This is a genomic window from Streptomyces sp. NBC_01497 (genome assembly GCF_036250695.1).
In the GTDB taxonomy this organism is placed as follows: Bacteria; Actinomycetota; Actinomycetes; order Streptomycetales; family Streptomycetaceae; genus Streptomyces.
In genome coordinates, this window is the sequence record NZ_CP109427.1 from 1,435,436 (window position 1) to 1,666,121 (window position 230,686).

Genomic DNA, 230,686 nt, shown 5'->3' on the forward strand with positions numbered 1-230,686 from the left:
GTACGTATCGTCAACGTCAAGATGGGACAGGCGATCCGCTCCATCTCCACCGAACGGGGCTTCGATCTGCGGGACTTCACCCTGATCGCGTTCGGCGGCGCGGGGCCTCTGCACGCCAGCCAGATCGCCCTCGACCTGGGTATCCCGCGCGTCCTGGTGCCTCCGGCGCCCGGCGCGACCTCGGCGCTCGGGCTGCTGATGTCGGACGTCAAGCACGACCTGGTCCGCAGCAGGCTGACCGACATCGCCGAACTCGACGTCCAGGACGCCAACGCACTCTTCGAGCAGATGCAGGCGGCGGCGGCGAAACAGCTGTCCCAGGAGGGATTCGAGGAGGGCAGCACCGCTTTCCGCTTCTTCCTCGACATGCGCTACAGCGGACAGGGCTACGAGAATCCGGTACCGGTTCGGGCGCTGCCGATGACCTCCGAGGACCTCGCCCGCTACCGCCGGGACTTCGACGCCATCCACGAGCAGTGTCACGGGCACGCGGCCCCCGACCAGTCCGTCGAGATCGTCAACTACCGGGTGCAGGCCGTCGGTCTCGTACCGCCGGTGTCGCTTCCCACCGTTCCCGCGGCCGACGGACCCCTCTCCGCCGCCGTGGTGGGCTCGCGCCCCGCGTACTTCCCGGACACGGCGGGCGGCGACACGGGAGCGTACGTGCAGACCCCGGTGTACGCCCGGGCGAAGCTCGGTGCCGGTCACCGCATCACCGGGCCCGCCATCGTCGAGCAGTACGACTCCACCGTCGTCGTCTTCCCCGGCCAGCAGGCGGAGGCCGACGGCTACGGCAACCTATCGATCACCCGCGCCCGCCCGGCGCAAGAGAGGTCACACAGGTGAGCGAGCAGGCCGCGGCGCGACGCCGCACCGGGGAAGCCGCCCCGGCGGAAACAGACGCGATCACCGTCGAGGTGATCCGGCAGAGCCTCATCGGCGTGGTGCAGGAGATGCAGAACTCGCTGTTCTGCACGGGCTACTCGACGATCATCCGCGAGTCGAAGGACGCGAGTTGCGCGATCGCCGACCTGAGCGGCCGGGTCGTCGCGCAGTACACCGTCCTGCCCCTGCACCTCGGCGCGTTCCCGGAGACCATCGAGAACATCCTCCGCGCCTATCCGCTTGAGGAGATGCGTGACGGTGACGCCTTCCTCGTCAACCACCCGTACTTCGGGGGCAGTCCGCATGCAACCGACATGGCGGTGGTGGCACCGGTCGTCATCGACGGCGAGGTCTTCGGCTTCAGCGGCAGCATCGCCCACAAGTCGGACATCGGGGGTCTCGTACCGGGCACCAACTCCAGCCAGGCCAGGGAGATCTACCACGAGGGCCTGATGGTCCCCCCGGTCCGCTACTACCGCGACTTCGCCCCCTCGGCCGAGATCGAGACGCTCCTGAGTGCCAACAGCCGCACCCCCCACCTGGTGCTCGGCGACCTGCACGGACAGGTCGGGGCGACGCACCTGGCGGCCGACCGGGTGCGCGCGCTGTGCGCCAAGTACGGACGGGAGACGGTGCACATCGCCTCCGGCCGTCTGCTGGACCTCACGGAACGGCAGATCAGGGCGGCCGTCGCGAAGTGGCCGGACGGCACCTACAGCGGCGAGCGCCGCATGCACTCCGAGGGGATGGCCGACGGCCGTCCGGTGGCCATCCGCGTCACCGTGACCGTCGAGGGCGACCGGATCGACTTCGACTTCACCGGCTCCGACGACCAGATGACGGGCCCCTACAACATCCGGCCGCCGTTGGTCCGCGCGGTGTGCTCCTACGCCCTGAAGAGTCTCGTCGACCCGGAGCTGCCGTCCAACTCGGGTTTCACCCAGGCCGTTTCTGCCTCCTTTCGCCGGGGTTCGCTTCTCGACCCGCTGCCGCCGGCTCCGGTCAACACCTACATGCCGGTCGCCGTCGCCACCGCGGAGGCCCTCTTCGACGCGCTCGGCAAGGCCCTCCCCGGGGGCCGGATCGCCGAGAGCAGCAGCGGCACCAACGGGACCTTCTCGTACCGGGTGGCGGGCCAGACCTCGCCGAAGGTTCAGTACGAACTGCCCGCGGGTGCCATGGGTGCCCGCTGGAACAAGGACGGCGTGTCCGCGTCCAAGGTGCATGTCGCCAACGGCAGCCTCACCCCCATCGAAGTACTGGAGACGGAGTTCCCTGTCCGGCTCCAGCGCTTCGAGCTGGTCACCGACTCCGGTGGCCCCGGGCGTTACCGGGGAGGCCTCGGCTACCTGCGCGAGTACCGCGTGCTGGGGCCCGCCCGCTTCACCACCCGCAACGGCCGCGAACTCACCCCGCCGGCGGGCAAGGACGGCGGCCTGCCCGGCCGCCCCTCCACACTCACGCTCAACCCGGGCACCGAGCGCGAGGCGGCGATCACCGTGGAGAGCGGAAGTGTGACTCTCCAGTCCGGTGACGTCGTGCGGGTGGCCCAGGCCGGCGGCGGCGGTTACGGCGACCCGCACGACCGGCCCGCCGAGCAGGTGCTGCGCGATGTCCAGGAGGGGTACGTGTCGGCCGAGTCCGCGCGGACGCACTACGGCGTCGCGGTCCTGCGGACGGCGAGCGGCGAGTGGGAGATCGACGGCACGGAGAGGGACCGGCTCAGGGGCACGGGGCGCTGAGACGGGCAGGTCCGGACCTGGGCCGGTGCGCAAGCGGAACACACCGGCCCAGCCGCACCGCCTCGCCGTACGCCTGCGGGCACCGCCCGGGGCGCATCCCACGAGCCCCCGGGGGCTCACCGCTCACGCCACGACACCCGCAGGACAGCGATCGCTCCGCGTCGTGAGCTGTTGCCCGGCCGGTTCGGCGTCACGCGAGACCATCACCGACGCGACGTCGTCCTTCCCTTGTGCCCACTCGCGCGCCCGGAGTCGCGCCGGACCTTCACCGACGCGGACTCGACGGTCGTCGACGTCCCGTCGGCCCACGTCCCGGTCACCTCGACGGCCACCTTGTCCCCGAGGTACGTGCTGAGGAGGTCGAACCGGTGCCCGGTGGCGTGCGCCACCGGCGTACCGTTCAGGAGCCACTGGTAGCTGAACTTCGGAGCCGGGGTCCACTTGCCGTGGTTCGCCGTCAGGTAGCTGCCGACCTCGGGCGTGCCCTTGAGCACCGGCTTGCCCGGCGTCTGCAGCAGATAGTGGTAGAAGGTGACGTTGCTCGGGCCGTTCGGATCCGGCTGCTCCCGGTTGAGGATATTGAGGGTCAGACCGTCTCCTGTCTCCAGGAACGCCAGCCCCTCGACCTCTTGGGGGTAAGGGACCGTGAGATGGAAGAGCACCTGGACTTCGCCGGTCTTCAGGTTGGCGCGGGCAATGGTCTGCTCCGCGTCGTTGCAGGAGAAGTAGATCCAGCCCTGGTGGACTTTGCCGCCCTGGGCTTCGTTGATCGGCTGCGAGATGGGGATGTACTTCTTGAAGGTGAAGTCGGACAGGCGGTAGACGGCGATCTGGGTCGCGTCCGCATAGGCCATGCCGTAGGCGAGACCCTTCTCGGCATCGACGGCCACCCAGCTTGCGATGTCGTGCACGCCGTGCGCGTCCAGGGCGGTGGCGCGGCCGGTGAAGGTCAGATCGCCGGCCTTGTAGAGGGCGAACACCGGGGTGTTGTATTCGTAGGGGTACTCGTGGGGGCTGCCCGGGTCGGACATGCTGCTGTCGAGAGGAATGTAGAGATGGCCGTCGGCGTAGTCCACATCACCGATGTGGTTCAGGCCTTTGGAGGAAAGCTGCGACGGGTTGGCCAGTTCGGCCGGAATCGCCGGTGAGGTCGTAAGGACGGTGTTGTACTTCATGTCGGTGATCTCCAGCCCGTTGCTGCTGGAGAAGTACCAGTGACTGCCGTCGGTGGCAACGCCCTGGCCGCGCGTACCCTCGGCGTCGCCGGTGAACACGTCCTTGCCGATCAACTGCCACGTCTCGATATCCGATGCGGCCTCGGGCGCCGCTTTCGAAGGTGCTGCTTGCGCGGGTCCCGCTGCCGCGGATATCGCCACGGCCGCCCCGGCCACGGCGAGTCCGCCGATGAAATGCCTTCTCGTCAACGCTTCCATGCTGGCTCCATTTGGTGCACAGGCGAACGAATCGGGTCCGCAGAGTCGGCTGCCCACACTAAATGGGGTTGTTTGCGCAACTACGGCGGCAGCATGGCTGCATGGTGAACGATATTTCCCCGAGGTCGCCGGTCAGGGTGGTGCGACGTCGGACCTTGTCCTGTAGGACACGACTGGTCGGGCTGAACATGCGGCGAAGCACCTGGAGTCGGTTTGCTCCGAACGTCTGCGGGAGATGACGAAGCCGGCGATCCCAGCCCCCGCCACTCCTCGATCCTGTCGAGGCGGCGTTCGGCCGTATCACGGTCTTTGTCGAGGTCCGGATCGTGACTGACCGGTCGGCCGCCGCCAGGCCGTGTCCGCGAAGAGAGCCATGCGTTGGCAAGTCGTCCTCCCACGCCCTGAGTTGACTGATGATTCCAGAGCCGTTGCGGAGCCTTGCTGCCGCGATCGCGGAGGGGCCGCCCGGTCCGGGACGGGTGGCACGTGATGAACGGGATCATGTCGAAGATGTCGGCCTGGGCGGCCCGGCGGAGATCTCCCCGAGCGGTACGGGCCGTGGAAGAACAGCGTATGAAAGCGACTTCGCCGCCGGCCTGACGACGACACGCGGGACAGGCGCTTGGCCCACGTGCCGTCAGTACTCCGGCACCGTCGGCCAAGTCGATGGATCTCTCGTGTACGTCGATTGAACGACGGTGCCCATCAGCACACGGCGGCGGCCCGGAAGAGGGCTACGCGCGGGTGAAGCCCCCGGCCGGTCCCTTCGTCCCGCCACCGGCCCGAGCCTCCCCGGCCCACCGGTCCAACGCCTCTCAACTCCACGTCGCGCGCCGCCCGTTCAGTGCGGGCCCCGGCTGCGGCTCCCCAGCCGGCGCTGGGCGCCCGACAGCACGCGCCGCGCCACCGTCCCCGCGCGCAGGGCGGCCCGGGCGGCGTTCGCGCCCGGCGCCCCGTGCACCCCGCCGCCCGGATGCGCCGACGCGGAGGCAAGGTACAGGCCCGGTACGGGGGTCTCGGGGCGGCCGGAACCAGGCACGGGCCGGAACACCAACTGCTGGTGCAGGTTGGTGGTGCCGCCGTTGATCGCACCGCCGTGCAGGTTCGGATCGAGCCCCTGCAGGGTGTCCGGTGTGAGGACCCGTCGCGCCCCGACGCGGTCGCGGAAGCCGGGCGCGTAACGCTCGACCTGTTCCTCCACCCGGTCAGCCATGGCGTTGCCCTCGGCCTCGTCCCACGTACCCGTCAGGCCCGCCTGCCCGGCGTCGCCCGTGATGTGGTGCGGTACATGGGTGTAGGCCCACGCCGACTCCGTACCGCGGGGAGAACGCGCCGGATCGGCCGTCGACATCTGTCCCATCAGGGCGAACGGACGGTCCGGCACCTGCCTCATGGCTATCTGGGCGGCGAAGCGTGTCAGTTCGTCCACTCCTTCGGCCAGGTGGACGGTGCCCGCCCCCACGGCCCCGGGCGCGCTCCACGGCACCGGCGCGTCGAGGGCCCAGTCGACCTTGAAGGTGGCGAAGTCCCACTGGAACCGGCGCAGGTCCGCCAGGATGCCCGAGGGGACGTGCGCCCGGTCGAGGAGACCCAGGTAGAGGTCGGGGGCGCTCACGTCCGCCAGGACCGCGCCGGCCCGCACGGCGTCGCCACCCGCGGTCCGCACGCCCACCGCCCGGCCGCCGCGCACGACGACCTCGCGGACGGGCTCGCCGCAGCGCAGGACGCCGCCGCGCCGGACGAACCGGCGCACCAGCGCGCCCACGAGGTGGCTGGAGCCGCCCGCCGGCACCGGGAAGCCGTACGTCTGGCCCAGCATGGCCATGAGCCAGCCGAACCCGCCGCTTCCGGCGGCCTCGGGCGCCAGGTCCGCGTGCAGGGCGTTGCCCGCGAGCAGCAGCCGCCCGCCCTCCCCGGCGAACTCCTCCTCGCCGAAGCGCCGGGTCGGCAGCAGCAACCGCCGGAGCAGGCGCAGCCCACCGGCGGAGCGCAGCCGCGCCGTGAGACGCACCCCCGCCCGTACGGGCGGGAACGGTGTGAACAGTGCGGCCAGCAGATCGTCCTCCAGGGCGTCCCAGAGGTCGCACAGGCGCAGCCAGGCATCACCGTCGCCCGGCTCGAAGGCCTCCAGGCTCCCGGCCGTCACCCGGCGGTCGCGGTCGAGCACGGCGCAACGGCCGTCCCGCAGCGGATGCGCCAGGACGTGGGGCGCGTGGCTCCAGCGCAGCCCTTCCCGTTCCAGTTCGAGCGCGGCGATCACGGGCGACGCGGCGGCCAGCGGATAGAAGGCGCTGAACACGTCGCTGACGTAGTCGGGGCTGACTCCCCGGTCGCTGCGGACGGCACCACCCGGCTCGTCCCGGGCCTCGATCACTTCCACGCTCCACCCGGCGTCCACCAGCAGGTTGGCCGCCACCAGCCCGTTGGGGCCCGCACCGATGACCACGGCGTCCGTCATGTCGGCCCTCCTTGACCGCGTCGGTGAGGGGGCGCGTGCGCCAGGGGGTCAGACATCGGCCCCGTGGCGCTCCGGCCGCGGCTCCGACTCCGCGGCGCGCCCGAGCCGGCTGAGCATATGGCGGTGCCTGAGCTGGATGAACCGGTCCACCAGACCGTTGTGCGCCCGTCCGCCGATGCCGAGGAGCGGGTGCTCGTCGAGGATCACCAGAGTTCCCTCGCCCCAGGCACGGATGTCGAAGGCGATCCGCGCCGTACCCAACGGGCCTGCGTGCGCCTCCAGTTCGAGTACACCGGGCGGTTCGTAGCGGCGTACGACCGTGCTGCCCTCGAACTCCTTGGGACCGAGCCGGACACGGTAGCGAAGCGACGAGCCGACCTCCGGCCAGTCGCCGTGCGCCGGGTCCGACGACGCGGTGCCGACGACCCACTCACCGAAGCGGGACGGGTCTCGCAGTACGGACCACAGGGCCTCGGGGCCCCGGTCGATGTAGTGATGGCGCAGTGCCATGGCGGCTCCCCGGATCGTGGGACTGGTGCGCCGAGTGCCCGTTCCTCCCCGTGGTACACCTGCGGGGGCCGTCGTCCCCGGGCGGCGCCGCGCAAGCCCCCTTAACGTGGGTTTCATGTCAGCTGCACCGTGCGGACCTCTGACAGGGCGGGTCGCCGTCGTCACCGGAGCGGCGCGCGGCGTCGGCGCGGCCCTGGCCCAGGAGCTCTCCCGGCGCGGCGCCCTCGTCGCGCTGATCGGCCACGAGCCGCGGGAGCTGGCCCGGCAGACCGGGGCGCTGCCGGGCCCCGGTGCCTGGTGGGAGGCCGACGTCACGGACGACTCGGCGATGGAGCGCACCGCGGCGGCGGTCCGGGAGCGCCTCGGGCCGGCCTCCGTCGTGGTCGCCAACGCGGGGCTGGCGGAGGGCGGACCCTTCGCGGAGTCCTCCCCCGCCACCTGGCGCCGGGTGGTCGAGGTGAACCTCGTGGGCAGCGCGGTCACCGCCCGCGTCTTCCTGCCGGACCTGCTCGCGACTCGCGGATACCATCTGCAGATCGCCTCGCTCGCGTCCATCGGGGCGGCGCCGCTGATGAGCGCCTACTGCGCCTCGAAGGCCGGCGCGGAGTCGTTCGCTCACGCCTTCCAGGCGGAGACGGCGCCGCATGGGATCGCGGTGGGCATCGCGTATCTCAACTGGACCGACACGGACATGATCCGCGACCTGGACCGCCACGCCGTACTGCGGGAACTGCGGGGCCACATGCCCCGGGCGGCCCGCAGGGTCTACACCGCGGCCGATGTGGCGGCCCGGCTGGCCGACGCGGCGGAACGGCGCTCCCGCGCCGTCTACGTGCCCCGCTGGCTGCGCGCCGCCCAGGTGGCGAGGGCCGCCCTGCCGGCGGTGGTCACCCGCGTCTCCCGCCGTGAACTCCCCCGGCTCGCCGACCGGACCCCCTTCGAGGCGACCGGCCTGCTGGGGGCGGGCGGCTCGGGCGACCCCGCGGGGCGGGACCGCTGACGCGTCCCCGGCGGTCAGGGCGCCGGGGTCAGCGCCGGCGTCCTGATCAGGGCGAGAGCAGGGTCTTCACCATGCCGTCCCGCTTCGCCTGGAACGTCGCGTACGCCTCTGGTCCCTTCTCCAGTGGGAGCCGGTGGGTCGCGAACGAGTCGACGCCGAGTGGGTCGGCGTCGACCAGCAGCGGGAGGATGTCGCCGACCCAGCGCCGGACGTTGGCCTGGCCCATGCGCAGCTGGATCTGCTTGTCGAAGAGGGTCAGCATCGGCAGCGGGTCCACAGCGCCCCCGTACACCCCGGACAGCGACACGGTCCCGCCCCTGCGCACGGCGTCGACAGCGGTGTTGAAGGCCGTCATGCTGTCCATGCCCGCCTTCTCCATCACCTTGCGCCCCATGGACTCGGGCAGTCGGCCGACGAGGCCCTGCGCGCCCTTCAGTGCGCGGTTCCCGTGGGCTTCCATGCCGACTGCGTCGATCACCGCGTCCGTGCCCCGGCCGTGTGTCAGCCGCCGGATCTCGTCGATCAGCCCGTCACCCAGTTCCCCGGCGTCGAGAGTGTGCACGCCCCGGGCCCGCGCCCTCGCCAGCCGTTCCGGCACGAAGTCCACGCCGATGACCACTTCCGCGCCCCGGTGCAGGGCGACACGGGCCGCCATGTCCCCGATCGGACCGAGCCCCAGGACGGTGACACTGCCGCCCGGCGGGATGGCCGCGTACTCGACCGCCTGCCACGCGGTGGGCAGCACGTCGGAGAGGTAGACGAAGCGGTCGTCCGGCGGACCGTGCGGCACTTTGACGGGGAGTGTGTCGGCGAACGGCACTCGAAGGAACTCAGCCTGTGCGCCCGGTACTTGGCCGTAGAGCTTCGTGTAGCCGAAGAGCGCGGCTCCGGTGCCGTAGGCGTGCACCTGTGTCGTCTCGCACTGGGAGTGGAGGCCCTGCCCGCACATCCAGCAGGTGCCGCAGGACACGTTGAACGGCACGACGACCCGGTCCCCCACGGACAGCGCGGTGACCTGGTCCCCCACTTCCTCGACCACGCCCATCGGCTCGTGGCCGAGGATGTCCCCCGGATCGAGGTAGGGCCCGAGCACCTCGTACAGGTGCAGATCGGAACCGCAGAGGCCGGTCGAGGTGATCCTGACGATGATGTCGGTCGGTTCGACGATCCCGGGGTCGGGAACGGTGTCGACGCGGACATCACGCTTGCCGTGCCAGGTCAGGGCTCTCATAGTGCCTCCAGCAGAGGAGTGGGTGCGCGGACGGTGTGCCCGCCGGACCTCGGGGGGCGCGCGGCCGGGCCGGCGGTGTCGGCGTCGGCCCTCCGCCTCGCGAAGGCCCTGGCCTCCCGCTCCCGCGCGCCCGGGGGCACCGGCCGCGGCGCCGCCCGGTCCCCGACTCGGCCCGCGTTCTTGCCGGTGGCGCCGTCGCCGGCCCGCGCCCTTGGCGGCCTCTTCCTGGTCAGCCGGCGCCCGGCAGACGCACCTCCACCATGCCGTCCTCCCGTGTCCGGGACGAGAACGAGGGCTGAGGAGCCGTCGCGGGACCGGCCACGTTCCAGCCGTCCGAGAGGCGGAAGCGGCTGCCGTGCCAGGGACACTCCACGCAGCCGTCCCGGACCTCGCCCTGCGACAGCGGACCGGACAGGTGGCTGCAGCGGTCGGCCAGGACGTCGACCCGGCCGTCCGGATGACGGAACACCAGCAGCGGCACCTCCCCCAGCTCGCGCCGCACTGCTTCGCCCGTGGGCAGGTGCGTCAGCGGAGCCAGTTCGTGCCAGCCGGGGTCGACCAGGTGCGGGACGGGCTCGCTCTTGTTGGCTCCGGCCGCCTGCCGGTACGCGAGGTGCCCGCCGATCGCTCCAGCCACCCCCACCACCCCCAGGCCCCCGTACGCGAGGACCCGGCCCCAGCCCGTACGGCCGCGGCCCCGGGCCACCCAGGATCCGGCGTACAGGGCGATGGCCGTCCCGTTGCCGACGGCGTGCACGAGTCCGGTGCGCAGCTGCTGTTCGTGCTGCTCGGCCCAGTCGGTCCAGCCCGCCCACGCCGCGGGCAGCGCCGCCAGGACGCCCACCCCCACGAGCAGGCGGCTCTGGCGCGAGCTGCCCGGGACGGCGTCCAGGACGGCCGCGGACAGCCACGCCCCCATGGGCAGCTGGACCAGTACCGGATGCAGCGGGTGCCCGAGGTGGCGTCCGCGCAGTACGTCACGGCCCCGGCCCAGCGGCAGCGCGCGCACAGCGCCGCGGACGGGGCGGATGACCGGGTCGAGAGCGTCCCACTCCCCCAGGGCGTCCAGCGCCCGTACGGACGCCGCGAACAAGCCCGCAAGGCGCCCGTCCTGCCCGGGACCCCCCTGGGTCTGCGTCGTCTCGGAGGCTTTCGTGGACGGTGTCGTCGGCAAGCGCATGCCCCTCGGTGTTGCCGTCAGCATCCGGTTCCAAACCGCGCTTGCTCCTTACGGTCCAGCACCCGGTGGACGCCGCGCGGAGCCCGGGGAGGGGAGGCCGCCCCGGGGACCCGCGCCGACAGGAGCCCTTCACGCCGTCGAGCAGTTCGCTGACGATGCCCGCGTGTCCCGTGTGCCGCCCCCTCTCCACGACGAGGTGGGGCAGCATCCCGGCGGTGCGCGTCCTCATCGCCCGGCCCCGCGCACTTCCGCTCACTTCCGGCGGATGATCTGCCGCTTGCAGGTCCAACCGGCCGACGAGCGAGCTGTGTTCATCCGCCCGGAGCGGTGGGCGTACCGGTTCCGAGGTCATGCCGGCGCACGCTGTCCGAGCGCTGGGGAGAGGACACCTGGATGTACGGGCCGCTCCCGGCGCGCGGGGGCCGCCGCGGTGGGCCGGGAGAGGCACGCGTCCTGCCGGCCACGGCGCTCCCCCGGGCCGCGCGCAGCGGGGCCGACGGGGTTCTCGGCGCCCCGGTCAGCCCGCCTGGTGTGCGGCGGCCGTCTCGGTCCGGGCTCCCGCCGTGCTCAGGGTGCCCGCGGTGGTTTCGAGGTGGGCCCGGACGAACCACTGGAACTGTTCGAGGCCGCGGAGCTGACCGATCAGGAGGTCTTCGGTGGCGGTGTCGAGAGGGCCGATCCCCGCGATGGCCTTCCTGAGGTCTTCGAGGATGCCGGTGTAGACGAGGTCGAGGGCACCGAGGTGGGCGATGGCGTCGGCGCGGCCGACGCTGTAGTCCTCCCACGTGCGTTCCTTGACGAGGGTGCCGGGCGTGCCCTGGGCGACGCCGCCGAGGGCGGCGATCCGTTCGCCGACGTCGTCGGCCATGCCACGCACGCTGTCTACCTGCGGGTCGAGCATTTCGTGCACGGCGATGAAGTGCGGCCCCACGACGTTCCAGTGGATGTGCTTGAGCGTGAGGTGGAGGTCGTTCAGGGCGTACAGGCGGGTCTGCAGGCTGCCGATGATCGTGCCCGCCTGATCGACGGTGAGGCCGGGAACGGTGTAGCGGGGAGTGGGACGCTGCGCCACGGGACTGCTCCTGTCTCGATGTGCTCTGACACCGGCCTGCTACCCGGCCGCCCCCGTTCCCTGACGACGCCCCGCGCCCCCTCACCCGTCTGTGCGGACAATGCGCCCGCCCGGCCCGCGCTCGCCCGGCGCGGGCCTCGCACGTGGAAGCCGCGGTCGGCGTACGGGACGGCGGCGGCCCCCACGATCCGCTGCCCCCGGCGCGCCGTCCCGGAGGGTGGGCACCCCCCGTCGGGCCGTGGACCGCGCACCCCCGGGAGCGCCGGGCCCCCGCGATCCGGTTCCGCGTGGCGGGACGTGGCCGACCGAGGAAGAGTGGAATTCATGAGCGAGACAACCCGTGGGAATCATCAGGAAGAGCCCCAGGAGGAGCGCGGAGCGAAGGGCTCCCGCGACACCGGGTCGGACCGTCCCTCCGGCGGGCCCGCCCGACGGCCCGCGGCGACCTCCGAGGAGGACGCCGACACAGGCATCAAGCCCCGGAAGTCCACGGACCCGGACGCGCCGGACCTTCAGTCGGGGGGCGGCTGAACCGGTCGCCGAGAGGCCCTACCGGTGGCGACCCTGAACCGGGGGTGGCGTGGCGGTATGCCCGCCGCCGCTCCTCGGCGGGCGTCCTCGCCCCCAGGGACCCCGGCAGGCGGCAGCGCGCCGGAGATCCTTGGCAGGTGTCATCGCGCCGGAGATCCCTGAGCGGTTGGTCCGTGCTGCGGGACGACGCGGCTGATCACGTGCCGGGGCTGTCCGGGCGGGCGGTGTGCTGGGGATGCCCGGCCGTGCGGCGGGACTCCTTCATTTCCGCCTCGTACAGATGCTCACGGCCGTCGGCGAGGGCCGCCAGGATCTGGCGCCCGAAATCCCTGAACGGTTCGTAGTAGGTGCGGTCGTAGGCCTCGACGATCTGGAACGTCCAATGCCCGGGGATGACGTTGCGCCCCACGATCTCCCGCTGGACACGGTCGGCCCACGCGTCGTGGCCCGCCGCGCGCAGGAGGTCCATGGCCCGGTCCAGCTCCAGGTCGGCGCCGCCGGTCAGCTGATGAAAGGCGTAGAGGTGGCCGCGGGCCCGCTCCACGGTCTCCAGCGCCTGGGACAGGGAGCCCAGTGCCTCCACCGTCCCGTCGCTGATCCCGTCGGGCCGTTGGTGGGCAGGGTCCGGGCCGTCGGCATCATGGCTCATGTCCCTGACGTCCCCCGGGAGCCGCGCCGCGTACCCCGTCCGGGAAGCAGCGACCCGAATGGGGCACCACCGCCTCCCGTTCGCCGGGGTGGAGCGGGATGCCCGCTCCACGAAGTCCTCCTTCACCACGGCGGGCCCCGCCGGCCGCTTCCTCCGCGCGGGGACCGGTCACCGGGGGACCGCCGACGGGCAGAGTCCCGCCGCCCCGGGGAACGCTCGGCGTCCCCGGGCACGCGCCGGGCACCGTCGGCCGGCCCAGCCCCGCCCCCGCCGGCGCGCGGACCGTTACGGCTTGGCCGTGGAGACGGCGTAGACGCGGGGCATCGCCGGGTCGGAGAGGTCCACGATGATGTCGACCGTGGGCAGCGGGTCCTTCTGCTTGTACACGAGCCCCGCCCAGAGGTGGTCGGGCACCGAGAAGTCCCACTTCGCGATCTTCTGGTCACGCAGGGGGATCGTCACCGCCCCGGGTTTCAGGGAGGACCGGTTGGTGCCCATCTGGTTGAGGAAGGTGTCGAGGCGCCCCGAGGTCAGGTCGAACTGCGCGTACAGCCGGCTGTTCTTCCAGTTGTTGGTCTCGTAGTAGCGCACCTTCGAGGCGCCCGCCGGGATCGGCAGGTCGTAGATGCGCTTGCGGAACCCGGCGGGCCGCACGGGCTGCAGGCCGGTGGCCGCCGCCTCCGCCTCGCTCTTGCGGCCGCTGTCGCGGCTCTGCTCGGCGGCGATCGCGAGATAGCCCGCGGGCACCCCGACGAGCAGCACGATGACGATGAGGGTCAGCAGGCGCCTGCGGTTGCGGTGGCGGAGGTCCTCCGGCGGCTTCCCGCCGTCGTCCGTGGACGGCGGGTTCGTCGGTGACGCGGACGGCGGGGTCATGACGGCGGTTCCTGCTCCGGGGTGGACGTGCGGGTGTTCCTGATGGCCTGGGCGTAGCGCTCGTAGCGTTCGTGCCGTTCGGCGCGGCGGCGGTTGGCGCGCCGGAACCGGCGGGCGACGAGGCGGGCGAGGTCGGCCGCGCCGACCATGCCCGCCTCGGGGCCGAGCTGGGCTTTCACGATACGGGCCTCGGGCCGGTAGCCACGCCCCGTGAGCTGGCGGCGGAACGCGTCGCGGGCCGGCCCGATCAGCAGGTCGTCGGCGGCGCTGACGCCGCCGCCGATGACAAAGCAGGACGGGTCCAGGGCGGCGGCCAGGTTGGCGATGCCCACGCCCAGCCACTGGCCGATGTCCTGGAACAGTTCGATGCACATCGCGTCGCCCTCACGGGCGAGCTCGGTGATCAGCGGCCCCGTGATGTCGTGGACGTTGCCGTTGACCCGGTCGATGATGTTGTACGCGACCGGCGAGTCGGCGGCGGCGAGCTCACGGGCCTCCCTGACCAGCGCGTTGCCGGAGCTGTACTGCTCCCAGCAGCCGCGGTTGCCGCAGGGGCAGCGGTGGCCGCCGGGCACGACCTGCATATGGCCGAACTCACCGGCGACGCCGTACTTGCCCCGCTTGACGCGGCCGTCCTCCAGGATGGCGCCGCCGATGCCCGTGCCCAGGGTGATCATGACGAGGTGGTCCTCGCCGCGGCCGGCCCCGAAGCGCCACTCGGCCCAGGCGGCGGTGTTCGCGTCGTTGTCGACCATGACGGGCACGGCGAGCCGGGCGGCGAGCGCGTCCTTGAGGGGCTCGTCGCGCCAGGCGAGGTGCGGGGCGAACAGGACGCGGGAGCGGTCGGCGTCGACCCACCCCGCCGCGCCGATGCCCACGGCGTGCACGTCGTGCCGGTCGGACAGGTCGAGGACCAGCTCGACGATGGTGTCCTCGACGACCTTCGGGCTCTTGGACTTGTCGGGTGTCTCGGTGCGCAGGTGCTCCAGGATCTGGCCGTCGGCATCCACGACGCCGGCCATCACCTTCGTCCCCCCGATGTCGATGCCGACGGTGGGCACGCGGGGGGCGCTCAGGTGGGAGCGGCGCTCGCGGGTGCCGACCGTGCGCAGCACGGCGTCGCGGGCGGTGGAGCGGTGCGCGAGGTCGCGGTAGGTGCTCACAGGAGCCGGCCTCCCGCTCGGGCCGCCAGGGGCGCGGTGGCGCCGTGGTCCCGGTGTGTGGCGCGGTGGCGGTGCCGGCGGCCGGGCCGTGGCCTGGATGCTCGCACGAGTCGTGTCGTCCCTGCGGGGTCGGGGCCCTGCCCGGTGGCGGGCAGCGCGGCGGACGGTGCCCGCCACCGGCGATTGTGCCATCTGGCGTGTAGGGGTTTCGTGTGCGGCGTTGCCCGGCGCTACTCGCCGCCGTCCGGCCGGCCGCCGAGATGGTCCGAAACGGGGGCCCGTTCCAGTTCGTGGCTGAGTTCCTCCAGCTCGGAGCCGCCCGCCATCTGCCGGATGAGCTCCTCCAGGGCGATCTCGTCCTTGGTGTGGCTGCCTGCCATGGCACCCCGCTTGAGCAGGACGAAGCGGTCGCCGACGAGATAGGCGTGGTGGGGGTTGTGCGTGATCAGGACGACGCCGAGGCCCGCGTCCCGCGCGGCCGCCACGTACTTCAGGACGACACCGGACTGCTTCACGCCGAGCGCGGCGGTGGGCTCGTCCAGGACGAGGACTTTCGCACCGAAGTAGACGGCGCGCGCGATGGCGACGCACTGCCGCTCGCCGCCGGACAGGGTGCCGATCGGCTGGTCGACGTCGCGCAGGTCGATGCCCATGCGCAGCAGCTGCGCACGGGTCGTCTCCCGCATGAAGCCGGCATCGAGACGGCGGAATGGTCCCCGGCCCCTGGTCGGCTCGGAGCCGAGGAAGAAGTTGCGCCAGACCGGCATCAGCGCGACGACGGCCAGGTCCTGGTAGACGGTGGCGATGCCCCGGTCGAGGGCTTCGCGCGGCGAGCCGAGCACCGCGGACTCGCCCTCGATGCGCAGGACACCGCCGTCGTGCTGGTGCAACCCCGCGATGATCTTGATGAGGGTGGACTTGCCGGCACCGTTGTCACCGAGGACGCAGGTGATCTCGCCGGGGTGCACCTCCAGCGAGACGCCTTCGAGCGCCCGGATGTTGCCGTAGTACTTGCTGACGTCGGCCAGCTCCACGAGGGGCGTGGGGCCCTCGCTCCCGGGGGTGATCTCTTCGGGTGCTTCGATCATGATCGTGACTCCTCCGCGCGCCTGCGGACCCACGTGTTGAGCAGGGTGGCCAGCAGGAGCATGGCTCCGACGAAGAACTTGAACCAGTCGGGGTTCCACTCGGCGAAGACGATGCCCTTGTTGGTCATGCCGAAGATGAGGGCGCCGACGGCCGAGCCGATGGCGGAGCCGTAGCCGCCGGTGATCAGGCAGCCGCCGATGACGGCCGCGATGATGTAGATCAGCTCGTTGCCGACCCCCTCGCCGGACTGGACCGCGTCGAAGGAGAACAGCAGGTTCTGCCCGGCCACCCAGGCGCCGAAGCCGACGCCCATGTACAGCAGGATCTTGGTGCGCTTGACCGGTACGCCGACGGCGCGCGCCATGTCGGCGTTGCCGCCGGCCGCGAAGATCCAGTTGCCGAAGCGGGTGCGCAGCAGGATCCAGGTGGCGACGGCGATCATCACCAGCCACCACAGGATGGTGACCTTGAGGTCCATGCCGCCGACGGTCCAGGTGGACGCGAAGACCTCGCGGGCCGAGTCGAAGCCCCACATGTCACCGATGGTCTTGCTGGAGACGGTGCCGTCGATGAGCTTGGTGAAGCCCAGGTTCAGGCCGGTGAGCATGAGGAACGTGCCCAGCGTGATGATGAAGCTGGGGAGTTTGGTCACGGTCAGCATGAAGCCGTTGAACGCGCCGAACGCGAGCGTGACGACCAGCGAGACCCCGACGCCGACCCAGGCGTTCGCGGTCATCTGGTAGCTGAACATCGACGAGACCAGCGCGGAGCTCGTCACCATCACCCCGGCGGACAGGTCGAACTCGCCGCCGATCATCAGCAGCGACACCGGTACGGCCATGATGCCGATGGTCGAGGCCGCGTACAGCACGGTGGCGAGGCTGGACGCGCGCAGGAACGAGTCCGCGATGAGGGCGAAGAAGAGGAAGACGGCGATCGCGCCGACGACCGATCCGAGCTCGGGCCTGCCCATCAGCTTGCGCAGCGGGGAGGCCCGCAGCAGTCGCTCGTCACCGCCGGGAGCGTCGCCGGGTGGCCGCACGGAGGGCGCGGTCGCGGTCATCGCGTGCCCCGCTTGGCGTAGGCCTCCAGGGCGGACGCGTCCTTCTTGGTCACGATCTGCGGGCCGGTGAGGACGGGATTGCCGCCGCCGAGGACGTCGCGGTTGTACTTGTACAGCCACAGCAGGTCGACGGCCTCGTAGCCCTGGAGGTAGGGCTGCTGGTCGACGGCGAAGCCGAGGGCGCCGGAGCCCAGCTTGGCGGCGACCTGCTGGTTGAGGTCGAAGGTGTCGATCTCGGCCTTGCTCCCTGCGGTCTGCTTCGCCTGGAGGGCCGCGTCCGCGAACGGCGCGCCCAGGGTGACGACCGAGTCGATCGAGGGGTCGGCCTGGAGCTTGGCCTCGATGGAGGACTGCACGTCGGGCGTGCTGGTGCCGTCGACGTACAGGTTCTGCAGCTGTCCCGTGAAGGTCTTCTTGGCTCCGGCGCAGCGCTGTTCGAGGCCCACGTTGCCCTGCTCGTGGATCACGCAGAGGGCCTTCTTGCGGTGCTCCTTGTCGAGCTGCTCGCCGACGGCCTCGCCCGCGGTGGTCTCGTCCTGGCCGATGTGGGTGAGCGCGCCGAACGCCTTGGACTGCTCGGCACCCGAGTTCACCGTGATGACCGGAATGCCCGCCTTGGTGGCCTGGGCGACGACGGCTTTCATCGCGTCGGGCTTGGCCAGCGTGACGATCAGGCCGTCGACCTTCTTGTCTATGTAGGACTGGACCAGCTGCGCCTGGTCCTGGGCCTGGTCGCTGTGCGCGTAGAGGAACTTGACGTTGTCCTTCACCGCCGCCTGCTGGGCGCCGCTCTGGACGATGTCCCAGAACGTGTCGCCGTCGGCGGAGTGGGTGACCATGCCGATCGTCCACTTCGGCGTGTTCACGGCGGAGCGTCCGCCCGCCTTCGCCGCCGCCGCGCGCTCCTCGGCGCGCTTGCCGCCGGTGGCGCTGCACCCCGCGAGCGCCGAGGCCGCGAGGGTGACCGCGAGTACCGCGCCGGCGGCTCGCCGCACGGTACGCCTCCCCCAGCTGCGTCGTACCCCTGTTCGAATCCCTGTCACGACTGTATGCCCTTTCCCGTGGTCGCTGCTTTTTAGCCGGGGTACGCGGCCCCGTCAATACTTTGCCTGTACATCCCGGGTTTCCGTGCGCCGGGGGCAGCCGCCCGCCGAACGGTCAAGGACGGACGAGGAGTTGGAATTCGAACGAGTAGCGCGAGGCACGGTAGACGTGGGAGCCGAACTCGACGGCCCGGCCCGTGTCGTCGAAGGTGACCCGTTCCATGGTCAGCAGCGGCGCCCCGGCGGACTCGGCGAGCCGGGCGGCCTCCAGTACGGTCGCGGCGCGCGCGCCCACGGACTGCCGGGCGCTGTGCAGTGTGATCCCGCCGGCCCGCATCACGCGGTAGAGCCCGGTCGCCTCAAGGCGCTCACTGTCGCAGTCGAAGAGCCCGGCGGGCAGGTGGTTGCGGAGGTACGCCATGGGCTCGTCGTGCGCGAAGCGCAGGCGCTCCAGCAGCAGCACCTCGGCGCCCTCGGCCACCCCGAGCGCCGCCGCGACCTCGGCGCTCGCGGGCTGGAGCGCGTGACGCAGCACCCGGGTGGCGGGGCGCTGGCCGGCCGCCTCCAGGTCGTCGTAGAGGCTGGACAGCTCCATCGGGCGTTTGACCTGGCTGTGCACGACCTGGGTGCCGACTCCCCGGCGGCGCACCAGCAGGCCCTTGTCCACGAGGGACTGGATGGCCTGGCGGACCGTGGGCCGGGAGAGTCCGAGGCGGCCGGCGAGGTCGATCTCGTTGCCGAGGAGGCTGCCGGGGGCGAGGTGCCCCTGCTCGATGGCCGCTTCCAACTGCTGGGCCAGCTGGTAGTAGAGGGGTACCGGACTGGTACGGTCCACTTCGAGTGGGAGTGGCACACCTCTCTGATCGGTCACGCGGCAGAGCGTAGACCTCGCGTCCCGAGCCGGGAAGCGCCAGGTCCGATTGTCAGGACAAATGCTTGACAGGGTGCGCCAGGGAAGCCACCTTAAGGGCCATGCGTATCGGACTTATCGGCACAGGCCGCATCGGAAGTTTCCACGCGGAAGTGCTCAGCCGCCACCGTGAGGTCGGCGCCCTGGTGGTGGCGGACACCGACGCGGCGCGCGCCGCGGCCGTCGCCGACCGTACGGGGGCAACCGCCGCCCCCTCGGTGGACGAGATCTTCAGCTGGGGTGTGGACGCGGTGGTCATCGCGTCGGCGACCTCGTCGCACGCCGAACTGATCGCGCGGGCCGCGCGCGCCGGACTCCCCGCGTTCTGCGAGAAGCCGATCGCGCTCGACCTCGCGGGCACGCTCGGCGCGATCCGGGAGGTCGAGGCCGCCGGGACCGTCCTGCAGCTCGGCTTCATGCGCCGCTTCGACGCGGGCTACGCGGCGGCCCGCGACCTGGTGCTCTCGGGAGCGCTCGGCCGGCTGCACACCGTGCGGGCGATCACCTCGGACCCGGCGCCGCCCCCGGCCGCGTACCTGCCGCTGTCGGGCGGCCTGTACCGGGACTGCCTCGTGCACGACTTCGACATCCTGCGCTGGGTGACAGGCCGCGAGGTGAGCGAGGTGTACGCGACGGGTTCCGACGAGGGCCCCGCGATGTTCCGCGAGGCCGGCGACGTGTCGACCGCCGCGGCCGTACTGACGCTGGACGACGGCACGCTCGCCACGGCGACCGCGACCCGGTGCAACGGCGCCGGCTACGACGTGCGCATGGAACTCGCAGGAACCGACGACCAGTTCGCCGTCGGCCTGGACGACAGGACGCCGATCACGTCGACCGAGCCGAAGGGCCCGCCGCCCTGCGAGAACCCCTGGCCGGGATTCCTTGAGCGGTTCGCCCCGGCGTACGAGGCGGAGATCGACGCGTTCCTCGACGTCGTACGCGGCGAGCGCGCGAACCCCTGCGACGCCCGCGAGGCCCTGCACGCGCTGCGTATCGCGGAAGCCTGCGAGCGCTCGCGGGCGGAACACCGCCCGGTGCGGCTGGAGGAGATCCCGCAGGCCTAGCCGCGGGCCGCGAGGACACCGGCGGGCGGACGGCCCCGGGCCGTCCGCCCGCCGCCCGCACCCGTCGGCCGCCGGCACCGCACCCGCCCGCAAGCGCGCCTCGTCGTCGCCGGCGGGCCCGCGTCCGCGCCGGCTCCGCCCGTCCGTTCCCGCCCCCTCCGCTCCCGCGCTACCAGCGCAACGGCAGGTGCCGGGTGCCGCGGATCAGCATGCCCGGCAGCCAGTCGTACGCGGCGGAGGGCGTGTCCAGCGCGAGGTCCGGCGCGCGCTCCAGCAGCGTGCCGATCGCGATCTTCGCCTCCAGCCGGGCCAGCGGCGCGCCCAGGCAGAAGTGGATGCCGTGGCCGAAGGCCAGATGGGCCGCGCCGCCCTCGGCCGACCTGCGGATGTCGAAGGTGTCCGGTGCGGCGAACCGCTCCGGGTCGCGGTCCGCGGAGGCCAGCCCGATGAGCACCGGCTCCCCCGCGGGGATCTCCGCGCCGTCGTACGCGATGGGCTCGCGGGTGAAACGGAAGGTCGCGTTCTCGACCGGCCCGTCGTAGCGCAGCATCTCCTCGATCGCGCCGTCGAGCAGCCCAGGATCGGCGCGCAGCGCGGCGAGCTGGTCCGGGTTCTCCAGCAGGGCGCGGACCCCGTTGGAGATCAGGTTGACGGTGGTCTCGTGGCCCGCGACGAGCAGGATGAAGGCCATGGCCCGCACCTCCTCGGCCGAGAGCCGGTCGTCACCCTCCGCCTCCGTGCGCAGCAGGCCGGACAGCAGGTCGTCGCCGGGTTCGGCCCCCCGCCGCTTCGCGATCAGCGCGTCCAGGTAGTCCCGCATGGCGAAGACCGAGGTCCTGCTCCGCTCCGGGTCCGTGGGCGCGACGACGTCGTTCGACCAGGCCCGGAACGAGTCGCGGTCGCTGTCCGGCACGCCCAGCAACTCGCAGATCACGGTGATGGGCAAGGGGAAGGAGAGCGCGTCGACCAGGTCGCCCCGGCCTGCGGGCAGCATCGCGTCGAGCAGGCCGTCGGTGATCTCCTGCACGCGCGGACGCAGGGCCGCCACGCGCCGCGGGGTGAACTCGCGCGAGACGAGGCGGCGCAGCCGGGTGTGGTGGGGCGGGTCCGCGATCAGCAGGTGGCGGCCCATGATCCGGTCCTCGTCGTCCTGCGCCGGTGAGCTCTTGGACAGCCGGGCGTCGCCGAAGGCCGCACGGCACTCCTCGTGCCCGACCACCAGCCAGAACCGCCAGCCGTCGGCTCCGCGCATCTCGTGCACGGGGCCCATTTCCCGCATCTTCGCGTAGTGCGGATACGGGTTCGACGTGAAGTCGGCTCCCAGGTCGGCGAGTTCGAACGTAGCCATCACCCCAGCCTACGTCGGCCCCGGCCGGAGCGGGGCGCATCAAGGCGCGCGCACGGCGGGACCGAGAGGTTTACGCGAACGTGACGCACATGTCTGGATCTCGCCCGTCCGCCGTGGTTAAGGTAGCCACCACGAATTAATCTCAGCGTGAGAGGAATTGTGGCAACTACCTCGCTCCCCCGCACGTCCAACCGCAGCGCCGTGCTCGCGGCTCTGCTGTCCGGCGTCGAGATGGACCGTCAGCAGCTCATCGCGGACACCGGCCTGAGCCGTGCCACGGTGTTTCGGATCGTGGACGACCTGATGGGCGAATCCCTCGTCCGGGAGGGCCGCCGGATGCTGCGCGAAGGCCCCGGCAGGCAGTCGACGTCCGTGGGCTTCAACGACCGCTCCGCCCTCGTCTGCGGAATCGACCTCGGCGGCACCAACTGCCGCGTGGTGGTGGCCGACGCTCTGGGCCGCGCCGTCATCAGGAGCCGGGACGCCACTCCGCGGGACGCGGACGCCGACGAACTCGCCGCGTGGGTGGCGGGCCGGGTCACCGACCTCGTCGCCCGCTACGGCGGCGGCGTCCCGCTGCACACCGTGACGATCGGCCTGCCCGGTGTGGTCACCGGCGACGGCCGGTCCGTCGTCGCCTCGCACAATCTCGGCCAGATCACCGGTACCCGGTTCATCGAGGCGGTCTCCGCACTGCTCGACGTGCCCACCGCCGTCGGCAACGACTCCAACCTCGCCCTGCTGGGCGAACTCCAGTACGGGTCGCTGCCGGACCGGGAGACCGCCGTCCTGCTCGCGATGGGCACCGGTCTCGGCTCCGCCGTCAGTCTCGAAGGGCAGGTCCTGGTCGGCAGGACCGGCCTCCTCGGGGAGTTCGGCCGCCTCCCGCTGCCCGGCCGCGAGCAGCGGCTGCGCGATCTGCTCTCCGGCGCCGACCTGGTGGCGTACGCACGCGGCAGGGGCGTGGACGTACCGACGGCGCAGACCCTGTTCGCCGACCCGGAGACGTACGCGGACCTGCTGGCCGAGGTGCACGGCGCCCTGACCCACCTCGTCACGGTCGTGGCCCTCGCCTACGAGCCGAGCACCGTGGTGCTCACCGGCGGCTTCTCCGAGTCGTTCGGCGCGGGCCTGCTGGCCGGGATCAGCGACCGGGTCGCCGACACGGTCGGCGTCCGCAGCGTGGTGCGCAGGTCCGACCTCGGCGACTCCGCGGGGCTGCTCGGCTCCATGGCCGCCTCGCTCGGCCGGCTCTACGAGGCGCTCGGCGTCAGCACGGAGCACTCCGCGTCGATCGCCGTCGACCGCGACCTGGTCGTACGCCGCCTCGCCGCGTGCCCGACCACCCCCGGCGCCCCGGGCGCCGGCCACGACACCACTCCCGGCACCCCGCACGACGACCCGATGGCAGAAGGGTGAGAACAATGAACCGATCACGGATACGGTGCGCGCTCGCGGCGCTCCCGGTCCTCGCGCTCGCACTGACGGCGTGCGGCGGGGGCGGCGGCGCGACGAAGTCCGCCTCCGACCACAAGCTGACGATCTGGATGATGACCGGCGGCCCCGGTGACAGCCCCCTGATCAAAGACGTGGACGCCCAGTTCGAGAAGGCCCACCCGGGTATGAAGGCGGACGTCCAGATCCAGCAGTGGGACGGCGTCGCCACCAAGATCACCACGGCCCTGGCCAGCGGGAACCCGCCGGACATCGTGGAGATGGGCAACACCCAGACCCCGCTGCAGACCTACTCCGGCGGGCTGGCGGACCTCACGAAGGACACGGCGTCCTTCACCGGCTCCGGCAGCTGGCTGAGCGGGCTGTCGGGCCCCTCCCGGTTCGACGGCAAGCTGTACGCGGTACCGCTCTACGGCGGCACCAAGGTCGTCATGTACAACAAGAAGATGTTCGCGGACGCGGGCATCAAGGCTCCCCCGAGGTCCGTCGGCGACCTGGAGAAGGCGTGCGGCACGCTCGCCCGTACCAACAAGGGCACGGCCGACTTCTCAGGCTTCTACCTGCCGGGCCAGTACTGGTTCAACGGCATGCCCTTCCTGTTCGCCAAGGGCGGCAAGGTGGCCGCCGAGAAGAACGGCACGTGGCAGGCGCAGATGAGCTCGCCGGCCGACCGGGCCGGCCTCGCGGCCTGGAAGACGTTCCAGAACACCTGCTCCACCCCCTCCTCCGTCGGCGTCAACACCGACAGCCCCGACCAGGACCAGCTGTTCGCCGACGGCAAGGCGGCGATGGCCTACGTCAAGGCGTGGGAGCCCGCGGCCGTCGTCGAGAAGAACCCGAAGATGAAGGACGACATCGGCTTCTTCGCGATGCCCGGTTACAGCGCGGGCAGCACCATGCCCGTCATCGTCTCCGGTTCGACGATCGGCATCGCCGCGGCGAGTCCCGACCGCAAGGCGGCGGAGGACTGGCTGCGCATCATCACCGGCAGGACGTTCCAGCAGAAGATGGCGCTGAAACTCAACCTGCTGCCGATCTCGGCGGACTTCACTCCGGCCGGGGTGCCCGAGCAGCTGACGGTCGCGGCCGCGGCGAGCAAGCTCAGCCAGGCTCTGCCGAACAGCCCGGGCGAGGCGACGCTGGAGACGGAGCGCTACAACGAGCAGTTCTTCTCGAAGATCGCGGGCGGTGCGGACATCGCCTCGTCCTCGGCCGCGTACGACAAACACGCGACGGACGCCTTCAACTCCCTGAGCAACTGAGACTTCGGGACGCCTCATGGCAATCACTGAGAAGCAGAGCCCGGTGCGCGCGCCCGACCGGGCCCGCACGGGCCCGCCGGGCGGGCGGCGCCCCGCGCGCTCCCGCCTGCTCCCCTGGGCGATGGTGGCTCCCGCGCTGGCCGCGCTGCTGCTGGTCCAGGGCTATCCGCTGGTGCGTCTGCTGGTCCTGTCCACCCAGGACTTCGGCCCCCGGTCGCTGTTCACCGGGGAGTCGGACTTCGTCGGCCTGGGCAACTTCACCCGGCTCTTCGCGGACTCCGACTTCCTCGCGGTACTGGCGCGCACGGTGGTGTTCACCCTGGTGTGCGTCACGCTGCTGATGGTGCTGGGCTTCCTCCTGTCGCACCTGCTGATGGGGGTCTCCGCGTGGGCCCGCGTGGTCACCTCCGTCTGCCTGGTGCTGGTGTGGGCCATGCCCATGGTGGCCGCGACCCTGGTGTGGCAGTGGATGTTCCAGCCGCAGTACGGCGTGGCCAACTGGCTGCTCACACGGGTCAAGGTGTTCGGCGACCTGTCGGCGTACGACTGGTTCTCCCATCCGGTGCCCGCCCTCGGCCTGATCATCGTGCTCACCGTCTGGAAGGGACTGCCGTTCGTGGCGCTCACCCTGTTCGCCGCGCGCGGACAGATCTCCGAGTCGCTCTACGAGGCGGCCCGCCTCGACGGCGCCGGCACCCTCCAGATGTTCCGGCACGTCACCATCCCGATCATGCGGCCCGTCCTCGCGATCCTCACCATCCTCGAAGTGATCTGGTCGGTGAACTCGTTCACCCCGATCTGGGTGCTCACCCAGGGCGGCCCCGACGGCGCGACCACCACGCTCGGCGTCTACGCGTACATCACCGCGTTCAGCCGCAACCAGTACGGCGCCGGCGCGTCCGTGGCGGTCGTGACCGTCGTCGTCCTCGCGCTGTTCTCCATCGCCTACGTCCGCAGGCTGTCCCGGCAGGGGGAGGTCGTATGAGTGCCCCGGCCGCGCCGTCTCGCTCGCCCGCGCGGCGGCGCCGCACCGCCAACAACACCATCGCGATGGCCGTGTCGGTGGTGATGGTCTTCCCCGTCTACTGGATGGTCGCCACCGCGCTCAAGCAGCGGGCGCACATCCTCAGTTCCGTTCCGCAGTTCTTCCCCTGGCCGATGAGCCTTGCGAACTTCCACCGGGCCCTGGACAAGACCGGGTTCTGGACGTTCGTCCGCAACTCGCTGACGGTGACGCTGTCCTCGGTGGTCCTCTCGCTGGTCATCTCGCTGTTCGCGGCGATCGCCATCGCCAGGTTCCGCTTCGCGGGCCGCAAGGCGGTCCTCACGATCCTCGTGCTGGTGCAGATGGTGCCGGCGGCGGCCATGGTCATCCCGGTGTACCTGATGCTGCGGTCCATCGGCGGCCTGGACTTCGTCCCCGGCCTCGTCCTGACGTACATGACCTTCGTGCTGCCGTTCACCATCTGGACGCTGCGCGGGTTCGTCGACTCCGTCCCCGTCGAACTGGAGGAGGCCGCGCTCGTCGACGGCTGCGGGCGGTTCCAGATGTACGTCCGGGTGCTGCTGCCCCTGCTGATGCCCGGCATCGTGGCCACGTCGATCTTCGCGTTCGTCAACGCCTGGGACGACTACATCTTCGCCTACGTGATCATGAAGTCGCAGAGCAACTACACCCTCCCGGTGTGGCTCGTGTCCTTCAAGACCTCGGAGAGCGTCGACTACGGCGCGATGATCGCCGCCTCGACCATCTTCTCCCTCCCCGTCCTCGTCTTCTTCCTGCTGGTGCAGCGCCGTCTGGTGGGCGGCATGACCAGCGGCGCGGTCAAGGGCTGAGCACACTGGCGGCCGCCGCCCCCGCGCCACCCGTTTCCGACACGTCGCACACCAATCACACGACGACGAACTGCAAGGTGAGGAAAGACCCATGACCGAGCTGACCCGGCTCGCACACGGCGTGCTGTTCCCCGCGCTCGGGCGCAGGACCGTTCCCCGCTGGGCACGGGCCCGCGTCGCGGCGGGACTCGGCGGCTTCGTCCTGTTCGGCAAGGACATCGCGTCCCCCGAACAGGTACGGGAGCTGACCGGGGCCCTGCACGGCCTGCGCGACCACGTCCTGCTCTCCATCGACGAGGAGGGCGGTGACGTCAACCGGCTGGAGAACGTCGGAGGTACGTCCGTGCCGGGCAACCATGCCCTCGGCCGCCTCGACGACCCGGCGCTGACCCGCGAGGCGGCCTACCAGATCGGCCTCTCGCTGGTGGAGGCCGGAGTCGACTGGGACCTGGCGCCCGCCGTCGACGTCGCCGTCAACCCCCTGTCCCCCAACGGGATCCGCACCTTCGGCCCGGACCGCGCGCTGGTGGCCAGGCACGCCGCCGCCTGGGTGGAGGGGCTGCAGGCCGCCGGGGTGAGCGCCTGTGCGAAGCACTTCCCCGGCCACGGCCTCAGCTCGACCGACGCGCATCTCGGCACACCGGCGGTGGACCTGTCCCGGCAGGAGCTGGTGGACCACTATCTCGACCCGTTCCGCGCGGCCATCGCCGCGGGAGTCGACAGCATCATGGTCTCGCACGTCCATCTCACCCAACTGGACGACGTGCCCGCCACCATCAGCCCGGCCGTGCTGACCGGTCTGCTGCGCGACGAACTGGGCTTCGACGGCGTGGTCATCACCGACGCGCTGGAGATGCACGGCATCAGCGACGTGGCGAGCCTGCCGGAGGCGGCCGTCCGCGCGATCGCCGCCGGGGCGGACGCCCTGTGCCTGGGCGCCTGGGCGTTCGGCGACGACGTGGACGCGGCGGCCGGCGCCCTGGTCGCGGCCGTCGAGGACGGCACCCTGCCCGAGGGGCGGCTGCGCGAGGCGGTCAGCAGGATCGCGCAGCTCGGCACCCGGCCGCGCGCCACCGGCACCCCGCACGACGACGCCGTGGGCGAGCGACTGGCCCGTGAGGTGGTCGAGGTACGCGGCGACGCCGCGCTCAGGGGCCGCCGCGCCCTCGTCGTACGGCTCGACCCGACGCACTCGCCGGCGCAGGGCGGCGCGTCCTGGGGCGTAGAGGAGCCGCTGCGGGCGGCGGGCGTCGACGTCGAGTCGCTGGCCGTGGCGGGCGACACGTACAACGCCGAGGGCATGATCAAGGCGGAGGTCGGCCTCTACCTGGACGAGTTCGGTGCCGACGCGGACGTGGTGCTGCTGGTGCGCAGCTCGCACCGGTTCCCCTGGCAACGGCCCGTCCTGGACGAGCTGCTGGAACGCCACCCCGGGTGCGTCGTCGTCGACATGGGGGTGCCGGGCGACGACTTCGGCGGCTTCCGGGGCTGGGTGCGCACCTTCGGCGCGTCGCGGGTGTGTGCCCGCGCCGCCGTCGACGTCCTGCTGGGCGCGCGGTGACCTGCTCCCGCCGGGGCCTTCGCCGGCCGCCCACGGCGGACCCGCGGTGGTGAGGCGGGCGGGAACCGACGCGATCACCGGCCCCGCGGTTCCCCCGTCGGGCGCGGGCGGGGAGACCGGCGGTGGACGGCTGTTCGTCGGCGGCCGGTTCGCGACGGCCGACGCGGGGGTCACCGAGGGGTGGCTGCTGGTGCGCGGCGGGCGGATCCACTCGCTCGGCACCGGCGCGCCGCCCCGCGTACCGGATCCCGTGGTGGAGCTGGCCGGCCGGCTCGTCGTGCCGGGATTCGTGGACCCGCACTGCCACGGCGGCGCGGGCCACTCGCTCTACACCGGCGACCCGGACGACGTACGGGCCGCGGCGGCGGGGCATCTCGCACGCGGTACGACCACGATGCTGGCGTCCATCGCCACGATCGACCCACCGGCCATGGAGGCGGCGGCGCGGGCGGTGGCGTCGGTCATCGACGACGGGTCCGCGCCGAACCTGGTGGGGATCCACTTCGAGGGGCCTTTCCTGTCGCAGGCCCGGCGCGGCGCCCAGACCCGCCGCGCGCTGCGCGAACCCGACCCGGAGCTGATGGAGCGGCTGTTGCGGGCGGCGGGCGGCCACGCCGTGTCGATGACCCTGGCACCGGAGCTGCCGGGCGCCGCAGAGTTCATCCGGCGTCACGGCGAGGAGCTGGTGTGCTGCCTCGGACACACCGACGCGGACGCGGAGGGCTTCGCCCGGGCCGCGGAGCTCGGGGCCCGGGCGGTGACCCATCTGTTCAACGCGATGCCGCCGCTGCACCACCGGGAGCCGGGGCCGGTCGCCGCCGCACTGCTCGACCCCCGGCTCGTGTGCGAAGTGATCCTCGACGGGCACCATCTCGCCGATGACACCGTGCGTCTCGCGCATCGCGTCGCGGGGCCCGACCGGCTGATGCTGGTGAGCGACGCGATGCCCGCTGCGGGGATGGCGGACGGGACGTACGCCTTCGCGGACCGGGAAGTGAGCGTCGAGGGCGGGGTGGCCCGGCTGCGCGGCACCGGCACGCTCGCCGGCTCGACGCTGTTCGTGGCGCAGGCGCTGCGCCGGGCGGTGTCGGTGGTGGGGCTGCCGCTCGGGGATGCCGTGCGGATGGCGTCCGGTACGGCCGCACGGCTGCTCGGCCTGCGCGACCGGGGGGAACTGCGGCCCGGCCTGCGGGCCGACCTGGTGGCGCTGGACGGGGAGTTGCGGCCGGAGGGGGTGTGGCTCGGCGGGAACGCCGTGCCCGTCGCCGCTCTGTGACGCCCGCGCCGCCGGGCGGGACCCTGCCCGCTGTCCCGGGCCGGCCCGCACGGCCCCGCCGGTTCGCCGGTTCGCCGGTTCGCCGGTTCGCCGGTTCGCCGGTTCGCCGGTTCGCCGGTTCAGCCGCCGTCCTCGGGCGGCAGTTCGTACGAGCCCGTCGCGGCCGGGCCGGTGGGCCGCAGGGTGAGCGCGGTGATCCCGCCTCCCGTGCCGACGGCCCTGCGGTCGGTGACCTCGAAGCCGATCGGCGGGGCGCCGTCAGGGAAGAGCCGCCCGCCGCCACCGAGGTACACCGGGAAGACCAGGACGCGGTAGAGGTCGATGACGCCCTGCCCGAACAGCGAGCGGATCAGGGCGCCGCTGCCGTGGATCTGGATCTCGCGGCCGGGCTGCTCCTTGAGCTTCTTGACGGCGGCCACCGGGTCCCCGCCGAGGACGGTCGTGCGATGCCACGCGGGGTCCGTCAGCGTGCCGGAGACGACGTACTTGGGCAGGGAGTTGAGGGCGCTGGCGACGGGGTTCGCCGGGTCGGTGATACGCGGCCAGTACGCGGCGAAGATGTCGTACGTCCTGCGGCCGAGGAGGAAGCCGTCGGCGCGCGCGAACTCCTCGACGACGTAGGAGCCGAACGTCTCGTCGCCGTAGGGCACGGACCAGCCGCCGTGCCGGAAGCCGTCGCTGGTGTCCTCGGACGGGCCGCCGGGTGCCTGCATGACGCCGTCGAGGGAGACGAAGGTGGTGGCGGTGATCTCGGCCATGATCCTGCTCCTCGGGTGGGGGCCTCCTGCGCACAGGTGTACCGCTTGAGACCCCGCTGGGGCGCGCGACTCATCGGTGGGGGTGACCAGGGGGCGCATTACCTTTTCGCAGAAGCTAACAGTCGGGCTCTCCTCGCGAGGATGGACACGCGCGTGCGGAAATCTTCGCGACAGATACGCCGCAATCCCCCTCCTTATATATTGACGTTGGAAGGAAACTCTGGATACGGTCGCCGCGCGAATGACACCGAAAAGAACGGCTGGGACGACGGTGACGACGGTGACGACGGCGCAAGCCGGGAACGACGACGCGTCTCTCGACGCGGTGCCCCTGAACGCGGGCTGGACGCTGCGGCACCAGGGCGAGGCGCTGCCCGCCCGGGTACCCGGGTGCGTGCACACCGATCTGCTGGCCGCGGGCGTCATCCCCGACCCCTACCTCTCCGGGAACGAGCTGGAGGTCGACTGGGTCGGCCGCACCGACTGGGTGTACGACACGGTCCTGCCCGCACGCGGCACCGGGCACGAGCGCACCGACCTCGTCTTCGACGGCCTCGACACGATCACGCAGATCAGCCTCGGCGGTGAGGTGATCGGCCGCACCGCCAACATGCACCGCGGCTACCGCTTCGACGTGACCGGGCGGCTCGCCGCCGAGACCCCCCTGTCCGTCCTGTTCTCCTGCTCCTACGACGCGGCGGAGGCGGTACGGGAGCGGCTCGGCGCGACGAAGGAGGCGTACGGGCAGGACCCGCGGCCCTTCATCCGAAAGATGGCCAGCGCCTACGGCTGGGACTGGGGACCGTCGCTGCCCACGGCCGGCATCTGGAAGGACGCCCGTCTGGAGCACTGGTCGACGGCGCGGCTCGCCCGGGTGCGCCCGCTGGTGAGTGTGGACACCACCACGGGAACGGGCCGGGTGGAGGTCCGCGTCGACATCGAGCGGACCGCGCCGGGCACGGCCCGGGAGCTTGCCGTCGACCTCCGGGTGGGCGGCGCGAGCGCCACCGTGGCCGTCGAGGGCGATACGGCCGTCGTCGTCGCCGAGGTCGCGGACGCGGCCCTGTGGTGGCCCCGCGGTTACGGCGAGCAGCCCCTGTACGACTGCGGGATCACACTCCGCACGGCCGACGGGACGGTCCTCGGGCAGTGGGCGCGGCGGATCGGTTTCCGCGATGTCGTGGTGGACACGCGCGCCGACGAGCACGGCACCGGCTTCACCTTCGTCGTCAACGGCGAGCGGATCTTCGCGCGCGGCGTGAACTGGATTCCCGACGACGTCTTCCCCTCCCGCGTGACGGCGGCCCGCTACCGCGAGCGCCTCACCCAGGCCGTCGGCGCGGGCGTGGACACCGTACGGGTGTGGGGCGGCGGCATCTTCGAGCGGGACGAGTTCTACGACGCCTGCGACGAGCTGGGGCTGATGGTGTGGCAGGACTTCCTCTTCGCCTGCGCCGCCTACCCGGAGGAGCAGCCCATCCGGGGCGAGGTCGAGGCCGAGGCGCGGGAGAACGTCGCGCGGCTGATGCCGCACCCCAGCCTGGTGCTGTGGAACGGCAACAACGAGAACCTGTGGGGATTTCGCGACTGGGGCTGGGAGAAGCCGCTGGCCGGTGACTCCTGGGGCGAGGGGTACTACCTGGGGCTGCTGCCGCGCGTTGTCGCGGACATCGACCCGACCCGGGCCTACTGGGCGGGCAGCCCCTGGTCCGGGTCGTGGGAGCACCACCCCAACGACCCCGCGCACGGCGTCGTCCACTCCTGGGACGTCTGGAACACCACGGACTACACCGACTACCTGGACGACGTGCCGCGGTTCGTCTCCGAGTTCGGCTGGCAGGCGCCGCCCGCGTACGCGACGCTGCGCCGCGCGCTGCCCGGCGAGGAACTCGTCGCCGACTCCCCCGGGATGCTCCACCACCAGAAGGCCGACGACGGCAACGGCAAGCTGGAGCGCGGCCTCGCACGCCACTTCGCGGTGCCCGCCGGCGACGACTTCGACCGGTGGCACTACCTGATGCAGGTCAACCAGGTGCGCGCCATCGCGACCGGGATCGAGCACTGGCGCTCGCACTGGCCGGTGTGCGCGGGCACCATCGTCTGGCAGCTCAACGACTGCTGGCCGGTGACGAGTTGGGCTGCGGTGGACGGTGACGCGCGGCTCAAGCCGCTCTGGTACGAGCTGCGCAGGCTGTACGCCGACCGGCTGCTGACGATCCAGCGGCGCGACGGTGTGCCCACGCTGCTGGCGGTGAACCAGTCCAAGGAGGGCTGGCGTCCGGAGGTCCGACTGCGCCGGATGTCGGTCACCGGCGACGTGCTCGCCGAGGCACGGGTGCCGTTGAGCGCCGGGGCGCGCGGCGTCGCCGGGCAGGCGGTCCCCGACGCCCTGCTGCCAGGGCCGGGCTCGCGCACCGAGTACCTGGTGGCGGACGCGGACGGGCTGCGCGCGCTCCACTTCCCGGTTCGGGACCTGGAGTTCGCCTACCCCGATCCGGCGTACGAGGTGGCCGTGGCCGAACTGCCCGACGGTGCCGCCGGGGTGACGGTGACCGCGCGCACGCTCGTCCGGGACCTGCTGCTCCAGGCCGACCGGCTGGCACCAGACGCCGTGGCCGACCAGGGCCTGTTCACCCTGCTGCCCGGGGAGAGCGCGACGATCCGGGTGAGCGGCTGGGCAGCGCCGGACCGTGCCGCGGCCCGGGCGGCGCTGTTCGCGGTGACGCGTTCGTCAACCGTGGGGCCGGTGTCCGACTGACGGGCCGACGTGGCGGGGCCCCCGGTTCGTGGGTTCCGCCGGGTCGCCACCAATACGGGCTCCGGTCGGAACGGGGTCCCGGGCCCCGATCCTGACGGGTACGTGGGTCCCGGCCCGTGAGGACCGGGACCCGGACACGGGACGCGTCACGCCGGACGAACGGGGCCGGGAGGCCGGGGGTCCGAGCCGCTTCGTACGGTCCGCCCCGGGGCCGGTCCCGGCGGTCTCAGCCGCCCAGTTCGCGGTGGCGGTCGGCGAGCGCAGCGGCGCCCCCCGGGGTCAGCGAACCGAACAGCCGCAGCCGGGAGATGCCCCCGTCGGGGAAGGTGTCGAGGCGCACCCCGTCGCCGGTCGCCGGGGCCGGCAGGACGAAGCGGTGCACCGCGTCGGGCTGGAGCCGGGTGCGGGGCAGGATCTCCGCCCACTCCCCGCTCGCGCCGTCGCGCACGGACAGTGCGGCCCAGCCCGCGGCGTTGCCCTTGTAGCAGGCGGTGTCGATCTCGACGGCCCGGATCTCGGCCTGCGCCACCAGGCGGTAGCGGATCCAGTCGTGCCCGTCGTCGCGCCTGCGCCGGGTCTCCCAGCCCTCGTCCATGGCGGCGGAGCGGCCGGGGGCGAGGGTGTTGGAGCCGGGGGAGAAGAAGCGGTCGGAGGTGTCCTCGACGTGCCCGCCGTGTTCGAGCGCGACGACGTCGAAGGTGCCGAGAGCCGCGAGCCACGCCGGATCGGGCACGGCGTCCCCGTACACCCGCAGCCGGGCGATCCCGCCGTCGGGGAACTGCCGGAGCCTGAGGTGGGTGAAGCGCCGCGGCACGTCGACGGCGAAGCCGTTGGCCGCGTGGCCGCCGACCGTCGAGCGGGGCACCAGCGTGGCCCACTCGACGCCGTCGGCGATGAGCTCCGCGACGGACGGCTGCCCCGGCAGCGAGGCCCCCTCGACGGCCACGGCCTGGGGGTGGTTGCCCCGGAAGTGGGCGGTGTCCACCACCAGCGCGCGCACCACACCCGGCACGCCGAGGCGGACCAGCGCCCAGTCGTGGTCGTCGGGGGCGGGGTGCGGCGCGTCGGGTCCTGTGCCGCGCCTGCGACGGGTCTCCCAGCCGTCCATGATCTTGCCCTTGTGGCCGAACGCCGCCGGGTCGAAGACGGGACGCTCGCGCCTGAGCAGGTTCTCGCGCTCGGCGAAGAACTCGTCGCCGGCAGCGACCACCGCGGCGCCGAGCCTGCGGTCGGCGAGGTCGGCGAGGTGGGTGAAGGGGAAGTCGGCCGCGCGGTAGTCGGCGTACGGGTCGCCGCCGGCGTAGGGGCGTGCGTTCCCGGTGAACGCGGCGGACGCGACGGTCCCGCCCGTACCCGGCGTCGACCGTGTGTCGGGGACGAGGGTGGTCCCCGGCTCGTGTGTCACCTCAGTGATTCCTTTCGAGGAGCTGACCTGTGGGCTGGCCGACCGTGCCGGCCTCGGCGATCCGGCGGCCCCTGAGCCAGGTGGCCTTGACCACCCCGTACAGGGTCCGGCCCGCGTACGCCGTGACGCGGTTGCGGTGGTGCAGGTGCGCGGGGTCGACGGTGAACGTCTCGTCGGGCGCGAGTACGGCGAAATCGGCGTCGCGGCCCGCGGCGACGGCGCCCTTGGCGGTGAGGCCCGCGAGCGCGGCGGGTGCCGTGGACATCCAGCGCGCCACGTCCTCGATCGGGTGGCCCCGGCGCCGCGCCGCCGTCCACACGGCGGGCAGGCCGAGCTGGAGGGAGGAGATACCGCCCCACGCGGTGGCGAAGTCGGGGGTCTTGAGGTCGGCGGTGCACGGCGAGTGGTCGGAGACGACGCAGTCGATGGTGCCGTCGGCGAGCGCCCGCCACAGCGCGTCCTGGTTGGCGGCCTCACGGATGGGCGGACAGCACTTGAACTCCGTGGCGCCGTCCGGCACTTCCTCGGCCGTCAGCGTGAGGAAGTGCGGGCAGGTCTCGACGGTGATCCGCACACCGGCCGCTTTCGCGGCGGCGAGCAGCGGCAGCGCGCCGCTCGACGACAGGTGCAGGACGTGCACCCGGGCGTCGAGTTCCCGGGCCGTGTCGATGAGTGTGCGGACGGCGGCGTTCTCCACCTCGCGGGGGCGGGAGGCGAGGAAGTCGGCGTACGCGGGTCCCACGCGGTGCGGGGCGCTCTCCAGGGCGTGCGGATCCTCGGCGTGCACGATGAGCAGGCCGCCGAAACCGATGATCTCCTTGAGGGCCGCCGCCAGCCGTTCGCGGTCCAGTTCGGGGAACTCGGGGACGCCGGAGGGCGAGAGGAAGCACTTGAAGCCGAAGACGCCGGCGTCGTGAAGGGGGCGCAGGTCGCCGGCGTTGCCGGGCACCACCCCGCCCCAGAATCCGACGTCGACGTGGGCCTTGGGGCGCGCCACCTCCTGTTTGATGCGCAGGTTCGGCACGGTCGTCGTGGGCGGGAGCGAGTTGAGCGGCATGTCGAGGAGCGTGGTGACCCCGCCCGCCGCGGCGGCCCTGGTCGCCGTCGTGAACCCTTCCCAGGCCGAGCGGCCCGGGTCGTTCACATGGACGTGGGTGTCGACGAGTCCCGGCAGGACGACGTGGTCCCCGACGTCCAGGAGCCGGGCTCCCGGTGGCGGATCGGCGTCGTAGGGCAGGACGGCGGCGATCCGCTCGCCGGCGACGGCCACGGCGGCCGGGCGCGTACCCTCCGGCGTGACGACGCGGGTCGAGCGCAGGACAAGGCTCACCTCGGGCATGCGTACCTTTCGGTCGGGTCACCGGCCACCACGGAATTCAACGAACTGTTGAAGAGTCTTCTCCGCGCACTCCGGCCCGTCAAGAGCCCTTGATTGAAGCTTTCCACGAAGTGAAATGCCTATTCCGACCAGCAGAATGTACCTTTGACCAAGGCATCGGGTACGTCCACCGCCCGATAGGCTTCAGGCTTTGCCTGCCCGTTCGCGAAAGGACCGCCCACGTGCCGTCGTCCAGCGCCAGCACCACAGACGCCGCGAAACCCACCTCCGGGAGCGGGGGCGTCCAGTCCCTGGAGCGCGCCTTCGACCTGCTCGAACGGATGGCGGACGCGGGCGGCGAGGTCGGCCTGAGTGAACTCTCGGCGAGCAGCGGGCTGCCCCTGCCGACCATCCACCGCCTCATGCGCACACTCGTGGCATGCGGATACGTGCGCCAGCAGACCAACCGGCGCTACGCGTTGGGACCGCGCCTGATCAGACTGGGCGAGTCCGCCTCCCGGCTGCTGGGCACCTGGGCCCGGCCCTACCTCGCGCGACTCGTCGACGAGACGGGCGAGACCGCGAACATGGCGCTGCTCGACGGCGACGAGGTCGTGTACGTGGCCCAGGTCCCGTCGAAGCACTCCATGCGCATGTTCACCGAAGTCGGCCGCCGGGTCCTGCCGCACTCGACCGGGGTCGGCAAGGCACTGCTCGCGACGCTGCCCCCCGGGGAGGTACGCGAGCTGCTGGCACGCACGGGCATGCCCGCCGCGACGGACAAGACGATCACGACACCCGACCGCTTCCTGGCCGCCCTGGACGACGTACGTGCGGCGGGTTACGCGGTCGACGACAACGAGCAGGAGATCGGCGTCCGCTGCCTCGCGGTGCCGATCCCCGGGTCGCCGACAGCGGCCGCGATCTCCATCTCCGGGCCCGCGGGCAGGGTGACGGAGGCGGCGACGGACCGGATCGTCCCGGTACTCCAGGAGGTGGCGGGCGCGCTGTCCGAGGTACTGACGAACGCGACGTCCTGAGGAACGGCACGGACGACCGCTGCGACCCGCCGTCCGACGCTCGCCCGCGCGGACCAGGCCTTCCGGCGGTCGCACTCGTCCGCCGTTCCGTGCGGGCCCCCGTCCGCGCCTCCTCCGGGCGGAGCCCGTCCGCGCCTCCCTGTGCGGGGCGGCGGCCGAGGCTGCCGCCGGGCGTGCTCCGGGTCAGTCCTGGCCGGGGGACGCCGATCCGAAGACCTCGACCCCGGTCCGTACGGCCATCAGCGCGGGGCCGAGAGCGCTGACCGAACCGATCGAACCGACGATCAGCAACAGCGACCGCCGCATCCTGGCGATTTCGGGCGTACCGCCCTCCACCATGGCCGCCAGGGCCGCCAGTTCCTCCTCGGCCACCCCGCGGTCCCTGAACTCCCCCGGATACGCGGAAAGTTCGCGTCGCAGCCGGGACACTGCCGCCCGCAGCCCCGCGACCCGGGGGTCCCCGGAATCCTCCGGTCGCACCCCGGTGGCGCCCACGGCTCCGCACTCCTCGCCCGGCCGGTCCTGCTCCATCACCCGCGCCCGCCCCATGCCCCAGAGCACTGCTCTCCCCCTCGCCGTCGCACAACGTCGTGCTGGTTCGCGCCCCACGTCGGTGGTCAACCTCCCTGGTTTCGCGGGCAAGTTAACGCGTACCGATCGGTATGCGCCACCTGGCGGACCGAATACGGCGGGAATGGCCGGTGATGGGGTATGCAGGGCCCATGGAACCAACACCCGGCGAAAGCGACCGGCCGACGCCCCCCGTGGCCGCACTGCTGCTGGCCGCCGGGGGCGGGCGCCGGCTGGGCGGCCGGCCCAAGGCGCTGCTGCCCTACCGGGGGCGCCCGCTCGTGGAGCATGCCCTGCGGGTGCTGCGGGAGGGCGGGTGCGGCCCGGTGCACGTGGTGCTGGGCGCGGCGGCGGACGAGGTGCGCGAGCGGGCGGACCTGTCCGGCTGTGTGCCGGTGGTCAACCCCCGCTGGGCCGAGGGGATGGGCTCCTCGCTGCGCGCCGGGCTCGACGCGCTCACCGGCCCGGCCGGGCTCGGCCACGCCCGCACTGGCGAGCCCCCCGGCGCCCCGGCACTCCCCGCCCGCCCCGATCCCCGCCGCGCCCGGAGTCCCTGCGGCGCCCATGCTCCGGCGGGCGCGGTGCTCGTTCTGCTCGTGGACCAGCCCGGGATCGGGGCCCGCGCGGTGGCCAGGGTCCTTGCCGCGTACGGCGGTTCACCCGGTGTGCTCGCCGCGGCCACCTACGGCGGCCGGCGCGGCCATCCCGTACTCATCGGCGCGGAGCACTGGGTCCCGGTGGCAGCGGCGGCCGTGGGCGACCGGGGAGCGCGCGGCTATCTGCGTGAGCACGAGGCCGAGATCACGCGCGTCGAATGCGGCGACGTGGCCGAGGCGTACGACATCGACATGCCGGAGGATCTGCGGCGACTGACCCAGGACACATGAACACCTCCCGGCGGCAGGGGACTTGACTGCGGCGATGGCACTGCGAGCCGCATTGCCTCGATCCGGAGAGTCTCGACATCAACAAACCATTGAACTTCCACTATGAGGAAACTACTATCCACTGGTCAGAAGCTCTCGATGCCCGGAACGGTACGTACCGCCTCGGCCACCACGGTGGCACCCGGTGCCACCGCGCCGCGCCTCCGGGGGCCGCCCGACCGCCGCAGAAGGAGTGACCCCCATGTCCGCACCAGCGCCGTCCCCGCTGGAGATCGTCGCCACCGCCCCCCTGCCGCGGCAGGAGGAGGTGCTGACCGAGGCCGCTCTCGCCTTCCTCGCCGAGCTGCACGCGCGCTTCACCCCCCGGCGAGACGACCTGCTGGCACGCCGTGTCGAACGGCGTGCGGAGATCGCCCGTACGAGCACACTGGACTTCCCGACGGAGACCGCCGCGATCCGGGCCGACGGCAGCTGGCGCGTCGCGCCGGCGCCGAAGGCACTCGAAGACCGCCGGGTCGAGATCACCGGGCCGACCGACCGGAAGATGACGATCAACGCGCTCAACTCCGGCGCGAAGGTCTGGCTCGCGGACTTCGAGGACGCGTCCGCACCCACCTGGGAGAACGTGGTCACCGGTCAGATCAACCTGATCGACGCGTACGAACGGCGTATCGACTTCCGCGACGAGGCGTCCGGCAAGTCGTACGCGCTGCGCGACGCGGCCGACCTCGCCACGGTCGTCGTACGCCCGCGCGGCTGGCACCTGGCCGAGCGTCACCTGCGGGCCGCCGACGGCCAGGCGGTGCCGGGCGCACTCGTCGACTTCGGCCTGTACTTCTTCCACAACGCGCGACGCCTGCTGGAGCGCGGAGCGGGTCCGTACTTCTACCTGCCGAAGACCGAGTCGTACCTGGAGGCCCGGCTCTGGAACGACGTCTTCGTCTTCGCCCAGGACCACCTCGGCATCGCGCAGGGGACCATACGCGCCACCGTGCTGATCGAGACGATCACGGCCGCGTACGAGATGGACGAGATCCTCTACGAACTGCGCGAGCACGCCTCGGGGCTGAACGCGGGCCGCTGGGACTACCTGTTCTCGATCGTGAAGAACTTCCGGGACGGCGGCGCGAAGTTCGTCCTGCCGGACCGCAACGCGGTGACCATGACGGCGCCGTTCATGCGCGCCTACACCGAACTGCTCGTCAGCACCTGCCACCGGCGTGGCGCGCACGCGATCGGCGGCATGGCCGCGTTCATCCCCTCCCGCCGCGACCCCGAGGTCAACAGGGTCGCCATGGAGAAGGTGAAGGCGGACAAGGACCGGGAGGCGCACGACGGCTTCGACGGCTCCTGGGTGGCGCACCCCGACCTGGTGCCGGTGTGCCGCGCGTCCTTCGACGCGGTCCTCGGGGAGCGGCCGAACCAGAAGGACCGGCTGCGGGAGGACGTCACGGTGGCACCGGGCGATCTGATCGCCATCGACTCGCTGGACGCGAGGCCCACCTACGACGGCCTGGTCAACGCCGTCCAGGTCGGTCTGCGCTACATCGAGGCCTGGCTGCGCGGCTCGGGCGCGGTCGCCATCTTCAATCTCATGGAGGACGCGGCCACGGCGGAGATCTCCCGCTCGCAGATCTGGCAGTGGATCAACGCGGGAGTGCAGTTCGAGCACGAGGGCCGTACCGTACGGGCGACCCGCGAACTCGTCCGCGAACTGGCCGCGAGCGAGCTGGCCGCCATCCGGGCGGAGACCGGTGACAAGGCGTTCGAGTCGGGCGAGTGGCAGCAGGCCCACGACCTCCTGCTGACGGTCTCCCTGGACGCCGACTACGCCGACTTCCTGACCCTCCCCGCCTACGAGCGCCTTCGCGGCTGAGGCCGCGCTCCCCCCGTCGCACCCCCGTCCCGGCGCCCGGGGCGGGGGTGCGATGAGTTCCGGGCGGGCGGGGAGTCGTCAGGTGTATGGATATTCATACGCAGACGGACGTGATCGATCTCGGGCCCGCGTGCGAGCGCATCCGACGCCTGGCCGGGGGTGTGCGGGAGGGGGATCTCGACGGGCCCACGCCCTGCCCCGACTACCCCGTGGCGACTCTGCTGGCACACGTCGTGGGGCTGACCGCCGGTCTGGCCGCGACCGCGCGCAAGGACTACGGGCCCGCCACCGACACCGCGCCGGGGACGGTGCTGCCAGTGCTCGGTGCGAACTGGCGCACCGTATTGGACCGGCAGCTCGGGGAGCTGGCCCAGGCGTGGCGGGACCCGGCGGCCTGGCTCGGAGTGAGCCGGGCCGGATCCGTGGACCTGCCCGCCCGGGTCGCCGGGCTCGTCACACTCAACGAGCTGCTGCTGCACGGCTGGGATCTCTCGCGCGCCACCGGGCAGCCGTACGAGCCGGGGGACGCGGAGCTGCGGGTGGCGCACACGGCGCTGACGGCCGCCGCGGCGGGCGCGGTACCGAGGGGGCCCTTCGGGCCGCCCGTCCCGGTGGACGGCGGGGCCCCGCTGCTCGACCGGGTGGTCGCCCTCAGCGGGCGCCGGCCCGACTGGACACCCGTGCTCTGACCGGTCCGGACAAGACGGGCGCCCCTGCCGCATCCCGGAGTCCGGGAGGCGGCAGGGGCGCCCGTGTCGTTCCGCGGTCCGTCAGGATGTCGGGGTGGTGCGGTCGCGCGGGCCGTCGGGGCGCTTGTACGTATCGCCCGTCATGGATTCCAGCGTCCGCTGCTTCGTCTCGGGGATCTTGAACCGTACGAACCAGATCGACAGGAACGCGAACAGGGCGAACGCCCCGTACAGCCAGGACAGGCCCACGTGCTTGGTGGCCGGCTGGAAGGCGAAGGTGACGATGAAGTTGAAGATCCAGTTGGACGTCGTGCCGATCGCCAGTGCCATCGCCCGCATCCGGTTCGGGAACATCTCCGCGAGCATGACCCACATCACGGGACCCCAGGACAGGGCGAAGAAGACCACGAAGGCGTTCGCGCCGACCAGCGCCAGGGGACCGTACGGATGAGGCAGGGTGACGCTCTTGCCCGTGCCGTGCTGCTGCGAGAAGGCGACCGCCGTCAGCAGCAGCGAGAGGAACATGCCGATGGAGCCGATCGTCAGCAGGCGCCGGCGGCCGACCCGGTCGATGAACAGCATCGCCACGACGGTCATCACCACGTTGATCGCTGCGGTGATCACGGAGGTGGTGAACGAGCTGGACTCGCTGAAGCCGACCGACTCCCACAGCGTCGTCGAGTAGTAGAAGATCGCGTTGATGCCGACGAGCTGCTGGAGCGCGGCCATGATGATGCCGACCCAGACCAGCGGGTGCAGGCCGAAGCGCGCCCCGCGGATGTCCGCGAAGCTGGTCCGGTGCTCCTTGCGCAGGGTCTGCTGGATCTCGCCGGCCTTGGCCTGGCCGTCCTCCTCACCGGAGATGCGCTCCAGCACACCGGCCGCGTCGTCGAGCCGGCCCTTTTGGACCAGGTAGCGCGGCGACTCGGGGATCGTGAGCGCGAGCACACCGTAGACGGCGGCGGGGATCACCCCCACGAGGAACATCCAGCGCCAGGCCTGAAGGCCCCACCACAGGTCCTGGGACGCCCCGCCGGCCGCACCGGCGAGCCCCTTGTTGGAGCTGAGCACGACGAGCTGACCGATGGTGATGGCCAGCTGCTGCAACGAGCCGAGCGCGCCGCGACCGCTCGCCGGTGCCACTTCGGAGATGTAGGCCGGGGCGATCACCGAGGCGATGCCGATACCGAGGCCCCCGATGACGCGCCAGACCAGCAGGTCCGGTACGGAGAAGGCGAGCGCCGAGCCGACCGAGCTGATGATGAACAGGGCCGAGCCGAGCAGCATCACCTTGCGGCGGCCCCACATGTCGGCGAGCCGCCCCGCGTACCACGCTCCGACCGCGCAGCCGAGGAGGGCGATCGACACGACGAACCCGGAGAGGAAGGCCCCCAGGTGGAAGTGGCCGGTGAGGGAGTTGACCGCGCCGTTGATGACCGAGGAGTCGAAGCCGAAGAGGAAGCCGCCCACGGCGGCGGCGATGGAGACCCCCAGAGCTTTGCCCTTACGGCTCGACGCGCCTGCTCCTCTGACAGTTTGGGCCATACCGCCATCACCTCATGTACGTCACCCGGCCGCCTGCCGGGTAAATCATTATGAAACAGTCCTTTTCGGTCCATGTAAGCATTCGAACGAACGCAGGGCTCCGCCGGGGCCGCTGGACGCGGTCGGGCCGGGCACACGGGGTCGCATACGGGACGCTTCCATGATCCGCTGAGCGTCCGTCTACCCCGAGGCCGGAGCCGCACCGCTCGGGAAAGCGGTGAATACGGCGTCCCTGGCCGCCGGGGGCACCCTCAGCGGTGACACACCGTAACAGAGACAGGAAGCGGATCCCCACTCGTCCGAACCGGTGACCCGGACCACCACCGGCAGCGGTGACGCGGGCGCGGGTCCGGCGAGGCGACGGGGCCGCGGTGCGGCCCGACCGGGACCCGCCCGGGACCCACCCGGGCGAGCACCCTCCACCGTGCCCGGTCGGGGCGGAAAGTCGCAAGTCGGCCGGATGGCGGCGATCCGCCGCGTAATCTGCCGCTGTTGTGGGTCATGCCACACCACGCCCTTGGATGAGAGAAAGGTCCGTCACGTGACCCACCGGTTCCGCCGAGCGCTCCTGGTCCTGGCGGCGCTCGCCGTCACCTGCGCGGCCGGCTGCTCGCCCGACGCCACCGCCTCGGAGCACGGGGCGTCGAGCCCGCTGACCGGCCTCGACGCCCCCGGCGAGAAGGACATCGCGATGCGGCTGGTGTCGAGCGCCGAGAACTCCACGCTCGACTGGAAGGCCCAGTACGCGTACGTCGAGGACATCGGCGACGGGCGCGGCTACACGGCGGGGCTGATCGGCTTCTGCACGGGCTGCGGGGACCTGCTGCAGGTCGTCGAGGCGTACACGAAGGCGAGGCCGGACAACGCACTCGCGCGCTACCTCCCGGCGCTGCGCCGCCTCGCCGCGGCCGGCAGCGCCTCCCACGAGGGCCTCGGCGACGGCTTCGTGACGGCATGGCGGAAGGCCGGGGCCGACCCGCGCATGCGCACGGCACAGGACACGGAGCGTGACACCCAGTACTTCGACCCGGCGGTACGGCAGGCGAAGAAGGACGGACTCGGCGCGCTCGGGCAGTTCTTCTACTACGACGCGATCGTGATGCACGGCAACGGCCACGCCCCGACGAGCTTCGGCTCGATCCGCGAGCGCGCGCTGCGCACCGCACGGACCCCGTCGGCGGGCGGTGACCCGAAGAAGTACCTGGGGGCGTTCCTCGACGCACGGGTGTGGGCCATGGAGCAGGAGACCGACCACCAGGACACGAGCCGCGTCGACACGGAGCAGCGGGTCTTCCTGCGCGACGGCAACATGGACCTGCGTCCGCCGCTCAACTGGAATGTCTACGGGGACAGTTACCACATCGACCGCTGAGGCGCGGCGGGTTCCGGGCCGGCCTGCCGTGGCGGTGGCGGGAGTGCCGGGCCGGGTGCGGCAGCGGTGTGCACGCGAAGGCCGGCACGGCGGCCGGCCGGACGAGGGGCCCGGGTGCGACGGCGGTGTGGGCACCGGGCCGGGAGGCCGCGAAGGCTTCGCGGTGTTCTCCCGGCCCGGCGGCCGTGGGCCCCGCTCGGGCCCGCGGCCACCGGCCGAGGGCCGTCCCCCTCGGCCGGAGTACGTCCGGTCGCGCGACGCCTCCCGGCCCCGCGCCGACACGGCGCCGTGGAAGGGCCGTCACGCGTCCGCGGCGAGCCGGGCGAGGCGCTGGGCCTGCGCGCGGGCCGCGCGGGCCACGGAATCCTCGTCCACCCGGGTCAGCCTGCCGTCCTCGACCACCACCCGGCCGTCGACGAGTGACAGCGTCACCGGGGCGGGCGCCCCGAGCACCAGCGCGGCGACCGGGTCGGCGATGGAGGAGTGGGCCAGTGTGTCCATCCGCCACAACACCAGGTCGGCGAGCTTGCCCGCCTCGATCGACCCGATGTCACGTGCCCTGCCGAGGACTTGGGCGCCCCCGTAGGTGCCGAGGCGCAGCGCCTGACGAGCGGAGAGCGCCGCCTCGCGGTGCGCGCCGAGCCGGTTGACCAGCAGCGCGTTGCGCAGTTCCGTGTGGAGTTCGCCGGACTCGTTGGAGGCGGTGCCGTCCACTCCGAGCCCGACCGGCACCCCGGCGGCCAGCATGTCGGGCACGCGGGCGATCCCCGCGCCCAGCCGCGCGTTGGAGGACGGGCAGTGGGCGACGCCCGTGCCGCTCCGGGCGAACGCGGCGATGTCCGCGTCGCTCATGTGCACGCAGTGGGCCATCCACACGTCGGAGCCGAGCCAGCCCGTCGACTCGAAGTAGTCGGTGGGGCCCATGCCGAACAGCTCCTTGCAGAACTGCTCCTCCTCGACGGTCTCGCTGCCGTGCGTGTGCAGCCGCACCCCCTTGGCACGCGCCAGCTCGGCTCCCTGCTTGAGCAGTTCGGTGGAGATCGAGAACGGCGAACAGGGCGCGACCGCGATCTGGGTCATCGCGCCGGGCGACGCGTCGTGGTAGCGGTCGACGGTCTCCGCCGTCGCCGCGATCGCCTCGTCGAGCGTCTCGACCGCGAAGTCCGGCGGCAGACCGCCGTCCGAGGCGCCGCGGTCCATCGAGCCCCGCGCGAGGGTGAACCGTACGCCCGTCTCCGCCGCCGCGCCGATGACGGCGCCCGACAGGTCGCCGGCCCCGCGCGGGTAGACGTAGTGGTGGTCGGTCGCGGTGGTGACGCCGCCCCGGACCATCATCGCGAGGGAGCCCCCCGCCGCGGCACGCACCATGGGCTCGTCGATCCGGGCCCAGGTCGGGTACAGGGCGACCAGCCAGTCGAAGAGGTTGTGGTCGGTGGCGAGCCCGCGAGTGATCCACTGGTAGAAGTGGTGATGGGTGTTGACGAGGCCCGGTGTGAGCAGGTGCCCGGTGCCGTCGACCCGCCGCACCACGTCCGTCAGGGAGTCCGGCGCGGGGCCGGGGCCGACGGACTCGACGCGGTTGCCGGCGACGACGACATGGCCCGAGGCGTACTCGGTGTCCTCGGCGTCGACGGTCGCGACGGCACAGTTCTCGATGACGATGCGCGAAGCCCCCATGACGATTCCTCTTCCTGTGGCGGGCCGTTGAGCCCTGAAGCGTACGGACCCGGGGGCCGAGCGGGGTGACGACCGAGTCCGTGGTGCGCCGCCGTGCGCCCGCCTCCCGGCGTCGGACGGTGACGCGTCAGGGGTGCGCAGATGCCCCCGCTCCCCCTCGTGGCCCCCGGCGCTGCCGCTGCGGGGTGACGCCGGCGCGCGCGTCGAGGGTCGTGCTGTGCCCTGCCGCCGTACCGGACAGCCGGTGGTGGCGCGTCGTGGCGTGGTGTGGTGTGGTGTGCTGCCGCCTCGCGGTGCGGGCGGCGGCCCGGTCACAGGGTGGTCAGGTCCGCGGGGATCAGCTGCTCCGCGCCGTCGCGCAGGATCGTCGCCTCGATGAGGCCGTAGGGACGGTCCGCGGCGAGGTAGACGGCGCCGTCGGGCGCGTCCGTCTCGTTCTTCAGGCCGAACCGCTCCATGTCCACCAGGAAGTGGTGCTTGTTGGGCAGCGAGAAGCGGATCTCCTCGACATCCGGGTCCTGTTCGATGACGCGGGTGCCCATCCGGAACATGGTCTGCTGGAGCGAGAGCGAGTACGTCTCGGCGAACGCCTGCAGGATGTGGGTCTTCGCCCGCGCGTAGGAGGCGTCCCAGTCGGGGGCCGGCGAGTCCGGCGCTCCGGTCCAGCCGTGGCGCCAGCGGGCGGAGACGTCGGTGGCGAGGATACGGTCGTGGGTCTCGGGCAGGGTCGTGTACGTGTCCTTGGCGTAGCCCCAGAACTCGGAGCCGGTCGAGTTCAGCACCGTCAGGTCCTTCAGACCGGAGACCACCTCGACGTGGCCGCCGTCGAAGGTGACCTGCGCGAGCCGGGTCTCCTGGCCGGTGCGGACGAAGGAGTGCCCGGGGCCGCCTATGCGGTCCCACGCGTACTCCTCCACACGGATGCGGGCGCGGTGTATCTGCTCCTGGCCCGCGACGAAGTGCCGGGCCAGGACGGTCGCGAAATCCTCGGCCGACGCTATGCCGTGCTCCTTGGCGAAGGCGTACACGGTGTTCTTGGTGGTGTCCGTCGGCAGGACGTTGGCGTTCGATCCCGAGTAGTGGACCTCGTCCATCTCGCCGGAGAGCGAGACGGAGACGTTGAGGTCCTTGATGTGGTGGGTGGTGCCGTCGCGTACGACCTTGACGACACGGCACTCCGCCTTGCCGTACTGGTTCTGGCCGAGAACGGTGGTGGGCATCTGCTAGCTCCCTCGGTAAACGGAGTAGCCGAACGGGGTGAGCAGCAGCGGCACGTGATAGTGCTCCCCCGGTGTGACGGCGAAGGAGACCGTGACCTCGGGGAAGAACGCGCCGCTGTCCCGGTGCGCGGGGGCGTCCTGCTGGGCCTCGGCCGGGCTGTTGGTGACCGGGCTGGTGGCGACCGGGCCGGTGGCGGGCGGCGCGGCGCCGGCCTCGGCGGTCATGGCCTTGTCCATGGCGGGTGTTGGGGGTGTTGGGGGTGTTGGGGGTGTTGGGGGTGTTGGGGTACTCACGGCGCCGACGGCTTCCGTCGTGGCAGTGGCTTCCGCCGTGCCGGTGGCTTCCGTCGTGCCGGTGGTGGCGGCACCGGTGGTGTGCTCGCCACGGGCGCCCTGGGCCACGGCGGCGAGGTACTCCTCGGTGTCGAAGACGAGCCGTACGTGCCGGGTTCCGTCCGGCAGTACCGGCAGGTCCTTGCACCGGCCGTCGGTGTCCGTCGCCGACCCGCCGAGCGTGCGCCAGGCGGCGCCCGCGTCCGTACGGGCCGCCAGGGAGACGGGCACGCCCGCGGCGGGGCGGCCCGTGCTGGTGTCCAGGACGTGCGTGGACACGGTCGCGGCGGGCTCGGCCACGAGGCGGCCGAGCCGGATCCGGTTGATCCGGCCCAGTTCGGTGCGCGCGATGACGCGCTCCCGCTCCGGCGTGTGGGCGAGCCGCCGGGTGAGGGCGTCCCGCAGCTGGTCCCCGCTCGCCCCGGTGGCGCAGATGAGGAAGACGTGCCCGAACCGCTCCTGGTAGGCGAGGTTCAGCCCGACGAGTTCGTCCCGCAGCGCCTCGGACGCACCGGCCATGCCGCGCTGTTCACGCGAGGAGACCGGATCGCCCGGGGTGGGCCGCCCGATCGGCGGGTGGCCCGCCATGGCCTCGTCGAGGCCGGAGTCCGTGAGGGCTTCGGTGGCGGCGTCACTCGCGGCGAGGAGTGCCTCCGCCGACGCGTAGGGGCGCCCGGCGAGCAGCCGCGCGCCCCAGGCCGGGGCGGCGCAGACCTCCTGCAGCGCGGCGAGCGCGTCGGACGGCTGCGCGGTGTTGAACCGAGCGAGAGGGGACGTCACCGAGGCCTCCTGGCAGTACGGGACCGGCTTCGCTCAGCTAACGCCCTCCGCGAGAATGCGTCAACACTTTGTTGAAAAAAGCCTTTCGTGGTCCCCGCACGGCCCGTGGTGTCAGGACGTCTTGTCGCGGTTGAGGTAGTTGTAGACCGTGAAACGGCTGACGCCGAGCGCGCTCGCCACCGTCTCCACCCCGTGCCGTACGGAGAAGGCACCGCGCGCTTCGAGTCCCCGTACGACCGTCTGCTTGGTGCGGCGGTCCAGGTCGGCGAGCGGCATGCCGTGGACACGCTCCAGCGCCGCGAGAATGTGGTCCAGCGAGTCCGCGAGCTGCGGCAGGCGCACGGCCAGCACGCCGGCGCCCTCCCAGGACAGCACGACGTCGTCCGGGCCGGCGTCCGCGGGGCGCAGGATCTCGCCGCCCATCGCGTCCACCAGCGGACGTACGGCTGCCACCAGCGGGTGGTCGGGCGAGCCGGTCACCTCTCGTCCTCCGCCACTACGTTGACCTGGACGGATATCCGGGTGGCACCCGCGCCGAGCGACGCGCGCAGCAGCCCGTTCACCGCGTCGAGCACCTCGTCCGCCGCACCCTCGGCCGTGTTGCCGAAAGGGCCGACGTCGAAGGCGTCGAGGTGCGCCGCCGCGACGACCTCGCGGGCGACGACCGCGTGCTCCGGCGCCTCCTCCAGGTCGAAAGGCTCCGTCGTGTACTCCACCCTCAGCCGCACTGTGCCCCCACCAAATCGCTGTGACCTGTGGCTTCCCGATCGACGATAGCGACTCTAACGGGCGCATGGCCGGGCCGCGTCCCGGGGATGCCAGGGACATGACCACGTCCGACACGATTTCCTGGATCAGGCTCTCCGCCGTCCGTCTGCCGCTCGCGGTGCCCGTCAGCGACGCCAAGGTGCTGACCGGCCGCCAGCGCGCCATGACGGAGGTGGCGCTCCTGTTCGCCGAAACAGCCACCGCGGGGGGCCACCGCGGCATCGGCTTCACCTACTCCAAGAGGGCGGGCGGGCCCGGCCAGTTCGCCCACGCCCGCGAACTGGCGCCCGCCCTGCTCGGTGAGGACCCGAGCGACATCGGCAAGATCTGGACGAAGCTGGTGTGGGCCGGCGCTTCCGTCGGCCGCAGCGGCCTCGCCACCCAGGCGATCGCCGCGTACGACATCGCCCTGTGGGACCTGAAGGCGCGGCGGGCGGGACTGCCGCTCGCCAAGCTGCTCGGCGCCCACCGCGACTCCGTGCGCTGCTACAACACGTCGGGCGGTTTCCTGCACGCGCCCGTGGACGAACTGGTGCGCAACGCGGAGGCCGCCGTCGCCGGGGGCATCGGCGGCGTCAAGATCAAGGTCGGCCATCCGGACTCCCGCGAGGATCTGCGCCGCCTCAGCGCCGTACGCGAGCGGCTGGGCGAGGACGTCCCGCTGATGGTCGACGCCAACCAGCAGTGGGACCGTCCCACCGCACGCCGCATGGGCCGCGCCCTGGAGGAGTTCGGGCTCGTGTGGATCGAGGAGCCGCTCGACGCGTACGACGCGGCGGGGCACGCCGAACTCGCCGCCGCGCTGGACACCCCGATCGCGACCGGCGAGATGCTGGCGAGTGTCGCCGAGCACCAGGAGCTGATCCGGCTCGGAGCGGCGGACGTCCTCCAGCCGGACGCACCCCGCATCGGCGGTATCACCCCGTTCCTGAAGCTCGCCACCCTGGCCGACGTGCACCACCTGCAGTTGGCGCCCCACTTCGCGATGGAGATCCATCTGCATCTCGCCGCCGCGTACCCGGCGGAGCCGTGGGTCGAGCACTTCGACTGGCTGGAGCCGCTGTTCGAGGAGCGCGTGGCCATCAAGGACGGCAGGATGCTGCTGCCGGACCGGCCCGGCCTCGGCATCACGCTCAGCGAGCAGGCGCACGCCTGGACCACCGAGGTGTACGAGGTGGGTGAGGCGCCCTGACGCCGGGGGGCCGGCGGTGACGATGCGCGGTGGCCGGCCGGGCTGTGACCGGCCGGGCACGGGGGAGCGGTCCGGCATCCGGCACCGGTCACGCCCGGCCTGACCGCCCACCCACCCGGGGCCGGCCCCTCTCCTGCCGGGCACGGCCCCGGGACGCCGCTCACCCCGGCTCGCGCGGCGCCCTCACCCCGGCTCACACGCCTTCGGGAGGAACGCCGCCGTCCGCCGGCCGCCGGCGATCTGTTGGCGCACCAGGTCGCTCGCCGCCTGGACCGTGCCCAACTGCGTTTTCAGATCCTGCGGTCGGGCCAGAAATCGCAGCACGGCCTCGGTGAAGGCGTCCCGTACGAGCGGGGGGAGCGCGTCGGACGCGTCCCAGCAGTACTGCGCGCCCGGCCGGTGCAGGGTCCTGGCGAGCCCCCGGCCCGTGGCGTCCGGGTACGCGGAGTCCGGCACCGCCGTGTCCGCCGAGAACCCGGCGCCGTTCTCGGCGAGCCAGGTCTGCTGCGTCGCACGGCTCGTCAGGTACCGCATGAAGCGGACCGCCAGGGGCGTGCCGCGGAACAGGGCGGCGAGGTCGCCGCTGACCTCCCACGCGTCGCCGCCCGCGCGGGCGCCGGGAATCACGTCCGCCGACGGGTCGTACTGCGGGGAGCGGCCCTTCCAGGCGTCGTCGAGGCGGGCGAACGTCGGCTGGTGTTCCAGCGAGCAGTCCGCTATTTTCGCCGCCGTCCCTGCGGCCTCGGCGAAGTTCGTCGTCAGGGCGTGCGAGGCCAGGGCAGCGTTCCCGGCGCCGACGACCTCCTTCCAGGTGGTGAACGCGCGCACGATCGCGGGTGAGTCCCAGCGCAGCTCTCCCGTGGCCAGCTCGTTGTAGAGCGCGGGCCGTTCTCACCCTGGAGGAGGATGTCCTCCACCCAGTCGGTGCCCGGCCATCCGGACGTCGCGGCCGCGCCCATGCCGAGACACCAGTCGGCGGGCCGGCCGGCCGCCGCCTCGACCTGAGCGCGCGTCAGCCGCCCGTGCCGGACGAGGGACTTGAGGTCCGCCTTCACCGGCACCCAGTAGCTGCGCGCGGCGGCCGTCGGTCCGGCCACCCGCATGCCCCACACGCCCGGGTAGTCCTTCATGTCGACGACACCGTCCAGCGGCACGAGCCGTCCCTTGGCGGCATAGCCCGCGAGCTCCCCCGGGCCCGACAGGATGGCCACGTCCGGGGGGCTTCCGGTGTCGCTGTCGGCCGCGAGGATCTGGCTCTCGGCGGAACTGCCCTGGACGTTCACCCGGATCCCGGTCCGGTTCTCGAAGGGCGTGATCACGTCGTGCCGGAAACTCCTCAGGTCACCGCCCGTCCAGGTCACCAGCACGCTCACCGTGCCGGGCGAGCGGTCGGGGTCGAAGGCGAAGGCCAGGGAGGATCTCGGCGGCCAACCGGGCCGCGGCCTGCTGTTCGAGCCCGAGCCGGCCGAACCGCTGGGCGGCCTCGGCCGGTTGTCCCGCGGTCGCAGGGACGTCGCCGATCCGCCCGGCGAGCACCCGTACGGCCGCGACGCGCGCGACGTCGTAGTGGCGCGAGGTGGCCGAGTCCAGGACCGCCAGGGCCCGCACCCGGTCCCCGGCGCGCAGGTGGACGCGCGCGAGGCCGAGCGCCGCGCTGCCCTGGCTCTTGCTCCGCCGCCAGACGGCCTCGTAGTAGTCCCGGGTGAGCGAACCGGTGACACCGCTGTGTTCCGAGCAGAAGCCGAGCGCCGGCTTGGGCGCCCACTCGCCGGGCAGCAGGGCGTAGGTGGCGGCGAACTCGTCCGCCGCCGCACCGACTTCACCGCGTGCCAGGTAGAGCACACCGCTGTGCCAGGGGAGCCGCCATTCGTGTTCGGCGCTGCGGGACGTCCCCCCGCCGCTCTCCAGCCGCTCCCTGGCCCGGTCGAGCCAGTGGCTCGCCCGGACGGCGTCCCCGGTCTCCAGGTAGGCGCGGCACAGCCAGAACGCGGCCTCCGCCGTGCCGAGGCTCGGATTGTCCCGGGCTTCGGCCGCGATGCGGTCCGGACTCTGGGTGGCCTGCTGGGTGAGCACCACCGTGGCGGGATCGTCGGGGTCCGGCAGGGGCACGGGCAGCGCCCGCGCCGCGTCCGCGGGCTCCGGCGCTCCCGTGAACAGCGGCTCCGGCGGCCGGCTTCGCGTCCCCCGGCCGGCTCGCCGCCCTCTCCGGCCCGCCTCCGGGGAAGAAAGGGGACGGCCGGCGGGCACGAGTCCCCGGATCATCCCCCGGGTGCCGGCGGGTCACCGTCCCGTACGGGCGCCGTCCAGTGGGACAGTGACCGTACGGTGCCGAGCCCGCCGCCGAACAGTTCGGCGGTGGGCGCGAACAGCGTCGAGCGCTCGGGGATCTCCTCGTCGTAGGTCAGGGCACGGTGTTCCCGCAGCACCTCCCACAACTGCCGGGACATCTCCGCCGCTGAGGTGAAGCGCGCCTCCGGCTCCGTGTGCGCGCCGGTGCCGGGCCGATGTGCGCCACGACGTGGGGTGCGACGAGGCCCCCACCGCGCGCCCCGGGACAGGCGCGCGAAGTGCCCTGTCCGGGGTGCGCGGCACCGTGCTCACCAGTCGTGCACCGAGCCGTCCCTGCGCCGGCTGACGGGCAGGTACTTGGGGTCGTACGGGAAGCGTTCCGCCGTCTTCTGGTCGAAGGTGACGCCGAGCCCCGGTTCGGCGGAGGGGAACAGCGCGCCGTCGCGGTAGGTGTAGCCGGGCCGGAACACCTCGAAGGTGAGGGGGTCGTGCGCCATGTACTCCTGGATGCCGAAGTTCGGCGTGCTCACGTCGAGGTGGACGGCTGCGGACATGCTGACGGGCGAGAGGTCCGTCGCGCCGTGCGAGCCGGTGCGCACCTGGTACAGCTCGGCGAGGTGGAAGATGCGCCGCAGGTGCGTGATGCCTCCCGCGTGGACGACGGAGGCCCGGATGTAGTCGATGAGCTGTTCGGTGATGAGCTGCCGGCAGTCCCAGATGGAGTTGAAGACCTCGCCGACGGCGATCGGGGTCCGGGTCGCGGAGCGCACCTGCCGAAAGCTCTCCTGGAGTTCGGCGGGCGTCGGGTCCTCCATCCAGTACAGCCGCAGATCCTCCAGACGGTGACCGAGCTGCCCCGCCTCGGTGGGGGTGAGGCGGTGGTGCACGTCGTGCAGCAGGTGGAAGTCGAAGCCGAACCGTTCGCGCACGGCGCCCAGGTAGCGGGGCGCGAAGTCGAGGTAGTCCTCGGTGTGCCAGAGCTGTTCGTCGGGCAATGACGCGGCGGCCGGCTCGTAGCCCTGTCCTTCGCCGTGGCGCACGCCGTAGCTGCCGGGCGAGCCGGGCACGGCGGCCTGGGCGCGGATCGCCCGGAAACCGAGGTCCTTGAACCGGGCCACGTCGTCGAGGAGTTCGGCGGTGTCCTGGCCGCTGGCGTGGCCGTAGACGAGGGCTCCTTCGCGCGCGAGGCCGCCGAGCAGGTCGTACACGGGCATTCCCGCGACCTTGCCCTTGATGTCCCACAGGGCGGTGTCGACGGCGGAGATCGCGGTCATGGTGACGGGTCCGCGCCGCCAGTAGGCGCCCTTGTAGAGGTACTGCCACATGTCCTCGATACGCGCCGGGTCCCGGCCGGTCAGCAGCGGGACGAGGTGGTCGCGCAGGTACGAGGCGACGGCGAGTTCCCGGCCGTTGAGGGTGGCGTCGCCGAGCCCCGTGACGCCGTCGGACGTGGTGATGCGCAGGGTCACGAAGTTGCGTCCCGGCGAGGTGACGAACACCTCGGCGGCGGTGATGGTGGCCATGGGCCGGTTCCTCTCTCCTCGGTGGTGCGGCCGGCACGGACCGTCCTGCGCCCGGTACCGGCCGTCGGGACACCCTGCCCGGAGCGGGCGGCGGGGCCTCGCGCCGCTGAGGTACGGGACGGCGTCGGGGCCCGGACGTCCTGGGCCCGGTGGGCGCCCCGGTCGTGTGCGGCGGGGCGGTGCCCGGCCGGTGACCCCTTCGTGTCCGCATTCTCGGCTCCCCCGCCACCCCGGGATGTCGGCTACCATACAAGTGCGTCGAGGTGCGGAGATCAAGATCCGTACACCCGGCCCCGGGAGCGGACCAGCGGCAGCGTCCCCCGGGTGGCGGCGGTCCGGCGAAGACGGTCCAGCGAGAGGGAGCCCGTGGCCAGTACCCGGCAGCAGGTGCACGAACAGTTGCGCGCGCGCATCATCGCGCTCGACCTGGAGCCGGGGGCCGCCCTCTCGGAGAACGACCTCGCCGCCGAACTCGGCGTCTCCCGCACCCCGGTGCGCGAGAGCCTGATCCTGTTGGGCGACGAGGGGCTGGTGGACGTCTACCCGCAACTCGGCACGTTCGTGGCCCGGATCCGCCTGGGCGACATCGCCTCCGCGCAGTTCGTCCGGGAGGCGCTGGAGTGCGCCGCGCTGCGGGACGCGGTCGGCCGCGCGACCCCGCGCGACGTCACCGATCTGCGGCGCCTGCTGCGCGCGCAGCGGGACGCCGCCGAGGACGGCGACATGGATGCCTTCTTCCTGGGCGACGAGGACTTCCACGCCCGGCTGATGGCCGTCGGCGGGCACGCCTCGGCGTGGCCCGTCGTCGCGCAGGCGAAGGCGCAACTCGACCGCGCGCGGCGGCTGTCACTGCCACTCACCCAGCAACTCCCGCTGCTCATCGGCCAGCACACGGCGGTGGTGGACCGGCTGGAGGCGGCGGACGGCTCGGCGGCGGAGGAGTCGCTGCGGGACCATCTGCGGCTGGTCTTCGGCGACGTGGAGAAGATCCGCGGCACACGTCCCGACCTGTTCACCGAGGACGGCGAGACGGCGAGGCCCCGCAGGAGGCCCGCGGCGCGACAGGGACAGCGATAGGGACAGCGCTAGCGACACGGGCCGCGGGCGCACGGGCCCGGCACGGGCGGCAGGCAGGCCGGCGCCCGCTCCCCCCGCAGGAGGCCCGCGGCGCGACAGGGACAGCGATAGGGACAGCGCTAGCGACACGGGCCGCGGGCGCACGGGCCCGGCACGGGCGGCAGGCAGGCCGGCGCCCGCTCCCTCCGATGCCCCCGCCTGCTCCGGCCGGCACCCCCGGCCCCGCGCGCCGCGTCCGCTCGCACGCCCCTCGTCCGGTTCGCACGCCCGCAGGCGTCCGCTCGGACGCCCGCCGCGTCCGCACCGGCACACTCTGCCCCCCTTCCGAGACTCCCTGAGGTCGGCCCGGGCCCGCCGCGCTCCGGGACGCGGGCAGGGACGGCCCGGGGGAATCCGCGTGTGCCGCACCCGCCCGCTTGCTACCGTCCGGCCGGAGGAACAAGCGCGGCCCCGCCCGGGCCGCCGAGCCCGAGGAGGACCCGATCACCGTGCGTGTCAAGGAATTCGACCATCTGGTGCTGAACGTCAGCGACGTGGAGCGCTCCCTCGCCTTCTACTGCGGGCCGCTCGGACTCGAACCCGTACGGGTGGCGGAGTGGCGGGCCGGCAAGGCGCCGTTCCCGTCCGTGCGGGTCACCGCCTCGACCATCATCGATCTGACGGACCGGCCGCGCGGCGAGTCCAACGTGGACCACATCTGCCTGGTGGTCGAGCCGCTGGACTGGCAGGAGGTCATCGACTCCGGCGAGTTCACCGTCATCGAGGGACCGGTCGGCCGGTACGGCGCGCGCGGCAGCGCCCAGTCGGTGTACGTGAGCGACCCGGACGGCAACACGGTGGAGCTGCGCTGGTACCCGCAGGATCTCGACGCACCCGCCTGACACGTCCCGGGGCGACGGGGATGAAATGTTTCAACTCCCGTTGCGCGTGCCTTGACACGCGTGAGCTACGCCACCTACGGTCCATCTGAATCGATTCATCACATCATCGCGCATCTCGTCACCGCCCCAGGAGTGGAAGACATGCCCGACGCCACCGAAGTCAAGGCCGCGCTCCTCGCGCGCTCCAACCGACTGGGCGCCGATCCGCGCAACACCAACTACGCGGGCGGCAACACCTCGGCCAAGGGCACCGCGCCGGACCCCGTGACGGGCGGCGCCGTCGAGCTCATGTGGGTGAAGGGCTCCGGCGGCGACCTCGGCACACTGGCCGAGCCGGGGCTCGCCGTCCTGCGGCTGGACCGCCTGCGGGCGCTCACCGACGTGTACCCGGGGGTGGAGCGTGAGGACGAGATGGTCGCCGCGTTCGACTACTGCCTGCACGGCAAGGGCGGCGCCGCGCCGTCCATCGACACCGCCATGCACGGCCTGGTGGACGCCCCGCACATCGACCACCTGCACCCGGACTCGGGCATTGCGCTCGCCTGCGCCGCCGACGGCGAGGAGCTGACCCGCGCCTGCTTCGGCGACCGCGTGGTGTGGGTGGACTGGCGCAGGCCCGGCTTCCAGCTGGGCCTCGACATCGCCGCTGTCAAGGAGGCGAACCCGCAGGCCATCGGCTGTGTCCTCGGCGGGCACGGCATCACCGCGTGGGGAGAGACGTCCGACGCGTGCGAGGCCAACTCGCTGCGGATCATCCAGGAGGCCGAGCGCTTCCTCGCGGAGCGCGGCAGGCCCGAGCCGTTCGGCGCGCGGCTCGACGGCTACGGCGCGCTCCCCGCCGCCGAACGGGCCGACCGGGCGGCCGCGTTGGCACCGCTGATCCGGGGGCTCGCGTCCACCGACCGACCGCAGGTCGGGCACTTCAGCGACGCGGAGCCCGTACTGGACTTCCTGGCGAGTGCCGAGCACCCGCGACTCGCCGCGCTCGGCACGTCGTGCCCCGACCACTTCCTGCGCACGAAGGTCCGGCCGCTGGTCCTCGACCTGCCGCCGGCCGCGCCGTTGGAGGAGGCCGTCGCGCGCCTGAAGACGCTGCACGAGGAGTACCGCACGGAGTACGCCGCCTACTACGCGCGGCACGCCGACGCGGACTCCCCCGCCATGCGCGGCGCGGACCCGGCGATCGTGCTGGTGCCGGGTGTCGGGATGTTCTCGTACGGCAAGGACAAGCAGACCGCGCGCGTCGCGGGCGAGTTCTACCTCAACGCGGTCAATGTGATGCGCGGCGCCGAGGCCGTCTCGACGTACCGGCCCATCGAGGAGTCGGAGAAGTTCCGCATCGAGTACTGGTCCCTGGAGGAGGCCAAGCTGCGCCGGATGCCCGCGCCGAAGCCGCTGGCCACCCGCGTCGCGCTGGTGACGGGCGCGGCCTCGGGCATCGGGAAGGCGGTGGCTCGGCGGCTGGTGTCGGAGGGCGCCTGCGTCGTCGTCGCCGACCTGGACGCGGAGAGCGCGTCGGCCGTGGCGAAGGAGCTGGGCGGCCCGGACAAGGCGGTCGCCGTCGCGGTGGACGTGACGGACGAGGAGCAGATCACCGCGGCCTTCCGGGCGGGCGTCCTCGCGTTCGGCGGGATCGACCTCGTCGTCAACAACGCGGGCATCTCCATCTCCAAGCCGCTGCTGGAGACGAGCGCCCGCGACTGGGACCTCCAGCACGACATCATGGCGCGTGGCTCCTTCCTCGTCTCGCGGGAGGCCGCGCGGGTGATGAGCGAGCAGGCCATGGGCGGTGACATCGTCTACATCGTCTCGAAGAACGGTGTGTTCGCCGGGCCCAACAACATCGCGTACTCGGCGACGAAGGCGGACCAGGCGCACCAGGTGCGGCTGCTCGCGGCCGAGCTCGGCGAACTCGGCATCCGGGTCAACGGCGTCAACCCCGACGGCGTGGTGCGGGGTTCGGGCATCTTCGCGGGCGGCTGGGGTGCGCAGCGCGCCGCCGTGTACGGGGTGCCGGAGGACAAGCTCGGCGAGTTCTACGCCCAGCGGACGCTGCTGAAGCGCGAGGTACTGCCGGAGCACGTGGCGAACGCGGTGTTCGCCCTGACCGGCGGGGACCTGACGCACACCACGGGCCTGCACGTCCCGGTGGACGCGGGGGTGGCAGCCGCCTTCCTGCGCTGACGCCGCCGCGCACCGGCCGCACACCCGACGGGCGGACGGCGGGGCAGCTCTGCCGCTGTCCGCCCGTACCGGCACCCCGCCGGGCCCCACCGCTCCACCCACTCCTCCCGTAGCATCCCTTCCTTGCCGTACGCCCGCCCGCGCACCGGGTCCGTGGCCCCGCGTCCGTCCGTACCCCTCGTACGTCCGGACCCGCTGACCCGAGAGAGCCGCCATGCCGACCGCCCGCCCGTCCTTTGCCGCCGTGGACCTCGGAGCGACGAGCGGACGGGTGATGGTCGGTCAGGCGGGCGCCGGAAAGCTGCGGCTGACGGAGGTCCACCGGTTCGCGAACCGCCCGGTCGAGCTGCCGGACGGGCTGCGGTGGGACGTGCTCGGGCTGTACGGCGACACGCTCGACGGACTGGCACGGGCGGCCCGCGACGCGGACATCGTCTCGGTCGGCATCGACAGCTGGGCCGTGGACTACGGACTGCTCGACCGGACGGGAGCGCTGCTGGGCTCCCCGTACCACTACCGCGACACGCGGACCGAGGGCGTCGCCCAGCGGCTGGAGAAGGTGCTGCCCGCCAAGGAGCTGTACGCGGTCACCGGGCTTCAGCACCTGCCCTTCAACACCGTCTTCCAGCTGGCCGCCGAGGAGAGCGCGCCGCAGCGGGGCCTCGCTCGGACGCTGTTGCTCATCCCGGACCTGCTGACGTACTGGCTGACGGGCAGCGTCGGCGCGGAGGCGACGAACGCCTCGACGACCGGGCTGTTCGACGCACGCGAGGCCGGATGGTCGCACCAGGTGCTCGACCGGCTCGGCATCCCGCGCGGGCTGCTGCCGCCGCTGCGCTTCCCCGGCGACCCGGCGGGCACCCTGCGGCCCTCGGCTGCCGCCGCGACCGGACTGCCGAAGGCCACGCCCGTGACGGCCGTGGCCTCGCACGACACGGCCTCGGCGGTGGTCGCCGTGCCCGCGACGGACGACGACTTCGCCTACATCTCCTGCGGTACCTGGTCGCTCGCCGGGCTCGAACTGCCGGCGCCGGTGATCGACGAGAGCGCCAGGGCGGCGAACTTCACCAACGAGCGCGGCATCGACGGCACGATCCGCTTCCTGCGCAACATCATGGGGCTGTGGCTGCTGACGGAGACGCTGCGGACGTGGCGGGCCCGCGGCCTGCCGGCCGAGCTGGGCCCGCTGCTGGAGCAGGCCGCGGCGGCCGAGCCCTTCGCGGCGCTGGTGGACCCCGACGATCCCTCGTTCCTGGCCCCGGGCGACATGCCGGAACGGATCGCGGCCTACTGCGCGAGGACAGGGCAGCGGCCGCCCCGGGACCAGGCCGCGGTGGTGCGCTGCATCTGCGAGTCGCTGGCGCTCGCGCACCGGGCGACGCTGCGGACGGCGGCGGAGCTGGCGGGCCGCGAGGTCCGCGTGGTGCACCTGGTGGGCGGCGGCAGCCGCAACGACCTGCTCTGCCGGCTGACCGCCGACGCCACGGGCCTGCCGGTGGTGGCGGGACCGGCCGAGGCGACCGCGCTGGGCAACGTCCTCGTCCAGGCACGGGCCTACGGGCTGGTGGCGGACGTCCGCGCCATGCGGGAACTGGTGGCGGAGAGTCAGCCGCTGCGCCGCTACGAGCCGTCGGGCGCCGAGAGCGCGTGGGCGGCGGCGGCCGGGCGCGTCGGGCTGCGCTGACTCGCTCCGGCTCCCCCGGCGCCCGGCCGGTGGGCTACGCCTCCTGCGCGGCCTCCCGCTCCGCGTCGTCCTGGGCGCCGGCCACCGGCGGTGTCCGCAGCGGCGACCTGTACGCGAGTCCCGCGATGACGAGCCTGAGCAGCGCGCCCACGGCGATGACCACGTAGAAGTCGTGGAAGCTCGTCTCCAGCAGGCCGGCCACCACGGCGGAGACGGGGATCGAGGCGAACGCGAGCATCCGGGTGGTGGCCACGACCCGGCCGAGCATGGCGTCGGGAACCACCTGCTGGCGCAGGGTGAACCAGGCGACCGGGTTGATCGACCCCAGTACGTACATCAGTCCCCAGACCACGGCGATGCCGACCGGACTGCGCACCGGGACCAGCAGCAGAGTGACGAGTCCCGCCACGGACGTGGTGCCGATGAGGACACGGCCCGGGGCGAACCTGCGGATGATCGGCCCGGCCAGGGCCGCGCCGAGGACCGCCCCCACGCCCTGCGCCGCCAGCACGGCGCCCACGACGTCGGGCGACAGCTTACGGTAACTGGTCAGGTAGAAGACGAAGTTGGCCTGGATGAGCCAGATCGCGAAGTTCGTTCCCGTGAACATCAGCGAACCCGCCATCATGAGCCGGTTCGTACGGAAGATGTAGCGGAGCGCCTCGGTGATCTCACCCCCGAAGGAGGCGGCCCGGCGTACCGCCGCGCGGGCCACCGGGGCGCCGCCACGGATCGTGGTGATGGCGAGCGCGGACACCAGGAAGGACGCGGCGTTCACATAGACCGTGGTCTGGAAGCCGAAGAGGCCCACCAGGCCACCGGCCACCACGGGGCCGAGCATGCTCATGATGTTGTCGCCCGACTGCATCCAGCCGTTGGCCTGGCCGAGGCGGCTCTCCGGCACGATCTGCGGCAGGAACCCCTGGAACGCCGGGTGGTAGACGGGTTCCACACAGGCCAGCAGGAAGGCCACCAGATAAATCGGCCACAGGGTGTGCACCCCGGCGGTGACCACCAGCGCGAGGCAGAGCGCGATGACACAGGCCGTCATGTCGCCGGTGACGAGCAGCCGCCGCCGGTCCCACCGGTCCGCGAAGACCCCGCCGGGCAGGGACAGCAGCAGGAACGGTACGTACTCGATGGCGTAGAGCCCGCTGGTGCTCAGTGCGGAGCCGGTCAGGTGCAGCACCAGCAGGGGCAGTGCCAGCCGGTAGACCCAGTTCCCGAGCGACGAGGCGAGGAACGCCGTCAGCAGCACGTAGTAACGGGCGCCCAGTCCGGGAAGCCGGGCCTCGACGGGACGGCCCGTGCCGTCCGGCGCACTCATGACCGGTCCTCGGCGGCCGGGTGCGCGGGCCGGAGCACGCGGGCCGCGCGGGTCACGCGGCCCGCGCGGGGAGTGGGGTACAGGAGCAGGGGCACGATCAGTCGTTTCGTCGGGCGGTCGTCGAAAGGGCGTTCGCGGCAAGGGTGTCCGGCGGGCCGCCGTCCAGCAGGTCGGCGGCCCGCCGGAGCTGCCTGCGCCGGGATCGGGGGTCGGGCGCGGGTGTCGCAGGGTCGGCTGTCCGGGTGGCGGGTGACGGGACGGCGGCCGTGCCGAAGGGGCGCGGCCGGGCCCCGGGGTCCGCCTCGGCGGGCCGCCGACCGCGTCAGTGCGCCGCGAGGAGGTCCGTCGCCGACGGCTTTGTATCACGCTCCGGACCGCAGACCGGACAGTCGTCGAGCCGCTTCCAGCTCTCGCTCTCACCCATCGCGTAGTCCGTGAAGCGCAGCTCCATCAGGCGGCCCGCGGCGACCGGCGGGGCGATGCCCGTCACCAGCCGGGTCAGTTCGCCGATCAGGAAACCCGTCGTCATGGTGACAAGCGGGCAGAACGCGGCGTTGTCGCCGCCGATGCGCCGCTCCCGCTTCTCCTCCAACAGCTCCCGCGACACGTCGTCGCTAGCGAAGACCTGGCGCCGCCAGCACTCCACGCAGCCGGTGGTGCCGGGGATCATGGTGAAGTAGACGGCGCGCTGGGTCTCCAGGCCACCGGTGACCAGCGGCACCCCGCGGGCCACACAGGCTTCGTTGACCCAGTTGGCGATCTCCATCTTGGGCCGGTCGGCCACCGAGATCACCACATCGGCGCCGTCGATCACCCCGAGGACGTCCTCGGTCGAGGTGATCCTCAGGTTCACGGCCTCGATGTCGATGTGCGGGTTGAACCGGCGGACGCGTTCGACGGCGAGCCCGAGTTTCTCCTCGCCCACGTCGCCCTCGCGGTAGAGGATCTGCCGGTTGAGGTTGGACAGTTCGACCCGGTCGAACTCGACGGCGGTCACATGGCCGATGCCCATCGCCGCCATGTCGAGCAGCACGTGGGAGCCGAGACCGCCGAGGCCGAGCAGGGTGACCCGGCAGTCGCGCAGTTTGCGCTGCTGCTCGAACTTGTTGTCGGCCAGTCGCGCGAACGAGCCGAAGAAGTTGATGTTCCTTTCCCAGCGCCGGAGTTCGTGTTCCTCCAGGATGCCGTCCGGCGACGCGTCGGCGTCGAGCAGGAAGCCCGCCTGGTCGAACTGGTCCACCGCGCCCGCGATCTCGTCGAGAGTCACTTCGGGGAAGGACGTCCCCAGGTCGGCGTGGACCTGCTCCAGGGTCCTGCTGCCGTCGAGCAGTTCGAGGAGGGCACGGATCGCGCCCGTGGGATCGGTGATCTCGGTGACATCGCCGAAGCCGCCGATGAGGATCTGTTCGCCGCTGCCGAAGACCGGCGCGGTGTGTTTCAGCTGCGGTCGCGTGCGCGCGCTCACGGGCATGGGCCATCCTCCGCGATACTGGGTGGTGGGCGGTTCGCCTGCGAGGCGAACCGCCTTACGGACCCGCTGGTGGGCGATTGCGGCGCCCACCAGCGGGTTACCGCGTCCCGGGTACGGCCTCAGCGGCCCCCGGGCCGGGGTCAGCCCTCCTGCGAGCTGCCGGCGATGCTCGTCTTGCGCGTCGTCATGTCGATGTTCACTGCGGTCACCCCCCTTCTATCTGGCAGGAACGGGATACCCGCCACCCGGTGAGGGCGACAGGAGCTGTGGGTTCCCCGGCCGTGGCCGGATCGGCGGCGGGCGGGACGCCGTGGGCCTTCGACGCCGGTGACTCCCTCGCGTGGGAGCGCCGGTGTGTCCTGGCTGCGTCCCGGCGGGCCCGTGTCCGGCGCACCGCGCCGAAGGCGGTGTGCGTACCGGGTGGGTTAGGGCCGGACGGGTCCTCGCGAGCCGCTTCGGTCTCGTGCCTTCGCGGGAGCCGGGAAGCGTCCCGGACCGCAAGAATTCCCCGCATCGCCGTACGCCCCTCCCCCTGGGTCGCGCCGCCTTCCGGGCTGAACTCCGGCCGGATGGGGGGAACTTAACGGGATCCGGTGGGTCGGTCAATCGCCCACCAGGGGAGGAAAGTTCATGGTCAGTGCCTTCAGGCCATAGCAGATTTAAGGACTATTGTCCGGTGGTGCGTGATGTTCGGCACCGGCCCCCGCGCACACTGCCTGGCCCCCGCGTCGGCCCGCGCTCCCGGGGGCCGTCCGTCCCTCCGGCGCGGTGTTTTCTCGACGGCGTGAAATCGCGTACCCCGTCCGGGTGGCGACGGGACCCCCCGGCACCCGCCGGGCGGAGCACACCGTCCTCCCGGTGGGGGGCAACGCCGTCGTCCGGGACCGGCCGGCACCGGAGAAGTGAAACACCACCACGGCACCGTCGGCACCCCGCGCACCGTCCGCACCGTTCGAAACAGCCGCGCGGGCCTCGCACCGAGCCCTTGACACACCGGCCACCACCCAGGCAATCTTCCAGTAAGCAGAAAATAGATTCCACTATACGGAAGTTCAAGAACGGGCGGGACGCGGAACCGGCTCGGACCACCGAGTCCCGCCACGGACAGCCCATGCCACCGGACGGACGCTGGAGACCATGCCCCGCGACACCGAGCGCTACGACGTGAACCTCTCGATCCTCTTCACCGAACTCCCCCTGCTGGAACGGCCGGCCGCCGCCGCAGCCGCGGGGTTCGACGCCGTCGAACTCTGGTGGCCGTGGACCGACACCGCCACACCCCCGCGGCGCGACCTCGACGACCTGCGCGCCGCACTCACCGACGCCGGCACCCGGCTCGTCGGACTCAACTTCTACGCCGGGCGGCTGCCGGGCCCCGACCGCGGCGCGCTCTCGGTCCCCGGGGCCGAGTCCGACCGCTTCCGCGCGAACGTCGAGGTCGCCACCGCTTTCGCCGGGTCCGTCGGCTGCACCGCGCTCAACGCCCTCTACGGCAACCGGGTCGACGGCGTCGATCCCGCCGCGCAGGACGCGCTGGCCCTGGAGAACCTGGCGCTCGCGGCCCGCGCCGCGCACGGCATCGGCGCGACCCTCCTCGTGGAGGCGCTGGGTGCGCCCGAGTCGCCGAGCTATCCGCTGGTCAGCGCGCCCGCCGCGGTGGCCGTCGTGGACCGCGTCAACGAAGCGACGGGCCTCGGCAACACCGCGTTCCTGCTCGACCTTTACCACCTGTCGAGGAACGGCGAGGACCTGCCGGCGGTCATCGACCGCTACGCGGAGGGGACCGGGCACGTCCAGATCGCCGACGACCCCGGCCGGGGTGCCCCCGGCACCGGCTCGCTCCCGCTCGACGACCTCGTCGGCCGCCTGCGCAAGGCCGGTTACGACGGCTGGATCGGCCTGGAGTACAAGCCGGGCGACCGGCCGAGCGCGGAGGCCTTCGGCTGGCTCGCCGGCTGACCCCGCGTACCCCCTTCCCCCCGCCTCCCGACTGCCCCGCCCCCGAAGCCCCCTCCCTCCTCGCACCTCGCACCTCGCACCTCGCACCTCGCACCTCGCAGCCAGCGCCAGTGCCGTCCCGAGCATGTCGAAAGGTTCCGTCATGACCGACCTTCCCAAGATCGCGTGGATCGGCCTCGGCATCATGGGCTCACCCATGTCCGAGAACCTGATCAAGGCCGGTTACGCCGTGGCCGGTCACACCCTGGAACGGGAGAAGCTGGAGCGTCTCGCCGCCGCGGGCGGCACCCCGGCCGGCTCGATCGCCGAGGCGGTGGCCGACGCCGATGTCGTCGTCACGATGGTGCCCGCGTCGCCGCAGGTCGAGGCCGTCGCGTACGGGCCCGACGGGATCCTCGCGCACGCGAGGCCCGGGACGCTGCTGGTCGACATGTCGTCGATCACGCCGCGGACGTCCCTCGACCTCGCCGAGGCCGCCGCGGACAAGGGCATACGCGTCCTGGACGCACCCGTGTCCGGCGGTGAGGCCGGCGCCGTCGAGGCCGTCCTGTCCATCATGGTCGGCGGCGAACGCGCCGACTTCGACGCGGCGAAGCCGTTGTTCGAGGCGCTGGGCAGGACGATCGTCCACTGCGGGCCGCACGGCGCGGGCCAGACGGTGAAGGCGGCGAACCAGCTGATCGTCGCCGTCAACATCCAGGCGTGCGCCGAGGCCGTGGTGTTCCTGGAGAAGTCCGGGGTCGACCTGGGCGCCGCGCTCGACGTACTGAACGGAGGGCTCGCCGGGTCGACCGTGCTGAGCCGCAAGAAGGACAACTTCCTGAAGCGGGACTTCACCCCGGGCTTCCGGATCGACCTGCACCACAAGGACATGGGCATCGTCACCGAGGCCGCCCGCGCTGTCGGCGCGGCGCTGCCGGTCGGCGCCGTCGTGGCGCAACTGGTCGCGTCGCTGCGCGCGCAGGGGGACGGGGGACTCGACCACTCGGCGCTGCTGCGCTGCGTGCAAAGGCTCTCCGGCGACCAGGTCTGAGTCGGCACGTTCAGGACCAGGACCAGGACCGGGATTCCCCTGCCCGCGCGGTCCGGTCCGCCACAAGACCCCGGGCGGCGGCGGCGCTGACACCTGTCATGTCGCGCCCAGGCGCCGCCGTCGCCCGGTACCGCCGTCCGGGTCCCCGGCGGGGACGAGGGGTCCTTCGCCGGGGACCCGGACCGCCCGCGGACCGCGGCGCCCGGCAGGCCGGTGCGGTGGCCGACGGGTCGTGGCGCCCGCCCGACGTGAGAGCGCGGCGCCGCTGTCCCGCGCGCCGTGCGCCGCGGTCCCCACCCGCACGGGGCGGGGTTACGCCACCTGGCGGCGTACGAGTTCGCTCAGCCGACCCGACGGGTCGGCCAACAGCGCTGCCGGTGTGCCCTGTTCGACCACCCGGCCGCCGTCCATCACGATCACGCGGTCGGCGTCCAGGACGGTGCTCAGCCGGTGCGCGATCACCAGTCTGCTGGCCCTCAGCCGCCGGGTGCTCTCCATGACGACGCGCTGCGTCTCGTTGTCGAGGGCGCTGGTCGCCTCGTCGAAGAACAGGATGCGCGGGCGCCGTACGAGCGCCTGGGCGATCATCAGCCGCTGGCGCTGGCCGCCGGAGACCGCGCCGCCGCCCGCGATCATCGTGTGCAGGCCCATGGGCATGCGCCGGATGTCCTCGGCGAGTCCGGCGAGTTCCGCGGCCTCCCAGACCTCCTCCTGGGTGAACGCCTCGGCGCCCCGGATGCAGTCCAGGATCGAGCCGGTCAGCGGCTGCGCGTTCTGCAGCACGACACCGCACTGACGGCGTACGGCGCTGAGGTCGAGGGCCGAGAGGTCCTGGCCGTCGTAGAGCACACTGCCGGAGACGGGCCGCTCGAAGCCGATCAGCAGCCGCAGCAGCGTGGACTTGCCGCAGCCGCTCGGCCCGACGACCGCGACGAACTCGCCCTCGGCGACCTCGACCGTCACGTCGTCGAGGACCAGCGGACCCTCGTCGCCGTACCGGAAGGTCACCCCCCGCGCGGCGAACGCCCCCGTCAGGGCCCCCGGAGCGGCGCTGCCGCCCCGTACCTCCGGCTCGCCGCGCAGCACCGGCCGTACCTGTTCGTACATCGGCAGCGCGGAGACCGCCGACACCAGGGCGCCGGTGAGCTGGGTGACCGAGGTCAGCAGCATCGTCAGGGACGTGTTGAAGGTGAGGAAGGACGCGGACGACAGGGTGCCGCGCGCGGGCCCCGCGAGGGCCATGAACATCAACAGGGTGCACAGCGGCAGGTACACCGCGTCGACCACGGTGTTGACGTTCTTGATGTGCCCGGCCCGCTGCTGCATCTTCCGGGACTTCGCGAACTGACGGGCCCAGGCGGCGTATGCGAACGGCTCGGCCGCCGCGACGCGCAGCTTGGGCAGGCCCCGCAGGGTCTGGAAGGCCTGGTTGTTGAGCTTGTTGCCGAGCTTGACCAGCCGCCGCTGCCAGCGCACCTGCCAGAGCCCGATCGCGAGGAACACGGCGGTGACGACGGCGAGCATGCCGAGACCGGCGAGCGCGAGGGGCACGCTGTAGAAGAGGAGCAGCCCGAGGTTCATCACGCCGACGGTGGTGGACTGGAGCACGACCGGGGCGATACCCGACAGCACCCGCCGTACGGAGCTGACCCCCATGGCGGCACTGGCGAGTTCACCGGTGGAGCGTTCACCGAAGAAGGCGGTGGGAAGCCGCAGCAGCCTGTCCCACACGGCCGGCTGGAGGGTGGCCTCCATGCGTCCCTCGATGCGCAGCATGGTGAGGTTCTGGAGCAACCCGAAGGCGGCCGACACCGCGCCCGCCACCATCACGGCGATCGCGACCTGAACGATGAGGCCGGTCCGGGCCTCGGGGACGTACTCCCCGAGGACCTTGCCGGTGGCGATGGGCACGAGCGCGCCGAGCGCGACGGTGACCAGTCCCGCGATGACGAGGGAGCGCAGGTCGGCGCGGGCGCCGCGCAGGCTGAAGCGCAGTAGCCGCAGCGGGTTCAACGGGCGTTCGGGCAGCGGCCGGTAGAACATCGCCGCGCTCGGCTCGAAGTCCTCGGAGTTCTCGGCGCTGACGCGGGCGCGCGATCCGCTGAGCGGGTTGACCGCCTCGTACCGTCCGCGCCGCCACATCAGCGCGACGGGTGCCCCCGACCGGGCCCTGCTGCCCACGAGCGGCCCCACGTCGGTGCGCCACCACTCGCCGGCGAGGCGGACCGGCCGGGTGCGGACCCGGGCGTGTGCCGCGATCCGTTCGACGGGGCCGAGCCTGGTGCCCGCGCTCCCGGTGTCGCGGGGCGGGTCGCCGAGGGCGATGCCGCTGCCGGCCGCGACATGGCGGCACACCGCGAAGAACGCGTCGTCGCCGCTCCCGTGCGCGCCGCGTTCCCGGTCCCGGCGGCCCCGGCGGTCGATGGAGGCGACGAGGGCCCGCTCGGCGCTCTCCTGTTCCCGCTCGCCCGCTCTGATGCCGGCGGCGGTGCGGTCCTCGTGGGCCTGTTCACGGCCGGCGATCCACCGGTCGACGGCGGCGAGCAGCCGGTACTGCTGGGCGATCATGCCCTGCCACATCGTGGCGTCGACGAGCAGGTCCCCCGCGAAGTCCGCGCTGTAGGCGGCGCCGGGCTCGACGCTGCCCGCGGGGACGGGCATCCACAGGATGTCGTCGTCGGCGACGGCGTCGGCCGTCGGGTCGTCCCCGGCGAGCCGGCCGTCCAGCGGCGCCTCGAACAGCGCGCCGAGCCCGCGGCCGATGCCGAGGGCGAAGGCGTTCTCCAGCGGCGAGGGTTCCTGAGGCGGCTGGTGCGGGTAGGGGCGGGTGAGTTCGCGCAGCGGGACGCGGCGCAGCACGCAGCCCGGCCCCGGCCTGCCGAGCAAGGTGTGGCGGGGGCCCTCGACGGGCCCGAGCAGCAACGTGCCGGCCTCCAGGCGGCCGAGGAAGTGCCAAGGGCCGCCGCCCGTCGTGTCGACCGCGAACAGGTCGAGGACGCCCGCGGCCACCAGCCACAGGACGAGTGGCCCTTCGAGGCCGACGGCCGTCCCGCCGGCCTCGGCACCGGTGGCGCCCCCGGCGGCGGTGTCCACCGGGGCCCCGATGCCCTCGAAGGCCGTGGTCACGGTGTCGTGTTCGCTCTGCCCCGGGCCCGTCCCGGTCGCCGTCGCCACGTCAGTGCTCCTTGACCAGGGCCGCGTACGCGCCGCCGGCCGCCACCAGTTCGCCGTGCCGGCCGCGTTCGACGACGGTGCCGTGATCGAGGACGACGATCTCGTCGCTGTCCCGTACGGTGCTGAGCCGGTGCGCGATCACCACACAGGCGCAGCCGCGCCGCCGCAGGTTGTCCATGATGACGCGTTCGGTCTCGGCGTCCAGCGCGCTCGTGACCTCGTCGAGTACGAGGACACTGGGCCCCCGCACGAGTGCCCGCGCGATCTCCAGGCGCTGCCGCTGGCCGCCTGAGAAGTTGCGGCCGTCCTGCTCCACCCGGGAGTGGATGCCGTCGGGGCGGCGCGCGATCACGTCGTCGTACAGGGCAGCGTCGCGCAGGGCCGCCACCACCGCCTCGTCGGGGATCGAGGGGTCCCACAGGGCGACGTTGTCCCGTACGGTCCCCTCGAAGAGGAAGACGTCCTGGTCCACGAAGGACACGGAGGCGGCGAGCGCACCGCGCGGGATGTCCTCGATGCGGCGGCCGTCGATCGAGATGGTGCCTTCCCAGGGCCGGTACAGCCCCGAGATCAGCCGGGAGACGGTGGACTTGCCGCTGCCCGATCCGCCGACAAGGGCGACCTGCCGGCCCGGCCCGACGGTCAACGAGAACCCGCCGAGCAGCGGCGCGTCGAGCGGGCTGTATCCGAACGTCACGTCCCGCAACGCGACATGGCCGGTGAGTCGGCGGGTGCTCGGGCCCGACCCGTCCTGCGCGTAGAGCGTGTCCGCGGGGAAGTTCTCGACGTCCTTGAGGCGTGCGACGTCGGCTGCGAAGTCCTGGATGCGGCCCGCGACGCCGTTGAGCCGGGTGATGGGCGCGGTGAAGCTCGTGACGAGCGTCTGGAAGGCGACCAGCAGGCCGATGGAGATGTGTCCGTCCACGGCGCGCAGCCCGCCGATCCACAGGATCAGCGCGCTGTTGAGGGTGGCGAGGAGCGGGGCGACGACGGCGAGCACCGCGCTCGGCACACCGAGGCGCTGCTGTTCCTCCAGGGTCGCGGCGTGCTGCCCGGCCCAGCGGCGGAAGAAGCCGTCCTCGCCGCCGGTCGCCTTCAGCGTCTCGATCAGCTGGAGACCGGTGTACGAGGTGGTGGTCAGGCGGGCGCTGTCGGCGCGGAGCTTTTGGGTGTGGGTGGCGCGCAGCCGGATCACGACGCGCATGGCGACGACGTTCAGCAGGGCCACCAGCACACCGATGACAGTGAGTTGCGGATCGTAGGTCCACAGCAGCACGGCGTACAGCAGGACCACGAGGCCGTCGACGCCCGCAGCCGAGAGGTCGCGCGCCAGGGTCTCGGCGACGGAGTCGTTGGACTGCAGGCGCTGGACGAGGTCGGCGGGGCTGCGCTGGGCGAAGAACGTGACGGGCAGCCGCATCAGGTGGCGCATGAAACGGGCGCTGCTGAGCGTGGAGGAGATGATGCGCCCGCGCAGCAGGTTGGCCTGCTGGAGCCCGGTGAGGACGGCGGTGAGCGCGATCATCGCGGCCATCGCGGCGAACAGTGGTCCGAGCAGCGAGGTCTGCCCGCCCACCAGGAACATGTCGATGTACGTGCGGCTGAGCGCGGGCACGGCGGCGCCGGTGGCGACGAGGAGGAGCCCCGCGAGCAGCGCCGCGAACAGGGTGCCCGCGGTGCCGCGCATCCGGGTGGGCAGCGCGCGCAGCACACCGGGGCGGCGGCCGCCCGTGCTGAAGGAGCCGGTGCGTTCGAAGACGAGGGCGACGCCGGTGAAGCTGGTGTCGAAGTCCTCGGCGGGCACGAACCTGCGGCCCTTTCCCGGGTCGTTGATGTGCACGCCCCGGGTGCCGAGTCTGCGGCCCGTCCCCTCGTACACGACGTAGTGGTTGAACTCCCAGAAGAGGATCGCCGGTCCCCGCACGTCGGCGAGGGCGGCGGACTCCATTTGCATGCCCTTGGCCCCGAGGCCGTAACTGCGGGCCGCTTTGAGCAGGTTGCTGGCGCGGGAGCCGTCGCGGGAGACGCCGCAGGCGATGCGGAGCTCCTCCAGCGGGACATGGCGGCCGTGGTGGGCGAGGACCATGGCGAGGCAGGCGGCGCCGCACTCGACGGCCTCCATCTGCAGGACGGTGGGGGTACGGACCCTCCGGATCCGGCCGCCGGACGGCGCGGACGGCCGGGCCTCGGTGCGGGCAGGACCGGTGCGGTGACGGCCGTGGCCGCCGGGTGGGAGCTGCCGCTGCGGCGGTACGCGGGTGCCGCTCATGGCAGCAGCCACTGCGCCGGGTGCTGCCGTGCGACGCGCACGGAGCCGTCGGCCGGTGTCATCGAGGTGAGCCCGAACGGCGGTCCCGCGGGTGAGGACCAGGCATAGCCGGACCGGGTGCGGCGCGTGGTGTCCAGGGCGACGAGGACGGCGACGGGCTGCCCGTCGCGGCTGAACTGGTCGGCGAGTTGGGGGTCGCCCAGGAAGGCGGCGATCTGCCGCCGGGTCTGGGTGCTCCTGCCGACGGCCTTGACGGTGCCGTGCAGCACGCCGTAGCGCTGCTCGGGCGCGGACGCCGGGCTGAGGTCGACCGGCTGTCCCGGAACGACGGACCCGCCGCCGGAGGCCGGCATGTACAGCATCGCGAGGAGCGGGTCGTGTGCGTGGGCCGCGCGTTCGACGGTCGCGATGTCGGCGCCCGTGGTGACGACGGCGCCGATGCTCGCGGTCAGGGAGGTGACCCGGCCGGCGGCGATCGCGCGGACCGTGTCCGTGGCGCCGTGCGCGACGCGTACCCGCACGAGTGGCGCGTCCGCCTCGACGCGCTGTCCCTCCTGCGCGAGCACGGCGGTGACTTGCCCGGCGACGGGGCTCTGGAGCACGTAACTCCCCTGTCCGTAGGTGAGGATGCCCGGGGCCGCGACAGTCGAGGTCACATAACCGGTGACCGCCCACAGCGCGCCCGCCGCCATGGCGAGGAGGGTCACCGCGAGCGTGAGCAGGCCGCGTGGGCGGGCGAGCCGCACGGGGAGGTCGAGCTCCTCCGGCGACTGGAGTTTGGTGAGCGCCTGTTGGCGGAATTGCACGGCGGTCTTCCCGGTCTTCCGGCACACGGAAACGTGCCCCGGAGTCCGTAGGGGATACGGACCCGGGACACGTGTCAGTCAGTCACAACTGGTCGATGCGACCGGTTGCTCAGAGGCCGCCGACGAGGCCCGTCACGCCGGAGGTGTTCACCATCGGGTCGACGGTGGCGTCGACGGTGTTCAGGACACCGTTGACGTTCACGACACCGCTGACCGTGTTGACGACGCCGGTGACGGTGTCACCGACGAGACCACCGGACACGTTGTCCAGGTCGGCGTCGGAGATTTCCTGGGTCTCGACCTGGGGGGTGGAGTTCATCAGTGAAGCTTCCCTTCGCATGGCTCTGATTGACACGCCTCCGTCCAGTGCCTTCCCGTCAGGGACGAAATCACCGGTGGTGTTGGTGGCGTGCGATGGGATGTAAGCACGGACCTCCCACGGGCAGCCACCCGCGAAACGGGCTCCTGGTTCATATGTGCCGTGCGTCTGTGGTGTGTTGTGCCCGGGCCCCCATCGTGGCGGCGCGCTTTCTTCACACCATGGTCCGAACCTCGGTCAGCCGCGGGGCCGCCGGGCCTCCGGAACCTCGCATTCCGTCCGTACCGTCCGGTCGGGCACCGGCCCGGCGGCAAAGGCCCTGTGCAGTGATGGCCCCCGGACGCTTGCAATGTGCGGGTTGTCCGCAGAACGAAATCGCACTGGTTTCCGCGACCAAACGCGTTCGAGCGATCACGCCGTGTGTGTACGGCCCGGTTCCACGGGCCGTCCGCCGAGCCCGAGCCCCGCCGCGACCGCTCGCGCCACCCGCCGTCCCGAGTACAGCGCGCCCTGGATCGAGCTGGTGTCGCGGTGATCGCCGCACACGTACACCTCCCCGGCGAGCGGCGGGCGCACGAACGGGTGCGGCGCGGTCATGGCCGGCAGGGCGTACGGGATGTCGTACGTGGCGACGAGGTCCCAGTCGCGGGTGGACACACGGTGCAGGTCGGCGAGCCTGCGCCGCACCGCCGGCTCGGCGGCCTCCCCGTGCGGGGCGCCCTCGCGGTGGGCGGCCGAGGTCGCGACGAGCGCGCGGCCCGCCGGCGCGTACCCGGGCGCGGCGGCGCTGATCACGACGCTGTTGTCGACGGGCGAGTCGTCCCCGTCCACGAGGAGCCGCGCCCCCGTCTCCGCCAGGGCCCCGGCGTCGGTGGCGTGGTACCAGGTGGTCACGCCGTGCCAGGCGGGCTCCCGCAGGCCGGGCAGCAGCGCCGCGGCCGCGCGGGCATCCGTGGCGACGACGACGGCGCGCGCCAGAAGGGTCCCCTCGTCCGTCTCGACGCGGTCGGCGGCCACCCGCCGGGCGGCTGTCCCCAGGCGCACCGTCCCCTGCGGCAGCCGGGCCGCGAGATCGCGCGGCAGGACGTACATACCGGCCGCGGGTACCGCGGCCTCGCCGCGCACGAACATCCGCACCATGAGATCGACGAACCGGCCGGACGTGGTGGCGTCCGGGTCGAGCGTCAGCCCGGCGAAGAAGGGCCGCAGCAGGCGCTCGACCGTCCGGTCGGAGAGGCCCCTGGCCCGCCAGTGCCGGGCGGCGGGAACGTCGTGGCGGTGCAGCAGCCCCTCGGCCGACGAGAAGGACACCTCCAGCGCGTAGCGCGCGAGCGCGACCTTCGCACTCGGCGACCCGATCGGCGCGCGGAGCAGGCGCGGCAGGGCCAGGGGGTCGCGCCGCGGGTCCGCGAGGACGCTGTGGCGCCCGTCCGCGTACAGGCCGAGGGCGCGGGCGAACGGCCGCAGGTCCGGTGCGGCGAGGTCGAGCACACCCGTCGCCTCCGGATAGGCGGTGTTCAGCACCTGGAAACCCCGGTCGAGCAGGTAGCCCTCGCGACGGTCGGTGGCGACCCGGCCGCCGACCCGCTCCCCCGCCTCCAGGACGCTCACGTCGGCGCCCCGGGCCGCCAGTTCCAGTGCCGCGGCGAGACCGGCGAGACCGGCCCCGACGACGATCACGTCATGACGTGCGGGCAGCGTGACCATGTGCGTTACCTCCGGCGGTGCCGCTGTCCCCGCGGCCGCGGGGACAGGCTCACGAGGTAGCCTCTCAGCCGCCCGCTCCCCCGGCGCGGCAGCCGGGCGGTCCACGGAGGAGACGTTTCCTCCCCAGCGGGTACCTATGTGGTGGCGGACTGGACGGAAGGAGTCTTCCCATGACCGGTACGGGCCACGAGGACTACAGGATGCGAGGTCGCGACCCGGCCCTCCTGGAGGACCAGCAGCTGCTGCGCGAGCTGGAGACACTGCACCGCACCCGGCACGACACGCTCCTGCACGGGTCGAAGGACGCGCTCGACACGCACAACACGCGCACCGCGCAGCTGGAGGGCGAGTACCTGCGGCGCCACCCGAAACGGCACGTCCTCGCCGGACGCACCCGTGAGGGAGCACGGGGGCGCGGGGTCTGACCACCGGGGTGCCAGGACGGCCCGGACCGCAACGGGCGGGGCGCGGTCCGGGGGCACACGCCGGTGCCCGTCCGCGCCGCCCCACCCGCGTGGAGGGACGGCGTGGACGGACGTGGACGGACGGCGGTTGCTCCTGGCCCCCGGCTGCGGCTGCGCGGCCCGGGGCTACGAGGCCAGGGCGGCGAGTTCCACCCCCGCCAGGAGGAAGCCGCCGACGCCGAAGTCGGCGGTGCTGTCGTAGGTGACCGGCTGGCTGGAGTCGGGACGGTCACCCACCTTCTGCACGTAGCCGAGCGCGCCGTCGGGGTGCACGGCCGTAGCCACGAGGCCGTTCCAGGCGCGCGCCGCGACGGGCAGGTACGTGGCCCGGTCCACGAGTCCGCTCGCGACGGCGTAGGCCGTGCCGTACGCGAAGAAGACGGTGCCGCTGGTCTCCGGACCCGGGAAGTGCCGCGGATCGGCGAGATTGACGTTCCAGAACCCGTCGGCGCGCTGCACCCGGGCGACCGCCGTCACCAGCCGCTTCAGCGTGTCGGCGTACTCGGCGGTGTCGGACCGCCCGGCGGGCAGTGCCTTCAGCGTCTTGACGTGCCCGGCGGCGACCCAGCCGTTGCCGCGTGACCACACCACCGGCTTACCCGACGGGGAGAGGATGCCGCCCGGCAGGAAGTTCTTGTCCCGGTACCAGAGCCCCGTGGCGGGCACGAAGAGGCCCGGGCCGCCCTCGGCACTCTTGGTGTGCGTGTACAGACTGTGCAGCTTGGTCCAGTAGCCGGTGTCGCCGCGCAGTGCGCCCAGCCTGGCGAACGACGGCATGCCCATGTGCAGCGCGTCGTCCCACCACCAGTCGTCGTTCTTGGTCACCTGGTCCGTGTATGTCATGCGGTGCAGGCAGGCCTCGATGGCGGTCAGCTTCGCGCTGCCCCCTTCCGCCTCGTAGAGGTCGAGGTACACCTGCCCCGCGCACTGGTCGTCGGCGTTGCGGGTGGTGGTGCCGCCGTTCAGCGCGTAGGCGTGGCTCTCGGCCCAGGAGCGTGAGCGGTCCAGGTAGCGGGCGTCCCCAGTGAGCGTGTGGAGTGCCATGAGACCGCTGTAGAAGGTGGCGTTGGCCCACTGGTTGTCGCCGGGGCCGGGGTTCGCGTCGATCCACTGGTCGGCGACCTCGCGCAGGACGGCGGTGATCTCGGCCCGGGAGGGCAGCGCATCGCCGGCGGCGCGCGGCACCTCGGGGCGGGCTGTCGCCGGACGGGGTGTCGCGGAGCGGGAGGCAGCCGGCGCCGCGTGTGCGACGCCGTCGAGCGGGGGCAGGCCGGCGGCCGCGAGCGCGGCGCCGGTGCCCAGGAGATGCCGTCGATCCATGGCAGGGCCTTCCGTGTGGGGTCCGGGCGGTACAGGACATGACAGGGATGCGAGGTGAGGTGCGTCGCACGTAGGGCGTTCATGTGAGTGAACGTGGGGTACCTCCATGAACTTGCGGCGCAGCCTAAAGGACTGGACCATCCCCCCGCCAGACCCCGGACAGCCCCCAACGTCCGCCTGCGCGAGGCGAGATGACGGAGCACGCCGTCGAAAAGAGCGGCCACGGCGTGCGTCGCGGGGCCGGGAGCCACCCACGGCCCGTGACTCCGGGAAGGCACGCCGCTTCTTCGTCACTCGCCCGCCGGCCGTCGGTCGCCGTCGCCGATCGCCGTCGCCGATCGCCGTGTCCGCCGTTACCGGTCATCGGTCATCGGTCGCCGATCGTCGTGGTCCGCCGTCGGGCGTTCGGCGTCGGGCGTCGCCGGGTGGCCGGGCAACCAGATGTGACGGCGTCAACGCTGCGTTCCCGGTCAGGGCGGGCCGATGCGAGCACCGGGCCGCCCTGAGGGGGCCTTGGAGCCCCGCGTCCGACCTGCTACGGCTGCCGGGAAGCCCGCACGGACACACCGGCCGTGGGCGCGTGCGCCCACAGTGGGACGCGCGTCTGCTCCGCACACGGCCAGGTCGCGGGGGCCCGTCGTCCGCCGGTTCAGCGGGATCGCGGCCATCCGATGCGGCAGGGACACGCGCCGGATCGTCCGCCCCGCCTGCCGCGCGGCGGACCACGACGTCGCCACGTCCGCATAGAATTGATCCGGTCAACTGTGTCGCCTACTGTGGCCGTGGCCGAAGGAGGGTGACCGCCACCATGGAGACAGCGGCGAGCAAGCCGAAGACCGCGACCGATCTGCTGCGGCACAAGGGGCTGCGCAGCACGGCCCAGCGGCGTGCGGTGCTGGGCGCCCTGGGATACGGCTCGCACGCCACCGCGGCGGAGGTCGAGCAGCGGATCAAGGCCGCGGAGCCGGCGAGGGGCCTGTCCCGGCAGGGCCTGTACAACGTGCTGGACGATCTGACGCAGGCCGGTCTGGTCCGGTGCATCGAACCCGCGGGCTCGCCCACGCGCTACGAACTGCGCGTCGGCGACAACCACCACCACCTGGTGTGCAGGACGTGCGGGCACATCGAGGACGTCGACTGCGGCGTGGGCGTGGCGCCCTGCCTCGACCCGCTGGACGCCAAGGGCTTCGCCCTGGACGAGGCCGAGATCACCTGGTGGGGTCTGTGCCAGGACTGCCGGGCCGCGACCACACCCTGACCGCGTCGCCGCGCGCCACCTCCGACCGCACCCCGGCACGGCCGCGCCGGGCCCGGTACCGACGCCGCCGTCGGCCCGCAGCGCCGGCCGCCGGGGACGACACGTGCGGCGGCTGGCGCGCTCGTCAGGGCGACGCGTCCGGCGGTGTCGTGCGCGCCGGCCGGCGGACCGTCCGGCAGGATGGCCCGGGTGAGCAATGGCGAACCATCGGATGCCGTGACCGCGGCGATCGAGGGTGAGCTGCGCTTCCTCGACCCCGCCGTCTTCACCTCCCCGACCCTGCTCGGCAGGCTGCTGCATCCCGAGTTCCGCTCGTTCGGCTCCTCGGGGACCTCGTACACCCGTGCGTCGTACATCGACGAACTGCGCGAGTGGGGTCCCTCCGCCAGGACCCCCGGCACGGTGACCCTGCTGGCGGCGCGGGAGCTCGCCCCGGATCTGGTGCTCCTCACGTTCGACATCAACGTCAGCGAGCGCCGCGCGCACCGCAGTTCGCTGTGGCGCAAAACGCGCGAGGCGGGGTGGCAGCTGTACTTCACCCAGGGGACGGGCTTCAGCCCGGGCGACATGGTGACGCCGACCTGACGGCGCCTCCCACCTACGTGACTGCCCCCGCCGCCCGCCGGCCCCGCGGCCCCCGGCCGCCCACCGTCGTCGGGACGGCCTCACACCTCCCCGGCGGGCTCCCTGCGCATGCAGATCCGCGGCCACGCGTCGAGGCCCATGTCCGCCTCCGCCCGCCTGATCTCCCGCAGCCCCCCGGTCACCTCGTCGGCGGTCAGCGTCCGGAAGCCGAGACGCGCGTAGTAGGGCGCGTTCCACGGCACGTCCGCGAACGTCGTGAGGGTCAGCGCCGTGCCGGCCCGCCGGGCCAGATCCTCGATCAGGGCGCGCCCGACGCCCTGGCGCGCCGCGTCGGGATGGACCGACACCTGTTCGATGTGCGCGGCGCCGTCGACGTCCTCGTGCAGCAGGAACGCCACGGGCCGCCCCGTCCCGTTGTCGGCCACCCACGCGTTCCCGTGTTCGCGGTAGCCCTCCAGTACCTCGGGGGACGGTGGTTCGTGCGCGGCCACCTCCGCCATCGCGATGCGGCGGAAGAGCTCCCCGGCGGCGAGTTCGATACGGGGGATCTCAGCCAGGTCCGCCACGGTGGCGAGTCGTATGAACATGCCGGGGAGCCTACGCGACCACGTGCGTCCGGTGCTGTTACATCGGCGGAGTCCCCGGCATGGTGCGTTCCGAGAGGCGGCGGTGTGTCCGACAGCCCCCACGACGGAGAGTCCCCGGCCCCGCGGCCGCACGGCGCCACGGCCAAGAAGGCGGTCGGCCGGACGTCCCGGCACCGGCCGGCACGGCGCGGGGACCCGCTCCAGCGGCTGCTGTTCGGCGGCGTGTACGGCACGGTGCTGGCCAGCGCGCTCGCCGCCGCACTGGGTGACGAGAGCGGTCCGCCCGATCCCGGCTACGACGCGGCCTGGGTGTTCGCGGCGGCGGTGGCCGGGTCGGCGGCGCACGGGTACGCCCACGCCATCGCCCACCGCACCGTCACGAACGGGAAGGTCTCGCCCGGCACCATCCGCTCGGTGCTCAACGAGTGGGCGCTGCTCGTCGCGGCGCTGCCTACGGTGGCCGCGCTGCTCGGGTCGTACGCCGGCTTCTGGAGCGAGAACGGCGCCATCAACATCGCCCTGATCATCAACACCGCCGCGCTGTTCGGCTGGGGGCTGTGGGCGGCCCGGGTGGCGGGGCAGGGGTGGTTCGCCGGCTGCCGGGCGGGGGCCGTCGACGTGCTGCTCGGCCTGTTCATCATCGTGGTCAACGTCCTGACGAAGTGACACCGGGCGGCGGCGGGCCGCCGGTACCGGCTCCGGGACCCCTGCGGCGCCCGGCGCCCCCGGCCCACAGCTCAGGTCTCAGGACCCAGGATTCAGGACTCACCGACTCAACGACTCAACGACTCAACGACTCACCAGCCGACTCGCACCCCTGAGGCTCACGGCCCCGAACTCACAGCTCCGACGAGACGAGTTCGTCCGCGGCGCTGTTGACCGGCTGCGGGGTACCGGTGAGGTCCATGACGAAGATCGGCACGCCCAGCTCGTCGGCGCGGGCCCGCGCGTCGTCCGCGTACCCGGCGAGGGAGAACAGCACACCGGTGACCGCCTCGTGGAGCCCGTACAGCCAGACGAGTTCCACCGCGCGCAGCGGGGTGCGGCTGGTGGTGGGATCGACCTGCGCGACGACGTCGGGGCCCCTGAGATCGATGCACGAGTCCTGGCGCTGCTCGGCCGCGGCCACCCCGTGGAAGCCGAGCCAGCGCAGGTAGAGACCGGCGGCGGTGACGGCGTCGCGTGCCGTACGGATCGTCAGCGGGCGAAAGGAGGGTCTGGGGGCCGCGGCCGTGCGCGGCAGTGGGATGTGCGAGGGACGCGGCGACCAGTCACGCGGGGGCCAGTCGCGCGGTAAGACGGCGCCGGCGTCGGAGGCGCCGAGCGGGGGCGCCACAGGACTCGGCCCGGCGGGCGGGGCCGGTTCGACGGGGATGCGCAGCATCGTGCCGCAGGGGCAGTCGAGTTCGGGCTGCGGCCAATGCCCGTCGCGGCCGCACGCCGGGCACCGTACGACGACCCACTCGTCCGTCCAGGACCGGCGCACCACCGGCTCGGGCCGCGCGCCGCCGCGCAGGGGCGGCGCCACCGGCGCGCCGCACGCGCACGCGTACGTCGGTGCCGTGTAGCGATGTCCGCGCCCGCAGGCCGGGCAGTCCACGCTGACTCCGCGCTCCGCATCCATCACGTGCCCCCCACAGGCCTCTCATGGTCACTCCGGCCGATCGCGTTGCGTGGTCCATCGTCCACCAAGAGCGAGGTATTGGGGAGAGGACACCGGATTCCCCCTTGACTGACCTGCCCACCCCCTTTACTTTAATTTCCGTATAGCAAAACAGTTTTTCCACATTACGGAATTTGTGCTCTCAGGTGGCGCGACAGAGCCCGAATCCGCCAGCCGAATGAGGAGCACTCATGCCTCGAATGACCGCCGCCCGCGCGGCAGTTGAGATCCTGAAGCGCGAGGGTGTGACCCACGCCTTCGGTGTGCCGGGCGCGGCGATCAACCCGTTCTACGCCGCCCTCAAGGCAGCCGGCGGCGTTCAGCACACCCTCGCGCGCCACGTCGAGGGCGCCTCGCACATGGCCGAGGGCTACACCCGCGCGCGCCCGGGGAACATCGGAGTGTGCGTCGGCACGTCGGGCCCCGCGGGCACGGACATGATCACCGGCCTCTACTCGGCGATCGGCGACTCCATCCCGATCCTGTGCATCACAGGGCAGGCTCCGACCGCCGTGATCCACAAGGAGGACTTCCAGGCCGTCGACATCGCCTCGATCGCCAGGCCCGTCACCAAGGCCGCCACCACGGTGCTGGAGGCGGCCCAGGTGCCCGGTGTGGTCCAGCAGGCGTTCCACCTCATGCGGTCGGGGCGGCCGGGGCCCGTCCTCATCGACCTGCCGCTCGACGTGCAGCAGACCGAGATCGAGTTCGACCCCGAGACGTACCAGCCGCTGCCCGTCTACCGGCCCGTCGCCTCCCGCGCGCAGGCGGAGAAGGCCGTTCGCATGCTCGCCGCGTCCGACAGGCCGCTGATCGTCGCCGGCGGCGGGGTCATCAACGCGGACGCCTCGGCGCTGCTGGTGGAGTTCGCCGAACTGACCGGCACCCCGGTCGTGCCCACCCTGATGGGCTGGGGCACAATCGCCGACGACCATGAACTCAACGCCGGCATGGTCGGGTTGCAGACGTCCCACCGCTACGGCAACGCGACGTTCCTCGCCTGCGACTTCGTACTCGGGATCGGCAACCGCTGGGCCAACCGGCACACCGGCAGGCTCGACGTCTACCGCGCGGGCCGGACCTTCGTGCACGTCGACATCGAACCCACCCAGATCGGCAGGATCTTCGCCCCCGACTACGGCATCGCCTCGGACGCGGCCGCGGCCCTGACCCTCTTCGTCGAGGTGGCGAAGGAACTCAGGGCCGCGGGCGAACTCCCGGACCGCGGCGCGTGGGTGGCCGCAGCGCGCGAACGCAAGGCCACCCTGCACCGCAGGACCCACTTCGACGACGTGCCGCTGAAACCGCAGCGGGTGTACGAAGAGATGAACCGCGCCTTCGGCCCCGAGACACGGTACGTGTCCACGATCGGTCTCTCCCAGATCGCGGGCGCGCAGATGCTGCACGTCTACCGGCCGCGCCACTGGATCAACTGCGGCCAGGCGGGCCCCCTCGGCTGGACGATCCCCGCCGCGCTCGGCGTCGCCACGGCCGATCCCGGGGCGAGCGTCGTGGCGCTCTCCGGCGACTACGACTTCCAGTTCATGCTGGAGGAGCTGGCCGTGGGCGCCCAGCACCGCATCGGGTACGTCCACGTGCTGGTCAACAACGCGTATCTGGGGCTGATCCGCCAGGCGCAGCGCGCCTTCGACATGGACTTCCAGGTCAATCTGGAGTTCGAGAACATCAACGCGCCGGGGACCGGCGGGTACGGCGTCGACCATGTGAAGGTCGCCGAGGGCCTCGGCTGCAAGGCCATCAGGGTGACCGAGCCGGAGCAGTTGCTGCCCGCGTTCGAGGAGGCCAAGAAACTGGCGGCCGAACACCGCGTGCCCGTGGTGGTCGAGGCGATCCTGGAACGCGTCACCAACATCGCGATGAGCGGCACCGACATCGGCTCCGTCAACGAGTTCGAGGACCTGGCCACCGCACCGGGCCACGCGCCCACCGAGATCCTGCCGCTGGCCTGAGGCCGGCGCGGGCCCCGGGGGGACGGCCCCGGGGGGACCGGCGGGCCCCGTACCGGGCAACACCCCGGCGCGGGGCCCGCGTTCACGCGGTCGAGGCCGGTCCGCGCTCCCCGCGAGGGCATGGTACGGGCCGGCCCCGCCGTTCGCGAGGTGGACGGGGAAGTGCCGGTGCGGACTCAGCGCCCTACGGTCGCGTGAAGCGCTCCCGCAGCTCGATCTTGCGCACCTTGCCGCTCACCGTCATCGGGAACGCGTCCACGATCTCCACCCGGCGCGGCACCTTGTAGCGCGCGAGCCGCTCGGCGCAGTACGCGGCGATCTCCTCCTGCCCCGGCGGGTCGGCCGGGTCACGGGGGATGACGCACGCCACCACCTCTTCCCCGTAGCGCTCGTCGGGGACCCCCACCACCTGGACGTCGGCGATCTTCGGATGCGCGTGGAGGAACTCCTCGATCTCCCGGGGATAGACGTTCTCCCCGCCCCGGATGATCATGTCCTTGATCCGGCCGACGACCTGGACGTAGTCGTCGTCCCTGATCACCGCGAGGTCCCCGGTGTGCATCCACCGGCCCGCGTCGACGACGTCCGAGGTGCGCGCGGGGTCGTCCCAGTAGCCGAGCATCACGCTGTAGCCGCGTGTACACAGCTCGCCCGCCTCCCCGCGCGGCAGGGTCACGCCGCTCGCGGGGTCGATCACCTTGACCTCGATGTGCGGCAGCGCCCGCCCCACCGTTCCGGTGCGGCGCTCCAGGTCGTCGTCCCGCCGGGTCTGGGTGGAGACGGGCGAGGTCTCCGTCATGCCGTAGCAGATGGACACCTCGCTCATGTGCATCTCCGCGACGACGCGCTTCATGACCTCGGCCGGGCACGGAGAGCCCGCCATAATGCCGGTCCGCAGCGACGAGAGGTCGTACGAGCCGAAGTCCGGCAGGTCGAGTTCCGCGATGAACATCGTGGGCACGCCGTAGAGCGAGGTGACCCGCTCCCGCTGCACGGTGCGCAGGGTGGCCGCCGCGTCGAAGGAGGCGGCCGGGATGACCACGCAGGAACCGTGGGACGTGGCGGCGAGGTTGCCCATCACCATGCCGAAGCAGTGGTAGAAGGGCACGGGCAGGCAGATCCGGTCGGCCGGTGTGTATCCGACCGTCTCCCCGACGAAGTATCCGTTGTTGAGGATGTTGTGGTGGGAGAGCGTCGCGCCCTTGGGAAAGCCGGTCGTCCCGGAGGTGTACTGGATATTGATCGGGTCGTCGCAGGACAACTCCGCCTCGCGCGCCACCAGTTCCTGGGCAGTCGCGCCACTGGCGGCCGCCACCAGATCGTCCCAGCTCGGGTCGCCGATGTAGTGGACGGCCCGCAGGCCCGGGCACTGCGGCCGGACTTCGTCGATCATCGCCCGGTAGTCGCTCGTCCGGTGCGCCGACGACGCGACCAGCAGTCGGACGCCCGACTGCCGCAGCACGAAGCCCACTTCGTGGCTGCGGTACGCCGGGTTGATGGTCACCATGACCGCGCCCACCCGGGCCGTCGCGTACTGGACGAGCACCCATTCGGGGCAGTTGACGGCCCAGATGCCGACACGGTCGCCCTTCGCGATGCCCAGGGCGAGCAGGGCACGCGCCAGCCGCTCGACGTCCGCACCGAACTCCGCGTACGTCCAGCGCCGCCCGGACGCGGTGTCGACCAGCGCCTCGCGCTGCCCGTACGCGGCGACAGCGGCGGCCAGGTTCGCGCCGATGGTGTCGCCGAGCAGCGGTGTGGTGCCGGTGCCGTGCGTGTACGAGGGCGCGCCCGGGGCGGGCACTGCCGCCGATGCGGCCGCCGCAGCTGTTCGCGTCGTCATGTCAGATCGCCCTCCGCGTACTCCTCGGCCGAGCCGGCGGCGGTGCGCTCACGCAGCTCGATACGGCGGATCTTGCCGGACACGGTCTTCGGGAGTTCCGCGAACTCCAGGCGCCGCAGCCGCTTGTAGGGCGCGAGCACCGCCCGCGAGTGCTCGAAGATCACCTTCGCGGTCTCGGGGCCCGGCTCCCAGCCCTCGGCGAGCACCACGTACGCCTTGGGCACGGCGAGGCGCACCGGGTCGGGGGCCGGCACGACGGCCGCCTCGGCCACGGCCTCGTGTTCGAGGAGCGCGCTCTCCAGCTCGAAGGGGCTGATCTTGTAGTCGCTGGCCTTGAAGACGTCGTCGCTGCGGCCCACGTAGGTGATGTAGCCGTCGGCGTCCCGGGCGCCGATGTCACCCGTGCGGTAGAAGCCACCGGACATGGCCGCCGCCGTACGCTCCGGATCGCCGTTGTACCCCGTCATCAGGCCGACGGGGCGCCCGGCGAGCACGAGGCTGATCTCGCCCTCGGCCACACCCGGCTCGCCGGACACCGGATCCAGGAGCTCGACGCTGAAACCGGGCAGCGGGCGGCCCATCGAGCCCGCCTTCACCAGCTGCCCGGGCGAGTTGGCGACCTGCACCGCCGTCTCGGTCTGGCCGAAACCGTCGCGGATGGTGACGCCCCACTCGCGCCGCACCCTCTCGATGACCTCGGGGTTCAGCGGCTCCCCGGCGGCGACGACCTCCCGCGGCGGGGTGCGCAGCTGGCTCAGGTCGGCCTGGATCAGCATCCGCCAGACGGTGGGCGGGGCGCAGAAGCTGGTGACACCGGAGGCGTCCATCTCCGCCATCAGACGGGCCGCGTCGAAGCGCGTGTAGTTGTGGATGAAGACCGTGGCCTCCGCGTTCCACGGCCCGAACAGGTTGGACCAGGCGTGCTTGGCCCAGCCGGGCGAGGCGATGTTCAGGTGTACGTCACCGGGGATCAGCCCGATCCAGTACATCGTCGCGAGGTGCCCGATCGGGTACGAGACGTGCGTGTGCTCCACGAGCTTGGGGCGCGCGGTGGTGCCGGAGGTGAAGTACAGCATCAACGGGTCGTCGGCGGCGGTCGGCCCGTCCGGCTCGAAGGCCACCGGCGCCGCGTAGGCGTCCTCGTAGGCCCGCCAGCCGGCGGGCACCGATCGCGCTGCGCCGGGCTCCGCGGCGGCGGAGCCCGCGCCGACGACGATCCGGGTGTACTCCCCCGGGACGCCGTCGAACTTGGCCGCGTCGGCGGCGCGCGCGATCACGTGCCGGGCCCCGCCGCGCCCCACCCGGTCGCGCAGGTCGAGGGTGCCGAGCAGTGGCGTCGCGGGGATGACGACGGCCCGCAGCTTCATCGCGGCGAGTGCGGTCTCCCACAGCTCCACCTGGTTGCCGAGCATGACGACGATCCGGTCGCCGGCCCGCACGCCCTGCTCGCGCAGCCAGTTGGCCGCCTGGTTCGAGCGGGCTGCCATCTCGGGGAAGGTGCGGCGGGTGCGGGAGCCGTCCTCCTCGACGATGTGCAGCGCGAGCCGGTCCGCGTTCCGCGCGTCCTCGGCGATCCGGTCGAACCAGTCGAGCGCCCAGTTGAAGTGCGCGGGCCGGGGCCACACGAACCCCTCGTACGCACCCCGGTAGTCGTCGCGATGCGCCAGCAGGAAGTCGCGGGCCGTCCTGAACTGCGCGGTGGGGTCGCTTGGATCCGCGCCCCGGCCGGTGGTGCCGCCTGCCGTCATGTGGTGCCTCCTCGTCGCCGGCCTCATCGCCGGACCCTTGCCCCGCATCGTGTAGACAGTGATACAGGCCTCACCACCCCCGTACGGGGGTGACGGGCAAACGCGGTGGAGGTGCGGACACGTGACGGGTACGGGCGAGTCGCAGGAGATCCGGTCGGCGCTGGTCTCCCTGCGCAGATCGGCGCGGCTGCCCATCGCGTTCGGCGGACTGCTCCACGACCCGGCGAGCCTGCGGCTCACCGAGCTGTCCGGCGCGGCCACGCCCGCGCTGCGCGGCCTGCTGATCTCGTCGGGCCATGGCGTCGGCGGCAAGGCGGTGGCGCTCGCCAGGCCCTGCGGGGTGGCGGACTACGCCCTCGCGCGGCACATCAGCCACGAGTACGACACGGCCGTGGCGGCCGAGGGGCTGCGCTCGGTCGTCGCGGTGCCGGTGATCGTGGGCCGCCGGGTGCGGGGTGTGCTGTACGGCGCGCTGCGGACGCCGCTGCCGATCGGTGACCGGGTCTTCGACGCGGCGGTCACCGCCGCGCGGGACGTCGAACAGGCCCTCGTCGCACGGGACGAGGCGCGGCGGCTACTGGCGCGGACGGCGGCCCCGGGCGGCGGGCCCGGTACGGAGCCGCCGGTTCAGCCGGCCCCGGCCGCGGGGACCGGCGCCTGGGAGGAGGTGCGGGCCGCACACGGCGAACTGCGGGCGCTGGCCCCGCGCATCGCGGACCCGGTGCTGCGCGAGCAGCTGCTCGCGGCCTGCGCCCGACTGTCCGGGGCCGCCGCGGCCCCGCCGGCCGCCCCGGCGCGCCGGGTGGTGCTGGCGCCGCGGGAGGTCGACGTGCTGGCGTGCGTGGCGGCCGGTGCGACGAACGCGGCGGCCTCGGCCGCGCTCGGCATACGGCCGGAGACGGTGAAGGGGTACCTGTGTTCCGCGATGCGCAAACTCGGGGCCCACACCCGGCTGGAGGCGGTGGTGGCGGCGCGGCGCGCGGGGGCGCTGCCGTGACCTGGGCGCTGTGGACGCCCCTCCTCACCGGCGCACGGCGCGACGCGCCCACCGACCGGGGAGCGCCGTGCCGCGGCCGGCGTTCAGGCCGCCGCGGCGCCCCGTGCACCGTGTGAGCGGTGGTGCGTCCACCGGCGGCTCCGTCCCCGCGTCCATGCGCCCGGAGGCCATGAGCCGGGTGTTTCGCCGGGCGTCGCCGGCGCGTGACGCGGGCGTTACACCCGGTGCGCGCGTACGTTCACCGGCGGCGACGCGGGTCGAACAGGACGCCAGGAACGCGTCAATTTCCGGGCCGTGGAGGTCAACGGGCCGTCATGGGTGACAAGGGCCGGCAAAACCGGGCATAGCTTCCCCTTATCGGCCGGACACCGGTCCGGCCGGCACGATCTCCTGATGGAGGACACCATGGAGCTCCTCACCTCCGAGGGCTCGGACGAAGCCGGGGACCCCGACCCTGCCGCCACCGCCGCGCCCGTCGCCCTCGCACCCGTACCCGCCGCGGACCCGCGTTCCTGCCGGCCGCTGTACGTGCCGGTGCGGATCGGCTCGGCCGGCGGTACACAGCTGCGATTCGCGCGCACCCCCGCCGGCACGCGCACCGCCGTCGCGTTCACCAGCAGATCACTGCTGGCGGCGGCTTTCGGCGAACAGCAGCCCTGGGTGCTGCTCGCGGAGTCGGCGCTGCGCTCACTGGCCGAGCCGCTCGGCGCCCCGCTCGTGACGGTGGACCCGCGAAGGACAGTCGCACCGTGTGCCACCGGCGCCAGGGTGGCCCCGCAGGGAGGCAGGAACGGGTGCGTCCGGCGGGCGTCCGCAGCGGAGCTCCTCCCCCAGCGGGAGGAAGGGGCCGGGGGCCCTGCGAAGCTGTCCGGGGTGATACCCGTATGACAACACGCCACGCTCCCGGGACCGGTGAACTCGCACCCGGGCTCAGCGCGCCCTCGGTGTGGCCGCGCTCCGCGGTGGTGGCCCCCGGCGGCGATCTCGCCGTCGCCGGGGTGGCCCTGTCGGAGATCGCCGAACGGTGGGGCACCCCGACGTACGTCCTTGACGAGGACGAGGTGCGCGCCCGCGCCCGCGCGTGGCGCCGGGCGCTGCCGGAGGCCGACGTGGTCTACGCGGCCAAGGCGTTCCTGTGCCGGGCCGTGGTGGACTGGGTGGAACAGGAAGGGCTGGGCCTCGCTGTCCGGACCACCGGTGAGATGGAGCTGGCCGCGACACGCGGCTTCCCCGCCTCGCGGATGATCCTGCACGGAAGCGCCAAGTCGCCCGAGGACCTGCGCACCGCCCTGCGGTTCGGTGTGGGCCGGATCGTGATCGACTCGGACTGCGAGATCGCCCGGATCGCCGCGCAGGTGCCGGGGCCCGAGGCGCAGCGGGTGATGGTGCGGGTGCTTCCCGGCGCCGGGACCGGCGCGGGCCGCGGGGTCGGCGCCGCACGGGGGCAGGAGTTCGGCCTCTCCATCGCCGAGGGCGGCGCCGATGACGCGATCGCCCGCATCCTCGGCCAGCCCAGGCTCGAACTGGTCGGCCTGCACTGCCAACTGGGCCCTGGGACGGCCGACCCGGCCGTGTACGCGGGGGCCGTACGGCGGCTGGTGGCGTTCATGGCCCACGTCAGGGAGCGGTACGGGATCACGCCGGGAGAGCTCGACCTGGGGGGCGGCTTCGCGGTCGCGTACCGGCCGGGCGATCCGGCACCCGGGCCGGCACAGTACGCGACGGCCGTCCTCGGCGCGCTGGACGACGCCTGCGCACAGTACGGCCTGCCGCATCCGCGGCTGACGATCGAGCCGGGCAGGTCGGTCGTCGCCCCGGCCGGTATCGCGCTGTACCGGGTGCTGTCGGTCAAACGGACCGGGGGGCGGGTCTTCGTCGCGATCGACGGAGGCATGAGCGACAACCCGCGGCCCGCGCTGTACGGCGCCCGCTACACGGCCCGCAGGGTCGGGCGCCCCTCGGACGCCCCGATGCGCGCGGCGACCGTCGTCGGCCGCCACAGCGAGGCGGGCGACGTCCTCGCCGAGTCGGTGGAACTGCCGGACGACATCCGGCCCGGTGACCTGCTCGCGGTGCCGGCGTCCGGCGCGTACCAGCTCTCGATGGCCGGCTCCTCGGACATGACGGGCCGTCCGCCGGTGGTCGCGCTTGCCGACGGCAGGTCGCGCCTGCTGGTCCGGCGGGAGAGCTTCGAGGACCAGCGCCGTCGGGACGTCGGGCTCTGACGCCGGCCCTGACCGGGTCCCGGGCCGCTTCGCTCCGGTTCCGAGTGCCACGGAGCCCGTCGGGCGCCGGGCAGGCAGACCCCTCCCCCGTCCCGCCGCCCGGCGCCCACGTGCCGGGCGGCGGCCCCCGCGTGCCGTCAGTAGCCCGGCGGCGGGGTCATCCTCCGGCGCGGCCGGGTCACGTGGTAACCGCCGACCCCGGCGAGCGCGGCACCCACCGCGCCGCCGCCCGTCCACAGCCACCTGTCGGTCCACCAGCCGGACGACCAGCCGCCGTCCGGCTCGTCCGACGCCTGTGTCACGGTCTCGGAGGACGGCGTGGGTGAGGCGCCCGACGTGTCGTCGGACGAGTCGTCGGAAGCCGCGTCCGAGCTGTCGTCCGAGAGGGCCGCGCCCGGGACCAGGGGGGCGGCGAGCTTGCCGCCCACCGCGAACGCGCCGCCCTCGGAGGGCGCGTCGACGGACACGTCCGCCGTCATCGGCAGCCCCAGGTCGCCCTGTCCGGCCTGGACCGCCGTGAGGCGTACGTAGTAGTCGCCCGGCAGCGGATCGTTCGACCACGGCTCCGCCCAGGCCCGTACGGTGCGCAGCGTGCAGCGCAGTTCGACCGAGTCCTGGTCCGGCGCGAGCGTCTTCGTCTGCGCCCCGTACATGCACGACTGCCGCCGCCGCAGTCCGTCGTAGACGTCGACCTGCCACGTCGTCGCCGCCTTGCGGGCCGATGTGTCGGGGAAGGTCACCTTCGCCGTCACCGTCGGCCTCTGTCCGGCGTCGACCGGGACCCGCCAGTAGAGGTAGTCACCCGACGACGCGTCCGCGGTGGCGTGCTGTCCGCTCTGGAACAACTGCGCCGTGCGGAAGGACGTACCGGCCTCCGTCGGGCCCTGTCCTTCCTGGTCCGAAGCACTCGGCGACGGCGACGCGTCGTCCGCCGCGGCCACTCCCGCCGCGCCCAGCAGCGCCGCCGACGCCGCGAGGAGCAGCGTCGCGCCCATCCGTACAGCCCGCATCAGTTCGACCTCCAGATCGCCACACGCCACCGCGACACCCAGCCCCACAGGATCCCGGCCACGAAGCCGATGACGATCAGCGCGCCGATCAGCCACCAGCCGCGCCCGAGGCCGAACGACGCCGCGTCCGAGGCGTTGTGCGGTGCGTCGACCAGGTTCACGGCCAGTTCGACCGGCAGTCCCGGCGCGGTCTTGACCGATGCCGGGGCCGAGTAGGAGTTGCTGACCTCCAGGCAGACCGTCTCGGGGGGTGCGGTGCCGTCGTCGTCGGAGGACGAGGCCGACGAGTCCGCGTCGGGCTTCGGGTAGCGAAGCCCCGTCGAGATCGCGTCCGTGCGCCCGTCGCCGTCCTCCTGGCCGCGTACGATCTCACGGCCGTGGGTGGTGACCGCGCGCAGCAGCACCCCGTAGTCGGGGTTGACGGGCCGGTCGTCGGCGACGCTCACCGAGGCGCGGAGTTCCTGGCCCGGTGCGACGGCCACGCGGTACCAGCGGTGCTGCGCGAACTCCTCGCGGTCGCTGTACAGGCCCGGCTTCAGCTCCGGTGCGCTGGAGCAGGCGTCCGTGCCGCTGGTGGCGACCGGGGTGGCCACCGGGTCCGCTGCCCGGTGCACCAACTGGCCCACACGACCGGAGAGTTCGGCGCGGTGCTTGACGGCGGTGTAGGTGCCGCCGGTGGCCTCGGCGATGCAGGACAGCTGTGCCTGCGTCTTGGCGTCCGGCACGAGACCCAGGGTGTCGATGGTCAGGTGGATGCCCTTGGCGGCGATCTCGCGCGCGACGTCGCACGGGTCGGGCGGCGAGCAGGTGTCCTCGCCGTCGCTGATGAGGACGATACGGCGGCTGCCGTCACCGCCCGAGAGGTCGTTGGCAGCGGCGAGCAGCGCGGGGCCGATGGGTGTCCATCCGGTGGGCTCCAGTGTCCCGACCGCGGTCTTGGCCTCGTCGCGGTCGAGCGGACCCACGGGGTAGAGCTGCTTGGTGTCCTTGCAGCCGAGCGTGAGGCTCTTGCCGGGGTAGGTGGCGCCGAGTGTGCGGATGCCGAGGTCGACGCCCTGCGGCACCCCGTCGAGCACCTGGTCGAACGCCTGCTTCGCGGCCGTCATCCGGGACTGCCCGTCGATGTCACGGGTGCTCATCGAGCCGCTGACGTCGAGTACGAGGTCGACCTTCGCTGCGGGCGCGTCGGCCGCCGTGGCGTCGGTCCCGCCGTCGGCGAAAGCGGTGGTGGGGGTGAGGAGCCCGAAGGACAGGGTGGCCAGCAGCGCGCACGCGGCGACCGCCGGCCGTTTACTTATGATCATCGCCGGATGATATTGAAATCGGGCACGGGGGCCAAACGGGAGTTGACGGCCCGTCAGATGCGCGCCCCGGCGGCAGCGCCGGCCTCCGGGGCCTTACCGCTGCTCCGGGGCCCGACGGCCGCCGTCGGCAAAGCCGTCTTGTGGATTCCGCGGCATCCCTTGCCCTCGAAGACCGTGCGCGGGACACTCCCCGGGAGCGCTCCCACGACGGGGTGCCCGTCTCCGTTCCGCGCCGTGCCCGTGGGGGGTCACGGCGCGGAACGGCCCCTTCAGCGAAGCCCCGTTCACGCCCTGCCGCCCGGCCCGCCGGACGGGGGCCGACGTACCGCGAACGCGCGGCGGACACCCGGCACGGGCCGGAACGGCAGGCGGACAGCACGACGCGCCGCCGCCCTACCCGGGCGGCGGCGCGTCGGTGACACGGGGCCGGTCAGCTCACGGCCGGCCGCCGGGAACCGCTCAGCAGGGGCTCAGCTCTCGCGCCGGCCCGACCAGCGCTTGACGTCGATGACACGCTTGTGGCTGTCACGCAGCGTCGCCGTGTCCTTGTTGTCCCAGACGTAGTGACGGCTGTCCTGGTAGACGTCGCGGGTGGTGTCGCGGCCCACACCCGTGTGCACGCGGACCGACGACTTCCCCGCCAGGCGCAGGTTCTTGAAGCGGTAGACGTGCCGGCTGTCCTTGGCGAGCGTCCAGTTCTTGAGGTTGACCGACGTACGGCCGGTGTTGGAGATGGTCACCCACTCGCCGTTCAGGCTCTTGTTGGTCCGGTTGTCGCGGCCGGGGCTGTCGTACTGGACAGCGCCGACGACGACGGGCGAGTGCGGCGCGCGGTGTGCGGGCGCGTGTCCGGCGGCGGCGGCCGGGAGGACCGCGGACGCCGTCACGACGGCGGCGCCGAGGAGGACCGCGGCGTTGCGAGATGCGGAGTTGAACATGGAGACCTCCTGCATACGGCACCCTCCAGGGGTGCCGACGGTGCTGGTGCCCGGGCGATCGCCGGGCGCGCTCACACTGTGCTCGACGGGGCACCGCAGTGGTGAAAAGTCCCGGAACGGGTTACGGAATCCAGACATTTACGCACCCGTGACAATCCCGGCGCACACGCCCCCGCGCGCGGTACCCCGTACGCAACACCCCTTACACGCATCCTTGCGCGCCAAGGGACGGGGCAGGCCGAGGGCCGGAGCCCCGGCCGAACGCCGGTCCGATCATCGGGCCACGGAGCCCACCCGGAGGGGCCCGGGCCCCTCGTGGTGGATCGGTGTGCGGGCCCCGGCGAGAGGCGCCCCGGTACCGCCGTGGCGCACGGCGACGATCTCGGCCGCGATCGACAGCGCGGTCTCCTCCGGGGTCCGCGCGCCGAGATCCAGGCCGATCGGCGAGCGCAGTGCCGCGATCTCCAGGTCGCCGAGCCCGGCCTCCCGGAGCCGGCCGATACGGTCCTCGTGAGTACGGCGGGACCCCATGGCGCCGATGTACGCGACGGGCAGCCGCAGCGCGACCTCCAGCAGCGGCACGTCGAACTTGGCGTCGTGGGTCAGCACGCACAGCACGCTTCTGTGATCCGTCTCCGTGCCCCGCAGATAGCGGTGCGGCCATTCGACGACGACCTCGTCGGCCTCCGGGAAGCGGGCGGGGGTGGCGAAGACGGGCCGCGCGTCGCACACGGTGACGTGGTACCCGAGGAACTTGCCGGCCCGCACCAGCGCCGCCGCGAAGTCGATGGCACCGAAGACGATCATCCGGGGCGGCGGCACACTCGACTCGACGAAGAGGGTGACGGGCCGTCCGCAGCGTGAGCCGTCAGCCCCGATCTCGACGGTGCCGGTACGGCCCGCGGCGAGCAGGGCGAGAGTCTCCCCCACTGCCGTGCGGTCGAGTCCCGGATGACCGCCGAACCCGCCCTCGTAGGTGCCGTCCTGGCGTACGAACAGCACGCGGCCGAGCAGGGCCGCCGGGCCCCGGACGATCCGGGCGAGCGCCGCCGCCTCCCCCGCCGCCGCGGCGGCGAGCGCGGCGGCGACGACGGGGCGGACCTGCGACACCGCACGCACCGGGGTGACCAGGATGTCGATGACGCCCCCACAGGTCAGCCCGACGGCGAAGGCGTCCTCGTCGCTGTAACCGAACCGCTTGAGCACGGTGGCGCCGGTCCGCAGCGACTCGGCCGCCAACTCGTAGACGGCGCCCTCCACACAGCCGCCGGACACCGACCCGACGGCGGTTCCCCCGCTGTCGACGGCGAGGGCCGCGCCCGGCATCCGGGGCGCGCTGCCGCCGACGGCCACCACGGTGGCCACGGCGAAGTCGCGCCCCTGCCGGGCCCACCGGTGCAGTGCTTCGGCGATGTCCAGCATGGCGGTCTCCTTCGGCTGTGCGGGCACGGAAAAGGCGGCGGCGTCAGGAGACGCCGAGCCACGATTCGAGAGGATGGAGCGCGTAGAAGACGACGAAGATCACGGTCAGCCCCCACATGAAGGGCCCGATCTCCCTGGCCTTCCCCTGGGCCACCCGGATGGCGACGTACGAGACGGTGCCGGCGGCCACACCTGCCGTGATGGAGTACGTGAACGGCATCAGCACGACGGTGAGGAAGGTCGGAAGGGCCACGGCGCGGTCGCTGAAGTCCACGAACCGGGCGTTCTGCATCATCATCGCGCCGATGACGACGAGGGCCGCCGCCGCGACCTCGCCCGGCACGATCCGGGTCAGCGGGGTGAAGAACAGGCAAGCCGCGAACAGCAGTCCCGTGACGACCGAGGCGAACCCGGTGCGGGCGCCCTCGCCGACACCCGTCGCCGACTCGACGAAGACGGTCTGTCCCGAGCCGCCCACCACACCGCCGACCGCGCCGCCGGTGCCGTCGATGAACAGGGCCTTGGACAGGCCCGGCATGCGGCCCCCGGCGTCCACGAGCCCGGCCTCGTTGCCGACCCCGATGATGGTGGCGATGGCGTCGAAGAACCCGGCCAGCACCAGGGTGAACACGATCATCCCGACGGTCAGCCCGCCGACCTGGTCCCAGCCGCCGAAGCGCAGGTCCCCGAAGAGGGAGAAGTCCGGCATCGACACGGCACTGCCGTGCAGGGCAGGCGCCCCGCTCCCCCACTGCCGGGGATCGACCACTCCGGTGCCGCTCAGGACCACGGCGACGACCGTGCCCGCGACGATGCCGATCAGGATGGCGCCCGGGACCTTGCGCGCCTGGAGCATGAAGATCGCCAGCAGGGTGACGCAGAAGATCAGCACGGGCCAGCCCACCAGCTGGCCGCCGGGCCCGAGCGAGAGCGGGTTGCCGCCGTGCGCGGGGTGCACGAAGCCGGCCTTGACCAGGCCGATCAGCGCGACGAACATCCCGATGCCCATGGTGATGGCGTGTTTCAGCGGCAGCGGGATGGCGTTCATGACCTTCTCCCGCAGGCCCGTGACGACGAGGAGCATGATCACAACGCCGTACATGACACACATGCCGAACGCCTGGGGCCAGGTCATCACCGGGACGACCTGCGTCGCGACCACGCTGGAGACCGAGAGCCCGGCCGCGAGCGCGAGCGGTGCCTTGCCGACGAAGCCCATCAGCAGGGTGGTGAACGCGGCGCCGGTGGCGGTCGCGGTGATCAGTGCCTTCTGTCCGAGTGTGTGGCCGGCGGCGTCGGGGCCCGACAGGATCAGCGGGTTGAGCAGCAGGATGTACGCCATGGCCATGAAGGTCGTTATGCCACCGCGCAGTTCGCGCGCGAGCGTGGAGTGCCTGGCGGAGATGTGGAAGTAACGGTCGAGCCGGGACCGGCCGGCCGGGGGACGTGAGCCTTCGCCCGCGTCCTCGTCCGGGGTCGTGGCGAACTGGGTCGGGGTCATGATGCCTGCTCCCAAGGTTCAAAGGGGCACCCGCGACGGCCGCGGTGATCCGCGTACGGCGAGAGGGATTTGGGATGGTGCCTGGCTGCACGACCCGGGGGACGGCCCGAGACGAACGAGAGTCCGGTGGTGGTGGCACGGAGCGGTGTGCCGGGGTGTGACGCCGCCGCGGTGTGACGGGGTGGCGTCCGGGGTGGCGCCGTCCCGGCGACTGGTGGCCGCCGTGCTGACGCCCGAACGGTGGGTGTTTGGGGTGGCGACGTCCCGGCGACTGGTGGCCGCCGTGCTGACGTCAGGCCGGTCGTGGTCCGGTTCCTTGTGGTCCGGCGTGTTGTGGTCCGGCCCGTTGTGGGACAACCCGTTGTGGTCCGGCGTGTATCCGTGGGCCCCGTGGAGGGGGCGATGGTGCGGGTCACCGCGTCCGTGGTGTCGTACGCGGTGCTCCGGGCAGTGCGGGGGACGCCGCTTGAGGGGCGACGTTCCCAGCACGCGCGCCGCCCGGAGGCTGAGCTGCGCCCCGTCAGGCGCCGGTGCCGGTCAGGTGCTCCGGCCGTACCGGCGTCCGCTCCAGTGGGAGTCCCGTCGCGTCCCTGATCGCGGCCAGCACCGCGGGGGTGGACGACAGGGTGGGCGCCTCGCCGACGCCGCGCAGGCCGTACGGCGCCTGGTCATCCGCCAGTTCGAGCACGTCGACGGGGATCGTCGGGGTGTCGAGGATGGTGGGGATCAGGTAGTCGGTGAACGACGGGTTGCGCACCCGCGCCGTCTTCGGGTCGACGATGATCTCCTCCATGACGGCGACACCGAGGCCCTGCGTGGTGCCGCCCTGGATCTGGCCCACCACCGACAGCGGATTGAGGGCCTTGCCGACGTCCTGCGCGCACGCCAGCTCGACCACCTTGACGAGGCCGAGTTCGGTGTCGACCTCGACCACCGCGCGGTGGGCGGCGAAGGAGTACTGGACGTGGCCGTTGCCCTGCCCGGTGCGCAGGTCGAACGCCTCGGTCGGGCGGTGCCGGAACTCCAGCTCCAGGTCGATCGCCTCGTCCTCCAGCACGTCGGCCAGGCCGGCCAGCACCTCACCGCCGTCGGTGACGACCTTGCCGCCTTCGAGCAGGAGCTCGGCCGTGGCCCAGGCCGGGTGGTACGTGCCGAACTTGCGGCGCCCCCGCTCCAGCACCTGCTCGCGTACGTGCTCGCAGGTGTTCTTGACCGCGCCACCCGTCATGTACGTCTGCCGGGATGCGGAGGTGGAGCCCGCGGAACCGACCTGTGTGTCGGCGGGGTTGATGGTCACCTGGGAGACACCGAGCTCGCTGCGGGCGATCTGGGCGTGCACGGTGATGCCGCCCTGCCCGACCTCGGCCATCGCGGTGTGCACGACGGCGACGGCTTCTCCGCCCACGACTTCGAGCCGCACCCGGGCGGTGGAGTAGTCGTCGAAGCCCTCGGAGAAGCCGACGTTCTTGATGCCGACCGCATAGCCGACGCCCCGCACGACACCCTCGCCGTGCGTGGTGTTGGACAGGCCGCCGGGCAGGGCGCGCACGTCGGCCGCCTCACCCGCCGTGGCCCACTGCTGCTCGGGCGGCAGCGGCCGTGCCTTGACCCGGCGCAGGAGTTCGGCGACCGGCGCGGGCGATTCGACGCGCTGGCCGGTGGGCATGACCGCGCCCTGGCTCATCGCGTTGCGCTGCCGGAACTCCACCGGATCCAGGTCGAGTTCCGCTGCCAGCTTGTCCATCTGCGCCTCGTAGGCGAAGCACGCCTGGACCGCGCCGAAGCCGCGCATCGCACCGCAAGGCGGATTGTTGGTGTAGAGGGCGAGTGCCTCGATGGCGACGTCGTCGACGACGTAGGGACCGATCGAGAGCGACGCGGCGTTGCCGACGACGGCGGGCGACGCGGACGCGTAGGCCCCGCCGTCCAGCACGATGCGGCAGCGCACGTGCGTCAGTTTGCCGTCGCGGGTGGCGCCGTGCTCGTACCACAGGCGCGCCGGATGGCGGTGCACGTGGCCGAAGAACGACTCGAACCGGTTGTAGACGATCTTGACGGGCTTGCCGGTCACCAGTGCCAGGAGGCAGCCGTGGATCTGCATCGACAGGTCTTCCCGGCCGCCGAAGGCGCCGCCGACACCGGACAGCGTCATCCGGACCTTCTCCGGCGGCAGCCCCAGCACCGGCGCGATCTGGCGCAGGTCGGAGTGGAGCCACTGCGTCGCCACGTAGAGGTCGACGCCCCCGTCCTCGGACGGTACGGCGAGCCCCGACTCGGGCCCGAGGAACGCCTGGTCCTGCATGCCGAAGGTGTACTCGCCGGAGACGATCACGTCGGCGCGGGCGGCCGCCGCGCCGGCGTCGCCGCGCGTGATGGGCTGCCGGTGCACGACGTTGGGGTGCGGGACGTGGCCGGCATGGTGATCGTCGCGGTTTTCGTGCAGGATCGGCGCGCCCTCGCGGGTGGCGGACACCTCGTCGGTCACGACGGGGAGTTCCGCGTAGTCGACCTTGATCTTCGCGGCGGCGCGGCGCGCGGTCTCCGGATGGTCCGCCGCGATCAGCGCGACGGGTTCGCCGTGGTGGCGCACCTTGCCGTGGGCGAGCACCGGGGTGTCCTGGATCTCCAGGCCGTAGTGGGTGACCTCGGTCGGCAAGTCGTCGTAGGTCAGGACCGCGTACACGCCGGGGGTCGCGAGCGCCTCGGCCGTGTCGATGGAGCGGATCTCAGCGTGCGCCACGGGCGCGCGCAGGGTGTGGCCCCAGAGCATGTCCTCGTGCCACATGTCGGAGGAGTAGGCGAACTCGCCGGTGACCTTGAGGGTGCCGTCGGGACGCAGCGTGGACTCGCCGACGCCGCCCTTCGCGCCGGCCCCCTGGGTGAGCCGGCCCGGGATGACGCGTGGCTGCTGAGGCATCGTCAGTCCCCTTCCGTCTGCCGGGCCGCCGCGAGCCGTACCGCGTCGAGGATCTTCTCGTAGCCGGTGCAGCGGCAGAGATTGCCGGACAGCGCCTCGCGGATGTCCGCGTCGCTGGGCGACGGGTTGCGCTCCAGCATCTCGTCGGCGGCGACGAGCAGGCCCGGCGTGCAGAAGCCGCACTGGACGGCACCCGCGTCGATGAAGGCCTGCTGGACGGGCGAGAGAGGCAGGCCCGGTACTGTCCGGGAGCCGGCCGCCGGGCCCGGGCGCGCCTGCCATCGCTTGGCCGCGTCGAGCGGCGTCCCGGCGGGCCCGGGGGCCCCGGCGGCCCCTCCGGCCCGCGCCGAGGTCAGCTCGCGCTCGATGGCGTAGTCGGCGAGTCCCTCCACGGTGATGACCTCGCGGCCCTCGACCTGGCCGGCCGCGACCAGGCAGGAGCAGACCGGCACGCCGTCGAGGCGGACCGTGCAGGAACCGCATTCGCCCTGTTCGCAGGCGTTCTTGGAGCCGGGCAGGCCCATCCGCTCGCGCAGCACGTACAGGAGGCTCTCGCCCTCCCACACGTCGTCGGCCTCCTGCGGCCGACCGTTCACGGTGAAATTCACACGCATGGGTTACGCAGCTCCTTCGAGGGTGCGGGTGCCGCGGTACTGGTCCCAGGTCCAGCCGAGCTGCCTGCGGGCGAGGACCCCGATCGCGTGCCGGCGGTACCTCGCGGTGCCGCGCACGTCGTCGATGGGGTTGCAGGCGCCGGCGACGAGCTCCGCGAAGCGCGCCGCCACCGACGGGGCGGGCGGCGCGCCGCTGTCCCAGCAGCCGCCCTCGTCGAGGGCCGCGTTCAGGAACTCCTCCGCCGCCTTCGCCCGTACGGGGGTCGGCGCGGCCGAGCCGATGCCGGTCCGCACGGTCCTGGTGTCGGGGTGCAGGGCCAGCCCGAAGGCGCAGACGGCGATGACCATCGCGTTGCGCGTGCCGACCTTTGAGTACTGCTGGGGCCCGGTGGCCTTCTTGATGTGGACGGCCCTGATCAGTTCGTCGGGCTCCAGCGCGTTGCGTTTGACGCCCGTGTAGAAGTCGTCGATGGGGATGCGCCGGCTGCCGCGCACGGACTCGGCCTCGACCTCGGCGCCCGCGGCGAGCAGCGCGGGGTGCGCGTCCCCCGCGGGCGAGGCCGTGCCGAGGTTGCCGCCGACGCCGCCCCGGTTGCGGATCTGCGGGGAGGCCACGGTGTGCGAGGCGAGCGCGAGGCCGGGCAGCTCCGTGCGCAGGTGTTCCATGATCAGGGCGTACGGCACGGACGCGCCGAGGCGTACGGCCCCCTCCGATGCCTCCCAGGCGGACAGCTCGGCGACGCGGTTCAGATCCAGCAGGTACGCGGGCCGGCGGTGATCGAAATTGATCTCGACCATGACGTCCGTGCCACCGGCGATGGGCACCGCGGTGGGATGCGCGGCCTTGGCGGCGAGCGCTTCCTCCCAGCTTGCGGGGCGCAGGAAGTCCATGCGTGGCTCTCTTCATCCTCGTGGTCGGTCGTGGGCATCCGGGGACGGCCGGCCCGGCGGGCGGTGGACCCGGCCGGGGCACTCGATCGGGCGGTGTTCATGAGCTGTTCACGCTGCGTGGCCCCAGTACACAAGGCGTGCTCCGTCCGGGGCAGTCACGGAAACCATGAAGCGGTTGGCAGGTCCGCCGTCCGGTCTTGTAGATTCGAACGAATGCCGGACCACGGGAGCCCCGGCAACCTCACGGTCCCGCCCCGTCCCGGCGGCGTGCGGGTCCCTCCTCTCCCGGCTTCCCGCGGCTGCCGGCCAGGTGCCCGGCGGGAGACGCACGCGACGAGAAACGGCGACGAGACGATGCGGCTGCGCGCACTGCTGGAGACCGAAGGCCTGGGCCTGAGACTGCTGGGCGGCGAGCAGGAACTCGACCGCCCGGTGCGCGGGGTGATGACGACGGACCTGCGCAACCCGAGCCGTTATCTCTCCCCCGGTGAACTGGTGCTGACGGGACTGGTGTGGCGCCGGGACGCCACCGACTCCGAACCCTTCGTACAGCTCCTCGCGACGGCGGGCGTCGCCGCGCTCGCCGTCGGCGAGGCCGACCTGAACGGCATCCCCGAGGACCTGATGGCGGCGTGCGTACGGCACCGGCTGCCGCTGCTCGCGGTCAACACGGCGGTGTCCTTCGCGGCCATCACGGAACACGTGGTCCGGCAGGTGTCGGGCGAACGGGCGGGCGATCTGGCCGCCGTCGTGGACCGGCACCGCAGGCTGATGACGTCCGGCCCGGCGGGCGGTGGCCCGGACGCGGTGCTCGACCTGCTCGGCTCCGACCTCGACCTGCGGGCCTGGGTGCTCTCGCCCACGGGCCGGCGGATCGCCTCCTCCGGCGCGCCGCTGGCGGACGGCAGGGCGGCCGAACTCGCGGCGGCGCACCTGGCGGCGGCCCGCACCGGACGCCGGGGTCCCTATCGCACGGTGCTGGGCTCGACGGTGTACTCGCTGTTCGCGGTCCGCACCCTCGGCAGGGGCGGCGACCCGGTCGGGCACATGACGCGCGAACCCCGCGAGAGCGCGCTGTCGGAGTGGCTGCTCGCGGTGGAGGCGGACGCGAGCGACTGGCCCGCGGAACGGCTCGATCTGCTCCAGGGTGTCACCCAGCTCATCGCGGTGGAGCGGGACCGGCGCGACGCCGCGCGGGCGGTACGGCGCAGGCTCGCGCAGGAGATCCTGGAGCTGGTCCAGGCGGCCGCGGCACCGGCGGAGATCGCGGCGCGGCTGCGCGTGGCCGCGCCGGTGCTGCTGCCGTCCGGCGGCGCCGCCCCGAACTGGCAGATCGTCGTGGCGAGTCTGGAGTGGTCCGGGCCGAGCGCGGCGACGGGCAGCGCCCCTGTGCTGCAGTCCGTACTGGAGGAGATCCTCGCGACGCCGGGCTCCCGGGGCGGCCGGGTGGCCGACCGGATCGCGGTGGCGTACGCGGGCGAGGAGGCGGTGGCGCTCGTACCGCTGCCGCCGGACGGGGAGCGGGCCGCGCCGTCCGGGTCCGAGCCGGGGTCCACCACCGCCGGCGCGTCCGCGTCCGCCACCGGGTCCGGGACCCGGCCCGCGTCCGGCGAAGGGGCTCCGGCGGAACTCTCCCCCGCCGGTGCGGGTGCCGGTGAGGGCGCGGTGCGCGGCGCCGGGCTGTTCGCCGACGAGGTGGTCGCCGCCGTGCGCGCACCACTCGCCGCCGGGCTCGACGGCGACGGCCGGATCACGCTCGGCGTGTCGGCGGTGGTGCACTCGGCGGAGGGGCTGCGCGGAGCGCTGGAGGAGGCGCGGCACGCACGGCGGGTCGCGGCGGCGCGGCAGGGGCGGGTCTGCGCGGCGGGCCACCACGAACTCGCGTCTCACGTCCTGCTGCTGCCGTTCGTACCGGACGACGTGCGCCGGGCGTTCACCGCGCGGCTGCTGGACCCCCTGCGCGACTACGACGCACGGCACCGGGCCGAACTCGTCCCCACGCTGGAGGCGTTCCTCGACTGCGACGGCTCCTGGACGCGCTGCGCGTCCCGGCTGCATCTGCACGTGAACACGCTGCGGTACCGGATCGGCAGGATCGAGCAGCTGACGGGCCGTGACCTGGCCCGCCTGGAGGACAAGCTCGACTTCTACCTCGCGCTGCGGATGAGCTGACGCGGGCGCCCGGCGCGGGACGCTCCGGCGGCCGGAGACCGGGGGACGACGAGTTTGTGAAAAATTTCACCAGAAGTATTGGCCCGGAGCCCCATCCGTGCTGAGATGCATCTCACACTCGGCACAATGGCGCGCAAGGGGAGGGCTCCGTGGCGTATACCGCGATGTCTGGTTCCGGAAGCACTGCCGGTGATGATCCGCTCCAGACAGCGGTGTGGCGGTTGCGCTCGCGCGGCTGCTGGCTGGACGCGGCGGCCCTGCTCGCTCCGCACGCGGGAACCGCGGGACCCGCGCTCCAGCGGGCCTCACTCCTCGTCGAGCGCTGCCTCTACACGGGCCGGGGCTGGGCGGAGGCCGAGGACGCGCTCCGTACGGCAGAGGCCACCGCCCGCACCGACGACGAACGCGGGGCCGCGGCGTGCGAGCGCGGCCATCTCGCCTACGTCTCCTCGCTGCTGCGGGTGCACGACCGCTCCGACGAGGCCCACGCGGCGCTCGGCCGGGCGGCTGCCCTGCTGGAGCCGCACGCTCCGGGCCGGGCCCTGCTGGACTTCCGCCGGGGCCTCGTGGCGGAGAACCTCTCGGAATCGCCGCAGTCCGCGCGGGGCGCGTACGTACGGGCGCACGCGGCGGCCACCGACCACGGAGACACCCTGCTGATGTCGTTCACCTGGCGCCATCTCGCGGGCCTCGCCTTGCGGCAGGGCGAACTCGCGGAGGCGCGGCACGGCTTCGCCGAATCGCTGCGTATCCGCGAGGAGATGGGCTACCTCGTCGGCACGGCGCCCGCGCTGGTGTCGCTGGCCGAGACCGAGCAGGAGCCGGAGGCGGGGCGGCTGAGAGCCGAGGCGGGCCGGCTCGTCCGGCTGCTGGGCGGTGTGCCGACATGGCTCGCGGACAAGCTCACGCCGCCGTTCCCGCTCACCCCGCCGGCCCCGGCGTTCCCCCTCACCCCGCCGGCCCCGGCGTGACCTCGCCGGGCCCATCCTGAGCGAGGTCCGCGAGGCCGTCCTGAGCGGGGCCCGGTGGTCCGTCCGCGGCGCCGCCCAGCGGTTGGTGGGAAGCGGGCGGTCCGTCCGCCGGGCGGCCCAGCGGTTCGCGGGAAGCGGGCGGTCCGTCCACCGGGCGGCGTGCGGCGGGCGGGGCCGGGGCCTCCCGCGGAGTCCCGTGCCAGGTGCGCCAGAGTGCGGCATACGGGCCGTCCGCCGCCACCAGCGTCTCGTGAGCGCCGAGTTCGGTGATCCGGCCGCCGTCGAGCACCGCCACCCGATCCGCGTCGTGCGCCGTGTGCAGCCGGTGGGCGATCGCGACGACCGTACGGCCGCGCAGCACGGCGGCGAGCGCCCGCTCCGTGTGCCGGGCGGCGGCCGGGTCGAGCAGGGCCGTCGCCTCGTCCAGGATCACGGTGCCCGGGTCGGCGAGCACGACCCGGGCCAGCGCGAGCTGCTGGGCCTGCGCACCATCCAGTTCAAGCCGCCCCGAGCCCAGTTCGGTGTCCAGCCCGTCCGGCAGGTCCGCCACCCAGGTGGCGCCGACCGCTTCCAGGGCGGCGAGCAGGTGTCCGTCGGCGGCGTCCGCGGCGGCGAGCAGCAGGTTCTCCCGCACGCTCGCCCGGAAGACGTGGTGCTCCTGGCTGACCAGGACCACATGCCGGCGCAGCAGCTCCGGGTCGAGGTCGGCCACCGGCACCCCACCGACGGTCACACTGCCCTCGCGCGGCCGGTCGACCCCGACGAGCAGCCGCCCGAGAGTCGACTTGCCGGCGCCCGAGGGACCGACGAGCGCGAGCCGTTCCCCCGGGCGTACCGAGAGCTGGACGCCGTGCAGGACGTCGTCGTCCGCGCCGTCGTAGGCGTAGCGCACGCCGCTCACCTCGATGTGGCCGCCGTCCGGCACCGGACCCCCGGCAGGGGGCGCGGGGGGCGCGGCGGCGAGCCCCTCGACCCGCGCGAACGAGGCCTGGGCGCTCTGGATGTTCTCCATCCGCTGGAGGATCGCGTCGAGCGGCGCGGACAGTTGGCGCAGGTACAGCGCGCACGAGACGACGGCGCCGAGCGGGGCCGCGCCCCGCGCCACGAGCACGCCCCCCGTCAGCAGCACGGCGACGACGGGCAGCACGTAGGAGACGTCGACAGCGGGGAAGAGGACGCTGCGCAGGCGGAGCGTGTCCTCGCGGCTGCGCCACCACTCGGCGGCGACGGCCGCGGTGAGCGCCGTCCGGCGCCGCCCGAGGCCGAACGCCTCGACCGTACGGGCACCCGCCGCGGTCTCGGCGAGCGTCCCGGCGAGCGCCGAATGGGTCTCGCCCTGCGCCAGGTAGGCGGCCGGCGCGCGGCGCAGGTACCAGCGGGCGACGACGGGGATGCCGGCCAGGAACACGATGCCGATCGCTCCCGCGAGCGGTGACAGCACCAGGACAGCGGCCACCAGGAACACCGTCTGGATCGCCGCGATCAGCACCTCGGGCGCGACGTCCCGCAGCGCCACTCCGACGACCGGCACATCACTGGTGCCGCGGGCCATGAGGTCCCCCGTCCCGGCCCGTTCGACCACGGACGCGGGCAGCGCGAGCGCCCGGGACACGAACCGCTCCCGGATACGGGCCGATGTGCGCTCACCGAAACGGTGCCCGAGGAGCCTGCCGTACCGGGTCAGCAGCAGTTGGACGAGGGCGCAGCCGACGAGGGCGAGCGCGAGCCGGTCGACCCCGGCGGCGGTGCCGCCACCGACCACGGTGTCGACCATGCGGCCGAGCAGCCACGGTGCGGCCAGTCCCGCGGCGGCCGCGGCCGTGTTGAGGACGATCATCCAGGCGAAGGCGCGGGCGTCGGCCCGTACGAGGCGCAGGGCGGCCACGCGTACCGCGCGGGTATCCGCGACGGGCAGGCGGACCGGCGCGGTCATCGGGCCTCCTCGGTGTCACGGGCGACGAGGTCGCGGTAGCGGGGGCTCGACGCCAGCAGCTCCTGGTGGGTGCCGACCGCGGCCACCCGGCCGTCGACCAGGTGGCAGACGGTGTCGGCCTGGGCGAGGACGAGCGGCGAGAGCGTCGTGACGACGGTGGTGTGCCCGGCCCGGTCGGCCCGCAGCCGGGCGGCGAGCACGGCCTCGGTGTGCGCGTCGAGGGCCGACGTGGGTCCCACCGCGAGCAGCACTTCCGGGCGGGCGAGCAACGCCCTTGCCATGCGCAGGCGTTGGCGCTGCCCCCCGGAGACGTCGCGGCCCTGTCCTGCGAGGTGGGTGTCCAGGCCGGACGGCAGCGCCTGGACGATGTCCTGCGCGACCGCCGTGTGCAGGGCCCGTGCCAGAGCCGCCGGGTCACGCGGCTCCCGGCCCTCGACGCTCTCGCGCAGGGCACCGGAGAAGAGGTGTGCCTCGTTGTCGGCCAGGAGCACCCGCTCCCGCACGGCCGCGAGGGGGACGGCGTCCAGCCGGACGCCGCCCCACGTGGCGTCCGACGGGGTGAAGCGGCCGAGCCGGTCGAGCACGGCCGCGCTGTCGGCCCCCCGGTCGGCCGCGAGGGCGGTGAGCAGACCGGGTTCGATCACCACACCGGACGCCGGGTCGTGCAGCGCGGCCGGTGCCTCCGGCGCTCGCAGCGTGGTCGGCGGACCGTCGGCGATCTCCGGTTCGAGCGCGAGGAAGTCCACCACGCGGCGGGCGCCGACCAGCCCCGCGCCCAGGTCGTGGCTGCCCTCGACGAAGTACGTCACGGGCACGGCGAGCACGGCGACATAGCCGTAGACAGCGACCAGTTGGCCCACGCTGATGTCGCCCTCCACCGCCATCCGCGCGCCCAGCCAGGTCACCGCGGCGAGGAACAGCGCGGGCAGGCCGACGGCGATCGCGTCGATCCAGCTCGCCACGGACGCCACGCGGTAGCCCTCGGCCAGCAGGGCCCGGGACCCGCGCCGGTAACGCCGTTCGTACGCCTCCTTGCCGCCGAGCCCGCTGAGCACGCGCAGCCCGCCGGCGACGTCGGCCACGCTCATGGTGAGTTCGCCCTGCCTCTCCCGGTACGCGGACAGGGCGCCCCGCAACCCGCTGATCAGCGGACCGAGGACCAGCGCGAGCAGCGGGACGCCGAACAGCACGACGGCGGCCAGCAGCGGTGACACCGACAGCAGCACGGCGGCGACCGCCAGCGCGCACACGACCGCGCCCACACCGGGGCCCGCCAGCGTCATGGTGGTGGCGATCGCGGCGACATCGCCGATGCCGATGGCCAGCACCTCGCCCGCGGTGAGCCGGTGCGGCAGGGTGGCGCCGAGCCGGACCGCCTGGTCGGTCACCGCTCGTACGGTGCGCAGGGCCGCGTCGTTGCGGGCGCGGGTCATGGTGCGGTGGCGCGTGATCGACAGCCAGGCGCTGCCGAGCCCCACGCCGAGAAGGGCGGCGGACCACCCGGCGACGGCCGCGTCGTCGCCCGCGCGCAGCCCGTCGTCGACGGCACGGGAGAGCAGATAGGGCGGCAGCGCGAGGGAGACCATCCACACACTGCCGATCAGGGCGCCCAGCACGGTACGGCGGCGCTGGCTCACGACGAGCCACCACAGGAACCGCAAGGGGCTGCGACAGTCCGGGAGTTCGGGCGGCCCACCGGTCCCGGGGGCGGCCGGGCCGTGCGGCGGTGCGTCCGCCGCGGTGTCCCTCGGTGTGACGCTCATCTCCCGCACGCTAGCAAGACCGCGCGGCCGCCGGCCCCGCGGGTCAGCAGTCCGCGCCCGTGAAGTGTTCCCGTACCAGCGCGGCGACGCCCGGCAGATTGCGGGCCACGAGTGCGTCGAGGAGCGCGGTGTGTTCCGCGGCGTCCGCGATGAGGTCGGCGCGGCGTACCGCCCCGCTCCCGGTGGACGGCCACTGGGAGCGCCGGTGCAGGTCCTCGGCGACCAGGACGAGCTGCCGGTTGCCGCCCAGCGAGAGCAGGGCACGGTGGAACGCCCGGTCGTGCTCGACGTACGTGCCCCGGTCGCCCAGCGCGGCCGCGGCGGTGCACCGCTCGGCGGCCGGCCGCAGTTCCTCCCACGCGGGCGCCGGGTCGGCGCGCGCGAGCCGCAGCAGGACGGGTACCTCGATCAGGGCCCGTACCTCGGCGAGCTCGGCGAGTTCGGCGGGTTCGCGTTCGGCGACCCGGAAGCCGCGGTTGGGCACGACCTCGACGCTCCCCTCGGCGGCCAGCCGTTGCATGGCTTCCCGTACGGGTGTCGCGGAGACGCCGAACCGGCGGCCGAGTGCGGGAGCCGAGTAGACCTCACCGGGAGCCAGCTCGCCGGCGGCGAGGGCACTCCGCAGCGCGTCCAGGATCTGACCGCGTACGGAGTGCCGCCTCACCTGTACGGGCAGCGGCAGGGCGCCGGACGCGGATGCGGGAGCCGGCACGGACGGGCCGCCCCTCGCGGGCGCGGAAGGCGGCACGGACGCGAAGGCCGGATGGTGGCCGCCCGCGGGTACGGGGCCGTCCCCACGCGTCCCCGGGATCCCGCCCGCCTCGGCCGCTCCGCCTCGCGCGGCGGTGTACGGAGGCCGCGTGGCGGACGGGTCCGCCCGGCGCTGCTCCACTCGCACTGCACCTCCGCTCGCCGCCCACCCGGATGGCGGTACGGGGTCGTGCTCTGCACGATAGGCGGCGGGGGCTCCTTGTACACACCTCGCGAACTTCGGATAAGGTAAGGCTTACCTGCAAACGATCGCGATTCGGTGGTTGCCTGCATGCCCCTGTCCCCCGCGCCGGCCGGCCCGCTCGCCCCGCCGTCGTCCTCGCCGTTCGCGGACGCCTACCTGCGGCTGACGGAGGTGTTCCCCTCCCTGCACGTCGAGGTGCGGGGCGCCGGCGAACCGCCCCGCACCGGCGAGGGCTGGGTGACGGCGGCGGCGCTCGCGTCCGACTCCGCCGCACTCGACGCGTTCCTGGCCTGGGACGAAGGGCAGATCCGCCGCGACTGGGGCCAGGAGGCCCGGCCCGACGTGCTCGCGAGCATGGCGCTGCACCGTTACGCGTGGCCCGCCTGCCTGCTCGTCACCGTGCCGTGGTTCCTGCAGCGCAGGGTGCCCCGCCTGCCGCCGTCGGCGCTGTCCTTCCAGCGCACACTGGGCCGGATGTCCGTGAGCCTCGGCGAGTTCGCCTGTCTGCCGGACGACCCGGCAGTGGGCACACCCGGCGCCCGGGTCGTACGGGGTGAGGAGGCGCTGCGCGCCGAGGTGCGCTCCGCGGTGGCGGACCATCTGACGCCGCTGCTCGGGGCGTTCGGTCCCCGGATGCGGCGCCGTGGGCGCGCGCTGTGGGGTATGGCGACGGACGAGATCGTCGAGGGCCTCTGGTACGTCGGCCATCTGCTGGGCGAGGAGGAGCGCGCCGTCCGTGAGCTGGGGCTTCTCATGCCAGGGACGTCCGCACCGTATGCCGGGGCCGCCGGCTTCCGCGAACTCGGCGCCGAGGACGGGCGCGTAGTGCCGACCCGCGATCGCGTCTCCTGCTGTCTGTTCTACACTCTGCGTCCTGACGACACGTGCGTCACATGCCCCCGCACATGTGACAGCGAGCGGGCGCGGAAGCTGAGCGCCTCCGCCTGACGGCTGCCTGATTGCTGACGGCGCGTCAGCAAACCTGACAGCGCGTCACCTCGCGCCCAGAACCACCCCGAAGGGTGATATTAATCGAATATGACAGCCGGTCATCGAACGGCAGTTCTTACTGAACACGCCTTTATGCGTATCTTGCCGCCTCGTTGGCGTGCACTTGTCCCAAAAACACCTGAGGGACACCGCATTTACGCCACTATGGCGCCCGTTACTTCCTCCTGCGATGCAAGGAACACCGCATGCGACTGACCGACATATCGCTGAACTGGCTGCTCCCCGGCGGCGTGCTGCTCGTCGGAATCCTGGTGGCGGTGGCCCTGATGTCGCGCAAGCGCTCCGTCAAGCCCACCAGCTCCGAGGACTCCTGGGAGCGCAGTGAGGAGCGCCGCCGGCGCAAGGAGACGGTGTACGGCATCGCCTCCTACGCACTCCTCTTCTGCTGTGCCGCGGTGGCGGCCGCGCTCTCCTTCCACGGCCTGGTGGGCTTCGGCCAGGAGAACCTGAACCTGTCGGGCGGCTGGGAGTACCTGGTGCCGTTCGGGCTCGACGGGGCGGCGATGTTCTGCTCCGTGCTCGCCGTGCGCGAGGCCAGCCACGGTGACGCGGCTCTCGGATCCCGGTTGCTCGTCTGGCTGTTCGCCGGTGCGGCTGCCTGGTTCAACTGGGTGCACGCGCCGCGCGGCATCAGCCACGCGGGTGCGCCGCAGTTCTTCTCCGGGATGTCGCTGTCCGCGGCCATCCTCTTCGACCGCGCGCTGAAGCAGACGCGCCGCGCGGCTCTGCGCGAGCAGGGCCTCGTGCCGCGTCCGCTCCCGCAGATCCGCATCGTGCGGTGGCTGCGCGCCCCTCGCGAGACGTACGGCGCCTGGTCGCTGATGCTGCTCGAAGGGGTCCGCACCCTGGACGAGGCCGTCGAGGAGGTCCGGGACGACAAGCGCCAGAAGGAGCAGACCAAGTACCGCAGGCGCGAGCAGGGCAAGCTGGACCGGGCGCAGATCAAGGCGCTCAACCGGCAGCACCGCTCGTGGCCGCGCGGCGGGGGCGGCGGACGCCAGGTCCCCGCGCTCGACGCACCGGGCGGCCCGCAGCAGGCCGTCGCCACCACTGCGGAGCCTGCTCCAGCCGATCTTCCCGAACACGGATCGGTACTGGGCCGGCCCCCGCTGGAGCCCGTGAAGAAGAGTTCCGGGACGACCGCCCCCGCGGCGGCCTCCCGGACCGTGGACCTCACGGCGGAGGACGACACCCAGGCGCTGCCGCGCCTGGACTCGCTGGAGCGGAAGCTGGCCGATCTGGAGCAGCAGTTCGGCTGAGCCACCGGGTGGGCACCGTTGGTGACCCACCGCAGGTGAGCGATCCGCTCACCCGGCAACGACGGACCGGTGTGACACCACGTGTCACACCGGTCCGTCGTTGTTTCCGCACACCGCACCGCACATCGGGGCCCCACCAGGGGTTTCCCTCCGGGCGTCCGACCGCTAACGTCACCGCATGGACACCACTTGGTTGATCGCCATGGCCGTTGTGATCGTCGCTGCCGTGGCCACGGGATTCGTCCGCGGCAGCTGAGCCGCGGGCCGGCGCGCCCGGCCGGCGGCACTCAGGGGCGGGGGACGTTGCGCAGGTTGGTGCGCGCCATCTGCACCATCCGCCCCACTCCCCCGTCGAGCACGATCTTGCTCGCGGACAGGGCGAAGCCCGTCACCATCTCGGCGCTGATCTTGGGCGGGATGGAGAGCGCGTTCGGGTCGGTGACGATGTCGACCAGGGCGGGTCCCTTGTGCTTGAAGGCGTCCTTGAGCGCCTTCGTCAGGTCCTTGGGCTTCTCGACGCGGACCCCGTACGCCCCGGCCGCCGTGGCGATGGCCGCGAAGTCCGGGTTGTGGTTGGTCGTGCCGTACGAGGGCAGACCCGCCACCAGCATCTCCAGCTCCACCATGCCGAGCGCCGAGTTGTTGAACAGCACGACCTTCACCGGCAGGTCGTGCTGGACGAGGGTGAGGAAGTCACCCATCAGCATGGAGAACCCGCCGTCGCCGGACATCGACACGATCTGCCGGTTCCGGTCGGTGAACTGGGCGCCGATGGCCTGCGGCATGGCGTTCGCCATCGAACCGTGGCTGAACGAACCGATGACACGGCGGCGGCCGTTGGGAGTCAGGTAGCGCGCGGCCCACACGTTGCACATGCCGGTGTCGACCGTGAACACGGCGTCGTCGTCGGCCACCTCGTCCAGGACGGACGCGACGTACTCCGGGTGGATCGGGAGGTGCTTCTCCACCTTGCGGGTGTACGCCTTGACGACGCCCTCCAGCGCGTCCGCGTGCTTCTTCAGCATCTTGTCCAGGAAGCGGCGGTTCTTCTTCTCCGCGACCCGCGGCGTCAGCGCGGTCAGCGTCTCGCGCGCGTCACCCCAGATCGCGAGGTCCAGCTTGGAGCGCCGGCCCAGGTGTTCGGGCCGAATGTCGACCTGCACGATCTTCACGTCGGTGGGCAGGAAGGCGTTGTACGGGAAGTCGGTGCCGAGCAGGATCAGCAGGTCGCACTCGTGGGTGGCCTCGTACGCGGCGCCGTACCCGAGGAGCCCGCTCATCCCCACGTCGAAGGGATTGTCGTACTGGATCCACTCCTTGCCCCTCAGTGCGTGCCCCACGGGTGACTTGACCTTCTCCGCGAACTCCATCACCTCGGCGTGCGCCCCGGCGGTGCCGCTGCCGCAGAACAGGGTGACGCGGTCCGCCTCGTCCACCATCCGGGCCAGCTGCTCGATCTCGTCGTCGCCCGGCCGCACCGTGGGCCTGCCGGTGACGAGCGCGTGCTCAAGCGCGTGGTCGGGCGCGGGCGCCGCGGCGATGTCACCGGGGAGCGTCACCACACTGACGCCCTGCTGGCCGATCGCGTGCTGGATGGCGGTCTGGAGGACCCGGGGCATCTGCTTCGGGTTGGAGATCATCTCGTTGTAGTGGCTGCACTCCTCGAAGAGCGCGCTCGGATGCGTCTCCTGGAAGTACGCCGTGCCGATCTCCGCGGACGGGATGTGCGACGCGAGGGCCAGGACCGGCGCCATCGAGCGGTGGGCATCGTAGAGGCCGTTGATGAGGTGGAGGTTGCCGGGGCCGCAGGAGCCGGCGCATGCCGCCAGCTTCCCGGTGATCTGCGCCTCGGCGCCCGCGGCGAAGGCGGCGGCCTCCTCGTGGCGCACATGCACCCAGTCCAGCCCCGGGGTGCGGCGGATCGCGTCGACGACGGGGTTCAGGCTGTCGCCGACGACCCCGTACATCCTCTCGACACCTGCCTTGACAAGGATCTGGACGAACTGTTCGGCGACGTTCTGCTTGGCCATGCCTGAGCGCCTTTCCCTGCGGGTGGAAGTCCATCAAAACCACGGCCGGTGACGTTACGCCTCCCAGACGCCGACAGCCGTGCGGTCGTCCGCGTACCCCTTCGCCCGTAGTTGTACATCGGCGAGGTACTCCACCAGGCTCGGCGCCCCGGGCCCTGACCAGCGCGCGCTGAGCGCCCCGGCGAGGCCCGGCTCCCCGCGCAGCGGCTCGGCGAGGCCGTCACCGCACAGCAGCAGGGTGTCGCCGGCCCGGGCCGTGGAGGCATGGAACCGGAACGGCTGGTCGGGTGCCGGTACGGGGTCCTCCACCAGCGGCGGACGCACCTGCGGGATGCCGAAGTCGATGGTGAGGCGGTCGCCGTCGGGGCTCTCGGGCGGCAGGCCGAGCGGCCCTGCGCCCTCCGGCTGCCCGGACCCTTCCCCGAACCCGTCCCCGGCCCCCTGGCTGCCCGCCCAAGGCCCGGAGGAGACCGGCAGGCCGGGTTCGAGGTCCTCCCACTCATGGTCCCTGAGCCGGAACAGGCCCCCAGTGCCCACTCCGAAGAACACCCGGAGGCGCACCCGGGGGTCGGCGGACAGGAGCAGGCAGCGCAGGCTCGTCCCGTACTCGTCGGCGCCGAGGCCGAGCGCGGCAGCGCGGGCGCGCAGCTTGCCGTACGTACGGTCGGTGAGGCGGTGCAGCCCCGATGTGAGGGCCTCGGCGCGGGCATCCTTTATGTCCTCGGCGAGCCGGGCATGGCTGCGGCAGACGGCCTCGCCGATCCACCGGCACGCGTCCGCGGCCGCCCGGTGCCCACTCCCGGCCGCGCGGGCGCCGGTCGCGACGGCGACCAGTACGAGCGCGTCGGCGCCGCTCCCGAAGCGCGCGGTGAGCAGCGCGTCGCGCCGGTGCTCGCCGCGGTAGCGCGCCGAGTCCCCGCGGACCGAAGCCGCACGCAGGGTGTATGTGCCGTACCGGGCCCCGTCCAGCACGGTGTCCGGCACGACATGGTCCAGCGCACCGGTGGTGGTGAGCGGCAGGGCGGTCGGCTCGGAGTCGTAGGTGGGCGGCCGGAATCCCACGAACCCGACCCGTGGCCGCTCGGGCCCTTCGACCGGGGCGGCCGCTTCCGGCGGTGCGGTGGGCGCTTCGAGCGGCAGCCGAGGCCGCCCCGACACGGGCGCGCCCTCGGGCGGCGCGGTGGCCCCGGGCCCGGCGGGAACCGTTTCGGCCCGGGCCGGGGCCGGGCTCGCCGGTGGCGCGGCGGGAGGCGCGGGTGTCCGCGAGGGAGTGGGCCGCACGTCCCTCGGGGCGGTGGGCGGGGTCCAGGGACGGGAGGGTGGCTGGGGTGGTACGGGAGGGGGCGGTGACGCGTGCGCCGGTGGCACGGCGGGGCCGGGCCGGGGGGCACCGCCCGCGCGCGGATCCGCCGGCGCGTCCCACGGCCGCGCGGACGCCGGGCTGTTGCCGTGCCCGGGGGCGGGCGGCGCGGACGAGACGGACGGGGAGGAGCGACGCGGAAGGGGCGGCGGGACCGCCGGAGGCTCGGCGGGCCCGGAGGACTCGGGGGACTCTGGTGACTCGCCGGGCTCGGGGAGCTCGGCGGGCCCGGAGGACTCGGGTGACTCGCCGCGCTCGGGGGGCTCGGGCCGCTCCGCGCCCTCCCGGTTGTCCGGGCTCTCCGGGGCGGCCTCTGGCGACCGAACGGCGGTCGTCCGGGCGGGGCCGGTGGCCAGGGCGGGCGGGTCCGCCCGGTCGGCCGGGACGGGAGCGGGTCCCGCCGTTCCATCCGGTTCCACGGTCGGGGCGGATCCCGTGGCCGGCCGCGCCGGGTCGCCCGGTGTCCCCCCGGCCGCCCCGAAGGCGGACGGGCGTGTCGCCGGCTCCCCGCTCGGGGAGGGCAGGGGCCGGGCGTCCGAAGGGGTGTACGGGGGAGGTTCCCAGGGCGCCCGCGGCGCGTTTTCCCACCAGGCGGGCGGCCTGCGGTGCGACTCCCGGGCCCCCTCGGTGACGCCGGACTCCCCGGCAGCGGGAGCGGCCGCGGGCCGCTCCGCCGCTCGGGGTCCTCCGGCCTCCTCGGCGGTCCGGTGGGCCGACGACCCCTGGAACGACTCGGGCTCCCGGGTCTCCTCGGTCTCCTGAGCCGGCTCGGTCTCCCGGGTTTCCCCGGGTTCCCGGGCCGGCCGGCCGTGCCCGGGCCCCGTGGACTCCCCCGGTTGCCGGGACTCCGGCACGGACACCGCGTGCGTCGCCGACGCGAACCTGTCGTCCAGTGTGTCGCCCGGCGCCGGGCCGCCCGTACCGGTGTCCGGCGACGTCTCGTCGTACAGCCGGTTCCACCAGTCGTCGTCGGCCGGAGCGGACCGCTCCCCCTGCTTGCTCATGCCCCTTATCCTCGACCGCTCGGGTCGTGCGAAAACGGGCATTGCCAAAAATGAGGACCGGCCGGGACGCGGGGGCGCGTACGTGGGAATGGCGAGGGCCGTCGCCAAGCCCGGCGCCCTCCTGCGGCCGGCCGGTCGAAGTCCACCGTCACACCCCCACCCCCCACGGGAAGGACGCGCGGCAGACGACCTCGGAGAGGCATATGACCGTGGTCTGTTGCAGCTCCGACGTGCCTACCTTGGCAGAATTACCCGCGGTACAGGGCACGATGTAAGCGGCGGTTTTACGCCGCGGCCGTTTTCCGCCACGGGTAAGGGGCTTGAGCCGCCACCGGTGAAGCACGGGGGCAGGACATGGGGAGGGGAATCGGGTGCTGGGTGCCATTGGACTCGACGAAAGACAGGAGTCCGCGTACCGCGCGCTGGTGGCGATAGGGGCCGCGGACCTCGCGGAACTCGCCCACCGGCTCGCGCTGCCGGAGCACGACATCGAGATCGCGTTGCGCCGCCTGGAGCGGCACGGCCTGGCGGCCCAGTCGCCCGCCCGCGCGGGACGCTGGGTGGCCGCCCCGCCCACGCTGGCACTGGGGGCGCTGCTGACACAGCACCGCCACGAACTGGAGCAGGCGGAGCTGGCCGCGGTGCTGCTGGCGCAGGAGTACCGCGCCGAGAGCAGCGAGGCCGCCGTACACGACCTGGTCGAGGTCGTGACCGGCGCGAGCGCCGTCTCGCACCGCTTCCGGCAGCTCCAGCTCGGTGCGGTGGAGGAGGTGTGCGCCCTGGTCACCGGCACGCCCATCGCGGTGACGGGATCGGAGAACACGGCCGAGGAAGAGGCGGCGAGGCGCGGGGTGCGCTACCGCGTCGTCCTCGCACAGGAGGTGCTGTCGGCGCCGGGCGGGATCGACGAGCTGAGTACGGCGCTCAGCCGCGACGAGCAGGTCCGGGTGATCGACACGGTGCCGACCAAGCTGGTGATCGCGGACCGGGGACTCGCGATGGTCCCGCTGACCGGGCCCGCCTCCGAGCCCACCGCGCTGGTCGTCCACGCGAGTGGACTGCTGGACTCGCTGTACGGGCTGTTCGAGGCGGTCTGGCGCGACTCGATGCCGCTGGCGCTGGACACGGTCGGTGCGGTGCGGGCCGATGGGACGCCCGAGCCGGACGTCACGGATCTGCGCGTCCTCTCGCTCCTGCTGGCAGGCCTGACGGACGCGAGTGTCGCCAAGCAACTCGATCTGGGGCTGCGGACCGTGCAGCGTCGGGTGAAGGGGCTGATGGAGATGAGCGGCGTGACCACACGACTGCAGCTGGGGTGGCACGCCTACGAGCGCGGCTGGGTGGCGCGGGAGGCGAACCGGGGCTGAGCCCCCGCCGGCGGCCGGAGCCGTCCGCGTCCTCGCCCGTCCCCCGTCCTGTCTTCCCCTGTCCCCGGGCCCGAGACCTGCCGGCCCACCCTGGCCGCTGGTCTGCGGGAATGACCCGCGTCCGGCAGGCTTGACGCATGGACGTGTGGCAGCTGGTGCTGGTCGGCCTGGTCATGCTGCTCGGTCTTCTGGGGGTGCTGATTCCCGGCGTGCCGGGCCAGGCGATCGTCTGGGCCGCGGTGGTGTGGTGGGCACTGTCCGACACCTCCGGCGCCGCCTGGGTGGTGCTGATGGTGGCGACCGCCCTGCTGCTGGTGAACCAGGCCCTGAGACCCCTGCTGCCCTCGCGCCGCACCGGCCGCACGGGGGCGCCGCGGCGGACACTCGCCGTGGGGGGCGTCTGGGCGGTCGTGGGTTTCTTCGTGCTGCCCGTGGTGGGCGGAGTCGTCGGTTTCGTGGGGGGCGTGTACGGCGCCGAACACCACCGGCTCGGCAGCCACCGGGACGGCTGGGCGTCCACCCGGACGCTGATGCGTGGCGCGGGCGTGCCGCTCCTCGTGGAGCTCTACGCGTGCCTGCTCGCCGTGGCGGCGTGGATCGCGGCACTCATCTGGGCATGAGGGTCCCGGTGTGCCGTCGCCGCACGAGGCCCCGCGTCGTGCGGCGACGAGGCCCCGCCCCCCGCGTCTTCGCCGTACGAGGCCCCGCCCCGGCGTCTTCGCCGTACGAAGCCCCCTCGTCCTCGCTCGTCCTCCCTCGCGGGAAGCATCGCGCGGGGGAGGTGCGGCGCCCCCGCGACGCACCGACGTCGGGGACGCGCGGCCCATCGCGCCCGTTCGTCCACACGGGTGACGCGCCGGGGGCGCGAAGGTCACACCGAGCGGCGGTGAGGAGGAGCCCACCTCACAACACGCGCCCCGCCGGACCCTGCCATACCCTCACTAGAAGGGAGCACAGTGCCACGGGCGGCCCGAGAGTCCGCGTGGCCTGCGCGGCCCGTCCGGCCCGGGCACCGACGTGAACGGCCCCGGGCGACAACAGGACAACCACGGCACACCGGCATCCGTGCCGCCTTCGCGCGGGACCAGCCGTGCCGCCTTCGCGCAGAACCGAGGGATCGCCATGGCCGAAGCCCCCGCCGCCCCGCCCCATGACGGAGAGCACCGCGTCGACCTGGTCGTACGCGGGGCGGATGTGTACACCCTGGATCCCGACCGCCCCCGGGCGTCGGCGCTGGCCGCGCGGGACGGCCGGGTGGTGGCGTTGGGGACCGACTGGGACATCGAAAGGCTCGTCGGTCCGAACACCCGTGTCGTGGACGCGGGCGGCCGTATGCTCATGCCGGGGCTGGTGGACGTGCACACCCACCTCGGGTTCGGCGGGCGGGCCGCCGCGTGGGAGCTGGTCCTGCCGCCCATGTCCGGCGTGACCGAGATCCTCGGTTGCGTACGGGACCAGGCGCGGGCCCTCGGCCCCGACGAGTGGGTGGTGGGCGGCACGCTCATCGGGCCGGTGTTCCAGGCGGTCGGCAACCCGGCCATGCTGGCGGCCCTGGACGAGGTGAGCGAGGGCCGTCCGGTGATGCTGCGGGACGACTCACTGCACCACAGGTGGGTCAACTCGCGGGCCCTGGAGATCCTCGGCGTCGGGGACGCGACACCGGACCCGCCCTCGGGCCGGTATGTACGGGACAGCGCAGGGCACGCGGTCGGACTGCTGCTGGGCGCGCCCTCCACGGACGCCGAACTGGCCGCGCGGCAGGCGGTGGCGGACACCCACGAGCAGGACCTGCGTTCGGCCCGCACGGCGGTGTCGATCCTCAACTCGGTCGGTGTGACCGCGACGCAGGACGCGGCGACGATGGGCGCGTGGCTGGAGGTGTTCACGGAGCTGGACCGGGCGGACGGGCTGAACGCCTGGGTCGTCGGGTCCCTGCCCGCACGGGAGTTCATCGAGCCGGGTCCGGTGGGACCGGAGCTGTTCGACTCCGCGCCTCGGCTCAGGTCGCCGCACGTGCGGCCGGACTTCGTGAAGGCCGTCCTGGACGGTGTGCCCACGACGCGCACGTCGAAGTTCCTCGAACCGTACCGGGCGGTGGCCGGGGCCGGCGGCCCGGACGAGGGCGGCGAGGACTACGCGGGCGAGAACCTCTTCACCGACGGGGAGTTGCTGCTGCTGCTGGAGGAGGCGGTGGCCCGCGGCCTGCACGCGAAGCTGCACGCGACGGGCGACGGCACGGTACGGCAGGTGCTGGACGCGGTGCAGCGGCTGCGCGAACGCCACGGAGACGGACCCGTCTTCCATCTCGCGCACCCCGAGTTCGTGCACCCGGACGACGTGGCCCGCTTTCGTGAACTCGACGTCGTGGCCGACGTGTCGCCGGCCCTGTGGTTCCCCCAGCCGATGAACGGCATCATCGCCCAGCAGGTGCGGGACCACTACATGGAGCGCATCTGGCCGTTGCGGGAGCTGCACGAGGCCGGTTCGCACATCGCGGCGGGCTCCGACTGGCCGGTCGCGGCGGCGCTGCCGAACCCGTGGCTGAGCATCGAGGCCATGGTGACACGCCGCAACCCCGACCCGACCTTTCCCGGCGAACTGGCACCCGGTCAGGCCCTGGACCTCACCACCGCGGTCGGCGCGCACACGGTGAGGGCGGCGGAGGCCATCGGCCTCTCCCATGAGACAGGCCGACTGAAGCCGGGCATGTCGGCGGACTTCATCATCCTCGACCGCCCGCTCTTCGGTATCCCCGTGACGGAGATCCACGCGACGCAGGTCGTCCAGACCTGGTTCGCCGGACGCCAGGTCCACTGCTGACGGCGAGGCGGCCTGCGGCTGCGGCCCGGGGACACCGCCCGGTCCGGGGGCCCGCGTCAGTTTGCGCGGGCGTGCGCCCGGCGCCACGTGTGGAGGGGCCGCGGGGCTGCCGCCCCGCCCCACCGGACGGCGCGTGGCGTGGGCCGCAACGCCACCGCTGCGCAAAGGAGCCGGCCGACGTGCTCAGGGGCCGCCTTCCTCCAGAAGCCGCCTGCTCCGGTCTCCGATCTCCGGTGGCCCTGGCCTTGCCGGGCGGGGGCACTGACGCACGCCACGGTGCGGCCCCCGGGCTGCCTGCGGATCCCGGGCGGATCCCGGGCGCCCCGGAGCGGGACGCGACCGATGACCGATGCCACCGCACGGCGGACGTGTGAGGCTGGGCGCATGGCAGAGTTCAGCGGCGCGGAGCGCGCCTACCTCACGACCCAGCGGCTCGGGCGTCTCGCGACCGTGGACCGGCACGGCCAGCCTCAGGCGAACCCGGTGGGGTTCTTCCTGCGGGACGACGGAACGGTCCTGATCGGCGGCCACGCGCTGGGCACCACCAAGAAATGGCGCAATCTGCGCAGCAATCCGCGCGTCGCGCTGGTGGTGGACGACATCGCGAGCGAACACCCCTGGCGGGTCCGCGGCGTCGAAATCCGCGGTGAGGCAGACCTGTTGACGGGCCCCCACGGCCTCGGGGCCCATCTGAGCGAGGAGTTGATCCGTATCAGCCCCCATAAGATCCACAGCTGGGGCCTCGGCGAGCCGGAGGAGGTGCCCAGGGCCACGGCATGACGGCCGCCGTCCCCCGGTCTGAGTCCGGCTCCGGCTCCGGGTCCGGGTCCGGAGCCGGAGCCGGGTCCGGGTCCGGCTCCAAGTGCCCTCGGTCATCCGGCTTCCCGCCGACGCGGTTTCCCGGTCGGGTCCCCCTCATCACCCGGCCCCGTGGGCGGCGCGGCCCCTCGCTCACGCGGTCTCCCGTGGACGCGGCCGGGCCCTCAGGCCATGCCCACGTGGTGGGCCGCGTAAGAGCGCCAGGGACGCCAGGCCTCACGGGCGTTCTCCGTCTCCGGGTCCGCGGGCCACACGTCCGGGTCGCCCAGCGCCCGCATCCGGATCAGCGCCGCGGTGTGGGGGTGCACACCGGGTACGGCGCGCAGCGCCCGTTCCGTCTCGTCGCGGTCGGCGCCCGGGTCGAGCCGTACGGTGCCGTCGGCGAGCGCGGTGGCCAGCGGCCCCGCCACCGGGTGCGCGCGCAGCGCCCGTGCCCGGGGGAAGAGACGGTTCGGGCCACCGGCCGGGGCGGACACACCCTCGCCGTGAGCTACCACGGCCGCCGCCGCTGCCTCCGGGCCCAGCACCGCGCGCAGCGCGTACTCCTCCGGATCGGCGGTGCCCGGCGAGCGGAGCCCGGGCCGCGCCGCGACGGCCTGGGCGAGGCGGGGATCGGCGCCGAGGCGGTCGTCCACCGCGTAGGGGTCGGCGTCCAGGTCGAACAGGCGCCGCAGGCGCTGGACGGCGGTGGTCAGGTCGCGCAGGTCGGTCAGGTGGAGGCGGGCCTCAAGCCAGCCCGTGCGGGTGGCCGGACCCGGTCGCCCGGGATGGCGCCGCTCCTGAACCGCGGCGACCGCCGGGCCGTGCGGCAACCGCAGCGTGCGGCGGTACGTGCGCTCGCCCGGCGCACCGCTGATCTCCTCGACACCCGTCAGCGCCTCGCGCGCCAGCAGGTCGAAGACCTCACGCGCCGCGTAGGGGCCCCGGTGGGCGAGGCGCAGCGGGACGCCGGCGCCGGCCGGTGCCTGCACCGTGCCCGTACCGGACTCGGCCCGCAACTCGCTCGGCGTGCGGGCGTAGATCTGCCGCATGGTGTCGTTGAACTGGCGCACGCTCGCGAAGCCGGAGGCGAACGCGATCTCCGTGACCGGCAGCCCGGTCGTCTGGAGCAGGATCCGCGCGGTGTGCGCCCGTTGGGCGCGGGCGAGGGCGATCGGGCCCGCGCCGAGTTCGGCGGTGAGCTGGCGCTGTACCTGGCGGGTGCTGTAGCCGAGGCGGCCCGCGAGCCCGGGCACGCCTTCACGGTCCACCACGCCGTCCCCGATCATGCGCATGGCGCGGCCGACGACATCCGCGCGGACGTTCCACTCGGCGGATCCGGGCACGGCGTCGGGTCGGCACCTGCGGCACGCGCGGAAGCCGTGCCCCTGCGCGGCGGCCGCGGTGGGGAAGAAGCGCACGTTCCGCCGCTTGGGGGTGACGGCGGGGCAGCTGGGCCGGCAGTAGATGCCGGTGGTCTCCACGGCGAAGAAGAACACCCCGTCGAACCTGGCGTCCCGGCCTGCCACCGCCTCGTAGCGCGTCTCCTCGTCCATGGCCGCGTGTGTCATGCCGTCCAGTGTGGACCCGGCCGCCACCTGCGGCGCGCGGGTTTCGGACATGGAGTGAGCTGTCCGGCGGCCGAGTTGCGGGGTTCGGCCGCCCCTCCCCCGCATCTGCCGCGCCCCGCCGCGTGCGCGGCGGCGGGGCGCACCGGACGACCGGCCGCCCGGGCGTCCAGGAACCCGCTGCCCGGGCACGCACCCGCCGCGCCGCGGAGAGTCACCCGTCCGGAGGAACGCTCGACGCGGCGGACGGGCGGTCGTACGGGGTGAGACGACGACGGGGAGAGCGGGCGAGGGGCAGAGCGGCTACCGGTAGTGGCGGCCGCCCCGCTTGGCCTCGGTGTCCGCCCTGCTCTGGGCGCCCCTGGCCTTCCACTCCCTGCGCATCTGGGCCCGCACCCGGGCGTCGGTCTTGGCGATGATGTGCCGGTTCTCGCGCTGGAGTTTGCGGTAGCTCTCCAGTCTGCGGAAGGAGAGCGTCCCGTCGTCGACGGCGGCGATCACGGCGCAGCCGGGCTCCGCCGTGTGGGCGCAGTCCTGGAACCGGCACTCCCCCGCCAGCTCCTCGATCTCCGCGAAGACCTGCCCGACCCCGGCCCGGGCGTCCCACAGGCCGACGCCGCGCAGGCCAGGGGTGTCGATCACGACGCCGCCCCCCGGCAGCGGGACCAGGTTGCGGGTCGTGGTGGTGTGCCGGCCCTTCCCGTCGACGTCCCGGATGGCCTGCACCTCCATGGCGTCGGTCCCGGTCAGGGCGTTCACGAGGGTGGACTTGCCCGCACCCGACGCGCCGAGCAGCACGGACGTACCGCCGCCGACCAGCGCGGACAGCGCCTCGACACCGGTCCCCGCCTCGGCGCTGACGGCCAGGACGGGTACCCCGGGAGCCGCCGTCCGGACATCCTGCACGAGGTGCGCGAGGACGGTGGGGTCGCCGACCAGGTCCGCCTTGGTCAGGACGAGCACGGGACGCGCGCCGCTCTCCCAGCCGAGCGCGAGGAACCGCTCCACGCGGCCCAGTTCCAGTTCGGCGGCGAGAGAGATCGCGATGACGGCGTGATCGACGTTCGCGGCGAGGATCTGCCCCTCGGACCGCTTGGAGGAGGCCGACCGTACGAACGCGGTACGGCGCGGCAGGCAGGCCCGGACGAACCGGGGATCGCCGCCCGCGTCGACGGCGGCCCAGTCGCCGGTGCAGATCACCCGCAGCGGGTCGTGCGGGGTGACGTACGCGGTGTCGGCGTGCACGGCACCGCCGGCGGTGACGAGATCGCACCGGCCGCGGTCGACCCTGACCACCCGTCCGGGCACCAGGCCCTGGGCCGCGTACGGAGCGAACTCGGCGTCCCAGCGCGCGTCCCACCCGTACGGGGTGAGCGGGCGGGCGGACGCGGGGAGCGAGGGAGTGGGGAGGGGAGAAGAAGAGTCGGAGGAGGGAACGGGGGACGCGAACGAAGACACGGGGGCCCTTCGGGCAGCACGAGAAGGATGGGTAAGGCCCCGGCGGCGTACGGAAGTTCAGTGCGGGCCCGAACAGCCCGGGCGGCCCGAACGGTACGGGCGGCTCGAAGCGTGCGATCGGGCCCGACGACGGCAGGCCGAAGTGCTCCGTGAGCCCGGAGGGCTCGAACGGCGCGTACGGTCCTGACGACTCAGCCGGAGACCTGGAGGAGGAACACGAACCGGATGCGGGCAGCGCCCGTCGCCATGACAGCCATCGGTCATACCTCCTCGTCCTGGGCCGCACGTCGTCCCCGACGGGACGGCTTCTCGTTCTCGCCGTGCCGGCCACTCGACAGGCCGACCGCTCGCCCCGGCGGCGCGGCCGGATGATCGGTCGGCGCCGGAGACATGAGTACGTTAGGGCGCCCGGCGGAGTGGCGGCAAACAGTTTTCCGCGCCCGCACGCCGCCCGGATGGCCGGCACCGCGCCCCGCATGCCCCGGCGCCCTCTCGGCACCTTCGCCGCGCCACCCACGGCCCGCCCCCACCGCACCCTTCGCCGCGCCACCCACGGTCTGCCCCGGGCGCTCACCGACAGCCCGACCGAGCAGTCTCCTCCGGCGAGTCCCCCCGGGCGCCGAGCAGCGCGACTGCCGATTCCTCCCGTGTCCTCACGCGCCGGCCCTGAGCGGTGGACGCCGCTATGCCGCGTTTGCATTAGCCCGCGTGTGCAATTATTGTGAACGCGCGTAAGACGCTTACGCTTGAGAAAGGTTCCTCCCATGCCTCTCGCGCTCCTGGCCCTCGCCATCGGGGCCTTCGGGATCGGCACCACCGAATTCGTCGTGATGGGCCTGCTGCCGAACATCGCGGGCGACTTCGGTGTGTCCGTACCCACGGCCGGCTTCCTCGTGACCGGCTACGCGCTCGGCGTGATGCTGGGGGCGCCGCTGATGACCGTGGTCGGCACCAAGATCTCCCGCCGGCGCATGCTGATGCTCCTGATGGTCCTGTTCATCGTCGGGAACGTCCTGTCGGCCGTGGCGCCCGTCTTCGGCGTCATGCTGATCGGCCGGGTGGTGGCGTCCCTCGCGCACGGCGCGTTCTTCGGCATCGGATCGGTGGTCGCCGCGGAACTCGTCGCCCCGGAGAAGAAGGCCGGCGCGATATCGATGATGTTCACCGGCCTCACCGTCGCCAACGTCATCGGTGTGCCGCTGGGCACCCTCGTGGGGCAGCACACCAGTTGGCGCCTCACCTTCCTGATCGTCGCCGCGCTCGGCGTCCTGGGCCTCGCGGGCATCGCGAAACTCGTTCCCGACCTGCCCCGGCCGGAAGGGGTTCGGCTGCGGGACGAGGTCGCGGCCTTCAGGAACGTCCAGGTGCTGCTGGCCATGGCGATGACCGTCCTCGGATTCGGCGGTGTGTTCGCGGCCGTCACCTACATCGCGCCGATGATGACCCACGTCGCCGGCTACGCAGAGTCCTCCGTCACCTGGCTGCTCGTGCTGTTCGGGCTCGGCATGGTGGCAGGCAACCTCGTCGGGGGCCGGTTCGCGGACCGCAGGCTGATGCCGATGCTGTACACCGCACTCGGCGGACTCGCCGTCGTGCTCGCGCTGTTCACCGTGGGGGCGCACGACAGGACCGCGGCGGCCGTCGCCGTTTTCCTGATCGGCGCGCTCGGCTTCGCGACCGTCCCACCGCTCCAAAAGCGCGTCCTCGACCACGCGTACGGGGCTCCCACGCTGGCCTCGGCCGTCAACATCGGCGCCTTCAACGCGGGCAACGCGCTGGCGGCCTGGCTCGGCGGGCTGGTCATCTCGGCGGGCGCCGGGTACACCGCGCCGAACTGGGTCGGAGCCGCCCTCGCGGCCTCCGCCCTGGTCCTCGCGCTCACGTCGGCCGGGCTGGAGCGCCGGTCCGCCTCGGCGACCACGCCTGGTGGTGCCGTCGCCGAGGCGCACCTGCCCGATCCGTCCGCGCCGGACGGCGGGGCACCCGGTGGCGCTCCCGCGGTCGAAGCACCGCAGGGCGAACGGCCGGTGGCGGCCCCCGGCGCCCGCTGAGCCCGTACCGGCTCCCTCGTCCCCCTGCCGTCTCCCCCGGTGGCGCCGCGCCCGTTCCCGGGGCCGCCTTCCCACATGTCACTCCCCGGCCCCTCCGGGGCCCTTTCCCACTCTTCAAGGAGCACACCGCATGTCCCCCACTCCCCTCCCCGCCGCTTCCGTCCCCTCGGTCACGCTGAACAACGGTGTCCCGATGCCGCGGCTCGGCTTCGGTGTCTTCCAGGTACCGGACGACGAGACCACCGCCGCCGTGAGCACGGCGCTGGAGGCCGGCTACCGCAGCATCGACACGGCCGCGGTCTACGGCAACGAACGCGGCGTCGGCCGCGCCCTCGCCTCCTCGGGCATCGCCCGCGAGGATCTCTTCGTCACCACGAAACTGTGGAACGCCGACCAGGGGTACGAGGCCGCGCAGGCCGCGTTCGACGTATCGCTGGACAAGCTCGGGCTCGACTTCGTCGATCTCTACCTGATCCACTGGCCGGCCCCGGCGAAGGACGCCTACCTCGACACCTGGCGGGCGCTCGAAAAGCTGCTGGCCGACGGCCGTGTCCGGGCCATCGGCGTGTCCAACTTCCAGCCCGCGCACCTCCAGCGGCTGATCGACAGCTCCGCCACCGTGCCCGCCGTCAACCAGATCGAGCTCCATCCTGGCCTGCAGCAGCGGGAGTTGCGCGAGTTCCACGCCCGCCACGGCATCGTGACCGAGGCGTGGAGCCCGCTCGCGCAGGGCGCCCTCCTCGCGCAGGAAGCGGTGACCGGCATCGCCGCGCGCCACGGCAGGTCGCCCGCGCAGGTCGTGCTGCGCTGGCACCTCCAGAGCGGCAACGTCGTGATCCCCAAGTCCGTGACGCCCGAACGCATCCGGCAGAACCTGGACGTCTTCGGCTTCGAACTGTCCGGCGACGAGATGGAGGCCCTGGCCGCCCTCGACCGCGGCATGCGCACCGGACCGGACCCGGACACCCTCAACTGACTTTTGCCCAACCGGCCTTCCAGGGCTCCGGGCCGCTCGGCCCCGGCCCCCACCGCCACCCCCCACCACTCGCACCGATCAGAGGCACCCATGAGCATCTCCCGGCTGCTGCCCGGCCGTATCGGCTTCGGCACCGCGCCCCTCGGCAACATGTTCCGCGACATCCCCGACGACGAGGCCCGGGCGACGGTCGACGCCGCCTGGGACCAGGGCATCCGCTACTTCGACACGGCCCCCTTCTACGGCGCGGGCCTCGCCGAACTGCGCCTCGGCGAGGCGCTGTCCGCGAGGCCGCGCGAGGAGTACGTACTGAGCTCGAAAGTCGGCCGCCTCGTCCTCGACGAGGAAGAGGCGCCAGGCGCCCGCGACATGGGCGAGAAGGGCGGCCTGTTCGCCCATGGCCGCCCCAACAAGGTCGTCGACGACTACACGGCCGACGCCACGCTGCGCTCGATCGAGGACAGCCTGAAGCGGCTGGGGACCGGCCGGCTCGACATCGTCTGGGTCCACGACATCGCCCAGGACTTCCACGGCGACCGCTGGCTCCAGCAGTTCGACACCGCGCGCACGGGCGCGTTCCGCGCGCTGACAAGGCTGCGGGAAGAGGGCGTGATCGGGGCCTGGGGCATCGGCGTCAACCGGGTGGAGCCCCTGGAGCTGGCGCTCGCCCTGGACGAGCCCCGTCCCGACGCGTTCCTGCTGGCGGGCCGCTACACGCTGCTCGACCACGAACGCGCGCTGCAGCGGCTGCTGCCCGCGGCGCGGGAAGCGGGCGTCGACATCGTCGCCGGCGGTCCGTACAGCTCGGGAGTACTCGCCGGCGGACGCCACTTCGAGTACCAGGACGCGCCCGCCGAGGTCGTCGAGCGCGTCGCCCGCATCAAGGCGCTCGCGGACCGCCATGGCATCCACATCAAGTCCGCGGCCCTGCAGTTCACGCTCGGGCACCCCGCCGTCGCGGCCGTGATCCCCGGCGCCACCAAGCCGGGCCGCATCGCGGAGGACCTCGCCGCTCTCGACGAGCGGGTACCGGCCGCCTTCTGGCAGGACCTGCGGGCGGACGGCCTGATCGCCCCCGACGCCCCGGCCCCGCGGGGCTGAGAGGCCCGCGGACGGCGGTGACCGTGCACGCCGAAGGGCGCGCGCCCCGGCAGGGACCGGTGCGCACGCCCTCGGTGGCCGGCTCAGCCGGTCAGGTCACTTGCTGAGGAGCTTCGACGCCAGGGTCGCGGCGTTGTAGGAGCCCCAGCCCGTGGTGAAGTCCCAGCCCGTGGCCGCGGAGTAGGCGCCGTTGTTGCCACTGGTGACGTCGTGGAAGCCGGTGCCTGCCGCCGCGTAGAGCGCCGGGTTGGCGGAGCCGAGGTTGGGCTTGCCCGCCGCGGCCGCCTGCTGGTTGTACAGCGCGGCGAAGGCCGCCCATTCCGGCGCCGCGGCGCTGGTGCCGCCGACCTGTCCCCAGCTGCCCTGGGAGTAGATCGAGACACCGGGGCTCGGGTTGGCCAGGGCCGCCACGTCGGGCACCTGGCGGTTGCCGCCGCCCTGGCTCTTCTGGACCGGGGTCTGCCAGCTCGGGATCTTGAAGACGCTGGACTTGCCGCCACCGCCGCCGCTCCAGGCGGTCTCCTTGCTCCACACGTTCGAGGAGGTGACGGTCAGCGTGGTGCCGCCGACGCCGGTCACGTTCGGGTCGCTCGCCGGGTAGTCGACCGAGGTCCCGCCGGTGCCCGCGTCGTCGGAGCCGCTGTCACCGGAGGCCGCGAAGAAGCCGAGGCCCTCGGCGGCGCCCTGTGCGAAGACGGCGTCGACCGCGCTGATGTTGGAGCTGGTGCGCTGGGACTCGGCCGCGCCCCAGCTGATCGACGTGGTGGGAATGCCGCTGTCGACGATGGCCTGGTACGTGTCGACCTCGCCCGCGTCGGAGTTGGGGCCCTCGAAGACCGTCACGGCGGCCTTGGGCGCCACCGCGTTCAGCACCTCGATGTCGAGTTCGACCTCGACCTGGCCGTCGCCGAGGGCGCCGGAGCCCCCGGAGACCTTCTTCACGGTGGGGGCCGCGGAGCCCAGGCCGTAGTGGCTGTCGTAGCTGGTGATGTTCGACTGCTGGAAGCCGTCGAACTCCAGCAGGGCGACCTTCTGGCCGCTTCCGGTGTACGTACCGGAGACGTTGTAGCCGCCCTTGATCTGCGCCGGCGTGTAGCCGCCGCCGGGGCCGCTGCGCGGGGTGACCTTCGCGGGCGCCGCGTGGTGCAGCACCGCGTGGTTGTTGAGGCCGGCGACGTCGCTCACGAGGGACGCGACGGCGGCGGGCACCGTGGGGGTGGAGTCGTTGGCGTAGAAGGCACGGCCCGTGGAGGCGTCCTTGTACGTGGACAGCGTGGTCCCGAACGCCTTCTGCAGCTGGGCCGCGGTGCCCTTGGCGTCGATCAGGAGGTTGCCGGAGTGGACCGTACCGACGGTGAGGCCCTGGGACTTCAGGTAGTCCTTCACCTGCGCGACCTCGGCGGTGGTCCGCCCGAAGCGGGAGGCGAACTGGGCCTTGGTCAGGTAGTGGCCGTAGTCGGCCGAGGCCGGGTCGCTCACCTTGGCGACGAACGCCGCGAGCGCGGCGCGGTCTCTCGGGGCCAGGCTCACGGCCACCGAGAGGGGCCGGTCGGCGGCGACCGAGCCGGTACGGGCCGCGTGGGCGGTGAGTCCGGGGACGACGTCGCCGGCTATCGCGGCACGGGTCGCGGCGGGGCTGGGGGTTCCGGCGGCGGCGACGGGGACCACCGCGGCGAGCAGGGCCGGAGCGGCGGCGAGAGCGAGGAACTTGAGACGTGGGGTCACGAACGGCCTCCGTGGGCAGACGAGTTCGAGTCTCGAATGGGGTGACTCCCCAGACGCTAAGGAAGAAGGGGAGTGGTTCATAAGCGGGGGAACCCTTGCTCCCCGTGTTGAGGCCGTGTTTCGTGTTGACGGGGCGTTGCGGTGGTGTTCCCGCGCGGGGCCGGCCGTCCGGCGGGAGCGCCTGGGCCCCGGCGAGGGACTTCGCCGGCCGGCGCGAAGGCGGCGCGTGCGGGCATCGTCCGAAGGTGCCGAGGGCGGGAAGGCGCCCCGCACACGGCGGTACGCGGGACCGGGGCGCGGCCGGGGGCGGCGGACGGCGCCGGCCGCGATCGGCGCGGCCTTCGCGGCTGTACGGGACAGCGAGCCGCCGGCACGGCACCTGCGCTCCGGGCCCGGGGGCCCACCGGTCGACCCGCCGTCAGGCCGTCATACGGTCACGCCGTCGCACCGGACCGTGTCGTCGCCCTGGCCGGTACCGGCGGGGCGACCCGTACCGTCATATCGGCCGGGCGCGGACCGAGCCGCCGGGGCACGGGTACCCGCCGTGCCGCAGCCCGGTGTTCAGGCTCCCTGGCCGCCGGTCGGGGTGACGGGGCGGGCGCCCGCGGCCGGGGCTACGGGCGCCTCGGCGGACAGCGCCATCGCCCGGGCCAGCGCGGTGCGCGAGCGCACCCCGATCTTCCGGTAGACGCGGGACAGGTTCCCCTCGACCGTCTTGACGCTGATGAACAGCTTCGCCGCCACCTCGCGGTTGGAGGCTCCGCTGGTGACCAGTTCGGCGATCCTCGTCTCGGTGGCCGTCAGCACGGCGGCGCCGCCGCTCTCCAGGGAGCCGAGCCGGGCGAGTTCGGCCCGGGCTCGGTGCGCGAGCGGGATCGCGCCCCGCGCCTCGGCGAGGGCGAGCGCCTCGGTGAGGGCACGGCTCGCGGCCGGGCGGTGACGGGCCCGGCGTTCCACGGTGCCGAGTGCGATCAGGGTCCGCAGCAGGTCGACGGGCAGGTCGAGCGTGCGCAACCGGTCGGCCGCCGTGCGAAGGAGTGCCGCGCCCTCCTTGGCGCGTCCCCTGGCGGCCTCCCGGAGCCCTTCGGCCCGTTCGAGCGCGGCGTGCACGCTCCCGGGTGAGGCGGCGTGCAGGTGCCGGCGCGCGTCCCTGATCACCTCGTCGGCGGCGTCGGCCTCGCCCAGCATCACCTGGGCCTCGGCCAGGTCCGCCGTCCACAGCAGGAGCGGCGGGTCCGCGACCCCCATGGCCTCGCCGATCCCCCGTACCCGCAGCAGGATCCCGACCGCCTCGGCCGCGCCCTGGAGGTCCCCGCCGAACAAGGCGGTCTGCGCCTGCGCCGCGAGGGCGCGGAGCAGGAAGAGCCGGTCACCGTCGGACTCCGAGGCGCGTACCGCGTCCGCCGCGAGGGGCCGTGCCTCCTCGGTCGTGGCGCCGACGGAGGCGGCGAGGGCGAGGGCGTAGAGCGCGGGCGCCGACACCACGCCGGCCCGGGCCGCGGTACGGGCACACCGCGCCGCGTCGCGCAGTGCCGCCCGGCACTCCCCCGCGCGCACCTCGATCCTGACGAGGGCGAGCAGGGTCGCGACACGGTCCTCGACGCTGGTGCACTCCGGGTCGCCCGGCTCGTACTCGCCCTCGCCGCTGAGGAGTTCGCTCATCCGGGCGCGCGCCTCCGCGACCTCGTCGAGGTCCAGCGCGAGGACGGCGCGCATGCGCACCATCCGCCGGCGGCGGGGGTCGCCCTCGCGGTCCGCGAGATCGAGAGCGCGATCCAGCGCGGCGCGCGCCGCATCGGTCCCACCGGTGAGCGCGTGCACGCGCGCCAGCGTTGTCAGGGCGCTCAGGCCCGTCATGGGGTCCGCCGCGATCGCCCCGTCCGTGGCGGCCCGGCGCGCGTGCCGTGCGGCGTCCGCCGGGTCACCGACGATCAGGCTGCGCAGCGCCGCCCAGTGGTGCAGCCGGGCCGTCAGGACCGGGTCGCCCACGGCGTCCCTGAACCCCGCGGACAGCACCTCCTGGAAGCCTTCGAGCGCCTGCCCGGCGTTGCGCAGCAGCACGATCCTGGCCTCGACCCGGTGCCGCGGCGAGGGCGACGACCTCAGGACCGTACGGGCCAGGTGTTCGGACTGCTCGCAGCGGCCTGCGTCGCAGGCGTACTCGGCGGCCCGCAGGCACCGGTCGTCCCGGTGCCGGGTGCCGGGGCCGCCGCCCGGGCCGGGGCCGGCGTCGGACGGTGTGCGGTCGGCGGCGAGCCGGGCCAGTTCCGCCGCGTCCTCCAGGGCACCCCCGGCGTGCGCCGCGTCGGCCGCGGCCATCACCGTGGCCGCGACCGTCTCGTTCTCGTAGGGGTGGGCGAGCGCCAGGTGGTGGGCCCTGCGCCGGCGGTGCGTGACGGCGCCCGCCAACAGGGCGTGCGCGGCTCGTCGTTCCCGTGCCGACGCGTCCGCGTACAGGGCGGCGCGCAGCAGCGGATGGACGAAGGTGACGGTGCCGTCGGCACCGACGGATGCCACTCCGGCCCGCTCCGCGGCGCCGAGATGCGTGTCGGCGTCGGTTATGCCGGCCGCCCTGAGGACGGTGAGGTCGGGGTGGGCGGCGGCGCAGCAGACCAGCAGGGTCCACCGGACGGGTGCGGGCAGCACACGGGCCGGGGCAAGGGTCGACGCGCGTAGCCTGACGGGAACACGGGGGCTGCCGTCCGCGGCGAGCATCCCGTCGAGGTGTGCTCCCCGGCCCAGTTCGCGGGCGTAGCGGGGGTTGCCCGCCGCGAGTTCGCGCACGACCCGGACCGTCCTCGGCGGCAGGGTGCCGCCGCTCACGGAGGCGAGGAGGGCGGCGATGTCGTCGTCGGGCAGCGGGAGCAGGGGGATCTCGACGGTGCCGGGCGGGCAGCACCACGGGCGGCCCGGCACTCCGCCGGGTCCGACACGTTCGGTGGCGAGGAAGCGGACCGGGCTTCCGCGCAGCCGGCGCACCGCGAACGACAGCACGTCGGCGCTCTGTTCGTCGAGCCAGTGGAGTCCGTCGATCACCAGTGCCGCGGGGCCGCGCCCGGCGAGCCGCCGCAGGGTCTCCGTGACGGCCACCCGCAGCGCGAGCCGGTCACGCTCCTCGACGCCCGCACGCGCCCCCAGCAGCACCTCCCGCAGGGCTCGTGCGGGTTCGCCGGGCAGAGCGTCGAACACCGCCTCGGGGACGCGGGTGAACAGGTCCACCAGCCCCACGAAGGGCAGGTCCGCGTCCTCTTCGGTCGGCGAGCAGGTCAAGCAGTGGACTTCGGGGCCCAGTCGGCCCGCCAGCGCTTCGACGAGGGTTGTCCTGCCGCTGCCGTCGGGGCCGTACAGGAGCACTCCGCGTCCGTCGCGCAGCGCGGCGCCCGCCGTGTCCAGCGGCTGCCGCTGACCGCGCAGGGCCAGCGGCGGCCGGGGCCCCGCCCGGTACGCGGCTTCCGGCCGGGAAAGGAGATCTCGCACGCTGACGGACCGCCCTTCGTTCGCCGTGCACGGAACCGTGGGGCGATCGCTCGCACCCAGTACGCGTGCTCATGACAGAACGCGATCGACGCGGTGTCAAGACCGGGCCGTGGCCGCCCCGGAAGGCCCGGGCCACCACGCCGGGGACGGTGCGGCCCGCCCCGGCGGCGGCGGGCGTGTACCGGTGGGGGGCCGTGGGACCCGGCTCCCGCCTGCGCGTACCGCCCCCGTCCGCGCGAACGCCGTGACCAGCGTCGCCGTGCGGAGGGGGCATGCCGGAGGAAGCGGGGCCGCCCCGCCCAGGGGCGAGTCTCCAGGCGCCTTTTGCGTGAACTTTACGGGCCGTTGCCCGTGCGAACGCGGTGGCGGCCTGCCCACGGCCACCCGCTCCCGGCCCACGGTCACTTCACTGCGGGGCGGACACAGCATGGCGTGGTGTGCGGGACCGCCGGGCCGCCGATTCGGCCGATCGGCCGATGGGCCTCCCGGCCGGGGGCTCAGGCCGGTTCCAGCGGTGCGCGGTCCGCGGCGGTGCGAGCGCTCCGCGCCCCGACGGCCGGCGCGGGCGTCACGGCGCCGGGCTCGACCGTGGCCGTGAGTGCCCTGGCCAGTTGCTCGTGGGCGCGTGTCAGGGCCTCCTCCGGGGTACGGGTGCCGGTGGAGACGCAGAGCGTGTACGTGACGTCCTCAAGGCGGCGGCGGGACTCGGGGGTCCCCTTCTCCGCGTGGAGGAGGCGAAGGGTCTGGAACTGTTCCACGAGATTGCGCAGGATCGCGGGGTGGGCCATCAGCACGGCGGTCTCCGAGGCAGAGAGTTGAGTTGCTCGTCTTGCCGCCTGCCCGGTGCACAGGGTGTCATGCGTGGTGCGGCGAGGGGCTGTTGGTGACTCGCGTCACTCAGTGCCACCCAGTGCAACCCAGGACGGGCCCCGCGCGGGTTCCCGCACGGATGCCGGTGGTGCGGCTGGTACCGGCGCTGCGCGCGGTACGCGCGGTACGCGCGACGGGGTCTGCGCCACGGGTGGCAGGAGGGACCCACGCGGCGGGAGGGGTACGCGCGGCACGCGGTGCCGGCGGACCGCGCGGGACGCGCGAGCCGCCGCCGGGCCGGTCCCCGCACATGGCTCGGCGCCCGCCGTACGGCGGGCGCCGAGCCATGTTTCACCGGAGGACGCGTCAGTGTTTGAAGGCGTCCTTGCCCTTTTCCTTGGCGTCGCGGGCGTCGCCCTTCGCCTTCTCGGCGCGGCCTTCGGCGGTCATCCGCTCGTTGCCGACCACGCGGCCCGCGGTCTCCTTGGACTTGCCCTTGATCTGCTCGCCCTTGGCCTTGGCCTTCTCGTTCTCACTCACGCTGCTCACGTCCTGACGTCCGTCGTGGAAGTGTTGCTGTCCTCCGCCTCACCCGCGATCGGGGATCCAAACACTCAGCACCCGTCCGTGTCCCTGCGCGGCGGCGTTCCCCGCACCCTGCGATCCGGGCCCCGATCCGCGTACGCGGCCCCTTCGCCCCTGGTCAGGCCGGGAAGAGCGGTGTTGAGGCGGCCGGCCGCCGCGGCCGGTACATCGGCCGTGACGAGCCAGCCACCGCCTCTTTCCACGGTGGCCCGGACACCGGCGCCGATGGCGGTGAGGAAGCCGGTGACCACGTTCAGTGCGTCGGCCGGGATCTCGATCTCCGTACGCCGGCAGGGCTCGTACACGTCGGTTCCGGCCGCCTCCAGCGCACGGCGCAGCACCAGCGGGGTCAGGCCCCGGAAGTCGGCGGCGGTGCTCAGCGGTGACACGTAGCCGACCGTGTGGAGGGTGACCACGCAGTCGGTCACCTCCCAGCCGTAGAGTCCCTGGCGGAGCGTGCGCCGTACGCTCTCCTCGATCGCCCGGTGGAACGCGCGCGGCAGCGCTCCCCACTCGACCTCGCGCCTGAACGTGACGCCGGAGTCCCTCGCACCGGGGCCGATCCTGAGGCCCACGGTCGCCCAGTACACGCCACCGCGCAGCGGATCCACCATGGTCAGCGCCTCCCCGGTGCCGGAGGGTCGCTCGAAGCAGACCGGTGTGACGGGCGCGAACTCGGCGTCGACGGCGTACTCCCGGCGCAGCCGCTCACCGACGACCTCCCGCTGCACCTCGCCATGGAGCAGGACCGAGATCTGCCCGTCCCCCGCGACCCGGGTACCGATCAGCGGGTCCTCGTCGGCGAGCTCGGTCAGCGCCGCGTGCAGGGCGGCCTCCTGGCCGGGGCGTACCGGGCGGACGACGGTTTCGAGGCCGGGCGGCGGGAACCGTGCCTCGCGGGTGTCCTCGGGGGCGGCACCGAGCCGGTCGCCGACCCGTACGCCGGGCAGTCCGCGCACGGCGGCGATGCCTCCGGCGCGCAGCACACCGCCCGGCTCCTGCGTACCCGTGGCGGCCGGATCGTCCGGGAGAGCGCCCCGGCGGTCCGGTTGGCCGGGGCCGCCCGAAATCCCCGGGGTGCCCGGTTCCGCCGGGGGGCCGGCGTCCCGCACGGTCGCGGGCGGCCGCGCCGCGCCGGGCGCCCTCGCGGTGAGGACGTCGAGCCGGGCGATCCTGCCGGCGTACTCCTCGATGCCGCCGCCCGGCAGGGACCGGCGCAGGACGACGCGCCGCCGTTCACGCACCTCGCCGTCGAACAGCCGCAGGTAGGCGGTCTTCTCGCGGCCCCGGCCGGCCCGCTCCACTGCGAAGACGGTGCCGCGCGCGGGCCCGGCCGGGTCGGCGGCGGGCGGCCGTACGAGTGCGGCCACCGCGCCGGTCAGGTCCCTGGTGCCCTCACCCGTGAGGGCCGAGCCGAACAGGAGGGGGTGGACCAGCCCGGCGGTGGTCTGCGCGGCGAGCAGGGCCCGCGTCTCGGACGCGCCGGGGGCGGGCCCGTCGACGAGCCGCGCCAGCCACGCCTCGTCGTGCTCGGCGAGCACCTCGGCCGCCGAGGTGACCGGCAGCGGCACGGCTCGTGCCCGGCCGGTGCCCGGTTCGCGCACGGTGGCGAGCGGCACGATGTCAGGGGCCAGCTTGCGGCGGATGTCGGCCGTCAGGTCCTCGGGCCTCGCGCCCCTTCGGTCGATCTTGTTGACGAACAGCAGTGTGGGGAGCCGCAACCGGCGCAGCGACCGCATCAGGACGCGTGTCTGCGCCTGGACGCCTTCGACGGCGGACAGCACGAGCACGGCCGCGTCGAGGACCGACAGGGCGCGCTCGACCTCGGCGATGAAGTCGGGGTGGCCGGGGGTGTCGACGAGGTTGATCTGGAGGCCGTCCACCGCGAAGGCGGCCACAGCGGAGCGGATGGTGATGCCCCGTTCGCGTTCGAGTTCGCCGCTGTCGGTGCGGGTGTTTCCCGCGTCGACGCTGCCGAGCGCCTCGATGGCGCCGTTGTCGTGGAGCAGGCGCTCGGTCAGGCTCGTCTTACCGGCGTCGACATGGGCCAGGATCCCCAGGTTCAGCGTGGGGCGCGGAGTCAGGAAGCGCACGTACGTCCTCGGGAGTCAGGAAGCGGAGGTTCTCTGTCTCGACTGCTCCGAAGTGGCGCCGCACGATGGCTCCCTGCTGCTGGTACGCGGACGGATGACGACGACGCGTGCCCGGGCGCTCCGGTCCTCGCGTACCCGGGTACGCGAGGACGCGGGCCGCACGGCCGCGTGACGGGCGGAAGCTACCGGAGCGGCGGGCCGCACCGCATCCGGTTTTCGGACGCCGCCTCCCTGCGGGCCGCTCGGCATCGGGCGTCGTGCCGCGTCGGGCGTCGCCCCTCCGCACCCGGGCCCGACGGGGTCCCGCGGCGCGACCGCGCCCGGCGGGATCAGTCGAGGCGGGTGAGGTCGGGCCGCAGCCGGTGCCAGACGGGCTGGCGCAGCAGGCCCGACGACGTCCAGCCGGAGAAGGCGACCTCGGCGACCAGGCGCGGCTCGGCAAAGTGCGGCGCCGCCACGTCGACCGGGCCCGCGAACGGGGAGGTGTCGCGCGCCAGCACCCGGAAATACCGGGCGAGTTCGCGCCGCTCATCGCCGGAGAGGCCGGAGCCCACGGCCCCCGCGTAGCGCAGGCCCGCACCCTCGGCCACACCCACGAGGACCGATCCGGGGAGCCCGCCGAGGCCGCCCCTGCCCTCGTTCCACCCGCCGAGGACGACGTCGAGCGTGACGAGGTGGCGCGTCTTGCGCCAGTGGGGTGAGCGGACCCCGGGGGTGTACGGGGAGGAGAGCCGCTTGGCCACGATGCCCTCGTAGCCGTGGTCGAGGGTCGTTCGCCACGCCTCGTGGCCCCGGCCCCTCAGATGGGCGGGCACTGACCAGTGGGGCCCGTCGTCGAGCCCGAGCCCGGCAAGCAGCCCGCGCCGCTCCTCATAGGGGACGCGCAGCAGCGACGCGCCGTCGAGCCGCGTGATGTCGAACAGGACGAGCCGCACGGGCAGGGTCCGTGCGAGCGCGGCGGCGCGGCCCGGGCCCGTCACGCCCATCCTGCGCTGGAGCAGCCCGAAGTCGGGCCGTCCGCCCTCGTCCAGCACGACGACCTCGCCGTCGAGGACGGCGTCCCGGCCCCGCAGCCGGGCGCCGAGCGCCGCCAGTTCGGGGTAGCGGGCAGTGATGTCGGTGCCCGTCCTGGCGCCGAGCCGTACCGTGCCGTCGCCCCGCGTGCCGACGACGCACCGCACGCCGTCCCACTTGACCTCGAACGCCCACGCGGCGCTGCCCCGGTCGTCCGGCGCCGGCGCGGCGACGGCCAGCATCGGCTGAACGAACAGGGGGCTTCCCGGGGTCTGCGCCACACCCGATCATCCGCACGTCCCCCGGGTCCCCGCGACCGCTGGGTCCCCGGGGCTCAGGACCTCGGCGGTCCGCCCCGCCCGGTGCGCCGCGCACCGGCCGACCGGCCGGAGCGTACGTGCGGGGCGGGAACGGCGGCGCGGAGAAGCACCTCGGGCGGAGCGGCGGACGTCAGGGCGCGCAGGGCCAGGAGAAGCACCCCGATGTCGTCCAGGTACACCGGGTCGGGCATGAGGTCGGTGGGCAGCACCAGGTAGGCGAGTGCGGCCCAGAACACCCAGCGACGGCCGGTGGGCAGGCCCGCCCTGCGCAGCAGGCGCCGGGTGCGCACGAGGCGTACGGCGAGGGTGACGGCCACGGCGAGCATGGCGGCGACGGCGGCCGCGCCGAGCGCGAGCAGGACCCACAGTTCCCTGTCGTCCATGACGGGCGGCTCCTTCCGGTGGGCTCGCCTGCCGGTTACCCCCGAACCCGCCCTGTCAACGAGGTGGTTCGCTCCCGGACACGCGCGAGGGGCCGGCGGGTCGTGGTGACCGGCCGGCCCCTCGGGCGCTGTTCGGGCCGCGGCTGTGGCCTTGCGGTCGCGCCTCGGCCCTGTCGGGCCGTGTTCCGTGCGGCGGTTCAGGCCGCGGCGCCGGCCTTCAGGCGCGCGGCGATCCGCACGACGCGCTCGGCCTGCACGCGGGCGGCCTCGCGGGTCTCGTCGTTCACCGGGTTGTTGCCCTGCGCGTCGATGTGCGAGGTGCCGTACGGGTTGCCGTCGGCGAACTTCGCCGGGTCGGTGTAGCCGGGCGCCACGACGATGCCGCCGAAGTGGTGGAAGGAGTTGTAGAGCGCGAGCAGCGTGGACTCCTGGCCGCCGTGGCGGGTCGCGGAGGAGGCGAAGCCGCTGTAGACCTTGTCGGCGAGCTTGCCCTGGGCCCAGAGGCCACCCAGCGTGTCGATGAACTGCTTGAGCTGAGAGGCGATGTTGCCGAAGCGCGTGGGGCTGCCGAAGATCACCGCGTCGGCCCACACGAGGTCGTCGGGCGTGGCCACGGCGAGGTCCGCGACGGCGGCGTGGTGCGCGGCCCACGCGGGGTTCGCGTCGATGGCCGCCTGCGGGGCGAGCTCGGCGACCCGGCGGAGGCGGACCTCGGCACCGGCCTTCTCGGCCGCGTCCGCCAGCGCCTTGGCGACCTCGGAGTTGGTGCCGGTCGACGAGTAGTAGACGATGGCGAGCTTGACGGGGTCGGTCATGTCGAAATGCCTTTCTCGGCACAGATGGTCGGGCCGAACACATCCCCGAAATGGGTGATGGTTCAACCAAGTGGTTCAAACATAAACCATCCGGGGGTCGTCCCCCCTGTGACGTGGGTCACGCACACCGCAGCCCCGCCCCGGAGGACGGACGAGATGGACGGGACGCGCGGGACAGGCGGGACGGGCGCACCACCGAGGTGCGGCGACACCCCGCCGGCCACCGCGACTCGGCGATGCTCCACACGCCCCCGCGATGCGGCGACGCCCGGTCACGCCGCCGCGGTTCGGCGATGTCCCGCGCGGCCGAATCAGCGCGCGTAGACCGGCGTCGGGGGCGCGATGGCTCGATCCGGCCAAGATCCAGAGGCAGGCAAAGCGGTGATACGCCCCACAATCGGAACTGCCACCGTGCCGGCCGCCCTCACAGTCGTTTGCCTCTCCGGCACGCTCTCTTTGCACACCACATACCCAACCGGGGCCCACACGGCCGATTTTCGGACGCCCGCCCCTGCGGCATCCGCCCCCGGACCGGAACTCGGTCTTGTCACCGCACCAAACGGACCCAAAGATTCAACCCATGCGATTGACAGGTCCACGGCCAAAAGCCGAGCGGCCGTGGACGATCGCGCCTCCGCGGTCCGACCACCCGACGGGCCGTCAGCACCCCCACCCAGGAGGACCAGTGACCATCAAGGCCCACACCACCCGCGGCACCGTCTCCAGACGCGCCCGCTACATAGCCCTCGCCACCGGAGTCGTGGCCGTCGCCGCCCTCGCCGCTCCGTCCGCCCTCGCCCAGCCCGCCCCCGTCGCCACCCCCAACGCGACCGCGGCGGCGCTCGCCGCCACGAGCAGCGCCGTCGGGCAGGCGGCCGCCCCCGGCACCGCCTGGTACACGGACCCGGCGTCCGGCAAGGTCGTCGTCACGGTCGACAAGACAGTGACGTCCGCCGAACTCGCGAAGATCAAGAACGCGGTTCCCGACACGTCGAAGCTCACCGTCAAGCACGCCGCCGGCGAGTTCAAGCCGCTGGTCGCCGCGGGCGACGCCATCCAGAACTCCGAGTTCCGCTGCTCCCTCGGCTTCAACGTCCGCACCGGCAGCACGTACTACGCCCTGACCGCGGGCCACTGCACCGCCGAAGGCGGCACCAGCTGGACGTCCGGCAGCGGCGCGCGCGTCGGCACCACCGCGGACTCCCAGTTCCCCGGCAACGACTACGGCCTGATCAAGCTCGCCAGCGCCGCCACCGCGAACGACGGCCGGGTCGACCTGTACAACGGGTCGTTCCAGGACATCACCACCTCCGGCAACGCCACCGTGGGCGAGCGCGTCACCCGCAGCGGCTCCACGTCCGGTGTCCACACCGGTACGGTCCAGGCCCTCAACGCGACCGTCCGCTACGCGGAGGGCACGGTCTCCGGCCTCATCCAGACCAACGTCTGCGCCGAGCCCGGTGACAGCGGCGGCCCGCTGTTCGACGGCAGCAAGGCCCTCGGCCTGACCTCCGGCGGCAGCGGCGACTGCAGCTCGGGAGGCACCACGTTCTTCCAGCCGGTGACCGAGGCCCTGAACGCCTACGGCCTGAGCGTCTTCTAGAGCGGTTCGGCAGCCCGGTCCGGCACTTCACCGGCTCCGTGAGCTCTCCGCGCGCGTGACGGGGTGTGTGCCTGGTGCACCGGGCACACACCCCGTCCGCACGCCCGGGGGCGGACGCGACGGGTCCAGGAGCCGGCGCCTTACGCGCCGGTGGCCTGAACCGTCGGCACCGCCGTCGCCTTCGGCAGCGTCACCTCGAAGCGGCAGCCGCCCGTCACGTTGCGCACGGCGGCCCGGCCCTGGTGCGCCTCCACGATCCCGCGCACGATCGCGAGCCCCAGTCCCGCGCCCGCCGGGGGCGTCCGCGCCTGGGTCCCGCGCCACCCGGTGTCGAAGACGCGCGGCAGGTCCTCCGCCGGGATGCCGCCGCAGCCGTCCGTCACCGAGAGCACCACACTGTCGTCGCGCAGCTCCGCCGCCACCGCCACCGTGCCGTCGGCGGGCGTCCGGTGGATCGCGTTGACGAGGAGGTTCGCGAGGACCCTCGTCATCTCCTTGCCGTCCACCTCCACCGGAACGGGTTCGACCCGGTCGCCCACCAGCCGCACCCCGTGCTCGCGCGCGAGCGGGTCCGCGCCCGCGAGGGCCTCCCCCACCAGGTCGTACACGGACATCCGGGTCGGTGACAGCGGCAGCGTTCCCGCGTGGATGGTGGAGAGTTCGAACAGGTCGCCGACCATCGAGTTCAGCCGGTCGACCTCGGCGGTGATCTGCCGGAAGTACCGCTCCGGATCCTGGACGACGCCGTCCTCCAGCGCCTCCGACATGGCACGCAGTCCGGCCAGGGGGGTGCGCAGGTCGTGCGAGATCCAGGCGACCAGTTCGCGTCGCGAACTCTCCAGCGCGCGCTCGCGCTCGCGGGAGAGCGCGAGGCGTGCGCTGGTGGCCGCGAGTTCGTTGCTGAGCGCGGTGAGTTCGGCGGTGGACGCGCCGTCCGGCGCGGCGAAGCTGCCTCCCTCGCCGAACGAGCGTGCCGCGAGCGTGAGTTCACGGCTGCGGGCGACGACCCAGCGGCCCAGGAGCACCGCGGTGGCCATCGAGACGACGGCGGCCATCGCCACCACGGTCGTGACGACGGACAGGTCGTGCGTGGACAGGAACATCGCCTCGGCCACCGTGAGCGTGCCCGCGAGCATCGCGGTGACGGCGACCCCCGCGACGACGGTCAGCCCCACGGCGACGCTGCGCCCGCGCAGCAGGCGCAGCGCGAGCGCCCCGAGCAGTCCGGCGGCGGCGGCGCCGCAGAACGCGTACGCGGCGATGACGAGCATGCCGTGGATCCCGTGCACGCTCAGCGCTCCGTCGAGTCGGCGGCGCGGGAGCCGGGGACGCCGGCGCCGCGGTACGCGTCCGCCTCGTGCGGCACGTCGAAGCGGTAGCCGACGCCCCAGACGGTCCGGATCAGCCGGGGCCGCGCGGGGTCGTCCTCTATCTTGCCGCGCAGCCTGCGCACGTGGACGGTGACGGTCGACAGGTCGCCGAACTCCCACCCCCACACGTCGTGCATCAGCTGCTCCCGGCCGATGGCGACGCCCGGGTGGCGCATGAGGTGGGCGAGCAGTTCGAACTCCCGGAGGGTCAGCGACAGCGCCCGGCCGTTCTTGGTGGCGCTGCGCGCGGACCGGTCGAGGGTGATGCCCCCGACGCGCAGCGGCGGCTCCGAGGCGGGCGTCTGCTCGGCGTGCCCCCGGCGCAGCACGGACTCGACGCGCAGGACGAGCTCGCGCGGGCTGAACGGCTTGGTGACGTAGTCGTCGGCGCCGATCTCCAGGCCCAGGATGCGGTCGTCCTCGTCCCCCCGCGCGGTCAGCATGATCACGGGGACCGGCCCCCGCTCCCGCAGGCGGCGGCAGACGTCCAGGCCGTCCATGCCGGGGAGCATCAGGTCGAGCACGACGAGCGCGGGCTCGTTCGCCTCGGCGAGACGCAGGGCCTCGGGGCCGTCGGCGGCGCGGTCGACGAGGAAGCCGGCGCGTTCGAGATAGGCGGTGACGACCTCGGCGACGGTCGGGTCGTCGTCCACGACGAGGATGGTGTGCATGGCTCCAGTCTCCCCGCCCGCGAGGTGCTGCCGGGCCGGCCGGTGTCTTACGTGTCGGTGACGGACGCCCCCGCGCCCGTGCGGGCGCCCGTGTCCGAGAGTACGGGCCGCCGGATGCGGCGTGCACCGCCCGGTCGGCGGGAGGCGGCCGGCGGGCGCTCGCCGTGGACGGGGGGCGCGCTCGTGCGTGGACGGCCTTGGGGCCCCGCGCGCGCGGCGTCCCGCTCAGTACGGCCCGGGACGGGGAGCGGTGTCGCTCCCGGCACTCGCCGCGTAGCCGGTCAGGGTCAGTCCGGTCAGGGCCCGCAGGTCACGGGAGAGGTGCGCCTGGTCCGCGTAACCGGCCCTGGCCGCCGTCGCGGCGAACGGGACGCCCGCCCGGACCAGGCCCAGCGCGCGCTGGAGCCGCAGGATCCTCGCGAGGGTCTTGGGGCCGTAGCCGAACGCGTCGAGTGAGCGGCGGTGCAGCTGCCGCGCGCCGAGTCCGACGGCCTCCGCCGTGGCGGCGACGCCGTGGCCCTCGGCCAGGCGCCGCGCCACGGCCGCCGGGAGCGGATCGGGCAGGGGCGAGGCGGCGGCCAGGTCCAGCGCGATCGCCTCCAGCTCGGCCACCGGGTCACGGGCCGCGCGCAGTCGCCGCACGAGCGGGCGGGCCCGGCGGCCGGTCCACACGTCCGCGAGGGCCGGGCGCTGGTCGCGCAGTTCGTGGGCGGGCACACCCAGCAGCGCGGGCGCCGCGCCGGGAGGCAGCCGTACGCCGGCACAGTGGTCGCGCACGTCGGTGCCCGCGAAGCCGGCGCGGGTGTCGGGGCCGGCGACGGACAGGGTCCCGTCGATCCAGAGCAGGTCCATGCAGCCGTCAGGCAGCACGGGGCAGGGACCGCCGGGCCCCGTCCCCCGGGTCCAGACCACCGCTCCGCGAAATCGCGAGGCGTGCTCGCTGTACATGCCTCCCAGCCTAGGTCGTGCCCGCGGGGCCGCACCCGGCCCGGGCGTCCGGCCACCCGGTCGGGGTGCCTGCCGGGCCGGTCGCGTACCGCGCTCGACGTCCCGGACCTCCCCGGGCGGCGCGCGGGGGCGCCCTCACCGCCCCGCGCACGGGCACACGACGGGCACCGCGAGCCACGGCCCGTCGCACGTCGGCGGTACCGGGTCACGGGGTGACGCGTCCGCGTCGCCCGGGCCCCTCACCGCACCGCGTCACGTCCCCGCGCGGGCGGGAGACATGACCGGGCCGGGACGATCTCGCTGTCGCGCATGGGACATGTCACATGAGCGACAGCGAGAAACGACGACAGCTCGCTCACCGTTCACGGATTCTTTCCCCCATCCGTGCCAGCGTGTTGAGCGAAGGGCTGAAGAGATGAGATGGAACCGCCTGTCGGCGGCGATATCGATGAGCGCGCTCCTGACGGCGGGGGCGCTCGCACCGGCCTCCGCGGCGCCGTCGCCCCCGAAGTCCGAGCCCGCGGCGGCGAAGGCACCCGCCGTACCGAAGGCCACCACCGCGACCGTCCGGCTGATCACCGGTGACCTGGTCACCCTCGGCGCTGGTCCCGACGGGAAGCAGACGGCCTCGGTGCGGCCCGGCCCCGGCCGCACGAAGGTGGTGTTCCAGACCCTGGAGCACGACGGCTCCCTGACGGTGCTGCCGTCGGACGCCGCCCCGCTCGTGAACACCGGAACCCTGGACCGCGAGTTGTTCGACGTGAGCGCGCTCGTCGCGCAGGGCTACGACCAGACGCACAGCGACGCGCTGCCACTCATCGTGGGCCGCCCGGCCGGCCTCCCGGCCGCCTCGGCCCGACGCGCGGTCGACTCCCTGGCGTCGTGGAGCGAACCCTCCTCCCCCTCACGCGAGTTGACGAGCATCAACGCCAGGTCCCTGCGGGTCGCGGACAAGGACCTCGGCGCCTTCTGGCACGACCTCGCCCCCGCCTCCGGCGCGGCCGCCGTACGCGCCGCCGGGTCCACACCGCGCATCCAGCTGGACGCCAAGGTCTCGGCGACGCTGGACCGCAGCACCGCGCAGATCAACGCGCCCGCCGCGTGGGACGCGGGCTACCAGGGCCAGGGCGTCAAGGTCGCCGTCCTGGACACCGGCGTCGACCGGAGCCACCCGGACCTCGCGGGCCGAGTCGTCGAGGCGAAGGACTTCTCGGGCAGCGGCAACACGGACGACCACTTCGGGCACGGCACCCATGTCGCGTCCATCGCGGGCGGCAGCGGCGCGGCCTCCGGCGGCAGCCGCAAGGGCGTGGCGTACCACGCGGACCTGGTGATCGGGAAGGTCCTCGGGGACGACGGCACCGGGTCCGAGTCCCAGATCATCGAGGGCATGCAGTGGGCCGTGGCCGAGGGCGCCAAGGTCGTCAGCATGAGCCTCGGCACGGGAGCGCCGAGCGACGGCACCGACGCGATGAGCGAGGCCGTGAACGAACTCACGCGCAGCAGCGGCGCGTTGTTCGTCGTGGCCGCGGGCAACGAGGGCGAGAGCGGGACGTCCACCGTGAGTTCGCCGGGCGCGGCCGACGAGGCGCTGACGGTCGGCGCGGTGGACCGGGACGACTCCCTCGCCCCGTTCTCCAGCCGTGGCCCGCGCACCGGCGACGGCGCCGTCAAGCCCGACGTCACGGCCCCCGGCGTCGGCATCGTGGCCGCCCGCGCGGCGGGCACGAGCCTGGGCGACCCGGTCGACGAGAACTACACGTCCCTGTCCGGCACCTCCATGGCCACCCCGCACGTCGCCGGCGCGGCGGCGCTGCTCGCCCAGGAGCACCCCGGCTGGCGCGCGCAGGACATCAAGGACGCCCTCATCAGCACCGCCCACACCGTGGCGGGACAGAAGCCGACGGAACAGGGCGGCGGCCGCATCGACCTGGCGGCGGCGACCCGGAGCGCGGCGATGGCGACCGGCACGGTCGACCTCGGCAGCTTCTCGACGGACGCGCCGGCCGGGAACGTGCGCGCGGGCACGATCCGCTACACCAACACCACGGACCAGGACGTCTCGCTGGAGCTCACCGCCACGCTCGCCACCGACACGGGCCGGGCCCTGCCTGCCGACGCGCTCGCCCTCGGCTCCGGCACCGTGCGGGTGCCGGCCCGAGGCACCGCGACCGTTCCCCTCGACGTGGACCCGGCCCGCGCCGGCCAGGGCGAGTACTACGGCTACGTCACGGCCACCTCGACCGACGGGTCGGTGGTCCCGCACACCACGGCGAGCCTCACGGTGCACGGCCCGCTGCACAAGCTGACCGTCAAGGCCCGGGACCTCGCGGGCGAAGCGGTGCCCCCGGCCCCCACCATCTGGGGCGCGCACGGCTTCGTGCAGTACCCGTACGACGGGGCGGACCCGCTCGTCATCGAGGTCGAGGAGGGCACGTACCAGCTGAGCACCACCAGCCTGGACACCGTCGACGACGGCTTCGAGATGCGCGCGGTGGTGCTGCCCGAAGTGCGGGTCACCAAGGACACGACCGTCACGATGGACGCGCGCAGGACCACGCAGGTGAAGATCCGCACGCCGAAACCCGCGGAACAGCACGGCGTGGTGAGCTACCAGATCTACCGCTCGATCGACGGCAACGGCCTCATCCAGGGCGTGATGTTCTTCGACAACGCCAAGCGCCTGTACGTGAGCCCCACCGCCCGCGTCACGGACGGAGCCTTCGAGTACGCGTCCCGCTGGCAGCTCCAGGCCCCGCTCATCGAGACCTCCGTGCGCGGCACGGGGATCAGCCTCGATCCCTACTACACCGCGCAGTCACCGCTGTTCGCGGACAGGGGCGCGCGGCTCACCGCCGTCGACGCCGGCTCGGCCGACGACCCCGACCTGCGGCCGGCCCGGGTGCGCGGCAAGCTCGCCGTGATCAGGGACCCCGACGCGAGCGGGGAGGCCCTCGCCGCCCAGGCGGCCGGCGCGGGCGCCGCGGGCCTCCTGCTCGTCTCCGCACCGGGCTACAACTGGACGGTCTGGAACCCGGTGAGCGCAGTCCACGACGCCCTGCCCGTCGTCCGGGTGGGGGCCACCGGAGGCGCATCGCTCCTCGCCCTGCTGAAGAAGCACGCCGCGAGCGTCGGCATCACGGGGACGGCGCGGAGCCCGTACCTCTACGACGTCATGCAGGTCTCCTCCGGGCAGGTCCCGAAGGACGTGGTGTACACGGTCTCCGACCGCGACAGCGCGCGTCTCACCACCACGTACGCCGAGAACGGCGGCTCGCCCTGGTCCAGTGAGCAGCGGTTCGGCTGGCGGCCGTACCAGGACGCGGCGTGGAACCAGTACACCCGTGACGTGCCGACCGGCTTCACCCGTACCGAGTACGTGAGTTCGGGCGACACCCTGTGGCAGCACTTCGTCAACCACAAGTCGGTGGGCACGGTCGACGGGTTCATGACGTCGGGCATGCGCGACGCGCCGCGCACCTACCGCGGCGGGGAGCACACCGAGGAGTCGTGGTTCGCGTCCGTCGTCAGGCCTTCGATCCCGCGCGGCGCCGGGCTCGCCTCCACCCGGACGAACGACACGCTGCACCTGCTCGTGCCCGAGTACACGGACGCGGCGGAGGGCCACTGGTCCCCGAAGCTGCTCCCCGAACTCGGCAGCGGCACGGGCGGCTTCCGCACCGCCGACGCGGAGCCGGACCCGGGTGACACGGTGTCGGCCACGCTGTACCGCGACGGTACGCAGGCCGGTGCGGCCGACAGTTCGTTCGCGGACTTCCAGGTCGCCCCGGGCGCGGCCGACTACCGGCTGGACGTGTCGACCCAGCGCGCGTCCGACGAGTGGACGATGGGTGTCCGTACCGATACCTCCTGGTCCTTCCGTTCGGACACCACGGCCACGGACCAGCCGCTCCCGCTGCTCCAGGTCGACTACGACGTACCGGTCGACGCGTCCAACGCCGTGCACGCGGGACGCTCCCACGACGTGGCGCTGAGCGTGCGCCACCAGGACGGGCTCGCCGCGCCGAAGGGCGTGACGCTGAAGGTCGAGACGTCCTTCGACGACGGCAGGACCTTCGGCGCGGCACGCGTCGAGGACCGCGGCGCGGGACGGTTCACCGCCACCGTCGCGCGCCCCTCGGGCAAGGGCCGCGACGCGTACGTCACCCTCCGCGTCACGGCGAGGGACAAGGCCGGGGACAGCGTCAGGCAGACCGTGGAGCGTGCGTACCTGCTCCGCGGCCGGTAGGGGCCGCCGCTGAGGGCGGCGGTCGACGGCTCCCCGTCGACCGCCGCCCTTCGTCGTTCCGTGCGCCCCGGCGTGACCGTAGAATGCGCCGATCATCGACCGTCCTCCCCGGGTTGCGATGCCGGTCGCGCCGCTCGCGCCCGCGCGCACCGGCGAGCCGCGGCGGACAGCGGAGGTGCGCGGTGTTGGAAGCGGCGGGTCTGACGGATGCCGACGAAGCGGTCTACCGGCTGCTGGTGACCCTGCCCGCCGCCTCGGCGAGCGAGGTCGCCGAGCGCTGCGGGCTGGCCCCCGGCGCGGCCGGGCTCGCCCTGGACGCGCTCATCGCGAAGGGCCTCGCGAGCCGCACGGACAGCGCCCCGTACGCCTTCGCGGCGACCCCGCCCGATGTCGCGCTCCTGCCGCACCTGCAACGGCGTGCCGAGGCCCTCGACCAGGCCAGGACCGCGGTCAACGACCTGCTGGAGACCTACCGGCACACGCGGCGCCGCAGGGACGCCGGCCAGCTGATCGAGGTGATCACCGGAGCGGACGCACTGCGCCAGCACCTGCGCAGGATCCAGGATGCGGCGCGCGAGGAGATGCTCTGGTTCTGCAAGGCCCAGTACGTGGCGATGCCGTCGGGCAGCAACCGGGCCGAGTACGACGCGCTCGCCCGGGGCGTGCGCTACCGGGTCCTCTACGAGCGGGCCTTCTTCGACGACGAGGGCGCGGTCGAGAACGTGGCCGAGGGCGCGCGGGCGGGCGAGGTCGCCCGGTCGGTGCCGCACCTCCCGCTGCGGCTCGCGGTCGCCGACCGGTCGATAGCGATCTGTCCGCTGGTGCCCGGCGGACCCTCGGGCAGCTCCGAGGAGCCCACCACGGCCCTCGTCCGCGACAGCAGCCTCCTGGAGGCCCTGGTGGCACTGTTCGAGCGGTACTGGGAGGACGGGGTGCCGCTGCTGTTCGACACGGCGAGGGAACCGCTCGGGGACGCACTCGGGGAAGGGGCGGGCGGCGCGCTGCCGTCGGCGACCGACAAGCGGCTGCTGTCCCTGCTGGTGGCGGGGGTGACCGACAAGGCCGTCGCGAGCCAGCTGGCGCTGAGCCGGCGCACGGTGCAGCGGCGCGTCCAGGCGATGATGGAACTCGCGGGCGCGGCCACCCGGATGCAGCTGGCGTGGCAGGCGGCCCGGCGCGGCTGGCTGGATTAGCCACACCGCGGGGTGCCCGGGGCGGCCCGGCAGCAAGAGATCCCGGCGGGGCGCCGGAGCGCCGGGCCGGGGCACGGCATCCGGGAGCGCCGTCACAGGGGCAGGGCAGGACATCCGGCCGCTCGAAAGGCCGGGATACGCGGCCCCCGGCCCCGGCACGTCGCCGCCTCCCGGCCGGCCGATGACAGGTCCCTGTCCGTCCCGCGCGAACGGGTGACGCGCGGCGCCGCCCGGAGAGGGCGCCCCACTCCGGGCACCGGGCCTGCGAACTCCGGCTCCGGGCTCCCGGCTCCCGACGGATCCGCCGGAGCCCGGGCGCCGAGCGGCAGGCCGTCGTGGCCGCCGCGGTCCCCGGTGCGGTCAGCCGTTGAAGTCGCCGCGGTCCCCGCGGTCCCGGTCGCGGTCCTTCTCCTTGTCCTTGTCCTGGGCGCGCAGACGGCTCTTGAGGTCGTCCGGCGGCAGGAAGCGCGACCAGCGCTCCGGGAACTCCGAGGGCATGTCGGGATCGCTCGCGTCCTGCGCCTGGGCCGAGGCCGCCGCCGCCCGCGAGATCAGCTCCGCCGACTGGGCCGAGCGCAGCCGCTCGTTCGACGCGCGGGCCGCCGCCGTCGCCAGGGACGGCCAGACACGGTCGACCGCCGCGTTCACCGCCGCCCCCACGAGGACCGCGAACGCGGACACACCGATCCACAGCAGCACCGCGATGGGTGCCGCGAGCGAGCCGTAGATGGTGGGGCCCTCGATCTGGCTCGTCACGTAGATCCGCAGCAGGAAGCTGCCGAGGATCCACATGGCCAGCGCGATCAGCGCACCGGGCATGTCCTCGATCCACGGCGCCCTGACCGGCACGGACACGTGGTAGAGCGTGGTGAGGAACGCGATCGACAGGACGATCACCACCGGCCAGTACAGGACGCTGACGACCTCGGTCCCCCACGGCAGCAGCGACACCAGCCGGTCAGGGCCGACCACCGCGAGCGGCAGCACGATCGCGCCGATCACGAGCCCCGCCAGGTACAGCAAGAACGACAGCAGGCGGGTCGCCACGATGCCGCGCCTGCCGTCGAGCCCGTACATGACGGTGATGGTGTCGACGAAGACGTTCACCGCGCGGGAACCGGACCACAGCGAGATCGCGAAACCGATCGAGACGATGTCGGGCCTGCCGCCCTCGGTGACGTCCTTCAGCAGCGGTTTGGCGATCTGGTTGACGCCCCGGTCCGACAGCACGGTCCCGACCGCCGTCAGGATGTTCTTGTCGATCGACGCCACGGTGTGGGTGTCGGTCCAGGCGTCGACGTAGCCGAGCAGACCGATCAACGCCAGCAACAGTGGCGGCAGCGACAGCAGCGTCCAGAACGCCGCCTCCGCCGCGAGCCCCAGGATCCGGTACTCCATGCAGGAGTTGACGGTGTCCTTGAGGAGATGCCAGGCCATCTTCCGCTTCGAGACGTTGCGGTAGAGCACTCGGGCCCGGCGCAGCCGCCCGGATGGCCGCTCGGGTGTTTCTTTTGCTGCCTGCACCTACTTACCGTATCCGTATGGCACCCAGCACCCACACAGTGACCAACCAGGTTCCGCTCCTGGTCGGGTACGACGTGTTCGCCGCGGACCGCGCCCTGACCGAGGCGGTGGACCGCCACACCGCTCCGGGCCTCCTGAAGGAGGTGCGCTCGGAGCTGCGAACCCTCGGCCTGTCCGCGGGCTCCGCGCAGGCCCAGACGTGGGGTACGGAGGCGAACGAGAACCCCCCGGAGCTGCGCACGCACGACCGGTACGGCAACCGGATCGACGAGGTCGACTACCATCCCGCCTATCACCGACTCCTCGGACACGCCGTGTCCGCGGGACTGACGGACGCCTGGAGCAGGCCCGCGGGGCACGTGCGCCGCGCGGCGGGCTTCCTCGTGTGGTCGCAGGCCGAGTCGGGGCACGGCTGCCCCGTGTCGATGACCCACGCGGCGGTGCCCGCGCTGCGCGCCGACCCCGTGCTGGCGGCCGAGTGGGAGCCGCGGCTGACGTCGCACGCCTACGAACCGGGCCTCGCCCCGGCCGCCCGCAAGCCCGGTGTGCTGTTCGGGATGGGCATGACGGAGAAGCAGGGCGGCAGCGACGTACGGGCGAACACGACACGGGCCGTGCCGCTGGACGCGGGGGGCGAGTATCTCCTCACGGGCCACAAGTGGTTCTGCTCCGCCCCGATGAGCGACGGCTTCCTGGTGCTCGCCCAGGCCCCCGGGGGGCTGACCTGCTTCATGGTGGAGCGGGTCCTGCCGGACGGGACGCACAACGTGTTCCGGATCCAGCGTCTGAAGGACAAGCTCGGCAACCGGTCCAACGCATCGTCAGAGGTCGAGTTCGAGGGCACCTGGGCGCGGCGGGTCGGTGAGGAGGGCCGGGGCGTGCGCACCATCATCGAGATGGTGGCGGCGACCCGCCTGGACTGCGTGCTGGGTTCCGCGGCGGTGATGCGGCAGGCCGTCGCGCAGGCCGTCCACCACGCGACGTACCGGCGGGCGTTCGGCGGTGAGCTGGTCGACAAGCCGCTGATGCGCAACGTGCTGGCCGACATGGCGCTGGAGTCGGAGGCGGCGACGACGCTCGCCCTGCGTCTCGCGGCGGCCTACGACACGGCTCACGCGGGGTCCTCCGAGGTGGCGGCGCGGGAGCGGGCCTTCCTGCGGATCGCCGTGCCGGTGGCCAAGTACTGGGTGACGAAGCGCTGTACGCCGCTGGCGGCGGAGGCCCTCGAATGCCTGGGCGGCAACGGCTACGTGGAGGAGTCGGGCATGCCCCGGCTGCTGCGCGAGTCGCCGCTGAACTCCATCTGGGAGGGTTCGGGCAATGTGCAGGCGCTCGACGTGCTGCGCGCGGTGCAGCGCGAGCCCGAGGCCCTGCACGCGTTCCTCGCGGAGCTGGGGCAGGCGCGCGGCGCGGACCACCGGCTGGACGCCGCGGTCAAGGACATGCTGGGCGAACTCGGTGACCTGGAGGGCATCGAGGGCCGCGCGCGGCGGCTGGTGGAGCGGATGGCGCTGGTGCTCCAGGGCTCGCTGCTGGTGCGCTGGGCGCCGGCCCCGGTCGCGGACGCGTTCTGCGCGTCGCGGCTGGGCGGCGACTGGGGCGCGGCCTTCGGTACGCTGCCGCGCGGTCTCGACCTGGAGCCGGTGGTGAACCGGGCCCGGGCGGCGACGGATTGACCGTCGTCAGGCCACCCGGACACGTCCGGCCGGCCGGGGAGCGACCGCCGGGCCGGGGCCGCGTGCGCGGGTCCTCGCCGCACGGGAAAGCCAGGAGTGGTGCCGCGCCGACACGGCACCACCCCTGGCTGGTTCTCACTCTCTTACACCGGGGACCCGGTACGCCAGGGTTGCAGGAGGTTGCAGCGTGACGGGCCGCTCCGGCCTTCCCGGGGCGCGGGGCGGTCGGCGCCGCGCCGAGCGCTCCCGGCCACGTCGACCGTCGCACAGGGCCGGCCACGTCCACCGTCGCACAGGGAACGGGAACCGATGAAGGACGTACCGCTCGACCTCGCCCGGCTCGTCGCCCAGGACGCCGACCGGGCGATGCGCCTGCTGCACCGGGTGCGGGACGCGGCGCTCGCCGGCGAACGTCCGCCGGTGGCACCCCGGCCCGAGATAGGCGCCTCGTGGGAGCGCATGGCGCGGCTCGCGGTGCGGCCCGACCGGCAGGGTGAGCGGGCCGCGGTGGGGCTGGCCGAGCTGGAGCACCGCAGGCGTTCCACGGTGCTCGGGGACGCGCTGCCGGCCGTCGCGGAGGCGCTGACGGCGTTCGCGGACGCCTCGTCGCAGATCGTCGCGATCACCGACGACGAGGGGACGGTGCTGTGGCGCTCCGGCGACGCCGCCGTGCTGCGCAGGGCGGAGGCGATCCGGCTGGTGGACGGCGCCGTCTGGGGCGAGCACGCCACGGGCACCAACGCGATCGGCACGGCCCTCGCGGCGGGCAGGCCCTTGCAGGTGCACGCGGCGGAACACTTCGTCGGCGAGCTGAACACCTGGACCTGCGCGGCGGCGCCGGTGCGCGACCCGCGGGACGGCCGGCTGCTCGGCACGGTGGACGTGTCGGGTCCGGCGCGCGGCTTTCATCCTTCGACGCTGCCGCTGGTGACGTCGGTGGCCCGCGTCGCGGAGTCCGAGCTGCGGGAGGGGCACCGGCGGGCGGTCGAGCGGCTGCGGTCGGTGGCGGCGCCGGTGCTGTGCCGGATACCGGGCCGGGCGATCGTGGTGGACCCGCACGGCTGGACCGCGGCGGTCACCGGCATGGCGCCACCGGAGCGGATCGCGCTGCCGAAGTCGCTCGGCGCGGGAGGGCTGTGGCACGCGTCGCTCGGCAGATGCACGGTGGAGCCGCTGCCGGGCGGCTGGCTGCTCCATGTGGACGGCGAGGGGCCCGGTGCGGCGCGGGCGAGCCGGGTGGTGCTGGACGTGAGCGCGCCGCGCCGGCCCTCGCTGCTGCTGTCGGGGCCGTCGGGAAGCTGGCGGCAGGAGCTCAGCCCGCGCCACGCGGAGCTGCTGTACGTGCTGGCGGTGCGCCGTTCGGGGCGCACCGCGGCGGAGCTCGCCGCGGACGTGTTCGGCGACGCCACGCGCACGGTGACGGTACGGGCGGAGATGTCACGGGTGCGCAGGCACCTGTCGGGGCTGCTCGACCACCGGCCCTACCGGTTCCGGGAGGAGGTCGAGGTGGAGGTCGTCTCCCCGGCGGATCCGCTGGATCTGCTGCCCCACTCGAAGGCGCCCGCCGTGCTGGCGGCGCGACGTGATTGGCTTGCGCCATGAGCACGATCACCGTGACCACCTGGTCCCTGCGGCAGACCTCCCCGGCCGACCTGCGGCCCGCCGCCGAGCCCGCCGGCGCTGTGGTGATCACCCGGGCGGCGGTCGTGTCGCCCGAGTTCAGCCGTTTCCTGTACACGGCCGTCGGCGGCGACGTGCGCTGGACGGACCGGCTCGGCCTCGGATACGAGCAGTGGCGGGCCCTGCTCGCGGCGCCGGGCGTGGAGACGTGGGTCGCGTACGAGGACGGGACGCCGGCGGGGTACGCGGAGCTGGCGGCGGGTGCGGACGGCTCTGTGGAGATCGTCTATTTCGGACTGCTGCCGGCGTTCCGGGGCCGGGGCATCGGCGGGCACCTGCTGTCTCGCGCGGCGGAGCGGGCCTGGGACCTGGGCGATCGGTGGCCGGACCTCGCGCCGACCCGGACCGTGTGGCTGCACACCTGCTCGAAGGACGGGCCGCACGCGATGGACAACTACGTGCGGCGGGGGTTCACGGTGTTCGACACGAAGGTGGAAGAGGAACCCGAGGTGGCGGCCCCCGGCCCCTGGCCGGGCGCTTTGGCAATACCTGGGAGCCAGTCGTGACGGACGCCACATCGTCTCACTGATCGAGACGACTTCGTCCACATAATGGATAACGGTGGACTCCCCGGATTGCGCCATGACACGCTTTCTCCATGTCTCGTGCTGGTATTGCCCTGGTGAGTCGGCGACACGTCGATCTCGGCCGCATGTCCAGCGCCATGTGTTCGGCGAGCTGAGAGTCCCAGCGCACCCGTTCCGAGCTCCACGTCTGTTCCCCAGCCGCGCACCGCAGCGCACCGCGCACGTGTGCGGCTGTGAGCCGCCCTCCTGCAGTCCCGAAGGACGTAATCGCCATGGCCGCCACGCCGGAAAAGCCTGTTCCCGAACGTCCACGCCGCAAGGTGAGCCGTCACCGCGGTGAGGGCCAGTGGGCCAAGGGCCACTTCACTCCGCTCAACGGCAACGAGCAGAGCAAGAAGGACGACGACGGTCTCAACGTGCGGACACGCATTGAGACGATCTACGCCCGCGCGGGCTTCGACTCCATCGACCCGGCGGACCTGCGCGGCCGGATGCGCTGGTGGGGCCTGTACACCCAGCGCAAGCCCGGGATCGACGGCGGCAAGACCGCGATCCTGGAGCCGGAGGAGCTGGACGACCGCTACTTCATGATGCGGGTCAGGATCGACGGCGGGCGGCTGACGACCGGGCAACTGCGCGTCATCGGCGGTATCTCCGAGGAGTTCGCGCGCGGCACGGCGGACATCACCGACCGGCAGAACATCCAGCTGCACTGGATCGACATCGAAAACGTCCCGGAGATCTGGCGCCGCCTCGAAGGGGTCGGGCTGTCCACGACCGAGGCGTGCGGCGACGTGCCCCGTGTGATCATCGGCTCCCCGGTCGCCGGGGTCGCCGACGACGAGATCATCGACGGCACGCCCGCGATCGACGAGATCACCGAGAGGTACATCGGCTCCAAGGAGTTCTCGAACCTCCCCCGGAAGTTCAAGACCGCGATCTCCGGCTCGCCCGCCCTCGACGTGGTGCACGAGATCAACGACATCGCCTTCGTCGGCGTCGAGCACCCGGAGCACGGGCCCGGCTTCGACCTCTGGGTCGGCGGCGGCCTGTCCACCAACCCGAAGATCGGGGTGCGCCTCGGCGCCTGGGTGCCGCTCGACGAGGTGCACGAGGTGTGGGCCGGCGTCGTCGGGATCTTCCGCGACTACGGCTACCGCCGGTTGCGCACGCGCGCCCGCTTGAAGTTCCTCGTGGCGGACTGGGGCCCGCAGGAGTTCCGCCGGGTCCTGCAGGAGGAGTACCTGAAGCGGGAGCTGATCGACGGCCCGCCGCCGGCCGAGCCGCTGACGCGGTGGCGCGACCACCTCGGTGTGCACCGGCAGCGGGACGGCCGGTTCTACGTGGGCTTCGCCCCGCGCGTGGGCCGCGTCGACGGCGCGACGCTGACGAAAGTCGCCGAACTGGCCGCCGAGCACGGCTCGGACCGCCTGCGCACCACCGTCGAGCAGAAGATGCTCATCCTCGACGTGGCCGAGGACCGCGTGGAGTCGCTGATCGAGGGGCTCTCGGCGATCGGCCTCGAAGCCCGGCCCTCTTCGTTCCGGCGCGGTGTGATGGCCTGCACCGGCATCGAGTTCTGCAAGCTCGCGATCGTCGAGACGAAGCAGCGCGGCGCCGACCTCATCGACGAACTGGAGCGCAGGCTCCCGGACTTCGACGAGCCCATCAGCATCAACCTCAACGGCTGCCCCAACGCGTGCGCCCGTATCCAGGTCGCCGACATCGGGCTCAAGGGCCAGCTGGTCCTGGACGACGAGGGCAACCAGGTGGAGGGCTACCAGGTGCACCTGGGCGGCGCGCTCGGCCTGGAGGCCGGCTTCGGCCGCAAGGTGCGCGGCCTGAAGGTCACCGCCGACGAACTGCCCGACTACGTCGAGCGCGTCCTGACCCGCTTCGAGAAGGAGCGCGAGAGCGGTGAGCGCTTCGCGACCTGGGCGGCACGGGCCGGCGAGGAAGCGCTGTCGTGACGGCCGCCACCGCGTCCGCCGCGACGGCAGGACGAACGGCCCACCGGCGGAGCCCTTCCGGCGGCGGCCGGCCGGAAGGGCAGGAGCGATGAGCGAACGCGCCGCACCCTTCTACTGCCCCTACTGCGGCGACGAGGACCTGCGCCCGAGCGAACAGCGCCACGGAGCCTGGGAATGCGCGGCCTGCAACCGGGCCTTCCACCTCACGTTCCTCGGGCTGCTCGCCCGTGGAGCGCCACGGAGTGACGGAGGGGAAGAGATATGACGACTCTGACCGGCACCGACCGGCTGAGGGCCCTCGCCGAACGCGCGGGCCGCGACCTTGAGGACGCGTCCGCGCCGGACATCCTGGCCTGGGCGGCCGAGACCTTCGGCAGCCGCTGGTGCGTCACCTCCTCGATGGAGGACGCCGTCGTCGCGCATCTGGCGTCCCGTGCGATGCCGGGCGTCGACGTGGTCTTCCTCGACACGGGCTACCACTTCCCGGAGACCATCGGCACCCGGGACGCGGTGGCCGAGGTGATGGACGTGAACGTCATCACCCTGACGCCCACGAGGACCGTCGCCGAACAGGACGCCGAGCACGGGCCGAAGCTGCACGACCGCGACCCCGACCTGTGCTGCGCGCTGCGCAAGGTGGCGCCGCTGAACGAGGGCCTCGCGGGCTACGACGCGTGGGCCACCGGGCTGCGCCGCGACGAGTCGCCCACCCGGGCGGGCACACCGGTCGTCAGCTTCGACGAGAAGCGGGGGAAGGTGAAGATCGCCCCCATCGCCCGCTGGTCACAGGAAGACGTGGAACAGTACGTGACGGAGCACGGGGTCCTCACGAACCCGCTGCTCATGGACGGTTACGGGTCGGTCGGCTGCGCGCCCTGCACCCGCCGTCTGCTGGCCGGCGAGGACGGCCGCGCCGGACGCTGGGCAGGACTCGGCAAGACGGAATGCGGCATCCACGTATGACCGGCGACCGCGTCGGCGGCCGGGCGGACGATCACACAGACGGCGGCACGGGCACGGGCACCGGCACGGGCACCACCGGCCACCGCACGGACGACACCGACGACGATCAGGAGAACCAGTTGAGCGTGACGGACCAGGGCGCCACGGTCTGGCTCACCGGACTGCCGAGCGCGGGCAAGACCACCATCGCGCGGGAACTCGCGGGGCGGCTGCGCGCACAGGGCCACCGCGTCGAGGTCCTGGACGGCGACGAGATCCGGGAGTTCCTCTCCGCGGGCCTCGGGTTCAGCCGCGAGGACCGGCACACCAATGTGCAGCGCATCGGGTTCGTCGCCCAACTGCTCGCGTCCCACGGCGTGAAGGCGCTCGTACCCGTGATCGCGCCGTACGCGGACAGCCGCGAGGCCGTCCGCAAACGGCACGCGAACGAGGGCACCACCTACCTGGAGGTGCACGTCGCGACTCCCGTCGACGTGTGCAGCGCCCGGGACGTGAAGGGCCTGTACGCGAAGCAGGCGGCCGGCGAGATCTCGGGCCTGACCGGGGTGGACGACCCCTACGAGGAGCCCGCGGCACCCGACCTGCGGATCGAGTCGCACACCCAGTCCGTGCAGGAGTCGGCGACGGCGCTGCACGGGCTGCTCACCGAAAGGGGTCTCGCGTGACGACGACCGTCAAAGACGTCGAGGAAGGCACCGACGCGCCGTACGCGCTCAGCCACCTGGACGCGCTGGAATCCGAGGCGGTGCACATCTTCCGCGAGGTGGCGGGCGAGTTCGAGCGGCCGGTGATCCTCTTCTCCGGCGGCAAGGACTCGATCGTCATGCTGCACCTGGCGCTGAAGGCGTTCACACCGGCGCCCGTGCCGTTCTCGCTGCTGCACGTCGACACCGGGCACAACTTCCCCGAGGTGATGGACTTCCGGGACCGGGTCGTCGCCGAGCACGGGCTGCGGCTGCACGTCGCCTCCGTGCAGGAGTACATCGACGCGGGCACCCTGCGCGAGCGGCCCGACGGCACCCGCAACCCGTTGCAGACCCTGCCCCTGACCGACCGGATCCGCTCCGAGCGGTTCGACGCGGTGTTCGGCGGCGGCCGGCGCGACGAGGAGAAGGCCCGCGCCAAGGAGCGGGTGTTCTCCCTGCGGGACGAGTTCTCGCAGTGGGATCCGCGCCGCCAGCGGCCCGAGTTGTGGCAGCTGTACAACGGCCGGCACGCGGCGGGCGAGCATGTGCGGGTCTTCCCGTTGTCCAACTGGACCGAGCTGGACGTGTGGCAGTACATCGCCCGTGAGCGGATCGCCCTGCCGGACATCTACTTCGCGCACGAGCGCGAGGTGTTCAACCGCGGCGGCATGTGGCTGACGGCGGGCGAGTGGGGCGGCCCCGGGGACGACGAGTCAGTCGAGCGGCGCACGGTGCGCTACCGCACGGTCGGCGACATGTCCTGCACGGGCGCCGTCGACTCGCACGCGGGCACGCTGGACGACGTGATCGCCGAGATCGCCACCGCGCGGCTCACCGAGCGGGGCGCGACCCGCGCCGACGACAAGCTGTCCGAGGCGGCCATGGAAGACCGCAAGCGCGAGGGGTACTTCTAACCATGACCACTGCCACGGAACAGTTCGCGGAGCAGCTGTCGGCGACGACGCTGCTGCGCTTCGCCACCGCGGGCTCCGTCGACGACGGCAAATCCACCCTCGTCGGGCGGCTGCTGCACGACTCGAAGTCGATCCTGAGCGACCAGCTGGAGGCCGTGGAGCACGCGTCCCGCAGCCGCGGGCAGGAGGCGCCGGACCTGGCGCTGCTCACGGACGGGCTGCGGGCCGAGCGCGAGCAGGGCATCACCATCGACGTCGCGTACCGCTACTTCGCCACCACCCGGCGGCGGTTCATCCTCGCCGACACCCCGGGGCATGTGCAGTACACCCGCAACATGGTGACCGGCGCGTCCACCGCGGAGCTGGCCGTCGTCCTGGTGGACGCGCGCAACGGCGTGGTGGAGCAGACCCGCAGGCACGCGGCGCTCGCCGCGCTGCTGCGGGTGCCCCATGTGGTGCTGGCCGTCAACAAGATGGACCTGGTCGACTACGCGGAGCCGGTGTTCGCGCGGATCGCCGCCGAATTCACCGCGTACGCCGGGTCGTTGGGCGTGCCGGAGGTGACGGCGATTCCGATATCCGCCCTCGCGGGCGACAACGTCGTCGAGCCGTCTGCGCACATGGACTGGTACGGCGGCCCGACCGTCCTCGAACACCTGGAGACGGTCCCGGTCAGCCACGACCTCGCGGACTGCCCGGCCCGCTTCCCCGTGCAGTACGTGATCCGTCCGCAGTCGCCCGAGCACCCCGACTACCGGGGCTACGCGGGCCAGATCGCGTCCGGTGTGCTGCGCGTGGGTGACGCCGTGACGGTGCTGCCGTCCGGCCGGTCCTCGACCATCGAGGGCATCGACGCGCTCGGCGAGAGTGTGAGCGTGGCCTGGGCGCCGCAGTCGGTGACGCTGCGGCTCGCGGACGACCTGGACGTGTCGCGGGGGGACCTGATCGCCCCGGCGGCGACGGCGCCCGGCACGGTACGCGACGTCGAGGCGACGGTGTGCCACGTGGCGGACCGGCCGCTGACGGTGGGTCAGCGGGTGCTGCTGAAGCACACCACACGCACGGTGAAGGCGATCGTGTCGGACATTCCCTCGCGGCTGACGCTCGCGGACCTGTCCCAGCATCCGGCGCCGGGGCAGCTCGTCGCGAACGACATCGGCCGCGTCGTGGTGCGCACGGCCGAACCGCTGGCCCTCGACGCGTACGCCGACTCCCGCCGTACCGGATCGTTCCTCCTGATCGACCCGGCCGACGGCACCACACTGAGCGCCGGCATGGCAGGCTCCGCCTTCGCGGAGAAGGCCGCCGAGGCGGCGGCCGAGACGGCCGACGGGGCCGCGGACGACGAGGGCTGGGACTTCTGATGTCCACAGGACTGCGCAACGTCTACGCGACGTTCGCGAAGGAGGGCGGCCGGGTGGGCAGTGGCGCGCTCGGGGCCGGAACCGGCGGTGTGTCGCGATGTGTGCGATGACGTACGCGCACCGCTCGCGCGCCCACGCCCCCCACTTGTCCTGTCCGCACCGACCTCCATCAGCCGATGTACCGGCCGCGCCCCCGTGATCACCGAGGGTGCCTGTGCCGGGCCACCGAGAGGACCAGCCTCCCGATGTCCGTTCTCCGTACCCCCGCGCGCCGACGCCTGGCCGTCGCCGCCGCCCTGCCCTTGACCGCGCTGCTCATCACCTCCTGCGGCTACGGTTCGAAGGCCGACAAGAGCGCCGCCGCCTCGCCCGCGGCGAGCACCGGCGGCAAGAAGCTGTCGGCCGACCAGGTCAGGATCGGCTACTTCCCGAACCTGACGCACGCCACGGCCCTCGTCGGTGTCCAGCGCGGCATCTTCCAGAAGGACCTGGGCGGTACGCAGCTCAAGGGCACCACCTTCAACGCGGGCCCGTCCGAGGTCGAGGCGCTCAACGCGGGCAGCATCGACATCGGCTTCATCGGACCCTCCCCCGCCATCAACGCGTACACCCAGTCGGGCGGCAAGAGCCTGCGGATCATCGGCGGTTCGGCCTCCGGCGGCGTCAAGCTGGTGGTCAACCCGAAGAAGATCACGTCCGAGAGCGACCTCAAGGGCAAGAAGATAGCGACGCCGCAGCTGGGGAACACGCAGGACGTGGCGTTCCTCAACTGGCTGAACACCAAGGGCTGGAAGGTCGACCCGCAGTCCGGCAAGGGCGCGGTGTCGGTCGTCCGCGAGGACAACAGTGTGACCGTGGACGCCTTCAAGACCGGGGCGATCGACGGCGCGTGGGTGCCCGAGCCGACGGCGTCGCAGCTGCTCGGGGAGGGCGGCAAGACGCTCATCGACGAGTCCGACCTGTGGCCCGGCAAGAAGTTCGTGATCACCAACATCGTGGTGTCGCAGTCGTTCCTGAAGGCCCACCCGGACGTCGTCCAGGCGGTTCTCAAGGGCTCCGTCGACACCAACAAGTGGATCAACGCGAACGAGGACCAGGCGAAGGCGTCCGCCAACGACGCGCTGAAGTCCCTGTCCGGCAAGGCACTCAAGCCGTCCGTCCTCGACTCGGCCTGGCCGTCGATCAAGATCACGGATGACCCGCTGGCGGCCACGCTGCAGGCCGAGGCGAACCACGCCGTCACGGCGGGCCTCCTCAAGAAGCCGGACCTCAAGGGCATCTACGACCTGGACCCGCTGAACAAGGTGCTCGCCTCCGAGGGACAGCCGGCCGTCTCCGACGCGGGACTCGGCACCCACTAGCCGCCCGGGCGCGTACGCACCGACCGTACGCGCCCCGTGCGGTTCCCCGCACCCGTCCGCATCCCATCCAACGCCACGACCGCTCCCAGGAGGTGACGACCATGGCGTCCTCGCTCGTCAAGGCCGCCGACGAGACCCCGGCGGTGGAGCACGCCGCCCGGATCGACCACGTCTCGAAGGCATTCGGCACGGCCGCCGGCCGGCAGCTCGTCCTCGACGACATCACCCTCGATGTCGCACCCGGCGAGTTCGTCACCCTGCTGGGGGCGTCCGGCTGCGGCAAGTCGACGCTGCTCGGGCTCGTCGCGGGGCTCGACGAGCCCACGGCGGGCACGATCAGCACCGAGGGCAGGCCCGCCCTGATGTTCCAGGAGCACGCCCTCTTCCCATGGCTGACCGCGGGCAAGAACATCGAGCTGGCGCTTCGGCTGCGCGGCGTCCCGCGGCAGGAGCGGCGTGCCGAGGCAGAACGGCTGCTCGAACTGGTGCGGCTGAAGGGCGCGTACGGCAAGCGCGTGCACGAACTGTCCGGCGGCATGCGCCAGCGCGTCGCACTGGCCAGGGCGCTGGCGCAGGACAGCAGGCTGCTCCTGATGGACGAGCCGTTCGCCGCGCTCGACGCCATCACCCGGGACGTCCTGCACGACGAGCTGACCCGGATCTGGCGCGAGACCGATGTGTCCATCCTCTTCGTCACGCACAACGTGCGTGAGGCGGTACGGCTCGCCCAGCGGGTTGTCCTGCTGTCCTCGCGCCCCGGCAAGGTGGCACGGGTGTGGCAGGTCGACATCCCGCAGCCGCGCCGCATCGAGGACCCGGCGGTCGCCGCGCTGTCCGTCGAGATCACCGAACAACTCCGTGGGGAGATCCGCCGCCATGGCCAGCACTGACACGACACCGCCCGATACGGCGGAAGCGGACGCGCGAGGCCGGCAGCAGGACCTCGCGGGGCTCGAAGCCGGACTCGACGCGCTGGAGACCTCCGGCCCCCTCCGGGTGCCGCTGCGGCGCACCCTGGTCAGCAAGGTGCTGCCGCCCCTCACGGCGGTGGTACTGGTCCTGGTGGTGTGGGAGCTGCTGGTACTGGGGCACGTCGCGCCCAGCTACAAGCTGCCCTCGCCGGGCGCCGTGTGGGGCGAGGTGAGCGACGCGTGGGAGCAGGGCACGCTGCTCGGCTACATCTGGACGAGCGTGGAACGCGGCCTGCTCGGGTTCCTGCTGGCGCTGGTGATCGGCACCCCGCTCGGCCTGGTGGTGGCGCGGGTGCGGCCGGTGCGCGCGGCGATCGGCCCGATCCTGTCCGGTCTCCAGTCGCTGCCCTCGGTCGCGTGGGTGCCGCCCGCGGTCATCTGGCTCGGCCTGAACGACCGGATGATGTACGCGGTGATCCTGCTGGGCGCGGTGCCCTCGATCGCCAACGGTCTGGTCTCCGGCGTGGACCAGGTCCCGCCGCTGTACCTGCGGGCCGGGCGGACGCTCGGCGCGAGCGGCCTGCGCGGCACATGGCACATCGTGATGCCGGCCGCACTGCCCGGCTATCTGGCAGGCTTGAAGCAGGGATGGGCGTTCTCCTGGCGGTCGCTGATGGCCGCGGAGATCATCGCGTCCTCTCCCGACCTCGGCATCGGCCTCGGCCAGCTGCTGGAGAACGGCCGCACCAACAGCAGCATGTCGACGGTGTTCCTGGCGATCTTCCTGATTTTGATCGTCGGTATCGCGGTGGACCTGCTGATCTTCAGTCCGCTGGAGCGGTGGGTGCTCCGCAGTCGCGGCCTCGTCACCAAGAGTTGATTGCGCCCATGTACCAGGCACGTCCGCTTCTGCTGCTCATCGCCCACGGCAGCCGCGATCCGCGGCACGCGGCGACCGTGCACGCGCTCGCCGAGCGCGTGCGGTCGCTGCGGCCCGAGCTGCGCGTGGAGACGGCCTTCCTCGACTTCAACGCGCCGTCGGTGCCCGGTCTGCTGGACCGGCTGGCGGCGCAGGCACGGGAGCGCGGTGCCCGGCGCGAGGTGGTGGCACTGCCGGTGCTGCTGTCACGCGCCTTCCACGCGAAGACGGACATCCCGGCCGTGCTGCGTGAGGGGTCCGTGCGCCATCCGCTGCTGCGGATCCGGCAGGCCCCGGTGCTCGGTCCCTCGCCGCTGCTGCTGCGGGCGCTGGACCGGCGCCTCGCCGAGGCCGGGCTGAGCGCGGTCGACCGTCCCTCGACCGGGGTCGTCCTCGCGGCGGCGGGCTCCAGCGACCCGGAGGCGGCCGCGGTGATCGCCGGGATCGCCCGGGAGTGGGCCCGCGCCGGCTGGTGCGCCGTGCGGCCCGCCTTCGCCTCGGCGTCCCTGCCCCGTACCGAGGACGTGGTGCGGGAACTGCGGGCCGCGGGCGCGCGGCGGGTCGCGGTGGCGCCGTACGTCATCGCGCCGGGCCGGCTGCCTGACCGCATCGTCGCGGGGGCCGACGCGGCGGGCGCGGACGTCCTCGCGGAGGTCCTCGGCCCCGCGCCCGAGGTCGCGCGGCTGCTGCTGGCGCGGTACGAGGAGACGGCCGGATCCCTCGCGGCGGACTCCTTCGTCTCCGGCGCCCTGACCGGCGATCCGTTCCACGGGCCCCGGGTGCCGGCGCCACGCTCGGCCTGAGCCCCGGCTTTCCGTTCGCACGGCGTGCCCACGGTCCGTGGGGACGCGCCCGCACCCTGAGCGGCCCTGGCACGTACGCGACGGCAGGGCCCGGGGCGCGGGCCCGGGCCGCGCGGGTCAGTACACGCCCTCGACGACGGCGCTCTCGCCGAACGTGGCCAGCGGACCGACCTCGCCGACCGCGTCGCCGACGCTCCCCGCCGGCGGCGCGACCCGTACGGCCGTGTCCCGTTCGAGGTTGTTGGGCAGCAGGAACGACGCGCTCACGTGGTTCATCACGACCTGCCCCCGCTCCCCGTACGCGACCTGCCGCCCGGTGTCCTGGTCGAGCACACGGAAGGTGGTGAACGGCGACGGCGGGTCGAAGACGCAGGGGTCGTCCACGGATCCCCCGGGCCGCTCGGCCGCGGCGCCGAGGATCATGGTGCTGCCGTAGACGCCGAGCATCGGCACCCCGGGCCACACCTCCGTGCGCAGCAGGGCCCGCGTGTCCTCGTCCATATGGGCTCCGCCCCACATGATGCCCTTGACCTTCTCCCCGACCAGTTCGGCGAGTTCGTCGTCGGCGGCGATCGCCTCCAGCAGCGGCGGCGTGGTCATCAGGCCGCCGATCCGCTGCCCGCGCAGCACGTGCCGGGCCTGCTCCAGGAGGTGCGCGACGTACGCGGCGACCTCGTCGGTGCGGCCCGCGGCGGCCAGCGTCTTGACCCACCGCGGGTCGAGATCGACCGTGTAGGGGATGCCGCCGCGGATCCGGATCGTCCGGGCGACGAGTTCGCCGACGAGGTGCGGTCCCGTGGGCCCGAGCATCAGCCAGTCGGTGCCGCGGGGGATGCCCGCCGCGTCGAGCGGCGCGCCGAGGAAGTCGGGATCCTGGTCGAGCCAGTGCTGCAGCAGGACGACCCGCTTGGGGGCCCCGGTCGTCCCGCCGCTCTCGTAGACCCCGACGACGGGTGCGTCGGGGCCGTACCCCTGCGGGATCAGGTCCCGGGCCGCGACGTCGCGCAGTTCGTCGGTGACGTTCGGGAAGAGTGCCAGGTCGTCGAGGGTCTTGACGTCCGTGCGCGGGTCGAAGCCGAGGGTCGCGGCCCGCGACAGCCAGAACGGCGAGCCCGTCTCGGGGCCGAAGTGCCAGGCCATGGCGGCCCGGAGGAACTCGTCGGGGTCGCGGGGTTCGCCGAGGGGCAGATCGAGGACCGGGACGCCGGAGGTTACGGACACTGCGTCTCCTGTGGGGCTGTGGGGGGTGCTGTGCGGGGGCGGTGTGCGGGAGTGCTGTGCGGGGGCGGTTCGGGGCTGCGGGCACTCAGCCGCGTACGAGCCCCTTGGAGCGCATCAGGAACGAGCCGAGGTGGTCGTCGTGCGGGACGCCCGGGGCCATCCAGTGCGTGGGGTGGTCGCCGATGTACAGGTTCTTGACCGTGGGGTCCTCGTACAGCTCGTCCAGCAGGTCCTCGTCGGAGGTGAGCGCCGTGACGACCAGACTGTCGCCGAGGGCGCGGGCCCCGGCCTCCCGGGTCCAGGGCGCCACCCACACGCAGGGGAAGGGCAGTTCGACGCCGGTCTGGGGGGCGTGGGGATCGTCGAGTTCGAAGACGGCCGGGCGCAGGACGGCGCTGCCGTCCCCGAGGTCGTCCACGACGCCCGCGGCGCCGAGCCAGGCGAGAGCGCCCTGCGCCCGCTCGATCAGGTGCCGCTCGATGGCGCGCGCGCCATCGAGCGGATGGACGGGGAGCACCGCCTTCTCGTGGTGCGGCGGCAGGCTGGGGATCGTGGCGAGGCGCTCCGCGAGGGCCCTGGCCAGCGGCGCCGCGTCGCCCTCCACGAACACGGCGGTGGTGTTGACGCAGGCGGTGCCCCCGTGGTGGGCCACGGAGTCGACGATGACGTCGATGTGCTCGCGCCAGTCGGTGTCGGCGGTGACGAGGATCTTCGAGCGGCCGGGTCCGTTGGGCAGTACGGCCGGGTCGGCGGCGTACTTGTCGATGACCTCCTGGCCGCCGTACACCATGCCGAGGTCGGCCCCGCGCAGCACGTCGTCGGCGGTTTCGTGGTCGGTCGGCAGCAGGGCGATCATGTCCTCGCCGAACCCGGCCTCGCGCAGCGCGGACACCAGCCGGAACGGCGTGAGCGGTTCGCGGCGCGAGGGACGTACGGCGACACGGAAGCCGAGAGCCACGGCCTGAAGCCATTGCGCGTGCACGGCGGGGTGGTTCCCGGCCGCGTGCACGGCGAACACCTCGCCGCGCCGGATCCAGCCGGCCGCACCGCCCAGCACGCGGGTGTCGCGCCAGTCCTCGACGTCGCCGGCCGGCCGGCCCGCCTGCGCGCTCGGGTACGCCTCGGCGGCTGCGGAGCGGATCGAGTCGACGGCGGAGCGTACGTTGGCGAGCGGGGTGCCGGAGAGCAGGCAGACGGTGTCCCGGTACTCGCTCGCGGTCATCCCGGCCACCGTGCCGTCGGCGAACAGTTCGCCCGCCCGCTTCAGGGCGGCGAGCCTGGCGTCCCTCGGCAGGGGCCGGGCCCGGCGCAGCGCCTTCATCGTCCGTTTGACGTACAGCCGTGGCACGAGGCTGAGTTCGGCCACGGTCCTGCCGTACACGTCGGTGATGTCGGTGCGGTTGCGGGTGCGGAACGGGCCGGCGGGGCCCAGGGCGTCGAGTTGCGCGATCATGTCGCTCCTGTGGGGGGAAGGGCGCCACGACGGGCCACTGGTCCGGCACCCGGCGTCACCGTCCACGGTGGCTTTCCTTTACGATCATGTCAAGTAAAGCCATCGCAAGCTATCCTCGTGCGATGCGGCCCACGGCTGGAAACACCCCCGAGCAGGAGGTCCCGCCTCCCGACGCGCCGCCGGCGCCCCGGGGGCCCGGCAGACCCAGGGACCCGTCCCTGGAGAGGGCCATTCTGCGGGCGACGGTCGGCAGGCTAGCCTCCGACGGCTACTCCCGCATGACCATCGGCGATATCGCGGCCGACGCCGGGGTGACCCGGCCCACGGTCTACAGGCGGTGGGCGAACAAGCGCCAACTGGTCATGGAGGCGCTGGATTTCAGCTTCCAGGAGGACCAGGACGACCAGCCGTCCGACCATATCGACACGCTCCCGCCCCTCGCCGCGCTCAAGGAGGCGATCCGCCACGTCGACCCGCGAGGGCTGCACGGCCGCGGAGTGAAGATCACGGGGAACGCGCTCGCGGAGGCGGACCGCGAGCCCGACCTGCTCGACATCGTGCGCCGGCACGCGGTGGAGCCGAGGACCCGGGTACTCACCAGGACCCTGCGGCGCCTGGCCGACGCGGGTCTGCTCCGTCGGGGGCTGGACCTCGGCACGATCTGCGACCTGTGCCTGGGCAGTTACTACTCCGCGTACCTCAGGGGTGAGGAGTCCCGCGACCTGCCGGACCGGGTGGTGGACACCCTGTGGCCGCTGATCGCCGCGCCCGACGCGGCGGATGTCTGAGGTCCCGCCGGGCGGGAGCCCGGCGACGCGGCGGCTGACGTCCAAGGCACCGGTGCCCCGCCGGCCCCGTCGACGCCTGTCCCCCCGCCCCCGCGATCAGGCGCCCGCCGCGCCCGGGGCCCTGCGCGCGGGAGGGGTGAGCGCGGCGGCGGCCTCGTCGATGCGCTGCCTCAGTTCGGCGGCGGGCAGGGAGCCGGCGGGGCGGTGGCCGGCGGCGAACGCGTCCGCCAGGCGCTGCAAGGTCTCGTTGACCGGGGTGGCCACGCCGTGCAGGCGGCCGAGCAGGACGATCTCGCCGTTGAGGTAGTCCGTCTCGATCGTGCCGGTGCCGCGGGTCAGGGACTGCCAGGACGACCCGCCGCCGCGCCGCGCGCCGGTGAACGGGTCGAAGTGGATGAGGGCGCGCGCCTCGTCCTGCTCCGCCTGCGTGGCGCAGTCGACGCCGGCGGCGGCCAGCACCGCCCAGCCCTCGGCGAGCGCCCGCTGGTGCACCGCCTTGGCGTCCTCGTCCGCGACCGGCGAGAGGGCCTCGATCGCGTTGGCGAGGTTCGCGAGCAGCTTCGCGTATTTCCACCGCATCGCGTCCGGCACCACGGGGGCGAGCAGCCGCGCCTTCTCCAGGTCCGCGCCGACGGCCCGCGCGGTGTCGTCCGTACCGGAGGGGTAACGGCCGAAGTGCAGGATGCCGGTGTACGGGGTGCTCGGCGCGAGCACTTCGCCCGGTTCGACGTGCGTCGCGGGCAGCCAGACGCACATGGCGTACACGTGCCGGAACAGGCGCAGGGCGAGACGCTCGCTCTCCACGCCGTTCTGCGCGCACACCAGGGGCAGCCGCTCCCCCGCCGTGCCGCCGCCCGACACCGGCCGGCCCGCCCAGGCGGTCAGCGCGGCCAGGCTGTCCTGGGTCTTCACCGCCAGCACCAGTACGTCGTCCGGGCGCAGTTCGAGGTCCTGCGGCCCCTCGGCCACGGGGATCCGGTGGACCCGCGTGCCCTCGGGTGTGGTGAACGTCAGGCCGCGATCACGCAGCACCTCGAAGTGGGCGCCGCGCGCGACGAGGACGACGTCCGTGCCCGCCTCGGCGAGCCGCCCGCCGATGCTGCCGCCGACGGCGCCCGCCCCGATGATGATGTACCGCATGCCGGTCCCTTCCGCCTGTCGGCCGGTGTGGAGCAGTCAGGGGCCTTACGGGGCCCCGGTGACCGCCATCCTGCCAGGGCGCGGCGGACCCGGCGAGGCGTCAGGAACGAGCGGGCCGACCGTGTGGCGGGCCGCCCGCCCCGCCCCCCAGGTGGCCGCCCGCCGAGCGGGCGGCCAACTCACGGTGTCCTGACGCAAGTTGTTGGTGGGGCCACTGATCTCTTCTGCGGCTGTTCTCGTCCCGGCCACCCGTGGCACGGAGTGCCTGCACCCGGCGGCGCAATCCTTTCGGAGCCCCAGAAGTCGGCTCATCGCCGAGTTGAAAGGAACTTCGGAATGAACGACGAAGCTGCGGAGAACACGACCCCCCGCTCCGGCCTGACACGACGCAGACTCCTCGGTTCCGCCGCGACCGTCGGCGCGCTCGCCGCCGTGGACGCGGCCCTGCCGAGCAACGTACGCAAGGCCGTCGCCGCCGGCGCCGCCAAGGGCGGAAAGCTCTCCGACATCAAGCACGTCGTGCTGCTGATGCAGGAGAACCGCTCATTCGACCACTACTTCGGCACCCTGTCCGGAGTGCGCGGCTTCAGCGACAACAAGGCCGTCACCCTGCCCAACGGCGACCCGGTGTTCAAGCAGCCCGACCCCACCGGCGCCCAGGGCTACATGCTGCCGTTCCACCTGCAGACGAAGACCACGTCGGCACAGGCGATCCCGTCCACGAGCCACGCGTGGGACGTGCAGCACGCGGCCTGGAACGGCGGCAGGATGGACAACTGGCTGCCGGCCCACCGCGCCGCCGACGGCAACACCAACGGTCCCTACACCATGGGCTACTACACCCGCGAGGACATCCCCTTCCAGTACGCCCTCGCCGAGAACTTCACCCTGCTCGACAACTACCACTGCTCGGTGATGGGCCCGACCCACCCGAACCGCTACATGTGGATGAGCGGCACCATCGACCCGAACGGCCTGCACGGCGGCCCGGCGCTCGACAACGGCGCGCCGGCCGGCACGTACTCCTGGACGACCTACCCGGAGCGCCTGCTCAACGCCGGTGTGAGCTTCAAGTTCTACCACTCGAACGCCGACGGTACGGGCACCGACCAGATCCACCACATGGCCCAGTACATGGCGCTCTCGCCCGACTCGCAGCTGTACCAGCAGACCGTGGCAACGTCGCCGCTCGGCCAGTTCCAGTACGACGCGATGAACGACAAGCTCCCGACGGTCAGTTGGATGTTCCCGCCCGGGGGCCTCGACGAGCACCCCGCCAACCTGCCCGCCGCGGGTGCCCAGTTCGTGGCAAGCATCGTGGATGCGATCGCCGCGAACCCGGACGTGTGGGCCAAGACCGTCTTCATCCTCTCCTACGACGAGAACGACGGTCTCTTCGACCACGTCGTCCCGCCGACCCCGCCGGCCGGCACGGCCGACGAGATCGTCACCAAGACCTCCCCGACCGGTGTCGACGGCGCCGGGCTGCCGGTCGGCCTGGGCTTCCGCGTCCCCTGCATCGTCGTGTCGCCGTGGACCGTGGGCGGCTGGGTCAGCTCCGAGGTCGCGGACCACACCTCGCAGCTGCGCCTGCTGGAGAAGATCACCGGCGTCAGGGAGCCCAACATCAGCCAGTGGCGCCGGCGCAAGGTGGGCGACCTGACGTCCGCCTTCCGCTTCAGCGACACCACCAAGAAGTTCCCCGCGCTGCCGGACACCAGCGGGCAGTACAACCTGGCGCAGTACGAGGTCAGTCAGCTGCCGAAGCCGACGACCCCGCCGGCCACGCAGACCATGCCGCGCCAGGAGCCCGGCACGCGTCCGCACGTATCCTGACCCACTCGTCCACCGCCGGCCCCCACCGGCGGCGTCGTACGCACACCGCAGGGCCCCCGCGAGTCACGTCCTCGCGGGGGCCCTGCGGCCTACCGCCCGCACACGGCACCGAGAAGACGATCACGGGAAGGTGCGCCGAGCTGATTCCAGGCTATTGCACCTCTTCCGCAGATGCATCCGCTTGGCAACAAGAGCCGAGAACCCGGAGGCCGCGACCGACGCGACACGGGGCCGCGCGGGCCTCCCCGCGGATCAGCGGGAGGCTCATGGCCGGGGGCCGCGCCCCTCGCGGACCAGTTCCTCCAGCCGGTCGAACCGCCGGTGCAGCGCCTCGACGTCCGTCGACGCTTCCGCCCGGCCGCGATGCCCGGCACGCCGCAGCACCCTGCCCGCCCTGCGCAGGTCGCGTGCCGCGCCGCCGACGAACCAGGTGGCGAGGGCAGCCGTGAGAATGCCGAACAGCGAGATCCCGACGAGCATCACCACGCCCGCGATGATCCGGCCCCAGAGGGTCACCGGGTACAGGTCGCCGTAGCCGACCGTCGTCGCCGTCTCCAGCGACCACCACAGCGCACGGGGGTACGAGGTGATGCTGGCGCCCGGCGCGCCCCGCTCCGCGGGTACCACCAGCCAGGACCCGACGAGCAGCACCACGAGCGTGATGACGACGGCCCACAGGGAGGCACGGACGTGGGTGCCACGCCTGCGGGCTCCCACCAGCCACTGCGACAGGACGGCGAAGAAGGACGGCTGCTGCATGCGGCACCTCTCGTGAACAGGCTCGACCTGCCCGTCGAAGCTACCCGCCGCACGACGGCGCGCGACGCGCGACGGGGCCGGTCCCGCGGGGCGAAACACGCCCCGCGGGGCCGGCCCCTGGGCCGCGAGCGGCACCGGAGCGGGCGGCTGGGCGGCCGCCCCCTCCGGTGCCGGACCGGGTGCCGGGCCCAGTGGCTGCCCGGCACCGCCCTTATCGCGTTGTCACTTGCCGAAGCCGAACGCGAAGACGTGTGCCCCGGAGTTCGGCAGGGTGACCGAGGCCACCTGCTTCGCCGGGTCGAGGGGCACCGTGGTGGAGAAGACGTACGCCTTCACGCTGTCCTTGCCGCCGCTTCCCGTGTCGCGGTAGCTCGTCGTGATCGCCTCGGTGTCACCCGCGACGGGCTTCGAGCCACCGGCGCCGAGCGTCCAGTCGGAGAAGGTCACCGGGGCCTGCGCCGTGGTGCCGTCCGTGTACGTCACGGTCAGCGCGCCGCTGACGCCGCTGCCGTCCGTGGGCGCGTTGGTCGCCGAGCCGAGCAGGCCCAGCGAGGAGCCGGTGGAACCCTGGACCATCGGAATGGTCTGGCCGGCCATCTCGATGTTGTCGGGCTGGCCCGACTTCACCGTCGGGAAGGTGTAGTCGATGCCGTCCGCGCTGACCTTCGCACCGCTGGTGGCTCCCGCGGCTTGCAGCGCGTTCTGCGAGTAGGCCCAGCCACCGCCGTCGAAGCCTCCGTTGAAGCTCGCGCCGTCGGGGTAGATGCCCTCGTTCGTGGAGTAGGGCCACAGCTCGCCCGGCTGAGCGACGGCGACCCGCAGGGCCGCCGTTCCCACACTCGCCCCGGTCGCGTGGTCGGTGAGCGCGAACGTGACGGAGTAACTGCCCTCGTCGGTGGGCGCGGTGACCTTGAAGTCGGCCTTGGCGCTGCCCGACGCCGGCACACTCAGCGAGCCGGACGTCGCGGAGAGCGTCACGCCGGTGGGCGCGGTCGCCTTCCAGTCGACGGTGGCCGCCTTGGCGCCGAGGTTGGTCAGGTTCAGCGTGCCGTCACCCGAGGCGCCGGGCGCCAGGATGAGACCGCTGCCCGGGCCGGTCGCCGCGAGGATCTTGCCGCCGCCCGTGGTGTCCGACGGCGGGACGGAGCCGGCCGAGGAAGCCCAGGACTTGTTGGGCGTGGTGCCGAGCGCCCAGTCCATCGTGCCGGCCTTCTTCATCTGGTCGAAGGTCAGCCAGGACTGCTTCCACTCCTTGCCCTTCACGTCCAGCGACTGGACGTAGGGGGCCTTCGTGGCGGCCTTCGGGGCGTTGATCGCGAGCTTCTTGCCGTTCGCGAACGTCACCTGCGCCACGGGGAAGACCGGGCTGCCGAGGGCCAGCGTGTCGGTGCCCGGGGTCTCCGGGTACATGCCGAGCTCGGACCAGACGTACCAGGAGCTCATCGCGCCGAGGTCGTCGTTGCCGAAGGAGCCGACCGGGGCGTTGAAGTACAGCTTCTGCTGCGCCTCGCGGACCGCGGCCTGCGTCTTCCAGGGCTGCGCCAGGTAGTCGTACTCCCACGGGATCTCGACGCTGGGCTCGTTGCTCAGGTCCGCGTCGGTGCTGGTGGGTGCGGTGATGTTGTCGAGCAGCCCGTCGAGGTAGGACGAGTAGGCCTTCTTGCCACCGCGGGCCTGGATCAGCTGCTGCAGGTTGAACGGCACCATCGGCGTGTACTGGGCGGAGCTGCCCTCGACGAAGCCGTTGGAGGTGCCGGGGGTGAAGCCGCCGGCGAACTGGCCGTCCTGGTTCCTGCCCTGGATGTAGCCCGTCTGCGGGTTGAAGACGTTCATCCAGTCCTGGGCGCGGGTCGCGAACTTGGTGTAGACGGCCGTCTTGCCGAGCGACTTGGCGAAGGACGCGAGCGCGTAATCCGCGCTGTCGTACTCCAGCTGCGTCGAGACCGGACCGTAGAAGTTGCAGCAGCCGTAGTCGCTCTCGTCGAGCGGCAGGTAGCCCTTGGCGTCCCGCACCGACTCGCCGGGGCGGTCGTTGTTCGGGACGGTCGCCTCGTGCTGCATCGCGGAGAGCGCGTGAGCGGTGTCGAAGTCGCGGGCACCGAAGGCGTACGCGTCGGCGATGATGCCCGCGGCCGGGTCACCGACCATGACGTAGCTCTCGCCGTTGTTCGACGCCCACTTGGGCAGCAGGCCCGTCTGGTCGTAGCCGTTGAGCATCGAGGTGACGATGTCGCTGGTGACCTTCGGCTCGACGGTCGCCATCAGCTGGGTCTGGGAGCGGTAGGTGTCCCAGGCCGAGTAGTTGGCGTACTGCGCCTTCTGCCCCTTGGCCAGCTGGTGGACCTGGTTGTCCATGCCCATGTACTGGCCGTTGTCGTCGGAGTAGACGTTCGGGTGCAGCAGGGAGTGATACAGCGCGGTGTAGAACTGCGTCTGCTGGTCCGCGCTGCCGCCGCCGACGGCGATCTTGCCGAGGACGCCGTTCCAGGCGTCGTGGTTGGCCTGCCGCATCCCGTCGAAGTCGAAGCCCTTGACCTCCGTGGAGAGGTTCGAGGCGGCGTTCGCGTCACTCGTGTACGAGATGCCGACGGACGCGGTCACGGTCGGGTCCGCGGACGTGTCGAACGTCAGGTACATCCCGTTCGCGCCGGACGTGGGCGGCTGGGCGGCCTTGGCGTTCTTCGTCGCGGCCGTGGCACCGGCCTTCGCGCCCTGGGCGGCCGTGTGCACGCTCGGGGACGGGGCCGCGGGAACGGTGAAGTTCTTCTCGTGCAGCGCCTTCTCGGGGTGCTGGCTGAGTGTCTGCTGGGCGGCGCCCTGCTTGAGGGCGGTCGCGTTCTTGTTGATCGTGGAGCCGACCCAGGTGCCGCTGCCGGTGAACGCGTGGTTGAACTTGATGTCGAAGTGCAGCGTGTACCTGTTGCCGGCGCCGCAGAAGTGGCCGCTGTCGATCGAGCCGCTGATCTCCTTCTTGTTCACCACCTGCACGCGGGTGCCGTCGACCTGGGTGGCACCGCCGCTGAGCTTGAGCAGCAGGTTGGACTGCTGGCCCGCGGGGAAGGTGAACTTCCCGAGCCCGGCCCTGGTGGTGTCGGTCAGCTCAGTCTTGACGCCGTTCGCGTCGGTCACACCGTAGTAACCGATGCCGGCCTGCTCGTCGTCATGGCTGAACTGGGCCGAGGTGGAACCCAGGTTGCCGGAGAGCGCTCCCGTGGTGGGCAGGATGGGCAGGTCACCCGCGACGCCGCAGCCGGGGCCCGAGACGTGGGTCAGGCTGAAGCCGGAGAGCTTGTTGTCGTTGTACTCGTAGCCGCCGCCCGAGGGCCGGTCGGGGGTGGTGTCCGGGCCCCACTGCATCATGCCGAACGGCATGTCGGGCCCCGGGAAGTCGTCCACGGCACCGGAGGTCCCGATGAGCGGACTCACCAGGGACGCGGGGTCCGTGACGAGCTTGGGGGTGGCGGCCGAGGCGCTGGAGGTCAGCGCCTGCAGCGGCAGGACGGCGAGCCCGAGGACGGACACCAGGGCGAGGCGTCTGCGATATCTGCGGGTGTGGGGAGAAGTGGGAGATGAGGGGCTGCTGTTGACCATTCGATTGCCTCCGCAGCGGGTCGTGCGACGCACAGGACGTGCCGGTGGACGAAGGCACCAGAGGGAGGTGCCGCCGTCCGAAAAGGGCAGCGATGTCGTGATCCGATAGTCTGACAACGTTGCCACTCTGCACGAGTGACGAGTGAAACGTGGATGGTGATTGCGTGTCAACGCCATCAACGTGAGTTTCTCGGCGGACCTTTCGGGGGAGCCGGCCCCGGCGCCGATTACCCCTCGCACCGGCACGAACGGGGTGAGAAGCGGAGCTTCACCCCGCCATGGGGCCCGCGTCGACCCCGTACGGGCGCCGCCTACGGGCGTCACGGGCCGACCGGCACGCCGCACCGGGAGGGGCAGCACCGCGCCGGCACGGGCGTCTCGGGCCCGCGCGCGGAACCCGACACGCGCTCCGACCGGCCCCGCGACCATCGCGTCCCGTCGGCCATCCGCCCGTCCGACGGGACGCGCGACGGCGTGTCGCACAAGGGCCCACCGACGCGCCAGGGGCGCCGATCGCCCGACCGCGCCCGCGCGGACGGGCGTTCGGCGCGGCCCGTGTCCGGCGGGGTGTGCCCCTGCCGGACATCCGCGCGTGTTCGTCAGCGCCCGCCCGAGCGGGAGTTGGACGCGCCTGTCTCCGACTGCGCAGGGCGCTCGCGGTGTTCGGCTCGGTAGGTCTTCGACAGGGGCCGCCCGCCCGGGGGTTCGGCCCGGCTCGGCCGGACCCTGTCCTTCGTGGGAGTGGCTCGTCGAGCCGGCCACGGGGTCGGGTGGAGGGAGTCGGATCGTTCCGACGGGTCGGGGCAGATCGCCTCGCCTGGTGGAGCGCACTCCCTCGCACCGCTCGTTCCGCACACCCCGCCCTGGAACGAGGTGCGGCGTCCCTGCCGGGGGTGCGGTCCGATTCCGGATGATCAGGTTCTGCCCGGCGTGCGGATTCAGGGAACGAGGTGGCCCGCGGCGCGGAACAGTTCGTACCACTCGGCCCGGGTGAGTCGGAGGTCCGAGCCCTGGGCGGCGCCCGCGACGCGCTCCGGGCTGGTGGTGCCGAGCACGACCTGCATCCGAGCGGGGTGGCGGGTGATCCAGGCGGTCGCGATCGCGATGGCCGGGACGTCGTACTGGGCGGCGAGGCGGTCGATCACGGCGTTGAGCTCCGGGTAGTCCGGCGAGCCGAGGAAGACACCGGTGAAGAAACCGGCCTGGAAGGGGGACCACGCCTGGATGGTGATGTCGTTCAGACGGCAGTAGTCGACGATCCCGCCGCCGTCGAGGTCGATCGCCTGCTGCTCCGCGAGCATGTTCGCGGAGACCCCTTGAGCGATGATCGGCTCGTGGGTGATCGAGAGCTGGAGCTGGTTGGCCACGATGGGCTGACGCACGTACCTGCGCAGCAGGTCGATCTGGCGCGGGGTCTGGTTCGAGACACCGAAGGCGCGCACCTTGCCCGAGGATTCCAGCTCATCGAAGGCGCGGGCCACCTCTTCGGGCTCGACCAGCGCGTCGGGACGGTGCAGCAGCAGGATGTCGATGCGGTCGGTCCCCAGGGCCGCGAGTGACCCCTCGACCGATTCGACGATGTGCTCGTAGGAGAAGTCGTAGTACGGACCGTCCGGCACGATCCCCGCCTTGGTCTGGATCGTGATCTCGTCGCGCTGCGACGGGCTCAGCGCCATCGCCTCGGCGAAGCGGCGTTCGCAGCCGTGCAGCTCGCCGCCGTAGACGTCGGCGTGGTCCACGAAGTCGATACCCGCGTCACGCGCGGTGCGGACGAGTTCGCGGACCTCCTCGTCGCTCTTGTCGGCGATGCGCATCAGACCGAGCACGACGTTCGGGGCGAGGATGTCGGTGCCGGGCAGGGTGAAGGTCTTCACGGCGGTTGTCCTTTCAGATGTTCAGGTCTGCACAGTACAAGCGGGGCCTGCGCGCCCTGCGGGGGCGGAGGGTCCATCGGCGGTGAGCGCGAACCCGGCGGCGGCCGGCGCGTCCCGGCGCGGCACGCCGCTCGGCTCAGGGGCGCGCGTCCGGCCGCGCGGGTCCCCGGGCCCGCGTGTCACGGACGGCGCGGGGGCGCGGGCGGCGCTGGGGGCGGGCCGTGCGGGCCCGGCGGCTCTGGCGGCTCCGGTGGCATGGTCGTCAGGTCCGGGGCGCTCTCCGGCCAGACCAGGAGGACCTGGCAGGGCGCGTGGTCCACGACGAAGCGGCTCGCGGGCCCGAGACTGTGCGGGCCGAGCCGTTCCCGGTCGCCGTCGCGCGCCAGCACCAGCAGGTCCGCGTCGCGTGCGGCGGCCACGACCTCCCGCTCCACCCGGCCCGACACCGCCCGCGTGGCGCACGGTCTGCCGAGCCGCTCGGCCGCCTCGGCGAGGAGTTCGGCGGCGGACCGGGCCTCCAGGTCCTCCAGCGCCCGGCCCGGGTCGTGGGCGGCCCGGCCCCGGCCGAGGAGGCCCGCGAAAGCACCGTGCGCGACGCCCGGCACCTCGATATCGCTCACGTGCAGCAGCGTCAGGGACGCGCCGTCCGGCGCGTGGGAGCGTACGGCGTCGACGCAGGCGGGCCAGGTGCCCTCGACGATCCAGGCGATCACGGTCACGGTCACGCCGTACAACCTGTCACACGACGGGCCGATCGAGGCAGTGCACCGTGACCGGGTTGCCGTGGAGCTCGTCCTCGCGCAGCGGTGCGAAGCCGAGCCGCCGCGCGACACGCGTGGACGGGGTGTTGCCGTGCCGGATCATCGCCGTGACGTACGGGACGTCGAGGGTGCGCCATCCCCAGACGAGGCAGGCGCGTGCCGCCTCCGTCGCGTAGCCGTTGCCCCAGCTCTGCGCCGCGAAGGTCCAGCCGAGTTCGGTCTCGTCGTAGCACTCCCAGTACTGCAGTCCGGTGCGTCCGATGAAGGCCCCGGTCTCCTTCAGCTCCACCGCGCACAAGCCGTGTCCGCGCTCGGTCCACTGGCGTTCGATACCGGCGAGCCGCTCCTCGGCGCGCTCGCGGGTGTACGAGCCGACGAAGCGGCTGACCCGCTCGTCCGCGTGCAGCGCGACGAGCAGGTCCGTGTCCGCGCGTGTCAGGGGCCGCAGGACCAGCCGTTCCGTCTCGATCATGCCTACGACCGTACGGTCCCCGCCGTGGCGGCCGGCGGAGTCCCCCGCGCCGGACACTCAGCGCCGGCGCACCTGGACCGCCCGGGTCAGCGCCGCGCAGAGCGCGTACGCCGCGAGGAAGGCCGCGTACGCCGCGTCGCCTTGGCCGCTCGACAGGAACGACTGGCGGAAGGCGATGTTGACGAGGACCCCGCCGAACGCGCCGATGGCCCCCGCGAGTCCGATCAGCGCGGTGGTCCGCCGGCGTGCCGTGCCCTCGGCGGCCTCCGGCGCCGGCTCGCCGGCCGCGACCGCCGCACCGGCCCGCGCCTGCTGCGCGGCCGGGATCATCTCGTACGTCGAACCGTTGCGGACACCGCTGAGCAGGAACAGCGCGACGAAGCCCGCCATGGACAGCGGCAGCGAACCGGCCCGCGACGCCGTGAGCACGAGCGCCGCTCCCCCGGCCATCGCGAGGAAGGTCCACAAGGTCACGCGAGCCCCGCCCCACCGGTCCGCCATCCGCCCGCCCACCGGCCGGGTGAGCGAGCCGAGCAGGGGACGGGCAGGGCGGCTTTGGCCCGCGCGGGCCACAGCCCCCACCGCCCCCGCGGGCGCCACGCGTCGGGCACCGGGCACGGGCCGGCCCGGCCGCGCTCCGGCGACGACCGGCCGCCGCCCGCCCCCGGCGCCGCCTCAGTGCGACTCGCGGCCGACCACCGGGCCCGTCGCGCCGGTCAGGAAGTCGAGATCCGCTCCGGTGTCGGCCTGGCCGACGTGGTCGACGTACAGCCGTTCCCAGCCGCGCGCCGGTGCGGCGTAAGCGTCCGCCGTGGCCCGGTCCGGTGTGCGCGCCGCGAGTTCGTCGTCCGGGACGTCGAGCGTCAGCTTGCGCGCCCCGACGTCGAGTTCGATGACGTCCCCGCTGCGCACCAGGGCGAGCGGGCCGCCCGCGGCGGCCTCCGGCGCGACGTGCAGGACCACTGTCCCGTAGGCGGTGCCGCTCATCCGCCCGTCGCACACCCGCACCATGTCCCGTACCCCCGCGGCCAGGAGCTTCTTCGGCAGCGGCATGTTGGAGACCTCCGGCATGCCGGGATAGCCCTTCGGTCCGCAGCCGCGCAGGACGAGGACCGAGTCGGCGTCCACGTCGAGGTCCGGGTCGTCGACGCGGGCGTGGAAGTCCTCGATGCTGTCGAAGACGACGGCGCGCCCGCGGTGGCGCAGCAGGTGCGGCGAGGCCGCCGCCGGTTTGATGATCGCGCCGCTCGGTGCGAGGTTGCCGCGCAGCACGGCGATGCCCGCCGCCTCCTTCAAGGGGCTCTCGCGGACCCGGATGACCTCCTGGTCCCAGATCCCTGCGTCGTCCAGGTGGTCCACGAGCGGCCTGCCGGTCACGGTGAGCGCGCTCGGGTCGAGCAGGTCGCGCACTTCCCGCAGCACGGCGAGCAGGCCACCCGCGCGGTGCAGGTCGTCCATCAGGAACCGCCCGGCCGGCTGGAGGTCCACGAGCAGCGGTACGCGCGCGCCGATCCGGTCGAAGTCGTCGAGCGTCAGGCCGACACCGAGGCGGCCCGCGATCGCCAGCAGGTGCACGACGGCGTTGGTGGACCCGCCGATCGCGGCGAGCGCGACGATCGCGTTGTGGAAGGAGGCGCGGGTCAGCAGGGTGCTCGGCGTGCGGTCCTCGCGTACCAGCTCGACCGCGAGTTTCCCGGTGGCGTGCGCGGATTCCAGCAGCCGGCTGTCCGGCGCGGGGGTGCCCGCGATACCGGGCACGACCGTGCCGAGCGCCTCGGCGAGCAGCCCCATGGTGGAGGCGGTGCCCATGGTGTTGCAGTGGCCCTTGCTGCGGATCATCGCCGACTCGGAGCGGATGAAGTCCTCACGGCTGAGCGTCCCGCCGCGCACCTCCTCGCTGAGCCGCCACACATCGGTGCCGCAACCGAGCGGCGTGCCGCGGAAGGTGCCGGTCAGCATGGGTCCGCCGGGCACGACGACGGCGGGCAGGTCCACCGAGGCCGCGGCCATCAGCAGGGAGGGGATGGTCTTGTCGCAGCCGCCGAGCAGGACCACCCCGTCGACGGGGTTGCCGCGCAGCATCTCCTCGGTGGCCATCGCCGCCATGTTCCGCCACAGCATCGCGGTCGGCCGCAGAAGCGTCTCGCCGAGGGAGACGACGGGCAGGTTGAGGGGAATGCCGCCGGCCTCGTGGATGCCGTCCCTGACCGAGGAGGCGACCTCGTTCAGATGCGCGTTGCAGGGGGTGAGGTCGGACGCGGTGTTGGCGATGGCGATGTGCGGCCGGCCGGAGAACGCGTCGGACGGCAGCCCCCTGCGCATCCAGGCCCGGTGGATATAGCCGTCGCGGTCGTCGCCGCCGTACCAGTGGGCGCTGCGAAGCTGCGACGTCATGGTGGTCTCGACCTCCGGGAGGGGCGGCGTACGGGCAGGTGCGGGCGGCACGGGGACGGGCGGCACGCGTACGGGGCTCGGGGGCGAGTACGCGGTCAAGATCAACGACTGTACGCGCCGGGCCCCGGCCCGGGAAGACGGCCCGAGGGCGGCCGTTCGATGTCGCCGGACGGCCACCGGAGCACGCCCGCCGGACCCTGACGCACCTGCCCGGAGCGCGTCACCGCAGGTCCCAGCGGTGTCGCCGGCTCACCGGGGCCCGAGGCGGCAGGCAGCGTGCCGGTACGATCGGGAGGTGCCGGCCCGGGCCAGGGCCCCCGTCGGCCGGCCGTGAGTGACGGTGTCCCCGACCGGGACCGGCCGCACGCACGGCCACGGCGCACCGGCGGGCGAACCGCCACCGGCCCGCCGCACCCGCCGTCCGCCGGGGGCACGAGCCCCGCGGCGTGACCCGCGCCGGAGACACCGGACGCACGAGGGGATCACGGACGCGCCCCCGCGCGCCCACCACGAGCCGACCGAGGAGCACCACCCGGATGACCGTCGAGGACACGGCGACCGAACCGCCCACCGTCGTGAAAGTGACCGATATCGATGTCGTACGGCAGGGCAGACTGCTGCTCGACTCGGTCTCGATGACCGTGCGCGGCGGTGAGCACTGGGCCCTTCTCGGCTCCAACGGCGCGGGCAAGTCGACCCTGCTCGGCATGGTCGGCGCGCAGACGCACCCCACGCGCGGCACGGTGGAGGTGCTGGGCCGCACCCTGGGCCGGGTGGACCTGCGGGAGCTGCGGACGTCCATCGGGCACGTCAACCCGCGCCATCCGCTGCGCTCGCCGCTGCGGGTCGCCGATGTCGTGATGACCGGTCTGACGAACTCGACCGAACCGGTGCCGCGCTGGTCGCCGCCGGCCGGGGAAGCCGAGCGCGCGCTGCGGCTGCTCGCCATGCTGGGCATGGGCGGCAAGCAGGACGCGCGCTGGCCGACCCTCTCGCAGGGCGAGCGGGGCCGCACGCTCATCGCCCGCGCGCTGATGCCCCGGCCCCGGCTGCTGCTGCTCGACGAACCGGCCACCGGCCTCGACCTCGCGGCCCGCGAGCAGTTGCTGAGCGCCCTGGACGCGCTGCGGCTCGACCACCCGGAACTGGCGACGGTCCTCGTCACCCACCATCTGGAGGAACTGCCGGCGTCCACCACGCACGCGATGCTGCTGCGCGAGGGACAGTGCGTGGCGGCGGGGCCCGCTCAGGAGGTGCTGACCACGGACCAGGTCAGCAAGTGCTTCGACCACCCGGTGCGGCTCTCCCGCACCGATGGGCGCTGGACGGCGCGGGCGGCCCGGGTCAGTCCCTCGGAGGTACTTCCTCAGGGGTGAAGGCGGTGCCCTGGTGGAAATAGAGAAGCCATTCGTCGCCGTGCCGCCGCCACACCGAACTGCGGTGCGCGCGGCGGCCGTTGACGTCCGCGTCAAAGGTCACGTGCACCACGTCGGGGGCGAGCTGCACAGCCTGGAGTCCCGAAACGGTGGCGGGCGGGGCGGCGGGGCCCCTGGCGCGCAGTTCGCTCATCAGCGTCTCGCGGTCCCAGGTCCGCCCCGACGAGCCGAACGAGCGGAAGTCGGGGTGCAGCAGCGCGCCGAGCAGGACGGGTGAGCTCTGCACGGCCGGGTCGAGGAAGCACAGTTCGGCCTCGATGGCGGCCGCCGTGGCGGGCGAGGGGTCAGCCATGAGTGAGCTCCACCAGCTTGACGACGGTGTTCCAGTTGCGGCTGGTGGCGACCGAGCCGGGGAACAGGGCCGGCCGGCCCAGCACCACGGCGAGCTTGGAGCGGCCCACTCCGTCGGGGGCGTACAGGTACACCGCCCGGTCACCGAGCCGGAACTCGTCGGGAAGGTACGCCGCGGCATCGAGGCCGGCGAACCGTTCCGGGTCGACCGGCTCGGACACGTAGGTGACGTGCAACTGCCGGCCCTCCAGCGCGTCCGCGTCGAAGGGGCAGGCGTCGACGACGGCCCGGAGGTACGCCGCGTCGCGCACGACACAGCCGACCTCGAAGCCGAACCGCTCCAGGAGCGCGGCCTCGATCCCGGCGCGCAGCGTCCGCTCGTCCCCCTGCGCGCTGCGGAACACGGCGTTGCCGCTCTGCAGGTGCGTGCGGACGTCGTCGTGGCCCAGCCCGCCGAGGACCTCGCGCAGTGCCGCCATGGGGACCTTCCTGCGGCCCCCCACATTGATCCCGCGCAGGAGTACGGCATACGACGTGGTCATGAAAACACGATAGGACCACCGGGGCGCCCCCTGTGCCAGGCACGAGCGGCCCGATCCCACCGCGCGGCACGAGAACGGCGCCCCGAGGACGGCACGGGGCCGGCCGGCGCGACGGGCGCCGCCGCGGAGGGCCGGCCGGCGAGACACCGCCGGCACCTCCTGCGGGCCGGGCGCGAGGACGTCGGCCGGGTGCGTGAGCGAGGCCGGGCACGGCGAGCCGGACCGGACGCGGCCGTCAGGGCCGGGTGCGGCGAACAGGACGGCCCGGCGGGATGAGAGGGTGGTCGGCCGGGGAACCTGCCGGCGGCACAGTGAGCGAGTGATCACCACCATGGACGAGGCCAGGGCCAGAGACATCCTGCACGCGGCGGGACTGCCGCACGCGGCCGAGCTGATCGCGCTCGGCGAGAACGCGGTCTTCAGGACCCGGGACCTCGTGGTGAAGGTGGGCCGGGACTCCGCGGCCGCCCCCGAACTGCTGCGGCGCGCGCAGCGCGAGGTGGCGCTCGCCGGATGGCTCGCCGACGCGGGCGTGCCCACGGTGCGCGCCGCGGAGCCGCACGCCAGGACCGTGGAAGGGCATCCGGTGACGCTCTGGCACCGGCTGCCGGACGCCGTGCGGCCGGCGGTGCCCGCCGACCTGGCACCGCTGCTGCGCCAGGTGCACGCGCTGCCCGCGCCGGACGGCTTCACGCTGCCGCGCCGGGAACTGCTCGGCGGCGTCGAGCGCTGGCTGCGGCTGGCCGGGGACGCCATCGACCCGGCGGACGCCGCGTACCTGCGGGAGCGCAGGGACGGCTTCGCGGGCCGGGCCGCCGCCCTGGCGCCGCGTCTGACGCCGGGCCCGATCCACGGCGACGCGCTCCCCCGCAACGTCCATGTGACCCCGGCCGGCCCCGTCCTGGTCGACCTGGAGACCTTCTCCAGCGATCTGCGCGAGCACGACCTGGTCGTCCTCGCCCTCTCCCGCGACCGGTACGGCCTGGATCCCCTCGCCTACGACGAGTTCACCGCCGCGTACGGCTGGGATGTGCGCACCTGGGACGGCTGTGCCGTGCTGCGCGGGGCGCGGGAGACCGCGAGCTGCGCCTGGGTCGCCCAGCACGCTCCGGCCAACCCGGCGGCGCTCGCCGAGTTCCGACGCCGGGTCGCCTCGCTGCGCGCCGAGGATCCGGCGGTCCGCTGGTACCCCTTCTGAGCCGCCGCTCCCCCGCTCGCCGCCTCAGCGACCGGGCGGCGTGCCGGTGGCCCGTGGTGCGAGCCCGGCGCGCAGCGGCCAGTCGCGGTCGACCGTGGCCTCCGTGTTGCCCTTGCGGCGCAGGAACCCCTCGAAGTCCTCGGCCCATTCGGCGTACCAGGTGATCTGACGCCCGTGCAGTTCCTCGGCGCTCAGCACCGCCACCGCCGGGTGCCTGGCCGCTATCGCGGTGGCCACCTGCACCGCCGCGAGCGCGTCCGCCGCCGCCTGGTGTGCCCCGTCGAGCACCACGCCGTACTCCCCGCACACGGCCTCCAGGGTGCGCTTGCCCTTGCGGTAGCGGTCGACGGCGCGGTCGATCGTGTACGGGTCGATCACCGGCCCGAGCGGGCCGAGCGGTGCCAGGCCGTGCCGCCGCAGCTCCGCGCTCAGCAGCGTCAGGTCGAACGCCGCGTTGTACGCCACCACCGGAACACCGCGCGCCCACGCGTCCCGCAGCGCGTCGGCGACCTCCGCCGCCACCTCGCGCACCGGCCTGCCCTCGGCTGCCGCCCGCTCACTGCTGATGCCGTGCACGGCGGATGCCTGGGCCGGGATCACCACCCCGGGATCCGCCAGCCAGGTCCGCCGGTCCACCACCGCGCCCCGGGCGACCTCGACCACCGCCGCCGTCACGATCCGGGCCTCCAGCGGTTCGGTGCCCGTCGTCTCCAGGTCGAAACCGGCCAGCGGTCCCCCGTGCCACGTCATCCTGACTTCCCCTCACCGTGCGGTCCTGCTGCCCCGTTGTGTGCTGTCCTGTCGTTCCCCGTTGACCACACCCTCGCACGGGGGACTGACAACGCCGGCGGGGCGGCCCCGCCGCCGCCGGGGACGAGCCGTCAGGACACCGGGCGCGAATCGGCCCAGACCGTCTCGAACTCCTCGCGGTACACCTCGAACAGGCCGTGCTCCGTCTCCCGCCCGGAGCGCACCACCTCGCGCCCGCCGCCGCGCAGCACCAGCACCGGCGTCTCCATGCCGCGCGCCGTACGCAGGTACGACTGGACGACGGCGAGCCCGCCCGGGCCGTCGCCGTCGACGAGGTACGCGGTGAAGCGGGGCGTCTCGTCGAAGACGTGTATCTCGAAGGCGCCGGGGTCGCGGAGCTTCGACCTGACCCGGCGCATGTGCAGGATGTTCATCTCCACGGTCCGGCTCAGCTCGCCCTTGCGCAGGCCCAGCTCGCGCTCGCGGCGCTTGACGTCGCCGCTCGCCGGGTTCAGGAACAGCAGGCGTATACGGCAGCCGGACTCGGCGAGCCTGATCAGCCGGCGTCCGGAGAAGTTCTGCACGAGCAGGTTGAGGCCGATACCGATGGCGTCGACCCGGCGCGCCGCGCCGAACAGATCCTCGGCGGGGAACTCGCGCTGGAGCCTGACCCGGTCCGGGTGGACGGACACCACGTCCGCGTAGCGGTCGCCGACCAGGTCCTCGACGGCGTCGACCGGCAGCCGGTCCCCGTCGGCGGGCGCCCCGGCGCCGGTGCCGTCGACCATCGCCAGCAGCCGGATCGAGGCCCGTTCCGCCTGCGCGAGGACGGTCTCGGACAGGGCGCGGTTGCGCGAGACGACGTTGCGGGCGACCTCCAGCTCGTCCAGGACGAGCTCCAGTTCCCGCCGGTCGGCCACGTACGGTTCGAAGCAGGGCCAGTGCTGCACCATCAGCTCGCGCAGCTGGGGAAGGGTGAGGAAGCTGAGGACGTTGTCGTCGGCGGGGTCCAGCAGATAGCCCTTGCGCCGGGAGACCTCGCGTACGGCGGCGGCGCGCTGCACCCACTCCTGCCCGGCCGGTCCCGCGGCGGCGATCACCCAGTCCTCGCCGTGGTGCGGTTCGTAGATGGGCCGCAGCACGGCGGCCACCACGGCGCGCATCCGCTGCTCGACGAGATTGAGCCAGATGTAGGCACGGCCGGCCCGCTGCGCGCGGGTACGCACCTGCGCCCACGCGTCCGCGTCCCAGTTCAGCTCCGCGCCGATCTCCATCGGGCGCGCGACGGACACCGCCCCCGGCGGGATGTCGCCTGCGTCCCCGCCGTGACCCGGGTCACCAGGGGGTAGCTCCAGCCCTCCCGAGCTCACCCGCGCACCGCCCCTTTCCCACCCTTTCGGGGATCTTCCAGTGATCAAGGAAGATTACTCCGAGGATCCCGCACGCCGCATCAGGAACGACCGTCTCGTTTCCCAACTCGCCCCTTCGTGGCCGATGTTCCCCAGCCACCACGCCCGGTATCGTCCCGCTTGTGCCTGGTTGCGGCTGGTATGCGCCCCGCGTGCGCGGGGGGCTTCCTGAGGTGTTCCGTACGAGACGACGACGCCGGGGCACATGGCGCAGGCATCCTCCGGGAACGGGGGTGCTAGGTACTGACCCGACTTTCGGGGAAGATCTGCGACAAGAGACCGGCACCACCCGGATCAGAAATGGAAGAGTTTCGTCTATGCAGATCTGGCCGGGGCAGAGGTACCCGCTCGGCGCCACGTACGACGGCGCAGGCACCAACTTCGCGGTCTACTCGGAGGCCGCCGACCGGATCGAGTTGTGCCTCCTGCACGACGACGGCTCCGAGACGGCGGTCGAGCTGCGGGAGACCGACGCGTTCGTCCGGCACGCCTACCTGCCCGGCGTGATGCCGGGCCAGCGGTACGGCTTCCGCGTGCACGGGCCCTACGCGCCGGAGAACGGGCAGCGCTGCAACTCCGCGAAGCTGCTGCTCGACCCGTACGCGCGCGCCATCAGCGGCGAGATCGCCTGGGGCGAGGAGGTGTACGGCTACCACTTCGGCAAGCCAGACTCCCGCAACGACATGGACTCGGCGCCGCACACCATGACGTCCGTCGTGGTGAACCCCTACTTCGACTGGGGCAACGACCGGCCACCGCGCACCGAGTACCACCGCACCGTCATCTACGAGGCCCATGTGAAGGGCCTGACGATGCTGCACCCGGCGCTGCCCGACGAGCTGCGGGGCACGTACGCGGGACTCGCGCACCCCGCGGTGATCGAGCACCTGACGGAGCTGGGAGTGACGGCGCTGGAGCTGATGCCCGTACACCAGTTCGTCAACGACCACCGGCTCGCGGACGCGAACCTCGCCAACTACTGGGGCTACAACACCATCGGCTTCTTCGCCCCGCACAACACGTACGCCTCCTGGGGCGACCGGGGCGAGCAGGTGCTGGAGTTCAAGCAGGCCGTGAAGGCGCTGCACGAGGCGGGCATCGAGGTGATCCTCGACGTCGTCTACAACCACACGGCCGAGGGCAACCACCTGGGACCCACGCTCTCCTTCCGGGGCCTGGACAACCCGCAGTACTACCGGCTCACCGACAACCCCCGCTATTACATGGACACGACGGGCACCGGCAACTCCCTGCTGATGCGCTCCCCGCACGTACTCCAGCTGATCATGGACTCACTGCGCTACTGGGTCACCGAGATGCACGTCGACGGCTTCCGCTTCGACCTCGCGGCGACGCTGGCCCGCCAGTTCCACGAGGTGGACCGGCTGTCGTCGTTCTTCGACCTGGTCCAGCAGGACCCGGTGGTCAGCCAGGTCAAGCTGATCGCCGAACCCTGGGATGTCGGCGAGGGCGGCTACCAGGTCGGCAACTTCCCGCCACTGTGGACCGAGTGGAACGGGATGTACCGCGACACCGTACGGGACCTCTGGCGCGGCGAGCCGCGCACGCTGGCGGAGTTCGCGTCCCGGCTGACCGGCTCGTCGGACCTCTACCAGGACGACGGCCGGCGCCCGCTGGCGTCGATCAACTTCACCACCTGCCACGACGGTTTCACGTTGAACGACCTCGTCTCGTACAACGACAAGCGCAACGCGGCCAATGGCGAGGACAACCGGGACGGCGAGAGCTACAACCGGTCGTGGAACTGCGGCGCCGAGGGCCCCACCGACGACACGGGCATCACGGAACTGCGCAACCGCCAGATGCGCAACTTCATCGCGACGCTGCTGCTCTCGCAGGGCGTGCCGATGCTCAGCCACGGCGACGAGTTCGCCCGCACCCAGGGCGGCAACAACAACGCGTACTGCCAGGACAACGAGATCTCCTGGGTGCACTGGCCCGATCCGGAGGCCAAGGCCGAGGACGGCAGTGCCGTGCCCGAACCCGAGGGCGAGGGGATGCTCGCCTTCACCCGGGCGATGGTGGGGCTGCGCCGCGACCATCCGGTGTTCCGGCGGCGCCGCTTCTTCCACGGCCGGCCGGTCGAGGGAACCCACGACGAACTCTCCGACATCTCCTGGTTCACACCCGAGGGCGAGGAGATGAAGCAGCAGGACTGGCAGGCGTCCAGCGCGAGCGCGATGACGGTGTTCCTCAACGGCCACGCCATCTCCGAGCCCGGCCCGCGCGGCGAGCGGATCGCTGACGACTCGTTCCTGCTGATGTTCAACGCGAGCCCGGACGACCTGGAGTTCCTGCTGCCCGTCACCCACGGCAGGCAGTGGCAGGTCGTGGTGGACACGGCACGCCCCGACGGGGTACCGCCCGGTCAGGGCCCGAAGGCGGACGGCGGCGAGCGGATCACGCTGATGAGCCGCAGCATGACGGTGCTGATGCGGCCGGCGTGAGCGGCCCTCGCCCGCGTCCCGCGTGAGCGGCCCTCGCCGGTGCGCGCGCCCGGGCCCGCCGGCGGGAGTGGACGGTGGCCCGCCCGGGAGCCGGGGGGCCGCCGGGAGCCCGGCCCCGGGACATCGCGGGCCACGGCCCGGCCGCCGGTCAAATCCGGTTGCCGGGCCGGGACCGTGGTGATGCAGTGCGGGAATGGATCACACCGAGGTACTGGCACTGTTCGACCGGCAGATGCGGCGGGAGGCCGAGCCCGACGGCCCCGGCGCCCTGGTGGAACGCGGCGCGTCCAGCGTGCGGCAGAGCGGCGGTGACGAGGACTGGAACGGCGTGCTCTGGTCGGACCTGGACGCGTACTCCGCGGACGCGGAGATCGCCGCGCAACGCGCGTACTTCGCGGCGCGGGGCCGCCCTTTCGAGTGGAAGCTCTACGCCCACGACACGCCGTCCGACCTGGGCAGCCGCCTCTCGGCGGCGGGGCTTGCGGCGGAGCCCGCGGAGACCCTGATGGTCGCCGGTACCGCGGCGGTCGTGGACGCCATGGCGGACTTCCGGCTGCCGGAAGGCGTGGAGCTGGTGCCGGTGACGGACGCCGCGGGGGTCGCACGGATGGCCGCCGTCCACGACGAGGTGTTCGGTCCCGGCAGTTCGTCCTTCCGGGAGCGGCTCGCCCGCCAGCTCGCCGAGGAGCCGGACACGGTCTCCGCCGTGCTCGCGGTCGCGGGAGCGACGCCGGTATGCGCCGCCCGGATGGAACTGCCGCCGGGGAAGGAGTTCGCGAGCCTGTGGGGCGGCGGTACGCTGCGTCAGTGGCGGGGCCGCGGCATCTACCGGGCGCTGGTGGCACAGCGCGCGCGGATCGCGGCCCGGCGCGGCTACCGGTTCCTCCAGGTCGACGCGTCCGAGGACAGCCGTCCCATCCTGGAACGGCTGGGCTTCGCCGCACTGACCACGACCACGCCGTACGTGTACGACCCGGACGCGTGAGGCGTCCCCGTACCTGGCCGAAGTTCTCCCTACGCGACCACCGGACGTACGAGTGACCGAATCCGAAGCCGAATCCGCCGCCGCCTCCGAGGCCGACGACGGGGCCGGTGCCGATCCCCCCGCACGTGCCGATTCCGCCGGCGAATCCGCCGGAGAAGACACAGAACGCGCCGCACGGGGTACGTACGTGACCATGACGCCCTCCGCGACCTACCGGCTCCAGCTCCGGCCGGACTTCCCTTTCTCGCTGGCCGAGAAGTCCGTGCCCTACCTCGCCGCGCTCGGTGTCTCGCACCTGCACCTGTCCCCCGTGCTGGAGGCGGTGCCGGGATCCACGCACGGCTACGACGTGGTCGACCACGCCTCGGTACGGGCCGAGCTCGGCGGCGAGGAGGGGCTGCGGCAGCTCGCGCGGCGCGCCCGCGAGCACGGGCTCGGCATCGTCCTGGACATCGTGCCGAACCACATGGCGATGTCGCCCCGGCACAACCGGGTGCTGCGGGAGGTGCTGCGGCAGGGCGAGTCGTCGCCGTACGCCCGCTGGTTCGACATCGACTGGGCGGCCGGCGACGGGAAGATCCTGCTGCCGGTGCTGCCGGGGCCCGTGGGCGGCGAGCTCGGCGCGATGCGCGTCGAGGACGGCGAACTCCACCACGGCGAGCAGCGCTTCCCCCTCGCGCCGGGCACGGAGGGGCTGCCGCTGCCCCGGCTGCTGGACGCCCAGCACTACCGGCTCGCCTGGTGGCGCCTGGCCCGTACGGAACTGAACTACCGCCGGTTCTTCACCATCTCCGACCTCATCGGGGTACGGGTGGAGGACCCCGACGTGTTCGCGGAAAGCCACGCGAAGATCCTGGAACTCGTACGGGACGGGGTGGTGGACGGCCTCAGGATCGACCATCCGGACGGCCTCGCCGACCCGGAGCGCTACCTGCGCCGGCTCGGTGAGGCGACCGGCGGCTGCTGGACGGTCGTCGAGAAGATCCTCACGGGTGACGAACGGCTCCCGGCGACGTGGCCCGTCGCGGGCACCACCGGCTACGACGCGCTGCGCCGCGTCGACGGGCTGTTCACCGACCCGGTCGGCGCGGAGCAGCTGGAGCGGCGCTTCCGCGAGGTCGTGGCGCCCGCGGAGGACCGCGGGGGCCACTGGGAGCCGACGGTGCGCCGCGCCGCGTACCGGGTGCTCCTGCACGAACTGGCCGCGGAGACCGCGTACCTGGTCCGCACGGCGCGCCGCGTCTGCGCCGCGGACCCGGCGCTGCGCGACCACGCGCCGTGGGCGCTGGAGACCGCCATCAGGGAACTGCTGGTGCGGATGGAGCTGTACCGGCCCTACGTGACGCCCGGCGGGCCACGTACCGAGGCGGCGACGGCCGCCGTGTCCGAGGAGGCGGCTCGGCAGGCGAAGGCGGTCTTCGCGGTGCCCGAGGAGGCCACCGCGGTCGACGTCGTACGCGAACTCGCCCTGGGCGGCCTCGGGGACGGCCCGGACCAGGTGGCGTTCTGTGCCCGGTTCGCGCAGACGGCGTCGGCCCTGCGCGCCAAGTCGGTGGAGGACACCGCGTTCTACCGGTTCATGCCGCTGAGCTCGGCGAACGAGGTGGGCGGCGAGCCTGCCCGGCCCGCCGTGAGCCCGCGGGAGTTCCACGCGTTCTGCGAGCGCATCGCCCGCGACTGGCCCGCCACCGGCACGGTCCTGACGACGCACGACACGAAGCGCAGCGCGGAGGTGCGGGCCGGTGTCGCGGTCCTGTCGCAGTGCCCGCGCTGGTGGGACGACCTGCTGGCCCAGGTCTCCGGCGTCGTCTCGCCGGACCCGCTGGTCGCCTGGCAGGCCTGGCAGACGGCGCTCGGCTTCACCCCGTCCGGGGACTCGTCGGACGTCGACACGGCGCTCGCGGCTGCTCCCGACGGGGAACGGATGGAGGGCGCGCTGCTGAAGTCCGTGCGGGAGGCGGGCCTGCGCACCACCTGGACCGAGGGGGACGCGCGGTTCGAGCAGGCGGTGAAGGACTTCGTCGCGGCAGGTCCGGCGGGCGCGGCCCGTCGCACGGTCGCGCACTTCACCCGCGCCCTCGACCCGTACGTGCGGGCCGCCTCGCTCGGCGCGGCGCTGGTGCATCTGACGATGCCGGGCGTACCGGACCTCTACCAGGGCACCGAGCGTGAGTACTACGCACTGGTCGACCCGGACAACAGGGCGCGGTTCCGGCCCGGTGCGCCGGACGAGAAGACCGTCGTCACCACGGCGGCGCTGCTGCTGCGCCGCGAACGCCCCGGCGTCTTCGGCGAGTCCGGCACGTACGCGCCCGTCGACGCGACGGGCCCCGCGGCCGGGCACTGCCTGGCGTTCAGCCGCACCGGCGAGGTGATCACGGCGGTCACCCGCCTGCCACTGCGCCTCGCCGAGGCGGGCGGCTGGGCGGACACGGCGCTGCCGCTGCCGCCCGGCCGCTGGCGCGACGTCCTCGCGGCGCCGCCGCGGGTGTACGAGGCGTCCTCGGTCCCGCTGACCACCCTCTTCCAGGACCGTCCGATCGCGCTGCTGGCCAGCGAGAACTGAGTCCGGGACGCCCGGCGGGGCCCCGGACGCACGCCCGGGACGCACCCGTGGTGCGCGGGCGGGCCGAGCGCCGGCGGCGCGGCTCCGCACCCCGTCGGGCCCGGTGTCCGGCCCGGACCGGCGCCCGGTCTTTCAGTGGGTGGAGATGCGGAAACTCATCCGGCCGAAGCTGACCTGGTCCCCGTCGGCGACGACGGTCGTGCTGACGACCCTGCGCCCGTTGACGGTCGTGCCGTTGGTCGAACCCAGGTCCCGCAGGACCCAGAGCCCGTCCTGGCTCATCAGCTCGGCGTGGTGGCGGGAGACGGTGTCGTGCGTGAGGCGCAGACCGTTGGCCGGATCGCGGCCGATCCGCAGCGGGTACGGGGCCGGCTGCGGCAGCAGCAGCTTCGGCAGCCGCTCCGCCTGCCACGCCGTGCGCAGCCGCAGCGAGAACGACGACAGCCGGCCGACCGCGCCGAACAGCCGCCGGGAGAACCGTCCTTCGGACTCCAGATCGGCCGTCAGGAGCTTCAGCTCGTCGGCCCTGCGGGCTGAGAGCACCAGGTCCATCCGGCGCAGGAACGTGTCCTGCGACAGCTTCCCCGCCGCCACACCCTCCCTCAGCACCGCCAGGACACGGTCGCGCTCGGCGTCGGAGGGCCGCGCCGGGTACACGGGTTGGTCGAAGGAGGACGTCACACAGCAGATTGTCGGGCCGACGGGCCGCAGGTGTCCAGACGAGACGGCGCCAGGCCCCCCGCGAAGGTCGCCGACGCGCCCCGCGGGAGCGGATTGCCCAGGTGCCGGGGTGGGGAACCTCCGGGCAGCTCGGCGCGCTGCCCCCGCGCGGGGCGGTGTGACTTGTCACCATGGGGGCACAGTGACGTGCGGACGAACGAGGGGGACCTGTGCTGTTCGAGGTGTGGGCGCCGAAGGCCGGCGAGGAGGTCGTGCTGCGACTCGACGGCGAGGACCTGCCGATGCGGCGCGATCAGGCCAGGGACGGCTGGTGGACGGCGGAGGCGCGGGCGGCGCCCGGCAGCCGGTACGGGTTCGCGCTGGACGGCGGGCCCGTCCTGCCCGACCCGCGCTCCCGGCGCCAGCCGGAGGGGCCCGACGGCCTGAGCGCGGTGGTCGGCGCGGAAGCGTACGTACAGCGGGTGGCATGGCCCGGCAGGCCCCTGCCCGGCGCGGTGCTCTACGAGCTGCACGTCGGCACGTACACGCGGGAGGGCACTCTGGACGCGGCCGCCGCCCGGTTGCCGGAACTCGCCGAACTGGGAATCACACACGTCGAGTTGATGCCCCTTTGTCCTTTCCCCGGCACCAACGGCTGGGGATACGAGGGGGTGTCGCTGTGGGCCGTGCACGAACCGTACGGCGGTCCGGAGGCGCTGGCCCGCTTCGTCGACGCGGCCCACGCGCTGGGGCTCGGTGTGGTCCTCGACGTGGTGCACAACCACCTCGGCCCGTCCGGCAACCATCTGCCCGCGTTCGGGCCGTACTTCACCGACACGCACCACACACCGTGGGGCGCGGCGGTGAACCTGGACGCGCCCGGGTCCGACGAGGTGCGGGCGTTCCTGCTGGGCAGCGCGCTCGCCTGGCTGCGCGACTACGGACTCGACGGGCTGCGCCTGGACGCGGTGCACGCGCTCGCCGACACCCGGGCGCTGACGTTCCTGGAGGAACTGTCGGCCGAGGTCGACCTGCTGGGCGCGGAGACGGGCCGGCCCCTGTTCCTGATCGCCGAGTCGGACCTGGGCGACCCGCGCACGACGACCCCCCGCCCGGCCGGCGGCCTCGGCCTGCACGCGCAGTGGAACGACGACTTCCATCACGCCCTGCACACCGCGCTCACCGGTGAATCGCAGGGCTACTACGCGGACTTCGCCCGGGCGCCACTGGCCGCACTCGCGAAGACACTGACGCGCGTGTTCTTTCACGACGGCACGTACTCCACGTTCCGCGGCAGGACGCACGGACGCCCCCTGGACCGCACGCGTGTCCCCGCACACCGCTTCCTCGGGTACGCGCAGACGCACGACCAGATCGGCAACCGCGCGCAGGGCGACCGGCTGTCGGCGACGCTCCCACCCGGCCTGCTGGCGTGCGCGGCGGCGCTCGTACTGACGGGGCCGCACACGCCCATGCTGTTCATGGGCGAGGAGTGGGGCGCGCGGACACCCTGGCAGTTCTTCACCGACCACACCGACCCGGAACTGGCCGAGGCCGTACGAAGCGGCAGGCGCCGGGAGTTCGCCGCGCACGGCTGGGCGGCGAAGGACATCCCCGACCCGCAGGACCCGGCGACCAGGGACCGCTCCTGCCTGGACCGCTCGGAGCGCGAACGCGAGCCGCACGCACGGCTGCTGGCCTGGTACCGGGAGCTGATCGCCCTGCGCTCCCGCGAGCCGGACCTGTCGGATCCGGACCTCGCGGCCGTGACCGTCGCCCACGACGAGGCGGAGCGCTGGCTGGCGTTTCGCCGGGGCGACCTGTCCGTCGTGGTGAACCTGTCGGACGCCGCCCGGGACATCCCGCTGGGGGCCGGTGTCCGGCGCCGGGTCCTGGCGTCGTTCGACGAGGTCGCGGCGCCGGACGGGACGGGTGTGCTGCACCTGCCGGGTGCGTGCGCGGTGGTCCTGGCGGACGCGTAGGCCGGTCCCGCCGCGCGCGTCCGCATGCCGAAGGCGGGCGGGGGCGAGGCGCGGCGGGCCGCGGCCCCCGCCGGACCAGACGACAGCGGCGACCCGCAGGACGAGGGGCGGCGGAGCGGGGACGTCCGCCGCCCGGACGGCTCGCCCCCGCGCCGGACCGCGTCCCCACGCAGGACCACGGCTGTCCCGCACGCGGACCCGGCTGCCCCCAGCGCTCCCGCGCTTCTCGTCCGCGCCCCCGCGAAGCGGCTACTCGACGACGGCCATCTCATGTGACGTGTTGTTGAAGCGGCGGCCACCCGTCGCGGTCGCCGTGACGATGTCCTCGATGCGCACGCCGAACCGGCCCGGCAGGTAGATCCCCGGCTCGATGGAGAAGCACATGCCGGCGACGACCGGGCGCTCCTCCCCCTCGATCATGTACGGCGGTTCGTGGGTGGTCACACCGATGCCGTGGCCGGTGCGATGGATGAAGTACGGGCCGTAGCCCGCGTCCTCGATCACCGCGCGCGCCGCCCGGTCCACGTCCTGGCAGGCGGCGCCCGGCTTCACCGCCTGGAACCCGGCCTCCTGCGCCGCGCGCACGGTGTCGTGGACGCGCCGCTCCTCGGCGGTCGGCTCGCCGACGTGCACGGTCCGGGTGGTGTCGGAGCCGTAGCCGTGCTTGAGCCCGCCGAAGTCGAGCACGACCATGTCGCCGGGCCCGATCACCCGCTCGCCGGCCTCGTGGTGCGGGTTGGCGCCGTTCGGCCCCGAACCGACGACGGTGAAGTCGACCTGCGTATGGCCGTGCGCCAGCAGCAGCGCGGCCAGGTCCGCCGCGATCTGCGACTCACGGCGCCCGGCGAAGCGCACCCGCAGGATCTCCTCGTACGCGGCGTCCGCCGCCGCCCCGGCCGCCGCGACCCGCGTGAGTTCCTGCTCGTCCTTGACTGCGCGCAGCATCGGCAGCGCGTCCGACAGCCCCCGGTACGAGGTCTCCGGCAGCGCCCGCTGCAGCGCGAGCAGGTGCAGTGACCACGCGTTGTCGCTGATCCCGAAGGCTCCCTCGGCATCGAGCCGGGACGCCGTCAGCGCGTACGGGTCCTCGGCGTCCGTCCAGGGCATCTGAGTGAGGGCGGGCGCGCCCGGCGCGCTGTCGGCGTCCGCCGCCTCCAGCGCGGGCACGACGAGACGGGGCTCACCGTCGACGGGTACGACGAGCAGCGTCATGCGCTCGGTGTCCGCGGTGGGCCGGTAGCCGGTGAGGTAGGTCAGGTCCGGGCCCGGCGCGACGAGGAGCCCCGCGAGGCCGGCCCCGGCGGCGGAGGCGGCGGCCCGTGCGAGGCGCGCGCGGTAGTCGTCGGCGGTGAAGGGGGCGGGGGTGAAGGAGGCCGGAGCGGACGCGGGTTCAGGTGCGGTGGAGGACATCCCCTCATGGTGCCAACGCCCCTCCGGCCACGCGAGTGCGGCGGGAGGGGCGGACGCGACGCGCCCCGTGAGCGGGCCGGGCCCGCGGTGAAGGGGGCGGCGGCAGCGCGGACGGGCACACGGACGCGGGAACACGACCGGGCAGGCGCCAGGGCGCCGGTCGAGACCCGGACGCCTGTGGTGACTCGGGGGCAGGTGGCGGCCCTGCGGCGGGTTCAGGCCGGCAAAATCCACTGCTGGTTCGAGCCGCCGAAGCACTGCCAGATCTGCAGCCGCGTCAGATTCGCCGTGCTGTTGTCCGTCGCGTCGAGGCACTTGCCCGACGCGGTGTTGACCAGCAGGTTGCCGGAGCCCGCGCGCCACTGCTGCGCTCCGGTGCCGTTGCACGTCCACAACTGGACCTTGGACCCGTCGGCCGTGGAACCTCCGGAGACGTCCAGGCACTTGCCGAGCGCGCGCAGAGTGCCGTCGCTTGCGACGGTCCAGCTCTGGGCGCCGGTTCCGTTGCACTGGTAGAGCTGGACGGCGGTGCCGTCCGCCGTGCCCGCCGCGTTGACGTCAACGCAGGTGCCGCCCGCACCGCGAACGGGACCGGTGGCGCCCGTGGGACCGCCGGGCGGGGTGCCCCCGCTGTCGCCCGACGCGGGGTCGACGTTCACCACGAAGTGGCCCGGGTCCGGCGAGATGGCGCCGATGCGGCGGAAGGCACCGTCGGTGAGGTCGATGCAGAACGGCTGGGACGGCGTCGCGGCGAACGTCCCGCGATCGTTGATCCGGACGGTCACCGAGGCGCCGTTGGCCGTGTTGGTCACCGTGACCATGGTGCCGAAGGGCAGTTGCGGGCTGAGACTCAGCGACGTCGCCGCGGTGAGGGCGTTCTCATCGAAGATCTCCCCGCTCGCGGTGTACGAGCCGGGCGGGATCTCGGCTCCGTAGTGGGTGGCCCAGCACGGCGACGGCATGCCGGGCACCGTGGAGGCGGCCGAGGTGCCGGAGGCCGCCGCGGACGTGACCGGCAGCAGGGTGAGGCCCAGCAGGCCGAGGAGGAGCACCAGGACGGCGAAGGGTCTGCGGACGGCGGAACAATCGAACAGGAGCATGACAAGCTGATCCTCTCGATACCGGAGCACGGGGCCGCGAGGGCCAGGAGGACGAGCACGAGGGGGTTGCCGAAGGACAAGGACAAGAACGACGGCACGGACACACACGGACGATCGCGGGCACGGACACGGACGGTCACGGGCACGGACAGGCGCGGGCGCTTTGGGGAAAGAAGCGGACGAACCCGCGGGGACCGTCCCCGTGGACCGGACCGACCGGACCGACCGGACCGACCGGACCGACCGGAGCGGAAGGACCGGAGCGGACGCGACCCCGGTGGATCCTCCCGCACGCCCGGGCCATTTCTACGCCGATACCCAACTCCCCAAACCTCAGGGGCAGATGATGGCCGACTCCGGCGGGCGGCAGTGGCCGGTTGTCAGCTGTGCGGCGGCTCCTGCGCCACCAGCCGCTCCAGTACCTCCTGGAAGTCCTCCCCCACCACGACCCGCAGGCCGTCGCCGTCCTCGTCCTTCTCGCTCAGCTGTGTGATCGTGCCACCCCGCCACCAGTAGACGTACGGGCTGATCGAACCCGGCGTGTCCTCGTACCCGGACGCCGCGAACATCGCCATGCCCGTCAGGGACGGGAGCACGCTCGCGTCGCGGATGACGTGGAAGGCCAGCTGGTGGCGGAACGGCATCGCGACGAGCGCGCCGTCCGCCGTGAGCCGCTGCCCGGTCGTCTGCCGGATCAGGGCCTCCAGCGCCAGGACGCGGCTCGCCGTGTAGAAGGAGTCGCCGACGACGACCTCGAAGCGCATGCCGTTGTCGTCCTTGACCGTCTCGCGGCCCTCGACCGGCAGCTCCCGCAGGTTGTCCATGGCACGCTCGCGCAGCTGCTCCGTCTCGCCGAGCCGGCCGAGCGCCTCGTCGGTCAGCATCATCACGGATTCCGGCAGGTCGAGGGCCAGCAGCTCGTACAGCCCCGGCGCCACGGACCGGGCATAGCCGAAGTTCTCCGCGTCCAGCCCCTCGCCGCTGATCACCCGCGGGTAGAGCTGCGCCCTGATCTGGGCGGGCGCCAGGGTGTCCAGCGCCGAGGGCCCGTCCACCGTGCGCAGCACCATCTCGGCGTGCCGCCTGGCCAGCTCTCCCCAGGCCCGGGGGCCGCGGTCGTCGTTGTGGCAGACGGCGGCGAGGTTGCCGAGGCCGAACTGCCGGCCCGCGTTGTCCACGACGGCCGCCTCGTACAGCGTCACCTCAAGGCCGTGCTCCGCGAACGCCTGACGCACCTGGGCACGAAAGTACGCGGCCTCGTCGACGGAGAAGAACGAGAACGCCCGGTCGCGGGGGGTGTCGCGCGGGTCACGCCGTGGTCCGCGCCGGAACAGCCGCACGCCGTGTCGCCTCCGTCCCTTGCGTCCTGCGCCTCTGCGTCCGCTCCCGCATCTGTGCCTTCCGCATCCGTGCCGTGTTCCGGTGCCGTCCCGCCGGGCGGTGCTCGCCGGGTGGCGGTTCTCCGCCGGTCGGTGGTCTCCCTGCCCTTTCGATGCTATGCCCAGTCCCGCGACACGCCGGAATCCGTTTCCTTACCGGTATCCACCGTGTCCTCGCCGGGATCGCGGGAGCCTGCCGGATCCCTCAGCGGCATCCGCGCGTTCGTGGCCGCGTTCACGCCAGGTCGGAAGCGGTATGCGGCGGCTCACCGCTCGCGTCCGCGGCCCTCCGCGTCCGGGCCGGGGTCCCCGGCATCCGGCTCCGGCGACGGGAACAGGTCCCCCGCCACGACCACGTCGGCCCGGTCCCGGCCCGCCTCGACGAGCCGCGCGTTCGCCTCGTCCGAGCGCGCCACCCACCGCTCGGCGAAGGAGCGCTCCTTCCCGAACCGCACATGCCGCTCGACCAGCCGCGCCACCCGTGCCTCCCGGTCCGGGTCGAGGAACCACACCTCGTCCAGCAGGGCGCGTACGGGCGCCCACGCCGCGTCGTCGTGCAGCAGGTAGTTGCCCTCGGTGACCACGAGCGGCACGCCGTACGGTACGGCGACGCTGCCCGCGACGGCCTCCTCCAGTGACCGCTCGAAGGCGGGCGCGTACACCACCTCGCCCGGCCGGGGCGCGCGCAGCCGCGCGAGCAGCGCCGCGTATCCGGCCGCGTCGAACGTGTCGGGCGCGCCCTTGCGTTCCGCCCTGCCGAGCCGCGTCAGCTCGGCCTGCGCGAGATGGAAGCCGTCCATGGGCACGAGGACGGCCGTACCCGCCCCGTACCGCTCCTCCAGCGCGTCGGCCAGTCGCCGTGCGAGCGTCGACTTCCCCGCGCCCGGTGCCCCCGCGATACCGAGCAGTGCCCGGCGGCCGGGGGTGACCAGAGCGTGGGCGCGGGCGACGAGCCCGTCGAACCGGTGTGCGTCCATGTCCGCGATTGTGACGGAGGCGGCCCGGACCCCGGCGGTGCGGGGGGCTGCTCGACTCCGCGACCCGCGATCTGAAAAGCTCTCCGCGAGGACTCCCTTCTCCCGCGCCGGCCACGCCGCCGAGCGCCCCGGCCGGACCGCCGTGCGCGGGCCCGAGCGGCAGCGGGGTCCGCACGGCGAACAGGGCACGAAGGTACGAAGGGTCCCGGGTATGAGCCTGGCGCAACTGCATTACACCTCGGCCCCCGAGGGCGGCTCCGACGCGCCCGGCCCACGGTTCACCGCCGTGGCACCCGGCGTGTCGCACGCCGTCCTGAAGGAGGTGGAGGCGCTGCTCGCGTACGAGCCGCCGCGGGACGCGCCACCGCATCCGTCCACGGCCGAACTGGCCGCCTTCCCCAGGACCTTGAGTCACAGTCTGCTGTCGGACGGCAGTCGTCTGCTGGCCCGATCGGTGTGCACCGGGGTGGATCACACCGGGCGCTGGTGTGCCTTCCACACCCATGCGGTGGTCATCCCGCCGGGCGATGGACTCCCGGGCGGGGCCCTGCCGTTCGCCGCGTGGGAGGACCCGCAGTGGGCCGACACGGCGCCGCTGGACGGCCGCATCGCGCCGCTGGCCGCGTTCCGGCCCTCCCCGGTGGCCGGGGGGCCGCTCGGCACCGGCGCGCTGACGGCCTTCGCCACCGTCAGGGCCGGGCGGCTCGCGGACTTCCTCGCCGCCGTAAGGGAGTTGTGCGAGGGGCGCCGCGCGCACACGGGCGGGCCGGCGGGACGGCTGTCGCGGCTGTTCCTGGTGGAGCGGGACAGCTCGGATGTGGCGCGCTGGCTCGCACTGGCGTCGGCCGCACTGCCGAGGGCGTACGCGGAGCGGCTGACGTTCACCACGTACACCCGGCGCCCGGGGCCCGCGCCGCAGCAGGTCGTCGGCGTACTGCCGCAGGACGCGGCGGCGCTGACGGGCCGCAGGGCCCAGGACGGCGGCGGGTCCCTGATATTCGACGGCACGCCGGGCAGCGGCCCCGCCGAGGGCGCCGACCCCACCGACACGACCGTCACCTGGGCCGCCACCGCCGCGCGGATCTGGTTGTCCGGCGCGCCGGAGGTCTTCGAGTCGGCGGACGCCCTGCCCGACGGCCGGCTCTCAGCGGGCGCCCTCGCCTGCGCCGCGCTCGCCGGCGGTGTCCTCCTCGGTCCCGACGCCCGCGCCGAGGCGGCCGCCTGGGCGCGGATGCACGCCCGCACCCTGGACGCTGCCCTGGTGGACCGGGTCGTGGCGGCGCTGTGCGCCCCGGCGGGTGAACACACGGCCAGCGAGGCGGGCGCGCTGGCCCGGCTGCTCGGCGCGCTCGGCATGACGGCCGCCGCCGGGACGACGGCGCCCCTGGGCGCCCTGGTGCTCACGCTGGCCGTGCGGATGCCGTCCGCGGTGCCCGAGCTGCCGGTGGCACGCCTGGCCGCGCTGCCCGCGGCGCTCAAGGACCGGCTCGCCGACGAGCTGGCGGAGGAGCTGCGGGCCGGGGTCGCGAGCGGCGGCGCTGCCGACGTCGCGGGCCCGCCGACGCTGCTGCGGGTGGCGGGCGTGCTCGGGGTGGACTGCGCGGACCTGCTGCCTGGCGTGGCGGGCAAGCTGGCGGGTGCGCTGCTCGCCGACCCGGAGGGCGCCTGGGGACCGGCCGTGGAGGCGGTGCTCGACGAGCAGTTCGAGCTGCGGACAGAGCTGCTGAGCGCGCTCGACGACCGGGCGGCGGACGACCCGGTCAACGCGGCCCGGCTGGCGGCGACGGCCCCGCTGGAGCTGACGGGCGTTCAGGCGCTGCCGCATCTGCGGATGTGCGCGGGTGCGCCCTGGCTGCCAGGGCCGGACGGGGACCGGGTCGGCGCGCTGAACGCGGCGCTGCGCGCTTCCGGCGTCTCGCCGCTCGCGGAGCCCCTGGTGCTGCGGACGGCGGTGCGGCTGGTGTGGGGCGAGGGGCTCCCGACGGCCGCCGAGGCGCGTCGGATGCTGGACGGGACGGGCTCCGACGCGCACCGCGTGGCGGGCACCTGGCAGGTCCTGGTGCGCGCGGCCCTGGAGGCACCGGCCGCCGACGACCAGGCCCCGGCGCTCGCCCCCGACCTGCTGCGCTGTTTCCCCGACACGCTCCGCCCCGGGCCGCGCTGCGCGCTGGGGCTGCTGGAGTTCGCGGGGGCGCTGGCGGCGGGCCGGGCGCCCGCGCCCTGGGTGGAGCGGGCCTTGTCGCTGCGCGAGGCAGCGGAGCGGCACGAGCCGGTCGCACCGGCCGTGCTGGAGCGGCTCGCCTCGACGCTGGCATGCCGGCTGCTGTCCGAGGACCGTCCCGACGGAGAGCTGTACGCGCTGATCCACCGCGGGGACCCGGCCCTGCTCGCCGCGTACGCGGCCATGGCGCGCACGGACCGGGTACGGGCCCGGCTGCGGAGCGTCCCCTCGTACACGGCGGACTGTTTCGTCGCCTGGACCTCACTGCCCGGCGCCACGCGCGCGTGGGACGAGACGCGGACGACGCTGCTGGAGAAGGTGGCACGGCCGGCCGTGCGGGCGCTGCCCGCGGCCGATCTGGCGGCCCTGGAGCAGTATCTCGAAGGCGCGGGCGCGCACCGTGCGGAGGAGTTCCGCGTCTGGCAGCGGGAGTCCGCGCTCAGCCGGCTCGGCCGCCGGCTCGGCGGGCTCGGCCGGCGCTGAGCGGCCGCTCCGGGGCCCGGGACCGCCGTGGAAGCGGCAGGTCCACAGGTCCGAAGCCCTGGACCGGCCGGGGCGACGGCACGCCGAGCGGGTGGCCGTGGTCCCGTCAGGGAGCCGCGACGGGCCGGCAGGTAGCGGCACGCGCACCGCACACGACCGGGCGGGGCCGTGTGGGGCGAGCGCGCGACGACGTATCCGCGCCGCCCCCGGCCGTCCTGACGCCTCTCGTCGCGCGCCCGCCCGTTCCCGACCCGCGCACGGCGAGGGGCCGTCCCCTCGAAAGAGGACGGCCCCTCGTGCGGCGGCCGGACGCGCGCGACGCGCGTCCGGCTCCCGCTCAGCTCCCGTCGGGCGTGAGCTTCAGCGAGATGCTGTTGATGCAGTAGCGCAGGTCCGTCGGGGTGGCGTACCCCTCGCCCTTGAAGACGTGCCCCAGGTGCGATCCGCAGTCGGAGCACCGCACCTCGGTACGGACCATGCCGTACGAGTTGTCGTCGATCAGCTCCACGGCGTCGCTGTCCTTCGGGTCGAAGAACGACGGCCAGCCGCAGTGCGACTCGAACTTCGTGTCGGAGCGGAACAGCTCGGCTCCGCATGCCCGGCAGGAATAGACACCCTCGGTCTTGGTGTCCGTGTACTCACCGGTGAAGGCCGGCTCGGTGGCCGCTTCGCGCAGCACCGCGTACTCCTTGTCGGACAACTCCGAACGCCACTGCTCGTCCGGCTTGACGACGTCGTATGCCTTCTTGATTCCGGATGCCACGGAGTCTCCCTTCAGTCGGTGAGGCGGGCGAGGATGCGCGGACCGAGGTCCGTGACGTCACCCGCCCCCATGGTGAGAACGAGGTCGCCACCCCCTGTCATTCCCGCCACCAGGTCCGCCACCGTGTCCTTGTCGTGCACCTCTGTGACCTGCGCTCCCGCCGCCCGCGCCGCGTCCGCGACCAGGGCGCTGGTGACACCGGGCAGCGGGTCCTCACGCGCCGGGTAGATGTCCAGGACCGCGGACGCGTCGGCGAGCGCCAGTGCCTCGCCCATCTCCCGGCCGAGTTCCTGCGTACGGGAGAAGAGGTGGGGCTGGAAGACGACGACGAGCCGCGCCCCGTCGGGCAGTGCCGTGCGCATCGCCTCCAGGTCGGCGGTCATCTCCGTCGGGTGGTGCGCGTACGAGTCGACGACGCGCACCCCGCCGGCCTCGCCCTTGAGCTGGAGGCGGCGGCCGACCCCGGTGTAGGAGCCGAGCGCCGACGCCAGGCCCTCGGCGGGAACGCCGAGCGCGCTGCCCGCGACGAGCGCGGCGACCGCGTTGGTGGCGTAGTGGCGGCCGGGCACGGACACCCCGAAGGCCAGCTCGGCGCCGTCCATGAGGACGGTGACCCGGCTCGTCAGCCCGTCCGCTTCGATGGAGAGGATGCGCACGTCGGCGTCGTCGGCGAGTCCGTAGGTGACGATGCGCGGCGCGGCGGTCCCGCCCGCCTCCCGGATCCGCCGGGTCAGCTCGACGGCGCCCGCCTGGTCGGCGGAGATCACCAGCGTGCCGCCCGGGACGATCTTGGCGGCGAACTTCTGGAAGGATTCGTGGATCTCGTCCATCGACGCGTAGTTCGCGTGGTGGTCGAGTTCCGCGTTGAGGACGATCGCGACCTCGGGGTCGTACTTCTGGAAGCTCCGGTCGCTCTCGTCCGCCTCGGCCACGAAGATCTCGCCGTCGCCGTGGGACGCGTTGGTGCCGGGTCCGGAGAGGTCCCCGCCGATCGCGTACGACGGGTCGAGGCCGAGGCGGCCGAGTGCGACGGCCAGCATCGAGGTGGTGGTCGTCTTGCCGTGCGTACCGGCGACGGCGAGAGCCCGCCCGCCGGCCATCACCGAGGCCAGCGCGTCGGAGCGGTGCACCACGGGGACGGACAGCTCGGCGGCCCGCACCAGCTCCGGGTTGTCCGCGCGGATGGCGCTGGAGACGACGACACAGGTGGCGTCCTTCGCGAGGTGCGCGGCGTCGTGCCCGATGTGCACGGTCACGCCGAGCGCCCGCAGCGCGTCGGCGGTGGCCGACTCCTTGGCGTCGCTGCCCGCGACCTTGGCACCGCGCTGGGCGAGGATCTTCGCGATGCCCGACATGCCCGCACCGCCGATGCCGATGAAGTGCGGCCGTTCCATGGCGGCCGGGATGCCGGTGGCGGATGCCATACGTCTCTCCAGTACGGGGGGTCGCGCGAGGACCTGACAGGTCAGGTCATGGGTCGCGCCTCACCCTATTCGCTGTGCGCGAAGAGTTTGAGCACCGGTACGCCGACCTGGTGCCGCGCCCGCGACGCCCAGTCGCGGTGGAAGAACTCCTCCACGTAGTGCGGTTCCGTCAGGACCACGACCTCGTCCGCCTTGGTGTCCTCGACGACGGCCTTCAGCCGGTCCAGCGGGGTCTGCTCGACGATCTGGCCGGTGGCCTCGGAGCCCGTGGCGCGCAGCGCCGTGATGGTGTGGGCGAGAGCGACCTCGGCGGGGTGTCTTGCCTCCCGGCCCTCCGGCTCCTCGCCCTCCTGCGCGGCCTCCCTGAGCTCGCCGAAGGCGACGTCGTCGATGGCGCGCAGCAGCACGTCGGCCTGGTCGCCGCGGGGCTGCATGAGCACCACGAAGGACACTTGCTGATCACCGTGGAGCGTCGTCACGAACTCCACGTCCTCGGGCGTCAGGGCCTTCTCGATCATCAGTACGCTCGTGAACACGACAGGCGCCCTTCCGTCCGTCCTCGTGGACCGCAGCCGCGGCCCACTGCTGAAACCATCCTTCCCCGCCGTGGCGGGGGATCGGATTTAGTCTGCCCAGCCGGAGCTAAGCGGAACGATAAATTCCGTCGGATGGTACCGAGCGGGTCTCGAAAATCCGTTCCCCAGCTCCACTACCCCTGATCGCGGGAGATCCACGGGGCATTCGACCGGGCGTACCTGCAGAACAGAAAACCGTCCTCCGCCAGCAGCGACACCGGTTCGAACCGGGCGGGCACCTCGGGCCCCGGTCCGCCCGCGATGCGCTGCGCGCCGCCCGCCGCCAGCAGCGGCGCCAGCGTCAGGCACAGCTCGTCCAGCACCCCCGCCGCCACGAACTGGCCGAGCAGCCGGGGCCCGCCCTCCGTGAGCAGCCGGGTGTGGCCGCGCTCACCGAGCATCCGCACGGCCCGCGCCGGGTCCACGCCCGTGCCGTCCCCGGCGACCACCACGTCCGCGCCCGCCCGCTCGGCGGCCCGCAGCCGCTCGGAGGGCGCGGCGGCGCCCGTCAGCACCAGCGTCGGCGCGAGCGGTGAGGTGAAGAGCGGCAGCGAGAAGTCCAGGTCCGCACTGGCCGTGACCACGGCGATGGCGGGCGCGGCCCCCTGCCCCGCCGCGGCGCGCCGGGCCGCGAACGCCTCCCGGGCGCGGGCGGGCCGGTAGCCCTCCAGCCGTACGGTCTCCGCGCCGACGACGACGACATCCGTCAGCGCCCGCAGCACCCCGAAGACGCGCATGTCGGCGGCCGACGAGATGGTGCCCGAGCGGCCCTCGTGCTGCGCCGCGCCGTCCAGCGTCGCGACCATGTTCCCGCGCAGCCAGGGCCCGCCGTCCGCCCGCTCCGGGTAGGCGTAGGCGTCGGCGAGTTCGTCCAGCGTCCACTCCCGGTCGCCGTCCGGGGCGCCCGGACGAGGGACGGCCGTCGCCCCGGCCGCGGATGTCTGATCGGTCACAGGGAACAGGCGTCGCATGCGAAGCAGTCTGGTCGGACTCCTAGAGTTGAGCAATGTGACCTCCTCCTTCGCCGCCGCCGGAGCCTCCGGCACCGCGGCTGCCCCCCTCTCGCTGTGCGCCCGCTCCCCGCACGTACCGGCCGACCGGCTCGTCGCCGAGATGGTGCCGCCGCCGCGCTTCGACTCCGTACGCTTCGACACGTACGTCCCCGACCCCGGCCGGCCCAGCCAGGCCGAGGCGGTCGAGGTGCTGCGGGGCTTCGCCGCGGGCCTCGACGGAGGCACGGGGGCGGGCGCGGCCGGGAGCGGGCGGCGCTGGTTCGCCCGTAAGCCGGTGGCGCCGGCCGGGCCGCGCGGCGTCTACCTGGACGGCGGCTACGGCGTCGGCAAGACCCACCTGCTGGCGTCGCTGTGGCACGCGACGCCCGCAGAACCGGACCGCAAGGCGTTCGGCACTTTCGTGGAGCTGACGAACCTGGTCGGCGCGCTGGGCTTCCAGGAGACCGTCCGGACGCTGAGCGGGCACCGGCTGCTGTGCATCGACGAGTTCGAGCTCGACGACCCCGGGGACACCGTCCTCGTGTCCACCCTGCTCGCCCGGCTGGTCGAGGCGGGTGTGGCGCTGGCCGCGACCTCCAACACGCTGCCGGGCAAGCTCGGAGAGGGCCGCTTCGCCTCAGCGGACTTCCTGCGGGAGATCCAGGGCCTGTCCGCGCGCTTCCGGCCGGTCCGCATCGACGGCGAGGACTACCGCCACCGCGGGCTGCCCGCGGCACCGGCACCCTACCCGCCCGAGAAGGTCACCTCGCTGGCGCGGCGGACGGCCGGGGCGAGCCTGGACACCTTCCCCGACCTGCTCGGCCATCTCGCCACCGTCCACCCGAGCCGGTACGGGGCGCTGACGGAGGGACTGAGCGCGGTCTGCCTGACCGATGTGGGCCCGGTGCCCGACCAGTCCAAGGCCCTGCGGCTCGTGGTGCTCGCCGACCGGCTGTACGACCGCGAGATACCGGTCGTCGCGTCGGGCGTCCCCTTCGACCAGCTGTTCGGCGAGGAGATGCTGGGCGGCGGCTACCGCAAGAAGTACTTCCGGGCGATCTCCCGCCTCACGGCCCTGGCGAGGGAAGCGGAGAAACTGATCACCGAGTAGGTTCGGGGACCGGGTAGTTCTTCGAACCGTACGGAACCGACCGGAGCCGTACGCCACCAGAGAAAGGGTTCCACCATGGCCACCACGCGCCAGGCACACACCGTCTGGGAGGGCAACCTCCTCAAGGGTGCCGGCTCCATCACGTTCGACTCCTCCGGCATCGCCCAGCAGCCGGTCACCTGGGCCTCCCGCGCGGAGGAGGCCAACGGCAAGACCAGCCCCGAGGAACTGATCGCCGCCGCCCACTCCAGCTGCTTCTCGATGGCGCTCTCGAACGGCCTCGACAAGGCGGGCACGCCGCCCACCAAGCTCACCACTCAGGCCGACGTCACCTTCCAGCCCGGCACCGGCATCACCGGCATCCACCTCAGTGTGCAGGGCGAGGTCCCGGGCCTGGACGAGGCCGACTTCGTGAAGGCCGCCGAGGACGCCAAGGCGAACTGCCCGGTGAGCCAGGCCCTCTCCGGCACCACGATCACGCTGAGCGCGTCGCTCGCCTGATCCCCCGCGGCCACGGGAGACCCGGTGCGCGGCTCGCGCCCCGGGTCTTTTCGTCGCATCCTCAAGGAGACACGGGACGGAAGGGTGCGCCATGGCGAAGAAGCAGCCGGCCGGCAAGGGCGAGGGGGCCGGCAAGGGCCCGGCGCGGCGCGAGCCGTCGCTGAGCGACCTGCTGCGTCTTGCGCCGGGCGAGGCCGTCGACCTCTCCGCGTACGACGCCCGCGCCACCCCGGGCGGCCCGAAGGGCAAGGCCGCGGGCAAGAAGGACATGGCGGCGCTGGCGGAGCCGCTGGGCGGGCTCCAGGAGCGGCTGTACGCGGCGAGCACCGCGGGTGACACCCGGCGGCTGCTGCTCGTGCTCCAGGGCATGGACACCAGCGGCAAGGACGGCACGATCAAGCACGTGATCGGCCTGTTCAACCCGGCGGGCTGCCGGATCAGGGCCTTCAAGGAGCCCACCCACGAGGAGCTGTCCCACCCGTTCCTGTGGCGCGTCAAGCGCGCCCTCCCGCAGTCCGGCGAGATCGGCATCTTCAACCGCTCGCATTACGAGGACGTGGTGGTGGCGCGGGTGCGCGGGCTCGTGCCGCACCGCGACATCCGCCGCCGTTACGGCCAGATCAACCGCTTCGAGCGGTCACTGGCCGACCGGGGCGTGAGCGTGGTGAAGGTCTTCCTGCACATCAGCTACGAGGAGCAGCGCGAACGGCTGCTCGCCCGTCTCGACAACCCCGACAAGCACTGGAAGTTCAGCGAGGGGGACCTCGCCGACCGGGCCCTGTGGCCGGACTTCCACCGCGCCTACGAGACGGCCCTGACCCGCTGCGGCACCGAGGCGTCCCCCTGGTACCTGGTCCCCGCCGATCGCAAGTGGTACCGGAACTGGGCGATCAGCACGATCCTGCGCGAGCACCTGGAAGCGATGGACCCGCACTATCCGCCGGCCGACTTCGATGTGGCCAGGGCCCGGGAGAAGCTGCGCTCGATGGGCTGACCGGCGGGCGGGCAGCGCCGTGGCCCGCCGGACCGTGACGCGCTCCGGCCGGACCGGAGCGCCGCGGAGCCCGGTCAGCCCGAGCAGGCGAGGCGCTGCCCCTCCTGCCACTCGCAGACGGGGCACAGTGTGGCCCCCTTCGTCGTCTGCGGGTACTCCGTGGGCTCGCCGCACAGCACGCAGTCCGCGTACGCGACGTCTGATGCGGCCGCGTCGGACCTGCTCGCGCCCGTCGCCCCGGCCCGTTCCCGCTCCGCGATTCGCTCGGTCATGGCTCCAGCGTACGACCGGTCCCGGTCCCGGTTCAGGAGCGGCGGACGGCGACCCGGCGGGCGAGTGCGACCGCCGCGGCGCCCACGGCCACGGCGGCGGTCAGCGCGGCCAGCGGTACGCGCACCGTCCCGCTGAGCGAACCGGTGACCAGATCGGTGACCGCGTACTTGGCGGGCGAGCCGGTGACGACCAGGGCGAGCACGGCGAACAGCAGCGTCAGCGCGAGGGACCAGCCCCGGGCGGACAGCACGGGACGGTTGCCCAGGGCGCCCACCGCGAGGCCGACGAGGACGCAGGTGGCCGCCGCCACCAGCCCGGCCGGAGCCGCGGCCGTCCGCGAGACATGGACGGTGAGGTCCGCGTTCCTCGGCGCGCTGATCGCCACGATCAGGGCCGTGGCCGGGAGCCCGAGGGCCGCCGAGACCACGAGGGCCGCCAGCAGCGACGCGGTGTGCGTGGCGGCGGTGCCCCGCGCGGCGGCGGTCACGGCGCGGGCCGCGGCGGGTTCCTGGGTGACGCAGACCCGTACGAACCAGGCCGTGACCGGCACCAGCGCGGCGGCGGCCAGGCCCAGCGAGTCGAGCACGGGCCTCCCGCTGCCGACTCCCGCGCCGAGGACCGCCAGGTACGTCAGCAGGGGCGCGAGCCAGCGCTGCGAGCGCAGCAGCAGGGCGAGTTGGTAGCGCAGCAGCGCGGTCATGCGACGGGTCGCCTCTCGGCCTCGTGCAGGGCGTGGACGTGCCAGGGCGGCCGCGCCGTCAGCAGCGCCCGCAGCAGCGCGTCGGAGTGCGCGGCCGGGACGGTGAGCCGGAACGTGCCGTCGGGCAGGTGCTCGCGTACGGGGTGTCCCGGCAGCCCGCCGGGCGGTTCGGCGCCGGGTGCGGACGTCACGAGGACGCTCACCCGCGGCGCGGAGGCGTCCGCCGCGCCGCCGGCGCCCGCCTCGACGACGGGCGCCACGGTGTCCCCGACGACGCGGTACACGGCGTCGGGGACACCCGCGAGCCGCGCCGGGTCGTGGTCGACGAAGACGACGGCGCCGCCCGCGGCGGCGCGCTCTGCGACGGCCCGGTCCAGTTCCGCGCGGGCCGCCGTGTCGAGCCCCGTCCATGCCTCGTCCAGGACGAGCAGTTCGGGCCCGGCGGCCAGCGCCTGGGCGACGGCGACCTTCTGGCTGGTGCCCTTGGACAGCTCCGCCAGCGGCGTACGGGCCTGGGACGCGGCACCGAACCTCTCCAGCCACTCGGCGGCCCGCGCCGTCGCGACGGGTCCCGGGAGGCCGTGCACGCGGCCGAGATGCGTGAGGTACCCGGCCGCCGTGAACGGGAGGGCCACCGCGAACCGTTCGGGCACGTAGGCGGTGCGCGGCCGGCCGGTGACCCGGCCCGTGGACGGCGCGTCGATGCCCGCGAGCAGCCGCAGCAGCGTGGACTTCCCGCTGCCGTTGACGCCCTGGACGCGTACGACGGTGCCCGCGTCCAGAGCGAGTTCGACCCCGCGCAGCACCCAGCGCCCGCGCGGTCCGTAGCGGCGCCCGACGGCGCTGAGCCCGATCACGGGCGTGGAGCGCGGCACGGACTCAGTGGGAACCGCTCGGCGCGGGCGTGGCCTCGCTGGGCCGGACGATGACGAACCCCTCGCCCTGGAGCATCAGCTGCACGGCCTCGCCGGAGCCGCCACGGATCATGGAGCCGACGGACTGCGAGCGGTGCAGGGACGTGTTCAGCTGCGCGCTCCAGCCGACGACGGCGTCGGTGTCCACGTACACGGGCTGCTGGGCGGAGACGGGGATGACGATCGGGTTGCCCTCGCAGATCACGGCGAGCTTCCCGGAGCCCGTGAAGAGACTGTTGAAGAGGCCTCCGCCGGTCATGCCCGCGCCCTTGACCATCTTGATCTCGTAGCTGAGCGTCGGATCGAAGCACAGGACGTTGCGCCCGTTTATGGTCAGCGCGTCGCCCTGCTCGATCTCGACGATGAAGCAGTTGGCGGCCTCGTGGGCGAACCAGGCCTCTCCCTGGCCCCGGACTGCCATGAGCGGCAGGCCCTCGCCGGTGATGGCGCGCTTGAGCATGCCGCCGACGCCCTGGCCCTTCCGCTCGAACTGGAGGTTCCCGCGGTAGGCGATCATGGCCCCCTGCCGGGCGTGCATCTCACCGTTGACGACGTACTTGACCGATTTGGCGTTCTGGAGCGTCATGCCGGGGGTCGTGGGCTGCTGGGCGAGGTGCTCGGTGGCGAAGAGATCGCTTTTCATGGGAGGCATCGTCACCCGGAGCCACAAATTCCGCCAAGAAAGCCACCTGAGAGAATTCACGGGTGACCACTGACCCGAACACCGACCCCCGCGATCCCGGCGCCCCCGGGGACGACGATCCGCGGGACGAGGCCCCCCAGTTCGTCCTGCCCCTGGTGCTGCGCCTGGAGCGGGCGACCCCGCCGTCGCGCACGGACGCGCTGGAGACGGCGGCGCGCGCGGTCCTCACCATCCTGTCCGACGAGCGCTCGCTCGGCGAGGGCGAATGGGCGGCGGCCATGCGTGACTGGCAGGACGCCCGCATCCGCAAAGTGGTCCGCAGGGCACGCGGCGCGGAGTGGCGCAAGGCCGGGGAACTGGCGGGGATCACGGTGACGGGCACCCGGCCCGACGACCCGGCCGAGGTCCGCGTCTTCCCGCCGATCCCGCTCGACGGCTGGCCCAAGGACCTGGCCAAGCTGCAGGTCTCCGGCACGGAACTCGAAGCCGACGCGGGCGGGCCGCCGCCCGCGCCGTCCGTTCCCGTGCTGTGGCTCAACCCGCACCTGAGCATGTCGGCGGGCAAGGCCTGCGCCCAGGCGGGCCACGGCGCCCAACTGGCCTGGTGGGCGCTGCCCGAGGCCGACCGGGAGGCGTGGCGCGCCGCGGACTTCACCCTGGCGGCCCGGGTCGCGACGCCACAGGCGTGGCGGGCCCTGCTGGCGAGCGGACTGCCGCTGGTGCAGGACGCGGGCTTCACGGAGATCGCCCCGGGCAGCGCCACGGTGATCGCCGACCATCCGGCGCTGCGGCGGTAGGGCGCGACCGGCGCACGTCCGCGGAGTCGCTCCGGTGCCCACCGGCCCGCCCGGGCACCGCGAAGTGTGCACCGCCGAACTGCGCACGCCGTACGGGGACCGCTCATGCCACGGGGCCGGCCCCGCACCCAGGAGTGCGGGGCCCGGCCTCCTTGACCGTTACGCGGGGACGCTCGCCACGCCCGGCGCCAGGAAGCGGCGGCCGTTGGCGCGTTCGGAGACGCCCTCGCGGTCCAGGTACGGCGTGATGCCGCCCAGGTGGAAGGGCCAGCCCGCACCGGTGATCAGGCACAGGTCGATGTCCTGCGCCTCCGCGACCACGCCCTCGTCGAGCATCAGCCCGATCTCCTGCGCGACCGCGTCCAGGACACGGGCCCGTACCTGGTCTTCGGTCAGGACGGTGCCGCCCTGCTTCATCAGGGCGAGGATCTCCGGGTCCAGCTCCGGCTTCCCCGAGTCGTACGTGTAGAAGCCGCGCTTGCCGGCGCTCACGACGGCGCGGAGGTTCTCCGAGACCGTGAACCGCTCGGGGAACGCGCCGTGCAGCGTCTCCGAGACGTGCAGGCCGATCGCGGGACCCACCAGTTCCAGCAGCACCAGCGGTGACATCGGCAGGCCCAGCGGCTCGACGGCGCGCTCGGCGACGTCGACCGGGGTGCCCTCGTCGATGACGTTCTGGATCTCGCCCATGAAGCGGGTCAGCACGCGGTTGACGACGAACGCCGGGGCGTCCTTGACGAGCACCGCCGTCTTGCGCAGCTTCTTCGCCACCGCGAACGCCGTCGCCAGCGACGCGTCGTCCGTGCCCTCGCCGCGTACGACCTCCAGCAGCGGCAGCACCGCGACCGGGTTGAAGAAGTGGAAGCCGACGACCCGCTCCGGGTGGGCGAGCTTCGACGCCATCTCACCGACCGACAGCGAGGAGGTGTTCGTGGCGAGGATCGCGGTCGCCGGTACGACCGCCTCGACCTCGGCGAACACCTGCTGCTTGACGCCCATCTCCTCGAACACGGCCTCGATGACGAAGTCCGCGTCCGAGAAGCCCTCGGCCTTGTCCAGCACACCGGTGACCAGGCCCTTGAACCGGTTCGCCGTGTCCTGGTCGATCCGGCCCTTGCCGAGCAGCTTGTCGATCTCGGCGTGCACGTACCCGACGCCCTTGTCGATGCGGCCCTGGTCGATGTCGGTGAGGACGACCGGCACCTGGAGGCGGCGCACGAACAGCAGCGCCAGCTGCGAGGCCATCAGGCCCGCACCCACCACGCCGACCTTGTTGACCGGTCGCGCGAGGTTCTTGTCCGGCGCGCCGACGGGCCGCTTGGCCCGGCCCTGCACGAGGTTGAACGCGTAAATCCCGGACCGCAGTTCGCCGCCCATCACCAGGTCGGCGAGCGCCTCGGTCTCGGCCGCGAACCCGGCGGCCAGGTCGCCGTCCTTGGCCCGCGCGATGATGTCGAGGGCGCGGTAGGCGGCGGGCGCCGCGCCGTGCACCTTGGAGTCGGCGACGGCCCGGCCCCACTCGACAGCCTGGTCCCAGTCCTCGCCGCGGTCGATCGCGATCCGCTGGACGTTCAGTTCGCCCTTGAGGACGGCGGCGGTCCAGGTGAGGGACTGCTCCAGGAAGTCCGCGGCCTCGAAGATCGCGTCGGCGATGCCGAGTTCGAAGACCTGGTCGCCCTTGAGCTGCCGGTTCTGGTTGAGCGCGTTCTCGATGATGACGTTGACCGCGGGGCCCGCGCCGATCAGGTTCGGCAGCAGGGCGCAGCCGCCCCAGCCGGGCACCAGGCCGAGGAAGACCTCGGGCAGGGAGAACGCCGCGATGGACGAGGAGACCGTGCGGTACTGGCAGTGCAGGCCGATCTCGACGCCGCCGCCCATGGCCGCGCCGTTGTAGTACGCGAACGTCGGTACGGCGAGGTGCCCGAGGCGCCCGAAGACATCGTGCCCGGCCTTGCCGACGGCCAGGGCCTCCTCGCGGCTGCCGAGCAGTCCGACGCCCTTGAGGTCGGCGCCGACGGCGAAGACGAACGGCTTGCCGGTGATGCCGACACCGACGATGGTGCCTTCGGCCGCTTCCTTCTCGACCTGGTCGATCGCCGCGTCGATACGGGCGAGCGACTGCGGCCCGAAGCTGGTCGGCTTCGTGTGGTCGAAGCCGTTGTCCAGCGTGATCAGCGCGAAGCGCCCGGCGTCGGCCGGCAGATCGAGGTGGCGCACGTGCGCCTGGGTGACGACCTCGTCCGGGAAGACCTCGGCCGCGCCCTTCAGCAGTTCGGCGATGTTGCTCACTTGCGGCCTCCGTCGAAGTGCGGGTTCTCCCAGATGACCGTCGCGCCCATGCCGAAGCCGACGCACATCGTCGTCAGGCCGTAGCGCACGTGCGGGTGCTCCTCGAACTGCCGGGCCAGCTGTGTCATCAGGCGGACGCCGGAGGACGCCAGCGGGTGGCCGAACGCGATGGCGCCGCCGTACTGGTTGACGCGCTCGTCGTCGTCGGCGATGCCGTAGTGGTCGAGGAGCGCGAGCACCTGCACCGCGAAGGCCTCGTTGATCTCGAAGAGCCCGATGTCGGAGATCGTGAGGCCCGCCTTGGCGAGGGCCTTCTCGGTCGCCGGGATCGGCCCGTAGCCCATGACCTCGGGCTCGACGCCCGCGAAGGCGTACGAGACGAGGCGCATCCGCACCGGCAGGCCCTGCTCGCGCGCGAAGTCCTCGGCGGCGATCAGGGACGCGGTGGCGCCGTCGTTGAGGCCGGCCGCGTTGCCCGCGGTGACCCGGCCGTGCGGGCGGAACGGCGTCTTGAGGCCTGCGAGCATCTCCAGCGTGGTGCCCGGGCGCATCGGCTCGTCGGCCGTGGCGAGGCCCCAGCCGGTCTCACCCGCCTCGGGCGAGGTGCGGCGGACCGAGACGGGCACCAGATCCTGCTGGATCTTGCCGTTCGCGTACGCCTTGGCGGCGCGCTCCTGGGAACGCACGGCGTACTCGTCGGCGCGCAGTTTCGTCAGGTGCGGGAAGCGGTCGTGCAGGTTCTCCGCGGTCATGCCCATGAACAGGGCCGACTCGTCGACGAGCTTCTCCGACACGAAGCGGGGGTTCGGGTCGACGCCCTCGCCCATCGGGTGGCGGCCCATGTGCTCGACACCGCCCGCGACGACGACGTCGTACGCGCCGAAGGCGATGGAGCCCGCTGTCGTGGTGACTGCGGTCAGCGCTCCCGCGCACATGCGGTCGATCGCGTAGCCGGGGACGGAGGTCGGCAGGCCCGCGAGGATGCCCGCGGTGCGGCCGATGGTGAGGCCCTGGTCGCCGATCTGCGTGGTCGCGGCGATCGCCACCTCGTCGATGCGGGCGGGGTCCAGATCCGGGTTGCGCCGCAGCAGCTCCCGGATCGCCTTGACGACCAGATCGTCCGCGCGGGTCTCGTGGTAGATGCCCTTGGGACCCGCCTTGCCGAACGGGGTGCGGACGCCGTCGACGAAGACGACGTCCCTGACGGTACGAGGCACGATGGCTCTCCTCCAGGGTGCGGGGTGGCACAGCTGCGGCGCGCGCCGGAACGCGCCGCCGTTCATGCTACTCGTGAGTAATTAACCTTGCCCACCCCCATCATGGCGAGCGTTCAACCTCACACCCGGCACCGACCGGCAGATCCCCCGCGCGGCGCTCCCACGGCCGCCACGAGTGCGGACGCGGGAGGCCCGCGCGAGCGTCACCGCCGCGCGCCGGCGCCCGCCGCGCGTCGCGTCACGTCGCCGACAACGCCCCCACGAGCAGCGGAGTCACCAGCTCCACCTGCCAGGGCCTGGCGCCGTGCCCGCGCAGGGCGTCCGCCACGGCGTCCTGCGTGACCGGCTCCGGGGGCTCCCAGCAGACCCGGCGCACCGTGTCCGGCGTGATCAGGTTCTCCTGCGGCAGGTGCAGTTCGTCCGCCAGCGTCGTGACGGCCGCGCGCGCGGCCGACAGGCGCGCCGCCGCCTGCGGGTCCTTGTCAGCCCAGGAACGCGGCGGCGGGGGGCCCTGCACGGCCTGGCCGGGCTGCGGCAGCTCGCGCTCGGCCAGTGCCCGCGCCCGGTCGACGGCGGCCTGCCAGGTCTCCAGCTGGCGCCGGCCCGTGCGGTGCCCGAAACCGGGCAGCGCCCCGAGCGCGTGCACGTTCGCGGGCAGCGCCAGGGCGGCCTCGACGATCGCGGCGTCACTGAGCACCTTGCCGGGCGAGACGTCCCGCCGCTGCGCCACCTCGTCGCGCGTGGTCCACAGCTCGCGCACGATGGCCATCTGGCGCCGTCTGCGGACCTTGTGCATGCCCGACGTGCGGCGCCACGGGTCCTTGCGCGGCGGTGCGGGCGGCGCGGCGGCGATGGCGTGGAACTCCTGGAGCGCCCAGTCGAGCTTGCCCTGCCTCTCCAGCTCCTTCTCCAGCTCGTCGCGCAGGTCCACGAGCAGTTCGACGTCGAGCGCCGCGTACCGCAGCCACGGCTCGGGCAGCGGGCGGGTCGACCAGTCCACGGCGGAGTGGCCCTTCTCCAGCCCGTAGCCGAGGACCGTCTCCACCATGGCGCCGAGTCCGACGCGCGGATAGCCGGCGAGCCGCCCCGCGAGCTCGGTGTCGAACAGGCGGCTGGGGCGCATGCCTATTTCGCGCAGGCAGGGCAGATCCTGCGTGGCGGCGTGCAGGATCCACTCGGCGTCACCGATCGCCTTGCCGAGGCCGGAGAGGTCCGGGCAGCCGACCGGGTCGATCAGTGCCGTGCCGGCGCCTTCGCGCCGCAGCTGCACGAGGTAGGCGCGCTGCCCGTAGCGGTAACCCGAAGCGCGCTCGGCGTCGACGGCGACGGGGCCGCGCCCCGCGGCGAAGGCGGCCACCACGTCGGCGAGCGCCTCCTCCGTGGCGATGACGGGGGGAATGCCCTCCCGCGGCTCCAGCAGGGGAATCGGCGCCGGGCCGACATCGTCCGGGGGCTGCGACACCCACGGTTCTCGCCGCGGGTCCCCCGTGGTGCGCAGTTCCGGGTCTGCTGCGGTCTCTTGGGCGTCGGTCACCTGTCAAGGGTATCCGTGAACGGAAGGCGCCCGCCGACGGAACGTTCCGTCGACGGGCGGTGCGCGTCCCGCGGGGCCCGCGGCCCCGTGATCAGTGGATGATGCCGGTACGCAGTGCGACCGCGACCATCCCCGCGCGGTCGCCCGTGCCGAGCTTGCGCGCGATCCGGGCGAGGTGGCTCTTGACGGTGAGCGCCGACAGTCCCATGGAGACACCGATGGCCTTGTTGGACTGGCCCTCCGCGACCAGTCTGAGGACCTCGACCTCGCGGCCGGACAGCTCCCGGTAGCCACCGGGGTGCCCCGGGGCGCCGGGGGCGCCGGGCGGGCGGCGGTGCATCCGGGCGCCCGCGCCGATCGGGGCGGCACCGGGACGGCTGGGGTGGCCGATGTTCGTCCGCGTGCCGGTGACGACGTAGCCCTTGACGCCGCCCGCGAGGGCGTTGCGCACGGCGCCGATGTCGTCGGCGGCGGAGAGGGCGAGCCCGTTGGGCCAGCCCGCCGCGCGCGTCTCGGACAGCAGCGTCAGGCCGGAGCCGTCGGGCAGGTGGACGTCGGCCACGCAGATGTCGCGCGGGCTTGCGACACGGGGGCGCGCCTCCGCGATGGAGGAGGCCTCGATGACATCGCGCACTCCGAGGGCCCAGAGGTGGCGGGTGACGGTGGAGCGGACGCGCGGGTCGGCCACGACCACCATCGCCGTCGGCTTGTTGGGGCGATAGGCGTTCAGGCTTGCGGGCTGCTCAAGGAGAACGGACACCAAACCTCCTGGGGGGAAGGTGCGGGACGGGCCGGCCGGGGGGAGTGAGCCGGGGCGAACCGTGCGTGACAGGGTCACTGACCTCTTCGGCAGCTATCGCATCCGCCTTTAGAGAAAGATCACGATCTAGTGAGTAACAATTGGTGCAATTCGGACAGGCAATCGACTGTCCCGCACCTGAACCCCTGGTAGGAGGGCCCCCACGGGCGGCGCCGGGCGCCGGGAAGGGGGCCGTCGCCCCCGGCCCCGGAGGCACGCGCCCTTGACGCCGCACCCGGGCGCGGGGACCGGGAGCCGGACACCTACGGGACGGCGTACCCGGTGCTCACGGCGCCTGCGGGCCCCGCCGCTGCGGAAGGGACACCACTCCCCCGCCGGATCCGCTCTCGGCGCCCGCCGCCGCGGAGCCGAAACCCGGAACGACAGGGGGCAGGCCGGCGATCTGGCAGAGCAGGTCGCACCAGGCCGCCAGGTGCGCCGCCGAGTCCGGCGCGCCGCCGTGCCCCTCGCGGGGCGTCCACGACGCCCTGATCTCGATCTGGCTGCTGGGGCGGCGCTCCGCGAGCCCGCCGAAGTAGTGCGACCCGGCCCGCGTGACGGTGCCGCTGGGCTCCCCGTACGCGAGACCGCGCGCCTCCAGCGCACCCGTCAGCCAGGACCACGACACGTCGGGCAGCAGCGGATCCACCGCCATCTCGGGTTCGAGCTCCGCCCGTACGAGCGTGACCAGACGGAAGGTCCCGTGCCAGGCCTCGTGCCCGGCCGGGTCGTGCAGCAGGACCAGTCGGCCGTCGGCCAGGTCGTCCTCGCCGTCGACGACGGTGGCCTCCAGCGCGTACGCGTGCGGCGCGAGCCGCTGTGGCGCCCGCGTGGGCTCGATCTCGATCTCCGGGCGCACCCGGGCGGCACGCAGCGCCTCGACCGCGATCCGGAACGGTGGCGGTAGCGCTGCGCCTGCCGAACCTTCCGTGTCACCTGCGTCGTTCGAATGATCGGAGATGTGTCCCTGAGCCGCGGCCATGCGGGGAAGAGTAGGCCGAACACGGCTCGCGCGCAGGGAGGGACACCCTTGCCGGGCCCCCCGCTTGGCCGTACATGCGAAGATTCTGGGCGTGAGTACAGAGCACAGCCCCTCGGGCCGGCAGACGACGAAGACCGCACTGTCCGATTCAGCCTTTTTGCGCGCGTGCAGGCGTGAAGATGTGCCGCACACCCCGGTGTGGTTCATGCGACAGGCGGGGCGTTCGCTGCCCGAGTACCTGAAGGTGCGCGAGGGCATCCCGATGCTGGAGTCGTGCATGCGGCCCGAGCTCATCAAGGAGATCACGCTGCAGCCGGTACGCCGGCACGGCGTGGACGCGGCGATCTACTTCAGCGACATCGTGGTGCCGCTCAAGGCGATCGGCATCGACCTCGACATCAAGCCGGGTGTCGGCCCCGTCATCGCCGACCCGGTGCGCACGCGGGCCGACCTCGACCGGCTGCGCCCGCTCACCCCGGACGACGTTCCCTACGTCACCGAGGCGGTCGGCCTGCTCACGGACGAACTCGGCGCCACCCCGCTCATCGGCTTCACGGGAGCACCCTTCACCCTCGCCAGCTACCTGATCGAGGGCGGTCCTTCGCGGACGTACGAGCGGACCAAGGCCATGATGTACGGCGACCCGGACCTGTGGGCGGACCTGGTGGACCGGCTCGCGGCGATCACGGGAGCGTTCCTGACCGTGCAGATCGAGGCGGGCGCGAGCGCCGTCCAGCTCTTCGACTCGTGGGCGGGCGCGCTGGCGCCCGAGGACTACCGGCGCTACGTGATGCCGGCCTCGGCGAAGGTCTTCGCGCAGGCCGCACCGTACGGCGTGCCGCGCATCCACTTCGGCGTCGGCACGGGCGAACTCCTCGGCCTGATGGGCGAGGCGGGCGCGGACGTGGTGGGGGTCGACTGGCGGGTGCCCCTGGACGAGGCGGCGCGGCGGGTGGGCCCCGGGAAGGCGCTCCAGGGGAACCTGGACCCGACCGTCCTGTTCGCGCCGCGCCAAGCGGTCGAGACCAAGGCGCAGGAGGTGCTCGACGCGGCCGCCGGCCTGGAGGGGCACGTCTTCAACCTCGGCCACGGCGTCATGCCGACGACCGACCCCGACGCCCTGACCCGCCTCGTCGAGTTCGTCCACGAGCGGACGGCCCACTGAGCCGGACGGGACAGGCCGGCACGGTCGCGAAGGTCGCGACGGTCGAACCGGGCTGTGACGGCTGACACGGCTGAACCGGGCGGCGACGGACCGATAAGGACTGAGAAGGACTGAGAAGGGCGTTCCCGGCCGCGGCGGCGAGGCCACCGCGGCCGGGAACCCGTCGGCCCCCTGACAGGTGCCGGCGGTGCGGCCGTGGGGGGGCGGGCTGCCGGTTACTTCAACGCGTCGGTGAAGGCCAGCTGGTTCTGCGAGACGCCGCTGCACGTCGACGAGGCGCCGCCGCCGTTGCCGCCCGCACAGGCCTGGTCCCGGTTCGCGGACCACATGGACAGGCGGCCCACGCCGTTGCTGACGGCCCAGTTCTTGACCGTGGTGGCGTTCGCGAGAGTGAACGTCGAACCGTCGTCGTTGGTGCCGATCATGGGCGTGATGCCGAGGTTGGCGTAGGAGTAGCCGGCGTCCACGGACTTCATCTGCGCCAGCGTCGCCTGGCCCGCCTTGATGGCGGCCTGGCCCATGTCCTGGTTGCCCTGGTAGTAGTCCATCGTCATGGCGTTGACGACATCGAGCTTCAGGCCCGCCGTCTTGGCGGAGCTGAGGATGTTCACGCCGTCCTGGGTGAGCCCGCTGGGCAGCACCGGCAGGGTCGCCGAGACGGTCAGGCCCGGGTTCGAGGCCTTGAGCTGCTTCATCACCGTCCAGTTGCGGACCGCGGAGGTCTGGTCCGCGACCGCGCCACCCTCGATGTCGAAGTCGAGGGACTTCACCCCGTACGAGTCGATGATCTTCTGGTACGCGGCCTTGATGGCGTTCTGGTCGGTGCAGGTCCAGCCGAGCGGGTAGCCCGCGGCGCCGCCGTTGGAGACGATGACGGACGCGCCCTCGGACTGCGCCTTCTTGATGAGCGGGTCGGTGAAGGAGTCGCCGCCGACGGGCAGCGTGTCCCCCCAGATGGCGTTGCAGCCGGACCCGATGACGAAGGCCGCGGTGAAGGACTTCACCCCGTGCTGGGTGATCGCGGTGTCCAGCAGCCCTTCCTGACCGTTCGACATGTCGGTGTACGGGGCGAAGGTGGTCGAGCCCGCGGCGGGCGCGGCGGAGGCGGTTCCACCCGCGGCGACGGCGGCGGAGGCGGCGAGCGCGGCGGCGGCGAGGCCGATGGTGGCACGGCGGAGTCTGCGCATGGTGATGCCCTTTCGATGGCTGTGGGGAGGCCGAAGGAGCGAGCCGGCCGGAGGGTGGGGCCAACCGGCGACGCGCAGACCATAGTTGGACTAGACCAAAGAGGGCGTCAAGGGGGTGTACACCAACTGTTCGTTCACGGCGGCCGATCGAAGGGCCGGACGCGGGCCCCGGCCGGGCCCGGGCGCCGAGCCGGTCCGGGCGGGGCCGAAAACCCCCCAACAGGACGGGAGTTCCGCTCGCCCACACTTTCGACCCGCCAGGAAACCGCTCCGGACGCGCCCGGATCCGCCCCGCGACCGCGCCCGTCCCACCCCTGCCGTACGGGCGCGCGGCACGGGCTCCGGGCGAGGAGCGCGAGACAGGGACGCACGGGTCATGAGCGTGGGACAGGGGCGCGCGGGTCAGTTCGCCTCGCGCACCTTCCTGACGGCCTTGCGGGCCGCCACCAGCACCGGGTCCCAGACCGGCGAGAACGGCGGCGCGTAGCCGAGGTCGAGTACCGTCATCCGCTCCACCGTCATGCCGGCGGTCAGCGCCACCGCCGCCACGTCCACGCGCTTGCCCGCCCCCTCCCCGCCCACGATCTGCACGCCCAGGAGCCGGCCCGTGCCGCGTTCCGCGGTCATCTTCACCGTCATCGTCTGCGCCCCCGGGTAGTAGCCGGCGCGGCTGGTGGACTCGGCCGTCACCGTCACGAACCGCAGACCCACCGCGCGGGCCTCCTTCTCGCGCAGGCCCGTACGCGCGATCTCCACGTCGCACACCTTGCTCACCGCCGTGCCCACCACGCCGGGGAACGTGGCGTAGCCTCCGCCCGTGTTCGCGCCGATGACCTGGCCGTGCTTGTTCGCGTGCGTGCCCAGCGCGATGTGCCGCGTGCGGCCGGAGACCAGGTCGAGGACCTCCACACAGTCGCCGCCGGCCCAGATGTCCTCGTGGCCGCGCACCCGCATCGACAGGTCCGTGAGCAGCCCGCCCGACTCGCCGAGCGGCAGCCCGGCCGCCTCGGCCAGTTCCGTGCGGGGGCGGACGCCGATGCCGAGCACCACCACGTCCGCCGGGTACTCGCTGTCCCTCGTCGCGACCGCGCGCACCCGGCCGTCCTCGCCCGTCCTGATCTCCGTGACGGCCGCTCCGCCGAGCACCGTGATGCCCATGCCGGTCATCGCCTCGTTGACCAGGCGGCCCATGTCGGGGTCGAGCGTCGACATGGGCTGCTCGTCGCGGTGCAGGACGGTGACCTCGAAGCCGTGGCGCAGCAGCGCCTCCGCCATCTCGACGCCGATGTAGCCCGCGCCGATGACGACCGCGTGCCGTCCCTTCGAACCGGCCAGCGTGTCGATGAGGGCCTGGCCGTCGTCGAGGCTCTGCACGCCGTGCACGCCGGGCGCGTCGATGCCGGGCAGCGGCGGGCGCAGCGGGCTCGCGCCCGTCGCGAGCACGAGCTTGTCGTAGCCGGTCCACGTCTCCCGGCCGGTCTCCAGGTCGCGGGCGAGCACCCGCTGCCCCGGGACGTCGAGTTCGCGCACCTCGGTGCGCATCCTGAGGTCGATGTCGCGTTCCGCGTGCTCACGCGGCGTGCGCGCGATCAGGTCGTCGCGGTCGGAGACGTCACCTCCGACCCAGTACGGGATGCCGCAGGCCGAGTAGGAGGCGAAGTGGCCCCGTTCGAAGGCGACGATCTCCAACTCGTGCCGGCCCTTGAGCCGGCGGGCCTGCGAGGCGGCCGTCATACCCGCCGCGTCGCCCCCGACCACCACCATGCGCTCCGCCGCCATCGCACACCCTTCGACCTGCGTTCGACCCCTGATCCGGCTGATCGGAACGCTACGCGGCGAACGCGCGGCCCGGCCGGTTTGAGAGAGTGTGGGCCATGGAGTCGAGCGCGCAGCACACGCACAGCGGGTACCTTCCGGCCGCCTCCCCCGGGCGTGTCGTGGTCGTCGGGGGCGGCATCGCGGGCCTCGCCGCCGCGCACCGGCTGCTGGCCCGGGGGGCCTCGGTCACCGTCCTGGAGGGCACCGACCGGCTCGGCGGCAAACTGCACAGCGGCGAGATCGAGGGCGCGCCCGTCGACCTGGGCGCCGAGTCGATGCTCGCCCGCCGCCCCGAGGGGGTGGAACTGGCCCGCGCGGTCGGGCTCGGCGGCCTGATCCGGGCGCCGCACGCGACGACGTCCGCGGTGTGGACGCGCGGCGCGCTGCGCCCGATGCCGAAGGGCCATGTGATGGGCGTGCCGGGCGATCCGGCCGCGCTGGCGGACCTGCTGTCCCCGGAGGGGCTCGCCAGGATCGCCGAGGAGCGGTCGCTGCCGCCGGGCGAGGTCGGCGAGGACGTCGCGGTCGGCACGTACGTCGCGGACCGGCTCGGCCGGGAGGTCGTGGACCGGCTCGTCGAGCCGCTGCTCGGCGGGGTGTACGCGGGGGACGCGTACCGCATCTCGATGCGCGCGGCGGTGCCGCAGCTGTACGCGGCGGCCAAGCGCCACGGTTCGCTGCTGGACGCCGTCGCCTCGCTGCAGAGCGCCACGGCCCGCGGCGCGGCACCCGAGGCGCCCCCGGGCGTGTCGCTGCCGTCCGGCGGACCGGTCTTCGCCGGGATCGAGGGCGGGATCGGACGGCTGCCGGGCGCCGTCGCGGACGCCGTACGCGCGGCGGGCGGCGACGTCCGCACCAAGGCACCCGTCCTCGGCCTCTCCCGCGCGGCGGACGGCTGGCACGTGCGCACCGACCAGGAGGTGCTGACCGCCGACGCGGTGGTGCTCGCGACGCCCGCCTGGTCCGCCTCGGCACTGCTCTCCGACGTCTCGCCGAAGGCGTCGGCCGAGCTCTCGGAGATCGAGTACGCGTCGATGGCGCTGATCACGATGGCGTTCCGGCGCGCGGACGTCACGTCGCTGCCCGAGAACAGCAGCGGCTTCCTCGTACCGCCCGTGGACGGCCGCACGATCAAGGCGGCCACCTTCTCCACGCGCAAGTGGGGGTGGGTCGAGCACGAGGCACCGGACCTGTTCCTGCTGCGGACGTCGGTCGGCCGGTGCGGCGAGGAGGAACAGCTCCATCGCGAGGACAGCGAACTCGTCGATGCCTCGCTGCGCGATCTGGGCGCGGCGGTCGGCCTCGCCGCGGGGCCGGTGGCGACCCGGGTCACGCGCTGGATCGGCGGGCTGCCGCAGTACCCGGTGGGCCACCTCGCGCGGGTGGCCAGGATCCGCGAGGAGGTCGCGGGGCTGCCGGGGCTGCGGCTCTGCGGGGCCGCCTACGACGGCGTGGGGGTGCCGGCGACGATCGCGAGTGCGACGCGCGCGGCCGACGAGATCACCGACGGCGGATCCCCAAGGGGGCCCCGGGGCGCGTGAGGCCGGGAACGGGGCGGGCCGGCGGCGGGTGCCCGGCGCGAGGGTGACCCCTGGGGCGGGGCCGGTCCGCCGGGCGAGCGAGAATGTCCGCATGACTGCTTCACCCTCTCCGGAGAAGACCCCCAACGCGGGCAAGAAGGCACGGGACCTCAACGACGTCGTCCGCTACACCCTGTGGTCCGTCTTCCAGCTGCGCGACGTGCTGCCCGAGGACAGGTCGGGCTACGCGGACGAGGTCCAGGACCTGTTCGACCAGTTGGCCGCGAAGGACGTCACGGTGCGGGGCACGTACGACGTCTCCGGGCTGCGCGCCGAGGCCGACGTGATGATCTGGTGGCACGCCGAGACGTCGGACGAGCTCCAGGACGCCTACAACCGCTTCCGCCGCACCCGCCTGGGCCGTGCGCTGAAGCCCGTCTGGTCGAACATGGCGCTGCACCGGCCGGCCGAGTTCAACAAGTCGCACATCCCGGCGTTCCTGGCGGACGAGACCGCGCGCGACTACGTCAGCGTGTACCCCTTCGTGCGGTCGTACGAGTGGTACCTGCTGGAGGACGGCGAGCGCCGGAGCCTGCTCGCGGAGCACGGCAAGATGGCCCGCGACTACCCGGACGTGCGGGCCAACACGGTGTCGTCGTTCTCGCTCGGCGACTACGAGTGGATCCTCGCGTTCGAGGCGGACGAGCTGCACCGGATCGTGGACCTGATGCGGCACCTGCGCGGTTCGGAGACGCGGCGCCATGTGCGCCTTGAGGTCCCGTTCTTCACCGGCCGCCGCAAGTCGGTCGGGGACCTGGTCGCGGGCCTGGCGTAGCGAACGTCCGACCGCCGGGCGGCCCGCCCGCACCGGTGGGCCGACGGACGAGCGGGGCGGGGCCGGGTCGGCCCCGCCCCGCCCCGCTCGCGTCGTAGGGGGCCCCTCACTTCACCGACGGGTCACTTCACCGACGGCAGCGCCCTCGCCCGGGGCAGTGACAACGGGTTCGGCGCCGCGTGCGGCGCGCAGCTCGCCTGCCCGCCCGGGGTCGCGCCGGTCAGCAGGTAGTCGTTGACATACGCGTTGACGCAGGCGTTGGGGCCGCCCGCGATGCCGTGCGTGCCCGCGTCCCGCTCCGTGACCAGCACCGCGCCGGAGAGCCTGCGCCGCAGTTCGAGCGCCCCCGCGTAGGGCGTGGCGGCGTCCCGCTCCGCGGCCAGGATCAGCGTCGGCGGGAGCTGGCCGGGCGCCGTGCGCACGTCGACCGGCTGCCGGTGCGGGGCGGCCCAGTACGCGCACGGCAGGTTCATGAAGGCGTTGGCCCAGGTCTCGAACGGCGCGGTGCGCGCGAGTTCCGTGTTGTCGCGGTCCCAGTCCTGCCAACGGGTCGGCCACGGCGCGTCGTTGCACTCCACGGCCGTGTAGACGGCGTTCGCGTTCTCCGCGTCGCGCGCGGCGAGCGGCTGCGTCAGCGGGGCCGCCTGGTCGGTGAGCGGCTTCGGGTCGCCCTTGAGGTAGGCGGACAGGGCCGCCGCCCGCATGGCCCAGTAGTCGTCGTAGTAGCCGGCCGACAGCATCGCCGCCTGGAGCTCGCCGGGGCCGACCTTGCCGCCCGCGGGCTCGCGTGCGACCCGCGCCCTGACCAGCTCGTAGCTCCGCTGCACCCCGACGGCCGTGGTCCCGAGGTGGTAGACCTTGTCGTGCCGCGCGACCCAGGTGCGGAAGTCGGCCCAGCGGCGTTCGAAGGCCGCCGACTGCTCCATGTTGTCGCCGTACCAGATCTGCGTCGGGTCGGGGTCCACGGCCGAGTCGAAGACCATGCGCCGCACGTGCGAGGGGAACAGCGTCGCGTACACCGCGCCGAAGTACGTGCCGTACGAGGCACCCATGAAGGTCAGCTTCTTCTCGCCGAGCGCGGCGCGCAGCACGTCGAGGTCGCGCGCGTTGTCCAGCGAGGTGTAGTGACCCAGCGCGTCGCCCGCCTTCTCGGCGCATCCCCGCGCGTACGCCTTCGCCCGGGCGATCCGCTGCTGCTTGTACGCCTCCGTCGGATGCTCGGGGGCCTCGGTGGGCCCCTTGACGAACTCCTTCGGGCTCTCGCACGACAGCGGCGCTGACCGCGCCACGCCACGGGGCGCGTAGCCGACGAGGTCGTACGCCGCCGCGATCTTCTTCCACTCCGGCAGGTCCCCCGCCATCGGGAACGACATGCTGGAGGCACCGGGACCGCCCGGGTTGTAGACGAACGCGCCCTGCCGCTGCGCCGGCCGGCCGGCCGCCCGCACCCGGCTGACGGTGAGCGTGATCGCGGCGCCGTCGGGGCGCGCGTAGTCGACCGGGACGCTGACGGTGCCGCAGGTGACGGGCTTCGGCAGCATCTCCTCCTTCGGGCACGTCCCGAACGCGATGCCCGCTACGGCCGCCCGGTGCGCCGCCAGCACCACGCCGCGGGTCTCGGGCGCGCTCGCGAGGGCGGTGGCCGAGGTCGCGGCGTCCGCCGTGGACGCGTCGACATGCTCGTACGGCGGCTTCGCGGCGCCGGTCTGACGGTGCGTCCCGCTCGCCGCCGCGAGCGGAGCGGCCGCGTCCGCGCCGGCGGCCGGCGCCACCACGACGGCCGAGAGGGCCAGGGAGCCGAGCGCGCTCAGCACGCCGTACTTCGCTACTGCTCTCATCGCGTTCCCTTCGGGCTTTTGGGAAGCGATCATGAACAGGCGTAGCGGGCGTTCCCAAGGACGTGCCCCCGGTGTCGTGCGTGATGACTCCGATGCGCGGCCCTGCCACCCGACGGGCCCCGCCCGGGATGCGGCCGGGCGCGAGGTGTGCACGGAAGAGCGCCGGGCGCGGCCGGCTGCCCGGCGGCTTCCCCGGTGGCGGTCTCCGCGGCTGCCTAGCGGGCGGTCAGTGCGGCGCGGGCCGCCCGCACGAGCCGGGTCGCCCGCCGCGGCGGGCGCGCGCCGGCCCGTTCCTGCCACCACACCGACAGCGCGCGGCGGACCCTCGCCTCTCCCGGTGCCCGGGCGGCGAGAAGGTGCTCGGCGAAGTCGAGGGCATCCCTGCGATAACCGTCGCGCAGGGGGCGCCGCGCGGCGTACGCGAGGAAGAGCGGGTGGTACGACTCGCCCAGCAGCGCCGGCAGTTCGGGGGCCGTACGCGCCACGACGGAGGCCCGCTTCGCCGCGAGCGCCCGGCTCTGCACGGCGAGCCGGGCCGCGTCGAACCCCTCCGGCACCGGGGCCCCCGCCACCAGAGCGGACAGCAGGCCGCTCTGGGCGAGGGCGAGCCGCTCCCGTGCCGCCCCGCCCGCGGGCCGCACCGCGTCGGGACGGGGCAGCGCGGCCCCGTCCCGCCCGGTGGCGCCGGTCGCGGCCCTGACCACCTCCAGCTCCGCGGCGAGTTCGCCGCCGGAGGGGAAGTCGTCGTCACGCTCCAGCAGCACCCCGGGCGGCGCGACGCGCGAGCGCAGTTCGGCGAGGACGTCGAGGACGGGCCGGGTCACCGGGTGCGCGTGGGTGTCGTGCCAGACGCCGTCGCGCTCGACGCCACCCGCGACGTGGACGTACGCGATGGCCTCGACGGGCAGTTCGTCCAGGGCCCGCGCCGGGTCCTCACCGCGGTTGACGTGGTTGGTGTGGAGGTTGGCGACGTCGATGAGCAGCCGGACACCGGTGCGCGCCACCAGTTCGGCGAGGAACTGGCCCTCGGTCATCTCCTCGTCGGGCCAGTTGATCAGCGCGGCGATGTTCTCCACCGCGAGCGGTACGGGCAGGGAGTCCTGCGCGATGCGCACGTTCTCGCACAGGACGCGCAGGGCGTCCCTGGTGCGCGGCACCGGCAGCAGGTGACCGGCCTCCAGCGGCACACAGGCGGTGCGGCCGCCGCCCGCGCGGACGAAGGCGATGTGCTCGGTGACGAGCGGCGCGCCGAGGGCCTCGGCACGGTCCGCGAGGGCGGCGAGGCGGCCGGGGTCGGGTCGCTCGGCGCCGCCGAGACCGAGTCCCACCCCGTGCGGGACGACCGTGACGCCCCGGGCGCGCAGGCGGCGCAGCGGGTCCGGCAGGTGGTCGCGCTCGGCGCAGAGGTTCTCGGCCACGGCCTCGACCCAGTCGATGCCCGGCAGGGCGTCGATGACGTCGGCGATCTCGGGTCGCCAGCCGATGCCGACACCGAGGTGGTGCGGGAGGCCGACCGGCGCGGACGCCGTCGCCCGGGCGGCCGGGCCACGCGCACCCGCCGGGCCGGCGCCGGCTCCCGTCGGCGCCGGGCCCGCACCCTCCACGGCTGGCGTCGCCGCGCCGGCACTCGCGTCCCGGCTGTCCCTGTTCCTGTCCTTGTCCTTGTCCCTGTCCCTGTCCCTGTCCCTGTCCCCCACCACGGTGCCCCCCGATGCTGTGCGTTCGCTGCCGGCGCGGTCCGCCCGTCCGGGCCCTGCCGTTCGGACATGACGCCGCGCGCCCCCAGTAAGGACATGACCGTGGGGACGCTCCGCAAACGTGCAAGGCCCCTATCAGAGACGGATGAGCTTTCCGACCTGAGAGCGCCCGTCCCGCATCAAGGTGGAGCCGGTCACCGGACAGGCAGCCGAAGCAGCAGCGGAACTCCTCAAAGGCGCCGGACTGCACGGGCACGGGTACGCCGTCGACGCCACGGTGGCCGAGGTCGCACTGCGCCAGCCGAAACCGGTCGCCCTGCTGATCTCCGAGAGCGACGACATGACCAAGCTCTGCGGCAGCCAGGTCCGCATCATCCCCCTGTGGCCCACCGGCCCACCCGGAGTACGCAACGGCCGTGCGTCCGGTGCGTTGGCACCACCCGTGCCCCCTCCGTGCCCAGGGGAACGGACGACAACGGTCTCCAGGCGTCCCGTACCGGCTGTCGTCCGGCTTCTCCCCCGCATGACGCCGAGGCGGGTGGCTCGGACTTTCTCCACGCGTTCAGAGCAGCCGGCTGCGCTGCGCTCCGCCGGGCGCGCTTGCGGCGCCACTCCGCGAAAGCTGTCACCGCTCGGCGATATGTGCGCAGGGCCGCGGCCGGATCTCGTGATCCGCTCTCCGGCCGCGTCCCGGCAGCTACCGCTCCGGCCGTTCCGCACTCGACGTCGCCTTCCGGCCGACGAGGCGCGATCGGGCGGTCATCGGCCTCCCACCGGAACGGGAGCAGATCCGGTGGTTCCGCGGTCATCGCTGGGCTGCCGAGGAGATGACGCCGGGATGGCGTTGTCGATGAGGACAGCGGCGATGGCGGCGGCGGCGGGGAAGGACTCACTGTTGAGGACTCGGGTGCGGGCCGAGGCGCCGTCGATGAGCAGCGCCAGTTGTTCGCCGAGTTGTTCGGGGTCGGTGGCGCCGGCTTCGCGGGCGGCATCGGTGAGCCGCGCGGCGATGGCGGTCTTGTACTCGCGTGCGTACTGGGATGCGGGGTGTTGGGGGTCGTGGAGTTCGACGGCCGCCGCGATGTACGGGCACAGGGGCGTGGACGCGGGTACCTCGAAGGCGGCGAGGAGCCGTTCGCGGGGTGTGAGGTCGGTGCGGTCGAAGACACCGGGCATGACGTCGGGATCGAATCGGCGCAGGTATTCGGCGACGAGTTCGTCCTTGCCGGCGAAGTGCTGGTAGGCCGTGCGCTTGGACACCTGGGCCACGGCGCAGAGCTGGTCCATGCCGGTGCGGTTGATGCCCTGATCGCGGAACAGCTGCTGGGACGCGCTGAGGATGCGCTCGCGCGCGCCCCTGCCGCGGCGCCGGCCCAGGGGGCCCTTCTCCAACTCCGTCATGCCTCCAGCATAGACGCTTCGGTACAGATCGGTCTACATAGCCCGCCCTTCGCGCTGATCATCCGCGTGTCAAGCGCACAGAACGGCGGACCTGTGCCTGGCCGTGCACCCGTCGCGATGGCGGAGATCTCGCACCGTAGGAGCGGTCCCGCTGGTCATCGGTGCGCCATGACACGCACGCCGTGGCGCGCGGGGCGCTCGACGGAGTCGGTACTGATCGGTGTACTTAGCTTGCGCCCAGGCCAGTCCTCGCCTACGTTAAGTACACAGTTTGGTGTACGTACAAGAACCGAACTGTTTCGGATACCCATCAACGCAACGGAGTGATCGTGGGAAAGCTCGATGGCAAGGTAGCGGTGATCACCGGCGGATCCACCGGCATGGCACTGGCCGGCGCCAAGCTGTTCGTCGAGGAGGGCGCGCACGTCTTCATCCAGGCCCGGCGGCAGGAAGCACTGGACGACGCCGTCAAGCTGATCGGCCGCAACGTCACCGCCGTCCAGGGTGACGCGGCCGAACTGGAGGACCTGGACCGCTTGTACGACACCGTCAGGCGGGAAAAGGGCTCGATCGACGTGCTGTGGGCCAGCGCCGGGATGGGCGAGCCCGCCGTCCTCGGCGAGATCACCGAGGAACAGTTCCACCACGCCTTCTGGCTCAACGCGCGCGGCACCCTGTTCACCGTGCAGAAGGCACTGCCGCTGATCAACGACAACGGCTCGATCCTCATGACCGGATCCAACGCCTCCCTCGGCGCCTTCCCCGGCTGGAGCCTCTACGCGGGAAGCAAAGCCGTCCAGCAGGCCTGGGCCCGCGTCTGGCTCAACGAACTGCGCGACCGCAAGATCCGCGTCAACGTCCTGACCCCCGGCCAGGTCGCCACCGCCAAACAGGAGGAACTGTTCGACGAGGCGACCAAGGCCGCATTCGAATCCCTCATCCCCCGCGGGGAGATGGGCCGCCCCGAAGAAATCGCCACCGTCGCCCTGTTCCTCGCCTCCGACGACTCCAGCTACGTCAACGGCCTGGAACTGGTCGCCGACGGCGGCACCACCGCCGTCTGAACCACACATCAGCAGGGCCATGGAGGAAACCCGGGCACCTGGCCCCTCCTTTTTGCAAGGGCGGCGGGTTCACGCATCCCGATCCACCGGCGGTGGACGAGCCGGAGGTGCCGGGAAAGGCACGGCAGTCGGCCGGAGACGTCGCGGCCGGCGCCCCGCGCCCGACCCGGTACGAACGAGACAGAGCGACACTCCGAGAGCAGGAAGAGAGCACACCTCATGAGCAGCATCACCCTCATCGGGACGGGGAACATGGCCCGTACCATCGGCACACTCGCGGTGGCGGGCGGCAACACCGTCGAGGTCATGGGACGCGATCAGTCCAAGGCGGAGGACCTGGCCAAGGCTCTGGGCGGCGGCGCGACGACGGGCACGTGGGGCGCCGTCCCGGCCGGGGACATCGTCATCACGGCCCTGTTGTACGACGGTGTCGTTCCGGTCGTCGCCGAGTACCAGGACGCCCTCGCGGGCAAGGTCATCGTCGACATCAGCAACCCCTTCAACGCCACGTTCGACGGACTGGCCCACACCGAGGAGACCTCGATCGCGCAGGAAGTCGCCAAGGTGGCCCCGGCCGGCGCCGGCGTGGTGAAGGCGTTCAACACCGTCTTCCGTCATGTCCTGGAGAAGGGCCGGCCCGACGTCTTCATCGCCGGCGACGATGCGCGGGCCAAGGCGAGCGTGGCTGCATTCGTCGAGAGCCTCGGGCTGCGCCCGCTGGATGTCGGCGGCCTGAAAATGGCGCACTGGCTGGAAGGACTGGGCCTGGTCACCGTGGGCCTCGCGGGCAACGGGGTCGGCCACGGGGACTTCGCCCTCGGCGTCCACGAACTCACCGGCTGAGCTCCTGGGGCCGAGCAGTCGGCGAACAGGGCACAGTGCGCCCTGACAAGGGTTGATGGATGGCGTGCAGAAGCTCGGCGCCGTCCCGCATGACGCGTCCGCGCCACCGGACGTGACGAACTGGCGGGCAGGCCCTCGGACTTCGCGATGCGCTCCGCGGGTGCCGATCGCATCGGGGACGGTACGGCCGGGGCAGGTGTCCACGGCGATCGCGACGGGGTGTCCCGCGCGAGCCGCCGTGCCTCAAGCGGCCGGGGTGGATGCCACAGCGCACCCGACCCCGACCCCGACCCGGCGAACGCCGTCCGCCCACCTGCGGCAACCGGCAAGGCGTCGCTCAGCTGCTTCCGGACTGCCGCCTACACCCCGAACGTCTTCTGGGCAGGGCTCGTCGCCAGGGCGTTCTTGTTGAAGACGACCTGCACCCCGTTACCCCGCACGGTGGACTTCGCTGTGTCGAGTTTCCATCCGTCGATGCGGATCGCAAGGTCCTTCCTCAGGTCGCGGGTCATCCCCGGAACAACGACCTTCACCTGCGTGGTCCCTCCGGGCACGATGTTGAGGTAGTTGTCGCTGTAGAACACGGGAAGAACGCGCTCGCCCGTCTTCTTGTCGAAGACCTGCAGGTGCGTCATCAGCGCGACGGAGCTGCCCGTGTTCTTCGCGATGACGGTGAGCTCCGTCTGTTCCTTGTCGATGTCCCGGGCCGATGCCGAGACCGAGATGACGGCCGGCTGCATGGTGTCGAGGTCGGTATAGGTGCTGTCGCCGGCCGACTTGTCGTACCAGTAGAAGTTCTCGGCGGTGACGGCCGCGTGCGCGTCGCTGAGCGTGAGGCGCACGAAGCACACAGCCGTGGACGCCGCGTCGATCTTCGATGACAGGTTCGCGATCGTCTTGCGGGACGCCGCATCCACGCCGCTCACGGCCACCACGGTGGAGCTGCTCAGGCCGCCGTCGAGGTTGAAGATCTCGGCGGTGACCTTGCCGCCGATCCGTTGAGCGGTGTGGTTGGCGAGGACCAGGTCGCGTGTGGAGGCGTCCATGATGACGTTGAGCCGACGGCAGCCGTGCTGGACGGCGAAGAACGACGAGTGTGCTTCGAGGTCGTGGCTGTACATCTGCCAGACGAAGCTCGGCTGCGCCGGGTTCGACATCCACATGATCACGCCGGAGGCGGGGTCCGGGAGCGATGTCGAGCTCGGACCGAGCATCATCGAGGAAGGGGCCTCGTAGATGGCCTTGATGCATTCGTAGTTCATCAGCTGCGACTTGCGGGCGAAGTCGGGCAGGTTAAGCACTTCGCCGTAACGGCGTTCGGTGAGGGCGATGTATCCCGCGCCGCCGCCGTTCCCGCCGTTCCCGTTGACGTCGCGATCGGCCCAGTAGTCATCCGGCTTCTCCCACGACGACTCGGGGAGCATCGCCTGGATGAATTCGAGCGTGGGGATCGAGTAGGAACCGATCTCGTTGCGGAACGGGTTCGACTGCGTGGACCTGGTGCGGGCCAGGGAGAACTCGGAGCTGGGCGTCTCCCACTGATAGGGCCCTCCCGAGGAGAAGCCCTTGATCGCGTTCGCTCCCGTATCGCCCGCCGAGCTGGTCAGGCTGACTCGTTTCGGGTCCAGTTCCTGTACCAACTGGTCGAGGGCTGCGACCAGTTCCGGCGGCGGGGCCTTCTCGTTCCCGCCGCACCACAGCAGAATCGAGGCGTGGTTGCGGTAA

General features: G+C 73.1%; 184 protein-coding genes and 1 pseudogene (2 of these 185 cut by a window edge). 79 read left to right on the top strand and 106 right to left on the bottom strand.

The window, feature by feature from the left end:
• Together OG310_RS06210 and OG310_RS06215 are read left to right on the top strand one after the other, a co-directional pair.
• Positions 1–846: the final stretch of a hydantoinase/oxoprolinase family protein gene (locus OG310_RS06210; RefSeq protein WP_329454863.1), read on the top strand. 1,272 nt of this gene lie to the left of the window's left edge; only the last 846 of its 2,118 coding nucleotides appear in the window; its start codon lies off the left edge, out of view; it ends in the stop codon at positions 844–846.
• The gene (locus OG310_RS06215; protein WP_329454864.1) at positions 843–2,627 is read left to right on the top strand and encodes a hydantoinase B/oxoprolinase family protein; all 1,785 of its coding nucleotides are present in this window, start codon (positions 843–845) and stop codon (positions 2,625–2,627) included. The genes OG310_RS06210 and OG310_RS06215 overlap by 4 nt, the downstream gene beginning before the upstream one ends.
• Positions 2,628–2,830: 203 nt before the next feature.
• Here the strand turns inward: OG310_RS06215 and OG310_RS06220 are convergent, their stop codons facing one another.
• The 3 genes from OG310_RS06220 to OG310_RS06230 all read right to left on the bottom strand — a co-directional run bounded on the left by OG310_RS06220 (position 2,831) and on the right by OG310_RS06230 (position 7,028).
• Positions 2,831–4,060, bottom strand: coding sequence for a twin-arginine translocation signal domain-containing protein (locus OG310_RS06220; protein ID WP_329454865.1), 1,230 nt, complete (start codon positions 4,058–4,060; stop codon positions 2,831–2,833).
• An 841-nt stretch (positions 4,061–4,901) separates the two neighbouring features.
• On the bottom strand, positions 4,902–6,518 hold the full coding sequence (locus OG310_RS06225) for a phytoene desaturase family protein (RefSeq protein ID WP_329454866.1): 1,617 nt from the start codon (positions 6,516–6,518) through the stop codon (positions 4,902–4,904).
• 48 nt (positions 6,519–6,566) lie between these two features.
• Positions 6,567–7,028 carry an SRPBCC family protein gene (locus OG310_RS06230; protein ID WP_329454867.1) on the bottom strand — a complete coding sequence of 154 codons (462 nt, stop codon included), beginning with the start codon at positions 7,026–7,028 and terminating at the stop codon, positions 6,567–6,569.
• A 115-nt stretch (positions 7,029–7,143) separates the two neighbouring features.
• Here OG310_RS06230 and OG310_RS06235 point away from each other — a divergent pair, with 115 nt between their 5' ends.
• Positions 7,144–8,028: an SDR family oxidoreductase gene (locus tag OG310_RS06235; RefSeq protein WP_329454868.1), complete on the top strand. Its 885-nt coding sequence runs from the start codon at positions 7,144–7,146 to the stop codon at positions 8,026–8,028.
• A gap of 46 nt (positions 8,029–8,074) precedes the next feature.
• Here the strand turns inward: OG310_RS06235 and OG310_RS06240 are convergent, their stop codons facing one another.
• From OG310_RS06240 to OG310_RS06250, 3 genes are all read right to left on the bottom strand, one after another.
• Positions 8,075–9,259 (bottom strand): zinc-dependent alcohol dehydrogenase, encoded by a 1,185-nt coding sequence (locus OG310_RS06240; RefSeq protein ID WP_329454869.1) that lies wholly within the window; start codon positions 9,257–9,259, stop codon positions 8,075–8,077.
• Positions 9,260–9,488: 229 nt separating this feature from the next.
• Positions 9,489–10,433, bottom strand: coding sequence for a Rieske 2Fe-2S domain-containing protein (locus tag OG310_RS06245; RefSeq protein WP_443078564.1), 945 nt, complete (start codon positions 10,431–10,433; stop codon positions 9,489–9,491).
• 523 nt (positions 10,434–10,956) lie between these two features.
• The gene (locus OG310_RS06250; RefSeq protein ID WP_329454870.1) at positions 10,957–11,511 is read right to left on the bottom strand and encodes a Dps family protein; all 555 of its coding nucleotides are present in this window, start codon (positions 11,509–11,511) and stop codon (positions 10,957–10,959) included.
• Between the two features lie 324 nt (positions 11,512–11,835).
• On the opposite strand from OG310_RS06250, the gene OG310_RS06255 reads away from it, so the two are divergent.
• The gene (locus OG310_RS06255; RefSeq protein WP_329454871.1) at positions 11,836–12,042 is read left to right on the top strand and encodes a hypothetical protein; all 207 of its coding nucleotides are present in this window, start codon (positions 11,836–11,838) and stop codon (positions 12,040–12,042) included.
• Between the two features lie 196 nt (positions 12,043–12,238).
• Here the strand turns inward: OG310_RS06255 and OG310_RS06260 are convergent, their stop codons facing one another.
• The 7 genes from OG310_RS06260 to OG310_RS06290 form a co-directional block, all read right to left on the bottom strand.
• A complete protein-coding gene (locus tag OG310_RS06260; protein ID WP_329454872.1) occupies positions 12,239–12,691 on the bottom strand; it encodes a hypothetical protein in 453 nt (150 codons plus the stop codon).
• A 285-nt stretch (positions 12,692–12,976) separates the two neighbouring features.
• Positions 12,977–13,567, bottom strand: coding sequence for a sugar kinase (locus OG310_RS06265; protein ID WP_329454873.1), 591 nt, complete (start codon positions 13,565–13,567; stop codon positions 12,977–12,979).
• Entirely contained in the window at positions 13,564–14,730 is a 1,167-nt protein-coding gene (locus OG310_RS06270) for an ROK family glucokinase (protein ID WP_329454874.1), read from the bottom strand. Before OG310_RS06270 ends, OG310_RS06265 begins: the two co-directional genes overlap by 4 nt.
• Positions 14,731–14,960: 230 nt before the next feature.
• Complete coding sequence (locus tag OG310_RS06275) at positions 14,961–15,818, bottom strand: ATP-binding cassette domain-containing protein (RefSeq protein WP_329454875.1); 858 nt, start codon at positions 15,816–15,818, stop codon at positions 14,961–14,963.
• The gene (locus tag OG310_RS06280) at positions 15,815–16,882 is read right to left on the bottom strand and encodes an ABC transporter permease (RefSeq protein ID WP_329454876.1); all 1,068 of its coding nucleotides are present in this window, start codon (positions 16,880–16,882) and stop codon (positions 15,815–15,817) included. Before OG310_RS06280 ends, OG310_RS06275 begins: the two co-directional genes overlap by 4 nt.
• Positions 16,879–17,877: a sugar ABC transporter substrate-binding protein gene (locus tag OG310_RS06285; RefSeq protein ID WP_329454877.1), complete on the bottom strand. Its 999-nt coding sequence runs from the start codon at positions 17,875–17,877 to the stop codon at positions 16,879–16,881. The genes OG310_RS06280 and OG310_RS06285 overlap by 4 nt, the downstream gene beginning before the upstream one ends.
• A gap of 163 nt (positions 17,878–18,040) precedes the next feature.
• Complete coding sequence (locus OG310_RS06290) at positions 18,041–18,796, bottom strand: GntR family transcriptional regulator (RefSeq protein ID WP_329454878.1); 756 nt, start codon at positions 18,794–18,796, stop codon at positions 18,041–18,043.
• 101 nt (positions 18,797–18,897) lie between these two features.
• On the opposite strand from OG310_RS06290, the gene OG310_RS06295 reads away from it, so the two are divergent.
• The gene (locus OG310_RS06295) at positions 18,898–19,902 is read left to right on the top strand and encodes a Gfo/Idh/MocA family protein (RefSeq protein WP_329454879.1); all 1,005 of its coding nucleotides are present in this window, start codon (positions 18,898–18,900) and stop codon (positions 19,900–19,902) included.
• Positions 19,903–20,071: 169 nt separating this feature from the next.
• Here the strand turns inward: OG310_RS06295 and OG310_RS06300 are convergent, their stop codons facing one another.
• A complete protein-coding gene (locus tag OG310_RS06300) occupies positions 20,072–21,250 on the bottom strand; it encodes a cytochrome P450 family protein (protein WP_329454880.1) in 1,179 nt (392 codons plus the stop codon).
• 147 nt (positions 21,251–21,397) lie between these two features.
• Here OG310_RS06300 and OG310_RS06305 point away from each other — a divergent pair, with 147 nt between their 5' ends.
• The 6 genes from OG310_RS06305 to nagA all read left to right on the top strand — a co-directional run bounded on the left by OG310_RS06305 (position 21,398) and on the right by nagA (position 28,640).
• Positions 21,398–22,669, top strand: a complete 1,272-nt coding sequence (locus tag OG310_RS06305) for an ROK family transcriptional regulator (RefSeq protein ID WP_329454881.1) — start codon at positions 21,398–21,400, stop codon at positions 22,667–22,669.
• Positions 22,670–22,674: 5 nt separating this feature from the next.
• Positions 22,675–23,967, top strand: a complete 1,293-nt coding sequence (locus tag OG310_RS06310) for an extracellular solute-binding protein (RefSeq protein ID WP_329454882.1) — start codon at positions 22,675–22,677, stop codon at positions 23,965–23,967.
• A gap of 16 nt (positions 23,968–23,983) precedes the next feature.
• A complete protein-coding gene (locus OG310_RS06315; protein WP_329454883.1) occupies positions 23,984–24,952 on the top strand; it encodes a carbohydrate ABC transporter permease in 969 nt (322 codons plus the stop codon).
• Positions 24,949–25,803, top strand: a complete 855-nt coding sequence (locus tag OG310_RS06320; protein WP_329454884.1) for a carbohydrate ABC transporter permease — start codon at positions 24,949–24,951, stop codon at positions 25,801–25,803. Before OG310_RS06315 ends, OG310_RS06320 begins: the two co-directional genes overlap by 4 nt.
• Before the next feature lie 91 nt (positions 25,804–25,894).
• Positions 25,895–27,364 carry a glycoside hydrolase family 3 protein gene (locus OG310_RS06325; protein ID WP_329454885.1) on the top strand — a complete coding sequence of 490 codons (1,470 nt, stop codon included), beginning with the start codon at positions 25,895–25,897 and terminating at the stop codon, positions 27,362–27,364.
• A 49-nt stretch (positions 27,365–27,413) separates the two neighbouring features.
• The gene (gene nagA, locus OG310_RS06330) at positions 27,414–28,640 is read left to right on the top strand and encodes an N-acetylglucosamine-6-phosphate deacetylase (protein WP_329454886.1); all 1,227 of its coding nucleotides are present in this window, start codon (positions 27,414–27,416) and stop codon (positions 28,638–28,640) included.
• 119 nt (positions 28,641–28,759) lie between these two features.
• Here nagA and OG310_RS06335 read toward each other — a convergent pair whose 3' ends face one another.
• Entirely contained in the window at positions 28,760–29,398 is a 639-nt protein-coding gene (locus tag OG310_RS06335) for a dihydrofolate reductase family protein (protein ID WP_329454887.1), read from the bottom strand.
• Between the two features lie 280 nt (positions 29,399–29,678).
• On the opposite strand from OG310_RS06335, the gene OG310_RS06340 reads away from it, so the two are divergent.
• Positions 29,679–32,156, top strand: coding sequence for a glycoside hydrolase family 2 protein (locus tag OG310_RS06340; RefSeq protein WP_329454888.1), 2,478 nt, complete (start codon positions 29,679–29,681; stop codon positions 32,154–32,156).
• 226 nt (positions 32,157–32,382) lie between these two features.
• Here the strand turns inward: OG310_RS06340 and alc are convergent, their stop codons facing one another.
• Both alc and allB read right to left on the bottom strand, forming a co-directional pair.
• The gene (gene alc, locus OG310_RS06345) at positions 32,383–33,561 is read right to left on the bottom strand and encodes an allantoicase (RefSeq protein WP_329454889.1); all 1,179 of its coding nucleotides are present in this window, start codon (positions 33,559–33,561) and stop codon (positions 32,383–32,385) included.
• Between the two features lies 1 nt (position 33,562).
• Entirely contained in the window at positions 33,563–34,900 is a 1,338-nt protein-coding gene (gene allB / locus OG310_RS06350; protein ID WP_329454890.1) for an allantoinase AllB, read from the bottom strand.
• A 221-nt stretch (positions 34,901–35,121) separates the two neighbouring features.
• Between allB and OG310_RS06355 the strand changes: the two genes are divergently transcribed.
• Positions 35,122–35,919 carry an IclR family transcriptional regulator gene (locus tag OG310_RS06355; RefSeq protein ID WP_329454891.1) on the top strand — a complete coding sequence of 266 codons (798 nt, stop codon included), beginning with the start codon at positions 35,122–35,124 and terminating at the stop codon, positions 35,917–35,919.
• A gap of 183 nt (positions 35,920–36,102) precedes the next feature.
• On the opposite strand, the gene OG310_RS06360 is transcribed toward OG310_RS06355, so the two are convergent.
• On the bottom strand, positions 36,103–36,450 hold the full coding sequence (locus tag OG310_RS06360) for a DUF5955 family protein (RefSeq protein ID WP_443078824.1): 348 nt from the start codon (positions 36,448–36,450) through the stop codon (positions 36,103–36,105).
• 191 nt (positions 36,451–36,641) lie between these two features.
• Here OG310_RS06360 and OG310_RS06365 point away from each other — a divergent pair, with 191 nt between their 5' ends.
• The 3 genes from OG310_RS06365 (at position 36,642) to OG310_RS06375 (ending at position 39,941) form a co-directional block, all read left to right on the top strand.
• Entirely contained in the window at positions 36,642–37,376 is a 735-nt protein-coding gene (locus OG310_RS06365) for a nucleotidyltransferase family protein (protein ID WP_329454892.1), read from the top strand.
• A gap of 241 nt (positions 37,377–37,617) precedes the next feature.
• Positions 37,618–39,252, top strand: coding sequence for a malate synthase A (gene aceB, locus OG310_RS06370; RefSeq protein ID WP_329454893.1), 1,635 nt, complete (start codon positions 37,618–37,620; stop codon positions 39,250–39,252).
• 86 nt (positions 39,253–39,338) lie between these two features.
• Entirely contained in the window at positions 39,339–39,941 is a 603-nt protein-coding gene (locus OG310_RS06375; RefSeq protein WP_329454894.1) for a TIGR03086 family metal-binding protein, read from the top strand.
• Between the two features lie 81 nt (positions 39,942–40,022).
• Here the strand turns inward: OG310_RS06375 and OG310_RS06380 are convergent, their stop codons facing one another.
• Positions 40,023–41,486, bottom strand: a complete 1,464-nt coding sequence (locus OG310_RS06380; RefSeq protein WP_329454895.1) for a sugar porter family MFS transporter — start codon at positions 41,484–41,486, stop codon at positions 40,023–40,025.
• Between the two features lie 541 nt (positions 41,487–42,027).
• Here OG310_RS06380 and OG310_RS06385 point away from each other — a divergent pair.
• Entirely contained in the window at positions 42,028–42,858 is an 831-nt protein-coding gene (locus OG310_RS06385) for a chitosanase (protein ID WP_329454896.1), read from the top strand.
• 300 nt (positions 42,859–43,158) lie between these two features.
• Here the strand turns inward: OG310_RS06385 and OG310_RS06390 are convergent, their stop codons facing one another.
• From OG310_RS06390 to OG310_RS06410, 5 genes are all read right to left on the bottom strand, one after another.
• The gene (locus OG310_RS06390; RefSeq protein WP_329454897.1) at positions 43,159–44,535 is read right to left on the bottom strand and encodes an 8-oxoguanine deaminase; all 1,377 of its coding nucleotides are present in this window, start codon (positions 44,533–44,535) and stop codon (positions 43,159–43,161) included.
• 311 nt (positions 44,536–44,846) lie between these two features.
• Entirely contained in the window at positions 44,847–45,755 is a 909-nt protein-coding gene (gene pucL / locus OG310_RS06395; RefSeq protein ID WP_329454898.1) for a factor-independent urate hydroxylase, read from the bottom strand.
• 3 nt (positions 45,756–45,758) lie between these two features.
• On the bottom strand, positions 45,759–46,868 hold the full coding sequence (gene uraD / locus OG310_RS06400; protein WP_329454899.1) for a 2-oxo-4-hydroxy-4-carboxy-5-ureidoimidazoline decarboxylase: 1,110 nt from the start codon (positions 46,866–46,868) through the stop codon (positions 45,759–45,761).
• A gap of 111 nt (positions 46,869–46,979) precedes the next feature.
• On the bottom strand, positions 46,980–47,291 hold the full coding sequence (locus tag OG310_RS06405; RefSeq protein ID WP_443078825.1) for a helix-turn-helix domain-containing protein: 312 nt from the start codon (positions 47,289–47,291) through the stop codon (positions 46,980–46,982).
• Between the two features lie 53 nt (positions 47,292–47,344).
• Positions 47,345–47,596: a hypothetical protein gene (locus tag OG310_RS06410; RefSeq protein WP_329454901.1), complete on the bottom strand. Its 252-nt coding sequence runs from the start codon at positions 47,594–47,596 to the stop codon at positions 47,345–47,347.
• 98 nt (positions 47,597–47,694) lie between these two features.
• Between OG310_RS06410 and OG310_RS06415 the strand changes: the two genes are divergently transcribed.
• A complete protein-coding gene (locus tag OG310_RS06415) occupies positions 47,695–48,828 on the top strand; it encodes an L-talarate/galactarate dehydratase (RefSeq protein ID WP_329454902.1) in 1,134 nt (377 codons plus the stop codon).
• A gap of 183 nt (positions 48,829–49,011) precedes the next feature.
• Here OG310_RS06415 and OG310_RS06420 read toward each other — a convergent pair whose 3' ends face one another.
• From OG310_RS06420 to manD, 5 genes are all read right to left on the bottom strand, one after another.
• Positions 49,012–49,656: a hypothetical protein gene (locus tag OG310_RS06420; protein WP_329454903.1), complete on the bottom strand. Its 645-nt coding sequence runs from the start codon at positions 49,654–49,656 to the stop codon at positions 49,012–49,014.
• Positions 49,587–50,201, bottom strand: coding sequence for an extracellular solute-binding protein (locus tag OG310_RS06425; protein ID WP_329454904.1), 615 nt, complete (start codon positions 50,199–50,201; stop codon positions 49,587–49,589). Before OG310_RS06425 ends, OG310_RS06420 begins: the two co-directional genes overlap by 70 nt.
• Positions 50,170–50,937 carry a tetratricopeptide repeat protein gene (locus tag OG310_RS06430; protein WP_329454905.1) on the bottom strand — a complete coding sequence of 256 codons (768 nt, stop codon included), beginning with the start codon at positions 50,935–50,937 and terminating at the stop codon, positions 50,170–50,172. The genes OG310_RS06425 and OG310_RS06430 overlap by 32 nt, the downstream gene beginning before the upstream one ends.
• Positions 50,938–51,086: 149 nt before the next feature.
• Entirely contained in the window at positions 51,087–51,275 is a 189-nt protein-coding gene (locus OG310_RS06435) for a hypothetical protein (protein WP_329454906.1), read from the bottom strand.
• A gap of 150 nt (positions 51,276–51,425) precedes the next feature.
• Positions 51,426–52,640 (bottom strand): D-mannonate dehydratase ManD, encoded by a 1,215-nt coding sequence (manD, locus tag OG310_RS06440; protein WP_329454907.1) that lies wholly within the window; start codon positions 52,638–52,640, stop codon positions 51,426–51,428.
• A gap of 366 nt (positions 52,641–53,006) precedes the next feature.
• Here manD and OG310_RS06445 point away from each other — a divergent pair, with 366 nt between their 5' ends.
• The 4 genes from OG310_RS06445 (at position 53,007) to OG310_RS06460 (ending at position 58,466) form a co-directional block, all read left to right on the top strand.
• Positions 53,007–53,717, top strand: a complete 711-nt coding sequence (locus OG310_RS06445) for a GntR family transcriptional regulator (RefSeq protein ID WP_329454908.1) — start codon at positions 53,007–53,009, stop codon at positions 53,715–53,717.
• Between the two features lie 488 nt (positions 53,718–54,205).
• The gene (locus OG310_RS06450) at positions 54,206–54,598 is read left to right on the top strand and encodes a VOC family protein (protein WP_329454909.1); all 393 of its coding nucleotides are present in this window, start codon (positions 54,206–54,208) and stop codon (positions 54,596–54,598) included.
• Positions 54,599–54,739: 141 nt separating this feature from the next.
• On the top strand, positions 54,740–56,782 hold the full coding sequence (locus OG310_RS06455; protein WP_329454910.1) for a bifunctional aldolase/short-chain dehydrogenase: 2,043 nt from the start codon (positions 54,740–54,742) through the stop codon (positions 56,780–56,782).
• Between the two features lie 214 nt (positions 56,783–56,996).
• Complete coding sequence (locus OG310_RS06460; protein WP_329454911.1) at positions 56,997–58,466, top strand: rhamnulokinase; 1,470 nt, start codon at positions 56,997–56,999, stop codon at positions 58,464–58,466.
• A 34-nt stretch (positions 58,467–58,500) separates the two neighbouring features.
• Here the strand turns inward: OG310_RS06460 and OG310_RS06465 are convergent, their stop codons facing one another.
• Both OG310_RS06465 and OG310_RS06470 read right to left on the bottom strand, forming a co-directional pair.
• The gene (locus OG310_RS06465; protein ID WP_329454912.1) at positions 58,501–59,793 is read right to left on the bottom strand and encodes an MFS transporter; all 1,293 of its coding nucleotides are present in this window, start codon (positions 59,791–59,793) and stop codon (positions 58,501–58,503) included.
• 322 nt (positions 59,794–60,115) lie between these two features.
• Complete coding sequence (locus OG310_RS06470; RefSeq protein ID WP_329454913.1) at positions 60,116–61,258, bottom strand: HesA/MoeB/ThiF family protein; 1,143 nt, start codon at positions 61,256–61,258, stop codon at positions 60,116–60,118.
• 1,143 nt (positions 61,259–62,401) lie between these two features.
• Between OG310_RS06470 and OG310_RS06475 the strand changes: the two genes are divergently transcribed.
• Positions 62,402–63,223: a TIM barrel protein gene (locus OG310_RS06475; RefSeq protein ID WP_329454914.1), complete on the top strand. Its 822-nt coding sequence runs from the start codon at positions 62,402–62,404 to the stop codon at positions 63,221–63,223.
• A 142-nt stretch (positions 63,224–63,365) separates the two neighbouring features.
• Positions 63,366–64,256, top strand: a complete 891-nt coding sequence (locus tag OG310_RS06480) for a 2-hydroxy-3-oxopropionate reductase (RefSeq protein WP_329454915.1) — start codon at positions 63,366–63,368, stop codon at positions 64,254–64,256.
• Between the two features lie 312 nt (positions 64,257–64,568).
• On the opposite strand, the gene OG310_RS06485 is transcribed toward OG310_RS06480, so the two are convergent.
• From OG310_RS06485 to OG310_RS06505, 5 genes are all read right to left on the bottom strand, one after another.
• Complete coding sequence (locus tag OG310_RS06485; protein WP_443078565.1) at positions 64,569–67,430, bottom strand: NHLP bacteriocin export ABC transporter permease/ATPase subunit; 2,862 nt, start codon at positions 67,428–67,430, stop codon at positions 64,569–64,571.
• A gap of 1 nt (position 67,431) precedes the next feature.
• Positions 67,432–69,699, bottom strand: coding sequence for an NHLP family bacteriocin export ABC transporter peptidase/permease/ATPase subunit (locus tag OG310_RS06490; protein ID WP_329454916.1), 2,268 nt, complete (start codon positions 69,697–69,699; stop codon positions 67,432–67,434).
• Complete coding sequence (locus OG310_RS06495; RefSeq protein WP_329454917.1) at positions 69,696–70,505, bottom strand: HlyD family efflux transporter periplasmic adaptor subunit; 810 nt, start codon at positions 70,503–70,505, stop codon at positions 69,696–69,698. Before OG310_RS06495 ends, OG310_RS06490 begins: the two co-directional genes overlap by 4 nt.
• Positions 70,506–70,614: 109 nt before the next feature.
• Positions 70,615–70,824, bottom strand: a complete 210-nt coding sequence (locus OG310_RS06500) for a type A2 lantipeptide (protein ID WP_329454918.1) — start codon at positions 70,822–70,824, stop codon at positions 70,615–70,617.
• 411 nt (positions 70,825–71,235) lie between these two features.
• Positions 71,236–72,531 carry an FAD-dependent oxidoreductase gene (locus OG310_RS06505; RefSeq protein ID WP_329454919.1) on the bottom strand — a complete coding sequence of 432 codons (1,296 nt, stop codon included), beginning with the start codon at positions 72,529–72,531 and terminating at the stop codon, positions 71,236–71,238.
• Between the two features lie 170 nt (positions 72,532–72,701).
• On the opposite strand from OG310_RS06505, the gene OG310_RS06510 reads away from it, so the two are divergent.
• Positions 72,702–72,956 carry a DUF6158 family protein gene (locus OG310_RS06510; protein WP_329454920.1) on the top strand — a complete coding sequence of 85 codons (255 nt, stop codon included), beginning with the start codon at positions 72,702–72,704 and terminating at the stop codon, positions 72,954–72,956.
• 165 nt (positions 72,957–73,121) lie between these two features.
• On the opposite strand, the gene OG310_RS06515 is transcribed toward OG310_RS06510, so the two are convergent.
• The gene (locus OG310_RS06515) at positions 73,122–74,315 is read right to left on the bottom strand and encodes a glycoside hydrolase family 88 protein (protein ID WP_329454921.1); all 1,194 of its coding nucleotides are present in this window, start codon (positions 74,313–74,315) and stop codon (positions 73,122–73,124) included.
• An 808-nt stretch (positions 74,316–75,123) separates the two neighbouring features.
• Between OG310_RS06515 and OG310_RS06520 the strand changes: the two genes are divergently transcribed.
• A complete protein-coding gene (locus OG310_RS06520; protein WP_329454922.1) occupies positions 75,124–75,573 on the top strand; it encodes a Fur family transcriptional regulator in 450 nt (149 codons plus the stop codon).
• 216 nt (positions 75,574–75,789) lie between these two features.
• Positions 75,790–76,158 carry a nuclear transport factor 2 family protein gene (locus tag OG310_RS06525; protein ID WP_329454923.1) on the top strand — a complete coding sequence of 123 codons (369 nt, stop codon included), beginning with the start codon at positions 75,790–75,792 and terminating at the stop codon, positions 76,156–76,158.
• Between the two features lie 80 nt (positions 76,159–76,238).
• Here the strand turns inward: OG310_RS06525 and OG310_RS06530 are convergent, their stop codons facing one another.
• Positions 76,239–76,745, bottom strand: coding sequence for a GNAT family N-acetyltransferase (locus tag OG310_RS06530; protein ID WP_329454924.1), 507 nt, complete (start codon positions 76,743–76,745; stop codon positions 76,239–76,241).
• Between the two features lie 84 nt (positions 76,746–76,829).
• Between OG310_RS06530 and OG310_RS06535 the strand changes: the two genes are divergently transcribed.
• Positions 76,830–77,411, top strand: coding sequence for a hypothetical protein (locus OG310_RS06535; protein ID WP_329454925.1), 582 nt, complete (start codon positions 76,830–76,832; stop codon positions 77,409–77,411).
• Positions 77,412–77,583: 172 nt separating this feature from the next.
• Here OG310_RS06535 and OG310_RS06540 read toward each other — a convergent pair whose 3' ends face one another.
• On the bottom strand, positions 77,584–78,369 hold the full coding sequence (locus OG310_RS06540) for a hypothetical protein (protein WP_329454926.1): 786 nt from the start codon (positions 78,367–78,369) through the stop codon (positions 77,584–77,586).
• Positions 78,370–78,599: 230 nt separating this feature from the next.
• Between OG310_RS06540 and gcl the strand changes: the two genes are divergently transcribed.
• Positions 78,600–80,378 (top strand): glyoxylate carboligase, encoded by a 1,779-nt coding sequence (gcl, locus tag OG310_RS06545; protein WP_329454927.1) that lies wholly within the window; start codon positions 78,600–78,602, stop codon positions 80,376–80,378.
• A 184-nt stretch (positions 80,379–80,562) separates the two neighbouring features.
• Here gcl and OG310_RS06550 read toward each other — a convergent pair whose 3' ends face one another.
• Entirely contained in the window at positions 80,563–82,221 is a 1,659-nt protein-coding gene (locus OG310_RS06550) for an AMP-binding protein (RefSeq protein ID WP_329454928.1), read from the bottom strand.
• Entirely contained in the window at positions 82,218–83,969 is a 1,752-nt protein-coding gene (locus OG310_RS06555) for an AMP-binding protein (RefSeq protein ID WP_329454929.1), read from the bottom strand. Before OG310_RS06555 ends, OG310_RS06550 begins: the two co-directional genes overlap by 4 nt.
• A gap of 121 nt (positions 83,970–84,090) precedes the next feature.
• Between OG310_RS06555 and OG310_RS06560 the strand changes: the two genes are divergently transcribed.
• The 3 genes from OG310_RS06560 (at position 84,091) to lysA (ending at position 87,191) form a co-directional block, all read left to right on the top strand.
• The gene (locus tag OG310_RS06560) at positions 84,091–84,966 is read left to right on the top strand and encodes a LuxR C-terminal-related transcriptional regulator (protein ID WP_329454930.1); all 876 of its coding nucleotides are present in this window, start codon (positions 84,091–84,093) and stop codon (positions 84,964–84,966) included.
• Positions 84,967–85,359: 393 nt separating this feature from the next.
• Positions 85,360–85,854, top strand: coding sequence for an SAV_915 family protein (locus OG310_RS06565; protein ID WP_329454931.1), 495 nt, complete (start codon positions 85,360–85,362; stop codon positions 85,852–85,854).
• Positions 85,851–87,191, top strand: coding sequence for a diaminopimelate decarboxylase (gene lysA / locus OG310_RS06570; protein WP_329454932.1), 1,341 nt, complete (start codon positions 85,851–85,853; stop codon positions 87,189–87,191). The genes OG310_RS06565 and lysA overlap by 4 nt, the downstream gene beginning before the upstream one ends.
• 137 nt (positions 87,192–87,328) lie before the next feature.
• On the opposite strand, the gene OG310_RS06575 is transcribed toward lysA, so the two are convergent.
• From OG310_RS06575 to OG310_RS06610, 8 genes are all read right to left on the bottom strand, one after another.
• Positions 87,329–88,201, bottom strand: coding sequence for a hypothetical protein (locus OG310_RS06575; protein ID WP_329454933.1), 873 nt, complete (start codon positions 88,199–88,201; stop codon positions 87,329–87,331).
• On the bottom strand, positions 88,201–89,505 hold the full coding sequence (locus OG310_RS06580; protein WP_329454934.1) for a VWA domain-containing protein: 1,305 nt from the start codon (positions 89,503–89,505) through the stop codon (positions 88,201–88,203). Before OG310_RS06580 ends, OG310_RS06575 begins: the two co-directional genes overlap by 1 nt.
• Before the next feature lie 470 nt (positions 89,506–89,975).
• On the bottom strand, positions 89,976–90,443 hold the full coding sequence (locus OG310_RS06585; protein ID WP_329454935.1) for a lamin tail domain-containing protein: 468 nt from the start codon (positions 90,441–90,443) through the stop codon (positions 89,976–89,978).
• A gap of 273 nt (positions 90,444–90,716) precedes the next feature.
• Entirely contained in the window at positions 90,717–91,865 is a 1,149-nt protein-coding gene (locus tag OG310_RS06590; RefSeq protein WP_329454936.1) for an XdhC family protein, read from the bottom strand.
• A gap of 43 nt (positions 91,866–91,908) precedes the next feature.
• Positions 91,909–93,366 carry an NCS2 family permease gene (locus tag OG310_RS06595; RefSeq protein ID WP_329454937.1) on the bottom strand — a complete coding sequence of 486 codons (1,458 nt, stop codon included), beginning with the start codon at positions 93,364–93,366 and terminating at the stop codon, positions 91,909–91,911.
• A 520-nt stretch (positions 93,367–93,886) separates the two neighbouring features.
• Positions 93,887–96,283, bottom strand: a complete 2,397-nt coding sequence (pucD, locus tag OG310_RS06600; protein ID WP_329454938.1) for a xanthine dehydrogenase subunit D — start codon at positions 96,281–96,283, stop codon at positions 93,887–93,889.
• Positions 96,284–96,285: 2 nt separating this feature from the next.
• A complete protein-coding gene (locus OG310_RS06605; protein ID WP_329454939.1) occupies positions 96,286–96,897 on the bottom strand; it encodes a (2Fe-2S)-binding protein in 612 nt (203 codons plus the stop codon).
• 3 nt (positions 96,898–96,900) lie between these two features.
• Entirely contained in the window at positions 96,901–97,788 is an 888-nt protein-coding gene (locus OG310_RS06610) for an FAD binding domain-containing protein (RefSeq protein ID WP_329454940.1), read from the bottom strand.
• A 354-nt stretch (positions 97,789–98,142) separates the two neighbouring features.
• Here OG310_RS06610 and OG310_RS06615 point away from each other — a divergent pair, with 354 nt between their 5' ends.
• Positions 98,143–99,960 (top strand): PucR family transcriptional regulator, encoded by a 1,818-nt coding sequence (locus tag OG310_RS06615; protein ID WP_329460048.1) that lies wholly within the window; start codon positions 98,143–98,145, stop codon positions 99,958–99,960.
• Positions 99,961–100,124: 164 nt separating this feature from the next.
• Complete coding sequence (locus OG310_RS06620) at positions 100,125–100,931, top strand: hypothetical protein (RefSeq protein WP_329454941.1); 807 nt, start codon at positions 100,125–100,127, stop codon at positions 100,929–100,931.
• Here the strand turns inward: OG310_RS06620 and OG310_RS06625 are convergent.
• The 3 genes from OG310_RS06625 to OG310_RS06635 are packed head-to-tail and all read right to left on the bottom strand — an operon-like array spanning position 100,909 to position 105,519.
• On the bottom strand, positions 100,909–102,864 hold the full coding sequence (locus OG310_RS06625; protein ID WP_329454942.1) for an ABC transporter ATP-binding protein: 1,956 nt from the start codon (positions 102,862–102,864) through the stop codon (positions 100,909–100,911). The two genes, OG310_RS06620 and OG310_RS06625, sit on opposite strands and share 23 nt — an antisense overlap.
• Positions 102,861–104,627 carry an ABC transporter ATP-binding protein gene (locus OG310_RS06630; RefSeq protein ID WP_329454943.1) on the bottom strand — a complete coding sequence of 589 codons (1,767 nt, stop codon included), beginning with the start codon at positions 104,625–104,627 and terminating at the stop codon, positions 102,861–102,863. Before OG310_RS06630 ends, OG310_RS06625 begins: the two co-directional genes overlap by 4 nt.
• Before the next feature lie 43 nt (positions 104,628–104,670).
• The gene (locus tag OG310_RS06635) at positions 104,671–105,519 is read right to left on the bottom strand and encodes a GntR family transcriptional regulator (protein WP_329454944.1); all 849 of its coding nucleotides are present in this window, start codon (positions 105,517–105,519) and stop codon (positions 104,671–104,673) included.
• Between the two features lie 150 nt (positions 105,520–105,669).
• On the opposite strand from OG310_RS06635, the gene OG310_RS06640 reads away from it, so the two are divergent.
• The gene (locus OG310_RS06640; RefSeq protein WP_329454945.1) at positions 105,670–106,530 is read left to right on the top strand and encodes a (2Fe-2S)-binding protein; all 861 of its coding nucleotides are present in this window, start codon (positions 105,670–105,672) and stop codon (positions 106,528–106,530) included.
• A gap of 248 nt (positions 106,531–106,778) precedes the next feature.
• On the top strand, positions 106,779–107,852 hold the full coding sequence (locus OG310_RS06645; protein WP_329454946.1) for a DUF2637 domain-containing protein: 1,074 nt from the start codon (positions 106,779–106,781) through the stop codon (positions 107,850–107,852).
• Positions 107,853–108,139: 287 nt separating this feature from the next.
• Here OG310_RS06645 and OG310_RS06650 read toward each other — a convergent pair whose 3' ends face one another.
• Positions 108,140–109,882: a pyruvate dehydrogenase gene (locus OG310_RS06650; protein ID WP_329454947.1), complete on the bottom strand. Its 1,743-nt coding sequence runs from the start codon at positions 109,880–109,882 to the stop codon at positions 108,140–108,142.
• A 54-nt stretch (positions 109,883–109,936) separates the two neighbouring features.
• Positions 109,937–111,040 (bottom strand): protein phosphatase 2C domain-containing protein, encoded by a 1,104-nt coding sequence (locus OG310_RS06655; protein ID WP_329454948.1) that lies wholly within the window; start codon positions 111,038–111,040, stop codon positions 109,937–109,939.
• A gap of 1,577 nt (positions 111,041–112,617) precedes the next feature.
• Between OG310_RS06655 and OG310_RS06660 the strand changes: the two genes are divergently transcribed.
• The 4 genes from OG310_RS06660 (at position 112,618) to OG310_RS06675 (ending at position 117,213) form a co-directional block, all read left to right on the top strand.
• Complete coding sequence (locus tag OG310_RS06660; RefSeq protein ID WP_329454949.1) at positions 112,618–113,613, top strand: helix-turn-helix domain-containing protein; 996 nt, start codon at positions 112,618–112,620, stop codon at positions 113,611–113,613.
• 137 nt (positions 113,614–113,750) lie between these two features.
• Complete coding sequence (locus tag OG310_RS06665; RefSeq protein WP_329454950.1) at positions 113,751–114,233, top strand: DUF456 domain-containing protein; 483 nt, start codon at positions 113,751–113,753, stop codon at positions 114,231–114,233.
• Positions 114,234–114,735: 502 nt separating this feature from the next.
• Positions 114,736–116,433 carry an amidohydrolase gene (locus tag OG310_RS06670; RefSeq protein WP_329454951.1) on the top strand — a complete coding sequence of 566 codons (1,698 nt, stop codon included), beginning with the start codon at positions 114,736–114,738 and terminating at the stop codon, positions 116,431–116,433.
• A gap of 384 nt (positions 116,434–116,817) precedes the next feature.
• Positions 116,818–117,213 (top strand): PPOX class F420-dependent oxidoreductase, encoded by a 396-nt coding sequence (locus OG310_RS06675; RefSeq protein WP_329454952.1) that lies wholly within the window; start codon positions 116,818–116,820, stop codon positions 117,211–117,213.
• A gap of 203 nt (positions 117,214–117,416) precedes the next feature.
• Here OG310_RS06675 and OG310_RS06680 read toward each other — a convergent pair whose 3' ends face one another.
• Both OG310_RS06680 and rsgA read right to left on the bottom strand, forming a co-directional pair.
• Positions 117,417–118,787, bottom strand: a complete 1,371-nt coding sequence (locus OG310_RS06680; RefSeq protein WP_329460049.1) for a DNA-3-methyladenine glycosylase 2 family protein — start codon at positions 118,785–118,787, stop codon at positions 117,417–117,419.
• A gap of 315 nt (positions 118,788–119,102) precedes the next feature.
• Positions 119,103–120,257 carry a ribosome small subunit-dependent GTPase A gene (gene rsgA / locus OG310_RS06685; RefSeq protein WP_329454953.1) on the bottom strand — a complete coding sequence of 385 codons (1,155 nt, stop codon included), beginning with the start codon at positions 120,255–120,257 and terminating at the stop codon, positions 119,103–119,105.
• A 764-nt stretch (positions 120,258–121,021) separates the two neighbouring features.
• Here rsgA and OG310_RS06690 point away from each other — a divergent pair.
• The 3 genes from OG310_RS06690 to OG310_RS06700 all read left to right on the top strand — a co-directional run bounded on the left by OG310_RS06690 (position 121,022) and on the right by OG310_RS06700 (position 124,385).
• Entirely contained in the window at positions 121,022–122,308 is a 1,287-nt protein-coding gene (locus tag OG310_RS06690) for an MFS transporter (RefSeq protein ID WP_329454954.1), read from the top strand.
• Between the two features lie 130 nt (positions 122,309–122,438).
• A complete protein-coding gene (locus OG310_RS06695) occupies positions 122,439–123,284 on the top strand; it encodes an aldo/keto reductase (protein ID WP_329454955.1) in 846 nt (281 codons plus the stop codon).
• A 90-nt stretch (positions 123,285–123,374) separates the two neighbouring features.
• Complete coding sequence (locus tag OG310_RS06700; protein WP_329454956.1) at positions 123,375–124,385, top strand: aldo/keto reductase; 1,011 nt, start codon at positions 123,375–123,377, stop codon at positions 124,383–124,385.
• A gap of 96 nt (positions 124,386–124,481) precedes the next feature.
• On the opposite strand, the gene OG310_RS06705 is transcribed toward OG310_RS06700, so the two are convergent.
• From OG310_RS06705 to wrbA, 8 genes are all read right to left on the bottom strand, one after another.
• Positions 124,482–126,110: a S53 family peptidase gene (locus OG310_RS06705; protein WP_329454957.1), complete on the bottom strand. Its 1,629-nt coding sequence runs from the start codon at positions 126,108–126,110 to the stop codon at positions 124,482–124,484.
• A 561-nt stretch (positions 126,111–126,671) separates the two neighbouring features.
• A complete protein-coding gene (locus OG310_RS06710; protein WP_329454958.1) occupies positions 126,672–129,587 on the bottom strand; it encodes a helix-turn-helix transcriptional regulator in 2,916 nt (971 codons plus the stop codon).
• A gap of 497 nt (positions 129,588–130,084) precedes the next feature.
• Complete coding sequence (locus tag OG310_RS06715) at positions 130,085–130,375, bottom strand: DUF5133 domain-containing protein (RefSeq protein ID WP_443078826.1); 291 nt, start codon at positions 130,373–130,375, stop codon at positions 130,085–130,087.
• Between the two features lie 388 nt (positions 130,376–130,763).
• Positions 130,764–130,937 carry a CsbD family protein gene (locus tag OG310_RS06720; RefSeq protein WP_329454960.1) on the bottom strand — a complete coding sequence of 58 codons (174 nt, stop codon included), beginning with the start codon at positions 130,935–130,937 and terminating at the stop codon, positions 130,764–130,766.
• A 74-nt stretch (positions 130,938–131,011) separates the two neighbouring features.
• A complete protein-coding gene (locus OG310_RS06725) occupies positions 131,012–133,075 on the bottom strand; it encodes a GTP-binding protein (protein ID WP_443078566.1) in 2,064 nt (687 codons plus the stop codon).
• Between the two features lie 329 nt (positions 133,076–133,404).
• Positions 133,405–134,331 (bottom strand): non-homologous end-joining DNA ligase, encoded by a 927-nt coding sequence (gene ligD, locus OG310_RS06730; RefSeq protein ID WP_329460051.1) that lies wholly within the window; start codon positions 134,329–134,331, stop codon positions 133,405–133,407.
• A gap of 92 nt (positions 134,332–134,423) precedes the next feature.
• Complete coding sequence (locus tag OG310_RS06735; RefSeq protein WP_329454961.1) at positions 134,424–134,792, bottom strand: YkvA family protein; 369 nt, start codon at positions 134,790–134,792, stop codon at positions 134,424–134,426.
• 197 nt (positions 134,793–134,989) lie between these two features.
• Positions 134,990–135,607 carry an NAD(P)H:quinone oxidoreductase gene (wrbA, locus tag OG310_RS06740; RefSeq protein ID WP_329454962.1) on the bottom strand — a complete coding sequence of 206 codons (618 nt, stop codon included), beginning with the start codon at positions 135,605–135,607 and terminating at the stop codon, positions 134,990–134,992.
• Between the two features lie 685 nt (positions 135,608–136,292).
• Between wrbA and OG310_RS06745 the strand changes: the two genes are divergently transcribed.
• Positions 136,293–137,210, top strand: a complete 918-nt coding sequence (locus OG310_RS06745; RefSeq protein ID WP_329454963.1) for a S1 family peptidase — start codon at positions 136,293–136,295, stop codon at positions 137,208–137,210.
• Between the two features lie 140 nt (positions 137,211–137,350).
• On the opposite strand, the gene OG310_RS06750 is transcribed toward OG310_RS06745, so the two are convergent.
• The 3 genes from OG310_RS06750 to OG310_RS06760 form a co-directional block, all read right to left on the bottom strand.
• A complete protein-coding gene (locus OG310_RS06750; RefSeq protein WP_443078827.1) occupies positions 137,351–138,481 on the bottom strand; it encodes a sensor histidine kinase in 1,131 nt (376 codons plus the stop codon).
• 20 nt (positions 138,482–138,501) lie between these two features.
• Complete coding sequence (locus tag OG310_RS06755; protein ID WP_329454964.1) at positions 138,502–139,251, bottom strand: response regulator transcription factor; 750 nt, start codon at positions 139,249–139,251, stop codon at positions 138,502–138,504.
• Between the two features lie 225 nt (positions 139,252–139,476).
• Positions 139,477–140,199 (bottom strand): helix-turn-helix domain-containing protein, encoded by a 723-nt coding sequence (locus tag OG310_RS06760; RefSeq protein WP_329454965.1) that lies wholly within the window; start codon positions 140,197–140,199, stop codon positions 139,477–139,479.
• A 415-nt stretch (positions 140,200–140,614) separates the two neighbouring features.
• Between OG310_RS06760 and OG310_RS06765 the strand changes: the two genes are divergently transcribed.
• Positions 140,615–144,448 carry a S8 family serine peptidase gene (locus tag OG310_RS06765; RefSeq protein ID WP_329454966.1) on the top strand — a complete coding sequence of 1,278 codons (3,834 nt, stop codon included), beginning with the start codon at positions 140,615–140,617 and terminating at the stop codon, positions 144,446–144,448.
• A 182-nt stretch (positions 144,449–144,630) separates the two neighbouring features.
• On the top strand, positions 144,631–145,641 hold the full coding sequence (locus OG310_RS06770; RefSeq protein ID WP_329454967.1) for a helix-turn-helix domain-containing protein: 1,011 nt from the start codon (positions 144,631–144,633) through the stop codon (positions 145,639–145,641).
• Between the two features lie 360 nt (positions 145,642–146,001).
• Here the strand turns inward: OG310_RS06770 and OG310_RS06775 are convergent, their stop codons facing one another.
• Positions 146,002–147,165 carry a YihY/virulence factor BrkB family protein gene (locus OG310_RS06775; protein WP_329454968.1) on the bottom strand — a complete coding sequence of 388 codons (1,164 nt, stop codon included), beginning with the start codon at positions 147,163–147,165 and terminating at the stop codon, positions 146,002–146,004.
• Positions 147,166–147,182: 17 nt separating this feature from the next.
• Here OG310_RS06775 and OG310_RS06780 point away from each other — a divergent pair, with 17 nt between their 5' ends.
• The 14 genes from OG310_RS06780 to OG310_RS06845 all read left to right on the top strand — a co-directional run bounded on the left by OG310_RS06780 (position 147,183) and on the right by OG310_RS06845 (position 160,939).
• Positions 147,183–148,841 carry an acyl-CoA dehydrogenase family protein gene (locus OG310_RS06780; protein ID WP_329454969.1) on the top strand — a complete coding sequence of 553 codons (1,659 nt, stop codon included), beginning with the start codon at positions 147,183–147,185 and terminating at the stop codon, positions 148,839–148,841.
• Between the two features lie 309 nt (positions 148,842–149,150).
• The gene (locus OG310_RS06785; RefSeq protein WP_329454970.1) at positions 149,151–150,443 is read left to right on the top strand and encodes a helix-turn-helix domain-containing protein; all 1,293 of its coding nucleotides are present in this window, start codon (positions 149,151–149,153) and stop codon (positions 150,441–150,443) included.
• A complete protein-coding gene (locus tag OG310_RS06790; RefSeq protein WP_329454971.1) occupies positions 150,440–151,027 on the top strand; it encodes a GNAT family N-acetyltransferase in 588 nt (195 codons plus the stop codon). The genes OG310_RS06785 and OG310_RS06790 overlap by 4 nt, the downstream gene beginning before the upstream one ends.
• A gap of 92 nt (positions 151,028–151,119) precedes the next feature.
• Complete coding sequence (locus OG310_RS06795; protein ID WP_329460053.1) at positions 151,120–151,203, top strand: putative leader peptide; 84 nt, start codon at positions 151,120–151,122, stop codon at positions 151,201–151,203.
• Between the two features lie 117 nt (positions 151,204–151,320).
• Positions 151,321–153,018 carry a nitrite/sulfite reductase gene (locus OG310_RS06800; protein ID WP_329454972.1) on the top strand — a complete coding sequence of 566 codons (1,698 nt, stop codon included), beginning with the start codon at positions 151,321–151,323 and terminating at the stop codon, positions 153,016–153,018.
• 88 nt (positions 153,019–153,106) lie between these two features.
• On the top strand, positions 153,107–153,283 hold the full coding sequence (locus OG310_RS06805; RefSeq protein WP_329454973.1) for a hypothetical protein: 177 nt from the start codon (positions 153,107–153,109) through the stop codon (positions 153,281–153,283).
• Positions 153,280–153,981: a phosphoadenylyl-sulfate reductase gene (locus tag OG310_RS06810; RefSeq protein ID WP_329454974.1), complete on the top strand. Its 702-nt coding sequence runs from the start codon at positions 153,280–153,282 to the stop codon at positions 153,979–153,981. The genes OG310_RS06805 and OG310_RS06810 overlap by 4 nt, the downstream gene beginning before the upstream one ends.
• A 119-nt stretch (positions 153,982–154,100) precedes the next feature.
• A complete protein-coding gene (gene cysC, locus OG310_RS06815; RefSeq protein WP_329460054.1) occupies positions 154,101–154,646 on the top strand; it encodes an adenylyl-sulfate kinase in 546 nt (181 codons plus the stop codon).
• Positions 154,643–155,581 (top strand): sulfate adenylyltransferase subunit CysD, encoded by a 939-nt coding sequence (cysD, locus tag OG310_RS06820; RefSeq protein WP_329454975.1) that lies wholly within the window; start codon positions 154,643–154,645, stop codon positions 155,579–155,581. The genes cysC and cysD overlap by 4 nt, the downstream gene beginning before the upstream one ends.
• A 2-nt stretch (positions 155,582–155,583) precedes the next feature.
• Entirely contained in the window at positions 155,584–156,945 is a 1,362-nt protein-coding gene (locus OG310_RS06825; RefSeq protein ID WP_329454976.1) for a sulfate adenylyltransferase subunit 1, read from the top strand.
• Positions 156,946–157,190: 245 nt separating this feature from the next.
• A complete protein-coding gene (locus OG310_RS06830; protein WP_329454977.1) occupies positions 157,191–158,306 on the top strand; it encodes an aliphatic sulfonate ABC transporter substrate-binding protein in 1,116 nt (371 codons plus the stop codon).
• 101 nt (positions 158,307–158,407) lie between these two features.
• Complete coding sequence (locus OG310_RS06835; RefSeq protein WP_329454978.1) at positions 158,408–159,196, top strand: ABC transporter ATP-binding protein; 789 nt, start codon at positions 158,408–158,410, stop codon at positions 159,194–159,196.
• Positions 159,183–160,097 (top strand): ABC transporter permease, encoded by a 915-nt coding sequence (locus OG310_RS06840; RefSeq protein ID WP_329454979.1) that lies wholly within the window; start codon positions 159,183–159,185, stop codon positions 160,095–160,097. The genes OG310_RS06835 and OG310_RS06840 overlap by 14 nt, the downstream gene beginning before the upstream one ends.
• A gap of 8 nt (positions 160,098–160,105) precedes the next feature.
• The gene (locus OG310_RS06845) at positions 160,106–160,939 is read left to right on the top strand and encodes a sirohydrochlorin chelatase (protein WP_329454980.1); all 834 of its coding nucleotides are present in this window, start codon (positions 160,106–160,108) and stop codon (positions 160,937–160,939) included.
• A 117-nt stretch (positions 160,940–161,056) separates the two neighbouring features.
• On the opposite strand, the gene OG310_RS06850 is transcribed toward OG310_RS06845, so the two are convergent.
• Both OG310_RS06850 and OG310_RS06855 read right to left on the bottom strand, forming a co-directional pair.
• Positions 161,057–162,160 (bottom strand): AMP-binding protein, encoded by a 1,104-nt coding sequence (locus tag OG310_RS06850; RefSeq protein ID WP_329454981.1) that lies wholly within the window; start codon positions 162,158–162,160, stop codon positions 161,057–161,059.
• An 85-nt stretch (positions 162,161–162,245) separates the two neighbouring features.
• Positions 162,246–163,613 carry an aldehyde dehydrogenase family protein gene (locus tag OG310_RS06855; protein ID WP_329454982.1) on the bottom strand — a complete coding sequence of 456 codons (1,368 nt, stop codon included), beginning with the start codon at positions 163,611–163,613 and terminating at the stop codon, positions 162,246–162,248.
• A 122-nt stretch (positions 163,614–163,735) separates the two neighbouring features.
• On the opposite strand from OG310_RS06855, the gene OG310_RS06860 reads away from it, so the two are divergent.
• A complete protein-coding gene (locus OG310_RS06860; RefSeq protein ID WP_329454983.1) occupies positions 163,736–164,401 on the top strand; it encodes a TetR/AcrR family transcriptional regulator in 666 nt (221 codons plus the stop codon).
• 96 nt (positions 164,402–164,497) lie between these two features.
• On the opposite strand, the gene OG310_RS06865 is transcribed toward OG310_RS06860, so the two are convergent.
• Positions 164,498–165,541: a ketopantoate reductase family protein gene (locus OG310_RS06865; protein ID WP_329454984.1), complete on the bottom strand. Its 1,044-nt coding sequence runs from the start codon at positions 165,539–165,541 to the stop codon at positions 164,498–164,500.
• Between the two features lie 336 nt (positions 165,542–165,877).
• Between OG310_RS06865 and OG310_RS06870 the strand changes: the two genes are divergently transcribed.
• On the top strand, positions 165,878–167,377 hold the full coding sequence (locus OG310_RS06870) for an alkaline phosphatase family protein (protein WP_329454985.1): 1,500 nt from the start codon (positions 165,878–165,880) through the stop codon (positions 167,375–167,377).
• Positions 167,378–167,641: 264 nt separating this feature from the next.
• On the opposite strand, the gene OG310_RS06875 is transcribed toward OG310_RS06870, so the two are convergent.
• The 7 genes from OG310_RS06875 to OG310_RS06905 all read right to left on the bottom strand — a co-directional run bounded on the left by OG310_RS06875 (position 167,642) and on the right by OG310_RS06905 (position 177,228).
• A complete protein-coding gene (locus OG310_RS06875; protein ID WP_329454986.1) occupies positions 167,642–168,136 on the bottom strand; it encodes a potassium channel family protein in 495 nt (164 codons plus the stop codon).
• A 222-nt stretch (positions 168,137–168,358) separates the two neighbouring features.
• Positions 168,359–171,727, bottom strand: a complete 3,369-nt coding sequence (locus OG310_RS06880) for a lectin (RefSeq protein ID WP_329454987.1) — start codon at positions 171,725–171,727, stop codon at positions 168,359–168,361.
• Between the two features lie 938 nt (positions 171,728–172,665).
• Positions 172,666–173,601 (bottom strand): aldo/keto reductase, encoded by a 936-nt coding sequence (locus OG310_RS06885; protein ID WP_329454988.1) that lies wholly within the window; start codon positions 173,599–173,601, stop codon positions 172,666–172,668.
• A 179-nt stretch (positions 173,602–173,780) separates the two neighbouring features.
• Positions 173,781–174,320, bottom strand: a complete 540-nt coding sequence (locus tag OG310_RS06890) for a universal stress protein (RefSeq protein ID WP_329460055.1) — start codon at positions 174,318–174,320, stop codon at positions 173,781–173,783.
• A 19-nt stretch (positions 174,321–174,339) separates the two neighbouring features.
• On the bottom strand, positions 174,340–174,834 hold the full coding sequence (locus tag OG310_RS06895) for a GNAT family N-acetyltransferase (RefSeq protein ID WP_329454989.1): 495 nt from the start codon (positions 174,832–174,834) through the stop codon (positions 174,340–174,342).
• A gap of 57 nt (positions 174,835–174,891) precedes the next feature.
• Positions 174,892–175,308: a hypothetical protein gene (locus OG310_RS06900; protein WP_329454990.1), complete on the bottom strand. Its 417-nt coding sequence runs from the start codon at positions 175,306–175,308 to the stop codon at positions 174,892–174,894.
• A 201-nt stretch (positions 175,309–175,509) separates the two neighbouring features.
• Positions 175,510–177,228 (bottom strand): IlvD/Edd family dehydratase, encoded by a 1,719-nt coding sequence (locus tag OG310_RS06905; RefSeq protein WP_329454991.1) that lies wholly within the window; start codon positions 177,226–177,228, stop codon positions 175,510–175,512.
• A 536-nt stretch (positions 177,229–177,764) separates the two neighbouring features.
• Between OG310_RS06905 and OG310_RS06910 the strand changes: the two genes are divergently transcribed.
• Complete coding sequence (locus OG310_RS06910; RefSeq protein WP_329454992.1) at positions 177,765–178,604, top strand: ABC transporter ATP-binding protein; 840 nt, start codon at positions 177,765–177,767, stop codon at positions 178,602–178,604.
• Here OG310_RS06910 and OG310_RS06915 read toward each other — a convergent pair.
• Both OG310_RS06915 and OG310_RS06920 read right to left on the bottom strand, forming a co-directional pair.
• Positions 178,573–178,956: a nuclear transport factor 2 family protein gene (locus tag OG310_RS06915; RefSeq protein WP_329454993.1), complete on the bottom strand. Its 384-nt coding sequence runs from the start codon at positions 178,954–178,956 to the stop codon at positions 178,573–178,575. The two genes, OG310_RS06910 and OG310_RS06915, sit on opposite strands and share 32 nt — an antisense overlap.
• The gene (locus OG310_RS06920) at positions 178,949–179,497 is read right to left on the bottom strand and encodes a DUF1697 domain-containing protein (protein WP_329454994.1); all 549 of its coding nucleotides are present in this window, start codon (positions 179,495–179,497) and stop codon (positions 178,949–178,951) included. The genes OG310_RS06915 and OG310_RS06920 overlap by 8 nt, the downstream gene beginning before the upstream one ends.
• A 331-nt stretch (positions 179,498–179,828) precedes the next feature.
• Between OG310_RS06920 and OG310_RS06925 the strand changes: the two genes are divergently transcribed.
• Positions 179,829–180,695 carry a phosphotransferase enzyme family protein gene (locus OG310_RS06925; RefSeq protein ID WP_329460056.1) on the top strand — a complete coding sequence of 289 codons (867 nt, stop codon included), beginning with the start codon at positions 179,829–179,831 and terminating at the stop codon, positions 180,693–180,695.
• A gap of 24 nt (positions 180,696–180,719) precedes the next feature.
• Here the strand turns inward: OG310_RS06925 and OG310_RS06930 are convergent, their stop codons facing one another.
• Together OG310_RS06930 and OG310_RS06935 are read right to left on the bottom strand one after the other, a co-directional pair.
• Positions 180,720–181,445 (bottom strand): 3'-5' exonuclease, encoded by a 726-nt coding sequence (locus tag OG310_RS06930; protein WP_329454995.1) that lies wholly within the window; start codon positions 181,443–181,445, stop codon positions 180,720–180,722.
• Positions 181,446–181,576: 131 nt separating this feature from the next.
• Positions 181,577–182,815 carry an SAV2148 family HEPN domain-containing protein gene (locus OG310_RS06935; RefSeq protein ID WP_329454996.1) on the bottom strand — a complete coding sequence of 413 codons (1,239 nt, stop codon included), beginning with the start codon at positions 182,813–182,815 and terminating at the stop codon, positions 181,577–181,579.
• A gap of 356 nt (positions 182,816–183,171) precedes the next feature.
• Here OG310_RS06935 and glgX point away from each other — a divergent pair, with 356 nt between their 5' ends.
• The 3 genes from glgX to treY all read left to right on the top strand — a co-directional run bounded on the left by glgX (position 183,172) and on the right by treY (position 188,873).
• A complete protein-coding gene (gene glgX / locus OG310_RS06940; protein WP_329454997.1) occupies positions 183,172–185,322 on the top strand; it encodes a glycogen debranching protein GlgX in 2,151 nt (716 codons plus the stop codon).
• A gap of 193 nt (positions 185,323–185,515) precedes the next feature.
• Positions 185,516–186,307 (top strand): GNAT family N-acetyltransferase, encoded by a 792-nt coding sequence (locus OG310_RS06945; protein ID WP_329454998.1) that lies wholly within the window; start codon positions 185,516–185,518, stop codon positions 186,305–186,307.
• Between the two features lie 193 nt (positions 186,308–186,500).
• Positions 186,501–188,873, top strand: coding sequence for a malto-oligosyltrehalose synthase (treY, locus tag OG310_RS06950; RefSeq protein WP_329454999.1), 2,373 nt, complete (start codon positions 186,501–186,503; stop codon positions 188,871–188,873).
• A gap of 132 nt (positions 188,874–189,005) precedes the next feature.
• On the opposite strand, the gene OG310_RS06955 is transcribed toward treY, so the two are convergent.
• Entirely contained in the window at positions 189,006–189,554 is a 549-nt protein-coding gene (locus OG310_RS06955) for a DUF1707 and FHA domain-containing protein (protein ID WP_329455000.1), read from the bottom strand.
• Positions 189,555–189,763: 209 nt separating this feature from the next.
• Between OG310_RS06955 and treZ the strand changes: the two genes are divergently transcribed.
• Positions 189,764–191,515: a malto-oligosyltrehalose trehalohydrolase gene (gene treZ, locus OG310_RS06960; RefSeq protein ID WP_329455001.1), complete on the top strand. Its 1,752-nt coding sequence runs from the start codon at positions 189,764–189,766 to the stop codon at positions 191,513–191,515.
• Positions 191,516–191,764: 249 nt separating this feature from the next.
• Here the strand turns inward: treZ and OG310_RS06965 are convergent, their stop codons facing one another.
• The 4 genes from OG310_RS06965 to OG310_RS06985 all read right to left on the bottom strand — a co-directional run bounded on the left by OG310_RS06965 (position 191,765) and on the right by OG310_RS06985 (position 196,381).
• A complete protein-coding gene (locus OG310_RS06965) occupies positions 191,765–192,925 on the bottom strand; it encodes an aminopeptidase P family protein (RefSeq protein ID WP_329455002.1) in 1,161 nt (386 codons plus the stop codon).
• Positions 192,926–193,140: 215 nt separating this feature from the next.
• Positions 193,141–194,025: a lectin gene (locus OG310_RS38515; protein WP_443078568.1), complete on the bottom strand. Its 885-nt coding sequence runs from the start codon at positions 194,023–194,025 to the stop codon at positions 193,141–193,143.
• Positions 194,026–194,405: 380 nt separating this feature from the next.
• Complete coding sequence (locus OG310_RS06980) at positions 194,406–195,365, bottom strand: DUF1444 family protein (RefSeq protein ID WP_329455003.1); 960 nt, start codon at positions 195,363–195,365, stop codon at positions 194,406–194,408.
• Positions 195,366–195,670: 305 nt separating this feature from the next.
• Positions 195,671–196,381: a nucleoside/nucleotide kinase family protein gene (locus OG310_RS06985; RefSeq protein WP_329455004.1), complete on the bottom strand. Its 711-nt coding sequence runs from the start codon at positions 196,379–196,381 to the stop codon at positions 195,671–195,673.
• A 211-nt stretch (positions 196,382–196,592) separates the two neighbouring features.
• On the opposite strand from OG310_RS06985, the gene OG310_RS06990 reads away from it, so the two are divergent.
• The gene (locus OG310_RS06990) at positions 196,593–199,085 is read left to right on the top strand and encodes a GTPase-associated protein 1-related protein (RefSeq protein WP_329455005.1); all 2,493 of its coding nucleotides are present in this window, start codon (positions 196,593–196,595) and stop codon (positions 199,083–199,085) included.
• Between the two features lie 337 nt (positions 199,086–199,422).
• On the opposite strand, the gene msrB is transcribed toward OG310_RS06990, so the two are convergent.
• The 4 genes from msrB to OG310_RS07010 form a co-directional block, all read right to left on the bottom strand.
• On the bottom strand, positions 199,423–199,848 hold the full coding sequence (msrB, locus tag OG310_RS06995; protein WP_329455006.1) for a peptide-methionine (R)-S-oxide reductase MsrB: 426 nt from the start codon (positions 199,846–199,848) through the stop codon (positions 199,423–199,425).
• An 11-nt stretch (positions 199,849–199,859) separates the two neighbouring features.
• Positions 199,860–201,272, bottom strand: coding sequence for a UDP-N-acetylmuramate--L-alanine ligase (gene murC / locus OG310_RS07000; protein WP_329455007.1), 1,413 nt, complete (start codon positions 201,270–201,272; stop codon positions 199,860–199,862).
• 65 nt (positions 201,273–201,337) lie between these two features.
• Positions 201,338–201,808: an indole-3-glycerol phosphate synthase gene (locus OG310_RS07005; protein ID WP_329455008.1), complete on the bottom strand. Its 471-nt coding sequence runs from the start codon at positions 201,806–201,808 to the stop codon at positions 201,338–201,340.
• Between the two features lie 173 nt (positions 201,809–201,981).
• Positions 201,982–202,818: a pyrimidine reductase family protein gene (locus OG310_RS07010; protein ID WP_329455009.1), complete on the bottom strand. Its 837-nt coding sequence runs from the start codon at positions 202,816–202,818 to the stop codon at positions 201,982–201,984.
• A gap of 37 nt (positions 202,819–202,855) precedes the next feature.
• Between OG310_RS07010 and zapE the strand changes: the two genes are divergently transcribed.
• The 3 genes from zapE (at position 202,856) to OG310_RS07025 (ending at position 205,445) form a co-directional block, all read left to right on the top strand.
• Positions 202,856–203,950 (top strand): cell division protein ZapE, encoded by a 1,095-nt coding sequence (gene zapE, locus OG310_RS07015; RefSeq protein WP_329460057.1) that lies wholly within the window; start codon positions 202,856–202,858, stop codon positions 203,948–203,950.
• Between the two features lie 75 nt (positions 203,951–204,025).
• Positions 204,026–204,451, top strand: a complete 426-nt coding sequence (locus OG310_RS07020) for an OsmC family protein (protein WP_329455010.1) — start codon at positions 204,026–204,028, stop codon at positions 204,449–204,451.
• 91 nt (positions 204,452–204,542) lie between these two features.
• Positions 204,543–205,445: a PPK2 family polyphosphate kinase gene (locus OG310_RS07025; protein ID WP_329455011.1), complete on the top strand. Its 903-nt coding sequence runs from the start codon at positions 204,543–204,545 to the stop codon at positions 205,443–205,445.
• Positions 205,446–205,519: 74 nt separating this feature from the next.
• Here the strand turns inward: OG310_RS07025 and OG310_RS07030 are convergent, their stop codons facing one another.
• Genes OG310_RS07030 through OG310_RS07045 form a run of 4 tightly spaced genes read right to left on the bottom strand, consistent with a single transcriptional unit; the run spans position 205,520 to position 207,975 of the window.
• Positions 205,520–205,717: a hypothetical protein gene (locus OG310_RS07030; RefSeq protein WP_329455012.1), complete on the bottom strand. Its 198-nt coding sequence runs from the start codon at positions 205,715–205,717 to the stop codon at positions 205,520–205,522.
• Positions 205,718–205,749: 32 nt separating this feature from the next.
• Positions 205,750–206,418 carry an ABC transporter gene (locus OG310_RS07035; RefSeq protein ID WP_329455013.1) on the bottom strand — a complete coding sequence of 223 codons (669 nt, stop codon included), beginning with the start codon at positions 206,416–206,418 and terminating at the stop codon, positions 205,750–205,752.
• A complete protein-coding gene (locus OG310_RS07040) occupies positions 206,415–207,272 on the bottom strand; it encodes an ABC transporter ATP-binding protein (RefSeq protein WP_329460058.1) in 858 nt (285 codons plus the stop codon). The genes OG310_RS07035 and OG310_RS07040 overlap by 4 nt, the downstream gene beginning before the upstream one ends.
• A gap of 25 nt (positions 207,273–207,297) precedes the next feature.
• Positions 207,298–207,975, bottom strand: coding sequence for an AIM24 family protein (locus OG310_RS07045; RefSeq protein WP_329455014.1), 678 nt, complete (start codon positions 207,973–207,975; stop codon positions 207,298–207,300).
• Positions 207,976–208,037: 62 nt separating this feature from the next.
• Between OG310_RS07045 and OG310_RS07050 the strand changes: the two genes are divergently transcribed.
• On the top strand, positions 208,038–208,772 hold the full coding sequence (locus OG310_RS07050) for a peptidyl-tRNA hydrolase (protein ID WP_329455015.1): 735 nt from the start codon (positions 208,038–208,040) through the stop codon (positions 208,770–208,772).
• A gap of 159 nt (positions 208,773–208,931) precedes the next feature.
• Here OG310_RS07050 and OG310_RS07055 read toward each other — a convergent pair whose 3' ends face one another.
• The 5 genes from OG310_RS07055 to OG310_RS07075 form a co-directional block, all read right to left on the bottom strand.
• Positions 208,932–211,061 (bottom strand): 3-hydroxyacyl-CoA dehydrogenase NAD-binding domain-containing protein, encoded by a 2,130-nt coding sequence (locus OG310_RS07055; RefSeq protein ID WP_329455016.1) that lies wholly within the window; start codon positions 211,059–211,061, stop codon positions 208,932–208,934.
• Positions 211,058–212,278, bottom strand: a complete 1,221-nt coding sequence (locus OG310_RS07060) for a thiolase family protein (RefSeq protein WP_329455017.1) — start codon at positions 212,276–212,278, stop codon at positions 211,058–211,060. Before OG310_RS07060 ends, OG310_RS07055 begins: the two co-directional genes overlap by 4 nt.
• A gap of 238 nt (positions 212,279–212,516) precedes the next feature.
• Positions 212,517–213,812 carry a ribonuclease D gene (locus OG310_RS07065; RefSeq protein WP_329455018.1) on the bottom strand — a complete coding sequence of 432 codons (1,296 nt, stop codon included), beginning with the start codon at positions 213,810–213,812 and terminating at the stop codon, positions 212,517–212,519.
• Positions 213,813–213,903: 91 nt separating this feature from the next.
• The gene (locus OG310_RS07070) at positions 213,904–214,572 is read right to left on the bottom strand and encodes a response regulator transcription factor (protein WP_225017358.1); all 669 of its coding nucleotides are present in this window, start codon (positions 214,570–214,572) and stop codon (positions 213,904–213,906) included.
• Positions 214,573–214,897: 325 nt separating this feature from the next.
• Complete coding sequence (locus OG310_RS07075) at positions 214,898–215,593, bottom strand: DUF3000 domain-containing protein (protein WP_329455019.1); 696 nt, start codon at positions 215,591–215,593, stop codon at positions 214,898–214,900.
• A 91-nt stretch (positions 215,594–215,684) separates the two neighbouring features.
• Between OG310_RS07075 and hemE the strand changes: the two genes are divergently transcribed.
• On the top strand, positions 215,685–216,758 hold the full coding sequence (hemE, locus tag OG310_RS07080; RefSeq protein WP_329455020.1) for a uroporphyrinogen decarboxylase: 1,074 nt from the start codon (positions 215,685–215,687) through the stop codon (positions 216,756–216,758).
• A 215-nt stretch (positions 216,759–216,973) separates the two neighbouring features.
• Here hemE and OG310_RS07085 read toward each other — a convergent pair whose 3' ends face one another.
• Both OG310_RS07085 and OG310_RS07090 read right to left on the bottom strand, forming a co-directional pair.
• Positions 216,974–217,945 carry a chitinase gene (locus OG310_RS07085; RefSeq protein ID WP_329455021.1) on the bottom strand — a complete coding sequence of 324 codons (972 nt, stop codon included), beginning with the start codon at positions 217,943–217,945 and terminating at the stop codon, positions 216,974–216,976.
• A gap of 402 nt (positions 217,946–218,347) precedes the next feature.
• Entirely contained in the window at positions 218,348–219,724 is a 1,377-nt protein-coding gene (locus tag OG310_RS07090) for an FAD-dependent oxidoreductase (RefSeq protein WP_329455022.1), read from the bottom strand.
• Positions 219,725–219,819: 95 nt separating this feature from the next.
• On the opposite strand from OG310_RS07090, the gene hemG reads away from it, so the two are divergent.
• Both hemG and hemQ read left to right on the top strand, forming a co-directional pair.
• A complete protein-coding gene (gene hemG / locus OG310_RS07095; protein WP_329455023.1) occupies positions 219,820–221,304 on the top strand; it encodes a protoporphyrinogen oxidase in 1,485 nt (494 codons plus the stop codon).
• 91 nt (positions 221,305–221,395) lie between these two features.
• Positions 221,396–222,118, top strand: a complete 723-nt coding sequence (gene hemQ / locus OG310_RS07100; protein ID WP_329455024.1) for a hydrogen peroxide-dependent heme synthase — start codon at positions 221,396–221,398, stop codon at positions 222,116–222,118.
• Positions 222,119–222,240: 122 nt separating this feature from the next.
• Here hemQ and OG310_RS07105 read toward each other — a convergent pair whose 3' ends face one another.
• Both OG310_RS07105 and OG310_RS07110 read right to left on the bottom strand, forming a co-directional pair.
• Positions 222,241–223,956, bottom strand: coding sequence for an alpha/beta hydrolase (locus OG310_RS07105; protein WP_329455025.1), 1,716 nt, complete (start codon positions 223,954–223,956; stop codon positions 222,241–222,243).
• Between the two features lie 215 nt (positions 223,957–224,171).
• A complete protein-coding gene (locus tag OG310_RS07110; RefSeq protein WP_329460059.1) occupies positions 224,172–225,440 on the bottom strand; it encodes a DUF692 domain-containing protein in 1,269 nt (422 codons plus the stop codon).
• 385 nt (positions 225,441–225,825) lie between these two features.
• Here OG310_RS07110 and OG310_RS07115 point away from each other — a divergent pair.
• Positions 225,826–226,035: pseudogene (locus tag OG310_RS07115) on the top strand (DNA-binding protein); the annotation flags it as partial.
• A 377-nt stretch (positions 226,036–226,412) separates the two neighbouring features.
• On the opposite strand, the gene OG310_RS07120 reads toward OG310_RS07115, so the two are convergent.
• On the bottom strand, positions 226,413–227,054 hold the full coding sequence (locus tag OG310_RS07120; protein WP_329455026.1) for a TetR/AcrR family transcriptional regulator: 642 nt from the start codon (positions 227,052–227,054) through the stop codon (positions 226,413–226,415).
• A 329-nt stretch (positions 227,055–227,383) separates the two neighbouring features.
• Between OG310_RS07120 and OG310_RS07125 the strand changes: the two genes are divergently transcribed.
• Positions 227,384–228,118: an SDR family NAD(P)-dependent oxidoreductase gene (locus OG310_RS07125; protein ID WP_329455027.1), complete on the top strand. Its 735-nt coding sequence runs from the start codon at positions 227,384–227,386 to the stop codon at positions 228,116–228,118.
• 219 nt (positions 228,119–228,337) lie between these two features.
• Complete coding sequence (locus OG310_RS07130; protein ID WP_329455028.1) at positions 228,338–228,961, top strand: NADPH-dependent F420 reductase; 624 nt, start codon at positions 228,338–228,340, stop codon at positions 228,959–228,961.
• A gap of 359 nt (positions 228,962–229,320) precedes the next feature.
• Here OG310_RS07130 and OG310_RS07135 read toward each other — a convergent pair whose 3' ends face one another.
• A protein-coding gene (locus OG310_RS07135; protein ID WP_329455029.1) for a glycoside hydrolase family 2 protein crosses the window boundary here: on the bottom strand, positions 229,321–230,686 show its 3' portion. It continues 1,319 nt past the right edge of the window; only the last 1,366 of its 2,685 coding nucleotides appear in the window; its start codon lies beyond the right edge, outside the window; it ends in the stop codon at positions 229,321–229,323.

Bases quoted from the DNA above. Each gene is read 5' to 3' on its own strand.
- OG310_RS06300 (WP_329454880.1), bottom strand. From the start codon at position 21,250: ATGGCTACGTTCGAACTCGCCGACCTGGGAGCCGACTTCACGTCGAAC.
- OG310_RS06360 (WP_443078824.1), bottom strand. From the start codon at position 36,450: ATGGAGCAGGACCGGCCGGGCGAGGAGTGCGGAGCCGTGGGCGCCACC.
- OG310_RS06795 (WP_329460053.1), top strand. From the start codon at position 151,120: ATGTCTCGTGCTGGTATTGCCCTGGTGAGTCGGCGACACGTCGATCTC.
- OG310_RS06880 (WP_329454987.1), bottom strand. From the start codon at position 171,727: ATGGTCAACAGCAGCCCCTCATCTCCCACTTCTCCCCACACCCGCAGA.
- OG310_RS06590 (WP_329454936.1), bottom strand. From the start codon at position 91,865: ATGCTGGACATCGCCGAAGCACTGCACCGGTGGGCCCGGCAGGGGCGC.
- OG310_RS06540 (WP_329454926.1), bottom strand. From the start codon at position 78,369: ATGGATGCGGAGCGCGGAGTCAGCGTGGACTGCCCGGCCTGCGGGCGC.
- allB (WP_329454890.1), bottom strand. From the start codon at position 34,900: ATGCCCGAGGTGAGCCTTGTCCTGCGCTCGACCCGCGTCGTCACGCCG.
- OG310_RS06700 (WP_329454956.1), top strand. From the start codon at position 123,375: ATGAGCATCTCCCGGCTGCTGCCCGGCCGTATCGGCTTCGGCACCGCG.
- OG310_RS06915 (WP_329454993.1), bottom strand. From the start codon at position 178,956: ATGGCTGACCCCTCGCCCGCCACGGCGGCCGCCATCGAGGCCGAACTG.
- OG310_RS06840 (WP_329454979.1), top strand. From the start codon at position 159,183: ATGGCCAGCACTGACACGACACCGCCCGATACGGCGGAAGCGGACGCG.
- treY (WP_329454999.1), top strand. From the start codon at position 186,501: ATGACGCCCTCCGCGACCTACCGGCTCCAGCTCCGGCCGGACTTCCCT.
- OG310_RS06780 (WP_329454969.1), top strand. From the start codon at position 147,183: ATGGCACCCAGCACCCACACAGTGACCAACCAGGTTCCGCTCCTGGTC.
- OG310_RS06645 (WP_329454946.1), top strand. From the start codon at position 106,779: ATGCGACTGACCGACATATCGCTGAACTGGCTGCTCCCCGGCGGCGTG.
- OG310_RS06375 (WP_329454894.1), top strand. From the start codon at position 39,339: ATGGATATTCATACGCAGACGGACGTGATCGATCTCGGGCCCGCGTGC.
- OG310_RS06805 (WP_329454973.1), top strand. From the start codon at position 153,107: ATGAGCGAACGCGCCGCACCCTTCTACTGCCCCTACTGCGGCGACGAG.
- OG310_RS06460 (WP_329454911.1), top strand. From the start codon at position 56,997: ATGCCGACCGCCCGCCCGTCCTTTGCCGCCGTGGACCTCGGAGCGACG.
- OG310_RS06265 (WP_329454873.1), bottom strand. From the start codon at position 13,567: ATGACCCCGCCGTCCGCGTCACCGACGAACCCGCCGTCCACGGACGAC.
- OG310_RS06280 (WP_329454876.1), bottom strand. From the start codon at position 16,882: ATGACCGCGACCGCGCCCTCCGTGCGGCCACCCGGCGACGCTCCCGGC.
- OG310_RS06225 (WP_329454866.1), bottom strand. From the start codon at position 6,518: ATGACGGACGCCGTGGTCATCGGTGCGGGCCCCAACGGGCTGGTGGCG.
- OG310_RS06390 (WP_329454897.1), bottom strand. From the start codon at position 44,535: ATGGGGGCTTCGCGCATCGTCATCGAGAACTGTGCCGTCGCGACCGTC.
- OG310_RS07010 (WP_329455009.1), bottom strand. From the start codon at position 202,818: ATGCGACGCCTGTTCCCTGTGACCGATCAGACATCCGCGGCCGGGGCG.
- OG310_RS06640 (WP_329454945.1), top strand. From the start codon at position 105,670: ATGCCCCTGTCCCCCGCGCCGGCCGGCCCGCTCGCCCCGCCGTCGTCC.
- OG310_RS06860 (WP_329454983.1), top strand. From the start codon at position 163,736: ATGCGGCCCACGGCTGGAAACACCCCCGAGCAGGAGGTCCCGCCTCCC.
- OG310_RS06760 (WP_329454965.1), bottom strand. From the start codon at position 140,199: ATGTACAGCGAGCACGCCTCGCGATTTCGCGGAGCGGTGGTCTGGACC.
- OG310_RS06240 (WP_329454869.1), bottom strand. From the start codon at position 9,259: ATGAGAGCCCTGACCTGGCACGGCAAGCGTGATGTCCGCGTCGACACC.
- OG310_RS06830 (WP_329454977.1), top strand. From the start codon at position 157,191: ATGTCCGTTCTCCGTACCCCCGCGCGCCGACGCCTGGCCGTCGCCGCC.
- OG310_RS06810 (WP_329454974.1), top strand. From the start codon at position 153,280: ATGACGACTCTGACCGGCACCGACCGGCTGAGGGCCCTCGCCGAACGC.
- OG310_RS06800 (WP_329454972.1), top strand. From the start codon at position 151,321: ATGGCCGCCACGCCGGAAAAGCCTGTTCCCGAACGTCCACGCCGCAAG.
- OG310_RS06325 (WP_329454885.1), top strand. From the start codon at position 25,895: ATGACCGAGCTGACCCGGCTCGCACACGGCGTGCTGTTCCCCGCGCTC.
- OG310_RS06455 (WP_329454910.1), top strand. From the start codon at position 54,740: ATGCCCGACGCCACCGAAGTCAAGGCCGCGCTCCTCGCGCGCTCCAAC.
- OG310_RS06310 (WP_329454882.1), top strand. From the start codon at position 22,675: ATGAACCGATCACGGATACGGTGCGCGCTCGCGGCGCTCCCGGTCCTC.
- OG310_RS06845 (WP_329454980.1), top strand. From the start codon at position 160,106: ATGTACCAGGCACGTCCGCTTCTGCTGCTCATCGCCCACGGCAGCCGC.
- OG310_RS06315 (WP_329454883.1), top strand. From the start codon at position 23,984: ATGGCAATCACTGAGAAGCAGAGCCCGGTGCGCGCGCCCGACCGGGCC.
- OG310_RS06855 (WP_329454982.1), bottom strand. From the start codon at position 163,613: ATGATCGCGCAACTCGACGCCCTGGGCCCCGCCGGCCCGTTCCGCACC.
- OG310_RS06510 (WP_329454920.1), top strand. From the start codon at position 72,702: ATGACCGGTACGGGCCACGAGGACTACAGGATGCGAGGTCGCGACCCG.
- OG310_RS06715 (WP_443078826.1), bottom strand. From the start codon at position 130,375: ATGGCCCACCCCGCGATCCTGCGCAATCTCGTGGAACAGTTCCAGACC.
- OG310_RS07035 (WP_329455013.1), bottom strand. From the start codon at position 206,418: ATGACCGCGCTGCTGCGCTACCAACTCGCCCTGCTGCTGCGCTCGCAG.
- OG310_RS06260 (WP_329454872.1), bottom strand. From the start codon at position 12,691: ATGAGCCATGATGCCGACGGCCCGGACCCTGCCCACCAACGGCCCGAC.
- OG310_RS06550 (WP_329454928.1), bottom strand. From the start codon at position 82,221: ATGACGACGCGAACAGCTGCGGCGGCCGCATCGGCGGCAGTGCCCGCC.
- OG310_RS06695 (WP_329454955.1), top strand. From the start codon at position 122,439: ATGTCCCCCACTCCCCTCCCCGCCGCTTCCGTCCCCTCGGTCACGCTG.
- OG310_RS06530 (WP_329454924.1), bottom strand. From the start codon at position 76,745: ATGTTCATACGACTCGCCACCGTGGCGGACCTGGCTGAGATCCCCCGT.
- OG310_RS06755 (WP_329454964.1), bottom strand. From the start codon at position 139,251: ATGCACACCATCCTCGTCGTGGACGACGACCCGACCGTCGCCGAGGTC.
- hemQ (WP_329455024.1), top strand. From the start codon at position 221,396: ATGACTGCTTCACCCTCTCCGGAGAAGACCCCCAACGCGGGCAAGAAG.
- OG310_RS06690 (WP_329454954.1), top strand. From the start codon at position 121,022: ATGCCTCTCGCGCTCCTGGCCCTCGCCATCGGGGCCTTCGGGATCGGC.
- wrbA (WP_329454962.1), bottom strand. From the start codon at position 135,607: ATGACCGACCCCGTCAAGCTCGCCATCGTCTACTACTCGTCGACCGGC.
- OG310_RS06475 (WP_329454914.1), top strand. From the start codon at position 62,402: ATGCCCCGCGACACCGAGCGCTACGACGTGAACCTCTCGATCCTCTTC.
- OG310_RS06480 (WP_329454915.1), top strand. From the start codon at position 63,366: ATGACCGACCTTCCCAAGATCGCGTGGATCGGCCTCGGCATCATGGGC.
- OG310_RS06785 (WP_329454970.1), top strand. From the start codon at position 149,151: ATGAAGGACGTACCGCTCGACCTCGCCCGGCTCGTCGCCCAGGACGCC.
- OG310_RS06670 (WP_329454951.1), top strand. From the start codon at position 114,736: ATGGCCGAAGCCCCCGCCGCCCCGCCCCATGACGGAGAGCACCGCGTC.
- OG310_RS06565 (WP_329454931.1), top strand. From the start codon at position 85,360: ATGGAGGACACCATGGAGCTCCTCACCTCCGAGGGCTCGGACGAAGCC.
- OG310_RS07030 (WP_329455012.1), bottom strand. From the start codon at position 205,717: ATGACCGAGCGAATCGCGGAGCGGGAACGGGCCGGGGCGACGGGCGCG.
- hemG (WP_329455023.1), top strand. From the start codon at position 219,820: ATGGAGTCGAGCGCGCAGCACACGCACAGCGGGTACCTTCCGGCCGCC.
- OG310_RS06505 (WP_329454919.1), bottom strand. From the start codon at position 72,531: ATGGTCACGCTGCCCGCACGTCATGACGTGATCGTCGTCGGGGCCGGT.
- OG310_RS06875 (WP_329454986.1), bottom strand. From the start codon at position 168,136: ATGCAGCAGCCGTCCTTCTTCGCCGTCCTGTCGCAGTGGCTGGTGGGA.
- OG310_RS06765 (WP_329454966.1), top strand. From the start codon at position 140,615: ATGAGATGGAACCGCCTGTCGGCGGCGATATCGATGAGCGCGCTCCTG.
- OG310_RS06380 (WP_329454895.1), bottom strand. From the start codon at position 41,486: ATGGCCCAAACTGTCAGAGGAGCAGGCGCGTCGAGCCGTAAGGGCAAA.
- OG310_RS06555 (WP_329454929.1), bottom strand. From the start codon at position 83,969: ATGACGGCAGGCGGCACCACCGGCCGGGGCGCGGATCCAAGCGACCCC.
- OG310_RS06435 (WP_329454906.1), bottom strand. From the start codon at position 51,275: ATGTCCCGGCAGTTGTGGGAGGTGCTGCGGGAACACCGTGCCCTGACC.
- OG310_RS06320 (WP_329454884.1), top strand. From the start codon at position 24,949: ATGAGTGCCCCGGCCGCGCCGTCTCGCTCGCCCGCGCGGCGGCGCCGC.
- OG310_RS07045 (WP_329455014.1), bottom strand. From the start codon at position 207,975: ATGAAAAGCGATCTCTTCGCCACCGAGCACCTCGCCCAGCAGCCCACG.
- OG310_RS06575 (WP_329454933.1), bottom strand. From the start codon at position 88,201: ATGCGGGCTGTACGGATGGGCGCGACGCTGCTCCTCGCGGCGTCGGCG.
- OG310_RS06985 (WP_329455004.1), bottom strand. From the start codon at position 196,381: ATGGACGCACACCGGTTCGACGGGCTCGTCGCCCGCGCCCACGCTCTG.
- pucL (WP_329454898.1), bottom strand. From the start codon at position 45,755: ATGCCCACCACCGTTCTCGGCCAGAACCAGTACGGCAAGGCGGAGTGC.
- OG310_RS06930 (WP_329454995.1), bottom strand. From the start codon at position 181,445: ATGACGTGGCACGGGGGACCGCTGGCCGGTTTCGACCTGGAGACGACG.
- aceB (WP_329454893.1), top strand. From the start codon at position 37,618: ATGTCCGCACCAGCGCCGTCCCCGCTGGAGATCGTCGCCACCGCCCCC.
- OG310_RS06895 (WP_329454989.1), bottom strand. From the start codon at position 174,834: ATGATCGAGACGGAACGGCTGGTCCTGCGGCCCCTGACACGCGCGGAC.
- OG310_RS06675 (WP_329454952.1), top strand. From the start codon at position 116,818: ATGGCAGAGTTCAGCGGCGCGGAGCGCGCCTACCTCACGACCCAGCGG.
- OG310_RS06615 (WP_329460048.1), top strand. From the start codon at position 98,143: ATGCGGCTGCGCGCACTGCTGGAGACCGAAGGCCTGGGCCTGAGACTG.
- OG310_RS07075 (WP_329455019.1), bottom strand. From the start codon at position 215,593: ATGGCCGCGGCTCAGGGACACATCTCCGATCATTCGAACGACGCAGGT.
- OG310_RS06825 (WP_329454976.1), top strand. From the start codon at position 155,584: ATGACCACTGCCACGGAACAGTTCGCGGAGCAGCTGTCGGCGACGACG.
- OG310_RS06905 (WP_329454991.1), bottom strand. From the start codon at position 177,228: ATGACGTCGCAGCTTCGCAGCGCCCACTGGTACGGCGGCGACGACCGC.
- OG310_RS07085 (WP_329455021.1), bottom strand. From the start codon at position 217,945: ATGCGCAGACTCCGCCGTGCCACCATCGGCCTCGCCGCCGCCGCGCTC.
- OG310_RS06965 (WP_329455002.1), bottom strand. From the start codon at position 192,925: ATGTCCTCCACCGCACCTGAACCCGCGTCCGCTCCGGCCTCCTTCACC.
- OG310_RS06790 (WP_329454971.1), top strand. From the start codon at position 150,440: ATGAGCACGATCACCGTGACCACCTGGTCCCTGCGGCAGACCTCCCCG.
- OG310_RS06295 (WP_329454879.1), top strand. From the start codon at position 18,898: ATGCGTATCGGACTTATCGGCACAGGCCGCATCGGAAGTTTCCACGCG.
- OG310_RS06925 (WP_329460056.1), top strand. From the start codon at position 179,829: ATGGACGAGGCCAGGGCCAGAGACATCCTGCACGCGGCGGGACTGCCG.
- OG310_RS06500 (WP_329454918.1), bottom strand. From the start codon at position 70,824: ATGAACTCCACCCCCCAGGTCGAGACCCAGGAAATCTCCGACGCCGAC.
- OG310_RS06415 (WP_329454902.1), top strand. From the start codon at position 47,695: ATGACCACGTCCGACACGATTTCCTGGATCAGGCTCTCCGCCGTCCGT.
- OG310_RS06610 (WP_329454940.1), bottom strand. From the start codon at position 97,788: ATGGACTTCCTGCGCCCCGCAAGCTGGGAGGAAGCGCTCGCCGCCAAG.
- OG310_RS07090 (WP_329455022.1), bottom strand. From the start codon at position 219,724: ATGGCGGCGGAGCGCATGGTGGTGGTCGGGGGCGACGCGGCGGGTATG.
- OG310_RS06620 (WP_329454941.1), top strand. From the start codon at position 100,125: ATGTCTGGTTCCGGAAGCACTGCCGGTGATGATCCGCTCCAGACAGCG.
- OG310_RS06220 (WP_329454865.1), bottom strand. From the start codon at position 4,060: ATGGAAGCGTTGACGAGAAGGCATTTCATCGGCGGACTCGCCGTGGCC.
- OG310_RS07020 (WP_329455010.1), top strand. From the start codon at position 204,026: ATGGCCACCACGCGCCAGGCACACACCGTCTGGGAGGGCAACCTCCTC.
- OG310_RS06405 (WP_443078825.1), bottom strand. From the start codon at position 47,291: ATGGGCGGCGAGATCCTGCGCCCCGCGGACGCCGGCCCGGACGACGTC.
- OG310_RS06235 (WP_329454868.1), top strand. From the start codon at position 7,144: ATGTCAGCTGCACCGTGCGGACCTCTGACAGGGCGGGTCGCCGTCGTC.
- OG310_RS06275 (WP_329454875.1), bottom strand. From the start codon at position 15,818: ATGATCGAAGCACCCGAAGAGATCACCCCCGGGAGCGAGGGCCCCACG.
- OG310_RS06515 (WP_329454921.1), bottom strand. From the start codon at position 74,315: ATGGATCGACGGCATCTCCTGGGCACCGGCGCCGCGCTCGCGGCCGCC.
- OG310_RS06585 (WP_329454935.1), bottom strand. From the start codon at position 90,443: ATGTTCAACTCCGCATCTCGCAACGCCGCGGTCCTCCTCGGCGCCGCC.
- manD (WP_329454907.1), bottom strand. From the start codon at position 52,640: ATGGCCACCATCACCGCCGCCGAGGTGTTCGTCACCTCGCCGGGACGC.
- OG310_RS06750 (WP_443078827.1), bottom strand. From the start codon at position 138,481: ATGCTCGTCATCGCCGCGTACGCGTTCTGCGGCGCCGCCGCCGCCGGA.
- OG310_RS06920 (WP_329454994.1), bottom strand. From the start codon at position 179,497: ATGACCACGTCGTATGCCGTACTCCTGCGCGGGATCAATGTGGGGGGC.
- OG310_RS06465 (WP_329454912.1), bottom strand. From the start codon at position 59,793: ATGAGTGCGCCGGACGGCACGGGCCGTCCCGTCGAGGCCCGGCTTCCC.
- OG310_RS06870 (WP_329454985.1), top strand. From the start codon at position 165,878: ATGAACGACGAAGCTGCGGAGAACACGACCCCCCGCTCCGGCCTGACA.
- OG310_RS06625 (WP_329454942.1), bottom strand. From the start codon at position 102,864: ATGACCGCGCCGGTCCGCCTGCCCGTCGCGGATACCCGCGCGGTACGC.
- OG310_RS06595 (WP_329454937.1), bottom strand. From the start codon at position 93,366: ATGACCCCGACCCAGTTCGCCACGACCCCGGACGAGGACGCGGGCGAA.
- OG310_RS06365 (WP_329454892.1), top strand. From the start codon at position 36,642: ATGGAACCAACACCCGGCGAAAGCGACCGGCCGACGCCCCCCGTGGCC.
- ligD (WP_329460051.1), bottom strand. From the start codon at position 134,331: ATGCTGGCCGTCGCCGCGCCGGCGCCGGACGACCGGGGCAGCGCCGCG.
- OG310_RS06520 (WP_329454922.1), top strand. From the start codon at position 75,124: ATGGAGACAGCGGCGAGCAAGCCGAAGACCGCGACCGATCTGCTGCGG.
- OG310_RS07120 (WP_329455026.1), bottom strand. From the start codon at position 227,054: ATGACGGAGTTGGAGAAGGGCCCCCTGGGCCGGCGCCGCGGCAGGGGC.
- murC (WP_329455007.1), bottom strand. From the start codon at position 201,272: ATGGCATCCGCCACCGGCATCCCGGCCGCCATGGAACGGCCGCACTTC.
- pucD (WP_329454938.1), bottom strand. From the start codon at position 96,283: ATGCCTCAGCAGCCACGCGTCATCCCGGGCCGGCTCACCCAGGGGGCC.
- gcl (WP_329454927.1), top strand. From the start codon at position 78,600: ATGCCTCGAATGACCGCCGCCCGCGCGGCAGTTGAGATCCTGAAGCGC.
- OG310_RS06990 (WP_329455005.1), top strand. From the start codon at position 196,593: ATGAGCCTGGCGCAACTGCATTACACCTCGGCCCCCGAGGGCGGCTCC.
- OG310_RS06230 (WP_329454867.1), bottom strand. From the start codon at position 7,028: ATGGCACTGCGCCATCACTACATCGACCGGGGCCCCGAGGCCCTGTGG.
- OG310_RS06665 (WP_329454950.1), top strand. From the start codon at position 113,751: ATGGACGTGTGGCAGCTGGTGCTGGTCGGCCTGGTCATGCTGCTCGGT.
- OG310_RS06735 (WP_329454961.1), bottom strand. From the start codon at position 134,792: ATGGACGACAGGGAACTGTGGGTCCTGCTCGCGCTCGGCGCGGCCGCC.
- OG310_RS06490 (WP_329454916.1), bottom strand. From the start codon at position 69,699: ATGAGCGGCACCCGCGTACCGCCGCAGCGGCAGCTCCCACCCGGCGGC.
- OG310_RS06580 (WP_329454934.1), bottom strand. From the start codon at position 89,505: ATGATCATAAGTAAACGGCCGGCGGTCGCCGCGTGCGCGCTGCTGGCC.
- OG310_RS06865 (WP_329454984.1), bottom strand. From the start codon at position 165,541: ATGCGGTACATCATCATCGGGGCGGGCGCCGTCGGCGGCAGCATCGGC.
- OG310_RS06680 (WP_329460049.1), bottom strand. From the start codon at position 118,787: ATGGACGAGGAGACGCGCTACGAGGCGGTGGCAGGCCGGGACGCCAGG.
- OG310_RS38515 (WP_443078568.1), bottom strand. From the start codon at position 194,025: ATGCTCCTGTTCGATTGTTCCGCCGTCCGCAGACCCTTCGCCGTCCTG.
- OG310_RS07130 (WP_329455028.1), top strand. From the start codon at position 228,338: ATGAGCAGCATCACCCTCATCGGGACGGGGAACATGGCCCGTACCATC.
- OG310_RS06945 (WP_329454998.1), top strand. From the start codon at position 185,516: ATGGATCACACCGAGGTACTGGCACTGTTCGACCGGCAGATGCGGCGG.
- OG310_RS06650 (WP_329454947.1), bottom strand. From the start codon at position 109,882: ATGGCCAAGCAGAACGTCGCCGAACAGTTCGTCCAGATCCTTGTCAAG.
- OG310_RS07025 (WP_329455011.1), top strand. From the start codon at position 204,543: ATGGCGAAGAAGCAGCCGGCCGGCAAGGGCGAGGGGGCCGGCAAGGGC.
- OG310_RS06835 (WP_329454978.1), top strand. From the start codon at position 158,408: ATGGCGTCCTCGCTCGTCAAGGCCGCCGACGAGACCCCGGCGGTGGAG.
- OG310_RS06605 (WP_329454939.1), bottom strand. From the start codon at position 96,897: ATGCGTGTGAATTTCACCGTGAACGGTCGGCCGCAGGAGGCCGACGAC.
- OG310_RS06335 (WP_329454887.1), bottom strand. From the start codon at position 29,398: ATGGCCGAGATCACCGCCACCACCTTCGTCTCCCTCGACGGCGTCATG.
- OG310_RS06630 (WP_329454943.1), bottom strand. From the start codon at position 104,627: ATGAGCGTCACACCGAGGGACACCGCGGCGGACGCACCGCCGCACGGC.
- glgX (WP_329454997.1), top strand. From the start codon at position 183,172: ATGCAGATCTGGCCGGGGCAGAGGTACCCGCTCGGCGCCACGTACGAC.
- lysA (WP_329454932.1), top strand. From the start codon at position 85,851: ATGACAACACGCCACGCTCCCGGGACCGGTGAACTCGCACCCGGGCTC.
- OG310_RS06255 (WP_329454871.1), top strand. From the start codon at position 11,836: ATGAGCGAGACAACCCGTGGGAATCATCAGGAAGAGCCCCAGGAGGAG.
- OG310_RS06910 (WP_329454992.1), top strand. From the start codon at position 177,765: ATGACCGTCGAGGACACGGCGACCGAACCGCCCACCGTCGTGAAAGTG.
- OG310_RS07105 (WP_329455025.1), bottom strand. From the start codon at position 223,956: ATGAGAGCAGTAGCGAAGTACGGCGTGCTGAGCGCGCTCGGCTCCCTG.